Origin of the sequence: Mycolicibacterium boenickei (genome assembly GCF_010731295.1) — a bacterium.
GTDB classification, from domain to species: domain Bacteria; phylum Actinomycetota; class Actinomycetes; order Mycobacteriales; family Mycobacteriaceae; genus Mycobacterium; species Mycobacterium boenickei.
Genome location: NZ_AP022579.1, coordinates 3,807,665 through 4,038,350, shown reverse-complemented (window position 1 = coordinate 4,038,350; position 230,686 = coordinate 3,807,665). Strand labels below are relative to the sequence as shown.

Here is a 230,686-nt window from a genome sequence, read left to right as displayed (position 1 = left end):
CACTCTTCGGCGGCGAGTACCCACGGTTGAGGCCGGCGTCGCGGCGGTGACGCTTCTTGATCTCCAGTGGCCGGCCGAAGAAGCCGTCAAGCGCACTGGCCAGGTCGTCGATCACCCGATCTTCGACGCCATGACCGACGATCTGCATGAAACCCGGGTTGCGGCAGGCAGCGTCGAACTCGCGGGCCACTCGGGCGCACCGCGGGTCAGACCGGGCATCGCCACCGCGGACGTACGCGCTGATGTCGATCACCGGAACCGCGAAAGCCTCAGAACTCATCAGGAGAACCTTTCAACAGGAGCGAGCAATGTGATGGAACTAGGCACCTTGAGCGGATTCGTGCCAGCTGCCGACCGCGAGCCGGGCGATCGCGCGCATCGCGCCGAAAACGATGACACCGAACAGAGACGCGATGACGATCGCGGCGATGAGGTCGTCGGATTGAAGGCGTCCACGGTAGACGTCGAGCAGTGTTCCGATTCCTGGTTGACCTTTGGCGAAGAACATGTCGCCGATGATGGCGCCGACCACCACGAGACCGGCGGCCGTGGTGATGCCGGCCAGGATGGTCGGAAGCGCCGCCCGCAGTTCCAGTTTCACCAGCCGCTCCCATCGGGATGCGTGCGACAGGGTGAAGAGCTCATGCATGCTCCGGTTCACCGAGCGGATGCCGAAATGGGTGTTGATGATGATGGGAAACACGGCGATCAACACGCAGACCAGCGTGCGCGCGGCCATGCCGTAACCGAACCACAGCCCGATCAACGGAACGATGGCCAAGATCGGAATCACCTGGACCACCACGGCATACGGGTAGACGATGCGTTCGATCCACCGCGCTTGGCTCATCAGCACCCCGGTGCCGACGCCGACCAGAACTGCGACGAGGAAACCGACCAGTGTCACCTGGGCGGTCACCGAAAGCGCCGACAGCATCGGCTGCAGATGCGTCCAGTCGAGCAGTGAGCCGCGCAGCACGTCCAGTGGCGGCGGCAGCAGGAACCGCCGCTGCGGCGGCAACACCCAGTAGCTGACCGCGGACCAGGCGAGCAGTCCCAACCCCAGCGACAACAGCGGGTAACCGAGGGTGGCTGCCAACCTTCCGATGCGCCAACCGGTTCGGCGATCGGACGACGCTGTGGCCGGGTTGGTGACCGTTCTCGACCGCGCAGACGCGGCCAGGCCTACGGCGGTGCGGATCGCGGTCATGACGCCTGCCCGTGCAAGAGGGCCGAGATCTTCGCGGCGTGTTCGGTGAACTCACCGGTGAAGCGCAACTCTGGATTTCGGGGATACGGAAAGTCGATGTCGACGATGCCGGCGATCCGCCCGGGCCGGGGCGTCATCACGACGACGCGGTCGGCCAGGTACACGGCCTCGGACACCGAGTGCGTGACGAACATTGCGGTAAAGCCACGTTGCGCATACAACCGCTGCAGTTCGACCTGCATGTCCAGGCGAGTCATCTCGTCGAGCGCACCGAACGGCTCGTCGAGCAGCATCACCTCCGGCGACAGGGTCAGGGCGCGGGCCAGCGACACCCTCATCTTCATGCCGCCCGAGAGCGCATTCGGCAGCTGGTCGGTGAATCGATCGAGACCGACCGCCGAAATCGATTCGGCGGCACGGCGTTTGGTCGCGGCCCGGCCCGTACCGTTGAGCTCGGCGCACAACTCGACATTGGCTCGCACCGTGCGCCACGGCAACAGCGTCGGTTCCTGGAAGATGAACCCCACCGAGTCGGTGTCCAGCGCCACCGCACCGGTGGTCGGACGGTCAAGGCCGGCAGCCATCCGGAGCAGGGTCGACTTTCCACATCCGGAAGGCCCGACCACCGCGACGAAGGCGCCGCGTTCGATCCCGAGGTCGACGTGATCGATGGCAACCGTGCCGGTGGGAAACGACTTGGCGACGTCGGCGAACATGATGCGCAGGCCACTGGTGAGCCGCCGCGCATCCGCATCGCGCATCGGGTCCGCGAGGGTATCTGTCATTTTCACCTTCCGAACTTCTCCGCCATGTACATGCAACCGGTGCGTTGATGCCGCCACCAGCTTCGATGACATGCATGTCCAATGAGTTGCACCGTGTTACAGCCACGTAAGAAACGGCGCGAAACATCCTCGACTACAGGCTTTTTCAGGAGACTTCCGACGCGATCCAGGTCGGTAACGCGACCGTAACGGGAGAAGAGACTGCATGTAATCAGCAGTTGGGAGCGTGGCCGAACCCCGCCCCCTTCCAGCTAGGAGAACCGTGCGAAATTCGCTCGCCCGCCGTCTCGGCTCCACTGCCGTTGCTCTTGCGGTCCTCTGTCTGCCCGCCTGTGCCTACGGATCCCACGAAGCCGTCGAGGCCACGTCGCTCGAACCCGCCGGCGACGCGCAGAACCTCGCCGAAGTGTGTCCGGCCGATATCGGCATCCAGCTGCAATGGCAACCGCAGTCCGATATGGGGGCCGTGTTCGAGATGCTCGGTCCTGGATACCGAGTCGACACGAACTCGAAGTCGGTCACGGGGCCGCTCGTGGCCGGCGGCAAGGACACCGGGGTGGACCTGACGCTGAAATCGGGCGGCCCCGCCATCGGATTCCAGTCGGTGACCTCACAGCTCTACGTGGACGATTCCGCCATGCTCGGGATCGTGCACGGAGATCAGTTGATCGCGGCGGCCGCCGAGCAACCGGTCGTCGGGGTCACGCCACTGCTCAAGTACAGCCCCTCGATTCTCATGTGGGACCCGCACAGCTACCCGACCTGGAAGTCCGTCGCGGACATCGGAAAGTCCGATGCCACAGTGGTGGTCGCCAAGGATCAGATCTTCCCGCAATGGATGGTGAAGAAGGGCTTGCTGAAGCCGTCCCAGATCGACACCAATTACGACGGGGCGCCATCGCGATTCGTCAGCGATCCGACCATCACCCAACAGGGCTTCGCCAACTCCGAACCGTTCACCTACGAGCACGACACGCCGGCCTGGAACAAACCGGTCGCCTACGGCCTCATCAAAGACGCGGGCTACGACATCTACGCCTCCAACGTGGTCGTCCGCGCCGACAAACTGCAGGAGATGTCGCCCTGCTTGGCGAAACTGGTCCCGATCATCCAGCAATCCGGGGTCGATTACGCCGCATCACCAGACCGGGTCAACGGCACCATCGTCGACGTCATCGCACAGGACCCCACCTACTCGCCCTACAGCAAGGCCGAGGCCGACTACAGCGCCACGTTACTGGTCGAAAAGGGACTGTTGGCCAACGAGGACGACGGGTCCTTCGGCGTCTATGACCAGGCACGAATCCAGCGAAACCTCGACGATCTCCGTCCCGTCCTTGCCGACACCGGCAACCGGGTTCCGGCGTCGACGACCGCGCAGCAACTGTTCACCAACCAGTTCAGCGATCCGGCCATCGCCCTCCCCTGACCATCCCACCCAGAACGAGAGTTGACGACATGACCTACAACATGACCGAACTGCAGCGCGAGAGCCGCATGGGGGCACTGGGCACGGAACGCGAGCGCGAGGTCTGCCGTATCTCACTGGCCGACCTCGACACCCGGCGGTCGCAGATCGCCGACGAATTATGGTCGGCGGCAACCGATATCGGATTCTTCCAACTGGTCGACCACGGCATCGACCTCGCGGAAGTGGGCCGGGCGTTCGAGCTCGCCGAAGCCTTCTTCGCGCTGCCCGATGAGGTGAAGGCACGCAGACCGAAACGGTTCAATTCCGGCTGGGAAAGCCTGACCCAGGTGCGTCCGTCGGTGGGCACACCCGACCAGAAGGAGTCCTACCAAGTCACTCTGTCCGACATGGAAGGGCTGTGGCCGACGGCAGATGAACTGGCCGGGTTCGCTGAAACGATACGGGCTTTCGAGCAACACTGTTGGGCGTTGGCGATGGAAGTGCTCTCCCTGTTCGCCGACAAGCTGGGCTTCGAACGTGACTTCTTCACCCGCGCCCACGATCCGTCCGCACCGACATACCAGAGCACGCTGCGGTTGCTGCACTACTTTGCCGTCCCGCAGGAAGCGGACCTGAGCGGTATGTGGCGCGCCGGCGCCCACACCGACTTCGACTGCCTCACCCTGCTGTTTCAGCGTGCCGGGCAAGGTGGGCTGCAGGTGTGCCCCGGCAAGGAGACCGATACCCAGCAGTGGACCTCGATCGAGCCGACCGATGACACCATCACCTGCAACATCGGGGACATGCTGATGCGGTGGAGCGACGACCTGCTGCCGTCGAACTTCCACCGGGTGCGCAGCCCGGGACCTGCTGAGTTCCGTGGCTCTCGCTACAGCATCGCGTTCTTCGCGCAGGCGAACAGCGAGGTGGTGATCGCAGGACCGGCCGGGAAGTATCCGCCGATCACCGCGAAAGACTATCTACAGCAACGCATCAACGCGAACTTTGTCCGCTAGTCGCCGGAGACCATGACATGACGGTCCATGTCAGCACGCATGTTCTCGACGCGGTCACCGGCCGGCCCGCCGCCGGGGTGCCGGTGCGGCTCACCACCGCCGACGGCACCGTCCTGGCCGAGACCCGCACCGACGACCAGGGCCGGGTGACGGACCTCTACACCGGCGATCTCGGCGGCGTGTTTCGTCTACGCCTGGACACCGCAGCGTATTTCACCGCTTGCGGCGTGACGGGTTTCTACCCCGAAGTGGTGATCAGCTTCCACGTCGATGACCCCGACGGCAACTACCACGTACCCCTGCTGCTTTCGCCCCACGCCTATTCGACGTATCGAGGAAGTTGAAGATGTCAACAATCATTCTTGGCAAGAATCAGTACGGCAAGGCCGAGAACCGGGTGGTCCGCATCTACCGGGACACGCCGCGACACGAGATCCGCGACGTCACGGTATCCACCTGTCTACGCGGCGATTTCAGTGCCGCTCACCTCACCGGCAACCAGGCCGACGTGCTCCCCACCGACACCCAGAAGCAGACAGCCTATGCCTACGCCAAGGAGAAGGGGCTGCTGGCGATCGAGGATTACGGACTCGACCTGGCGCGTCATTTCGTCGCCGAAATCGCACCGGTGCAGGGCGCGCGGGTCGAGATCGACGAATATGCCTGGCAGCGAGTGGATGTCGGCGGTCAAGGGCACAACCACACCTGGGTCCGTGCCGGACAAGAGGTGCGAACCGCTGCGGTCACGGTGGACGAGGACGGAGAATGGGTGGTCGGCGGCCTGAAAGATCTGGTGATCCTGAAGTCGACCGGCTCGGCGTTCACCGGATTCCTCACCGACGCGTACACCGTTCTGGAACCCGCACATGATCGCGTAATGGCCACGTCCTTGACGGCGCAGTGGCGTTTCACCACAACAAAAGTCGCCTGGGACGAGGTCTATCGTGGCGTCAGGGCGCTGATGACGGAGACGTTCGCCGTCGTGGCGTCACGCGCCCTGCAGCAGACTCTCTACGAGATGGGCAAGGCGGTGCTGGAAAACTATCCGATGCTTGCCGAGATACGGCTGTCGGCACCGAACAAGCACCATTTCGCCTACGACCTCACGCGGTTCGGCCTGGAGAACAACAACGAAGTCTTCCACGCCGACGACCGCCCGTACGGGCTGATCCAAGCCACCGTCACCCGCGACGATGCGCCTCCGGCCGGTTCCGCCTGGGATGCCCAGCAGGGGTGGCTGGGCTAGGCGACGGTCAGAAGAGGCGTGCGAGCCGCAACCGGTTGATCTTGGCCAGCTCGCCGCGCATCACTGTGCGCTCGGTTTCCGCATCGTTCGAGAGCCGCCCGGTGAGAATGCCCAGCAACTCCTCCGCCGACCGCCCGCTGGCGCACACCAGGTATACGTAGCCGAACTTCTCCTCGTAGGCACGGTTTTTCGCGGCGAGTTCGGCCCGGAGGGCGGCACCGGCGGTGGCCATGCCGGCCTGTTCCCGCACCGAGGACGGGTTGTCCGGGCGATCCCCGATGCGTGGGTGGCCGTCGAGGGCGGCGTCGATCTCGACGTCGGGCAACGTCGCCACCACCTGGTCGGCCTGGTCGAGCAACTCATCGAGGTCGACGAACGGCCCGCGCGCCTGCAGTTGATGGCTCCAGGCCGGCGATGAGCACACCGACGACAGCAGCTGCACCTGCTGTCGCCGGTCGAGTCGGTTGAACTCTTCGATCGGTCCCGGCATCGGCGCTAGGACGCCCGCAGTTCCAGCCCGACGTTCTTCTCCATGCCGCCGCGCAGTTTGGAGAAGAAGTTGAAGGTTTTGCCGATCAGGCCATACCGCCTGCCGATGCCGTCGTAGATCTCGCCGTTGTGCGATCGGTCGAGGACGGTGGCGGTGGCCTCGACGGCTTCACTCTTGGGATTGCCCCGCATGTCGCACACCGCAACGGTGACTCGCGGGGTGTTCCGGATCCGCTTGACCTTCCACGAGTCCGCCTCGGTGATCACCAGCAGGCGATCACCGTCGGGCACCGACCAGATCGGGGTCGGCTTGGGTCGCCCGTCCTTGGTGAAAGTGGTGAGCAGAACGTAGTTGGCCTTGGCGACATCGGCGAAGGTAGGAGCCATGACGCCCAATCTAGGCCAACAAACCGGAGGCCGTTGATTCTCGACGCTGTCAGCCCTCGAGCTCGCCTTCGGTTTCCAGCAGCACCTGACGGAGCCCATCCAGGGTGGCCTGCTCGGGCTCGGCCCACATCCCGCGGCCCGCGGCCTCCAGCAGCCGTTCTGCCATGCCGTGCAATGCCCACGGATTGGATTCGGACATGAACTTGCGGTTCTCGTCGTCGAGCACGTATTCCGCCGAGAGGCGCTCGTACATCCAGTCGGCCATCACGTGCGCGGTGGCGTCGTACCCGAACAGGTAGTCGACGGTGGCCGCCATCTCGAACGCGCCCTTGTAGCCGTGCCTGCGCATCGCGGTGATCCAGCGCGGGTTGACCACCCGCGCCCGGAAGACGCGATTGGTCTCCTCCGACAGCGTCCGGGTGCGGACCGCGTCGGGGCGGGTGTTGTCGCCGATGTAGGCGGCAGGCGCCTGTCCGGTGAGCGCGCGCACGGTGGCGACCATGCCGCCGTGGTACTGGAAGTAGTCGTCGGAGTCGGCGATGTCGTGTTCACGGGTATCGGTGTTCTTGGCGGCCACCGCGATTCGCCGGTAGGCCCGGTTCATGTCATCGGCCGCGGGTGCGCCGTCGAGTCCGCGGCCGTAGGCGAATCCGCCCCAGGCGGTGTACACCTCGGCCAGGTCGGCGTCGTCACGCCAGTTGCGGCTGTCGATCAACTGCAGCAGGCCCGCTCCGTACGTCCCCGGCTTGGAACCGAAAATCCTTGTGGTGGCTCGTCTTTGATCGCCGTGCTCGGCCAGGTCGGCCTGGGAGTGGGCACGCACGTAGTTGTCCTGTGCCGATTCGTCGAGCCCGGCCACCAGCGCCACCGCATCGTCGAGCATGGTGACCACGTGTGGGAACGCGTCACGGAAGAACCCGGAGATGCGCACCGTGACGTCGATGCGCGGGCGGCCCAGTTCGGCGAGGTCGATCGGCTCCAGGTTCACCACCCGGCGCGAGGCGTCGTCCCACACCGGCCGCACCCCGAGCAGAGCCAGCACTTCGGCGATGTCGTCACCGGCGGTACGCATGGCCGAGGTGCCCCACACGGACAGGCCGACCGACTGGGGCCAGTGGCCGTAGTCGGTGCGGTAGCGGTCCAACAGCGAATCGGCCATCGCCACACCGGTTTCCCAGGCCAGCCGGGACGGCACTGCCTTGGGATCCACCGAGTAGAAGTTGCGCCCGGTGGGCAGCACGTTGACCAGTCCGCGCAACGGCGATCCGGACGGCCCCGAGGCGATGAAGCCACCGGACAGGGCGCGCAGCACCTGGTCGATCTCGCATTCCGTCCCGGCCAGCCGAGGTACCACCTCGGTGGCCGCGAACCGCAGGATGCGGGCCACCTCGGGGTTGTCGGTGATCTTCGCGACTGCAGAAGCGTCCCAACCGGATTCCTGCAGAGCGGCCACCAGTTGACGGGCACCGGCCTCGGCGGCGTCGACGGCCGCGCGGTCGTCACTGCCGTCTTCGATCAGGCCCAACGCCTGACGCAGCCCGGGCACGGTCTGCTCGCCGCCGAACAGCTGCCGGGCCCGCAGGATGGCCAGTACCAGGTCGAGTTCGCCTTCCCCGGTGGGCTTTTGCCCCAATATGTGCAGGCCGTCACGGATCTGAACATCCTTGATCTCGCACAGCCAGCCGTCGACGTGCAGCAGCATGTCGTCGAAGGAGTCCTCGTCGGGGCGGTCCTCCAGGCCGAGGTCGTGGTCCATCTTGGCGGCCCGCATCAGCGTCCAGATCTGCTGGCGGATCGCCGGCAGCTTGCCCGGGTCCAGCGCCGATACGGTGGAGTGCTCGTCGAGCAGCTGTTCGAGTTTGGCGATGTCGCCGTAGGTTTCGGCGCGCGCCATGGGTGGGATCAGGTGATCGATGAGAGTGGCGTGGGCCCGGCGCTTGGCCTGGGTGCCCTCCCCTGGATCGTTGACGAGGAACGGGTAGATGAGCGGCAGGTCGCCGAGCGCCGCGTCGGTGCCACAAGCCGCGCTCATGCCGAGCGTCTTGCCGGGCAGCCATTCCAGGTTGCCGTGCTTGCCCAGGTGCACCACCGCATGCGCACCGAACGAGCCCGGGAACGACGAATCCAGCCAACGGTAAGCGGCGAGATAGTGGTGGCTGGGCGGCAGATCGGGGTCGTGATAGATCGCCACGGGGTTCTCGCCGAAGCCGCGCGGCGGCTGCACGATCAGCACCACGTTTCCGGCCTGGACGGCCGCGATGACGATCTCGCCGTCCGGATCGCTGCTGCGGTCGACGAAGAGCTCACCGGGCGGCGGGCCCCAGTGCTCGACGACGGCATCGGCGAGTTCGGCGGGCAGCGTGGCGAACCAGGCCCGGTAGTCCTTGGCCGGGACCCGAATCGGGTTGGCGGCCAGCGCCTCGGCGGTGAGCCAGTCCGGGTCCTGCCCGCCCTTCTCGATCAGGGTGTGGATCAGGGCGTCGCCATCTCCCGAGTCCAGACCCGGGATGTCACCGATGTCGTACCCGGCGTCGCGCATGGCCCGCAGCAGTGCGACCGCGCTGGCCGGGGTGTCCAGGCCGACGGCGTTGCCGATGCGGGCGTGCTTGGTGGGATAGGCCGAAAAGACGACGGCCACCCGCTTTTCCGCCGCCGGGATGGCACGCAACCGGGCGTGACGCACGGCCAGTCCGGCGACCCGCGCGCAGCGCTCGGGGTCGGCCACGTAGGAGATCAGCCCTTCGGAATCGATCTCCTTGAAGGAGAACGGCACTGTGATGATGCGGCCGTCGAACTCGGGCACCGCGACCTGGGTGGCGACGTCCAGCGGCGACATCCCGTCGTCGTTGTCTGACCATTGATCCCGCGAACTGGTCAGGCACAGCCCCTGCAGGATCGGAATGTCCAGTGCGGCAAGGTGGGCGACGTTCCAGGAATCGTCGCTTCCTCCCGCGCCGACCGCCGCCGGGGTGGCACCTCCGGCCGCGAGCACAGTGGTGACGAGTGCATCGGCGGTGCCGAGCAGCTCGAGGAGTTCGGGCTCGGCGGTGCGCAGGGATGCGCAGAACACCGGCAGTGCGCGGCCGCCGGCCTGTTCGACGGCGTCGCACAGCGCCTCGACGTAGGCGGTGTTCCCGGCCAGTTGCTGGGCCCGGTAGTAGAGGACGGCGACCGTGGGTGCGCCGTCGGCCGCTGCGGTGGCGGGGCGTTCCAGCACACCCCAGCTCGGGGTGGTCACCGGGGCGGCGAAGCCGAAACCGGTCATCAGCAGGGTGTCGGACAGGAACGAGTGGAGGTTCGCCAGATTCTCCAGCCCACCCTGCGCCAGGTAGATGTGGGTTTGCAGGGCCGCACCCTGCGGGGCGGTGGAATGTCCCATCAGTTCGGCGTCTGGCGATTGCTCGCCGCTGACCACCACCGTCGGCAGGCCGCTGGCCACCACGGTGTCGATGCCGTCCTGCCAGGCCCGGTAGCCGCCGAGTATCCGGATCACCGCGATGTCGGCACCGTCGAGCAGTTCCTCAAGTTCGCCGGTGACCAGCCGCGACGGGTTGGCCCAGCGGTACCGGGCCCCGCTGGCACGGGCAGTGATCAGGTCGGTGTCCGAGGTCGACAGCAGCAGGACGGTGGGAGCTAACACCCCCCATTCGTACCGCACCGGCTACCCGATCGGGGTAGCCGGTGCGGCAGAGGTAGTCAGGGGGTCAGGGCTGGGTCTCGCCGAAGCGGTCGTGCCACGACTGCCGGTACGGCATACCCGCCGTCGCGATGAGCACGAGGACGAATGCGGTGAATGCACCGAAGGCAAGCATGGAGCGCTCCTCTCGTCAGATCCTTGGGTGTCGCTTTCCAGTTCCCGGTACCGGTGGTCCCGGGAATCCTCATAAACGGTACGTCCGCAGGCGGTGAAAATCGCCGATCTGTAAGCGACCGAACAGGTTTCCGGGCCAGTGACCGATGTCACAACAACCGCCGAAAGTAAGATGGCGGGCGATATGACCAGGACCCGCGACCAGGACGCCTGCCCCGGTGCACTGACGGTGCACCAGGCCGCCGACGGTGCCCTGGTCCGGATCAGGCTCCCCGGCGGGATGATCACGTCGGGCCAACTGACCGCACTGGCCCAGGTGGCCGAGCAGTTCGGCTCGCCCGCAATGGAACTGACGTCTCGTGGCAACATCCAGATCCGGGCGGTGACCGATACCGACGGGGCCGCCACGGCGCTGACGGCAGCGGGCCTGCTGCCGTCACCGACCCATGAGCGGGCCCGCAACATCGTGGCCTCGCCGCTGTCCGGACGTTCGGGCGGCGTCACCGACGTGCGCCCGCTGGTTGTCGACCTCGACCGCGCCATCCAGGCCGATCCGGTGCTGGCGGACCTGCCGGGCAGGTTCTGGTTCAGCCTGGACGACGGCCGCGGCGACGTGTCCGGGATCGACGCCGACGCCGGGGTGCACGCCCACGATGACGGCACGTTCGCGCTGCTGCTGTCCGGGTGCGACACCGGGATACGACTGGATGCCGGTGACGTGGTGGCGGCCCTGACCGAAGTGGCCGTCCGGTTCGTCCAGATCCGCGGAAACGCCTGGCGGATAAATGAACTCGATGATAGTTCGCCACTGTTGGACGGCCTGACCATGAGCGCGGCGCCCGGAGCCACCTGGCCGCCGACGGTGACACCGCCGGTCGGCTGGATCGAGCAACGCGACGGCGACATCACACTGGGCGCCGCGGTGCCGCTGGGGGTCCTGCAGGCCCGGGTCGCCCAATTCCTTGCCGCCGTCGAGACCCCGCTGGTGATCACCCCGTGGCGCTCGGTCCTGGTGTGCGACGTCCCGGAGGGCGTCGCCGACACGGCCCTGCGCGTGCTGGCACCGCTGGGACTGGTGTTCGACGAGAACTCGCCGTGGCTGAGGGTCAGCGCCTGCATCGGCAGCCCCGGGTGCGCGAAGTCCGCCGCGGATGTGCGGGCCGACGCGGCGGAGGCGGTAACCACCCCCACCGATACCGATGTCCACCGCCACTTCGTGGGCTGCGATCGGGCCTGTGGCAGCCCGCCCGCCGGGGACGTGCTGGTGGCCACCGAGGACGGATACCGGCTGCGTATCACGCCCCCGTAGGGTATGCGGGTGCTCGACTACATCCGTGACGCCGCTGAGATCTACCGGCAGTCGTTCGCGACGATCCGCGCCGAGGCGAACCTGTCGCGTTTCCCCGACGATGTGTCGCGGGTGGTGGTCCGGCTGATCCACACCTGCGGCCAGGTCGACGTCGCTGATCATGTCTCCTACACCGACGACGTCGTGACCAGGGCTCATGCCGCACTGGCCGCGGGCGCCCCGGTGCTGTGCGACTCGTCGATGGTCGCAGCCGGGATCACGCGCTCCCGGCTGCCCGCCGACAACGAGGTCGTCTCGCTGGTGGCCGATCCGCGTGCCCCTGAGATGGCCGCGAAGTTGGGATTCACGCGCTCGGCGGCCGCGGTCGATCTGTGGGCCGACCGCCTCGGCGGTGCGGTGGTCGCGATCGGCAACGCGCCGACGGCCCTGTTCCGGCTGCTGGAACTGCTCGACGAGGGCGCGCCGGTACCGGCCGCGGTGTTGGGCGGACCCGTCGGATTCGTCGGCTCGGCCCAGTCCAAACAGGAACTGATCGAGCGCCCGCGTGGCATGTCCTATCTGGTGGTGACCGGCCGTCGCGGTGGCAGCGCAATGGCCGCGGCCGCCGTCAATTCGATTGCGAGTGAACACGAGTGAGCACAACGGCGGCAGAACGTGAAACCCGGGGCACCCTGTACGGCGTCGGCCTGGGCCCGGGCGATCCAGAGCTCGTCACGGTCAAGGCGGCTCGGCTGATCAGTGCCGCGGACGTGGTGGCCTATCACAGCGCCAAGCACGGACACAGCATCGCCAGGGGCATCGCCGCGCCGTATCTGCGCGAAGGCCAGCTCGAGGAGCACCTGGTCTATCCGGTCACCACCGAGACCACCGACCATCCCGGCGGGTACGTCGGCGCGATGGAGGATTTCTACGCCACGGCCGCCGAGCGCATCGCCGCCCACCTGGAGGCGGGCCGCGACGTGGCCCTGCTGGCCGAGGGCGACCCGCTTTTCTACAGCTCCTACATGCACATGCACACCCGGCTCACCGAGCGGTTCCACGCGGTCATCGTTCCCGGCGTCACCTCGGTGAGCGCGGCGTCGGCCGCCACCGGTACCCCGCTGGTGCAGGGCGATGACGTGCTGACGATCCTGCCCGGCACGCTGCCGACCGCTGAACTGGAGCGCCGTCTGGCCGACACCGACGCGGCCGTCGTGCTCAAGCTGGGCCGGTCCTACACCCGGGTGCGGGAAGCCCTCGAATCGACGGGGCGGCTGGACGAGGCCTACTACGTCGAGCGGGCCAGCACGGACCGGCAGCGGGTCTCTCCTGCCGGAGAGGTCGGCAACGAAGGCGCGGACATCAAGGTGCCGTATTTCTCGCTGGCCATGGTTCCCGGGCGTTCGCGGTCCAGGTCAAAGCAGGGCAGCGTGGTGGTCGTCGGCCTCGGTCCTGGCGACTCGGACTGGATGACCCCGCAGAGCCGCCGCGAGCTCGCCGCGGCCACCGACCTGATCGGCTACGGCCCCTACCTCGATCGAGTCGGAGCCCGCGCCGGGCAGCACCATCACCCCAGCGACAACACCGACGAGCCGGCCCGTGCCCAACTGGCCTGCAAGCTGGCTCAGGAAGGCCGTACGGTCGCCGTCGTGTCCTCGGGTGACCCGGGGGTGTTCGCGATGGCCACCGCGGTACTCGAAGAGGCCAAGCAGTGGCCCGGCGTCGAGGTCCGGGTGATCCCCGCGATGACGGCGGCCCAGGCGGTCGCGAGCCGGGTCGGTGCCCCGCTCGGCCACGACTACGCGGTGATCTCCCTGTCCGACCGGCTCAAGCCATGGGACGTGATCGTCGAACGCCTCCGCGCGGCAGCCAAGGCCGACCTGGCGCTTGCGATCTACAACCCGGCCTCCAAGACCCGCACCTGGCAAGTTGGCGCGATGCGCGATCTGCTGTTGGAGTACCGCGATCCGAGTACTCCGGTGGTCGTCGCGCGGGCCGTCTCGGGTGCGGAGCCCGGCCCGGGTGAGCGGGTGTCCGTCGTGCGCCTCGCCGATCTGGATCCGGCCCAGGTGGACATGCGCACGATGCTGATCATCGGTTCGTCGCAGACGCAGTGGTACACCGGTTCCGCGGCCGGCGACACCACCGAGGATCGGGTGTTCACCCCGCGTCACTACCCCGGCTGAACCACCCACTGACTCACGTCGAGATTTATTGACTGCTGTCAGAATGATCGATAGTGTCCGGCGTCACACCCGTTGAAAATGGGAGGGCCGGCCAGCATGCCGACGGCACCACAAGGCGCACCCCCGCGGTCACCGGTCGACCGGCGCCAACCGCAACGCAGCGAGCAGCGGCGCACCGCGATCCTTGAGGCGCTCAACGAGCACCTACAGCAGACCGGGTTCGATGCGCTGAACATCGCCGAGGTGGCGCGCCAGGCCGGCGTCGGCCGGTCGGCGTTCTACTTCTATTTCGAGAACAAGGCGGCGGCCGTCGCAGCGCTGGTCGAACCCATGTACGACGCGTTGTTCGCGGCCAACAACATCCTCGCCGACGTGGCGCGGCCACCCCGTGAACGCGTCCACGACACCATCGAAGCCGTGCTGAAGACCGCGGAGGATCACCGCTACCTGCTGCAGGCCATGTTGGAGGCGCGTGGCTCCAGCGGGGCCGTGCGCGATCTGTGGGACCAGGCGCGAGAGTCGTTCGTCCCCACCGTCTCGACGGTGATCACCACCGAGCGCACGGCGGGCCGCGCCCCCGGCGGCGTCGACCCGGCCGTACTCGCGGGCCTGCTGCTGGAATTCAACGATCGACTGATCGAACGGTTCATCCTGGGTGGGCCGCTGTCACGACGACAACTACTGGAAGGCGCAGAGGCGATGTGGATGGGCTCGATCTACGGGGCAGTGCAGTGACCGCGGCCGGATCGCTCCCCAAGTCCATTCCGAGCACGCCCGCCGAGGTGACCGCCGGATGGTTGTCGCAAATCCTTGGCGCCGAGGTGGATTCGGTGCAGACCGCGCCGATCGGCACCGGCCAGACCGGCGCCACCTACCGGGTCACGGTCAGCTACCGCGACGAGACCGGCCTGCCTGCGACGTTCGCGGTCAAGCTGCCGTCGCAGGACGAGACCGTGCGCGACCGCGTCACCATCGGCTACCGCTCCGAGCACGCCTTCTACACCAAGGTGGCCGAGCACGTACACATCCCGGTCCCCCGCTGCCATCACTGTGAAATAGCCGGCGACGGAGCTGATTTCGTCCTGCTCCTGGCAGATATGGCACCCGCTGAACAAGGCGATCAGATCGCCGGCTGCACACCCGCCGAGGCGACCCTGGCGGTGCTGGCGCTCGCCGATCTGCACGGGCCGACCTGGGCCGACCCACAATGGGCGAACTTCCCCGGCATCGCCATGCCCAAGCCGGAACCGGACTCCGCCAAGGGATTCGGTGATGTCGCGAAGATGGCCGCCGACATCACCCTGGACAAGATCGGTGCGCGCCTGGACCCCGAGGACCAGGACACCATGCGTACGGCGATGTCGGTGGTGACGCCCTGGCTGCTGGCCGAGCCGGACCGGTTCGCGATCCTGCACGGCGACTACCGGCTGGACAACATGCTGTTCGACCCCGACCGCACCCGGATCACCGTGGTGGACTGGCAGACGCTCGGCTCGGGCCTGCCTGCCCGTGACCTGTCGTACTTCACCGCGACCAGCCTGGACCCGGCTGTTCGGGCCGCCGCCGAAGCCGACCTGGTCACCGCCTACCACGATCGGCTGCTGTCCCACGGAGTCACCGACTATGACCGCGAAACCTGTTGGCAGGATTACCGTTTGGGCATGCTTCAGGCGCCGCTGATCACCGTACTCGGCACCGCGTTCGCCAGCTCCACCGAGCGCGGCGACGACATGATGGTGACGATGGCACAGCGCGGATGTCAGGCGATCCGCGAGCTCGGCACGCTCGACCTGATCAACGCCTGACCGGCGGTCCCGTGACGCGGGCGCCCGGGGTGACCCGGGCTATCCCCCGCACGATCCGAGGCATTCGACGTGCCATCACCGCCATGGCCTGATCCGATCGACGCATCGTGGGCCTCGGACCGGGCGTGGGCACCGAGGACAGCTCCGCTTCTGGCGTTCCGGCCCGCGCACCGTGGCGATCGACCGCCAGGAGCCGCCAGGTGCCGGGCACCCCACGCAGCTCGACGTCACCGCGGTCCTCGAAACCGGTCCCCGAGCCCACGACCAGATCACGAACGGTGCTGGACACCAGGATCTCCCCCGCGCCGGCCAACCCGAGGATTCGCGCCGCGATGTGGACGGCGATTCCCCCGATATCGCCGTCCAGCAGCTCGCATTCGCCGGTGTGGATGCCGGCGCGGATCTCGATGCCCATGGTCTCGGTCTGATCGCGCAGCGCCTCGGCGCAGCGGATCGCCTGTGTCGGGCCGTCGAAGGTGGCGAGGTGTCCGTCACCGGTGCTCTTCACCACGACACCACCGAATCGACCGGTCAGGTCAGCGGTGACCTCCCCCATCCGATGCAGCACCGCCCGCCACCGCTCGTCACCGGTGGCCGCGGCATGCCGGGTGGAGGCCACCATGTCGGTGAACAGCACCGTGCGCAGGGCGCGATGGGACTGCGACGGTGCGGCATGGCAGCCGGTGAGGAATTCCTCGATCTCGCTGGTGATCTCGTCGGGATTGGCGATCCACGGCGCATGGTCGGTGCCGTCCACCTCGAGCATCCGCGCACCCGGGATGCGGTCGGCGATATACCGCCCGCCCTGGATCGGGACCATATCGCCGGTGGCATGGATGACCAGGGTCGGCGCCGTGATCGTCGACAGGACCGACCGCACATCGATCCGGAACAGCGCCCCCAGCGTGGCCCGGGCCATTCCCGGGCTGGCACTCATCCGCTCGAACATCCCGAGCTGGCGCACGGACCCGGCGGCCGGGAACAGGATTTTGAGTGCCGCACCGGTACCCCACTGCGAGGTGCTGGCGCGGCCGAACTCCTGAAAGGTCGCCAGCTGCCGGGTCGAGGGCGTGTAATCCTCGCCCATCTCGGTCAGGATCCGCGCGTGCAGCTCGGACGGGTCACGGTCGAAGTCAGCCCACTCGGTGATGCCGAAGTATGCGAAGGTGCCGGCGAGGATCAGGGCCTGCGTGCGTTCGGGCCGGGTCGCCGCGAACAGCATCGCCGCGGGCCCGCCCTCGCTCAACCCGAACAGCACGGCGCGGCCGAACCCCGCGGCATCCATCACGGCCTCGATCTCGGCCGCCCGTTCGTCGAGCGTGCGTACCTGCGGGACGGGATCCGACAGCCCGACGCCGGCCTTGTCGTACAGCAGGACGCGGCAGAACGTCGAGATCCGCTCCATGAACGCCTCGAACTCGGGCATCGTCCAGAACAGCTCCAGATGGCTGACGAACGAACCGGCGTAGACAAGGTCGACGGGCCCGTCTCCGAATACCTGGTAGGCGAGACTCAGACCGCCGCACGGTGCATATGACGTCTCCGCCACGTTCGGAGCCTACTGCTGCGGGGTACCTCAGCCTGCGGTTTTGGCCCTAACCCAGTCAGCCGCCTCTGCGACCGTGGCCACCGTGTGCACCCCGGGCGGCAGTGGTGGACGGTCCACCATCACCACCGGCACGCCCGCCGCCTCGGCGGCCCGCAGCTTGGGCTCGGTCATCGCGCCGCCACTGTTCTTGGTCACCAACGCATCGATGCGGTGCTCCCGCAGCAGTGCCAGTTCCCCGTCGTAGTCATACGGACCGCGGGACAGCAGCAGATCGTGATCGGCGGGCAGGGTGTCAGGGTCCGGCGGGGTGACGGCGCGGATCAGGAACCAGGCGTCGACGTCCTTGAACGCCCGCGTGCCGGAACGCCCGGTGGTGAGGAAGACCCGCGAATACCCGTTGGCCGTCACGGTTTCGGCGGCTTCGGTGTCCGACCCCACCACGATCGCCGAGCCGGGGGCCCAGGCCGGCCGGGCCAGGATCAGGTGGGGCAGGGCGAGTTCGGTGCACACCTGGGCCGCGTGCGCGGTGATGGTGGCGGCGAAGGGGTGGGTGGCGTCGACCACGGCGTCGACGCGCTCGTCGACCAGCCACTGCCGCATCCCGTCCACCCCGCCGAACCCGCCGATGCGTACCGGACCGACCGGCAGCGCCGGGTCGGGGACCCGCCCGGCCAGCGAGCTGATCACCTCGATGTGCGGGTGCAGGGCCGCGGCCAGGGCGCGGGCCTCACCGGTGCCGCCCAGCAGTAGCACCTTCATCAGTGGGTGGCTCCGCGACGCCGCCCGGACGAATACAGGTAGCTGTCGGAGAACCCTTCGGCGGCAAGTACATCGCCGACGACGATCACCGCGGTCTTGGTCACCGCCGCGACATGCATCTTCTCGGCGATGTCGGCGAGCGTTCCGCGCAGCACGATCTCCTGCGGCCAGCTGGCGAACGCCACCACGGCACAAGGAGTTTCGGGGGTGTAACCACCGTCGAGGAGCTGCGGGACGATGTTGTCGATCTGGGCCGCGGCCAAGTGCAGCACCAACGTCGCTCCCGGGGCCGACAAGGTGCGCAGGTCCTCACCCTCGGGCATCGCCGTGGACAGGGTGGCCACCCGGGACAGGGTGACAGTCTGGGCGACGCCGGGGACGGTGAGCTCGCGTCCCAGCGCTGCGGCGACCGCGGCGAATGCCGGTACCCCGGGGACGATCTCGTATCCGATGCCCAGCTCATCGAGACGGCGACACTGCTCGGCCAGCGCACTGTAGATCGACGGATCACCCGAATGCAGCCGGGCCACATCCACACCCGCGCGATCGGCGGCGACCAGTTCGTCGATGATCTGGTCCAGGTTCAGCGGACCGGTGTCGACGACCTTGGCGTCGGGCGGACACAACGCCAGCAGGTCGTCGGGCATGATCGACCCCGCGTACAGGCACACCGGGCAGCTGCCGAGCAGTTTCGCGCCGCGCACGGTGATGAGGTCAGCCGCACCCGGGCCGGCCCCGATGAAGTACACCGTCATCGCTTGACCACCGCCCACTGCGTGACCGGCAGCGCAGGACGCCAGCCCGTGAAGCCGCCGATCGCGCCGCCCTGATAGTGCTGATACCGCCGCACCTCGCCGCCTTCCTTCGAATACCATTGCGCCACAACTGCTTCTGATTCCAGCGTGACCGCGTTGACCACCAGCCGCCCACCTGAGGGCAGCCGGTCGAAGCAGGCCTGCAGCACCCCGGGCTGGGTGACGCCGCCGCCGACGAAGATCGCGGCGGGCTCGGGCGCACCGTCGAACGACTCGGGAGCGCCGCCGCGGACGTCCACCCGAACCCCGAAAGCCGTGACATTGCTCATGATCCGGTCGCGGCGCTGCTCGTCACGCTCGAACGCGATCGCCGCGCAACCGGGTGCGCTGCGCGACCATTCGATCGCGATACTGCCCGACCCCGAGCCGACGTCCCACAGCAGTTCCCCGGGCCGTGGCCCCAGCGCCGCCAGCGTGACCGCCCGGATGGACTGCTTGGTCAGCTGCCCGTCATGGGCGAATTCCTCGTCGGGCAGCGCCTGAGCCCGGCGCTCGTCCGGCCGATAGTCCACTGCGATCACGTTGAGATCGTCGACGTCGACCGGCCCCGCCGTCGCCCAGTTCCGGGCGAGGCCGTCGTGGCGGCGCTCCCCCGGCCCGCCCAGTTGCTCAAGTACGGTCAATTCCGAGTCGCCCCGGCCGGATTCGCTCAGCAACCGCGCCAGCGCGGCCGGGGTCTGCGCGTCGCGGGACAGCACGATCGCGCGGCCGCCCCGGCGCACCGCGGTGTGCGGCGCGGCGGTGACCAGGCTGATCACCTCGGTGTCGGGCACCGTCCAGCCCATCCGGGCACAGGCCAGCGTCACACTCGACACGTGCGGCAGCACCCGGACCCGGTGCGCCCCGAACAACCGGATCAGCGTCGCACCGATGCCGTGCAGCAGCGGGTCACCGCTGGCCACCACGTGCACATCGGCGTCGCCGCCCGCCTTGTCGAACAGAGCCGGCAAGGCGGGCAACATCGGCGACGGCCATTCGCGACGGTCCGGCGTCACGCTCTCGTCGAGCAGGTCCAACTGCCGCGGCGAGCCGTACACGACGGTGGCGCGCGCCAACTCGTCACGCGAGGTGCGTGACAAGCCCGCCATCCCGTCGGCTCCGATGCCGACCACGGTGATGGTGCTCATCGGGGCATCCGCTGCCAGATCGGGCGTGGCACGAACCGCGTCACGAAGATCATCGGCCGGATCACCCACGGCACCCACACCGCACGCTTGCCGTTGCGCAGCGCCTTGGCCGCGGCATCGGCCACCTGGGCCGGCGTGCTGGAGAACGGCGCCGGGTCCATGCCCTCGGTCATGCGGCCGATGACGAACCCGGGCCGCACGATCAGCAGGTGCACCCCGGTTCCGTGCAGGGCGTCGGTCAGCCCGCTGGCGAATGCGTCGAGGCCGGCCTTGGCCGAACCGTAGACGTAGTTGGCGCGACGGGCCCGGGCCCCGGCGATCGAGGAGAACACCACCAGCCGGCCGCGGTCCCGGGCGCGCATGCGCTGAGCGAGCACGGTCAGCAGACCGACCTGGGCCACGTAGTCGGTGTGCACGACGGCCACGGCGTGGGCCGGGTCGGCCTCGGCGCGGTCCTGATCCCCGAGCACTCCGAAGGCCAGCACCGCGGTGTCGATCGGCCCGTGCGCGGCCTCGATCGCCTCGACCACGCGAGTGTGGCCGGCGACGTCGTCGGCGTCGAATTCGACGGTGTGCACCGCCGCGGCGCCGGCCGCCGTCACGGCCGCGACCTGCTCGTCGAGCTGGTCGGGGCGGCGGGCGGCCAGCACGACAACCGCCCCGTCGGCGAGCCGAACCGCGAGTTCGACACCGATCTCGCTGCGGCCCCCGAAAATCACCACGACACGGGGATCCGTGCCAGCCGTGTCATCCATGGCAGCGATTATGTCCTGCGCTAGCGTGGACCCCGATGGCTACATCTCGTGGCAAGGCAACCACCAAGCTCACCAGCGAAGCGCTGGCGTTCCTCACCGAACGCCACCTGGCGATGCTCACCACGTTGCGCTCGGACAACTCACCGCACGTCGTGGCGGTGGGTTTCACGTTCGATCCCAAGACGCACATCGCGCGGGTCATCACCAACGGCGGCTCGCAGAAGGCGGTGAACGCGCACGAGCGCGGCATTGCCGTGCTCAGCCAGGTCGACGGAGCACGTTGGTTGTCACTGGAGGGCAAGTCCACGGTGAGCAGCGAGCCGGACGCGGTGCGTGATGCCGAGCTGCGGTACGCCCAGCGCTATCGCACCCCGCGGGTGAACCCCCGTCGCGTGGTGATCGAGGTGCGGATCGAGCGCGTGCTGGGCTCCTCGGAGCTGCTGGACCGCAGCGAGGGCTAGTTCACCGGCACCACGACGAGGTCGTGCGGCTGGTTGTTGACCGACAATGCACCGTCCTCGGTGACCACGACGATGTCCTCGATCCGCGCGCCCCACTGCCCCGGGAAGTACACCCCGGGCTCCACACTGAACGCCATCCCGGCCTCCAGCGGCAGGTCGTTCCCCTCCACGATGTAGGGCTCCTCGTGCACCGACAGCCCGATACCGTGCCCGGTGCGGTGGACGAACGCCTCGGCCAGTCCCTCGGCGGCCAGGACGTCGCGGGCGGCCGCGTCGATCTGTTCGGCGGTCACGCCGGGGCGCACGGCCGCGACAGCCGCCCGCTGGGCGCGCTGCAACACCGCGTAGCGACGCGCCACCTCGGGATCCGGCTCGCCGATGCTGTAGGTGCGCGTCGAATCGGAGTTGTAGCCGGGCTCATACGGGCCGCCGATGTCGACGACCACGATGTCGCCCGCGCTCAGCTCGCGGTCGGAGCATTCGTGGTGCGGGTCGGCGCCGTTGGGGCCGGATCCGACGATGATGAACGCCACCTCTGAATGCCCCTCGGCGACAATGGCTTCGGCGATGTCGGCAGCCACGTCAGCCTCGGTGCGGCCGGGCACCAGGAAGTCGGGCACCCTGGCGTGCACGCGGTCGATCGCCGCGCCGGCCTTGCGCAGCGCGTCGATCTCGGCGGGGTCCTTGATCATCCGAAGGCGCCGCAGCACATCGGTGGCCAACACCGGGACCACGCCGAGCAGGTCGGCGAGCGGCAGCAGATGCAGGGCGGGCATGGAATCGGTGACCGCTGTCTTGACACCGGCGCCGCCGAGCGCGTCCGCCACCATCTGGTACGGGTTCTGCCCGTCCACCCAATCGCGCACCGCCACACCGAGTTCGGTGACCGCCGACTCGCGCAGCGCCGCCAGCTCCAGGCGCGGCACGACGATGGTCGGTTCTCCCGTGGCAGGCAACACCAGCGCCGTCAACCGCTCGAAGGTCTGCGCGCGCGAGCCGACCAGGTACCGCAGGTCATAGCCGGGTGTGATGACGAGGCCGGCCAGACCCGCTTCTGCCGCAGCTGCTGCGGCCGCGGAGAGGCGGTGGGCGTACACGTCGGTGCTGAATCGGCTGACGGTCATGGCATCGAGGCTAATCGGTGCGCGACCGTGGTGTCCGTCCAGGCGGGCGCCGGCACCGGCTACTGTCGCTGGAATGTTGCGTGATATCCGCGATCTCACCGACGATCCCGAGGCGTATGCGGCTGAGCTGCGACGGCGCTGGGGCGGGCTGCTGAGCTACCGCTACCTCGGTCGCTCGTACTCCTCGATGGACCTGGGTCCGGTCGACGACACCGTGACGCTGCGCCGCGACATGCGCAATCCGGCGGGAGGCGTGCTGCTGGCGGTGCTGGGCATCTCGTCTCCCGACAGTGGCGGCGTGAGCGATCTGGAGGCCGTACCCAACCCGGTCATCCACTCCTGCCAGGTGCTGGACCCGGGCGCCGACGTCGCGCGCATCCGGGTCGACACGGAGGTGCTCAAGCAGGGCAGGCAGCTGGCCTACAGCCGTTCGGTGATCGTCGACGCCGACAACCCCGAACGGGTCATCGCGCTCACCGAGGGGCAGGGCATCTCGATCGGTATACCGCCGGAGGGCCTGGAGAAGATGCCGGTCGACCCGATCGACATCGTCGACGGTCCGGATCTGCCGCCGCTGTGGCAGGTGTTCGGTGGTCAGAAGCGAGCTGACGGGCATTGGGCGCTGCCCGAGCTGGCGGTCGAGGTGGCCTCGCCGGACGCTGCCCTGCACATCGGGCCGCAGTTCGTGATCCTGGAGACCGCCGCCTCCGAAAGGGCAGCAGAAGCGGCAAATACCGATGCACTGCAAGGTCTTTCGTCGCACGTGATGTTCCTGGCGCGCGGCAAGGCCGGACCGTTCCGGGTCGACACCCGCGCGCTGCCCGGTGCGGGCGGCACCGTCGCGGTGCGAGCCACCTTGTACGACGAGGGTGCCGGTGGCAAAGCCGTCACCGCCGCTTCATATGTCTTCGGGAGGATCCAGTGAGCGACCCAGTTCTGCTGCTCGACGGCGCCAGCATGTGGTTCCGGTCGTACTTCGGTGTGCCGTCGTCGATCAAGGCACCCGACGGCAGGCCCGTGAACGCGGTGCGCGGATTCCTGGATTCGATCGCGACGCTGGTCACGCGGGAGCGGCCGCGCCGGCTGGTGGTGTGCCGCGACGATGACTGGCGGCCGCAGTGGCGGGTCGACCTGGTGCCGTCGTACAAGGCGCACCGGGTCGAAGAGCCCCAGCCTGACGGCATTCCCGACGTCGAAGAGGTTCCGGACGACCTCACCCCGCAGGTCGACATGATCATGGAGCTGCTCGACGCCTTCGGCATCGTGACAGCCGGGGCACCCGGGTTCGAGGCCGACGACGTGCTCGGCACCCTGGCGACGCGCGAACAGCATGATCCGGTGGTGGTGGTCAGCGGCGACCGTGACCTGCTGCAGCTGGTACGCGACGAGCCGACCCCGGCGGTCCGCGTGCTCTACATCGGCCGCGGACTGGCCAAGGCGACCAAGTTCGGCCCGGAGGAGGTCTCCGAGGTGTATGGCGTGCCGATCGACCGGGCTGGGCCGGCCTACGCGGAACTGGCCCTGCTGCGCGGTGATCCGTCCGACGGACTGCCCGGGGTCGCCGGGATCGGTGAGAAGACCGCCGCGACCCTGCTGGCCCGGCACGGTTCGCTGCAGGGCATCCAGACGGCCGCCGAGGACCCGAAATCCTCACTGTCCAAAGCACATCGGGCCAAGCTGCTGGCCGCCGCCGACTACATCTCTGCCGCCGAACCGGTGGTCCGGGTGGCCACGGATGCTCCGGTCACGTTGTCCGGCGCGACCGATGAACTACCGCTGGCCGCCCACGACCCGGCGCGAGTCGCCGAACTTGCCGCGGCGTACGGCGTAACCTCGTCGATCAGCCGGTTGCAGACGGCGCTGGACCGACTGCCGGGCTGACAGCGCGACCACGAACGCCATTTCCGACGTCAGGGTCGCTCGCCACGCGGCGAAGCGACCCTGACGTCGGAAATCAGCGGGTATTACTTGGGTCGACCGACCTCGTAGGTGCCCTTGTCGTCTTTGAAGGTCACCGTCACCTTGCGCTTGGTGCCGTCGATGGTGACCTCGCAGTCGAAGGTCGAATCCTTCTTCACCGTCGGGTTCTCACCGTCGTTGCACTTGACCCCGGTGACCTTGGTGGCGCCATAGCCGTTGGTCTTGTCGGTCAAGATCTGCTCGACTCCGCTCTGGGCCTTGTTGATGTCGAGCTTGGTCGTCATCGCCCATCCCGGCAGCCAGAACGCTGTCACCGCGAGGATGATCAGCAACAGCGCCACGAGGCCACCGACAATGCCGCCGATCGTGGCGAGCGAACGCTTGGATTCACCCGACGCACCCGGCACACCGTACTGCCCGAACTGTCCGGGAGCGCCGTACTGGCCCGGCTGGCCGTACTGGCCCGGCTGGCCGTATTGGCCCGGCTGACCGAACTGCGGGGGCTGACCGGGCTGCCCGTACTGCGGCTGCTGCCCGTAGCCCGGCGGCACCTGGCCGTAGCCCGGCGGCACCTGGCCGTACTGCGGCTGGGCGCCCGGGTAGGCCTGCTGGCCGTACTGCTCGGGACCCGGGTACTGCGGCTGCTGCGGCTGCGAGTAATCCGGCTGCGGCACGCCCTGGGTAGGCGGCTGGTACGACGGGTACTGCTGCGGCGTATACGCCGGCGGCTGCCAGGCCGGAGCTTGAGGCGTGGGGTCCTCGGATGCGGGGGTGGGCGGCTGCCACGCCTCGGCACCCGGCGCCTGGTCCCCCCCGGGCTCAGGCTGCTGACCGGGCCATTGCTGTCCCTGGTCAGGTCCCTGCGGTCCGCTCATGGTTCTCCTTGATCCTGTTCGGGTGTCGCCAGACCACACCCTACCCCGCATCAACAGCAACAACGCCTCGGCGAACGTCGTTGACAGCGCGTTTCGCGGTATTGCGCAGGGCAGGCGTGGGGGCGGCGTTGCGCACCTGGTCGAGCAGATCGAGCACCTGCCGGCACCACCGAACGAAATCGCCCGCCGACAGCGCCGTACCCGAACCGCCCGCATCGGAGGCGGCGAGCGCCGCACCCAGATCGCCGGTGGTGGCCCAGCGGTAGACGGCGGTGACGAAACCCTCGTCGGGTTCGCGACTCGGGGCCAGCCGGTGCCGCTGCTCGTCGCCGCGAAGGTCGGCTGATACGCGCCGGGTCTGGGCCAGCGCGCGGCGCAGACCCGCGGTGGGAATGTCGACGCCCAACACGCCACCCGCGGTGTCCCCGCGCGATTCGAACAGCACAGCCGAGAGCACAGCGGCCAGTTCGGCCGGCTGCAAACCGTCCCACAGCCCGGCGCGCAGGCACTCGGCCACCAGCAGATCGCTCTCGCTGTAGATCCGGGCCAGCAGTCGGCCGGCATCGGTGACACGTGGTTCACCAGCAGCGGCCTCGATGAAGCCGCGTTCGCTGAGTAGCGCCACGATCCGGTCGAAGGTGCGGGCCAGCGAGTTCGTCGCCGCGTTCACCTTCTGCTGGATCTGGGCGTTGTCGCGCTCGATGCGCAGATAGCGTTCGGCGATCCGGGCCTGGGCCTCGCGCTCGGGTAGTTGATGCGCCGGGTGGTGGCGCAGTTGGTCGCGCAGGCCGGCCAGTTCGGGATCGACATCCCGTTCGGGGGCCGCCGCACCACGGCTCGCGCGCTTCGACGGCACCGACAGCTCGGCAGCCGCCGACCGTAACGCCGACGCCAGGTCCCGGCGCACGCGTGGCTGCCGGTGTTCGACCCGTTTGGGCAGCGTCATTGCGCCCAGCGGAGCCGAGGCGCCCGAGTAGTCGGCCGACGAAATCCGCCCGGCCCAACGGTGTTCGGTGAGCACCAGCGGCCGTGGGTCGTCGCTGTCACGTTCTGCGGGCTCAAGCACCACCGCCAGGCCGCCGCGGCGACCGTGGGTGATGGTGATGATGTCGCCGCGGCGCAGTCCGGCCAGGGCGTCGGTGGCGGCCCGCCGCCGTTGCAGTCGCGATGCCCGGGACTGGGCGCGTTCGCGTTCGCCGATCTTGGACCGCAGCCGGACGTAGTCGAGGATCGGCGCGTCTTTTCCACCGAGTTCGGCCGCCAGCTCGCCCATCATCCGCTCGCCGCGCGCGATCCCGCGCACCAGTCCGACCACCGAGCGGTCGGCCTGATACTGGGCGAAGGAGCGCTCCAGCAGTTTGTGGGCCTGCTCGGGCCCCATCTGCTGCACCAGATTGATGGTCATGTTGTAGCTCGGCGCGAACGAGCTGCGCAGCGGGAAGGTCCGGGTCGAGGCCAGCCCGGCGACCTCGGCGGGTTCGGCGTTGCTGTCGTCGGGCCGCCACAACACCACGGCGTGGCCTTCGACGTCGATACCGCGGCGCCCCGCCCGCCCGGTCAGCTGGGTGTACTCCCCCGGCGTCAACGGGACGTGCTGTTCGCCGTTGAACTTCACCAGCCGCTCGAGCACCACGGTGCGGGCAGGCATGTTGATCCCCAGCGCCAGGGTCTCGGTGGCGAACACCGCCTTGACCAGGCCCGCGGTGAACAGCTCCTCCACGGTGTGCCGGAACACCGGCAGCATGCCGGCATGGTGGGCGGCGAGCCCGCGCAGCAGTCCTTCCCGCCACTGGTGGTAGTCGAGGACGATGAGGTCGGACTCGGCCAGGTCGGCACAGCGGCGCTCGACAATCTCCGCGATCCTGGCGCGCTCCTCGTCGGTGGTCAGCCGCAGCGGCGCCCGCAGGCACTGCTGGACCGCCGCGTCGCATCCGGCGCGCGAGAACACGAACGTGATGGCGGGCAGCAGCCCGGCGGCGTCGAGGGTGGCGATCACGTCGGGCCGGCTCGGTGGCCGGTACAGCTGGGGGCGACCTCCCCCGCCCCGCCCGCGCCCCCGTCCGCGCGGTTGCCAGTCGGCCAGGCGGTCAGCTTCACGCCGATGGCTGATGTGGCGCAACAGGTCCGGGTCCACGAGCGTGCTGTTCGTGCCCTCGAACAGGTCGAACAGCCGCCGCCCGACGAGCATGTGCTGCGACAGCGGCACCGGCCGGTGCTCGTCGACGACGACGGTGGTGTCGCCACGAACGGTCTGGATCCAGCCGCCGAACTCCTCGGCATTGCTGACCGTCGCCGACAGGCTGACCAGGAGCACGTCCTCGGGCAGGTGCAGGATCACCTCCTCCCACACCGCACCGCGCATGCGGTCGGCCAGGAAGTGCACCTCGTCCATGACGACGTAGGAAAGCCCTTGCAGTGCAGGCGAGTTCGCATAGAGCATGTTGCGCAGCACTTCGGTTGTCATCACCACGATGTCGGCGTCACCGTTGATGGACTGGTCGCCGGTGAGCAACCCGATCTTGGCCGCGCCGTAGCGGGCCACCAGATCGTTGTGCTTCTGGTTGCTCAGGGCCTTGATCGGTGTGGTGTAGAAGCACTTGCCGCCCGCCGCCAGCGCCAGGTGCACCGCGAACTCACCGACCACCGTCTTGCCTGCCCCGGTCGGTGCGCACACCAGGACGCCGTGCCCGCTTTCCAGTGCGCGACAGGAGCGCAGCTGGAAATCGTCGAGGGCGAACGGATATTCGGCGGTGAACCTGGTCAGCTCACCGCCGGGTTGATCACCGGACTCAGGTGGCATCGTCGTCGATGTCGATCCGCGACGGCCTCACGTCCGGTTCGGTCACCGGTTCCGGCCGCTCGAGCGGCTCCGCCGACGGTATCGGCGCGGCCTCGTCCTCGGGCACCTCCAGTGCCTCGCGCCGGGCCTTGCGCTTGTCGTTGACCCGTGCGACCTGGATGGCGAACTCCAGCAGCAGGCTGAGCGCACAGGCCAGTGCCAGCATGGTGAACGGGTCAGAGCCGGGCGTGGCGAACGCCGCGAACACGAACAGGCCGAAGATCAGTCCGCGCCGCCAGGCCTTGAGCCGCTCGTAGCTGAGCATGCCGACCAGGTTGAGCATGATGATCAGGAGCGGGAACTCGAAGCTGATGCCGAACACCAGCAGCAGGTTGATCAGGAAGCCGAAGTACTGCTCGCCCGACAGCGCGGTGACCTGCACGTCGCTGCCGACGGTGAGCAGGAAGCCCAGGGCGGTGGCCAGCACCACGTAGGCCAGGATCGCGCCGGTGATGAACAGCACGGCGCCGACGCCGACGAACGCCATCGCGAAGCGACGTTCCTTCTTGTACAGACCCGGCGTGATGAACGCCCACAGCTGGTAGAGCCACACCGGGCAGGCCAGCACCAGCCCGGCGGCCAGCGCCACCTTGAGGCGCAGCATGAACTGGTCGAACGGACCGGTGGCCAGCAGCCGGCACTCGCCGTCGGGTGCGATGGTCGCCCGCGCCGATGCAGGCAGCGAGCAGTACGGGCCGCGCAGCCATTCCCCCAGGCTGTGGAAACCGAAGAAGCCGTTGGTGTACCAGAGGAAGCCGAAGATCGTCGTCAGCAGAACGGCGGCTACGGCAATCAGCAGACGGTTGCGCAGCTCGTGCAGGTGGTCGACCAACGACATCGTGCCGTCGGGGTTGACCCGCGAGCGGCGGCGGCGGGGATCGAGCTTCTTGATGAATCCGGAGGTCACGGGCGTGTTCTAGAGGCCTGGTCGTGGACGCGACACGTCATCGCGAGCGATGACGTGTCGGGTGCCGGACCGGTCAGGCCGTGTGGCGGTCCGGAGACGGCTCGGGAGCCGGAGCGTCGACCCGCTCGGAAGCGATCGGCTTGGCCGGCGGTGCCTCCGCCGGGGAGGCCGCAGAGTCCGACTGCATCTCCTTGATCTCAGACTTGAAGATCCGCATCGACTTACCGAGCGACCGCGCGGCGTCAGGCAGCTTCTTGGCGCCGAAAAGCAGCACGAACACCGCGATGACAATGATCCAGTGCCAGGGTTGTAGACCACCCAATTTGGTTACCTCCAGACGTCCGTGCCGAGTCTACCCGCGTGCGTCGTCGGCGTCGTAGACACGCAGGGCCTCAGCGGCCGCATCCCGCACCCGCTGCGCCAACGAATCCGGGGCGAGCACCGTGACCGCCGAGCCGAAGCCGAGTACGAACCTGGCCATCCACTCCTCGGAGGCGTAGGTCATCGCCGCCTCGCAGGCACCGTCGGGCAGTTCCCTGACCACCCGCAACGGGTAATAGTCGAACACCCACGCCGCGGTTGCATCGACCAACAGGGTGGCCGACGGCAGCGCCGGATCCGCATCGAACAGCGACGTGTCGGGGCCGGCCTGCACCGCCGGTGGTGGCGGCGCCGATGCCTCGTCGAGCACCTGCGCGTCGACGATGCGGTCGAAGCGGAACAGCCGCACGGCCTCCGCGGTCCGGCACCACGCCTCCAGATAGCTGTTGTCGCCGACGAGCGCGACCCGGATCGGATCGACGGTGCGCGCGCTCAACGAATCCCGTGACGCCGAGTAGTACTCCAGGGTCACCGCGCGGCCGTCGCGCACCGCGGCCCGCACCGCGGCAGCGGCGACGCTCTCGGTCTGGGCGGGCTCGTCGACGGCCGCCAGCTTGCTGCCTGCCGCGGATTCGATCTTGGCGATCGCGCTGCGCGCGGCTTCCGGATCGACCATGCCGGGCACGTCGACCAGGGCCCGCAGTGCCACCAGGATGCCGGTCGCTTCGGTAGAGGTCAGCCGCAGCGGGCGGTCCACGCCGGCACTGAACGTCACTTCGACTGTGTCGCCTTCGAAATCGAAGTCGATGAGATCGCCGGGGCTGTACCCGGGCAGGCCGCACATCCACAGCTGCCGCAGGTCGTCGTCGAGCTGCTTGCGGGTGACGCCCAGCGCCCCGGCCGCCTCCGCTCGCGTGACCTTCGGGTTGGCCTGGAAGTACGGCACCATGTTCAGCATCCGGACCAGCCGGGTCGACACTTGGCTCATTGTGTGCCCGCCTGCGCCCGCAACCGCGCCAACACGTCGTCGCGCAGCGATGGTGGTGCCAGCGCCACGGCGTCGGCACCGTAACTCGCGATCTCCCTGGCCAATCTGTCGTTTCCCCCGACGTCGACGGTGATCTCCTCGCCGGCGCGACCGGCCAGCGTGCGCGACTGCGTCGCGATCGCCTGCCGCCGCAAGGCGGTGGCCCGCCCGTCGGCCACCCAGACCCTGGCCTGTTCCCCTGTCGGCGATTCGGAGACAACGCGCTGCACGACCTCACGCAGGTTGACCCCGTCGGGTTTCTGGACGGCACCGGCCTCTCCGATGGCTGCGACCGTGTCACCGAGGCGCGACAGCCGGAACGTACGGGTGTCGTCGCGGAGCCGGTCATGCCCGACGAGGTACCAGCGCCCCCGGTGCGTCACGACGCCCCACGGTTCGACGGTGCGGGTGGTGTACGGATCGCTGCGCGAATACCGGTGCTCGAACTGCACGACCCGTCCGGTGTCGATGGCCGACAGCAGGGTTCCCAGCACCTTCTCCGAACCGCGGATACCGGGGAGCACCGCCGTGGTGGCGATCGCGACCGCAGGATCACCGCCTTCGACGTCCACCCCCGCCGCCCGCAACTTGAGCAACGCACCCTGGGTCGCGGTGATCAACTCCGGCGACTGCCACAACTGCGTGGCCACCGCGACGGCAGCGGCCTCGTCCGTGGTCAATTCCACCGCCGGAAGCGCATACGCCTCCCGATTGATCCGATACCCCTCGGTGGGATCGAACTTTGACACCCGGCCGGTCTCCAGCGGGATTCCCAGATCACGCAATTCGTTCTTGTCGCGCTCGAACATTCGCGAGAACGCCTCGTCACTGGAGCTGTCGTCGTAGCCCTGGACGATTTTGCGGATCTTTTCTGCCGGCAGAAAACGATCGGTGGACAGCAGGGCGATGACAAGGTTCATCAACCGCTCGACTTTGGATACCGCCACGAGAGGAAAGCTTAGAGCTCACATACTGGCGATCAGGCGCTTGACTCGCTCATCGACCGACCGGAACGGATCCTTGCAGAGCACGGTGCGCTGGGCCTGATCGTTGAGCTTGAGGTGCACCCAGTCGACGGTGAAGTCCCGTCCCGCTTCCTGTGCGGCGCTGATGAACTCGCCACGCAGCTTGGCCCGGGTGGTCTGCGGCGGGGTGTTGACCGCCGCGTCGATCTCCTCGTCGGTGGTGATCCGGGCGGCCAGGCCCTTGCGCTGCAGCAGATCGAACACCCCCCGACCGCGCTTGATGTCGTGGTAGGCGAGGTCGAGCTGGCTGATCTTCGGGTCGGACAGCTCCATGTTGTAGCGATCCTGGTAACGCTGGAACAGCTTGCGCTTGATCACCCAGTCGATCTCGGTGTCGACCTTGGCGAAGTCCTGGCTCTCGACCGCGTCCAGCTGCCGGCCCCACAGATCGACCACCTGCTCGATCTGGGTGCTGGGCTCGCGGGTCTGCAGGTACTCGACGGCCCGGCTGTAGTACTCGCGCTGGATGTCCAGGGCGCTGGCCTGCCGCCCGCCCGCCAACCGCACCGGACGCCGTCCGGTGAGATCGTGGCTGACCTCGCGGATGGCGCGGATCGGGTTGTCGAGGGAGAAGTCCCGGAACGGCACGCCGGCCTCGATCATCTCCAGCACCAGCGAGGCGGTGCCCACCTTGAGCATCGTGGTGGCCTCGCACATGTTGGAGTCGCCGACGATGACGTGCAACCGCCGGTACTTCTCGGCGTCGGCGTGCGGCTCGTCGCGGGTGTTGATGATCGGACGCGACCGCGTCGTCGCGCTGGAGACGCCTTCCCAGATGTGCTCGGCACGCTGGCTGAGGCAGTAGGTCGCGGCCTTCGGCGTCTGCAGCACCTTGCCAGCGCCGCAGATCAGCTGGCGGGTGACAAGGAACGGAAGCAGCACGTCGGAGATCCGGGAGAACTCACCGGCCCGCACGATCAGGTAGTTCTCGTGGCAGCCGTAGGAGTTGCCCGCCGAGTCGGTGTTGTTCTTGAACAGGTAGATGTCGCCGCCGATGCCCTCGTCGGCCAGCCGCTGTTCGGCATCGATCAGCAGGTCCTCCAGAACGCGCTCGCCTGCGCGGTCGTGGGTGACCAGCTGGGTCAGGTTGTCGCATTCGGCGGTCGCGTACTCGGGGTGGCTGCCCACGTCGAGATACAACCGGGCCCCGTTGCGGAGGAACACGTTGGAACTGCGGCCCCACGACACCACCCGCCGGAACAGATAGCGGGCGACCTCGTCGGGGCTGAGCCGGCGATGGCCATGGAAGGTGCAGGTCACACCGAATTCCGTCTCGATTCCCATGATTCGTCGCTGCACGCTAACGAGCTTACGGGGTGGCTAACGGTAACGGTGGGCAAGCTCGCGCTGACGGTGCGGCAAAATCTCAAAGTGAGCCGTCGGGTAACCCGAGGATCCGTTCGATCGTCTGCCGGTAGGCGCCGATCACGCGCTGCGCGCGGGGTCCGGTGACGTCGATTCCGGGTGATCCGTCCCGCTCGGTCGCGACGGCGAAGGCGTCCGCGAGCACGCCGTCCAGGCCGGCGATGAACATCGCGGCCTCGTGCGGGAACTCGACGTCGAACACGCCTTCGTCGCGCCCCTGGCGGATGACGGTTTCGAGCATGGGCACCGACGTGCGCATGGATTCCTTGGCCAGCTTCTGCCGGAACAGCGCATTCTCGTCCCGCCACAGATGCATGAGGATCGTCACGGTCTCCGGGTTGTCGGCCTTCCAGGCGGCCGATGCACCGAAGTAGGCGTGGAGCTTTGCGACGGCGTCGAGGCCGGGGTCGGCGACCACCGCCCGCAACGGCTGCGACGCGCTTTCGGCCATCGCGTCGACGATGCCCTCCAGGAGCGCCTGTTTCGAACCGAAGTAGTGATAGAGGGCCCCCTTGGACAGCTGCACCTTGGCCAGCACATCGTCGATGGTCATCCGCTCGTAGCCCTTGTCGCGGATGAGCTCAAGCGCGGCGTCGAGGATCTCTCGCCGCCGCGCGGCGTACTCCTCTGGTTTGACCCGACGGGCCACGACCACCTCCCATTGACGTCCACTCCGGTCCGAGCCCAGTCTAAAAATAGACCGTCCGTCGGTTTATTGATTGGAGAAGCGATGCCACGAGCCACCCCCGAAGCCCGCCGCCGCACGCGCGCATTCGCCCGCGTCCTGGGACCGTTCGTCGCGACTGCGACGGCGATCATCGCGATTCGCCTGCCCGATCTCACCGGGTTGCTCGGCGGCCTGTTCGACAACGCGATCCTGCCCTGGATCCTCGGCGCGGCGATGCTGATGATGGGCCTGGTCGTGATCGCCTTCCACCAGTACTGGTACAGCGTGACGGCGTCGCTCATCTCGCTGTTCGGCTGGTTCGTGGCGCTGCGCGGAGTGGCGATGATGGCCATTCCGTCGGCGATCGACTCCGGGGCCAACGCGACGGTCACCAGCCCGGGCCTACTGGTGGCGGCCCGGATCTTCTTCCTGCTGCTGACCGCGATGGGCCTGTGGCTGACCTATGTCGGCTGGCGTCGCGAGCACACGGCCGACGACAGCGCGGACACCGCCTGAGCCGCGCGGTCAGCCACGCGCCAGGATGGCCAGCAGCAGCTCGGCCCGCACCCGGGCCACCCCCAGGTCGCAACCCATCAATGTCTCGGCGAGCTCGATCCGCTTACGCATCGTGTGCCGGTGCACGCCGATGGCGGCCGCGGCGGCCTCCCACTGGCCGTTGGCCTCCAAGAACGCCCGCAGCGCCGCCATCAGACCGGATCCGTGCTGCGCGTCATGATCGGCCACCGGGGTCAGCACCGCTGTCCCGAGCGCCACCAGCACCTCGCGGCTGGGCCCGGAGGACAACAGTGCGCTACCCGCCAGTGCGGCGAATTCCAAGGGATAACAACCACGTTCGGCCACCGACGCGGCCAGTCGGGCATCCTCGACAGCCTGCATCAACCGCGCCAGCGGCTGACTCCCACTGAGCCCGCTGCGGCTGGACTTGCGCACCGACCCGTCCAGCCCGGCCAGCAGACCGGCCGCGCCGTCAACGGTCTCGGTGCCCGGCAGCAACACCGTCAGCCGCTGATGCGCATCGTGCACGAACACCGGATGACCGGCCGCCTCCAGCTCTTTCGCCACCGCCACAATCGCGCGGCGCCGATGGCTCGCGGACCGCACGTCGGCGTCGAACTCGACCACCAGGACGCGGATCCGGCCCTGGCCGTCGGTGGCCGGAACCAGCTGTGCGTACACCGGATCCAGGTCGAGCTCGCCCGTCAGCAAGAGCCCGAGCGCTTGTTCGTTGAGCAGCCGCTGCACCTCCTGCAACCGGGCCGGCTTCTCGAAGTCCAGGGCCAGTAGCGATGTGGCATGTCCGAACAGCACCTGATCGACGGGACTGAGCGCAGCCGGGCTGACCACCGCCAGCACACCGTGCGAGCGGCCGCCGACCCGGACGTCCTGCTGGGCCACCGTGGTGCCGTCGGACAGCACCCGGACCCCTGACGCCGCTCCCGGTTCGATCGAATCGCGCACCAGGTTCACCGTCGTGACGCTGAGGTTGCTCGGATGCGAGGCGATCACCGTCCCGGTCGGATCGAGCACCACCACAGCGGCCTTCAGCGCTCGGCCCAGTTCAGCCGCGACACCGCGCGGCCCGTCGCTCACCACCGCCCGGGTGATCCGCGGCTGCGCCCGCGAAGCGCGCAGCACGGCGTCGTACTCCAGCTCGGCGATCCGCGAACCGACCCGCTGGACGACTGCCGCGAACGGCGTCCGCAGCGGCACCTCGATGAGTGGGAGCCCGAGCTCCTCGGCGGCCGCGACCAGTTCGTCCGGGACCGCGTCGAATGTCAGGCCGATGCCGAATCCGACTGCAGAGACCCCACTTTCGGCGAGGAGCTGCAGGTAGCGTCGCCGACCGCGGCCGCCGGCCGGCAGGCTGATGCCGGTGGTCAATACCATCTCTCCACCGGAGAGCCATTCGGCCGGATTGGCCAGTTCGGTGGTCAGCACCAGGTTCACCTCGCGCCCGGCGCCGGCCGAGCCCGCGAGTAGACGCAGATGCAGGTCTGACTGCTCGATCACCCACCGCACCGGGACGGCCACCCCAGAAATGTACAGAATGTCGAAAAACTGCACAGAGAATCTCCACACTGTCGGGTGATCTGCGCTGTGTTCCGCGACACACTTGGCCCGCTGAACAGCCAACCGGCCCGATTCGAATGTGCGGAGGACTAGTCGATGAGTACTTCACGAATCGCCGTCGCCTACCTGGCCACACCGGGAGGTGACGACGCCGTCGCGGTCGGAGAACAGATCGCCCGCACGCTGGGCGCCGGCCTCGACCTGTGCATGGTGCTGCCCAGCGACCGTTCGGCGATCGCCCCCACCCCGGGCGATGTGCTGCACCGGGAAGCCGACGGCTGGCTGGCCGCGGCCGCGGCCGGGGTGCGCAACGACGTACCGGTGACCACCCACTTGAGCTACGACGAGTCCAGCACCATGGGCCTGATCGCGGCGGCCGAGAACCTGGGGGCCGACGCGCTGGTGGTCGGCGGGGCCGGCGGCGGGATGGCCGGTCCCCTGTCCCTCGGCTCCGTGGTCAACGATCTGGTGCATGCCTCCCCGATACCGGTGGTGATCGCACCGCGCGGAGCTCGATTGCAGCGCAGCGAACGGATTCGCGAGGTCACCTGCGCCATCGGCGGCCGGCCCGGAGCCACCCTGCTGCTCGACACCGCCTTGCGGTTCTGCCGGGCCAGCGAGACTCCCCTACGCCTGGTGTCGCTGGTGGCCGTGGACGACGCCCGCCGGCTGGACGCCGCGCAGCGGCATGCGCAGCACACCCTCGATCAGGCGAAAGAGTTTCTGCCAGACGATGTTCCCGTCACGTCACGGGTAGCCACCGGGCCGACCGTCGAGGAGGCGGTCAACAAACTGGGCTGGCATGACGGCGACATGATCATGGTCGGTTCGAGCCGGCTGGCTCAGCCTCGCCGCCTGTTCCTCGGGTCGACGGCGGCCAAGATGCTGCGTGTTCTGCAAGTCCCGATGTTTGTGGTACCCAAAGACGAAGGGGCAGAGCATGTCTGAGCAGCTGGCCAGCACCGAGCTGGAGCGCGCCGAACACGAGGAGGGATTGGTCGCCAAGGGCCTGGCCGCGGGCCGCATCGGCACCTTCACCGGTGCCGTCCTCGGCATCTCGACGGTGGCGCCCGGCTACACCCTCACCGCAAGCATCGGCCTCATCGTCGCCGCGGTCGGGCTCAAGATGCCCGCCATCCTGATCGCCGGGTTCATCCCGATGTTCCTGACCGCCTACGCCTACCGCGAACTGAACTCGCGCGCCCCCGACTGCGGCGCGTCGTTCACGTGGTCCACCAAGGCATTCGGCCCGTATGTCGGATGGATGTGCGGATGGGGCATGGTGATCGCCACCATCATCGTGCTGTCCAACCTGGCCTCGATCGGTGTCCTGTTCGGCTACGAGTTCCTGGGCAAGGTGCTGCACAACGACACCCTCGCGATGCTCCCGGCCGAAAACGTCACCGTCAACATCGTTTCCACGGTCGCACTGCTCGCCATCGCCACCTACATCTCCTGCCGGGGCATCACCACCAGCGAGAAGGTGCAGTACGTGCTGGTCGGCTTCCAGATGATCGTCCTGGTCACGTTCGCGGTGGTCGCCATCGCGCGATCGGGTGGCACCGAAGGGCATCTGAGTTTCGACATCCAATGGTTCGACCCGTTCACCGGACTCACGATGAGTGCCTTCGTCATCGGGCTGATCGGCTCGATCTTCGCGTTCTGGGGCTGGGACACCTGCCTGACGCTGGGCGAGGAGAGCAAGGACCCCACCAAGGTGCCCGGCCGGGCCGGATTGTTGTGTGTGCTGTCGATCCTGCTGACCTACCTGCTGGTGGCGGTGGCGGTGATGATGTACGCCGGGGTCGGTGACACCGGGCTGGGCCTTGGCAACGAGGAGATCGCCGAGAACGTGTTCGGGGCGTTGGCCTATCCGGTGCTGGGCGACTGGGGCGGGCCGCTGCTGCTGCTGGCGGTGTTCGCCTCGTCGATAGCAAGCCTGCAGACCACCGTCCTGCCTGCCGCCCGCACGATGCTGGCGATGGGTGCTTACGGCGCCTTCCCCAAGCGGTTCGCCAGCGTCAACCCCCGATCGTTGTCACCGGTGTTCAGCACCGTGGTCGCCGGGGTGGTCACCGCCGGGTTTTACACCATCGTGACGCTGCTGTCCGAGCGGACACTGCTGGATACCATTGCCGCCCTTGGCATCATGATCTGCTGGTACTACGGCATCACGGCGTTCGCGTGCGTGTGGTTCTTCCGCAAGGAACTGTTCCTGAGCCCGAGGAACATCATCTACAAGCTGGTGTTCCCGGCGGTCGGCGGTGTCATGCTGCTGTCGGTGTTCGTCAAGTCGGTGCTGGTGAGCATGGACCCTGAGGCCAGCGGCAGCGGCGCGTCGATCGGCGGTATCGGCCTGGTGTTCTATCTCGGGTTCGGAATCCTGCTGTTCGGTGCCGTGCTGATGCTCGTCCTGCGATTCGTCCAGCCGGCGTTCTTCCGGGGTGAGACCTTGACCATGGACACGCCGCCGATCCCCTGAGCCTGGGGTGATTTGTGCACGATTTTCCGCCTCTGCCGCGGAAAATCGTGCACAAATCACAATCGATGGAACCGTAGCGGCGGCGCCAACGTCCGATTCAGTGTGCTCGATGACTACCTTCGCGATCACGATGGCGTGATTACCCGGGCACAAGCCCTGTCTGCCGGGCTGAGCGACGACGCCATCAGCCGTCGGGTTCGTTCGGGGCACTGGCTGCGTTGCGCACCCGGAGTGTTCTTCGTCGACGATCGTCCGTTCACCGATGCGGCGCGGGTGCGCAGCGCGGTGTGGTCATACGGGCCCACTGCCACCGCCAGCGGACTGGCCGCCGCGTGGTGGCACGGCGTCACGCGTTACCCGCCAGAATGCGTCGAAGTCACCGTGCCGAAGGTGAGCAATCACCGCAAGCGCGAGGGGATCCGGGTCCGACGACGCGATCTGCTCAGCCCCGACATCGTCGAACGCAACGGGCTCCAGGTAACCGCACTTCCACTTTCGGTCATCGAAGCCGCGACCCGTCGCGGGGGTGGTGCCGCGTTGATGGACAGGGCATTACAGCGGCACGTCGAGCTGAAACAACTCTGGGACGCACACCTGCGCAACAAGGGCAGGCATGGGTCGCCCGCGGCCCGCATTCTGCTGCTGTCCGCAGCAGACGGCGCCCGCTCCGAAGCCGAGCGCCTGCTGTTGAAACTATTGCGTCGCAACAAAATCACCGGCTGGAAGGCCAACCATCCAGTCGCAGGATACAAGATCGACGTCGTCTTTCCGGCGGCAAGACTGGCCATCGAAGTCGACGGCTGGGCTTTTCACAGCGACGCCGACGACTTCGAGAACGACCGAAACCGGCAGAACATCATCTCGCTGCACGGCTATCAGATCTTGCGGTTCACCTGGCTCGATCTGACTGAATATCCCGACCGGGTGCTCGCCGAGATCCGGAATGCCTTGCGGCTTCGACGCTCTGCCTGAGTGATTTGTGCACGATTTTCCGCGCCTGCCGCGGGAAATCGTGCACAAATCACTAGACAGAATGGCGTACCGAACGTCGCCACGGTGGCCAGTATGTCTATGGTGGTCGGGCCTGACGTGGCCGACACTCTTCCTGTGGAAATCCCTTCTGCCCGAGTGTCTTTTGCCGCCGATGAAGCCGGCACCCGCGCCGAGGTGCAGTGGCCCGAAAAGCCGCCACTGCTGGCCGAGGTATGTGCCATGTTCGAACACTTCGGGTTGCGTGTCGCCTCCTATCAGCTCACCGACACCGGACACCACTACGAGTTCGGCAGCCTGGGCCTGCCGGGGCCCACCCTCGATCTGATCGCACGAGCCTTCGAGGCCGCGGCCGCCGGGCGGTGGCAGGTGGATCGCCACGCCGCGCTGATCCCGTCAGCCGGAATCGATTGGCGCCGGGCAGTTCTGATCCGCGCGGCCGGTCGATTCGTCCGGCAGACCGGGTTAGGGTTCTCGGCCGACTACATCATCGACTCGTTGGTCGCCGCACCGGATTTCGTGAACGCGCTGCTGAGGCTGTTCGACGCGCGCTTCAACCCCGACGGCAGCGGCGACACCGACGAGGCCGATCGTGAGGTGGCGGCCCTGGTCGACGCTGCGACCTCGCTCGACGACGAGCGCATTCGGCACGCGCTGCACAGCTTCGTCCGGGCGACGTTGCGTACCAACTGGTTCCAGCTCGGGCCGGATGGGCACGCCAAGGACTACCTGTCGTTCAAGATCGACTCGGCCCAGCTGGCCGACACCGGCCCGGTGGTGCCCTATCGGGAAATCTACGTGTGCTCGGACACCGTCGAGGGCATCCACCTACGCAGCGGGGCCATCGCTCGAGGCGGGCTGCGCTGGTCGAACCGCCCCGAGGACTACCGCACCGAGGTGCTCGGCCTGATGAAGACCCAGGCGGTGAAGAACGCACCTATCGTGCCGAGCGGCGCCAAGGGCGCGTTCGTGTTGCGCAGCGCTGACATCTCCCCCGCCGACGGCTACCGCACCTTCATCCGGGGACTGCTCGACATCACCGACAACATCATCGACGGCGCAGTCCGGCATCCGGACCGGACGGTGTGCCCCGACGGCGCCGACGCCTATCTGGTGGTGGCTGCCGACAAGGGCACCGCGACGTTCTCCGACCTGGCCAATTCCGTTGCGGCCGAGTACGACTTCTGGCTCGGCGATGCTTTCGCCTCCGGCGGCTCGGCCGGATACGACCACAAGGCCATGGGTATCACCGCGCGCGGCGCATGGCTCTCGGTCCGGCGCCACTTCGCCGAGGCGGGCTACGACATCGACGCCGAGCCGTTCACCGTGGCGGGCATCGGCGACATGTCCGGCGACGTGTTCGGCAACGGAATGCTGCTGTCCCACAACATCAAGCTGGTCGCGGCTTTCGACCACCGGCACATCTTCGTCGATCCCGACCCGGACCCGCAGACGTCCTTCGGCGAGCGCACACGGCTGTTCGGCCTGCCCGGATCGAGCTGGCAGGACTATGACTCGACGCTGATCTCGGCCGGCGGCGGGGTGTGGCCCCGCACGGCCAAATCGATAGCACTGTCACCGCAGGCGCGGGCCGCGCTGGGTATCGAGGCAGCTGAGTGCACCCCGGACGAGTTGATCGCGGCGGTGCTGTGTGCCCCGGTCGATCTGCTGTGGAACGGCGGGGTCGGCACCTACGTCAGAGCCGACGGGGAAACCAACGCCGACGCCAGGGACAAGGCCAACGACCGCGTTCGGGTGACGGCTTCGCAGCTGCGCTGCAAGGTGATCGGCGAAGGCGGCAACCTCGGACTCACCCAGCAGGCTCGCATCGGGTTCGCCCTCGACGGCGGACGCATCAACGCCGATTTCATCGACAACGCGGCCGGTGTGGCGACCTCGGACCTCGAGGTCAACATCAAGATCGCCCTGGACTCCGGCGACATCGGGACCGCACAACGCAATGCGCTGCTCGCCGAGGCCACCGACGAGGTCGCCGCGCGGGTGCTGGCCGACAACGCCGAGGCGATCCTGGCGATCAGCATGGCCGCCGCCGAGGCCGATTCACTGCTGGACCGGCACATCCGGTTGATCGGCAACCTGCGGGATGAGGCAGGCGTCGACCCTCAGGTCGAGGGGTTGCCTGCCGGGCCGGAACTGGTCCGGCGTCGCTCCATGGGGCTGGGGCTCACCCGTCCCGAGATCGCGGTGTTGCTGGCGCAATCCAAGAATCTGGTGACGCAAGAACTGCTCGCCTCCGACATTCCGGACCATGAGGCCTTCACCCACCGCCTCGTCGACTACTTCCCCGCCGGGATCGCCGAGCAGGCCCGCGCCGAGATCGGCCGTCATCCGCTGCGCCGTGAGATCGTCGCGACCTCGGTGGCCGGCGAGCTGATCAACCGGGTGGGCCCCGGCACCATCTACCGCATGCAGGAGCGGTTGGCGGTGAGCACGCCGCAGGTGGCACAGGCCTACGCGACGGTGCGCGACATCCTCGATCTGGATGCGCTGTGGGAGGCCGAGCTGGCAGGCAACAGCGATGAGGGTCAGCGGATCCAGGCGCTGCTGCAGGTGCGCGAGCTGGTCGAACACCTGACGTCCTGGGTGCTGCGCAACGGGACCGGTAGCCGCGCCCGGGTGAGCGCGGCCATCGGCAATCTGATCACCGCGGCAGAGCCGCAGGCTGATGCTGTGTGATGCAGTGAATGCCGCCGCCGCGCTCGAACAGCGGGCGGGCATCGACGCTGAGGACACGGCGGCCCGGATACTGTTCGGCCAGGATCGCCGCCGCGTCCGCGTCCCGCGGATCCCCGAAGGCACAAGCGATCACGCCGCCGTTGACCACCAGGTGATTGATGTAGCTGTAGTCGACGAAGCCGTCGGCGTCGGTCAACTGGTCCGGCGCCGGTAGCTCGACGATCTCCCATGGCCGCCCGGTGACATCGTGGGACTGCTCGACCGCGGCGCGGATTTCCTTGCCCACCAGGTGGTCCGGATGCGCCTCGGCAGGCTGTGCATGCAGCAGCAGCCGGCCGGGCGAGGGTATCGCCGCCACGATGTCGACATGGCCGCGCGTGCCGAAGCGCTGCGAATCTCGGGTCAGCCCGCGTGGCAGCCAGACGGCGTGCTCGGCACCGATGGTGCGGGCCAGCTCGGCTTCGACGTCGGCCTTGCTGACACCGGGATTGCGGCCGGGGTCCAGTTGCACGGTCTCGGTGACGAGGACGGTGCCCAGCCCGTCCACCTGGATGCCGCCACCTTCGTTCACCAGGTTCGAGTCGACCACCGGCACGCCGGCCCAACCGGCCACGGCCGCACCGACTTTCGAATCATGATCCCAGCGCGCCCAGTCCTGTCCGCCCCAGCCGTTGAACTCCCAGTCCACCGCGGCCACCGAACCGTCCTCGGCGTGCACGAAGGTGGGGCCGATGTCGCGCATCCAGGCGTCGTTCAACGGGGCCTCGACGATGTCGACGGCCGCCGAAAGGTAGCGCCGGGCCGCGGTCGTTTCGGCGGGGTCCACCACCATCGTCACCGGCTCGAACTCCAGCACCGCATGCGCGACCGCGGCCCAGGTGGTGCGCGCTTCGTGGTGTTCGGCTTCGGTGTCGCCCAGCGAGTATCCGGCGGACGGGAACGCCATCCACACGCGATCCTGCGGCGAACTCTCGGCCGGCATCCGGTACCCGGTCACTTCACGACCGCCGTGGCCTCGTGTCCGGCGCCGTAGGGACGCTGCGTATCGACGGGCGCGGTCAGCGGCCCGTAGCTGTCGGGTCTGCGGGTGAGCAGGAACGGGAACAGCTCCAGCCAGTCGCGGCGCTGGTCCAGGTCCAGGTCGGCGACCAGCACGGCTTCCTCGTCACGCGGCGCCTGCACCAGCACCCGGCCGTACGGGTCGGAGATGAACGACGAGCCGTAGAAGCTGACCTTGCCCTCGTCGCCGATCCGGTTGGGCACGACCATGAACAGCCCGCTGTTGATGCCGTTGGCGACGATCACCTGCTGCCACAGCGGCTGGGTGTCGAATGCCGGGAACACGGGTTCGGAGCCGATGGCCGTCGGGTAGACGACGACCTCCGCACCGCCCAGGGAGTAATTGCGGGCCACCTCGGGGAACCACTCGTCCCAGCAGGTCGGCATGCCGATCCGGGCACCCAGCCCCTCCGGGTTGTAGACCGGGTAGGGGTCGCCATCAGCCGAGGAGGGACCCGGACGAAAATAGGTGTCCTCGTAGTAGCCGGCAGAGATGGGGATGTGCATCTTGCGGGTGCGGGCCACCAACTCGCCCGACGGCGCCACCAGGATCGCCGTGTTGAAGCCCAAACCGTCTGCCGCCGGCGCCTTTTCATACAGCGAGGCATGCACGAAGATGCCGTTGGCCCGGGCCGCCGCGGCCGCCAGCGCGAAGGTCGGGCCGCCGGTCAGGTCCTCGGCGGTCTCCCCCGGATTCGGGCCCGCCGGGGTGTCGGCGGGATACCGCAGCAGGGTGATCTCCGGCAGGCAGACCAGCGTGGCTCCTTCTCCGGCTGCCCGGTCGATGCCCTCGCGCAGCACCCTGGCCAGCTCGGCCGCGTCGGGACGCCAGCGGTGCTGCACCAGCCCGACGCGCAGCGGCGGGCGCGTCGACTCGGTGCTGCGGGACAGCGACTCGGGCGCGGCAGCGGTCAAGGTGATCATGGCCATCTCCTAAAACGAATCAAGTTCGTTTTATTGTGTCCACATCACCGACCGTTGTAAAGAGGTAGTAGAAATGAGCCATGGGACGACCTCCGGCGCCACTCCTGTCCACTGACCGAATTGCCAGTGCGGCAATGGATTTGGTGAACACCACCGGCGGATTCACGGTTCCCGAACTGGCTCGGGCGCTCAAGGTCCGGCCGTCATCGCTGTACAACCACGTCGCCGGACGCGAACAGATCATCGAACTCCTGCGCGAGCGGGCCATGTCGGAAGTCGCCCTGCCCGCCGACGACCCGGCCCGCCCGTGGACCGACGTGATCGCCGACATCATGCGGAGCTACCGGCAGAGCTATGCCCGCTACCCGCGCCTCATCCCCCTGCTCACCGCACACGCGGTCAACAGCGACCACGCCCTGACCATGTACAACGTCCTGGCCGTCACCTTCAGCCGCGCCGGGTTCGATCCGGCCGACACCCTTCGCGCCATCACCCTGGTGGATTCGTACGTGCTGGGCTCAGCCCTGGACGTCGCCGCCCCCGACGAGCCGTGGCGCGCCGGCGCCGAAGTGGGCCCTGAACTGTCCTCGGCCCTGGCCACCGGCGGCGCGAAACCGGCGCGGGCCGACGACGCCTTCGAGTTCGGCATCGGGGTACTGCTGCGCGGGCTGGCCGCCGGGAGATCGGCCCCCGACCGGAACTGAGCGGGGTCGATCCGTTGCACGATGCCACTTTCTGGGCCTTTTTACCCTGGTCAGCTGCCATCACAGGCCTAAGGTTGGAGGCAGTCCGCACAGAAGGAGTGGTGATGACCCGCTATGAACTGCCCGATGTTGCCGACCTGATCCGCCTTGGCGAGCCTCACGAGCACGCCATCACGGTGTACGCGGAAACCGCACCGGGACCCGACGAGCGGGAAAAGAGTGTGCTGACCGCGAAGAGCGCAGTCGACCGGGCGCTGCGCACGATCCGCGAGTCGGGGGCGCGGCACGCGGTGGAGGAACAACTGCGGTCACGCTGGACCGAGATCGCCGAGTCCGACCTGTGGCTGAGCCTTTCCAGATCGGTCGCGATCTTCATCGCCGACGACTTCCACGAGGTCTACGTGCTGCCCAACGCCCTGGAGAGCCAGTCGCAGGTGGGCAGTTACTTCGACATCGGCCAGCTGGTGCGCGCGGTGACCACGCCACAGGAGGCCTACGCGCTGACCTTGTCAGCCGATGGCTGGAACCTGTGGCAGGCCACCGCGAGCACCCGCGCCGAGGAGTTGGAGCTCACCGGCGAGTACGCGGCCGATGTGGCCGACGCGACCCATCGGGCCACCGTGCGGGACCGGGGCCATGTGCGCCGCCTGGTCGGCGACGAGGGCAAGAAGGTGTTACTCGAGAAGTACGCCAAACGGGTCGCCGAGGCGGTGGACGCCGAACTGGGTCAACTCGATCCGTCCTCGAACCGGCCGCTGTATCTGTTCGCCACCGACCCGCTGCTCGACATGTACCGAGGGCTCGAACACAAACGCCAGATTGTCGCGGTGCCGGGCGCCGCCGACGAGCTGCGGCCCGATCAGATCGACGGCGCGATCCGTGAGTCGCTTCCCGCACTGAACGCCGAACGGGCCAATGAGTGGGTCGAGGAGCTGGGCAACGACCTCAGCAAGGGGCTGGTGGCCACCGACCTGGGCGACATCGCCCGTGCCGCGGCGGCCGGCGCGGTGGACACGCTGGTGTACAACTTCACCGTCGACGTGCTGGGCCGCATCGAAGCCGAGACCGGCGCGCTGCACTACGACGATTCCGGGTATGACGTGTTGTCCGGCATCGCGGTGACGGTCCTCGACCAGGGTGGTGAGGCCGTCGCCGTACGACCCGACGAGATCACAGCGGGCATCTGGAACCAGACCGCGGTGGCGAAACTACGGTTCGCCTTGAGCTGACTTCGCACCGGCCGGGTTCTTCAGCCCGTCCAGCACAAAACCCAGGTGGCGCCGCCAGACCGCGTCGTCACCGTCGGCCATCGCGATCACTTTCGACATCGCCCACATCAGCGTCGCCAGGTCATCGGCACCGAAGTCGGCCCGTAGTACCCCGGCGTCCTTGGCCCGCCCCACGACGGCCTCCAGCAGTCCCCCGGCGCGCCCGCATTCCCCCGCGACGTCGACGGCGCCGACCGGATTGCGGGCCACCGCATCGTTGATGCTGCGGTCGGACGCCTGCATCGTGAACAGGCCGTCGAGAAATCCGGTGAACCCCCGCCATGGGTCGACATCACCGAGCGCCTGCTCGGCCAGCCGGTCGATGGCGGCCAATCGATCGGACAGCACGACGTCCAGGAGTGCGCCCCGGTTCGGGAAGTGGTTGTAGAGCGTGCCGATGCTCACGCCCGCCTTTCGCGCGACCTCGTCGAGAGGCACATCGACACCGCGTTCGGTGAAGAGTTCGGCCGCCGCCGCCGTCAGGCGGTCCCGGTTACGGATCGCATCCGCGCGCATCGCCGACATGCCCCCAGCATAGTGAAGTTGAGGCGCTACTCAACTTGTGCTAGTAAGTTGAGTATGACCTCAACTTCTTCCCCGGTCCTGCTGGTCCTCGGCGCCGGGCCCGGGCTCGGTTTGTCCGTCGCCCACCGGTTCGGCGCTGCGGGTTACCGTGTGGCGCTGATATCGCGTTCGTCACAACGACATTCGGGATACCTGGCCGCACTGGCCGACAAGGGAATCGAGGCCGCGGCGTATGTGGCCGACGCATCCCACCCCGATCAGCTGCGCAGCGCCATCGACTCCGTCCGCGCCCGCTTCGGGCGCATCGACGTCGGCTACTACGGTCCGGCCGCCTTCGAAACCGCACCGGCCGGAGACATCACCGACCTCGACGCCGCAGGGGCGAAGGCCGCGCTCGACAGTGTCGTGCCCGCGATCGACTTCGCGAGCCGGCTGCTTCCCGAGATGCGAGAGCGCGGCACCGGAGGATTGCTGTTCGCCGGCGGGCTGAGCAGTGTGGTGCCGATGCCCCCGCTCGGCGGGTTGGCACTGGCCGCGGCCGCGCTGCGCAACTATGCGGTCACGCTGCACGCCGCACTCGAGCCCGCCGGGATCTACGCCGGGACCCTCACCATCGGCGGCCTGATCGAGCGCGGCGACATCCACCGGGCGATGGCAGATTCCGGGCCGTTCGCCGGCATCGAGATCCGCACGCTCAACCCTGACGATTTGGCCGAGCAGATCTGGCAGCTCTACACCGCCCGCACCGCCGCCGAAGCCGTGGTCGACGTCATCTCCTAGGTGCGTCGGCACGCCCAGGAGCCCCGAACCGGGCGGGCACGCCGTCACTGAACGCGACATGCACCGGCGGCCCGGCGCACAGGTCACCGAGCCCAACCGAGGCGAACAGCCCCGACTCTTCGAAGCCGAGCAGTTCAGCGGAACGCAGGGACCAGGCCGGGTGTTCGTTGGGCACGTACCAGGTGCGCCCGCCGTGAGCGACGTGCAAGCCCCAGCGCGCCGTCAGAAAATGCTCGAGGGGTCCGGGCACGACCACATCGCCGACTTCGACCTCGATGCGGCTGGACGCACGGGTTCGCGGCCAGCGCACCGCGGTCGTGTAGGCGTGCCGGTTCCCTTCGCGGCGGTACGACATCCTGGCCCACCGGTAACGGACCCCGAGCGCGGAACGCGCTGCGAGCACCACGTCGAGCCTGGGGGTGTCCAGGCTCAGGAACACCACGCCGCGGCGTCCGGTGCGATCGACCGAATACAACCGCACGTTGGTCTCCAGGAAACTGCCGAGCACGCCGGGCCCGTAGCCGAAGCCGGTGCCCGTCATCCGAAAGGCCACAACTCCGACATAGCCGAGGCCATCGAAGGTGTCCGGCTCGGTGCCCTCGGGATACAGGTGAGCGATCCGTCTCGGATCAACCGACCAGTGCAGAAAAGTCAGATCGACCCAGCTCTGATGCAGGATCCGGACACCGGTCAGCCCAGGTGCTACTGGACTGACCGGCTCGACCACGGCGACTACTCAGACGATGCCGGTGGTTCCGATTCCGATTCGGATTCCGATTCGGGCAGAAGGGCTTCCAACGCCGCGCCGGTGATCCGGCGGAAGCAGCGGCGCGGTCGCGTGGCGTCGAGAACCGCCACCTCGAGCGTCGCGGGCCCGAGCGTGCGCGGCTCGGAGCCGTTGCCGCTCGCGCTCAGCGCCTTCACGGCGATCTTGACCGCTGCACCCAGATCGGCGTTCTCCGCGTACGACTCGTTCAGTGCGGTGATGATCGGCTCGGTGGTTCCGCCCATCACCACGAAATGCGGCTCGTCGGCGATCGACCCGTCATAGGTGATCCGGTACAGCTCGGGGGCTTTCGTCTCGCCGTAGTGCGCCACCTCGGCCACGCACAGCTCGACCTCGTAGGGCTTGGCCTGTTCGGTGAAGATCGTGCCCAGCGTCTGCGCGTACACGTTGGCCAGCTGACGGCCGGTCACGTCCCGCCGGTCGTAGGCGTAGCCACGGGTATCGGCGAACTGGATGCCGCCGCGCCGCAGGTTGTCGAACTCGTTGAAGCGGCCGACGGCGGCGAAACCGACCCGGTCGTAGAGCTCGCTGACCTTCTGCAGCGACCGCGACGGGTTTTCCGCCACGAACAACACACCGTTGTCGTAGGCCAGCGCCACCACGCTGCGGCCGCGGGCGATGCCCTTGCGCGCCAATTCGGAGCGCTCACGCATCGCCTGCTCAGGCGAGATGAAATACGGGAAGCTCATTTACCCCTCACCGCCCGTCCGGGTCCGGCGCGCGATGACTTCGCGAGCCAACTCGGCGATGCGTTCCTCGGTGATCTCCACGGCGCCGTCGGCGCCGATGGTCACCGCGGTCGGATAGATGCCGCGCACCAGATCGGGCCCGCCGGTGGCGGAGTCGTCGTCGGCCGCGTCGTACAGCGCCTCGATGGCCACCTGGAGCGCCGAATCCGCATCCACCACATGGGGATAGAGCTTCTTGATCGACGACTTGGCGAAGATCGATCCAGAGCCCACCGACTGGTAGCCCTCTTCCTCGATGTTCCAGCCGCCCGCGGCGTCGAAGGACACGATCTGACCCGCGTTCTCGGCGTCGGCGGCGTCGATGTCATACCCGACCAACAGCGGAAGCGCCACGAAACCCTGTAGTGCCGCACCGAGATTGCCGCGCACCATGATGGCCAGCCGGTTGACCTTCCCGCGGAAGGTCAGGGCGACACCCTCGAGCTTCTCGTAGTGCTCCAGCTCCACGGCATAGAGCCGGGCGAACTCCACGGCGATGGCCGCGGTGCCCGCGATGCCCGTCGCCGTGTAGTCGTCGGTGATGTACACCTTCTGCACGTCGCGGCCGGCGATCATGTTGCCCTGGGTGGAACGGCGGTCACCGGCGATCAGGACCCCGCCGGGGTACTTGATCGCGACGATGGTGGTCCCGTGCGGCACCGCGTTGGTCGGGCTGATCGCGCTGTCGGCGACACGGTTGACCGGCAGCAGTTCGGGGGCCTGACGACTCAACAGTTCAGAGAACGACGACAGGTCCATGGCTACGGAGGGGGTACCGATATGGGGCCTGGGCTGGGACAGAGACGAAGAAAGGTTTTCGCGCCAGGTCACTGGCCGCCCTTTTGGACGTATGCGCGCACGAAGTCTTCCGCGTTCTCTTCCAGCACGTCGTCGATCTCATCGAGCAGATCGTCGGTCTCCTCGGCCAGCTTCTCGCGACGCTCCTGGCCGGCGGCAGATGCACCCGGGAGGTCTTCATCCTCGCCGCCGCCACCGCCACGCTTGGTCTGCTCTTGAGCCATCGCTGCCTCCTGCAATTGTCATCGGTCGGGCTAACCGCCCAACCGGTCCTTCCACAGTACCGGTCGGCACCCGGATTGCCCGGGATAGCTCACCGCCGGAAATGGTCAGTTCGTGAGTTGTTCGACGAGTTCGGCGGCGCTGTCCACGGAGTCCAGCAGGGCGCCGACGTGCGCCTTGCTGCCGCGCAACGGCTCCAGCGTGGGAATCCGGACGAGCGAATCGCCGCCGAGATCGAAGATCACCGAGTCCCAGCTGGCCGCGGCGATGTCGGAACCGAACCGGCGCAGGCACTCCCCGCGGAAGTACGCGCGCGTGTCGGTCGGCGGATTGTCGACCGCGTCGATCACCTGCTGTTCGGTGACCAGGCGCTTCATCGACCCGCGTGCGACCAGCCGGTTGTACAGGCCCTTGTCCAGCCGGACGTCGGAGTACTGCAGATCGACCAGATGTAGACGCGGTGCCTGCCAACTGAGGTTCTCGCGCTGACGGAAGCCCTCCAGCAACCGCAGCTTGGCCGGCCAGTCCAGGATCTCGGCGCACTCCATCGGATCGCGTTCCAGCAGGTCCAGCACGTGCGCCCAGGTCTCGACGACGTGAGAGGCCCGCGGATCGGGGTCCCTGATGTCGACCAGTTTGGCCACCCGGTCGAGATAGACCCGCTGCAGCGCCAGAGCGGTCATCTCACGACCGTCAGCAAGCGCCACGGTGGCCCGCAGCGACGGATCGCGGCTGATCACGTGCACCGCGTGCACCGGCCGGGCCAGCGCCAGATCGGACAGGTCCAGCCCGAACTGCGGGCCCTCCTCGATCAGATCGAGCACCAGCGAGCTCGTCCCGACCTTGAGGTAGGTCGATGTCTCGGCCAGGTTGGCGTCGCCGATGATGACGTGCAGGCGCCGGTATTTGTCGGCGTCGGCGTGCGGCTCGTCGCGGGTGTTGATGATGCCGCGCTTGAGCGTGGTCTCCAGGCCGACCTCGACCTCGATGTAGTCGGCCCGCTGGGACAGCTGAAAGCCGGGGTCGTCGCCGGACGGCCCGATGCCGACCCGGCCCGAGCCGGTCACCACCTGACGGGACACCAGGAACGGCGTGAAGCCCGCGATCACCGCGGAGAACGGGGTCTGGCGGCTCATCAGGTAGTTCTCGTGCGACCCGTAGGACGCACCCTTGCCGTCCACATTGTTCTTGTAGAGCTGCAGCTTGACCGCCCCGGGGACGCTCGCGACGTGGCGGGCCGCGGCCTCCATCACCCGCTCACCGGCCTTGTCCCAGATCACCGCGTCCATCGGATCGGTGCACTCGGGCGCCGAGTACTCAGGATGCGCGTGGTCCACATACAGCCGGGCACCGTTGGTCAGGATCATGTTGGCCGCGCCGACCTCGTCGGCGTCGACGATCGGGGCCGGCCCGGAAGCCCGGGACAGGTCGAATCCGCGGGCGTCGCGCAGCGGGCTCTCGACCTCGTAGTCCCACCGCGTGCGCTTCCCGCGCTGGATGCCTGCGGCCGCCGCGTATGCCAGCACCGCCTGAGTCGAGGTCAGGATCGGATTGGCGGTCGGATCGGAGGGCGATGAGATGCCGTACTCGACCTCTGTTCCGATAATCCGTTGCATGTGGCCAGCCTAGGTGACGGCCTGTGCACCCCGGGCCGCCAGGTATTCGGGTCGTGGCCGCGGGGCGGCGAACGGGTCGGTCAACGCGTTGTCCACCGAGTTGAACACCAGGAAGACGTTCGACCTCGGCAGCGGTGTGATGTTGGACCCCGAGCCGTGCAGCAGATTCGCGTCGAACCACAGTGCCGTGCCGGGCGGGCCGGTAAACTGGTGGATGTCGTGCTCGTCGACGGCCTTCGTCAATGTCGTCTCATCGGGCACCCCGATGTTCTGGGCCACCAGGGAGGTGTCGTGGTTGTCCTCGGGCGTGGCGCCGACGCACGGGTAGAACGTCTGGTGCGACCCGGGGATCACCATCAGCGACCCGTTGTAGGGGAAGTTCTCGGTCAGCGCGATCGAGCATGACACCGCACGGATCGCCGGCATGCCGTCCTCGGCATGCCAGGTCTCGAAGTCCGAGTGCCAGTAGAACCCAGTCCCGGTGAACCCGGGCATGAGATTGATCCGGGCCTGGTGGATGTAGACGTCACCGCCCAGCAGCTGCCGGGCGACCGGCAGCACGGTGTCGAGCCGGACCACCTGGGCCACCAGGTCGCTCAGCAGATGCGGTTCGAAGATCGACCGGATCGTGCCGCCGGGCTCACGGATCACCCGCGGGTCGTCGGCATCCAGATCCATTGCGACCCGGTCCATTTCGCGCCGCAGCAACGGCAGCCAGTCATCGGACACCGTCTCGGGCGCGACCAGGTAGCCGTACTCGGAGAAGCCGTCGAGGTGATGCTGACTCAACGGCCCGTCGGCCACACCACCCCACACCACCGGTTCCTGACGCGGTATCGGCTCGATCGCATGCTCGAGGCGCGTCGGGTAGCGATCCTCCACCGCCGCGGTCACGCCCGATCTGACCTCGGTGTCGTGCTGCGCCGTCATGCGACCGATTGCGGCGCTGGGTATACGCCGTTCTCGTCGTGCACCTCCCGCCCGGTAACCGGGGGGTTGAACACACACAACATGCGGAGCTGCTCATCGCAGGTGACGCGGTGACGATCGTGGTTGTTCAGGACGTACATGGTCCCGTCGGCCAGCGGGTACTGCTGCCCGGTCTGCAGATCGGTCAGCGTGCCGCTGCCCTCGACAACCCAGACCGCCTCGATGTGGTGCTGATAGTGGAACTCGTTGACGGACCCGGCCTCAATGGTGGTCTCGTGGAACGAGAAACCGACACCGTCGCCGGCCAGGATGATGCGCTTGGATCGCCAGGTGCCGTCAGCGACGTCGCGATCCGTCCCGGTGATCTCAGCTGTGGTGCGAACGATCATGTTTCAAGCCTCCTCAGGCCAGCGTGACTGCGATGGACTCGGCGAGGATGTCGAGCCCCTCGGACAATTCGGTCGGAAGAGTGGTGAGCGGCGGCAGCAGTTTGACCACCTCGTCGGACGGGCCACTGGTCTCCATCAACGCGCCGCGGTCGAAGGCTGCCCGGCAGACCTTTCCGGCCAGGTCGGGCTGCTCGAACTTGAGCCCCTGGGCCATGCCGCGGCCACGGGCGGTCAGGCCCTCGTGGGCCGCGGCGATCTCCTCCAGCCGATTCCGGATCAGCTCCCCCTTGGCGACCGTGTCGGCACTGAATCGATCGTTCTTCCAATAGGTCTCGATGGCCGCCGTGGCCGTGACGAAGGCCGGGTTGTGACCGCGGAAGGTGCCGTTGTGCTCCCCCGGCGTCCACACGTCGAGGTCCCGGCGGAACAGCGTCAGCGCCATCGGCAGGCCGTAACCGCTGACCGACTTCGAGATCGTGACGATGTCGGGCACGATGCCTGCCGCCTCGAAGCTGAAGAACGGCCCGGTCCTGCCGCAGCCCATCTGGACGTCGTCGACGATCAGCAGGATGTCGCGCTTGCGGCACAATTCGGCCAGCGCACGCAGCCATTCGATCCGCGCGACATTCAGACCGCCCTCACCCTGGACGGTTTCGACGATCACCGCGGCGGGGCGGTTGAGTCCGCTGCCGGAATCGTCGAGCACGCGCTCGAACCACTGGAAGTCCTCGGTGACCCCGCCGAAATAGTTGTCGTAGGGCATCGGGGTCGCGTGCACCAGCGGGATACCCGCCCCTGCTCGCTTCATCGAGTTGCCGGTGACCGACAGCGCACCCAGCGTCATGCCGTGAAATGCGTTGGTGAAGCTGATAACCGACTCTCGCCCGGTCACCTTCCTGGCCAGCTTGAGGGCCGACTCCACCGAGTTGGCGCCGGTGGGCCCGGGGAACTGCACCTTGTAATCGAGCCCGCGCGGGCGCAGGATCAGCTGTTCGAAGGTCTCCAGGAATCGCTGCTTGGCCGCGGTGGCCATGTCCAGCGAGTGCACGATCCCGTCGGAGACAAGGTAATCCAGCAACGGCTGCTTCAAGGCGGGGTTGTTGTGGCCGTAGTTCAGTGCTCCCGCGCCTGCGAAGAAGTCGATGTAGGACCGGCCCTCGGTGTCGGTGATGTGCGATCCCGAGGCGGTGTTCATGACCGCCGGCCAGCCGCGGCAGTAGCTGCGGACCTCGGACTCGACCGAGCTGAACACGTCGGGAAGGTCAGATTCGGACAACGGTGCCGTCGTAGCGAGCAGCAAGGGATAATCCTTCCAATCGAATCAAACTGGTTATCAGATAACTGATTTCAGTGATAAGCCTCAGCGAGACAGCGGAGTGGTGATCGGTCCCATCCGCAGAATCGGCTCATCCTCGTGCGCCCCGTCGGCGTCGAGGAGGTTGCACCCGAAGTACGGGTCCTCGACGAGCGGGACACCGTGCCTGCGCGCGAAGGCGCCGAAGAATGCACGTGAAGCGGTGTTGCCCGGCGAGACGGTGGCCTCCACGGTGACCGGGCGGCCATCGCGCTGGGTCCGGACCCGGTGTACGAGCGCGTCGAGCATCGTGCTGGCCAGTCCCCCGCCCTGCGCCGCGGGCGACACGGCGACCTGCCAGACGAACAGGACGTCCGGCCGCGGCGGCGGGTGGTAACCGGTGATGAATCCGTGCAGCTCACCATCGCGCTCAGCCACTATTGACGTGGCAGCAAAATCGGTTGCCAGCAACAGATAGGCATAGGTCGAATTCAGATCGAGGACGCCGGTGGCCGCCGCGAGATCGCGGATGCCAATCGCGTCGGTGCCCCGTGGAGGGCGCAGGAATTCTTCCCGGGAATGGCGTCCCGGGACGCTTTCTAAAACACGCATATCGAGTTAAAAGTCACCACCGAACTTCTCAGCGATCATCGTCAGTTTCAAGCCATCGGTGCCATCGACGTAAGCACACCCCCCTGCCGGGATCAAGCGCCGACACCGCGTCAGGACCGGCATTCCGTCTACGCTCACCCGTACTGACCTGCGCAAACTTCGCGAATCGTCAATCTCAGAAATTTGTTAGCGTCGTTATCGGATCGTTACATTGGTGCGGGGGTACCACGCTGGGGCGCGGCAGGCCATCCGCCGGCGCCACCGCGGCAACCGGCAAAATGCGCACATACCAGGGGCTTTTGCGGATAATTCGGCACAAAAATTCAAATCGAAATTTAATAATCGCGGCCGCGCGCCGACGTCAATTACCCGTCGAATATGCTCGAGTGGTTTCCCTCACAGCACGCCGCTGCGGCCGTCAACTTGCAGAACGGGCAACGCCGCGCGATCCGTAGCGAGGGGCCGGCCGGTCCGAAATCGCCGCAGCCGTCCCGAGATCGAGCACAATGACCGCCGTGGCCGACATGCGGCGTGTGCACGACTGGTTCCTCCAGCGCGGGCTTCCGCTGGTACTGACCCGAAGGGTGCGATCCCGCGCGCTCCTTGAGCGCTCCGCGCCGATGGTGGCCGCGGCCGGCGGACTCATCGCACTGACCATGCTGCTCGCCGAGGTCACCGGACCTGCCGTCCGCGCCGGGACCGCGGTGAACCTCGGGGTCCTGGCCCTGCTGTTGTTCGTCGCACCGTTCGTCTTGGAACGGCTGCACCGGGCGGACACGGCGCGAGGGGAGGCCGGCCGCCGCTCGGCAGCACTGCTCGTGATGGCGCTGTTCGTCTTCGGCCTCCCGTTCGCCGACAGCGGCTTCTCCGGGTTCGCCGCCGCCGAGGCCGCCGCGTTCGCGCTCGTCGCGTTGCTCGTGGTGTGGTTGACCTACCTGGGCTTCGGCTCGATCGCGTTGTGGGCGTTCCGGTTCGCCTGGCTGCAGCTGGGGGCGCTGGGCACCTTGATGAGCCGCGCCCTGCCGCTGCTGATGCTCACGGTGGTGGTGTATTTCACCGGTGAGCTGTGGCAGCTCTCGGCCCGGATGCCCCGGCAGCGGCTGTGGCAGACGATCGGATTCCTGGCTCTGATCGCGATCGCCTTCATGATCGCGACGATTCGTGACGAGGTGCGGGCCTTGCGCGACGATCGCGCCGGGCCGAGCGATCCGGCCACTCTGCTGGCCGGCACGCCGCTGTCGGTGCGTGACGGCCACCATCCGCGCCGCACGCCGCTGTCACGCGCCGAGCAGGTCAACGTGGTTGCGGTGATGGTGGTGTCCCAGGCGATCCAGGTGGTGTTGTTCACCACCGGACTGTTCGCGTTCTTCCTGGCGCTGGGCATCATCGCCATCCCCGACGACGTCATCGTGCTGTGGTCGGCGGAGACCGCCTGCCTGACCGGCGCCCCACCCTGCGCCGGAACCTGGTTCGGCATCGCGATCCCGATTCCCCAGACCGTGGTGCACATGTCGCTGTTCGTGGCGGTGCTCTCCGGTCTGTACTTCACCGTGAGCACGAGCGTCGATCCGCTGTACCGCGAGCGGTTCTTCGATCCGCTGATCGCCGATGTCGCGGTCAGCCTGGCCGGGCGGGACGCCTACCTGGAATTGGAGCGACGTTGACGCCGGTGGCGTCGACACCATGCGTCCCCACGTGGTGCCCGCGACCACGAGTGCGGCTCCGGCGAGTCCGGCGCCGGTGACGGGATCACCGGCCACGGCGACACCGATGACTGCGGCCCACAGCGGTTCGGTGCCCACCAGCAGGCTGACCCGCGCCGGGCTGGTCGTGCTCAATGCCCGCAGCTGCACCAGGAACGCGAACACGGTGCAGGCCACGGCCAAGTACCCGATGAGCATCCAGTCGGCCGCACCGTACGCCGCGGTCATCGCAGGCACCGATTGCCCTGAGGCCACGCTCACGGCGAGCGTCACCGCGCCGACGATGCTCAGCTGCACCAGAGTCGTTCGTGCCGAGTCGATTTCGTTCGATTCCGATGCCCGCGCCATGACGGTCACATGCACCGCACGCAACAGGGCCGCGATGACGATGACGATGTCTCCCGCCCGCGGGGCGGCCAGCCCGGCGGACTGGGTCAACAGCCCGCACCCGATCACGGCGAGCGCCGCCGCGAGGTAGAAGCGACGACTCACCCGATGGCGCTGGATCATGGGGGTGACCACGATGGTCAGCGCCATGATCAGGCCCGCGTTGGACGCCGATGTCATGGTCACCCCGTAGGTTTCGGCGATACAGACCGCAGCCAGGAGCATCCCGCCCACCACACCGGAGGTCGCCTCGGCGCGGGTCAACCCCGCCAACCGGCGACACAGGACGACCGTGAGGACGGCCGTGGCAAGCGCAAACCGCACCCCCAGAAGCGCGAAAACGGTATCGGGAGAGGCGATCTCCTTGGTGGCCAGATAGCTCGATCCCCACACCGCGGCGACGGCGAGCAGGCCGAGGTCGGTAGCGCGACGGGTCATACCGACCAGCGTGTTGCCTATCCAATAGTTCAGTCAAGCTAATGTTTTTACACATTATATGTAGCATTACTACATGGATGCCGGTCGTCTGCGAATGCTGCGCGAACTCGCCGACCACGGCACGGTCGCCGCGGTTGCCCACGTGCTGTCCATGACGCCCTCGGCCGTCTCCCAGCAGCTGAAGATCCTGCAACGGGAGGCCGGGGTGACATTGATCGAACCCGCCGGGCGGCGGGTGCGCCTGACCGATGCCGGTCAGGTGCTCGTCGGCCATGCCGACGCCGTGTTGGCTGCGCTGGACCGCGCCAGGGCCGAGATGGATGCCTACCGAAGCACACCGCACGGCACCGTGAGCGTGTCGTTCTTCCCCTCGGGAGCGACAATGCTGCTGGCCCCGTTGATCATCCGGGCGGCCGAGCGCGGGGTCCACGTAGTCGGCCGCGACATCGACGTTCCGGCCTCTCGCGCGCCGGCGCAACTCGCCGACTTCGACATCGTGGTGGTGCACCGCGACGAGCGCGACGCGTCGCCGTGGGGCCCACGCTTCGAATCCACCGAACTGTTGCGGGAGCCGCTGGATGTCGTCCTGCCACCCGGACATCACCTGGCCGGCCTCGGTCGGGTGCGGCTGACCGAGTTGGCCGACGAACCCTGGATCGGTGTCGAAGGCGGGTTGATGGTCGACGACGTGCTGAACTCCATCGCGATCCTGTCCGGCGTGCAACCGCGAATCACTCAGCGGATCAATGACTTCCGCGTGGTCGAGGAGCTCGTCCACGCCGGCACCGGCATCGCCCTGATGCCCCGCTACGTCCGGCTGGCACGGGAGCTGGTGCGGTTGCCGATCACCGATATCTCGATGGCCCGGCGGGTGGAGGCGGTCACCCGCGCGGGCGCGGGCACCCGGCCGGCCGTGGCTGCCGTACTGGAGCAGCTACGCACCATCGCGGCAGGCATCAGTGCAGCAACCGCCGGACATGGTCCCGGGCGATCCGCTCGGCCAGCGCGGGACTGACCCGGTCCGGCTCGACGGCCACCGAGCAGGCCAGCCCGTCCAACAGGGCCAGCAGTTCGACGGCAGCCGGCCCGGCATCTGCCCCAGGCGCGGCGGCCGCGATCAGCTCAGTCAGCCACTGCGACATCCGGATCCAGTCCTGTCGGTGCCGGATCGCGGTCTGCTCGTCGACCGCGGCGCGGGCCAGCCGCAAGAGCCAGGCCACACTGATGTCGCGATCGCCGGGTTCCGGGCACACCAGGGCCACTGCCAACGTCTCCAGCCGCTGTGCCGCGGACTGCTCCGCGGTCAGGCACTCCCCCAGCCGGGCCAGGAACCGGGCCGCGGCGCGATCCATCGCACCGGCCAGCATCGCGTCCTTGGTCGGAAAGTGGTGTTGCACCGCACCTATCGAAACCTCGGCCAGGGCGGCGACTTTGCGCACCGAGACGCCTTCGAAGCCTTCGGCCACCAAGACGCGCAGCACCGCATCGGCCATCCGGTCATAGGGCGTGCTCACGGCATCAGCATAGGCACCAATACGTTCGTATGGTGGCGTCCGCGAGCATGTCCTCGACACGGCTGCAGTCTCTGGACGTCCTGCGCGGAATCGCCATCCTCGGCACGTTGGGGACCAACATCTGGATCTTCACCGATCCGGAGGGGCTGATCGGCTACCTCAACGGTCCGCCGGACTCACCTTGGTGGCCGGTCGAGATCGGCCTACAGCTACTCGCCCAGGGCAAGTTCCTCGGCCTGCTCACCGTGATGTTCGGGATCGGCCTTGCCCTGCAACAACGTTCAGCACTGCGCGCCGGCCTCCGGTGGCCCGGAAGCTACCCGTGGCGGGCGCTGCTGCTGCTCGTCGACGGCATCGTGCATTTCGTGCTGTTCACCGAGTTCGACGTTCTGACGGGCTATGCCATCACCGGCTGGATCGTGTCCTACCTGCTGGTCACCAGCCCGCGCGCGCAGCGCCGGATCATCGCGGGTGCCGCGGCCGTGCACATCGCGATGCTGACCGCCATCACCGTGGCCTTGCTCAGCGCGGCAGGTGGCACCGGTGCGTCGCAGCCGCTCGACCCCAATCCGTACGCAGACGGGTCGTTCTGGGACCTGGTGGCGTTCCGGCTCGACCATGTGCTGTTGTTCCGGCTGGAGACACTGCTGATCTTCCCGATGTCGATCGCCTTGTTCCTGTTGGGTGCCAGGCTGTTTCACGCCGGTGTACTGGAGGCACGTGGCACCGTGCTGCGTCGCCGGCTGATCTGGCTGGGTTTCGCGGTGGCCGCACCCCTCGACGTCGCGCTCGAGGTCGCCGGCGGCGGGCCGGGATTGATCCTGGCCCGCTACGGCGTCGCGCCGTTCGTCTCGATGGGCATCCTGGCGGTGGTGGCCGAGTTCTACACCCGGCGCCCCGCCCCCGGATGGGCCGGACGCCGGCTGGCCGAGGTCGGCCGGATGGCGTTGTCCAGCTACGTGTTACAGAACGTGCTGGCGTCGGCGATCTGCTACGGCTGGGGTTTCGGACTGGCGGCGGCAACGCCGACGCCACAACGGGTACCGGTCACCGTGGCGGTCTACCTGGTGGTGGTCGCCGTCGTGACGTGCTTCGCACACCTGTGGCTGCGCCGGTTCCGTCGGGGCCCGGTGGAGTGGCTGTGGAATACCAGCTACCGAGCCTTGGCGGACCGCACCCGTGAGCGGCGCCCGGTACCGCACCCACGTGACGGAAACCTGATGCGTCAGAGCTTGTAGCCGATCGCGCGCAACAGATCCCGTCGCGCCACCACGTCGTCGTCGGATTCGACACCCAGCGGTGACTGCCCGTCGACCACACCCACGACGCCGCGGCCGAGTGGCGTGACAGCGACCAGCACGTCGACCGGATTGGCGGTGGCGCAGTAGATCGAGCAGACCTCGGGCACCCCTTTGATCGGATTGAGAACGTTCACCGGGAATCCGTCGCGCAGGAAGATCACGAAAACATGTCCCGCACCGATCGCCAGCGCATTACGGACGGCCAGCTCGACCAGCTCGGGATCGTTGCCGTTGCGGCGCACCAGCCGCGGACCGGATGCCTCGCAGAATGCCAGCCCGAACCGCAGCGACGGGCTGACCCCGACCATCGCCTCGTGCAGGTCGTCGGCCGTCTTGATGAAGTGCGCCTGGCCGATGACGACGTTGAGGTCGTCGGGCTTGTCGATGGACACCACGTCCCACGACGGTGCCGGTGTGGTCACAGCTCCATGCTGCCACCGGCGCCGCCGGGACGGGTGCCGATTCGGCCAAGGGGTTAGGCCAAGGGGTTAGAGGTACTGCCCCAGGTTCGACTCGGTATCAATGGCCCGGCTCGCACTCGACGACTTCCCGGTGACCAAGGTGCGGATGTACACGATCCGCTCGCCCTTCTTACCCGAGATCCGTGCCCAGTCATCGGGATTGGTGGTGTTGGGCAGGTCCTCGTTCTCGGCGAACTCGTCGACGATCGAATCGAGCAGATGCTGGATGCGCAGACCGGGCTGACCGGTCTCCAGCACGCTCTTGATGGCGTTCTTCTTCGCCCGGTCGACGACGTTCTGGATCATGGCGCCGGAGTTGAAGTCCTTGAAGTACATGACTTCCTTGTCACCGTTGGCATAGGTGACCTCCAGGAACCGGTTGTCGTCGATCTCGGCGTACATCCGGTCCACGACCTTCTCGATCATCGTCTTGATCGTCAGCGCGCGGTCGCCGCCGAACTCGGCGAGATCGTCGGCGTGCACCGGCAGCGCCTCGGTCAGGTACTTCGAGAAGATGTCCTGCGCCGACTCGGCATCGGGCCGCTCGATCTTGATCTTCACGTCCAGGCGGCCGGGCCGCAGGATCGCCGGGTCGATCATGTCCTCGCGGTTGGAGGCGCCGATGACGATGACGTTCTCCAGCCCTTCCACGCCATCGATTTCCGAAAGCAGCTGCGGCACAACGGTTGTCTCGACGTCAGAGCTGACGCCCGTGCCGCGGGTGCGGAAGATCGAGTCCATCTCGTCGAAGAACACGATCACCGGGGTGCCCTCGGACGCCTTCTCGCGGGCGCGCTGGAAGATCAGCCGGATGTGACGCTCGGTCTCACCGACGAACTTGTTCAGCAGCTCGGGGCCTTTGATGTTGAGGAAGTAGCTCTTGGCCTCGCGCGCATCGTCGCCACGAACCTCGGCCATCTTCTTGGCCAGGGAGTTCGCCACGGCTTTGGCGATCAGTGTCTTACCGCAACCGGGCGGGCCGTAGAGCAGCACGCCCTTGGGCGGACGCAGCGAGTACTCGCGGTAGAGCTCCTTGTGCAGGAAGGGCAGCTCCACGGCGTCGCGGATCTGCTCGATCTGCCTGCCCAGTCCGCCGATGTCGTTGTAGCTGACATCGGGCACCTCTTCGAGCACCAGGTCCTCGACCTCGGCCTTCGGAATGCGCTCGAAGGCGTACCCGGCCTTGGTGTCGACCAGCAGCGAATCGCCGGGGCGCAGCTTGCGCGGGCGGGAGTCGTCGAGTGCGGCCTCACTGTCCTCGGGCAGATCCTCGACCGCGACCAGCGGCTCGGCCAGCCAGACGATGCGCTCCTCATCGGCGTGCCCGACCACCAGTGCCCGGTGGCCGTCGGCCAGGATCTCGCGCAGCGTGCTGATCTCGCCGACGGCCTCGAAGTTGCCGGCCTCGACCACGGTGAGCGCCTCGTTGAGCCGGACCGTCTGGCCCTGCTTGAGCGAGGCGGTCTCGATGTTCGGGGAGCAGGTGAGTCGCATCTTGCGCCCCGAGGTGAACACGTCGACGGTGTCGTCCTCGTGGGTGCCCAGCAGCACGCCGTAGCCGCTGGGCGGCTGGCCCAGCCGGTCCACTTCCTCGCGCAGGGCCAGCAGCTGCTGGCGGGCTTCCTTGAGGGTGTCCATGAGCTTGGCGTTGCGCGATGCGAGCGAGTCGATCCGGGCCTCAAGCTGGTGGACGTCACGGGCACTGCGCAGCCCGCTCTGGGGCCCTACCGCATTCTCCAGTTGCTCACGCAGAACCGCAGCCTCACGACGCAGCGATTCGAGCTCGGCGGCGTCATCGCTGGACATGGGTTGCGAGTGGCCGGCCGAGAAACTCTCGGCGTAGCCGTCCGAACGCTCTGACTCACTCATATTGCGCTCCCTCCCGCACCGTAAGTTGGTGCAGTAACAACTTCAACGCTACCGGCGATTCAGCCATTGTGTGCGCTCTAGGAACGAGACACACCAGCACCACTGTTAGCCTCTTAGTTCAGTTGGTCCGATCGAAAGGACAATCGTGGCCTTGAAAACCCTCGTTACCGGCTTTATCACCGCAGCCGCTGCCGCCGCTGTGGTGGGCGGAGCAGCGGCGGGTGTGACTTCTATTGCATCCAGCGGCATGTCGGCCGCCCCGGCGATCCAGCCGGTCGTGTTCGACGCGCCCCTGCCGGCCACCCCGGCACCGGACCTGGCTTCGCCGCTGGTGCAGACCTTGCAGGCGCTCGCCAGTGGCGGCTCGTTCAGCGGCAAGGCCCCCTACATCCAGGGCGGCATCGGCCGCATCGAGAGCATCGCCGCGGACCGCGCCTACAACAAGGCCGCGGCGGAAGGAAAGTTCCCGCTGACCTTCAACATCGCCAACATCGATGACCAGGGCGGCGTGGCCTACGCCGACGTCACCGCGACCTCGGCCACCGGCGGCACCGCGACCCAGAACATCCAGTTCGTCGCGGGCCCGAGCCCGACCGGCTGGCAGATCTCCAAGGGATCCGCGCTGAACCTGCTGTCCTCCGTCGGCTGAGTAGGTAGTTGAACCGCAGCCGTATCGCAGTCCTGAGTGCCGCCACGATCGTGGCGGCACTTGGGCTCTGTGGGTGCACGAGCGGAGATCGGCCGGCAAGCAGTTCGCACCCGAGCACGAGCCCGCTGACCACGACGGCGCCGGCAACCCCACCCAGCGCACCGTTGCCCGCTCCCGAAGCGCTGACCGGAGTGCTGGACCGGCTGGCCGACGTCAACGTGCCGGGTGCCGACAAGGTCGTGCTGGTCGAACAAGGCACCGCCGACGACGCCGCGGCGCTGGACAAGTTCGGCCGGGCGCTCGCCGACAACGGATTCACCCCGCTGACCTTCGAGGCCACCGATCTGGCCTGGTCACAAACCGAGCCGGCCAACGTGGTGGCGACCGTCAAGGTCACCGCGGGTGGCGACGGTTCGGCCAGGGATTTCAGCTTCCCGATGGAATTCACGCCGCACGGTGACGGCTGGCAATTGACCCGGCACACCGCCGATCTGCTGCTGGTGATGGGCGCCGGTGCCGGAACCTCCGCTCCGCCCGCCCCGACCCCGACGCGCTGAGCCCCATGTGGATCGGCTGGTTGGAATTCGACCTGCTGCTCGGTGACGTGCACTCGCTCAAACAGAAGCGTTCGGTGATCCGTCCGGCGATCGCCGAGCTGCACCGCAAGCTCGCGGTGTCGGCAGCCGAAACCGGGACCCAGGATCTGCATCGTCGCGCCGGCATCGGCGTCGCCCTGGTCGCCGCCGACCGAGCGCACGTGGTCGACGTGCTCGACGCCGCCGAACGGATGGTCGCGTCCCGCCCCGAATTCGAACTGCTCTCCACTCGGCGCGGCCTGCACCACAGCGACGACTAGTTCGACCGCTTCGACTCGAACGCGCCGGTTTCTACCGGAGGGCGGCGTTCCTTGCCGGTCGGCGACCGTGCGGTAGAAATCGCCGACGATCAGCCGTCAGGCGCCCGACTCAGACTCGAGAGCGGCCTCGACGGCGAGCTGACGCTTCTTCCGCAACGGAACCGGCGCCACGGCGCCCGGCGCCAATTTGCGCGCGCTGATCAGAAATGCGGTGTGGCCGCGCATGTTGTGTTCCGGACGCACCGCCAGCCCCACCACGTGCCAGCCGCGCTGCATGCTCTCCCAGGCCCGCGGTTCGGTCCAGCACTGCTGCTCGCGAAGCGCCTCCACGACCCGCGACAACTGGGTGACGGTGGCGACGTAGACAATCAGGACGCCACCGGCGACCAGGGCCTTGGAGACCGCGGGCAGCACCTCCCAGGGCGCCAGCATGTCGAGGACCACGCGGTCCATCTCCTGGCCGTCGTAGTCGGCGAGGTCGGCGATCACCAGGTCCCAGTTCTCCGGGCGCTCACCGAAGAACGTGATGACGTTCTTCTCGGCGGTCGGGGCGTGATCGTCGCGGATCTCGTACGACGTCACCCGGCCCTCGGGGCCGACCGCGCGCAGCAGCGAGCAGGTCAGTGCGCCGGAGCCGGCGCCGGCCTCCAGCACCCGCGCGCCCGGGAAGATGTCGCCCTCGTGGACGATCTGCGCGGCATCTTTGGGATAGATCACCTGCGCGCCGCGCGGCATCGACATCACGTAGTCGACCAGTAGCGGTCGCAACACCAGGAACTGATCGCCGTTGGTGGATTTGACCACGCTGCCTTCCGGCAGGCCGATCACGTCATCGAAGGCGATGATGCCGCGATGGGTGTGAAACTCGCCGCCGGGGTTGAGCACCATCGTGTAGCGCCGGCCCTTGGCGTCGGTGAGTTGTACCCGGTCGCCAACGGCAAACGGTCCGGTCGGTCTCTTCCCTGCCACGGACGTCCAGCCTGCCAGTACCCGCAACCGGCCGGGTGCCCGGGGTTCCGCAATTTTGTCGGAGCCCGGTCCTAGGCTTGTGGGCGTGAGTGAGGAACCGGCCCCGACGCCGCGCCGCCCGGCGCTGTCACCGTCCCGTGCCGGCGATTTCAAGCAGTGCCCGCTGCTCTACCGGTTCCGCGCCATCGACCGGCTCCCCGAGCCCCGGTCCACCGCCCAGCTGCGCGGATCGCTGGTCCACGCGGCGTTGGAGCAGCTCTACGGGCTTCCCGCGGCGGAGCGCGTGCACGACACCGCGCTGACGCTGGTCGAGCCGGCGTGGGAGCAGGTGGTGGCGGCCGAGCCCGAGCTGGCCGACACCGAGTATCCGGCCACGCTGCTGGCCGAGGCCAGGGCGCTGTTGTCGGGCTACTACCGCCTGGAGGATCCGACGCGCTTCGATCCGCAGTGCTGCGAGCACCGCCTCGAGGTGGAGTTGGCCGACGGCACACTGTTGCGCGGATTCGTCGACCGGATCGACGTCGCACCGTCGGGCGAGCTGCGCGTCGTCGACTACAAGACCGGCAAGGCCCCGCCGGAGGCGCGGGCACAGGCCGAGTTCAAGGCGATGTTCCAGATGAAGTTCTACGCGGTGGCGTTGCTACGCTCGCGCGGGGTGATGCCGTCGCGGCTTCGGCTGTTGTATCTGGCCGACGGTCAGGTCCTCGACTACTCGCCCGAGCATGACGAGCTGCTGCGCTTCGAGCGCACGCTGATGGCTATCTGGAAGGCCATCCAGGTGGCCGGGGCCACGGGTGACTTCCGGCCCAACCCGTCGCGGCTGTGCTCGTGGTGCGCGCATCAGAGTTTGTGTCCGGCGTTCGGCGGCACCCCGCCGCCGTATCCCGGGTGGCCAGAATCAGGAGCTGCATGATCGGGTGTCACTACCATCGGCTCGGCGCCGATGGTGAGTACCAGCTGTTCGAGTCCACTGCCGACACCCGGAGTAACTGGGATCCGGCCATTCAGCATGGCTCGCCGCCGCTGGCCTTGTTGACCAAGGCGATCGAAGAGTTGACCGCGGGTTCGGGGCTGCGGGTCGGACGGCTGACGCTCGACATCCTGGGCGCGATTCCGGTTGCCCCGGTGCGGGTTCGAGCCTGGGTGGACCGGCCGGGATCACGCATCTCGATGGTCGCATCGGAGATGCAGGCGGCCCGCCCGGACGGCACCTGGCGCTCGGTGGCGCGGGTGACGGCCTGGCTGCTGGCCCCGAGTGACACCAGTGACGTGGCCACCGACCGTTTCGCACCGTTGGTGGAGGGCGAGGCCGCCGACGTGGCACACAACTGGGAAGGTGCACCGGGTTACCTCGAAAGTGTGTCGTGGCGCAGGCAACGGACCGCCGAGGGCGAGGCGGCCGTGGCGTGGATGAGTCCGCTGACGCCGGTGGTCGACGACGAGGAGACGACGGCCCTGCAGCGCCTGGCGCTCGTGGTGGATTCGGCCAACGGCATCGGTGCGGCGCTGGATCCGGAAAAGTTCATCTTCATGAACACCGACACGGCCGTGCATCTGCACCGGCTGCCGGAAGGCTCGGACTTCGCGGTGCGGGCCTGCGGTTCCATCGGGCCGGACGGTGTCGGTGCGACGACGGCGGAAATCTTTGACCGCAAAGGGTTTATCGGAACCTCCGCGCAGACACTTCTGGTGATGCGGGCACCGTGATCGCGCAGCTGCGCCGTCAGTTCGACCTGGCCTGGGCGCTGGCAGACCTGCACCTGTCGGCCCTGACCGACGAGGACCAGCTGTGGGAGCCCGGCCCCCTCGTGTGGACGGTGCACGAGGATCCGTCGGGTCGGTGGTGGCCGGACTTCGCCGAGATCGAGCCCGACCCGATTCCCGTGCCCACCATCGGCTGGCTGACCTGGCACATGATCTTCTGGTGGTCGACCGCCCTGGCCCATGTCGACGGGCAGACTCCGCCGGCGCCGACCGACATCGACTGGCCGGGACCCTCCGGCGCGGTGCAGCGGATCAGGATTCTCAACGCCCGCTGGAGCGGGCTGCTGGACTCGCTGACCGACACGGATCTTGCTGTCCCCGCGACCTTTCCGTGGGGACCGGACTCCGGCCGGTCACTGGCCGACACGGTGCTGTGGCTGAACGTCGAGTTGACGAAGAACGCCTCGGAGATCGGGCAGTTGCGCCTGCAGCGCGCGGCGCTGCGGACCGGCGGCTAGTCGTCCTCGCCCCAGTCGTCGCCATGCCAGCCGCCGCGCCAGCGCGGCCCGTCATACCAGCCGTTGTACCAACCGGGAACGTCCACGCAGGCCTGCGCATAGCCGAACGGACCGTTCACGCACAGTCCCGGATCGGCCGAAGCCGTCCCGGCCCCGGCGACCGCGATGCCGATCGGCACCGCCACCACACCAAGTCCGGCGGAAACAATTCCGAGATTCTTCCATCGGTTCACGTCGCACCTCCGGCCATCGCCTCAAGGGAGCACCCCGACCCTGCCCACTGTAGTCCGATGAGGCTTGGTCGCAAGGCTCGCTGCGGGTTCGCCGCGTGCTGTATCCCGACTTCAGCCGGCCGCCCCGGAAGTCAGAGAGCGCCCGCTGTTTTGCTCAGCGGAAATAAGGTTCAACCGTGCCACGGATCTTGACGACCATGGGATTTCCGCGGCGATCCTTCGCGGTAGGGACTTCAACACGCACCCAACCCTCGGCCACGTCGTATTCGTGAACATTGGTTTTCTCGACACCGTTGAAGCGAATACCCACGTCGCGGCGGAGCACCTCTTCGTCATAGAAGGCACTGCGCGGGTCGATGGAGAGGTGATTCGGTGGAACGTCTGGGTTCTGATCCTCGGACATGATGGCCTTCGTCGAATGCTGCGGTACGTGCTCGGATTGATTCTCAAAGAATCTACGCGACGCTGAGGTAGCGGCTTACGCGGTGTGCGCCGCCAGAAGGTCGCGCCTCACCTAGATATATTCCCTTGCATCTATATAGACGCAATGCAATACTCAAGGCATGGACGTGTTCGAGGCAGTCGCCGAACCCAGCCGACGCGCGTTGCTCGACGCCCTCGTCGACGGTGAGCGCACCGCAGGCGAGTTGGTGGCCACCCTGCCGGGGCTGACCCAGCCCACCGTGTCACGGCATCTGCGGGTGTTGCGAGAGGTCGGCCTGGTCGAAGTGCGCCCCGACGCACAGCGCCGCATCTACGCCTTACGTGCCGACGGCCTGGTGCAGATCGACGAGTGGATCGAACGGTACCGCCGCTACTGGACCGATCACCTCGACGCCCTGGAACGCCACCTCAAAGCGACCCACAAGGAGACGAAATGACCAGCCGCGAAGGAAAACTCACCGTCGAGGGTGACCGGGCCGCGCTGAACTTCGAACGGCGCCTGCCCTACCCCGTCGACGCCGTGTGGGCGGCGATCACCGATCCCGTACAACGGGACCAGTGGATGGGCGAGACGACGATCGATGCCCGCGAAGGCGGCACGATCGAGATGGTGCCACACTCGCCGCCGATCCCACCGCAGCAGAAGAAGATGACCGGGCGGATCCGGGTGTGGGACCCACCAAGGGTTTTCGAGCACGAGTGGAACCAGCCCGTCTTGTCCGCACCCGAATCCGGTGTCGTGCGTTACGAACTCATCCCCGACGGCGACGGCACCCTGCTGCGGTTCACGCACCGCGGCCTGACGATCTCCGACGGTCAGGGCTTCCACCCCGGGACCCATGCCTACCTGGACCGCCTCGAGGCGTATCTGGGTGGGCAGCCCCTGCCCGACTGGGCCCGACGTTATCAGGAAGTCGCTCAAACCCTCGGCACCCATTGGACCCCGCAAGAAGGAAACGAAGATGCCACACAACGGAACTGACATCGCCGCACCCACCGTCGCGGTGGTCTATCACTCGGGGTTCGGCCACACCTCGACCCTGGCCGCTGCGGTCGCGGCCGGCGCCGTCGACGCCGGAGCCGACGTCACCGTGTTGCACGTCGAGACGATGACCGACCGGGATTGGGACATGCTGGACAACGTGGACGCCATGATCTTCGGCAGCCCCACCTACATGGGCAACGTGTCGGCGGGGTTTCAGGCCTTCGCCGAGAAGACCGGCGCCCGGTGCATGGAAGGCAGGTGGCGCGACAAGGTGGCGGCCGGCTTCACGAACTCCGGCGGCAAGAGCGGCGACAAGCTCAACACGCTCAGCTCGCTGGTGGTCTTCGCCGCCCAGCACCACATGCATTGGGTGAACCTGGGTTTGAGAACCGGCTGGAACAGCTCGTTCAGCAGTGAGGACGATCTCAACCGGCTCGGCTTCTTCCTGGGCGCCGGCGCTCAGACCAACGTGGACGCCAACCCCGATCAGGTGCACCCCTCCGATGTGCGGACGTGCCGCCACCTCGGGCACCGCGTCGCGCTGGTGACCCGCCAGCTCAACATCGGCCGCACCCTCAGTCCAGCGGCTCCAGCTCCTGCAGCATCGTAGGCACCAGCTCGCTGACGGTGGGGTGGATGTGCATCGTGCGCGATATGGCGGTGTAGGGCAGTTTGGCCGTCATGATGTCGAGGACCGAGTGCACCACCTCATCGCCACCGACGCCGAGGATCGCCACTCCCAGAATCTCCTCGGTCTCGGCATCCACCACCACCTTCATGAAGCCCTGGGTCTCGCCTTTCTCGACCGCGCGACCGACCCTGGTCATCGGACGCTTGCCCACCAACGCTTTCCGGCCGGACTTGCGCACCTGGTCGACGGTCATCCCGGCCCGGCCCAGCGGTGGGTCGATGTACAGCGCATAGGTGGTGACGCGGTCGCTCACCCGGCGCGGATCGTCGTCGAGCAGGTTGGCGGCGACGATCTCGAAGTCGTTGTAGGACGTGTGGGTGAATGCGCCCTTGCCGTTGCAGTCCCCCATCGCCCAGATGTGCCCCGCCGTGGTGCGCAGCTGATCGTCCACCACGACGTATCCCCGGGCGTCCAGATCCACCCCCGCGTTCTCCAGTCCGAGGTCGTCGGTGTTCGGCGTCCGCCCCACTGCGAGCAGCAGGTGCATCCCGACGATCGGCTCCGCCCCGTCGCGGGGTGTCACCTCGAATCCGCTGTCCCGCTTGGCAAACCGGATGTCTGCGGCGTCGAGCACCACATCGATGCCCTCGGCCCGCAGGATGTCGGCGATGGTCGCGGAGACGTCCTCATCCTCGCGGGAGGTCAGCCGCGGGCCCTTCTCGATCACCGTGACCCGGGCCCCGAAGCGGCGGTACATCTGCGCGAACTCCAGCGCGATGTAGCTGCCACCCACGATCACCAGATGCTCGGGCAGCACGTCCAGGTCCAGGATGCCGACGTTGGTCAGGTAGTCGATACCGTCCAGGCCGGGGAACTCCGGAACCACCGCGCGGCCACCGACATTGAGAAAAATCCGATCGGCCCGCAGCAGTTGGCCGTCGACGTCGATGGTGTGCGGGTCGACGAATCGGGCGTGGCCGCGAATGAGCACCGCGCCGTCCATCGACTCCAGCCAGTCCTCCACCCCGTGGCGGTCGGCCAGCATGATCGCATCCTTGCGGGCTTTGACCTTGGCCATGTCGATGTCGATTTCGCCTGTGCCCACACCGAAATCCGCGCCGCGGCGCGCTAGATGGGCAGCATGTGCACTGGCCACAAGGGTTTTGGTGGGGATGCAGCCGTAGTTGACGCACGTGCCACCGACCAGCTTGCGTTCGATCACCGCGACCGTCTGCCCCGCCGCGGTCAGCCGGCCCGCCAGCGGCGGCCCGGCCTGACCCGCGCCGATGACGATTGCGTCGAAACTCTGCGCGGACGCCATGAACTAGAGGACGGAGGTGAGGGCTGCGATCGCGAAACCGCCGAGCACGGCGACCGCATCCTCGAACAGCGCGACGGGCAGATCATGGCCATCGTTGCGGTCGACCAACCGCTTTCGCGCCTCGTAACCGCCGAGGGTACCGATCACGGCACCGACGAGAGCGGCACCGAGCGCGGTGAACGTGTAGCCCCACGCGGTGCCGATCACCGCACCGGCGAACGCACCGGTGATCAGGCGGGCGATGAACTGCATCGGCGTCTTGCGGCTCGGCGTGCGCGGCAGCTGATCGGTAACCAACTCCACCACAGCGAGAACGGTCAGCACGGTGACGGTGACCGGGTGCGCCAACCACTGGGCCCAGGTGCCGTCGAGGTTGATCCAGTTCAACGCAGCGGCCCACGCCACCGCGGCCGGAGCGGTGAATGCCCGCAGACCGGCCACCACGCCGATGAGAAGAGCCAACAACAGAACCAGAAAATGCGTCACGGCGACCTCCGGGGCCTGGAATTGTCCCCCGGACGCTAACACGCAATGTGCCGCGGCACGCGCCGATCAGAGACGGCGGTATCCGTCCGTTAGAAACGGCAGAACCGAATATCTGACGCGAGTATCGCTTTGGCGCCGATCGCGGCGATCTCATCCATGATGGCGTTGACGTCGCGCCGCGGTACCAGAGCCCGCACGGCCACCCAGTCCGGATCCGCCAACGGCGCGATGGTCGGCGACTCCAGCCCCGGTGTCACCGCGGTGGCCTGCTCCAAAACCGCACGCGGGCAGTCGTAATCCAGCATCAGGTACTGCTGACCGAACACCACACCCTGCACGCGGGCGGTCAGCTGATCGCGCGCCGAGGCATTGTCGTCACCGTCGGCGCCGTCGCGTTCGATCAGCACCGCCTCCGACTCGCACAGCGGCGCACCGAATGCCACCAGGTCGTGCAGTCCCAGGGTGCGGCCCGAGCCGACCACGTCGGCGATGACGTCGGCCACGCCGAGCTGAATCGAGATCTCGACCGCGCCGTCCAGCCGGATCACCGAGGCCTCGATGCCCTGCGCCGCAAGGTCCTTGCGCACCAGGTTCGGGAACGAGGTGGCGATGCGTTTGCCCGCCAGGTCCTGTGAACTCCACTCACGTCCGGCCGGACCGGCGTAACGGAAGGTGGAATTACCGAAGCCCAGTGACAGGCGCTCCCGCACCGGGGCGTCCGAATCGGCGGCCAGGTCCCGTCCGGTGATGCCGAGATCGAGTTGCCCCGAACCCACATAGATCGCGATGTCCTTGGGCCGCAGAAAGAAGAATTCGACGTTGTTGACCGGGTCGACGACGGTCAGGTCCTTGGGGTCACGCCGGCGCCGGTACCCGGCCTCGGAGAGGATCTCGGCGGCCGCTTCGCTGAGCGAGCCCTTGTTGGGCACCGCGACGCGCAACATCTGATCGGCCACGGCTCACAACTTCCGGTAGACGTCGTCGAGGGTCAGGCCCCGGGAGATCATCAGCACCTGGGTCCAGTACAGCAACTGGCTGACCTCCTCGGCGAGCGACTCGTCGCTCTCGTGCTCGGCGGCCAGCCACACCTCGCCGGCCTCCTCCAGGATCTTCTTGCCGAGCCCATGGACGCCGGCGTCAAGTGCGGCGACCGTGCCGCTTCCGGCAGGTCTGGTGCGCGCTTTGTCGCTGAGTTCGGCAAACAGGGCATCGAAGGTCTTCACGGACATGAATTGTTTCATGCGCCGTGGGGGTCGATTCGTGCGGTGCAATAGAAGGGTGAGCGAACCAGCCGGCGACGAGCTGCCGACCTACACTGCCCGGGTCGCGGCGATCCGCGCGATCCTGTCCAAACATGTGATCGTCGACGGTCTGGTCCAGAACAACCGCCTGGCCAACCCGATCCAGCCGCTCGCCTGCCTGTCCGCTTCCTGGGGTGCCGACGTGGCCGCACCTCCGCTTCTGGCGGTGTCGATCCACCCGGTCGACGACTTCGCCACCGAGGTCGAGGAGTTGCGCTATGGCGGCGACCTCACTCCGGGAACCTACGAGGTGCCACGTGCCGAAGCCGACGAGTTCGCCCTGGTGCAGCCGCAAATGTCCAGCGTATGGGTCGTCGCCGGCCACTGTGAGGTCTATCTGGCCCATCGGGACCGCTCACCTGACCAGCTGATCGATGCGGCCGTGGAGATCGCGCGCGCCGTCGGTTGCGCGCCCTACACCGACGACTACGAGCCTCCGCCGGAGCCGCGCTAGGCGCTCATCGCCTCGGCGTGCATGTCCTCGAGGTGTTTGCCCTTGGTCTCCTGGACCCACTTCCAGACGAAGAGCAACGACAGCAGCGCGCACAGCGCGTAGAAGCCGTACGCCACTCCCAGCACGTTCCGCAGTTCCGGGAACGACACGGTGATCAACCAGTTGGCCACCCACTGCCCCGCCGCCGCCAGACCCAACGCCGCGGCCCGGATCCGGTTGGGGAACATCTCCCCCAGCAGAACCCACACCACCGGACCCCACGACATGCCGAACGCCACCACGAACAGGTTGGCCGCGATCAGCGCGATCGGCCCGGCCACACTGCCCAACTGGGGCTGACCGTCGACCTGTGGGGCGGTTCCGAAGATCACGGCCATGGTGCCCAGGGTGACCGCCATGCCGGTGGAGCCGATCAGGAGCAGAGGCTTGCGCCCGATCTTGTCGATCAGCGCGATTGCGATCAACGTGGTGACGATGTTGGTCACCGAGGTGATCACGGTGATGGTGAACGCCTGGCTCTCCTTGAATCCGACGGCCTCCCACAACACATTCGAGTAGTAGAAGATCACGTTGATACCGACGAACTGCTGGAAAATGGACAGCCCCAAGCCAACCCAGACGATGCCGTACAGCCCGCTGACGACGGCCACCCCGATGCCGAGTGCGGCGAAGACCACGGCCAGGAGCCAGAATCCGAGCGAGACCGACGCCACGGCCAGGGCGATGAACAGCAGCAACAGCCACCACACGTAGCGGCGCACCCATGCGGTGAACCGCCCGATCGATCCGGGAGCCGGCTTGAGCAGATCCTGCCAGGACGGCGGTTTCTCGGACTTCAGCGAGTCCTCGATCCGGTGGATGGTGATCTCGAGGTTCTTCTCGCCGAGCAGCATGGAGAGCACCTTGCGCGCCTCGGGAATTCGGAACTTGGCGACCAGGTACCGCGGTGACTCGGGGATGGTGTAGGCCAGAGCGCCGTACACCAGGGCCGGAATGGCCATGACCAGGAACATCCAGCGCCAGGCCGCCAAACCCAGCCACAATTCTTCGCGGGAGCCGCCTGCCAGATGCGCCAGCAGATAGTCGACCGACAGGGACAGGAAAATTCCGGTCACGATCGCCAGCTGCTGAAGTGAGCCCAGTCGCCCGCGGATGCGCGGCGGTGCCGTCTCGGCGATGTACGTCGGCGCGATGACCGAGGCGACGCCGACCCCGAGGCCGCCGATGATGCGGAAGATCACCACCAGCCAGATATGAGTGGCAACGGCGGTGCCGATCGCGCTGATCAAGAACAGCAGCGCCGCGAGCTTCATGACCGACCGCCGGCCGATCCGATCGGCCAGCTGGCCCGCCGTCAGCGCGCCCACCGCGGCGCCGAGCAGTGCCGAGGCCACCGCGGAACCGAGAACCACGTTGTTGATCTGGAATTCGTCCTGCAGGGCGGCGACCGCCCCGTTGATCACCGCGCTGTCATAACCGAAGAGCAAGCCGCCCAACGCGGCCACCGAAGCTATCCGGACCACCTTGCCGCTGTGCTCGGTTTCCTCGTAGTCCAGGTCCGATGCAGGATCGTCGACCGGTCCGTGAGTCATGGGACGCCCTTCCGCAGCAATGCGTGATCAGGCTCACATTGAATCACACGGGTCGGATCAGGCGGTGCGTTCTCCGGCTTGGGAATTCAGTTCGTGATACACCGCGCGGAGGCCCGCGACATCGAGGTGTGTCAGCGAAGAAACGTGTCGCCGCAACGGGCCTGCGGGGACGTCGACGTCGTTGGGCACCACCAGCACGGGGCAGCCCGCGGCCTCGGCGGATGCCGTGCCGGTGACCGAATCCTCGACCGCCAGGCAGGATGTGGCGGAGACGCCGAGAAGATCGGCCGCGCGCAGATACGGGTCAGGTGCCGGCTTGCCGCTGGGGACCTCGTCACCGCAGACGGTCACCGAAAAGTAATGACGGCCAATGCTGTTCAACGCCCGCTCAGCCAGATCCCGCCGGGTGTTGGTCACCAGGGCCATCGGGATCCCGGCGGTGGTGAGACCGTCGAGCATCTCCTGAGCACCGGGCCGCCACGGCAAACCCTGCTCGAAAAGCTCTCCGGTGTAGTCGTGCAACCAGTCGGCCGACTCGGCCATCGCGGCGGGTTCGGGCTCCAGCCCCAGATCGTCATAGACGATCCGCATGACGGTCTCGGCCGAACCGCCGACCGTGGATTCCCGTACCCCGTCGGTGAGCACCCCGCCCATCCGCGCGTACAGCGCGTGCATGGCGATGTCCCAGAGCTTTTCGGAGTCGACGAGCGTGCCGTCCATATCCCACAGCACAGCACGCATGTCCGCCATTCTCTCATTGTCGGACCCGGTGGATAGCGTGGGAGCATGACGATCTTGGTGACCGGGGCCACCGGAAATATCGGCAGGCGCGTGGTGGACGAACTAATTCGTTTGGGCGCCCACGACATCCGCGCCCTGACCGCGAATCCGGCGAAAGCCGCGCTGCCGCCGGATGTGACAGCAATCACCGGTTATCTGGGCAAACCGCAGACGTTGCCGGCCGCATTCGAGGGCGTCGAACGGGTGTACCTGGCGCCGTTCCCCGCCACCGTCGGGCTCACCCTGGAATTGATGGTGCAGGCCGGGATACAGCACGTGGTGGCGCTGTCGGGCGGTGCGCACTGGTCCGAACACGCCGCTGCCGTCGCCGCCTCCGGGCTGGCGCACACCCAGCTCGGCCCCGGCGAGTTCTGCGAGAACTTCGCGATGTGGGCTCCGCAGATCAAGACGGGCACGGTCCGCGACGTCAGCCCGGAGCACGTCGAGTCGCCGGTGTCGATGGATGACATCGCCCGGGTGGCGGCGCACCTGTTGACCACCCCGCCGGAGGCCCATCTCAACGCGATGTACGAGCTCACCGGCCCGGTGGCGTTGACCCGCGCCGACATCGCCCGCCAGATCGGCGTCGGCCTCGGCACGCCCGTCGACATGCAGCGGTGCAGCCGCGCCGAAGCCGAGGAGCTGCTGCGTCCCGTCATGGGCGACGGGGCGCACTGGTACCTCGACCTGTTCGAGCACGATCCGGCACACCAGGCCGCCAACGACAACGTCGAGCGACTGACGGGCACCCCGGCCGAGTCGATGGCGCAGTGGGCAGCCCGTAACCGGGACTTGTTCAGCTAGACCGACCCGACTGCGCCCGTGAACCATTGGGGCGCACCGGGTTTCGGCCTCGTCAGTCCTCCGGGTTGTAGCCCAGGTTGGGCGCGAGCCAGCGCTCGGCCTCGGCCAGGGTCCAGCCCTTGCGCCTCGCGTAGTCGGCGACCTGGTCCTGCGCCAACCGGCCGACCACGAAGTACTGCGATTGCGGGTGCGAGAAGTACCAGCCGCTGACGGCCGCACCGGGCCACATCGCCATCGAGTCGGTCAGCTCGATTCCGGTCCGCTGTTTGACATCCATCAACTCCCAGAGCGTCGCCTTCTCGGTGTGCTCGGGGCAGGCCGGGTAACCGGGAGCCGGGCGGATACCGACGTAGCGCTCCGCGATGAGCGCATCGTTGTCGAGCTGCTCGTCGGGCTGGTATCCCCAGAACTCCTCGCGGACCCGCTGATGCATCCGTTCGGCGAATGCCTCTGCCAGCCGGTCGGCGAGCGACTCGAGCAGGATCGCGCTGTAGTCGTCGAGGGCCGCCTTGAACTCCATGATCTTGTCCTGGCTACCGAGCCCCGCGGTGACGGCGAAGGCCCCGACGTAGTCGGCCAGACCGGTGCCCTTGGGCGCGATGAAATCACCCAGCGACTTGTTCGGGACGCCGTCGCGGTGCTCGCCCTGCTGGCGCAGGTTGTGCAACGTGGTCAGCACCTCGGTACGGGTGTCGTCGGTGTACACCTCGATGTCGTCGCCGACCGCGTTCGCCGGGAAGAACCCGATCACCCCGTTGGCGCGCAGCCATTTCTCCTTGATCAGGGTGTCGAGCATCTCCTGGGCGTCGTCGTACAGCTTGCGGGCCGCCTCGCCCGAGGCCGGGTTGTTGAGGATGTCGGGGAATCGGCCCTTCATCTCCCAGGCGTTGAAGAACGGCTGCCAGTCGATGTACTCGCGCAGTTCGGCGAGGTCGTAGTCATGGAATTCGCGCACGCCGACGCCCTGTGCGGGCACCGGTGGCGTGTAGCCGTCCCACTCGATCGGGGTGCGGTTGGCGCGGGCCTTCTCCAGCGTCACCGTCGGCCGCTCGTTCTTCTGGGCGTGGCGTTCGCGCAGGGATGCGTAGTCCTTCTCGGTGGCCTCCAGCAGAGCCGGCCGTTGCTTGTCGTCGAGCAGCGCGGCCGCGACCGGCACCGAGCGGGACGCGTCCTTGACCCAGACCACCGGACCGCTGCGGCGCGGCGAGATCTTGACGGCCGTATGCGCGCGGGAGGTGGTCGCGCCACCGATCAGCAGCGGGATCTCCAGGCCCTCGCGTTCCATCTCGACGGCGAAGTTGACCATCTCGTCCAGGGACGGGGTGATCAGGCCGGACAGCCCGATGATGTCGGCCTTGTGTTCCCTCGCCGCGTCCAGGATCTTGCTCGCGGGCACCATGACGCCGAGGTCGATCACCTCGAAGTTGTTGCACTGCAGCACAACCCCGACGATGTTCTTGCCGATGTCGTGGACGTCGCCCTTGACGGTCGCCATCACGATGGTGCCGTTGGTGTCCTTGGAGTCGGCCGTGCCGTTCTGTTCCTTCTCCGCCTCGATGAACGGCAGCAGATAAGCCACGGCCTTCTTCATCACCCGGGCCGACTTCACGACCTGGGGCAGGAACATCTTGCCCGAGCCGAAGAGGTCGCCGACGACGTTCATGCCGTCCATCAGCGGGCCCTCGATCACCTCGATCGGCCGCCCGCCGGCGGCGGCGATCTCGGCCCGCAGCTCCTCGGTGTCGGCATCGACGTGGGCGTCGATGCCCTTGACCAGGGCGTGGGTGATGCGCTCGCGGACCGGGAGGGTACGCCACTCGGCCGCCCCTTGATCCTCTTCCTTGCCCGAGGCCTTGTTGAACCGTTCCGCGATCTCCAGCAGCCGTTCGGCCGCGTCCTCACGACGGTTCAGGACGACGTCCTCGATGCGGTCCCGCAGCTCGGGGTCGATCGAGTCGTAGGGCACCAGCGCACCCGCGTTGACGATGCCCATGTCCAGACCGGCCTTGATGGCGTGGAAAAGGAACACCGCGTGGATCGCCTCGCGGACCGGATTGTTGCCGCGGAACGAGAACGACACGTTCGAGATACCGCCGGAGATGTGGACCCCGGGGAGGTTTTCCTTGATCCACGCGCAGGCCTGGATGAAGTCGATCCCGTAGGTCGCATGCTCCTCGATGCCGGTCGCCAGCGCGAAGCAGTTCGGGTCGAAGATGATGTCCTCGGCCGGGAAGCCGACGTCTTCGGTCAGGATCCGGTAGGCGCGCCCGCAGATCTCCTTGCGGCGCTCCAGGTTGTCGGCCTGTCCCTGCTCGTCGAAGGCCATCACGACGACGGCGGCACCGTACTTGCGGCACAGCCGGGCCTCGCGGACGAACTTGTCCTCGCCCTCCTTCATGGAGATCGAGTTGACGATCGGCTTGCCCTGCACGTTCTTCAGACCCGCCTCGATGACCTCCCACTTGGAGGAGTCGATCATCACCGGGACGCGGCTGATGTCGGGTTCGGCCGCGATCAGCTTGGTGAAGCGATCCATCGCGGCGACGCCGTCGATCATGCCCTCGTCCATGTTGATGTCGATGACCTGCGCACCGACCTCGACCTGCTGCAGGGCGACCGACAGCGCGGTGTCGTAATCCTCGGCCTTGATCAGGTTCCGGAACCGCGCCGAGCCCGTGATGTTGGTGCGCTCGCCGATGTTCACGAACAGCGAGTCCTCGGTGATGTTGAGCGGCTCCAGGCCTGCCAAACGAGTGGCCACCTCGACCTCGGGAACCTTGCGCGGCGGCACACCCTCGACGACCTTGGCGATCTCGGCGATGTGCGCCGGCGCCGTGCCACAGCAACCGCCGACCATGTTGACCAGGCCGGCCTCGGCGAACTCGGCGACGTAGCCGGCCTGACGCTTCGGCGTCTCGTCGTATTCGCCGAAAGCGTTGGGCAGCCCCGCGTTCGGGTAGCAGGAGACGAAGGTGTCGGCGATGCGCGCCATCTCGGCGATGTAGGGCCTCATCTCCGGCGCACCGAGGGCGCAGTTCAGGCCCACCGCGATCGGCTTCGCGTGCCGGATCGAGTTCCAGAAAGCTTCGGTCACCTGGCCGGACAGTGTCCGCCCGGAAGCATCGGTGATGGTGCCCGAGATGATCACCGGCCACCGACGTCCCCGCTGCTCGAACAGCGTCTCGATGGCGAACACCGCGGCCTTGGCGTTCAGCGTGTCGAAGATCGTCTCGATGATGAGCAGGTCGGCACCACCGTCGACCAGGCCGTTGACGGCTTCGAGGTAGGCGGCGGCCAGCTGGTCGTAGGAGACGTTGCGGGCCCCGGGATCGTTGACATCCGGCGAGATCGACGCAGTCCGCGTCGTGGGCCCCAGCGCCCCGGCGACGTAGCGGGGCTTGTCAGGCGTGCTGAACTCGTCGCAGGCGGCCCGGGCCAGGGCAGCGCCGGCGTAGTTCAGCTCGTAGCTCAGGTCCTCCATGCCGTAGTCGGACAGCGAGACGGCGTTCGCGTTGAACGTGTTGGTCTCGAGGATGTCGGCGCCCGCCTCGAGGTACTCGCGGTGGATCCCCTCGATGATCTGCGGCTGCGTCAGGTTGAGCAGGTCGTTGTTGCCGATGAGATCGCTCGGCCAGTCCTTGAACCGTTCGCCGCGGTAGCCGGCCTCGTCCGGGCGGTCCCGCTGGATCGCGGTGCCCATCGCACCGTCGATCACCATGATCCGCTGGCGCAGAGAAGCTGTGAGTTCCTCGGTGGAATCCGGGCGGATGTTCGGCTCAAGGGCAGTCACATGCGTTCCTTCCGTAGCGGAAGGCGTCCTTGACTCTGCCGAGCGTGGCGGAAACGGGCAAGAACCCGGAACCGTTGCAACGCCTCTCGACCAGAAGAGTCTACGTCGTCATCCGACAGACGTGTGGACGCCCAACTCGTCGCCGCGATCGACCCGGCCCGCGTGGGGATCGCGATATGAAACAGCGTAGTCGGTCTATCAAACACCGCTGTTCGACGCGGCGGCGACCCGCCCGCACAACGGACTCATCGGCACCCGCCAAGGCTTACGCTGAGGGTGTGACACCGTCGTATCCGACCGCCGGCCGGCCGCTGAACCTGCCCGAATTGAAGGACGCCACCATCGTGGCCGCCTTCGAGGGCTGGAATGACGCCGGCGACGCGGCCAGTGACGCACTGGACCACCTGGATGCGATCTGGGAAGCCCAACCGATCGTCGAGATCGACGACGAGTCGTACTACGACTATCAGGTGAACCGCCCGGTGATCCGCCAGGTCGACGGCGTGACGCGGGAACTGGTCTGGCCATCGATGCGGATCTCGCACTGCCGGCCCCCGGGCAGCAACCGCGACGTGGTGTTGATGCACGGCGTCGAACCCAACATGCGCTGGCGCACCTTCTGCGCCGAGTTGCTGGCCATCGCCGACAAACTCAACGTGCAGACCGTGGTGATCCTCGGCGCGCTGCTGGCCGACACCCCGCACACCCGGCCGGTGCCGGTGTCGGGTTCGGCGTACTCAGCCGATTCCGCGAAGTTCTTCGGCCTCGAAGAGACCCGTTACGAAGGCCCGACCGGGATCGCCGGGGTATTCCAGGACGCCTGCGTGCAGGCCGGTATCCCGGCGGTCACCTTCTGGGCCGCCGTGCCGCACTACGTCTCGCAGCCGCCCAGCCCCAAGGCGACCGTGGCCCTGCTGCGCCGGGTCGAGGACGTGCTCGACGTCGAGGTGCCGCTGGCCGACCTGCCGGTGGCGGCCGAGGAGTGGGAGCAGGCTGTCACCGAGATGACCGCCGAGGACGAGGAGATCGCGGAGTACGTCGCCTCGTTGGAACAGCGCGGCGACGCCGAGGTCGACATGCACGAGGTGCTCGGCAAGATCGACGGCGACGCGCTGGCCGCGGAATTCGAGCGCTACCTGCGGCGTCGCGGCCGATGAATTCCCGATTCCCGCCGAGCGGCCACTTGGTGCACGGGATACTGCCGGATCACGTGTCATAACTGGCCGCTCAGCGTCGAAAGGCCCCTAACTCTCCGGCTTCTCCAGCGCCTCGATGCGGGCACTGGTCGAACGGCCCAGCGCGGCGGCTTCGGCGTCGAGTTTCGGCAGCAGTGTCGGGGTGAACTTGAGGATGTCGCGCTCGGCCAGCGGCGTGGTGACGAACGGCCGGATCCAGCGGAACGCCCCGACCCATGCCGGGCTGTAGATGCGCTTCTTGCGTCCCTCGATGCCCTTGACGAAGGCCGCGCCACAGGCGTCGACGGTGGTGGTCCGGTTCAGTGGCGGGGGCAGCTTGGACAGCATCTCCCGGAACGCCGACAGATCCGACTTGGCGTCCTGCACGAGCGGGGTGTCGATCCAGCTCATGTGTGCCGAGCCGACGTCGACGCCGCGGTGCGCCACCTCCAGGCGCAACGTGTTGGCGAAGTACTCGGCGCCGGCCTTGGATGCGTGATAGGCGGCCAGTCCGGGTGCCGAGGTGAACGCCGCCAGGGAGGACACCACCAGCACGTACCCGCGACGCTCGATGACCGCAGGCAGCGTGGCGCGCACGGTGTTGAACACCCCGGTCACGTTGATGTCGACGACCCGCTTGAACGCCTCCGGGTCCACCTGCAGGACCGAGCCGAAGCTGGCGATACCGGCGTTGGCCATGACGATGTCGATGCCGCCGAATCGCTCGACGGCGGCATCGGCGGCCTTCTGCATGGCGGCCAGATCGCGCACGTCGGCCAGCGCGGTCAGCACGTGCTCCTCACCGAGTTCGGCGGCCAATGCGCTCAGCGGCGCCTCGTCGAGGTCGGTGAGCACCAGTTTGGCGCCCCTGCGCCGCAGCCTGCGGGCCACCTCGGCGCCGATGCCGCGGGCACCGCCGGTGATGAAGACGACTTTCCCGTTCACAGAACCCATGGCGGCAACGTACCGCACCGGGGCGCAGCCGACGAGACCTAGAGCTCAACCCCCAGCAGCGCGTCCACCAGGTCGGCGATCTGCCGCGGCGCTGCCGTGTCATGGCCGCCGTAGGTCAGTGCGTCGGTGCACCAACCATCCAGTGCGGCAAGTGCTTTCGGGGTGTCCAGGTCGTCGGCGAGGTACTGACGCACCCGGGCCACCACATCGGTGGTGTCGGGCCCGGCGGGCAGCGCGGCGGCGCTGCGCCAGTGCGCGAGCCGGGCATTGGCCTCCGCGAGCACCTCGTCGCTCCAGAACCGGTCCGAGCGGTAATGGCCGGCGAAGAGCCCGAGACGGACCGCCGACGGATCGACGCCGTCGGCGCGCAGTCTCGACACCAGCACCAGGTTGCCGCGGCTCTTGCTCATCTTGTGCCCGTCCCAGCCGATCATGCCTGCGTGCACGTAGTGGCGGGCGAAACGCCGCTCCCCCGTGACTGATTCGGCATGCGCGGCGGAGAACTCGTGGTGCGGGAAGATCAGATCGCTGCCGCCGCCCTGGATGTCGAGGCCCGAGCCGATACGGGTGAGCGCGATGGCGGAGCACTCGACATGCCAACCGGGCCGGCCTGCACCGAAGGGTGACGGCCAGCTGGGCTCACCGGGCCGCTGCGCCCGCCACAGCAGGGCGTCGAGCTCGTCCCCCTTGCCGGCGCGGTCCGGGTCACCGCCGCGCTCGCCGAACAGCCGGAGCATGGTCTCGCGGTCATAGCCGGACTCGTAACCGAACTGCACGGTGGCGTCGGCGCGGTAGTACACATCGGGATATTCGGGGTCGTCGACCACGTAGGCCGCACCCGAAGCCAGCATCTTCTCCACCAGCTCGACCACCTCGGTGATCGCGTCGGTGGCCGCGACGTAGTCGTGCGGCGGCAGCACCCGCAGGGCGCTCATGTCGTCGCGGAACAGCTGGGTTTCCCGGTCACCGAGGTCACGCCAGTCGATGCCGTCGCGGTCGGCCCGCTCGAACAGCGGATCGTCCACATCGGTGACGTTCTGCACGTAGTGCACGGTGTGTCCGGCGTCCAGCCACAGCCGGTGCACCAGATCGAAGGTCAGGTAGGTCGCCGCATGCCCCAGGTGGGTGGCGTCGTACGGGGTGATGCCGCACACGTACATGGTGGCCGTCGGCCCGGGGGTCACCGGACGTACCTGCCGGTCGGCGCTGTCGTACAACCGCAGTTGCGGACCACGCCCCTCCAGCACCGGGATTGACGGTGCCGACCACGATCGCATGGTCTCGACTCTAAGGTGCTCGCTCAGGACGGCCTCCCGCCGGTCGGTCCCGCACAGTTCTCCCGAGTCAGACAACCGCGCGGACAGTTTCATTCCCGCATTCGCAACATCCACCGAATCGCCGCGGTGAATGCTCACCGGGCCACCCCGATCGCCTCCAGCAGAATCGGCGCCAGCTCCTTGCGGCACATGACGAAATCGGGCAGGTACGGGTCGGCACGGTTGTAGCGCAGCTCCGACCCGTCCAGCCGGGACGCGTGCAGGCCCGCGGCCAGCACCACCCCCGCGGGTGCGGCCGAATCCCACTCCCACTGCCCACCCGCATGGATGTATGCGTCGACGTCACCGCGCACCACGGCCATCGCCTTGGCCCCGGCCGAGCCGATGCGCACCATCCGGAAGTCGAGCTGCTCGCGCATCCGCCACAGCACCGCAGGGGGGCGATTCGAGCTCGCGGTGATCAGCAGTGGGCCGGGCCGCCGCGGGCCGGGCGGGGTGACCGTATCGCTGCGGTACACCTCACCCCGGGCGGGCAGGGCCACCACCGCGTCGGACAGGCCGCCGTCGACCCCCACCGACCGCTGCCACAGGGCGATGTGCACCGCCCAGTCCTCCCGGCCAGGCAAGGAGAATTCGTGGGTTCCGTCTACCGGGTCGACGATCCAGACCCGGTCGGCCTCGACGCGGGACAGGTCGTCGACCGCCTCCTCGCTGAGCACGGAATCACCGGGGCGGGCCTGGGCCAGACGCTCCAGGATCAGTGCGTTGGAGCGGCGGTCGCCCTCGTCACCGAGGTAGTAGGGATCGTAGAAGCCGACCTCCTCGCGCACGGCCAGTAACAGCTCACCGGCCTCCTTGGCCACTGCGGCAGCCAGGTCGGCGTCGGTCGCGTGCACCGACCAAGTATCGGTGGCGCACCGAATTGGTGCGTTGGCGGGGCCGGTTGCACCAGTAAGGTGAGGTCCCGCCGCCGCTACAGAGGAGATTCATGACCGAGCAGACGCCTGTCGACAACCTGTCCGACTCGTGGCGCTGGAAATTCGATTTCTTCCACACCTACGGTCTGCCCGGCTCAAGCCCCGAAGCCAAGGCCGCCTACCGCAATCTCAGCTTCATGGCCAAGCTGCGGCTCACCTCCAACATCCTGGCGTTCCTGTTCGGCCCGATCTACTTCTTCGTCAAAGGCATGTGGCGCAAGGGATTGACACTGTTGGGAATCGCGATCGCCGCGGGAGCGGTGCTGGCGATCCTCGATGTCAGCGACGCGATCGGGCGGTCCGCCGGAATCGCCATCGGGGCGCTCGCGATGTCGACGGCGAACTACGCCTACTACCTGCACGTGGTGCGCGGTAGCCAGTCGTGGAATCCGTTCGAGGGGTTCGGGCGGGCCCGCTAGAAGGCCGGCCACGGGATCGGCCGGTGCCTATCGGGCGTCGGCATCACCGGATTGTGCAGTAACCCAAGGACTCTCGACCGCAACGCGGCGATCTCGGCTTCGGTGATGTGTGCGCACAACTGCTCCGCGAGGCCGGCGAACCCGTCCCGCAGCGCGGCGATGTCGGCCAGGGTGTCGTCGTCGACAGGCTTGCCGGCCCAGCCCCACAGCACCGTCCGCAGCTTGTCCTCGACGTGCAGGCTCACGCCGTGGTCCACGCCGTACACGGCCCCGTCGAGACCGGCCAGGATGTGCCCGCCCTTGCGGTCGGCATTGTTGATCAGCACATCGAACACCGCCATGCGGAACAGCCGGGGATCGTCGGCATGCACCAGCGTCACCTCGTCGCCGGCGTAGTCGTAGGCCTGCAGGATCGGCAGGAACCCCGGCGGGAGGTGCCCGGCAGGCAGCAGGTCCACCAGATCGGGACCCGAACCGGGCTGGTCCCCCACCTGGTCCCCGGGTTGGTCCACCCACAGCTGCAGCATCCCGGGCCCGGCCGGACCATCCCGAATAATGGTGCGGGGCACAATGTTCCAGCCCAAGGCGGCCGACACCAGATACGCACTCAGTTCACGGCCGGCCAAGGTGCCGTCGGGAAAATCCCACAGCGGCGCCTCACCCCGGATCGGCTTGTACACACAGTGCACCTGCCGGTCACCCAGGTTTGCCTCGCAGAGGAAAGTGGCGTTGCTGGCCGACCGGATTCGGCCGATCACCGTCAGTTCGCCGTCGGCCAGTACCGCACCGTCGTCGGTATGGCCGTCAGGAATCTGCGTCATCTTCGGACCCGGCCACCTCGCCGCGGCGATAGCCGTTGGTACGCACGCAGATGTGACCGTCGGGGTCCAGCGGCTCATCGCACAGCGGGCAGGGCGGGCGGCCGGCGGAGATCACCCGGTTGGAGCGGGTGGCGAACTCCCGCGCCGACTCAGGGGTGAGGAACACGCGCACGGCGTCCGGGCCGTCCTCGGCGTCGTCGAGGACCACCGACGCGTCGAATTCGCCTTCGGAGACCGCGAGCAGCTCCACCACGACGGTCTGTGCCTCCGAATCCCAGCCCAGTCCCATCGTCCCGACGCGGAACTCGGCGTCGACCGGGGTGACCAGCGGCAGCAGATCACTCACCTCGCCGGTGTCCGGCGGGATCGGGGTGCCGAAACGGCGGTTGATCTCGGTCAGCAGGGCAGCGATCCGCTCCGCCAACACGGCGACCTGCTGCTTCTCCAGGATCACCGAGATCACCCGCTTGTCGTGGACAGCCTGCAGGTAGAACGTCCGGTTACCGGGTTGGCCGACGGTCCCGGCCACAAAGCGGTCGGGAGTGCGGAAAACATGAATTGCGCGGGCCATGGCACCTTCCAAAATACCGGTAGCGAAGCCGCGGGTCAGTTGGTGGACCCACCCACCACGGCGTCGGTGGCGGGTTTGGCCGCCAGTCCGGCGCTCAACTGGGCACCGGTGTGGTTGATGTGCATCACGAACGGGCGCACCTCGGTGTAGCGGATCACGCTCATCGACGCGGGGTCTGCCGTGATGCGCTGGAACCCGTCCAGGTGCACACCCAGAGCGTCGGCGAGCACCGCCTTGATCACATCACCGTGGGTACAGGCCACCCACAACACGTCGGCCCCGTGCTGTTCGGCGAGCGCGCGGTCACGTTCCCGCACCGCGGCCACCGCCCGGGCCTGCACCTGAGCCAGCCCCTCACCATCGGGGAACACCGCGGCGCTGGGCTGCTGCTGTACGACCGCCCACAGCGGCTCCTTGACCAGCTCGCCGATGGCGCGGCCGGTCCAGCTGCCGTAGTCCACCTCGGTGAGCCGGTCATCGACGATGGGTTGCAGGGCGAGCGCCTCGGCCAGCGGCGCCACCGTGCGCTCGCAGCGCAGCAAGGGCGAGTGCACGATGGCGGTCACCGGCAGTTCCCCGATACGCGCGACCAGGCCGGCGGCCTGCTCGACGCCGCGCTCGTCGAGGTCGACACCCTCGCTTCGGCCCGCGAGCGTATGCGCGGTGTTCGACGTCGAACGGCCGTGCCGCAGCAGGATCACCGTCATATCGACTCCTCCGTCATTGCGCGGCCACCACTCCGGTACCCAGCAGTGCCAGCACCACCACGCCGAGCACCACCCGGTAGCCCACGAACCAGTACATGCTGTGGGACACCAGGAATTTCAGGAACCAGGCGATCGCCGCGAAGCCGACGACGAACGCGATCACGGTGGCCACCGTCAGTTGCGCTCCGCTGGCACTCATTCCCTCCCCGACCGGGTGGAACGCATCGGGCAGCGAGAACAGTCCCGACGCGAACACCGCGGGAATCGCCAGCAGGAAACCGAACCGGGCCGCCAGCTCGCGCTCCATGCCCAGGAAGAGCCCGGCGCTGATGGTCGCGCCGGAACGCGACACGCCCGGCACCAGGGCCAGACACTGGGCCAGGCCGACGATGATGCTGTCGCGCCAGGTCAGCTGCTCGACGCGGCGCACCTGCCTGCCGTAGTACTCGGCCGCGGCGATCACCGCCGAGAACACGATCAGCGCCGTGGCCACGATCCACAGATTGCGTGCGCCGGTACGGATTTCGTCCTTGAACAGCAGCCCGAACACACCGATCGGGATGCTGCCGATGATCACCCACCAGCCCAGCCAGTAGTCGGCAGACCGGTGCACCGCGTTGAACAACCCGCTGAACCAGGCCTTGATGATGCGACCGATATCGCGGGCGAAGTACACCAGCACCGCGAGCTCGGTGCCCAGCTGGGTGACCGCTGTGAACGAGGCGCCCGCGTCGTCGTCGAAGAACACCCGCGAGGTGATCGCGAGGTGCCCCGAGGACGAGACCGGCAGAAACTCGGTGAGCCCCTGGACAATCGACAACACAACCACTTGCAGCCAGGACATGGCACCGACGTCAGTCACGACGACGACCGTACCGTGGCGACCTGGCTGCGATGCGTCAGCGAGCGGTGCGCGAAACCGGCTGCGCGTCGGCCACCGCGTCGCGCACCGTTGCCGACAGACTGCGTTCATCAGTCAGGTCGATGTCGGTCAGTTTGCGGGTGGCCACGGCCACCACGTCGTCGTCGAGCGGAACCGGGCCGGACAGCCGCGGGCGGTAGACCTCGATCATGAGCTGCTGACGTTCGATGTGGAACGAAAAACTCCGGCCGTCGCCAACTTGGCCAAACCCACTGGCGTGTACACCAGTGGAAATATCCTCCATAGCAAACTCTCGGTTACCCAGTTCCCGGTCTGCGGCGAGGGTCATGATCGAACCATACCTCGACTTATGCCGCGTTGGTTGCAGACGCGACCATTTCCGGCCGATGGCCATGCCTAAACTGGATTCCTGCACGTCACCGACCGTCCATTTCCGATCGAGAGCCATCCGTTGCGCCCAATCCCCGCAGGTCAGCCAGTTCGCGCCGGCCTCCTCGCGCTGGCCCTGCTGCTCACCGCGGGCTGCACGTCCAACCCCGCCGATGCCCCGCCGCCCACCATCGAACCCGCTCAGGCTGCGGTTTCACCCCCGGTCGCGGCCGCGCCGGACGGCGAGATCCGGGAATTGCGCGGTCACGCAGCGAGCTCCGTGTTCGATCCAGCAACCAGCACGCTGGCCGTGCTGACCCCCGGGCCGGAAGGGCAGGCAACGCTGAGCCTGCTGGCCGCGGGCAAGGCGGCACGTGACGTCACGTTGATGCCCGCGGCCACGGCGCTCAGCGTCGACGGCAAGGGTGACATCCTGGCGTCCACCCGGGGCGGATACTTCCGGGTGGACGTGGCGGCAGCCAAGGCCAGCAAAGTCGACGTGGACGGCGCAAATGGCGTGGATTTCACCGCCATCGCCCTGCGCGCCGACGGCAATCCCGTCCTCGGCAGCGCCGACGGAGCCGTCTACACATTGGGCAGCGACCACACCGTGGCCGCCCGGCTCAAGATCTTCGCCCGCGTGGATTCTCTTGTCACACAAGGAAACACCGCGGTGGTGCTGGATCGTGGGCAGACGTCGGTGACGGCCGTCAACCCCGACGGGACCAAGGCCGCCCAGGCCCTGCGAGCCGGTGAAGGTGCCACCACCATGGCCGCCGATCCGCGGGGACGGGTCCTGGTCGCCGACACCCGCGGCGACGAGCTCCTGGTGTTCGGCACCGACCCGCTGATCATGCGGCAGCGGTACCCGGTGCCCGCGGCCCCGTACGGTCTGGCCGGGTCCAGCGAACTGGCCTGGGTGTCGCAGACCGCGGCAAACACGGTGATTGGTTACGATCTCTCCACCGGCATACCGGTGGAAAAGGTGCGTTATCGAACCGTGCAGCAACCGAACTCCCTGGCCTACGACGAAAAGACCGACACCCTCTACGTGGTGTCCGGCTCGGGAGCCGGTGTGCAGGTGATCCGCACTGCGTCGGGCCGCCGATGACCACCATCCAGCAGGGCCGCATGCCTCCCGGATGGGACAAGGTCGTCGCCGAGGACCGTTCCGAGGAATACGACTGGATACCGTTGCGGCTTCCGCCGGATGTCACCAGGATCAGCGCCTCGATCCGCTTGTCGATCGAGGCCGAGTACCGCGGCTGGGAACTGACCCGGGTGCGGGCCTATACAGATGGGAGCCGACGGGTGCTGTTGCGCCGCAAGAAAACCGCGTCATCCATGCCGGGCACACCCCAGGCGCCTTCGCTGTGATCTACGCGGCTCTGCGGCGGGCACTGTTCCTGGTGCCGCCGGAACGAATCCACCTGTGGGTATTCGCGCTGCTGCGCACGGTCACCGGCCCGGCATTTCTGCGTCGGGCCCTCGCGCGACGGTTGGCCCCCACCGATCCGGCACTGGCCAGCACGGTGTTCGGGGTGCGCTTCCCGGGCCCGATGGGGCTGGCCGCCGGGTTCGACAAGGATGGCCGCGGCCTGCAGACCTGGGGCGCGCTCGGTTTCGGGTATGCCGAGGTCGGCACGGTCACGGCCCAACCGCAACCGGGTAACCCCGAGCCCCGGCTGTTCCGGCTGCCCGAGGATCACGCGCTGCTCAACCGGATGGGGTTCAACAACGAGGGCGCCGGTGCGCTCGCCATCCGACTGGCCCGGCACACCCCCGACGTGCCGATCGGGGTGAACATCGGCAAGACCAAGCTGACCCCGGCCGAGGACGCGGTGGCCGACTACGCCGAGAGCACCCGTTTGGTCAGCGCATTGGCCGCCTACGTCGTCGTCAACGTCAGCTCACCCAACACCCCCGGGCTGCGGGATCTGCAGGCGGTCGAATCGCTGCGGCCGATCCTGGCCGCGGTCAAGGCCGAGACCGACAAGCCCGTGCTGGTCAAGATCGCCCCTGACCTCTCCGATGCCGACATCGACGAAGTCGCGGATCTGGCCGTCGAATTGGGATTGGCGGGGATCGTCGCCACCAACACCACCATCTCGCGGGACGGGCTCGCCACGCCCGGTGTCGCTGACCTCGGCACCGGCGGGATATCCGGACGCCCGGTGGCACACCGGTCCCTGCAGGTGCTGCGCCGGTTGTACCGCCGGGTCGGTGGCAAGCTCGTGCTGATCAGCGTCGGCGGCATCGAAACCGCCGACGACGCCTGGGAACGGATCACCGCAGGCGCCACCCTGCTACAGGGCTATACGGGGTTCGTCTACGGCGGCGGACTGTGGGCCAAACAGATCCACGACGGCATCGCCGAGCGGTTGAACGCCGGCGGATTCGCGTCGCTGAGCGACGCGATCGGCTCCGGCGTCCACTGAGTCGCTACTCCAGACCCGCGGTGCCGTCAGGTTTGACGGTGACCTTGGCGCCCGCGATGTCCTCACGGATGCTGGCCTCGGCCTGGGACAGGTCGGGAACGACCGCGAGCGCCCGGCTGCCGCTGGGAGTGCGGACGGCGACGAACACCTTCTCCGGCTCACCGTTCCGGTTGAACGGAGTGGTCCAGGTCTCCACCGTTCCGGTGCCCGACCAGCCGTCCTCGGCCACCACCGTCGGCTCCGCATCGACCTCGGATTGCACATCCTCCCAACGGAATTGCGTCCGAGGAGGTTCGGTGCTGTAGACGCCGAAGCTGTGCTTGCTCAGATAGCCGCCGTTGGCGGTGATCAGGCCGACCTGACCGGGGTTGGCCGTCAGCCGTTCGGCCATGGTGGCGATGGAGTGCGACACGTAGTTGTTCCAGGGTCCACCGGCGAAGGTCAGGCCGCCGGTCACGGTCAGCGGGCGCTGCGGATCGTCGAGCGCCAGCCCCAGTTCCCTTGCGGCCACCTGGACCGCCGACGGGAAGCACGAATACACGTCGACCGCCGCCAGATCGTCGATACCCACACCGGCGAGCTCCAGCACCCGGCGGCCGGCGATCCGGATGGCCGGCGACCCGGAGAAACTGGCCCGTTGCCCGATCAGATAGGTGTCGTGCGCATCGGTGCCCGCGTACGGGAAAACCCAACGCTCCCTGGGGATCTGTAGCTCCGTCGCCTTCTGCACCGAGGTCAGGATCAGGACGGCGCCCTGGTCGACCATGTTGTTGGAGTTCATCAGCTTGGTGTACGGCCAGCTGATCATCCGGTTGGACGGACCCGGCTGCCAGATCTCGTCGGCGGGTACCGACTCCCGGCTCCAGGCATGCGGATTGGCTTCGGCCACGTGGCTGAAGCGCGACCACAGCTCACCGATCCGTCGGCGGTGGCCATCGGAGTCCTCCCCCGCCGCGATCCGCAGGGCCTGCTCGAACATCGGGTAGACATGTGACGGCGCCACCAGGCCGATCCGGATCTCGGCAGGCCCGGCCATCTCGAACTCCGGGTCACTGGGCGCCTGCGGCACCGAGGCGTCCTGCTCCGTTCCGGTCAGCCGCTCGCCGCGTGACTTCAACCGGCTTCGGGTACGCCAGGTCTCGCCCCCGGCGATCAGCACCACCTCGTTGCGGCCCTGCTGGATGTCCAGGCAGGCCTGGTTGACCAGCGACTGCGGCACGTTGCCGCCGACCGGTGTGTACCGGGTCGCGGCATGGGGCGCGCCGATCCGCTCGGCGAGCAGCAGACCCGGGTCCCGGTAGCGCAGCGACAGCAGATTGACCACCCGGACGGCGTCGACCGCTTCGAGCACCGCGGCGCCGGCAGCAGCCCGGGCGGCGGCCTCCATCAGGTCGACCGGCTCGCTGTCGGGGTTCTCGTCATGCTGGTTGACCTGGCCGTAGCCGACCAACACCGGGGTTCTGGGGTCAAGTGCCACTTGTGAATTCCTATTCTGCCGCCGGGCCGACCCGGTAGATCGACTTCAGATTCTGGTAGGCGGCCAGTCCTTCGGGGCCGAGTTCACGGCCCAGCCCGCTGGCCTTGACGCCGCCGAACGGCGCCGCGATGTCCAGTTGGTAGTCGTTGACGCCGACCGTGCCGGTGTGGATGGCGCGAGCGATGTCGGTGGCGCGCTCGGCATCGGCGGACCACACCGTTCCGCCCAACCCGTACTCACTGGCGTTGGCCAGGTCGATGGCCTGCTGCTCGGTCTCGTACGGGATCACGGCGAGCACCGGGCCGAAGATCTCCTCCTGGGCGATCCGCGCCGAGTTGTCGACGTCGGCGAACAGCGTCGGCGACACGAACCAGCCGTCGGGCTGGTCGGCCGGAATCCCGCCGCCCGCAACAAGCCTCGCGCCGTCGGCCTTGCCTGCCTCGATATAATCCAGCACGCGGTCCCGTTGGCGTGAGCTGACCAGCGGCCCCACGTCGGTCGACTTGTCCAGTGGGTCACCCACTTTCAACCCGGTGGTCAGGGCAGCCAGCGCGTCGACCACTTCGCCGTAGCGGGATCTCGGGGCCAGGATCCGCGAATTCAGGTGGCAGGTCTGCCCGTTGTTGACGAACGACGCGTTCTTCAGACCCTTGACGGTGGTGTCCAGGTCGGCGTCCTCGAGGATGACCGCCGCCGACTTCCCACCTAATTCCAGGGTGACCGGCCGCAGCAGCCGGCCGCACTCCTGCGCAATGAGCCGCCCGACAGCGGTCGACCCGGTGAACGACACCTTGTCGACGCCAGGGTGCGATACCAGGAGCGCGCCGGTGTCGGGGCCGCCGGCGATGACGTTGAGGACCCCCGCGGGCAGCCCGGCCGCCAGCGCCGCCTCAGCGAAAATCAATGCGTCCAAAGCGGTTTCCGGGGAGGCCTTGAGCACCACGGTGCATCCGGCGGCCAGCGCGGGGGCCAGCTTGAACGCGGCCAGGGCCTGCGGGTAGTTCCACGGCACGATCGCGCCGACTACGCCGACCGGTTCGCGCCGCACGATGGTGTGCCCGATCGCGGCGGGCCGAATCTCCTCGGCGGCGGTCTGGGTGACCAGCCCGGCGTAGTACCGCAGCAGTCCCGCGGGAAAGAACCCGTTGGCCCCGCGCGACAGCCGGATCGGCATGCCGTTCTCCCGCGTGCACAGCTCATCGGTCGACGACGCCCGGGCCAACAATTCGTCGGCCAACCGGCCCATGGCGGCGGCTCGATCAGCAGGCGGCGTCGAAGCCCAACCGGGCAGCGCGGCCCGCGCGGCGGCCACTGCCGCGTCCACCTCGGCCTCACCGGCGGCGGCGCCATCACCGAGCCGCGAACCGGTGGCGGCTTCCAGCACCGGCGTGGACGCCGCCGCAGCCCGGAACCGGCCCCCGATGAAGACCTGTGCCCCATCATCGACAACGGTCATGCCGGACTCCTTCGACGCTTCGGTAAGGCGGGCCCATCACCACGTCATCGCGACGCCGTGATGGGTCCACCTTCGCGCGAGCGGGCCTGCGCTGTAAACGACGAGCAGGGAAATCCCTGCGTGAGCGATCGCGACATCTAGTCGCGCTGCATCTGCTACTTCTGCTCGTAGGTGCCGTGGATGACGGCGCGGGCGATGGCCTGGCCGAACAGGTTGAAGCCGAGGTAGGCAGGCGTCGCGCCCTCGGGCAGTTCCAGCGATTCCACCGGCAGCGCGTGCACCGCGATGTAGTACCGGTGCGGGCCGTGACCGGCAGGCGGGGCCGCACCCAGGTAGCGCTTGAGGCCCGCATCGTTGGTCAGCGTGACGGCCCCACCGGGCAGCTCGCCGCCGTCGCCGGCGCCGGCGGGCAGTTCGGTCACCGTGGCAGGCAGGTCGGCCACCGCCCAGTGCCAGAAGCCCGAGGCGGTCGGGGCGTCAGGGTCGTACACCGTGACGGCGAAACTCTTGGTCTCGGCTGGGAAGCCGGACCAGCTGAGCTGCGGCGAAACGTCGGAACCACCGGCGCCCATGATCCCGCTGACCTGGTCGTTGGCCAGTGGCTGACCGTCGGTGACCGATTCTGAGGTCAGGGTGAACGTCGGCAGCTTCGGCAGGTTGTCGTACGGAGATGCGGTCATGGTTCCCTCTCGTCGTAGCTCGTATCGTCGTGCGGTCAGCAGTTCCGCAAAAAGTGTTCCAGAACGCCGGCACCGAACTGCAGCGCGTCCACCGGCACCCGCTCATCGACGCCGTGGAACAGCGCCGCGAAGTCCAGCTCCGGCGGCAACCGCAGCGGGGCGAACCCGAAGCAGCGAATCCCCAACCGCTGGAACGATTTCGCGTCCGTCCCGCCCGACATCATGTAGGGCACGGTGCGGGCTTCGGGATCGAGCGCCAGGATCGCCGCGTTCATGGCGTCCACCAGATCACCGTCGAACGTCGTCTCGTAGGACGGCAGATCCCGCTCCCAGCTGCGGGTGACATCGGGACCGATCAACTCGTCGACCTCACGCTCGAAGGCCTCCTTGCGGCCCGGCAGCACCCGGCAGTCGATCACCGCCTCCGCCGACGCCGGGATCACGTTGGCCTTGTAACCGGCCTTGAGCATGGTCGGGTTGGCCGTGTCGCGCAGTGTCGCCGACACGATCCGCGCCACCCCGCCGAGCTTCGCGATGGTCCCTTCCAGATCCGGCGAGTTCACGTCGAAGGAGTAGCCGGTCTCCTCCGCCACCGCCGTCAGGAACTCCTCGACCGCCGGATTGAGCACCAGCGGGAATTCATGCCGGCCCAGCCGGTCCACCGCGCCTGCGATGGCCGTCACGGCGTTGTCGTCATGCACCATCGAGCCGTGACCGGCGCGGCCCCGTGCCGTCAGCCGCATCCAGGACAGGCCCTTTTCGGCGGTCTCGATGAGATAGAGCCGACGCTCGCCGCCGTCCTTGCGGGGCACGGTCAGGGAGAACCCGCCGACCTCGCCGATCGCCTCGGTCACGCCGTCGAACAGGTCGGGTCGGTGGTCCACCAGCCAGTTCGCGCCGTAGGTGCCGCCGTGCTCCTCGTCGGATACGAAGGCGAACACCAGGTCGCGGGGCGGGACGATGCCGGACCGCTTGAAGTGCCGGGCCACCGCGAGGGTCATCCCGACCATGTCCTTCATGTCGACCGCGCCCCGGCCCCAGACATAGCCGTCCTTGACCGCACCGGAGAACGGGTGCACGCTCCAGTCGGCGGGCTCAGCAGGCACGACGTCCAGGTGCCCGTGGATCATCAATGCGCCACGGCTGGGGTCGGTACCGGGCAACCGGGCGAACACATTGCCCCGGCCGGGCGCCCCGGCCTCGACGTATTCGGTGGTGTAGCCCACCTCACGGAGCCGGTCGGCCACCCACTCGGCGCAGTCCGCCTCGGGTTTGAGCGTCGCCGGGTCACCGGTGTTGGAGGTGTCGAATCGGATGAGCGCACTGACGAGATCGACCACCTCGTCCGCGCTGGAGGCGGGGACAGTCACAAGGTCCATTGGTACCACCGATTCGCTCCGGGACACCGGTTTGGGTCTTGGGCACCCGATCCGATAACCTTAGGCGCCCGACCCCGAGTGGTCGGTCGAGTCCGAGTGGCGGAATGGCAGACGCGCTAGCTTGAGGTGCTAGTGCCCTATTAACGGGCGTGGGGGTTCAAGTCCCCCCTCGGACACAACACGAAGGCGAGCGCCATGAACGCTCGCCTTTATTCATGAGCTGATGGAGTGCGCTGACGAGCGGGTTCTTCAGAACCCGACCCAGCATCGGCGCCGCGGCCGAGTTGACATGATCGTTGAGCACAATGCTCGAAAACCCCAAGCCTTCCGCCTGCTTGGCGGTCGCGACGAGGTCGCGCACCTCAACACCCGAGGCGACAACTCCGAATCGGCTGGGTTTGATCACCGCGACGCCCTACGCTTCCTGACTGACCAGTGCCGACGTCCGCTCCCGTAACTCACGCGCGCGTTGTGAGCCGTAAGTGATCCGGTGCGCGACCGACGCGGCGTTTCACGAAGTACTCGCGGAGGTGCTGCGCTACGAAGCGCCGTCACCGGTGCAGGCGCGATACGTCGCCCGCGATACGGAATGCCTCGGCCAGCTGATCGCAGAGGGCTCAATCATGTTGCTAATCAACGGATCCGCCAACCGCGACGAAGCACACTTCCCAACGGCGAACCGTTCGACATTCACCGTCGAGGTGGCACCTCAGCTTCGGCCAAGGCTGCACTTCTGCCTCGGTAGCTCGCTGGCACGCGTGCAAGCAAGGGTCGTGCTGGAACCCACGACACGTACTCCGCAGTGTCGGAACTCGTTCGAGGGTCAATACTTCTCGCGAGATTGGCACTCGGGCTCCGGCGGCGACACGACTTACGGGTCGTAATCAAGACGCGAACCCAGGTTTGCCGCTAGTCATCGGAGCCGATTTGGCGACGAAGGTGCCGGCGCACGACCATGCGCACGACGCGGCGTCGTGTGCGGGCGAGTGGACCGGTTGCGCGGATCTTGTGGGCGAAGCGTTCGCCGGACTGCTGTAGCTGGTCTTTGACATCGTCGATGTCCGTGTCGACCAGGGTGTGGTGGCGCTTGCGCCAGCGTCCGGCGACCATGACCGCTTCGATGTTGGCGATGCTGGCATGCAACGCAGCGGTGACCGGGTCGTGGGCCGGCCACAGGTTCAGTGCGCGGGCGTCGATGACGACGAGATCGGCTTGCATGCCGGGGGCGAGGTGGCCGACCCTGTCGGCCAGGCCCAGGGCGCGCGCACCGTGGACGGTTGCCCACGACAGCGCCTGCTTGCTGGTGAGCCCTGCGGTGGGAGCGCTCAGCCCGGTGCGGTGGAACTCCTGATCGTGGGCCAGGCCTCGTTGGCGGGCCAGGGTGATGCGGGCGGCGGTGAGAACTTCACCAGATACGGCCGTTTCGGTGTCGGTACCCAGCGACGGCGCGGCATCGGCCTGCAGAAGTTGTTCGGTGATCGCCGTGCAATGCCCTTGGCCGAGTTCGTTTTCCGGAGTGGTCGTGAAGGTGACTCCGGCGTCGGCGAGCTTCTTGACCCATTCGTCGGTCAGCCCGGTGCCGTGCACGATATTGGCGTGCGGCCCCCACAGGCCCGCCGCGCCGACCGCATTCCAGCCGTGTCCTGGCGTTCCGGCGCTCTGGTGCATCGATGCGATCACGTCGCGGTCGATGGCGGCCCGGAGGTCAGCGATCGCCACGTCAGGTGCCGAGAGTTGCGGGCCGTTGATTGCCATTCCCACGGTTAACAGCGCGCTGTTGGCGATGGGGCCACTGAGGACGCGGTCGATCTCGCGCACGTCGTGAGGTTTGGTGGGGCCGCCGTGAGGTGCGCCGTGGAAGAAGACGCTGCGGATGCCGGCGGTGTTCAGTGCGTCGATAGCGGCGTCGGCATGCGCTGGAGTCCGGCAGTTGTGGCACCAGTCGCCTATAGTGGTTGTGCCGCAATTGATTTGGTTCAGGGCACCGGCCAGTGTGCCGATGTACATGTCGTCGGGGCTGTATCTGCGGGCGACGTGCCCATGAGTGTGGGCCAGGTATTCCAGCAACGACCAGTCTCCGCCGGCGAACCGTAGCGCGGTCTGCCATGTGTGTAGGTGGGCGTTGACGAGTCCGGGGATGACGATGCGGTCCTTGAGGTTGACGATGTCGGCATCGGCAGGGTCAAGGCGGTGGCCCATCGCGGCGATGCGATCACCATCGATGAGGATATCGATTCGCTCGGTATCGGGCCGATTCGGCGCCAGGCTCACCACCTGGGCGTCGCGTAACAGAATTCGCGTCACTGACTGCCTCCTGTCACGCTTTCACACCGCCGATGGCGCTGGTCCGATCTGCGCTTCGGCGTGAATGGTGCATGCCGTCGACCACGCCGCAATTAACGGATACAGTGTGACCGATATTGTCGATTGGTGTCAACCCTCATCGACCGGCCCGTGGTCCTTGGTCGTACGTCAATGGGTGGTCAGGGCGCTCAGATCGGCGGCGAGGGCGCCGTTGCGGATGGGTACGCAGGCGTCGGGAAAGTGTTGGACGATCTCGGCGCCGAGTCGGTCGAGCTCATCGAGGAAGGCCGGTAGATGACACATGGCGCCGGTGGGCAGGTCGTGGATGACCACGACGCTCCAGTCCTGCTGGGCGATGTCGTGGAGGCAGCGCTGAACCCACTGTTCGGGTGAATCCCAGTCGTGGGGCACCGACGTCCACAGCACACACGTATAGCGGTGCCGTTGCAGGTAATCGATTGCTGCCGTGCTGAATACGCGTCGGTCGAGCACGCCGCCACCGGCGTACGGGCGGAACAGCTTGTCGGGGTGCGCCAATGGCCCGATGACGTCTTCGGCCGCGCCGATTTCGCGGGCGGCCAGCTCGGGATCATCGTGGTCACCGAACTGCACGGAATGAGTCATGGTGTGGTTGCCGATCCAGTGCCCATCCGCCTCGGCGCGCTCGGTCAATGTGCGGGCGTCTGGTTGGCTGAGTTGTTCACCGACAACAAAGAACGTCGCTTTGATGCCGCGGTCGGCAAGCACGTCGAGCACCTCGGCGGTCGTCTCGGTCGGGCCGTTGTCGAAGCTGAGGGTGACTTTCATTCTTTTCAGGCTCCGCGGGCGCGCAGACCGGCCACCACGAGGTCGGCGACGAATTCCGCGTGCCCACGCACTGCGGTCGGGTCGCAGGGGTCGACGGGATCGAGCATGGTCGCCAACGGAGCCAAGCTGAACGGCGAGGTACCGCCGTGGGCTACCAGGAAGTGAAGGCTGCGTACATCGACATCGGTCAGCACACCCCGGTCGACCAACGTCATCAACGGGGTGGTCAGCCGCGCATACAGCGGACGGATGTGCGCGTCGAACAGATAAGTCAACCGCGGGCTGGCATTGGCACCTTCCACCGTGACCAGTCTCAGTATCTCGGGATGGCGCGCATGGACCTCGAGGAACTGGATCAGGCCTCGCCGGAGGGCCTCCATCAGATCACTGTCTGCGAGCTCGGGGTCGATGGTGATCTCGTCGTCGATCTGACCGAACGCCCAATCCACTGCCGCGTACCAGAGATCCTCTTTGGACCCGAACCGCTGATGAATGAGGTTGTGGCTCACGCCGAGTTCACGATTGAGCGCGGCGGCCGAGGTGCCCTCATAGCCGTTCTCGGCGAACGTCTTCAGGGCCGTCGACAGAATGTCCGTCAGCGCGGCCGGTGACTCGGTGGCCGGCGGTCGGCCGCGACGCTTGGGAGTGCTCATAGCGGAAGTCTAGAACGCGATATTGACGACCATCAACTTTTGGAGCTAACCTGTCTCACGCCACTTAGTTGATGACCATCAATTTAGTGCCGGGGATGTGCCCGATGGTCCCGCTTCGCGAAGCGGTGATCGTAAAGCCCTGTCCCGATCCCTGAATTCTCCACTTTTGCAAGGACATAGCTGATGCAACGCGAAGAACACATGATCGGCGACACGTTCGCCTACCGGTTCACCGACCCGTCGTCCGACCACGTCCTGCTGGTGCAACACGGCATTGGTGGGCACGGCGGGATCTACGACAAATTCGGCGCGCACTACGCGGGCCTGGGTGCCGAGGTGTGGTGCATGGATGGCCCCGGCCATGGCCGGTCATGCGTCGACCGCCGCGCTGGACAGTTCACGCTGCGGGAATGGGTCGACGCCGCAACGGCCGTCACCGACCACATCATCGCCCACACCGGGTTACCCGTATTCATCAAGGGTTCGTCACTGGGCGCGGCGGCCGCCTATTGCGCCTACGCTGCGTCCGACGAGTACGCCGGCGCCATCCTGATGGGGCTCGCAATCCCGTCCTCGCCTCTGATTCCGTCCGAAAACCCTTTCCGTACCGAAGCATTCGAGCAGATTATCGGGTTATTCGGTCCGGCACTGCGCTTCGACATCGAGCAGTACATCGATTTCGACGAGGACTACGGCTTCCGCGGCGCGGGCCGGCAGAAACACGCCGACCCGCTCAACACCTGGAGCTATGACCTGGCCGCGTGGGGATCCATCCTGCGGTATGACCCGGCCGTGCCGTTGGCTGACAACACCAAACCCATCCTGTTCGCCGTGGGTGAGAAGGACCCGATCTTCACCCCGGATATGGCCAGGGCGGTAGCCGGCGCCACTGGCGGGCCGGTGGATCTGCACATCCACCCCGACGCTGTGCACCAACTCATGTTGTTCCACACCAGCGATTACTCGCAGGTCGTGCATGAGTGGTGTCACCGACAACTGAAGAGCAGCCACCAGCAAGGACAGGAGTGAACACAGCTATGTCGACCGTCATCCATCCGTCAGCAGTCAATCACCTCGCCATCGCGACTCGCGACATCAAAGGCCAGATCGAATTTTTCAGCACCGTATTGGGGTGTGCACTCAAGGCTTTGTATCCGATGCACGGCGCCGACGGTGTCTGGCACGGCTTTGTCGAACTGAATCCCAAGTCCTACATCGCGTTTGTCTATCACCCTGGCAATCCCGATACGAAGCAGTACGGGGTCACCCATGCCGCCGACCCGACCGCGCCTGTCGCGCCGGGGGCCATGCAGCACGTCGCGCTGTGGGTCGATACCGATGACGAACTGCTTGCTCTGCGTGACCGGATCCGCAGCCACGGTGTCCCCGTCCTCGGGCCCATCGACCACGGATTCTGCCGGTCGATGTATTTCGGCGGTCCGGAAGGAATCGTGTTGGAGTTGACCACCGGTGATTCGATCGACCCGGCGGCCTGGATTGATCCAGAAACGGTGACCACCAACGGCATCAGCGCCGAGGAGTTGGAAACCTACAAACACCCGGCACCGTTCGACCGCTCCGAGACCCCGGTCGCGCAGCCGGCCTACGACCCCTCCAAGCCGCACATGGCCTACCCCGACGAGGTCTACCAGCTGATTCTGACCATGACCGACGAGCAGGTGTCAGCGATGGTCAGCTACCCCGACCCGCCGGTGCGGCTGGACTGACCGTCATCGCCATCCACATTGAAACTCACACGAAGCGACGTTCATGAAACTAGCCAATCTTGACGGCCGCGCTGTCATCGTCACCGACGCCGGCCTCATCGACATCGCGAAGGCGTCCGGCGGATCTCTGCCCGGCCATCCCGACCAAGCTGTCGCCGCCATCGACTCCATCAGCGCTTGGCTTGATGCGCGCCAGCCCGATCCGGACGTCCATCTGACCGCCGCCGACTTACTCGCCGACCTGAGCGTGCTCGGTCCACCGGTAATTGCGCCACGCCAAATCTTCGCCGTGGGGCTGAATTACGCCGAGCACGGGGCGGAAACCGGTTTGGCGGTGCCCGACGAACCGCTGATCTTCACCAAGTTCGCGTCCTCGATCACCGGGCCGGGCGGGCTCATCCCGCTGCCCACCGCAACGTGTGATTGGGAGGTCGAGCTGGTTGTCGTGATCGGCCGTGGCGGGCGCAATATCGGCGTCGCCGACGCATTGCGGCACGTCGCAGGGTACTGCATCGGGCAGGACATCTCTGAACGGCGGTCGCAAATGGCCGGCGCCCCACCGCAATTCAGCCTGGCCAAGAGTCACCGAGGATTCAGCCCGATCGGACCCTGGGTCACAACTGTCGACGAGCTACCAGACGTCCACGATTTGGCGATCGCCACTGCGCTCGATGATGAAATCGTCCAACAGGCCGTCACCAGCGACATGATCTTCGGCGTCGAATCGCTCATCAGTCACCTCTCGACGGTCTGTGAGCTACTACCGGGCGACCTCATCTTTACCGGTACCCCAGCCGGGGTCGGGTACTCGCGCACACCGGCGCGCTACCTCACACCCGGCACTGTGGTGCGCTCAACCGTCGAGGGATTGGGCGAATTGCGTAACCCCTGCGTCGTCGCCATCGGTTAGGAGTCATCGTGTACATCGCTGCGACCGTACTGTCGATCCTGCTGGCACTGTTGATGGTTGTCACCGGCATTCCCAAGTTGCTCAACGGTGCCACGGCACGCAAGAACGCCGCGCATCTTGCGATCAGTACATCGCTGAGCCGGCTGATCGGGGTGGCCGAGATCGCTGCCGCCATCGGCCTGACCGCAGGCATGTTCATCCGCCCTATGGGCGCTGTTACCGGAGCGGCAGTGGTGTTGCTCATGGTGGGCGCCGCCATCTATCACCGCCGGGCCCGCGACCCGCTGACCGCGACGGCGCCGACCATCATGACTGCGGTCGCAGCGGTCGCTGTTGTCGTGCTTAGCGTCGCGCATTAATCACGCCGAGCCAGCCGGCTGGGCGCGCGTTTGTCGTCATGGTGCGCGAGCTGGTTCAGGCCGTGGATGAGGAGTTCCAGGCCGAAGGCGAACTCTTGCTCAAGAGGTACGGGCAGATGATCGGCCACGCTGGCGGTAGCAGGGAATGTCTGGGGGTCGAGCGTCTGCCACACCTCGCCCTCGTCCGTAGCGCTGGCCTCCGGCGGGGATAGTTGCGTGGCGAACCCGAGGACGTAGCGCGCCAGCGTGGCGCACGCTTGCGCGGCCAGCGATGGCGAGAATCCCGATTTGAGCAGCAGCGCGATCGTCTGCTCGCGCTGGGCCATCGCATTGGGCCCGATCGGAATCTTCTCGACCAACAAGGGCGCCACGTGGCGGTGGCGTCGGAATACATCAAACAGGCGGTACGCCAGAGTTTCACAGGCTTGCTGCCATGTCATGGCGTCAAGTGCCCCGTTGTCGACGTGCGCCTCGGCCAACACGCTGTCGATCACCTGGGCGACCAGCTGGGCCCGGCCGGTGAAGTGCCGGTACAACGTCGCGGTACCGGAGTCCAGGCGCTGGGCCAGGTTACGCATGGACAGGGCGTCGGCGCCCTCCTCGTCCAGGAGGGCGATAGCAGTCGCGATGATCCGGTCCAGCGGCACCGGTGGGCGGCCCCGGGATCGCCGCGGGCCCTGCCCTGCCAGCTCGGTGGCCGAAGATGACGTGCTCACGGGGCCCAGTATGACCACTCTTGACACACTGCGCAATTTCGGCAACACTGTATCCATTATGAATGTTCGCGATATCGATGTTCACTCGGACTCGCGGTTCGCCGCGGTCGACGGCATGCGGATTCATTACCGACGGTCAGGGAAGGGCCCGACGGTGGTGCTGCTGCACGGCAGCGCGTCCTCGCTGTACGGCGTGGAGGCGGTCGCGCAGCGACTGCGGGATTCCTTCGACGTGATTCGGCTGGATCTGCCGGGGTTCGGGGTGACGGGGCCGCGCCCCGACCGTGATTACCGGGTCGCCACCTACGCCGGGACGCTCGCACGCTTCTTGGACACCATCGGCGTCGAGCGATGCGCGGTGGCCGGCAACTCGTTGGGGGGCAACATCGCCTGGAACCTCGCCCTCGATCACCCCGAGCACCTGCAGCTGACCGGTTTGGTGTTGATCAACGCGACTGGCTATCCGGACAAGGAGCTGCCCGCCGCGATGGCGCTGGCGCGCAACCCGGTCGTCGGGCAACTGTTGCGACGGTTCATGCCCCGGCGCGCTGTCGAGCGCAGTCTGCGCCAGGCGGTCGGGCCGAACTCCGACATTGTCGATGCCGCGATGGTGGATCGCGCGCACCGGTTGTGGAACCGGGCCGGCAACCGCTCGGCGTTCGTGGATTTCCTGACGACCGACCAACCCGACCGAAGTGCCGATATTCCCGACATCGAGGTGCCGACCCTGGTGTTGCGCAGCGCCGACATGGACGGCCAGCACTTCACCCGCGACATCGCCGGCAGCACCGAGAAAGTCCATCCCGACGGCGGGCATCTGCTGCCCGAGGAAGATCCCGCCTGGGTGGCTGACGCGGTCACGGAGTTTCTGCAGTCCCTTCCAGCCGAGGAACGTCAATGAAGTACTTGGTCGCTGCCGGGGAAGACCGCAAGCTCGACGCCGAGGTGCGCCGGAGTCTGCGGGGCAGCTACATCCAGTTGTCGGATGGTGTAACGCATTACGAGCTCGCTGGGCCTGACGGCGGCGACGTCGTCGTGCTGACCGGCGGGCTGACCATCCCGTTGTTCTACTGGGACGAATTGGCTGTCGAGCTACATGCCCGGGGGCTGCGGACCCTGGCCTATAGCGGCTACGGGCGCGGCTATTCCGACCGCGTCGTCGCCCGCTACGACGAGGCGCTGTTTGTCCGCCAACTGCGCGAGCTCGTCGAGCTCCTCGACCTCCCCGCCACCTGCCACGTAGTGGGCACGTCGATGGGTGCGCTGATCGCGATGGCCTACGTGGGTCAACACCTCGGAAGCGCGGCCACTCTGACGCTGGTGGGCCCTGCCGGGCTGGGCCCTCAACCCGCTGCGCAGAAACTGTTGCGCAACGATCTCGCGGCCGGCGTCATCGCCAAGCGGTTCGGGCGACGCTTTCTCGAACAGCATCTGGGGCATAACGTCGCGGACCGGAATCGCGCTGCCGCACTGGCGGCCATGGTCGGCGACGCCTACCGCTACGAGGGCTCGATCTATTCCTTCTTCGAAACTCTGCAGCACTTTCCGTTGTTCGACCGCGCCGAACTCTACCGGCGCACCGGCACACTGCCGCTGCCCATCCAATTGATCTGGGGAGCAGACGATCAAGTCACCCCGATCAGCAGCCTGGGCCAGGTCCGCGAACTGCTGCAGCCCAGCCAATGCCACGTCATCGACGACTGCGGCCACATGGCGCCGTTCGAACGTCCCCTCGTCGTCGCCGACCAACTGGCGACCTTCTACGACACCTTCCACAGATCGGCTTGACCCATGACAACAACGAGCACCACTGACGTCTTGATCATCGGCGCCGGGCCTGCCGGCACCGCACTTGCGATCGACCTCGCCCGCCGCGGCGTCGCGGTACGCCTCATCGACAAGGCGCCGCACGCCTTCGACGGGTCGCGCGCCAAAGGCATCCAGCCGCGCACCCTAGAAGTTCTCGACGATTTGGGCGCCCTGCCCGACATCGTCAATCAGGGCGCCCTGTACCCGCCGATGGGAATCCATCTCGGCCCGGTCACCATCCCTTTCACAATGATGGCCAAAGGGAAACGCGGCCCCGACGTCCCCTACCCCGATACCTGGCTGATCCCGCAGCACCGCACCGACCGCGCACTGCATGCCCGGTTCGAAAGTTTGGGCCGCCGTGTCGAGTTCGGCGCCGAGCTAGTGGATTTCACCGACCACGGCACCCATGTCACGGCGCACATCGCGACCGCCGGCTGCGCCGAGGACATCACCGCGCGGTACCTTGTCGGCGCCGACGGCGGCGCCAGCCGGGTCCGCAAGGCCCTCAGCGTGGAGTTCAGCGGCTCCACCGACGAGGCTGACCGCATCCTCATCGTCGACGCAGCCGTCTCGGGTGGGCTGTCGCGCAAGTACTGGCACGTGTGGCCCGGCATCAAGGGACGCTTTGTGGGGGCCTGCCCGCTGCCGCACAGCGACAAGTTCCAGTGGATGATCCGACTTTCACCCGACGAACAACCGCCGCAAGACCTGGCGCAGATCAACGCGCGCATCCAAGCGCACACCCGCAACAAGCGGCTGGCATTGCATGACGTTGCGTGGCAGTCGGTGTTTCGCCCGAACATCCGTCTGGCCCAGAACTACCGGCGCGGCCGTGTCCTGCTGGCCGGTGACGCCGCCCACGTCCACACCCCCGCCGGAGCCCAGGGCCTCAACACCGGGATCGGCGACGCCTACAACCTGGGCTGGAAACTCGGCCAAGTGCTGGCCGGAGCAGACGATCGACTGCTCGATACCTATGAACAGGAACGCCAACCCATCGCCGCAGGCGTGCTCGGGCTATCGACCAAGAAGTATGAAGGGATCGGAAAGTTCGACCCGTCGAGCATCCGGCGCGGCAAGGACGAAAAACAACTCGCCTTGACCTATCACGGCGGGCCACTGGCGCCCCTGGCCGCCGACCGCACCGCGACACTGCGTGTCGGTGACCGCGCGCCCAACGCCGACCTCGTCACCGCCGACGGCGACCGCGTGCGGCTGTTCGACATCTACCGCGGGCCCCAGTTCACCGCCGTCGCCTACGGTCGACACGCCGCCGACGCGTTGGCTGAACTCGACTGGCCCGACAACGGCGCACAACTAACGCGCGTCATCATCGACACCGAAGGATGCGGCGGCCCTGACCGTGCGCTCAGTGACCCGACCGGACAATTCGCCAAGATCTACGGCTTGTCCCGAGACACGCTGGTGCTCATGCGCCCCGACGGCTACATCGGCCACATCGCTATCCACAACATCGCCGAAACAACCTGCGCCGCTGCGCAATCCATGACGCCGCACATTGTGCCATCAGCACCGTCGAAGCGGTCATGACCGCCAGCGCCGAGACACTCACCTCGGACGGTCAACACCTGAGGCCCAGTGGCGCCATGGCCACCGTGCTGCTGGCATACGCGTTCGCCGTGATCATGGCCGGCACCACGCTGCCCACCCCGATGTATGCCCTCTACGCCACCACCATGGGTTTCACCGTCCTCACCACCACGATGATCTACGCCGCCTACGCCGGTGGAGTGCTGGCGGCACTGGTGGTTTTCGGACGCTGGTCCGACGCAGTCGGTCGACGACCGGTCTTGCTCGCCGGGGTCGCCCTCGCGATCGCCAGCGCCGCGACGTTCCTAATCGCCGACACCGTGCCCGCACTGGTGGTGGCGCGGGTGTTGTCCGGATTGTCCGCCGGCATCTTCACCGGCACAGCCACCGCAGCGATCATCGAATCCGCACCGCCGAAATGGCGCAACCGGGCCGCCGCGACCGCCACCATCGCCAACATCGGCGGCCTTGGCGCAGGTCCCTTACTGGCCGGGGTTCTCGTCCAATACTGCCCCGCACCGCTGCACCTGGCCTTCGTGATACACATCGTGTTAGCGGTGGCGGCCGGCCTCGCCGTCGTCGCAGTGCCCGAAACAACAACAAAGACCGGACAACTCGGGATCCAGCGGCTGCGACTTCCCGTCCAAGTGCGCGGCACGTTCGCCCTCGCGGCGATCGGGATGTTCGCGGGATTTGCCTGCATGGGGCTGTTCACCGCGCTGGCACCGTCATTCCTGTCCACCATGATCGGCACCGACAACCACGCCGGAGCAGGGCTGGTCGCCAGCTGCACCTTCCTCGCCTCCGCAATCGCCCAGATAGCGGCCAACCGGATACAGCCGCAGCGCGCGATGGCCTTGGGTTGCGCAATGTTGGTGATCGGCATGATCGCCTTGGCCGCGGCGTTGGTCACCAGCTCACTAGCCGGACTCGTCGTCGCCGCCATCATTTCGGGTGCGGGACAAGGCATCAGCTTCAGCCGCGGCCTGGCTGCCATCACCGAGGCCACACCGGCCGATCAGCGGGCCGAAGTCAGCTCAGCACTGTTCGTGGTGGCCTACATCGCGATCTCCCTACCCGTCATCGGCGAAGGCCTGGTCGCCGAACGGTGGGGGCTACGCAGCGCCGGCATCGGCTTTGCCGGCACCGTCGGCATACTCGCCGCCGGCTGCCTCATCGCGCTACTAGCCCGCCAGCCGCGCCGCCAGCCAGGCCGCGCACGAAGTTGGTGTTAACGCCGCACCCTTCGCCGAGGGCGGCCGAAGCCGAGGTGAGCTCCGTTCGACGTTCAAGATCGACCTGTCAGCGTGTTCGGCGCCGTGGGGCGATGCGTTCACCGCCTCAATTGAGGGATCGCAACCCGTGTCGTAGCTGGACAACTCCCCCTCGGACACAGCGGGCGACAGGACTCAGGTCGACAGTCGCCGGTACCGGCTGAAGGTGCGGGGCGTAATCAAGACGCACTCCACGCTCGCGTACACATCGGCGCGTTCCGGCCCGCCGCACCTTTGTACGAAGACAAATAGCCTGAGCCAAAATCGTCAGAGATCAAGGCCGGGAAGCGGCCGCTGACAGATCTGGTGTGCTTCCTCGGCAGACAGTCCGAACAGGCGTAATACGTCTTCGGTAACCCGATCCGCGGCCGCTGCGTCGTCGCGTTCGGGCTCCAATTGCAGGAGTTTTCCCAGCCCGAGAAGTGCCCCGGCAGCGACGGCCAGAGCCAATTTGGGATCGTCAACGGTGAATCGGCCGGCGGCGACGCCGGCCGCGATGTCCCGTAATGCGCGTGGGCCCAGACCGCGGTCCGAGCCTATGAGGCTGAGGCCGTTGACCAGCAGGATCTGGCTCTCCTGCGGGCGGCGCCGAAACAGCCGGCCGGTCATCCGAAAGCTGCAGGCAAATGTTTCGGCCGGGTCGTCGATCGACTCGGTGAGTCGATCAAGCAGCGCGCCGTGGTTGTCGAGCACATCGGCCACGGCTGCCTCGAACAGCGCTTCCTTGCTGTCGAAGTGGTTGTAGAACGAACCCATTCCGACGTCTGCCGCCTGCGTGATTTCCAGGACCGGCACGTTGAGTCTGCCGTCGGCGATCAGCGCCTGCGCCGCCTGGATCAGGGCTGCGCGGGTGCGCTGTTTCCGCCGTTCGAGGCGGTTGACCGGCTCATCCTGCACTGCGCTCACCGGCTCAGAATAGCAGCATCGATCAGTTTTGATGATTTCGTCAGCACTTCTTGACTGAGCATTGCATCGTATGTGACGATTTCGTCAGAACGAAAGGTGTCAGGGATGAACGACCTGGTCGGCGCACATAACGAGCTCCACAGCGAGCAAGGCGCCCGGAAAGGCGAGCATTGCGGGCGCTCCCGCAACCCCGTAATCAAGGCAGCTGACATCGCCTGGCTGGAATTCGAGAAGCCGGACCTTCAGCGGGCCGAGGCGTTCGCGGCCGCCTTCGGTTTCGCCACGTCGCTACGAACCGACGAGGAACTGCATCTACGCGGCAGCGATTCGACCGCGCCGTGCGTGATCGTGCGCCGCGGCACCCGGAGCAGGTTCCTCGGAGTCGCGTTCGCCGCTGCCGACGAGGCGGACCTGCTGCGGCTGGCCACCGCGACCGGTGCACGGACCAGACCGCTGCCCGCAGCCATCGGCGGCATGGCGGTCGACCTGATCGACCCGAGCGGCGTGCCGGTGCACGTCGTGTCGGGGATGCACTCCCCCGACGCGTTGCCGTCGCAGACTCCGCACCGCTACAACATGGGACACGAGATTCACCGCATCAACGCCACCCAACGCCCGCGTCGGGAACCGACCACGGTGCAGCGGCTCGGTCACCTCGTCATGCAGTCGACGAAATACCTAGAGACATTGAACTGGTATCTCGACACCCTCGGCATGATCGTCAGCGACTTCCTGTACTTCCCGGGTCAGCGCGACCGTGGGCCCACCATGAGCTTCATCCGCTGCGACCGAGGTGCGACGCCCGCTGATCACCACACGCTGGCGCTGGCCCTCGGACCACAGAACCGCTACGTGCACTCGGCCTACCAGGTATGCGATCTCGATGCGCTGGCCGCCGGCGGCGAATACCTCACGGAGCGAGGCTATTTCCGGTCCTGGGGCATCGGGCGCCACATCCAGGGCAGTCAGCTCTTCGACTACTGGCGTGACCCTGACGGCTTCATGGTCGAGCACTTCACCGACGGCGACCTGTTCGACTCGACCCTTGAACCGGGTTGGGCCCCGTTCACCGCCTCGGGCCTGGCCCAATGGGGACCACCGGCGAGCAAGGACTTCCTCGGCACCAACCCGAAATCCCTACCGCACGAAGCACAGTCGATCTTCGCAGCCCTGCGAGGCGACAACGAATTCGATATCCACCGCCTCATCGGCCTGCTGAAAGTAGCGAACTCATGACCATCTCAATCCTGCGCACCGCCGACGCCTGGTGGGTCCAGACCGCCACCGGTGCCGTGCGTATCGACACCTCGGCCACGACCACCGGCGAGCTGCTCGCCGATCGGGCCGCCATAGACGCCGCGACGCGTGGCGGGGAGGCGGTGCCTGTCGACAGCCTCGATCTGCTCTCCCCCGTGACCGCGCCCTGCCGGGTGGTCGCCCAGATGACCAACTTCGCCTCGCACGTCAAAGACGCCGGTATGGACCCGAAGACCATCCCGCTCACCTTCTTTCGCAAGACGTCCGGTTCCATCAGTGGGCCGTTCCACGACATCGTCAAGCCGCAGCACGTGAAGTTTCTCGACTACGAGGTGGAGATCGGTCTGGTCATCGGACGCGAGCTTCCGGTCGGAACCGAGGTCACCGAGGCGAACCTCGCCGACTATGTCGCCGGCCTGGTCGTCACCAACGATGTCTCCGCCCGGGATATTCAGCTGCCGCAAACGCAGTTCTACGAAGCCAAGTCGTACCCGACATTCACGCCGGTCGGCCCGGCGCTGGTCTTGTTGACGGCTGACGAGCTCAAGCGGTTCGGCGACCTGCGCCTGGAACTGCGGGTGAGCGGCGAGGTTCGCCAGAACATGCTGGTCGACGGCGACATGATCTACAAACCCCTGCAGGCACTGCAGTCTTTGGCCCGGTTCCAGCACCTCAGTCCCGGTGACCTCGTCCTGACCGGCACGCCTGCGGGTACGGCCTTGAGCGCACCGCCCAAGCCTGTCGAGATCATCGGATCGCTGCTGCCGCCCGCCTTGAAATGGAAGGCGTTCTTCTCGCGTCAAGCCGGTAATCCCAAGTATCTGCAGCACGGGGACGTCGTGGAACTGTCGGTGGCTACCGACGACGGTGCCATCGACCTCGGCACCCAGCGCACCTCGGTGCGGTACGCGTGAGCGCGGACCGACTAAGGCCGAGCCGAGGACCGAAATGCCTGACGCTGTAACGAAATCCGTTCCCGTAGTCGTCGTCGGAGCGGGGCCGACCGGCATCACCGCGGCGACATTGCTCGCGGACTACGGCGTGCCGACGCTGGTTCTCGACCGCTGGGAGTCGGTCTATCCCCAGCCGCGCGCGGTCCACCTCGATGACGAGATTCATCGTATTCTCGCCCGCCTCGGCGTGGCCGAAGAATTCGCCGCGATATCCCGACCGGCGCTCGGGTTGCGCCTGCTCGACCAGAACCACCGCACGCTGGCACAGTTCGACCGCGACCCCGCCCGCAGCAGGCATGGCTTCCCCCAGGCCAACATGTTCGACCAACCCGTACTGGAAGAGCAGCTGCGCGCCAACATGGCCAAGCGCCCGAATGTGGAGCTGCGCGGCAATTCCGAGGTCACCGGCATCACCCAGAACGAGCCGGGCCGCGTGCGGATGACCTACGCCGACCGTGCCACCGGAACAGAGCACGCCGTCGAAACCTGCTACGTGCTGGGCTGCGACGGCGCCAACAGCATCGTGCGAGCCGCCATCGGTGCCGCCATGGAAGACCTGCGCTTCGAGCAGCGCTGGCTGGTCGCCGACGTGGTCACCGAGGCCGAGCTCGATCAGTGGGATGGTGTGCATCAGGTATGCGATCCCGTTCGGGCTGCGACCTACATGCGGATCGGGCCGGACCGCTACCGCTGGGAATTTCGGCTGCTGCCTTCGGAAACTGCGGCCGACTTCAGCACGATGGCGACTCTGCGGCCCCTGATCGCCCCATGGGTCGGCGATCTCGCCGACGATCAACTCGAGCTCCTACGCGTGACCGAGTACACCTTTCGCGCACAAATCGCCGACAACTGGCGGGACCGCAATGTGCTCCTCCTCGGCGACGCCGCCCACCTCACTCCGCCTTTCATCGGGCAAGGCATGGGTGCGGGCCTGCGCGACGCGATGAACCTGGCGTGGAAACTCGCCGGCGTCATCAACGGGAACCTGCCCGCCAGCCTGCTGGACACCTATGAACAGGAGCGGAAACCCCACGCGCGCAGCATGATCAGCCTGGCACTGGCCATGGGTTGGGCCATGACAGCCGGTGGGCGTATCGGAAACATGGTGCGGCGCACCGTCGCACCCCGGCTGCGGTTGATACCCAATCTGCGCGACAAGCTCACCGACGGCACCACCCCCCGCCTGCACGATTCGGCACTGGTCATCAGAAGCCGCAGACCCCGCCACCTCGCCGGAGCCCTGTGCCCCAACCTGGTTCTGGCCGATGGGCAGCGACTGGACGCGTTGCTGGGCAACGGCTTCGCGCTCGTCACCACGACACGCCCGCTCGCGTTCCAATGCGCCATGCTCGAAGAACACGGCATCGTCGTGCACGTCGCCGAACCTGGGGACGAATTGGAACGATGGCTACGGCACGGTCACGCCACCGCCGCTGTTATCCGGCCTGACCGCACGGTCATGTGCTCGGGCCGCGACGTGTGGAACCTGTGCGCGGCCATACCGGGGTTCATGTCGTCCACTCAGGCATACAACGCCCAGCCACCCATCCAGACCAGTTAGGCGATCGCTCATGTCATCCACTCCCCTGGTGGACGTCCACGCGCACTTCCTCACCGACGACTACGTCGACGCCGCGATCGCGGCAGGCATCGAACATCCTGACGGCATGCCTCGGTGGCCCTCCTGGAGCGTCGAACAACACCTGTCTCTGATGCAGGACAACGGAATTCGGCACGCTCTGCTGTCACTCTCCTCTCCCGGTGTGTCGTTCGCCGGCACAGCCGAAGCCCCCGCACTGGCGCGGCACGTCAACAACTTCGCAGCCCGCACGGTCGCCGCGCATCCTGAGCGCTTCTCCTTCTTCGCCTCGCTTCCGCTGCCCGACGTGGATGCCGCCATCAGCGAAGCCATACGCGCAACGGATGTTCTCGGGGCGGCGGGTGTCGTACTTCTGAGCAACAGCGCCGGACGCTACCTCGGTGACGGATCGCTGGACCCGTTGTGGGAATGCCTCGACAAGCGGCAATCGATTGTCTTCATCCATCCGACGTCGCCACCGGACGCGCAAGCCACGTCGCTGGGCCGGCCCGCTCCGATGCTCGAGTTCATGTTCGAGACGACGCGGACCATCACCGACCTGATTTTCGCGAGTGTCATGAGTCGCTATCCGCACATTCGCTTCCTGATCCCGCACTGCGGTGCCGCGCTGCCGCTCCTTGCCGCACGAATCGAGCTTTTCCGCAGCCTGTGGCCGGCACCCAACGGCGATGCGCCAGGGCCTCTGACTACCGCTGCCCAACTGCAGCGCATGTGGTTCGACACGGCCGGGCATCCACTGCCGACGCAGGCCGGAGTGCTTCGGGACGTAGTCGGGTCCAATCGCATTCTTTACGGCAGCGACTACTGCTGGACACCGGCGTTTGCCGTGGGCCAACAGGTCGCCGCCCTTGACTCCGACCCCGACACCGACTGGCGGGCAGTGACATCCGCGAACACACAAGAGTTCCTTCAGTACCGATAGTGAGCAACCGTCCACCGCCAACGTCATGAGAGGACTCTCAATGCGACGCCCACCCGCCGGCCTCCCCATCTACGAACCCGACATCTACTCGGTCGACGCCATCACCGACCCCTACCCCCACTACCAGAGAATGCGCGACCTCGGTCCGGTGGTGTGGCTGGCGAAACAACGGGCATATGCGGTGCCGCGCTACGCCGAGTGCAAATCGGTGCTACGCGACGACAAGACCTTTCTGTCGGGTCAGGGTGTGGCACTCAATCCGATCACCAACCGAATGTCGTATGGCACCACGCTCAACAGCGACGGTGTCGAGCACGACCAACGCCGCAAGCGCGTCGCGCACCGCATGCTGCCACGTGCTCTGCGGGCCATCAGCGACACCGTCGACGACACGGCCCGTAGCGTGGTCGAGACAGCGCTCGGCAAGCGCGATATCGACGGCGTCGACGACCTCGCGGCCGCGCTGCCGCTGGCGGTCGTGCCCGACCTCATCGGGTGGCCGCGCGATCAACGCGATCACTTGGTTGCCTGGGCCGGAGCAACATTCGACGTACTCGGTCCGCTCAACTGGCAGGCGATCAAGGCGGTGCCCAAAACTATGCGCATGCTGCGGTTCGCCCGGCGCGTGGTGCGCGAGCGCAACGTCATCGAGGGCAGCATGGCAGATGAGCTACTCGCCGCCGCGGACGAAGGCAAATTGGCGCACCACGAGTGCCCACCGTTGCTCGTCGACTACATCGCCCCGTCGATCGATACCACCATGAGCGCTATCGCCAATGCGCTGAATCTCTTCGCCAACCACCCCGACCAGTGGCAACTGCTCAAGGACGAACCCGACCTCTTGCCAAACGCCGTCAATGAAACCGTTCGCTGCGAGCCACCGCTGCGCGCCTTTGCGCGGTGCACGGCACAGCAGACTGAAATCGCTGGAGTGCAAATCCCCTCGGGCGCGCGAGTTCTGGTGATCTATGCCTCCGCCAACCGGGACGAACGCGAGTGGGACAACCCGGCGGTATTCGACATCCGACGTGACGCCGGCCGTCACGTCGGTTTCGGACACGGTGCCCACGCTTGCGCCGGACAGGGCCTGGCGCGCTTGGAAACGACCGCGATGTTGCGGGCGCTGCTCGAGCGCGTGGACCGGATAGAGCTAGCGGGTACGCCCACATGGGCGGTCAACAACATCATCCGCCGCCACGAACACTTGCCTCTCAAGGTGATTGCCGCATAGGCGCAAGTACCGGGACAGCGGACTCAAGCCGCGTTCATCTTCCCCGCGGCCGCGGCAACCCAGCACAGTTCCTTGTGGAAGATGTCGCTGTGCGCGCCCGACGGGCCGTCGTCCTTGGCCACCACCGCCGACGAATCCAGGTTCAGGATCTGTCCGGGCTGGAACGGATACGGCACCCCCGGATCGTCCAGAACCTGCGTCTCGCTGCGGAATGCCCCCGTCGCGCCCATCGCCCGCCAGCGGGCCAGCGGATCTTCGATCGCGGCGGCATCCTCCCCCGCGGTCAGCGACGCCAAGGGGTAGAACGTCCCCAGTGCCCGGTCGTGGCTGGAGTAGCAGACGGCCATCGGGCCGTCGATGCGTGCCAGCCGCCCGACCAGAGCACCGTCGCCGTCCCGGAACGGCAGGCCCTTGGTGAAGGTGAACCGCGAGAACGCGCCCTGCAGCAGGGTCACCGATTTCACCGGTGACGGGTCGCGGTCGTCGATCCCGTCGAGGGCGAAGGACACCAGCCGGGCACCGAAGCTGTGCCCGATCAGATGGATCCGCAGATCCGGGTGAGCGTCCGCCAGGTTGTCGATCGCCGGGCCGAGCCCCTTCTTCCCGACGACGCCGGCACGGTTCTTCATCTTCCAGTAGCTGAGCTGCCGCAGGACTTCTTTTGCGCCGTGCCAGAGCTTGCTGCCCAGATCGCCGAGGCCTGCCTCACCGCCCCCGCCGCCGAACTGCACTCCGGCATCGGCCAATCGGTCGGCAAACCGGTTGAACACGTCGACGGGGTCACGCTGATCGTCGAGCATGCCGGGCACCCGCACCGGCTTGTCTTCCTCCCCGTCGTCGAATCCGGTCTTGGTGGCCGCATTGAACTTCCGCAACTCGTCGAACAACGTGCCCGCCCGCTCGGCGGTCGGCGGCTGCTCCAGCAGTTCGGCGATCGCGTCCAGATGTGCACTGCCGTCGGGGAACATGTCCTTCAGGTCGGCCAGCTCGGCAGGATCGATGGTGGCCGGCCCGGCCTCGGTACCCGCCCGCTCCCCCAGTGCTGCGGCGCCACCTCCGTCCGCCGCCTGCGCATCGTCGAAGTTCGGGATCGGTTCGTCGCGCCACAGTTGCGACGGCCAGCGGATGCCGACGAATCCGACCTTGCGCTCCGGGTCGAGCTGGTCTGCCAACAGGTCGAACCACCTGGCGTACAGCGACTGCGCCGCGGCCTCGTCGTTGTTCCAGCCGTGTGAGAACAGCACCAGATCGGTGAGCCCCTCGGCGCCGACCCCGTCACGCAGTTCGGTCAATGTCGCGTCGTCGACGTCACCGTCGGCGTCGAACACCAGCCGCCACAACGGCCTGCCCTTGATTCTCTCGATCATGGTTCCTCCTCATGACTGAACTCAGACGGACTGCAACGCACGCATCAGGTCCAGCAGGCCCCCGCCCTGAAAGGCCGGGTCACGGCCCAGCGAGGTGGCCGATTCGGTGAACACCCGCTTGATCTCGTCGGGCTGGCCGATGAGCTCGCGCTGGACCGACAGAAATGCCGCGATCGCACCGGACGCATGCGGGGCGGCCATGCTCGTCCCAGTGGCCTCGATGTAGATCGCCGCGCTCTGCTGCGGGGCATCGGTCTGCCGCAGCACATCGCTGCGGAACTTGCCTGCCGCCACCGAGGTGATGCGTTCACCGGGAGCCAGCAGATCGGGTTTCCGCCTGCCGTCGCCGGTGGGTCCTTTGGACGAGAAATAGGAAACCCCAGCGGTATGGGGGGCGTCGCGGTGCGTCGATCCCACGGTGATGGCCCGCTCGGCGTTGCCGGGATCGTTGATCGTCATGTCCGCACTGAACTTCGTGACATCGGTGGTGAACAGCGGGTTGAGCGAGACATATCCGCTGTTGCCTGCCGCGGCGACCACGACCACCCCCGACCGCACGGTCTTGTCGACCTCGATGCACAACGGGCTCTGTCCGCAGGCGAACCACTCCGCCGCGAACTCATATCCCAGGCTGAGGTTCACACCGTGGATGCGGGGCATCCGCTCGCTCGCCGCGTTGACCTCACGGACATAGGCCAGGGCCCGCATCACCCGGCTCACCCGGGAAGCCTTCTCACCGGGCCCGAGCACCTTGAGGCTGACCAGCTTTGCCTCCGGCGCCATCCCGGCCAGCCGGCTGGGATCGCTGACCACCCGCTTCTGCAAGATGGGGATGTCTCCCTCCGGGGCGCCGACGTTGAAGCGCTTCTCGGCCACATACACCTCGTCGGCGAACCCCTCGGGCAGCCCGCCGGCGATGATCCCCGCCACGTGCGAGCCGTGCCCGTCGCCATCCTGCAGCGCGCTCGGCGCGAACGCCTTGTCACCGCCCGGGATCGTGAAATCCCGGTGTAGCTCGTGCACCGTCGGATCGTCCACGGTGGCCCTGCTCTTGAAATGCGCGTGGGTTTCGTCGATCCCGGAATCGACGACCGCCCAGACGATTCCCGACCCGTAGCAGCCGAACGTCCGTTGCGCCGGAAGTACCTTGACGGTGTTCGCCGACGCGTCGATCTGGGGGTGGGCATCGAAGTCCGGCCAGATCCGGTAGATGGCGCGCTCGGGCCACTGCTGTGGCACCGAGTCCGCCGAGACAATGCCCTCGATCTGCCTGGTCGTCAGCTCACCGGCCATGAACTGGTCGGCCACCTCGACCGGTTCCCCGCTGCCCCCCACCAGGCGCCACAGCTCATGCACGCGCTCCACGGCTGCCGCGACACCCGCGGCGAAGCGCAGATTCAGTTCGATCATGATCGGCCACAACGTTTCCCGAACCCGCTCGGGGTCCTCGCCGGGAGCCACCACGAACCTCTCCCGCAGCGGCGGAGTGATCACGCCCGCCACCAGCAGGTCGCGGTGTGGAGGCTGCTCGGGTGTCACCGGCGCCACCGTCCGGATCGGCTCCGGTGGCGCCATCGCTCGGTCACACGCCTGCTCGGCGGCAGCCTGACCCGCGGCGGTCAACCGCACGATCGGCTGCGGCGCAACGGCTCCGGCCTTCTTCGCGGGTCTGCGCCGGGTCGCCTGCTTTCGGCGCACCAGCTCACCGACGGCGTCGTCGACACTGCGGTGCCACTTGGGCGTACCGTCCACGCCGAGCCGATCCTCGGAGTCGAACCGCGATGCGAACCGGGCCGCGACCGCCTCCAGAAGCTTCTGCGGACTGGCGTCGATCTGCCCGGCCGCCAAGTCGGCCAGGGCGCACTGCACCCGGTCGGTCCAGATCTCACTGTCGGAAGGACTCACCGCAACACCTCGGAACCGTGCTCGACCCTATAGAACCCACTGAACACAGGATCGGGCATTGCGGCGGCGACGGTGGGCCGAATCGGCATGCTGACGATCCTGACTCGAGCCGCCCCGGGTGGCACGAGTAGCCGACTACCCGATTACCCCGTGGCCTCCCTTCCCCCAGCGGCCAACCGAGACGGTGCGCGCCCACGGCCTACGCGCCTCGGTCCCGTCGCGGCCGCTCACGGGAAAACTCGCGTAGTCGATTACTCGATACCGCGGGTGGGCGGCTTCCCTAACATCGGTTGACACATTGGTTGCCCGTATCAGTAGGGAAGTGTCATGAACACGCTTGAGTCGAATTTTCAAGTGGCCCCGATCTTCCTGCCGTACGGGCGGACCTGACCCGGAACTCATCATGCGACACCACGTCTTTGTCATCGTCGCGGTCAGGGCCTGGACCGAGCTGCTTTCCGAGTGGATTCTGCGCATCCCGGGCTTCGAACTGGTGGGCACCGCCACCGATGCCACCGCCGCCCTGGGCGACCTGGCCAGAATCGACCTACCCGTCGACATCGTCGTGATCGAGGTCAGCACCCGCCTGGCGCTGGAGTCCGCGCCGGCGCTGCGCCGCTCCGATCCGCCCCGGAAACTGATCGCGGTCGCCCTGGATGACGATCCCGGTCAGGCGATGGCCTGGGCCAGCGCCGGCGCCGCAGGGCTGGTGGGACGCAACGCCTCCGTCGATCAACTCGGCAACGCGCTGATCAATGTGTCCCGGGGCGCGGCGCACTGCTCCGATGAGATCTCGGGCGCGCTGCTTCGCGGTATCGAGGCCAACGGCGGCAGGCGCGCCGGCGGGCAGGGTCACTGCCTCACCGAGCGGGAACAGGAAGTGGCCTGGCTGTTGGCCCACGGACTGACCAACAAGGAGATCGCCGACCACCTGCACATCTCCCCCGGCACCGTGAAAAGCCATGTCCACAACGTGATCTGCAAACTCGGCGTACGGCGCCGGGCCTATGTGGCCCGCAAGCTCGGCCACGGCGCGGCCGAGCCGAGGATCAGGGAGTCTGCGCCGGTGCCGGCCGGACATATGGGCGCAGCGGAGGCGGGCTGGTGTTCCACCGGCGCTGCTCTCGAAGGATGGCCGACTCGCCACCCGAGTTGAGGTCGAGGTCGCGGATGAGCCTGCGGTGCTCGGCCCGCAGCCCGTCCTGACGCTCTTTGACCACGAACAGATCCTGACGCATCTGCTCGATGCTTCTCTTGCTCCGCTTCGATGCCATGCCATTCGTGCTACTGCCGCGCGGTCGGCAATGTCAATGCGAGCGACCATAAATCGCCCGAAAGATATAGGCCGCGTTGGCCTGTCGGTACATTCGCCACCCCCATAGGGAGCACCCTCGAAATCCACCCGACGGCCAATTGTGGGACCATGCGCCTGCCGCGCACGATTGCGCCATGAAACAGGTGCAGGCTACCGAGCCACCGCAGACAGTGCGGGCGGCCGACACCGACTTCATCCTCGGTGAGCTGACGGCACTGCGGGACAAGGTGGTTCCCGACCCCGAGGTATGCATCGCGATCCTGGACGGACCGGTCGACCTGACCCATCCATGCTTCGCCGACGCCCGAATCACCCGCGCGGATTCGCTCGTCCTCGACGAGGCGGGTACCGGCGCGATGTCCGGCCACGGCACACACGTGGCCAGCATCGTGCTCGGCAGGCCGGGCACCGGAACGCTGGGCCTGGCTGCCGGCTGTCGCGGAGTGGTGGTCCCGATCTTCCAGGACAGCACTGGTCACCTCTCGCAGCTCGATCTCGCCCGGGCGATCGAACGGGCGATGCTGAGCGGGGCGGACGTGATCAACATCAGCGGAGGCGAACTCGTCGAGCGCGGTGAGGCGGACCCCTTGCTGGCCCGCACCATCGAGGCATGCGAACGCAATGGCGTGCTGGTCGTCGCCGCGGCGGGCAATGACGGGTGTGACTGCCTGCATGCGCCTGCGGCCCTGCCCACCGTCCTGGCCGTCGGCGCACTCGGCCGCGACGGAACCGCCTTGCCGTCGAGCAACTTCGGCGATCGGTATGCGCTGAACGGGGTATTGGCGCCGGGCGAGTCGATTCCCGGCGCCATACCGGGCGGCGCGATCGCCGAGCTCACCGGCTCCAGTTTCGCCACCCCCATCGTGACCGCACTCGCGGCGCTGCTGCTCTCCGCGCAGCGGCGGCGAGGCCGTGCGGCCGACATTGCCGAGGTGCGCCGGGCGGTGATCGCCAGTGCGCTGGCCTGCGCCCGGGATTCAGACCCCCGCTGTCTGGCGGGAATTCTCAACGTTCGCGGCGCGCATGCGCTGATCACACAAGGAGACAAAGTGACCGAGATGGCTGCAACACAGATCCCCCACGTCGCGAGTTCAGGAGTCGACGCGACACCCCCCGATCCCGGGCTGATGAACCCCGGGCCTCCGCCGGCACCGCCCGACGCCGTCGCGGCGCCGACAGGAGTGGCACCGTCGTGCGGCGGCGCCCCGTGCTCATGCGGCACCACGGCAGCCCAGGCGGCCACCACGGCGTCGGCCGCGCACGAGGCACCGACCCCGCCCCAGTCAGCACATCCGATGCCGGTGTCAAATGTGTTCGCACTGGGCAACATCGGGTTCGACTTCGGCACCGAGGCCCGCCGCGACGGCTTCCGCCAACTCATGCCGATGGCCGAGAGCTCCGACGAGACACCGATAGTCACCGAACCGAACCCGTACGACGCGGTCCAGCTCGCCAACTATCTCGACAAACACCCATGGGAGTCGACCAAGCTCATCTGGACGATGAATCTGAACCTCACTCCGATCTATGCGATCGAGGCCGAGGTCACCTACCACGAGGCCGTCTACGAGATGCTGCGCTATGCGCTGCGCTGCCAGGTGCTTCCGGCCGAGGACGACGACTTCGTCTCGCGGGTATCGCTTCCCGGTGTCCTCACCAACCGCACCGTGACGACGTTCGCCGGACAACGCCTTCCGGTGATCGTGGTGCAACGCCGAGGGCTGTACACCTGGAACGAGAACAACCTCGTCAAGGCGGTGCTTGGCGCGATCGACTTCGACAAGCTGACCACTCAACTCGGTATCGACCGGTCCAAGGCGGAATCCCGCACCGAACTCAAGCTGCGCCAGATGCTCGACAAGGTGTACTACGAGCTGCGTAACCTCGGCTCGTCGTCGGCAGATCGGGCGATCAACTACACGGCCACCAACGCCTTCATCTTCTCGGACGTGATGGCCAAGGGCCTGCTTGCCGGCGAGTTGGTGGACGGCGACGTGACCAGCCTGTACTCGCTGGAGAGCATCACCGCGGTCAAGAGCCCGTTCGGCCGGCTCGACTGCGACTGCTGGGACGTCAAGATCACGTTCTTCTCACCCGAGAACGAGCGCCGGGCCCGCGTGGTCTATCAGGCCACCGTCGACGTCAGCGATCCGTGGCCGGTGCAGCTGGCGCCCATCCATCAGTACCTGATTTCAGGAGGTTAGCAAACATGAATACACCAAATCGGCACGCCGCGGCCTGCGCGCTGCCCCCACAGCGGCCCGGCATCGCACGTCTGGATGACGATGCCCGCGGAGGCATCGGGACAGGTTCGGTACAGGCCTCGGTCAGCTGCGGAGACCTTCCCGGACTGGCTCGTTCGATGTGTTACGCATCGAAGGGGATCAAGTACTGACCGCGTTCACCCCTGAAAGGAGCGAATCGAGAATCAATCAGCAGATCAGGTTTTCAGTCAGTTCAACACACAACAAACGAGGAGAAATCCATGAGTACAGCAAATGAAATGCTGCCGCCCCAGGCTACGCCGATCGATCGCACGCCGGCAGGGGCCGCGGCATTCACCAACCAAGCGGGCGTCGGAGCGTCATTCGACTTCCCGTGGGAGCAAGTCGCCACCACCGGAATCGGAATCCTGGGCGGCCTGCTCTGAAACCTGTTGCGGCGCATCGGCTGACACGATGTCGCCGATGCGCCGCACTCCCCCGTTGACCATCTCTGACAGACGGAGTGACCCATGACCGAATCCCCCAGCATCCGGGCGTTCTCGCTCAGCATGCAACAGGCACCGATCGTCCGGGACAGACCCACCGCGTTGATCAGGCCGACCACCGAACAACTGCCGCCCCGGGTGATCCGGTACGTCCAGCGACCGCCGGATCGGCCTTTCCTCCCGGTGCAGGGCGCGGTGGACCGGCGCAGTCTGTACCAACTGCGGTTGACACCGGGACCGGACCAGAAATTCGACGACGACGGTGTCACGAAGATCGCCCGGTTCTCGCGGTTCGGTCTGTTCGGCCCCGATCCGGCCGATCCGGCACCCTTCGCCCTGTCTGCACCGTTCGGCGTTGCGATATGCCCGACCCTGGCACCGTACGCGGCAGCGCGCTGCACCCGGACCTGACGGCGGAAATGGCCGGGCGCGCGGCGGAACTGTACGCCGCCGACCGGCAATTTCGTGGTGCCGTTCCGCTGCCCGAGGTGACCGCCGCGGTCCGGCAGGGCAGTCTCGGACTGGCCGGCATCATCGCCACCGTCATGGCCGGCTACGCGGACCGGCCGGCCCTCGGCCGGTGCACCGGGTCGGTGCTGCAGACGATCAGCTATCGCGATCTCTGGCAGCGCATCAACGCGATCGCCACGGATTGGCGCACCCACCAAAGCTTCCCGATCGCAGCCGGAGAATTCGTCTGTACGTCGGGGTTCGCCGGCACCGACTACCTGACGCTCGACCTGGCCTGCGCACTGACCGGCGCCGTGACGGTCCCGGTTCAGTACGGTGCCCAGCCGGGGCAGCTGGCTCGGGTGCTGGCCGAAACCCGCGCGTCGGTACTCGCCGTCGGCGCCGATCACCTGCCCGACGCGGTCGAGGCCGCCTGCACCGCGCCGGGGCTGCGCCGTCTCATCGTCCTTGACGAGCAACCCGACGTCGGCGTGGCACGGGCCGCTTTCGGGAAGGCCCGCCTGCGGATGGCCAAGGCCCGGCACCCCGCGCTGATCGAAAGCCTCGACGAGGTCATCGGACGCGGCCTGCGACTCTCAGACGCACCATGGCCGCAACCTCCGCTGCCGCCCGCCGACCCGGACCGGCTCGTCGGACTGTCCTACACCTCGGGTAGCACCGGGCAACCCAAGGCAGCGATGTACACCGAACGCATGGTGGCCGGCACCTGGCGCAATTCTGTTGCCATACCGGTGATTTCCTACAACTACATGCCGATGAGCCATTACGGCGGCAAGGCGCTGGTCCTCACCACGCTGGCCAGTGGCGGCACCGCGTACTTCGCCGGCGCACCGGACATGTCGACCTTGTTCGACGACATCGCACGGGTCCGCCCCACGGTGCTGCCGCTGGTCCCCCGGGTGTCCGAGCTCATCTACCGCAGATACCAACGCGAATGCCGCCGACGCTCGACGCCGGGCTCAGATCCCGCAACGGTGCGCGAGCAGGTGATGACCGACCTGCGCGAGAACGTCCTCGGCGGGCGGCTGCTGCTCGCGGCCTCCGGAAGTGCACCGCTGTCGGCGGAGCTGGCCTCCTTCATCGAATCGTGTCTGCACGTCCACCTCGCGATCGGCTACGGCACCACCGAAACCGGGAACGTCCTCAACGACGGCCGGGTGGTTCGGCCCCCGGTGATCGACTACAAGCTGATCGATGTTCCCGAACTGGGTTATTTCAGCACCGACCGGCCGCATCCGCGCGGGGAACTACTCGTGAAATCCGAGATTCTCAGCCCCGGGTACTACCACCGCGCGGACGCGACGGACACGGCGTTCGACGCCGACGGCTATTACCGGACCGGCGACATCATGGCCGAGATCGGCCCGGATCACCTGACTTTCGTCGACCGCCGCAGCAATGTGGTCAAGCTGTCCCAGGGAGAGTTCGTCGCGCTCTCCCATCTGGAATCGGTGTTCGTCGCGAGCCCGTACGTCCGGCAGATCTTCGTACACGGCAGCAGCCGACATGCGTTCGTCCTGGCCGTCGTGGTGCCCGAGGAGATTCCCGGCCCGCCCGCCGCCGGCAAGGCAGCGATCCTCGCATCATTGCGGACGATCGCCCGAGACAACGGATTACGCCCCTACGAGGTACCCCGCGACATCCTGATCGAGGCCCTTCCCTTCAGCGTCGACAACGGCCTGCTCACCGCGACCGGCAAGCCGGCACGGCCGGCGCTGAACGCCCACTACCGCGATCGGCTCGAAAGGGCCTATGCCGCCATCCTCGACCGCCAGGCGACAGAACTCGCCACGATTCGGCGGGACGCCGCGGACAGCCCGGTATTGGTTACCGTGCGCCGGGCCGTCACCGCGACACTGGGCATCGACGGCATCGATGACCACACGATCCTGAGTGACGCCGGCGCCGATTCCCTGGCGGCATTGACGCTGGCGGCCCTGCTGTCCGAGATTTTCGATGTCCGGGTGCCTGCCGCCGCCGTCATCGATCCCACCCGCAGCCTTACCGGGATCGCCTCGCTGATCGAGGAGCGACGAGGCACCGCGGGCCGGCCGGCCCGCGCAGACGTTCCCGGCCCCGGCACCGACCTGGTGCACGCCCGTGATCTGGCCCTGGACCGGTTCATCGGGCAGCGCACGCGCACCAGCACCCGGGACCGGCATGCGACCCCGAATGGCGACCCGCCCCGGACGGTGCTGCTGACCGGAGCCAACGGCTTTCTCGGACAGCCACTCTGCACGCAGTGGCTGCGCCGGCTGGCACCCACCGGAGGCAGGGTGATCTGCCTGATCCGCGGGGCCGGCAACGCCGACGCCCGGCATCGACTGGGGGCCGAGGTCGGCAGGCCCACGGAATCCCGCTTGGAGGTCCTCGCGGGTGATCTCGCCGACGAGCAACTCGGCCTGGACGGTGCCACCTGGTCTCGCCTGGCGGCAACGGTCGACCTGATCGTGCACGCCGGGGCCCTGGTCAACCATCTGCTGCCGTACCCGGAACTGTTCGGCCCCAACGTCGTCGGCACCGCCGGGCTGATCCGGCTGGCGATCACCGGCAAGCCGAAGCGATTCGCCTTTGTATCCACCGCGGCTGCGGGCACCACCGACGACGGTCGGCCGCTGCCCGAGGATGCCGACGTCAGGGTCGGGTGCCCGGCCCGCACCCGCACCGCCGCACCCGCGAACGGCTATGTGATCAGCAAGTGGGCCGGGGAGGTACTACTGCGCCAGGCGCATGACACCTACGGACTCACCGTGCAGGTGTTCCGCCCCGGGATGATCCTGGCGCACAGCCGATTCAGTGACCATGTCAACGTGGGCGATGTGTTCACCCGGCTGCTGCTGAGCCTGGCCGCAACCGGGATCGCGCCGCAGTCGTTCTACCGGCAGCCGGCCGACCGCCCCCACTACGACGGACTGCCCGTCGATTTCGTCGCCGCGGCGATCGTGGAACTGGCCGCCGGACCCGAGCCGGACGGCGGATTCGCGACCTACAACGTGGTCAACGACCACGACGATGCCATCTCACTCGACGTCGTCGTGGACTGGTTGACCGCGGCCGGGTACCCGGTCACGCGCATCGAATCGCGTCGAGAGTGGGTAGCGCGGTTCGAGACCGCGATGCGGGGGCTGCCGCCGCGGCAACGGCGGCACTGCCTGCTCCCGCTCATGGCGGCGTTCGCCGAGCCCGCCGAAGCGGTTGCGGGTTCGGCCTTCCCGGCACGGCGATTCCGTGACGGTCTGCTGGCGACCGGCGTTCCGCTCGCCATCCCCCACCTGACACCCGATCTCGTCCACGGCTACCTGCCCGCATTGCGTCGCCGTGGCCTCCTGTGAGGCAAAGGGTTTCGCCGGTCAGAACAGACCGTCGCGCCGCAGGCCCGCAACGGACGCAGTGATCGCCTCGCAGACCGCGTCCATCACCTCGGTGTCATGCGCGGCGGTGAACAACGGGTACAGGAACTCGGGAAGGTGCACCCCGGCGGCGCGAAGGTAATAGGTCCACAGGTATTCGGCCAGTGCGTAGCGCTGCGGGTGCACCAGGTCGACAAAATCCTCGGCACCCATGGTGCCGAACAGCGGTCGGACCAGAGACTCGTACCGCCGCACCGCGATCGGGTATCCTGCCTCCTCGCGAAGGCGTTGCAGATGCCCGGCGAATCGATCGGCCGCAGCCCGGGTGGTCTCGTACACGGCCTCGCCGTGGTCACGCAGATGGGCCAGCTGGGCCAGGCCGGCCGTGCAGGACAGGATGTTGCCGCAGAAGGTCCCGAGAACCCGGGTGCGGCTCTGCATGTCGCGGAGGTGTTCCCCCGTGGTGACACCCATCTCGATGATGTCGGCGCGCCCCACGGTGGCTCCGATCGGCAGACCGCCGCCGATGATCTTGCCGAAGCTGGCCAGGTCCGGCGTCACGCCAAGGGCATCGAGGGCGCCGCCGAACCGGAACCGGAAGCCGGTCAGCACTTCGTCGAACACCAGCAGGACACCGTGTTGCGATGTCACCTCACGTAATCCGAGCAGGAACTCACGGTCCAACAGGGGCCAGCTCGAGCGGATCGGCTCGACGATGACGCACGCGAGTTCGGCTGCCCGCGCCTCTATCACCTCGAACGCGCTTCGGTCATACGGCAGCACGACCGTCGACGATGCCGCCGGCGGCGGGACGCCGGGCATCGACCCCGTCACCGTCCCGTCGGGTAACCGCGCGGCCAGAACATCGTTGTGGTGGCCGTGATAGCACTGGTCGAACATCCCGATCAACGGCCGCCGGGTGTGGGCGCGGGCCAGTTTGAGCGCATGCATGGTCGCTTCGGTGCCCGAACTGCTGAAGAATCCGCCTTCGGCCCACCCCACCGCGGTCAGCAGCAGGCTCATCAGGGCGGTCTCGGTCTCGTGCCCGGCCGCGAACGACAGGCCGTCGTCGAGGGCGGTTCGCAGTGCGTCGGTCACCACCGCGGGTGCGTGGCCGAGAATATTGGCCCCGCGTCCGTTGTCGAGGTCGATGTACTCGTTGCCGTCGAGGTCGGCCACGTGCGCGCCGCGTGCCCACGCCACCATCATGGGCAGCAGCCGAGGCATGCCGTCGACGTAGTGGTTGTGCACTCCGATCCGAGCCCGGCGGGACACGGCGGCAACGGTTTTCGGCTGCCGCCGGGTCAGGTCGCCGATGCAGTCGAGCTCTCGCAGTCGCCGGTTGAGCCCCGCCGGATCGAGCATGAGCGCCCGAGTGGTGAAGGGCACCTGCGAATTCACGGTGCCCATCGTCACGTTCATCGGGCGCCCGCTAGTCCGGCCGGCCGACCCCGTCGGCCCACAGCCCGGGCCAGTTGCCGGCCACCTGCTTCGGATACCCGTTGTCCACCCGCGAGGTTGCGATGTCGTACCGGATGTACTGCGACCCCTTGAAGAAGTAGGCCTTGCGGTTGTTCCTGATCACCACGTGATCGACGCCGCTCTCATATTCGGCGGGCAGGTTGGGCGCCCAGTTGCCCTTGATCGGCTTGGGATAGCCCGCATCGACCTGATCGGTGGCGATGTCATAGCGCAGGTACTCGGAGCCTTTGAAGAAGTACGCCTTGCTGTTCGGCCACACCACGACCGCGTCGAACCCATCCGGCCACACCCCCGGCCAACTCGCCGAGATGTCCATCGGATAGCCGGGATCCACCTTGTCGGTCGGAAGATCGAACCGGAGGTACCGGCTGCCCTTGAAGAAGTACGCCTTGCCGTTGGTCCACAGCACGTCGGCGTCGATGCCGTCGGCGAAGTCGGCCGGGAACCCGGTCCAGAATCCGGCGATCGGCAGCGGGTACCCGGGGTCGGTCTTGCCGGCCGCGTCGTCGAACCGCGCATACTGCGACCCGTTGAAGAAGTACAACTTGCCGTTCGGCCACACCGAACTCGGGGAGACCGGGCCCGGGTACAGGCTGGCCGCGAACTGAGCGTCGAGGTTGTCGATGTCGGTTCCACCCGGCACGGCAATCCCATCGGTCATGATCGAACCGGGCAGGTCGTAACACATGATCGAGTTCTCGTCGGTCTCGTTGGTGGCGGTCAGCGCAGAGACGTCGAACGGCGTCAGCACCTGCTCGATGACCTCTTCACGCGACCATCCCTGGGTCGCCATGAAGAGGGTGATGGCCTTTTCCTGGTCGATCCGGTCGACAATCGCCTTGCGCCGGTGCTCATGTGGGAAGCCGAGGGTGTGGCCCGTCTCGTGCCGCACCACCCGGTGAAACTCCGATTCGGGCGTGTTCATCGTGAAGCCCTCGAGGTTCATGGTCGGCTCATCCGCCGCGGCGAGCAGGATGTCGGTGCCGAGGTACGACCAGTAGCCGTCGTCGGCAACACGCGCGATCCGCACCTGGGGGTTGACGCCGGAGGCCACGAACCTGACGTTGGCCCAGGCTCCCCAGGCGTTCATGTGGGCCAGGATCCGCCTCTGCAGATCCGCAGGCGGTGAATCGAGGAACCCGACGGTGAGCCGGACACCACCGGCATTCCAGCGCTTGTTGGTCATGACCGCCAGGTGCTCGCGTGACGGCAGGTCGTCCGCGGACAGCCCGGTGATGTTGGGCGCGTTCGCCGGATTGACCTCAACGGCCGCTTCCGCGGAGGCGACCACTTTTTCGGCAGGCAACCCCTTGATCGTGCACGGTATGAATGTCATCGTCGTCCCTCCTTCGGTTCCGGACGTGATCGGTGATACCGGCGAACGTAGGACGCACCGGTGCGTGGCCACACGAGTGGAGCGCTACCTGTATTCGAGGGGTCCTGACGTATGCGGCACCCCGGAACTCACCGGTGGCTCCGCGCGGCCGGACGTGCCCGCCGCACCGGTTCGAGTAGCGAACTACTCATGTCTTTTCCACCGCTGTGCACAACAATCGACCTGTGTGTCGATCACACACCGCGATCCGGTCGTGCACGGATCGCCCCACCGGCCACGGAGGACACCATGGTGACGTCGGCGCGCCAGGCCCCGCAGACCATCGCCGCGGCCTGGTCTCGGTCCCGGTCGGTGACGGTCACCCTCGCGGCCCGGGTGGCCCAGTGCATCGACCAGTCGGTCGGCTGGGCCCGCCTGCCCAAGATCATCGGCCTGGCGGTGCTGATCGGATTACGACACCAGCTGCGGACATCGAACCTGTACGCCGCCGATCCTGCCCCGATCATCCCGGGCGGGCCCGTCGATCCCGGGAACTATCTGAGTGCCCGCACCCGTGACGGGTCCTACAACGATCTGGCCGATCCGAGAATGGGTGCGGTGGGGTGCCGGTTCGGACGCAACGTCCCACCCGAACATTCCTATCCCGAATCCGCCAAGAAACTGCTCGACCCGAATCCGCGGCTGATCAGCCGTAGCCTGTTGACCCGCGACACTTTTCAGCCCGCCACCACGCTCAACCTGCTCGCCGCGGCGTGGATCCAGTTCGAGGTGCACGACTGGTTCGCCCACGGCTCGGTCACCACCCAGCCCTGGGTGGTGCCGCTGCGCGACGACGACCCGTGGCCCGAACGGCCGATGCGCGTCGAGCGCACCCCGCCCGATCCCGACCCCAGTCCCGCCGGACCGCCCACCTACGTCACGCAAGAGTCGCATTGGTGGGACGCCTCCCAGATCTATGGGACCACACCGGCATTCGCCAGTGCACTGCGTGCACCGGAGCGGGGCAAGCTGCGTATCGACGACGTGGGCCTGCCGCCGCCCGAGGTCGAAGCGACCGCCGACCTCACCGGCACCGCGGGAAACTTCTGGGTGGGCCTGGCGCTGCTGCACTCACTGTTCATGCGCGAGCACAACGCCATCTGCGACCGCCTGGCCCAGACCTACCCCCATCTGACCGGCCAACAGCTCTATGACAAGGCCCGCCTGGTCAATTCCGCGCTGATGGCCAAGATTCACACCGTGGACTGGACGCCGGCCATCATCGCCCATCCGACGACGGTGACCGCCATGCGCATCAACTGGTTCGGGCTCCTCGGAGAACGGCTGGGCCCCCGGTTCCGCCAGCGCTTCGGTCGGATCAGCACCAGCCCGCTGCTGCACGGCATTCCCGGGTCGCCCACCACCCACCACGGGGTGCCGTATTCGTTGACCGAGGAGTTTGTGGCGGTGTACCGGATGCACCCGCTGATCCCCGACGAGTTCACCTTCCGATCCCTGGCCGACGACCACATCACCGCGCAGCACGAGCTTCCCGAGTTGTCGGTGCTCGAAGTTCGGGCCCGGCTGTCCGAGAACCCGATGGCCGACCTGCTCTACTCCTTCGGTCGCTCCCATCCAGGGGCGTTGTCGCTGCACAACTTTCCGCGACATCTGCAGCACATGCACCGCGTAGACGGCACCCTGATGGATCTGGCCACGATCGACCTGATCCGGTCCCGGGAGCGAGGTGTGCCGCGCTACAACCAGTTCCGCGAGTTGTTCCGGCTCAAGCCGGTGAAGACCTTCGAGGAACTGACGGGTGAGACGGAGTTGGCCGCCGAGCTTCGCGAGGTCTACGACGACGATGTGGACCTCGTCGACCTGATGATCGGCCTCTACGCCGAACCCAAACCGCCCGGATTCGGCTTCAGCGACACCGCATTCCGGGTGTTCATCCTCATGGCCACCCGTCGACTGGAGAGCGACCGCTTCTTCACCACCGACTTCCGCGAGGAGACCTACACCGTCGCCGGCATGAAGTGGGTGCGGGACAACGACATGCGCTCGGTGTTGTTGCGCCACTTTCCGGAACTGTCCCCGGCCTTGGCCGGCGTCGCCAACCCATTCGCCCCCTGGAACGTCGCAGCCCCCCGCTGAATCAGAAAGGCATCCGTATGACCGAAGCCATGGCCGCCGCCGACGTACGTCGCATAGCGGAAAGTCTCGATCCGGTTCGCTACCGCGACGGTCTCGAACAGCCAAAGGCCGACGAGGCCGAGGACATCGAGAAGATCGTCGAGTCTCTGCACAAGAACAACGAGCGGGCCTACAAGAAGTTCAAGCACGGCCTGCGTGACGCACATGCCAAGAGCCACGCCATTCTGCGCGGTGAGCTCATCGTCAACCCGGACCTGCCCGAGGTGCTCGCCCAGGGAATGTTCGCCGCCGAGCGCAGCTACCCGGTGATCGCCCGCATCTCGACCACTTCGGGGGTGCTGCGCAGCGACAGGAACCGCGGTGTGCGCGGACTCGGCATCAAGGCCATCGGCGTACACGGTGAGCGGGCCATGAATGACCCGCAGGACCAACAGAATGTCACGCAGGACTTCGTGCTCGTCACCCATGAGGAATTCCTGTTCGCCGACGCCCACGCGTACCGGACGCTGGGGATGCTGAGCGCCACCCTGCTGGCCCGGTTGTCCGACCGCGCGCTGTGGGCCGGGAGCGAATTGATCGGCGCGCTCAAGAAGATCGGCCTGCCGATACCGCCGAATCTGGCGGTGTTCGTCGCCCCCAACCGTCCTATCCTCGGCGAGACGTTCTTCTCCTCCGCCCCGATCCGGTACGGCGACTACGTGGCGCGCTTCAAGTACGAGCCCACCTCACCCGAGGTGAAAGCGCTTGCCGATCAAACGCTTCCGCGCAATCCGGGTCAGGACGAGCACCGTGACCTGATCATGGCGTTCTTCGAAAAGAACTCCGCCGAGTACACATTCAGCGTGCAACTGTGCCTCGATACGGAGAAGATGCCGATCGAGGACGCCACGAAGCACTGGGATTCCCCGTACCTGCCGGTCGCCAAAGTGGTATTCCCCCGACAGAACCCGTACAGCGCCCTGCGCCGCGCCTACGGCGACGACGTGTTGTCGTTCAACTCGTGGCGCGGTCTCCAGGCCCACCGCCCACTGGGGTCCATCAACCGGCTGAAGCTCAAGGTGTACGAGGCGTCGAGCGACTTCCGGCACAAGATGAACCACATCGACCGGCACGAGCCCGCCGACATCTCCGAGCTTCCGGATTAACGCCAGCGAACAGGAAATACTTGCAATGGGAAGAACATTCGCTGCCACCGCCGACACCCACCGCTCCGTCGACCCTTTGTTCGGCAGCGTTCCGGGCCCGCTACCCCTAGACTCAGGATTCATGCCTGGTCAGTGGCAGCTTTTGGACCGGCCCGCCGAGCACGAGGCCATTCGGGCCGCCCTCAGCGGGACGGACAGCTGCGGCGTCGTCCTCGTCGGAGCCGCCGGAGTCGGTAAGACCACGTTGGCGCGCACCGTCACCGCATCGTTGAGCCGGAAGGTGCACTGGACCGCCTGCACCGAGTCGTCGCGCAGCATTCCGCTCGGCGCGTTCGCCCACTGGGTGTCATCGTCGGGGTCACGGGACCCCATCGCCCTCATCGGTTCGGCGCGCGAATCCCTTGTGGCCGACGGTGACACCATCGTCGGAATCGACGACGCGCATTTGCTGGATCAGCTCTCAGCGACACTGTTGCACCAGATCGCGGTCGAACGCTCGGGCCATGTGGTGGCCACCGTGCGCAGCGGCGAACCGGTACCCGACGCCGTCACCTCGCTGTGGAAGGACGGGTATCTGCAGCGCTTCGAGCTCAGCCCGTTCACCAAGCAGCAGAGCATCGCCCTCATCGAAACCGTGCTCGGCGGAACGCTGGAAGGCCTCAGCGCCGACGTGATGTGGGAAACCTCGGGCGGCAACCCGCTGTTCCTGCGCAACATGGTCGAGGGCGCGGTCGACGCGGGGACGCTGACCAACGTCAACGGCGTGTGGCAGTTCCGCGGCCCCACCGTGATCCCTTCCGGGCTCGTCGAGTTGCTCGACGAGCGCCTGGCGCACGCCGGCGAGGACGTCCTGCATGCGTTGAAGCTGCTGGCACTGTGCGAACCGCTCGACATCGACGCACTGGCCGAGCTCGCCGGGGAAGAAGCGGTGGACGCCGCTGAGATGCGCGGCCTGATCCGGATCGTCTCCGACGACTCCCAGATCAACGCCCGCTTCAGCCACCCCCTGTTCGGCGAGGTGGTGCGCCGCCGGGTCGGCACCGCATCGGCCCGCAAGCTGAGGGGCCGCATCGCCAAGATCCTTCACGAGCGCAACCTCGACTCGCCCGCCAGCCGAATCAAGTTGGCCGAGTTGGCCATCGAGAGCGACCAGGGAACCGACATCGAATTGCTGATCACCGCTGCCAAGGACGCGGTGTTCCTGTCCAACCTTCCACTCGGGGAGAAACTGGCCCGCGCGGCCTTCGCCCACGGCGGCGGTCTCGGCGCGGCGGCCCTCCTGTCGCGCGCGCTGCTGTGGCAGGGCCACCCGGTACAGGCCGACAGCATCCTCGAGCAGTTCTCCCCCGCCGATCTCAACGAGATGGAACTCGTGCAGTGGGGTATTCCGCGGGTGTCCATCCTGTTCTGGTCCATGGGCGACGTGACCCGGGCCGATCAGGTGCTCGCCCTCCTTCAGGAACGGGTCACCCATCCCATCCTGAAGCTGATCATCGATGCCACCGGCGCAGGCATGGCCGTGCACCGGAACAAGATCCCCGAGGGGCTCGAGATCGCCGAACGGGTGCTGGCAAACCCTGAGGCGCCCCGGCAGGCCGTGGATTTCGCGGCCTTCGCGGCCGGGCTGTCGATGCCGCTGATCGGCCGCGGCAACGACTTCCTTCCCATCGCGTCGCGGTGCCGCGCCGAGCGCAAGACCACCGACGGCATGGTCCGGATCATGGTGTTCTACGGCGAGGTGCTGGCCCTGGCCTACACCGGCCAGTTGGAGCTCGCCCAGCAGCGCGCCACGGAATATGCCGAGTTCTCCTCAGCCGGCCAGTTCGCCGGCTGGGCGATCGCCAAGATCATGGACGGCGTGGCCGCCACCCACAGCGGCCGGTTCCGCGATGCCATCCTGGCGATCGAACAGGCCCTGGCCGCGCTGAACGCCGAAAACTCCCTGCCCTGGCAGCTGCCCGGGCGACTGCTGCTCGCCCGCGCCTACGCCGGGGTCGGCAACCCGGCCGATGCCGAGCGGGTGCTCGAAGACGCCAAGGAGCACTCGGGCGAGTTCATGGCGCTGCACGAGCCACACCGGATGATCGCCAAGGCCTGGCTGGCCGCGGCCAAGGGGGGCCACCGTTCGGCGATCGACCTGGCCCGGGCGGCTGCCGACGCGGCGCATTCCTCCGGCCAGTACGCGGTCGAGGCCGAGGCCCTGCACACCGCGGCACGCTTCGGCGACCGCAGCGTGACCAGGCGCCTGCAAGACCTGGTCGACCGTACCGACGGCCCGCTGCCCGCACTGTTCGCACGGCATGCTGCGGCGGTGGCCGCCGCCGACCCGGTCGAACTGGACAAGATGGCCGCCGCGTTCGAGGACGCAGGCCTGCTGCTGTCGGCGGCGGACGCCGCCGCGCAAGCCGTGCCCCTGCACGACAAGGCCGGACATCGCCGCGCCAGCACCGAATCCGCCGCGCACGCGCTGCAATTGGCCTCCAAGTGCGGTGGCGCGGCTACCCCGGCGATCCGGTCGGCTGCCCGCCCGCTGCCGGTCACCGCGCGCGAACGTGAGGTGGCCGGACTGGTGGCCCAGGGGTTGTCGAACCGAGAGATCGCCGAGCGGCTGACGGTCTCGGTCCGCACGGTGGAGGGCCACATCTACCGGGCCTGCATCAAGCTCGGGGTGGCCGACCGCGACGAGCTCGCCAAGATCGTCTGGAACGACCTGGGTCAATAGACGTCGCGCACGTACCGCTTCTGGGCGACCAGTTCCCGCTTGTAGTCGCGCGCGGCGTCCTCGGACATGCCGCCGTGGGCGCGCAGGATCGTGGTCAGGGTGGCATCCACGTCCTTGGCCATCCGGGAGGCGTCGCCGCAGACGTAGAAGTGGGCGCCGTCGTCCAGCCAGCGCCACAGCTCGGCCCCCCGCTCGAGCATCTTGTGCTGTACGTACACCCGATCGGCCTGATCACGGGAGAACGCCAGATCCAGCCGGCTCAGAAAGCCGTCACTGACCATGTCCTCCAGGTCGTCGCGGTAGTAGAAGTTCTCGCCGCGATGCTGATCGCCGAAGAACAACCAGTTGCGCCCGCCGTGCCCCAGCGCGCGACGCTCCTGCAGAAATCCCCGGAAGGGTGCCACGCCGGTACCCGGGCCGACCATGATCATCGGCGCGCTCGGGTCCTCGGGCGGACGGAAATGCGGTGAGTGCTGCACGAACACCGGCGCCGCGGCGGCCCGGTCGGACAGGAAGGTGGAACACACCCCACCCCGCGCCGCCCCGCCGGGGCCGCGGTATCGCACCACCGACACTGTCGTCTGGACCTCGTGCGGACTGACCAGCGGGCTGGAGGAGATCGAGTAGTTCCGCGGGGTCAGCCGGACCAGCACCTCCTGCCACTGTTCGGGCTCGGCGTGCACCGCGAACTCGGTCACGACGTCGAGGCCGTTGCGGTTGTGCAGCCAATTGCTGCGCCGCTCACCGGAATTACGCAGGATCTTGGCCGCGGACTTGTCGGTGCAGGTGTCCGCGACGAATCGCAACAGGTCCGGGGTCACGCGGCAGATGTCGTAGGACGCGATGAGGGCATCGCGCAGCGACTGCTCGACACCGTCGACCTCGATCACCGAGTCCGGATTGAGGGCGGTGGCGACCAGCCAGGAGTCGACCACGGCCGGGTCATTGCTGGCGTAGACACCGAGTGAGTCGCCGACCGAGTAACTCACGTCGTACTCGGAGATGTCGAAGCCGAACTGGCGCACCTCCTTGGCCGCGCTCGGTGCCGTCAGCAGCTCGTTACGCGCCAGGACAGCCAGAATCGGCTTGGCCCTGGTGAATTCGTCGGGTTCGGTGGGTATGACGGTGCGGATGCCGCCGCCGACCACGGCCGGGACGGGCGTCGCACCGGTGAGCACCGTGGTGACCGAATCGGCCCAGCGCCGCATCGGCTCGTCATCGTAGGCCTCGCAGTCGGCGCGGTCGAGCAGCTTGGTGGCACCCAGATCGGCCAGCCGCTGGTCCAGCGATTTCGCGTGCCCGCAGAAGTTGTCGTAGGACTTGTCGCCGATGCCGAGCACCGCATAGCGAACCCCGTGCAACTGCGGGGCATCCGGGGCCTGCAGGCGGCTCCAGAAGTCGGCGCCGTTGTCCGGTGGGCCGCCGTCACCGAATGTACTGGTAACCACCAGGATGTCGCGGGCGGTGGCCAGATCTGCCAACGCGAGGTCGTCCATGTTGACCAACGTCGCACCGTCGAGGCGACCTGCCAACCCCGCCGCGAACTCTTCGGCGGTGCCGGTCTGCGAGGCCCACAACACCAGCGGCCCACCCGGCACCGACCGCTCGCCCGGTGCACCGTCGCCGGTCCGTGAATACCGTCCGGCCAGCACCCCGTCCACCCACAGCCGCACCCTCGCGCTCAGCGGCGCCAGTGCCGGAAGCACCGGGACACCCACGGGATCCTCCGGAAGCCCGGTGAAAAACCCTGCCAGATAGATCTTCTCGTCCTGGCTCAGGGCCGGCTTGTGCGCGGCACCCAGGCCCATCTCCGCGGCGAGCGGATGCACTGCCGGGGTACCGTCAACCGTGCGGACCGGACGCAGGCTGACGGCGCACACCTTGAACTCCGGCTGCAACGAGTCCGGGTCGACGGCATCGTTGGTCACGGCGTTGACGGTGAGGTACTCGCCGTGTTCGTCGTTCCAGTGAAACGGCGCAAAGCAGTTGCCGGGCCGTACCCGGTCGGACACCTTTGCCGGTAGCACCGCGCGGCCGCGCCGGGACGTCACCTCGACCGGCTGCCCCTCGACGATGTCGAGGTCCAGTGCGTCCAGCGGATGGATTTCCACGAACGGCGCCGGGTTGAGCTTGTTGAGCTTGTCCACCTTGCCGGTCTTGGTCATGGTGTGCCATTGATGTTGCAGCCGACCGGTGTTGAGCACCATCGGATAGTCGTCATCGGGCAACTCCGCCGCATCCAGGTGTGGCCGCGGGTGGAAGACGGCCCGCCGCGACGGAGTGGCGAACGCGAGCCGGGGCCGGTGACCGTCGGCGTCGACGAACTCCTCCTGGCTGACGCCGTCGTTGAGGTAGCGGATCGGGTTCCGGTCGTCCTGCCCACCGGAGCCCTCGACCGGTGGGACCGGCCACTGCAACGGGGTCCGGCGCAGCCGCTCATAGCCGGCGCCGCGCAGGTCGTAACCGGTCTTGGGGTTGGCGAACCGGCGGATCTCGTCGAAGACCTCTTCCGCGGACTGGTAGTCGAAGTGCTCGGCGAAACCCAGCTGGGCGGCGACCTGGCAGATCAGCTGCCAGTCCGGCCGGGCCTGCCCGAGCGGCGCGACCGACGGGGACAGCAGCGTCAGGTTGCGCTCCGAATTGACCATGACGCCTTCGGATTCCGCCCACAGCGCCGCGGGCAGCAGGATGTCGGCGTAGTGATTGGTGGCGGTGGACCGGTAGGCGTCCTGCACGATCACCAGCTCTGCGGTCTCCAGGCCGTTGATCACGGTCTTCCGGTTGGCCACGCTGGCAACGGGATTGGTGCAGATGATCCAGCAGGCCTTGATCTTGCCCTGCTCCATCTGTTCGAACATGCCGATGGTGCCCGGGCCCACCTCGGAGCGGATGGTGCCGGGTTCGAGGCCCCACCGCGTCTCGACGAACGTCCGGTCGTCGGCCGCGAGCACCGACCGCTGGCCGGGCAGGCCCGGCCCCATGTAGCCCATTTCACGGCCGCCCATGGCATTGGGCTGGCCGGTCAGCGACATCGGGCCGCTGCCCGGCCGGCAGATGGCGCCGGTGGCCAGGTGCAGGTTGCAGATCGCGTTGGTGTTCCAGGTTCCGTGCGTGCTCTGGTTGAGCCCCATGGTCCAGCAGCTCATCCACTCCCCGGCCTCGGCGATCATCGCCGCGGCGGTGCGAATGTCGGCTTCGGAGATCCCGGTGATCTCGGCGACCCGATCCGGCGGGTAGTCGGCCAGGAATTCCGGCATCGCCTCCCAGCCCGTGGTGTGTTCGGCGATGAACTCGTGGTCGATGTCGCCGTTGGCCAGCAGCAGGTGCAGCAGACCGTTGAGCAGGGCCAGATCGGTTCCCGGTTTGATCTGCAGGAACAGGTCGGCGCGTTCGGCGGTCGCGGTCCGGCGCGGGTCCACCACGATGAGTTTGGCGCCGGCCTTGAGCCGATCGGCCATGCGCAGGAACAGGATCGGATGGCAGTCGGCCATGTTCGCACCGGTGACGAAGAACAGGTCGGCCCGGTCGAAGTCGGTGTAGGAGCCTGGCGGCCCGTCGGCACCGAGCGACTGTTTGAACCCGGTGCCGGCACTGGCCATGCACAGCCGGGAATTCGATTCGATGTGCACCGTACGCAGAAAGCCCTTGGCCAGCTTGGTGGCCAGGTACTGCGCCTCCAGCGTCATCTGGCCGGACACATAGAGGGCGACGGCATCGGGGCCGTGCTCGGCGACGATGGCCCGCAGCCGGCGTCCCGCCTCGGCTACTGCATCGTCCACCGGCGTCGGCTGCTGCTCGTCCGCACGCGTGGGCCGCAGCAAAGCGGACGTGAGCCGATCGTCATCGGCGGCCATCATCTCGGCGTGCATCGCCCCCTTGGTGCACAGCCTCCCGAGATTCGTGGGGTGCAGCTTGTCGCCGCTGACCCGGGCGATCACCGTTCGGCCGTCATCGACCCTGGTAGTGACCTCGATACCGCAACCGACGCCACAGTACGAACACGCAGTCCGGTGTGTCTTGTCCGGGACCGAACCCGGGGCCGCGCCGTCCGCCATGCCCCCATCGTGTGGTGAGGGTGTTGTCGGATCTTTCCGGCGACGTTATCGGCACGAAAACTGATCCTCACAGCGCGACGATGCCAGCCGTGAGGATAGTATCCGCAGGTCAGAGCGCGTTAGTGATGGGTGGGCTTGACCGCCAGCACCGGTTTCGGGCATTCCAGCAGCAGTTGTTGCGACACGCTGCCCAGCAACAACTTGCCCACGGGGCTACGGTGCCGGATACCGATCACCAGCAACTCGGCGTCGGCCGCGTCCATCGCATCGAGCAATTCGGTGGCCGCGTCGACTCCCACGGGCTGGCGCAACTCGAACGGCACGCCGCTCTCCCGCAACCGCTCCTCGACATCGTGGACCTGGCCGGAGCGGGCGAACCGCGAATCCACATAGGCCTCACCCGAGGTCGCATTGATCACCAGCAGGCTGGTGCCCCGCAGGGCGGCCTCGGCGATACCGTGCTCGACCGCGGCAATACCGAAAGCGTCTGCGGTATAGCCGATCACAATCACAGTTGACCTGCCTTCTCCTGCTGATCCACATCATCCTCGACGATCAACAGCGTCTCCTCACTGCGGTGCATCAGCTTGAGTACCAACGGCATCAACAACAGGATCGCCATCAGCACATAGGTGACGATCGCCACGGGTTCGGTGAACAGGCTCGTCCAGTCACCGCCGCCGAGTTGCAGGCTCTGGCGCAGTTGGCGTTCGATCCGCGGGCCGAGGATCACACCGATGATCAACGGCAGCACCGGCAATCCGAACCGGCGCATCATCAGACCCAACAGACCGAACACCAGGAGCAGAGCCAGATCCAGCGGTTGCACGTTGACCGCGAGCGCCCCCAGCGTGGCGAAGAACAGGATGCCCGCGTACAGGTACGGCCGCGGGGTGCGCAGCAGCTTGGCCCACAGCGGCGCGAGTGGCAGGTTGAGCACCAGCAGCAGGAAGTTGCCGATGAACAGGCTCGCGATCAGCGTCCAGATCAGCAACGGTTCCTTCTCGAAAAGCGTTGGTCCTGGCTGGATTCCGTAGGACACGAACGCGGTCAGCATCACCGCCGCGGTGGCATTGGTGGGCAGTCCCAGCGACAGCATCGGCACCAGGGTGCCCGCCGCCGAGGCGTTGTTGGCCGCCTCCGGGCCGGCGACGCCCTCTATCGCGCCCTTGCCGAACTCCTCGGGATGCTTCGAGAGCCGCTTTTCGGTGATGTAGGACAGGAAGGTCGGCAGCTCGGCGCCGCCGGCAGGCAGCGCACCGAACGGGAACCCATAGGCGGTGCCCCGCAGCCACGGCTTCCACGACCGGGCGAAATCCTTCCGGCTCATCCACGGCCGCCCCACCGGGATCACATCGGCGGGCCGCCGGCGCAGGTGCGCCGCCACCCACAGCGCCTCGCCGAGCGCGAAGATCGCCACGGCGATCACGACGATGTCGATGCCGTCGGACAGCTGGGGCAGACCGAAGGTGGCGCGTGGCTGACCGGTGAGGAAGTCGATGCCGACGACCCCGATCGCCAGTCCCAGAAACAGTGAGATCGCGCCGCGCAGCTTGGACGAGCCCAGCACGGCGGTGACCGCGACCAGGGCAAACAGCATGATCGCCAGATAGGAGGGCGCGCCGAGGGTCACGGCGAACCGCGATATCGGTGGTGCGAACGCGGCCAGCAGCGCGGTGCCGATCGCGCCTGCGACGAACGAGCCGATCGCGGCGGTGGCCAGGGCCTGGGCGGCCCGGCCCGCCTTGGCCATCTTGTTGCCCTCGATCGCGGTGATGACCGACGAGGATTCACCAGGGGTGTTCAGCAGGATCGAGGTGGTCGACCCGCCGTACATCCCGCCGTAGAAGATCCCGGCGAACATGATGAACGCGGCACTCGGGCTGACGTTGTAGGTGACCGGCAGCAGCAGCGCCACCGTCATGGCCGGGCCGATGCCCGGCAGCACGCCGACCGCGGTGCCCAGCAGCACCCCGATCACCGCATACAGCAGGTTCATGGGAGTCGCGGCCTCGGCGAACCCCTGAAGCAACCATTCGAAGTTGTTCATTTACAGAATCCCGTCCAAAATGCCTGCGGGCAGCGGGATTCCGAGCCCGGAGTAGAACGCGTAGAAGCTCGCCACCGACAGCACCGCGCCGATTGCGAGGTTTCGGACGTAGTGGCGATTGCCGAGAATCGTTGCCGCCCCGGCGAACAGCAGGGCGCCGGTGATGGCCCACCCCAACGGTTTGACCAAGACGATCACCAGCACGAAGAGTCCGACCAGCAGACCCACCGTGCGCCAGTCCCCCGGCATGTTCGGGTCGACATCCTCGCCCGCGTCGGCCTCACCGACCGAACCGCGCGGGATCGCGAACGCGAGGACAAGCGCGAGCAACACCAGGACGATCCCGATCCCCAGTGGAAACGCCCGCGGCCCAACGGGGTCGACCTTGGCGAACCCGCTCGTCAAGGTGAGCGCGTCATAGATCAAGAACCCGCCGACGGCCACCAGGACCGCACACACCAGATACTGGGCCTTGTCGACCTTCACAACAACCCCAATTCGTTCAGCGTCGTGGAGACGCGTTGGTCCTGGTCCCGCAGGAACTGTTCGAAGTCCGCACCGGTGCTGAACGCGTCACTCCAGCCGTTCTTGACCAGCGCGTCGCGCCACTGCTGGGTGCCGTGCAGGTCGGTCAGGGCGCGCACCATCGCATCCTTGGCCTCGCCGGAAATGCCTGGCGGCGCCAGTATTCCGCGCCAGTTGGTGAAGGTGAGGTCGATGCCGGCCTCCGTCAGGGTGGGAGCATCGATCCCCTCGACCCGTTGGGCACCCGACACGGCCAGCACCCGGACCTGCCCGGCCTCGATCTGGTCGACGAATTCACCGAGCCCCGTGGTGCCCGCCGCGATCTTCTTGCCCAGCAGGGCCGTCAGCAGGTCGCCGCCGCCGTCGTAGGTGATGTAGTTGACCTTGCGCGGGTCCAGTCCGACCGCACGTGCGGTTTCCATCGGGAACAGGTGATCCGGCCCGCCCGGCGAGGAACCGCCGCCGACCGTGACCTTGGCCGGATCGGCTTTCCAGGCCGCGACCAGATCGCCGATGGTGCGGAACGGCGAATCGCCCGGCACCAGAATGCCTTCCTGCTCCTCGACCATCTTGGCCAGCGCCGTGGCGTCCGATGCGCGAGCCGAGGAGCCGTTGGTGTAGACGGCCCCCACGACGCCGAGCCCCATCATCATCATGAGGTCGTCATTGCCCTTTTCGTTCATCAGCCGCGCCATCGCCACGGTGCCGCCGGCCCCGATGACGTTGAAGACCTCGATGCGTCCGGTGATGTCGGTGTCTTCCATGATCTTCACCGCGGTGCGCGCGGTCAGGTCGTAGCCGCCGCCGGGACTGTTGGGCACCATCATGCGCAGCCGGTGCAGCCCGCGGGATTGGTCACCGCGGGTGACACCGCACGCCGTCACCAGCATCAGTGCGACCACGGCCACCATCAGCGCGGCACCTAGACGTCGAAACCTCATGTTCAGCAATACTGGACCCCTGACGTGACGCAGGTCACCCATTCGGACGCAAAGGAAGTTTTGGTCGTTGAGTTCACCACCGTCGGCACGGACGCGGTTTTTGCCGGGCGGCAGCCTGGCCGGGCGTTTCCTGGTGTTCCAGCTGCTCGTGGTCGCGGTGGTGCTGATCGCGGTGGCCGCGGTGTCGGTGGCGCAGTCCACCCGGGAGTTCCGGGATGTGCGGGGGCAGCGGATGATCGCGGTCGCCGAGAACATGGCGTCCACCCCGATCGTCCGGGACCGGTACGACGACCCGTTCGCCGCCCAGGTGCTCGCGCCCGAGGTCGATCGCGCGGTCGCCCTGTCGGGCGCTGAGCTGGCGGAGATCGCCGATCCAGCCGGCAATGTGCGCGTATCGTCCGATCCCGCTCGGGTGGGACAACGACTCGACCTGAGCGCCACCCGGGCCGACGAGGGCCGCGCCTGGTCCGGCGACACCGACGTCGACGGCACGCACCGGCTGGTGGGCCAGGTCCCGATCCTGGCCGCCGACGGCGCGGTGCTGGCGATCGCCTCGGTGAGCGAGCCGTACCCGTCGACGTGGGAGTTGTTGGGCGGTGCCGGTGAGCGGCTGCTGATCTACCTCGGAATGGGCGCCGCGCTCGGCATGCTCGCGTCATGGCTGTTGTCACGCCGGATCAACCGCCACACCCGCGGCCTGGACATCGCCGAGCTCGCCAGCCTGGCCGATCACCGGGAAGCCCTGCTGCACAGCATCCGGGAAGGCGTGGTGGCGGTGAACAACGAGGGCATCATCACGGTGATCAACGACAGCGCGTCCGACCTACTGGGCATCGGCGCGGACGCCGTGGGTCGCCGCGCCGACCAGGTCGGCCTGGAACCCGCCGTGGTCACATTCCTGTTGTCCCGCGAGGGAACTCGCGCCGACGAATCCGACGTGGTGATCACCACCCGTACCCGGGTGCTCGCGCTCAACCGCCGCGCGGCCCGCAGCCAGGGCCAGCGCATCGGTACGGTGACCACCATGCGTGACAGCACCGAGCTCGCCGCACTCCAGGCTCAACTGTCCTCACACCGCAGCGTGACCGATACGCTGCGGGCCCAGACTCACGAGTTCTCGAATCAGCTGCACACCATCTCGGGGCTGGTGCAGCTGGGTGAGTTCGATGCGGTGCGGAACTTGGTCGGCACCTTGACCCGGCGTCGCGCGGAGATCAACGAGGCTGTCACCCAACATGTCTCCGATGCCGCCGTGGCGGCGCTGCTGATCGCCAAGACGTCGCTGGCCGCCGAGAGCGGGGTCACCCTCGCCCTGACCGACGACAGCCATCTCAGCGCGCTCGACCCGGCCCTGGCGACCGACGTGATCACGTTGCTGGGCAACCTGATCGACAACGCCGTGGACGTGTCCGTCGGCTCGGCCGCCGCCCGGGTGAGTGTACGTATCGATGACTCGATGGGGCTGCTGCTGGCCGTCTCTGATTCGGGACCCGGTGTGCCCGAACATCTTCGGGAATCCATCTTCTCCCGCGGCGTCACCTCGAAGGCTCAGGTACCCGGCGGCAGGGGCATCGGGTTGGCCCTGGTGCGCCTCGTGACCGCCCAGCACGGCGGCGATGTCGAAGTCACCGACGCGCCCGGTGGCGGCGCCCTGTTCGTGGTGAGGCTGCATGCGTGAGGTACTGGTCGTCGACGACGACTTCATGGTGGCCGAGATACATCGCCGCTTCGTCGACCGCGTCGACGGCTACCGCACGGTGTCGGTGGCGCGCAACGGAACCGAGGCGCTCGCGGCGGCCGCCGAACTTCGTCCCGACCTGATCCTGCTCGACGTCTACCTGCCGGACATGACCGGGTTGGAGGTGCTCCGACGGTTGCGCGCCGAGGGCAATCGCGTCGGCGTCATCATGGTCACCGCCGCCCGCGAACTCGACACGGTGCGTGGTGCGTTGGACGGCGGGGCCGCCGATTATCTGGTCAAACCGTTCGAGTTCGATCAACTGCAGGCGAAACTGATGGCCTTCGCAGCGCGCGCCGAGGCGCTGGCAGCCGAGGGCGGTGCGGATCAATCGACCATCGACGCGCTGTTCGGCGGTCCGGTCGCAGTCCTGCCGAAGGGACTCGGAGCCGAAACCGGACGCCTGGTCATGGATTCGGTCCGCGGCGCGGGCGAGGTATCTGCCGCCGAATGCGCTGAGCTGGTGGGTATTTCACGGGTCAGCGCGCGCCGCTACCTTGAGCACTACCTGAGCACGGGCGCCCTCGAGCTGCGGCTGCAATACGGTGCCGGTCGCCCCGAGCGACGTTACCGGGCCAAGTAGCCACACCTGGAGAATGAACTGAGGTAGCGCGCTACTCACGCCCCGCGGCGACACACGGACCAGCATCGAGATCAACAGGTGCTGGCCCGAACACGCGGAGGCTGTCATGACCCTGGTAACCGACGCCGCCCTTCCCACGCTCGACTACGAACGCGAGTCCGACCCGGAGGAAGTTCATCGCCTGATCGCCGCCGCTCGGGCCCGGGCCCCGATCGCGATGGGACCGCACGGCCCGGAACTGCTGACCTACGACCTCGTGCGCACCGTGCTGCGCGATACCCGCTTCGAGGTGCCCCGAGGCATGTTCCTGGCGGCGCAGGGAATCACCTCGGGCCCGTTGTGGGACCGTGCCAACAGCAGCCTGTTGGGCATCGACGCCGAATCGCACACTCGGCTGCGCCGTCTGGTTGCCAAGGCGTTCGCCCCCAGAAGCGCCGAGAAACTGCGGGAGACCTGCATCGACATCGTCACCGAGCTCACCGACCCGTGCCTGCCCGATGGGCGGTGCGATGTGGTGACCGACATCGCCATGCAGTACCCGATCCCGGTGATCTGCGCGCTGCTCGGCGCGCCGCGCCGCGACTGGCATCTGTTCTCCCGGTGGGCCGACGACATCTTCAAGATGTTCAGCTGGAACCTCGGCGACCATGCCGACGCGGTCGAGGCGGCCTGGCTGCAACTCGACGATTACGTGGACGCCATGGTGACGCGCCGCACCTCCACCCTCACCGACGATCTGCTCTCCGACCTGATCCGGGCAGAAGTCGACGGAGACCGGCTGACCCACCCCGAGCTGCAGATGCTGGCCGGTGGCGTCCTGCTGGCCGGCACCGACACCACCCGCAACCAGCTGGCGGCGGCCGTACAGGTGCTGTGCGACTATCCCGATCAGTGGCTGATGCTGGCCGAGAATCCCGATATGGCACCGCTTTTCGTGGACGAACTGCTCCGCCACACCCCCATCGCGCTGAGCAGTGTCCGGACCACGCGAGAGGATGTCGAACTGGCCGGCCTCACCTTCCCCGCCGGAACCCATGTGTCCGTGAACTTCGCGGCGGCCAACCGCGATCCCCAGGTGTACGACGATCCCGACCGGTTCGACGTCTAACCGGATCGGACCCCCGGCCATGATGACGTTCGGCGGCGGGCTGCATTACTGCCTCGGTGTACACCTGGCCAGGGTCGAACTCACCGAGGCACTGCGCGTGCTGACCCGGAAGCTGCACAACCCGCGCTGCGTCGGCCGGGCCCGATGGAAGCCGATGACCGGGATCACCGGGCCGGCCACCCTGCCGGTGACCTTCGAGGCAGCCTGAAGGTCCAAAAAGTGGACCTGAAGTGCGGTCGCCTCCGGTGAGCGAAATAATGACGGGGTGACACCGAAGGTTCTGTTCCTGCGCAACGATCGCACGGCCACCGAGGCCATGCTCGCCGACGTCTTCACCGAGTGCGGATTCGACATCGACACGTTCGACGTCGTCCCGCCCGAGCGCGACGACGACCCCGCCGGAGATGTCACCTTTCCCGACCCGACCCGGTACGACGTGATCGTTCCGCTGGGCGCGCGTTGGGCGGCCTACGACGAAGCCCTGGTCAGCAGCTGGGTCGGAGCCGAGATGGCCATGGTCCGCCGCGCGGTCGAGTCCGGGGTCGGCGTGCTCGGAGTGTGCTTCGGTGGCCAACTCATCGCGCAGGCCCTCGGCGGATCGGTCAGCAGGTCACCCGAGCCCGAGATCGGCTGGTACGACGTGGCCACCGACGACGGGCAGCTGGTTCCCGGTGGCCGATGGTTCCAGTGGCATTTCGACCGCTGGACCCTTCCGCCCGGCGCCACCGAGATCGCCCGCACGCCCGCTGCCTCACAGGCGTTCGTGCTGGGCACGGCGCTGGCGCTGCAGTTCCACCCGGAGCTCGATTCCGAGCTGCTGGAGGTCTGGCTGGCCCACGACCGCGACGGGGACGCGGCGGGGATCGGCCGTAGCCACGACGAATTACGCTTGCAAACAAAGGAATTCACCGACGATGCGGCCGCTCGGCTGCGCACGCTGGTCCGCGGCTTCCTGAACCGGGTGGTCCGGGCGGAACCGTCGACGTAGGCTGGCAGGAACCGGCGGAATCTCCGAGCGCCGGCGCCAACTCTGATGAACGCCTGGAGTCTGCGAGCCAGCAGAGATCGCATCTACCAGGACCGCCACGAAGCGGGCCGGGTCCTGGCCGATCAACTGATGTCCTATCGGGACCGACCCGACGTGCTCGTCCTGGGTCTGGCCCGGGGCGGGGTCCCGATCGCCGCCGAAGTCGCCTCCCGCCTCCACGCCCCGCTCGACGTCTTCGTGGTCCGCAAGCTGGGCGTGCCCCAGTGGCCGGAACTGGCCATGGGCGCGGTGGCCTCCGGCGGCGGTCTGGTGCTCAACGACGGCCTGGTCGATCGCCTGGGCATCGACGAGGACACCATCGCCGAGACCATCCGGCGAGAGACCGCCGAGATCGAGCGCCGGGAGCAGGCCTATCGCGGAGGGCGTCCGGCTCCTGAGCTTCCCGGCCGAACGGTGATCCTGGTCGACGACGGTATCGCCACCGGCGCCACGATGCTGGCCGCGGTCCGCGCCGTCCGGGCGGCTGCGCGGGTCGTGGTGGCGGTACCGGTGGGTCCGTCCACCCTGAGCAGCCAGCTACGGGATGAGGCCGACGACGTGGTGTGCGCGAGCACCCCGGCCATGTTCGAAGCCGTGGGTCAGGCGTTCGTGGATTTTCACCAGGTCAGCGACGACGAGGTACGCCGCCTGCTGGCCGAGCCCACCGTGGGGCCGGGCGCGAGTTAGTTCTTGTGCTGCTCGGCGGAATCGTCGGCCTCGACGTCCACATCTGCGGCGTCGGGCTCCACGGCGACATCCGATTCAGGCTCGGCGACCAACTCGTCCGGATAGTCCACCGGCGCGTCCACCGCGTCGAAGGTATCCGTGGTCTCGGTCGCGCCGGCCTCGTCCGCGTCCGAGGCCCCCTCGGCTTCGCCCTCACCGGACTTCGCGCCGCGCGAGCGTTCCCGCAAGGCGTCGACGATCAGCAGCAGCACACCGATCACGCTGGCACCGATACAGACCCAGGCGATCAACTCATTGCTGGTGACCACCGCGGTCACCAGCGCAGCCAGGCCGATGACGGCAAGCACGAGCGCAATGATCAACATCGTTCAACCCTAAGTGTGGTGGCCCGGGATCGGGCCGGTTCACGACAGTGCGAGGACGTCAGTCGTGCCGGTTAGTTATTGCCGCGGTTGAACTGGCTGAAACCGCCCGCCGAGTCGTTGTTGGCACTGGAGTCCACCGGCGCGGCCGAACCGCGCTGGCCCAGCTCTTCCAGCTGAGACTCCAGGTAGGTCTTCAGACGCGTCCGGTACTCACGCTCGAACGTGCGCAGCTGCTCCAGGCGGCCTTCGAGGACCGTGCGCTGCTGGTTGATCGTGCCCATGATCTCGGAGTGCTTGCGCTCGGCATCGGCCTGGAGGGCATCCGCCTTCTCCTGGGCCTGACGCAGCTGGGTCTCCGAACGGGTCTGCGCGTCGGCCAGCATGGCGTCGGCACGCGTCCGGGCCTCCGAGACCGTGGTCTCGGCGGTCTTGCGGGCGTCGCTGACCATGGCGTCGGCCTGGGCCCGGGCATCCGAGAGCAGCTTCTCCGACTCGGCCTTGGCCGTGGAGGTCAGACGGTCGGCGGTGTCCTGCGCCAGGCTGAGCACCCGGGCGGCACGCACTGCGGTGTCCTCGCTGGGCGGCGCGGCAGGGGCGACCGGCGCCGCCGGGGCCTCGTAAACCGGCTGGGGTGCCGGCGTCGGCTCGGGCTCCGGCTCGTAGAGCGGGATGGACTGGGTGGACTGAGCGCCGCCGCCGGCCCGTGCCGATGCGAGCTCCTGATCGAGCTCGGACACCCGCTGCCGGAGATCGGCGTTTTCCTCGATGAGCCGAGTCAGCTCGTTCTCAACCAGATCGAGAAAGGCATCGACCTCGTCCTCGTTGTAGCCACGTTTGCCGATGGGCGGCTTGCTGAACGCGACGTTATGGACGTCCGCTGGTGTGAGCGGCATTGTCTGCCCCCTTGAAGTCTTGGACCGTCAACCGATCTCAAAGTGTAAAGCCTTGCTTGATCGCAACTGGAGTCCATCCTGTCACACCAGACCCGGCGGTTGCAGTGGAGGCCTATTTTTAAGAACGAATTTCAATCTTCTTACGCAATTGTGGACCATTCGGCAAACGGCGAGATCGACTCGTCCCACCCGCTCGCACCGACGGTCTACATCGCCGCGTTGAACGCCAGCTGCATCCCGATGAACGCCGCGAGCAGCAGCACCATGATCGACAGGTCGAACCGCACGGCGCCTATCGTGAGCTGGGGAATGAGCCGCCGCAGCAGTTTCACGGGCGGGTCGGTCACGGTCATGATGAGCTCAAGCACCACGACGGTCAGACCCTTGGGGTGCCAGTCGCGGCTGAAGGACCGGATGAACTCGACGACGACGCGCGCGATGAGCAGCAGCCAGAAGATGAACAGCGCGAAACCGAGAATTTCGAAGAACAGCGACAACTGAGCCGACCTCACTACAGCAGGATGTGTGACATTGGATACAGGTCGCCGTAGGCCGGACACATCTCACACAGAAGACGTGGTCAACCGATAGTGCGACGCCGCCAGCCTACCCGGGGCCCTGTCCGGGCACCCGGCCCGCGCGGCGGCGTCGCCGCATCACTGATAGGCGTAGAAGCCGGCCTCGGCGATCCGGCGTCGCTGCTCGGCGCTGACGTCGACGTCAGCCGGCGACAGCAGGAACACCTTCGTGGCCACCTTGTCGAAGGAGCCGCGCAGCGCGAACGCCAGGCCGGCCGCGAAGTCGACCAGGCGCTTGGCATCGGCGTTGTCCATCGAGACCAGGTCCATGATCACCGGGGTGCCGTCGCGGAACCGTTCGCCGATGGTGCGCGCCTCGCTGTAGTCCTTGGGCCGCAGGGTGGTGATCTTCGCCAGCGGGCTGCCCGCTTCGAACAGCTCTGCCATCCGGCGGGGGTCCATAGCCAGAGAACCGCGGGTGGAACCGGCGAGCGAGCCGAGACGCGGTGCGGGACGGTCGAATTCGCGGGGGGCGCGCATCCGGGCATCGAACCGCTGCTCGTCGGCGAAACCACCACCCGGGTAGCCGCCCCGATAGGCCGGGCCCTCGTCGTACTCGGCGCCCTCGTAGCCGTAGCCGTCTTCCTCGAAGCGCTCGTCACGGGGGCGGCGGGCGTAGCTGCGCGCAGCTCCGCGGTCGTCGTCTTCGTAGTACTCGTCGTCGTAGTCCTCCATCGGCGCCATGCCGAAGTAGGCCTTGACCTTGTGCAGTGTGCTCATCTCGGCGACCCTTCTGCGGACGGTGGTGGTGGTGTCTGTGATGAAGATGTGACTGGAGTGACTACTGCGGGTGACGTTAGCGGGCGTTGCCCCATGAGCGCGGTACCGACACGCACACACGTCGATCCGTGTTTGACCGCGCTTTCGAGATCTGCCGACATCCCCGCCGACAGTTCGAGCCGGTGCTGGTAGTCGCGCTGCACGCGCTCCCGCTCGGCGGCCAGGCGCGCGAATGCGTCATCGGGATCCCATTCGAGCGGCGGGATTCCCATCAGACCGACGAACTCCAACGCCTCGGCGGCGTTCGCTGACCCACAGATTTCGTCGACGAGCGCGGGGGCATTCACGTCGACACCGCCCCGCTCGGTATCTCCGTCGAGGCTGATCTGGATGTAGACCCGCAGCGGCTGGGCCCGCGCTCCGGCGGCCAGCGCCTCGCCTGCGGCCCGGTCCAGCGCGGTCAGCAGCCGCATGCTGTCCACCGAGTGGGCGGTGTGCGCCCAGCCGGCGACGGCCCGCGCCTTCTTCCGCTGGATGCGCCCCACCATGTGCCAGCGAATCGGCACATCCGGTAATTCCGCGCGCACATTGGCGACTTTATCGGCGGCCTCTTGTTCGCGGGATTCACCGAATGCCAGGCACCCTAATTGGTTGAGAATAATGACATCGGTCGCCGGAAAGTATTTCGTAATCGGAAGCAATTCGATTTCATTTACATTTCGCCCGACCGATTCTGCGGCACGTGCCAGACGCGCCCGCGCCGCACCGAGCGCGGCGGTCAACTCGGCCGTCCGATCGGCGTCACGCCCGCGCTGCACGGTGCTCATCTCACACTCACTCCAGGCTCGTTCGGGGTTTGTTCACCGGGGCTGCTCCATCCACACCACACTCGCCAGGCGTCCGGTCGGTGCGTCGCGGCGATGGCTGAACAGCGCGCGGTCGGCGACCGTGCACCGCGGGTCCACGTCGATCGCCGTGACACCCAAATCCGTTAATTGGCGGGCAATTCCAGCCCGGAGATCCAGGCCGGGCGTGCCGCTCGAGGTGGTGGTGCGCGAGCCGGGCAGAGCCGCCTCCACCTCGGCCGCCATCTGTTCGGGCACCTCGTAGTTCGCACCGCTGACCGCAGGTCCGAGCAGTACCGAGATGTCCCCCACGTGCGCGCCGGCGGCCTGCATCGCTTCCAGCGTCCGGGGCACGATGCCCTTCGCCGCGCCGACCCGCCCGGCATGGACTGCCGCGATGACCCCGGCACGGGCATCGCCCATTAATACCGGGACACAATCGGCGGTCACCACGACCAAAGCCAAACCCGGAGTCTTCGTCACCAATGCGTCGGCATTATCGACCGCGGTGTCGCGCGGACCGTCCACGGTGACGACGTGATCGCTGTGTACCTGATTCATCCAGACCAGCGCATCGGCCCCCACCGCGGCCGCCAGCCGCCGCCGGTTCTGCGCCACCGCTCGCGGATCGTCGCCGACATGGTCGCCGAGGTTGAACGAATCGAAGGGCGGGGCCGAGACACCGCCGGCGCGGGTTGTCGTCACCCGCCGAATACGCACACTCACGTTCCCAGTATCCGGACCCGCCGTGGGGCCCGACTCAGTGCCGCATGAACGGCGGGACGTCGACATCGTCGTCGGAGATCCCGCCGTCTCCGTCGCCACCGACACTCACGGTGGCGCCATTCGTGTGCGCCGGGACGCTCGCCGCGTCGTTCGGTTCGAACAGCGAGGTGGTCACCTTGCCGGAGCGGGCCGAGGCGATCGGCTGGGTCGGTGCCGCGCTTGGGCTGACCACCGGCTTGCGGCTGGGGCCGGCCATGTCGAAGCCGGCCGCGATGACCGTGACCCGGACCTCGTCGCCCAGCGAGTCGTCGATCACCGTTCCGAAGATGATGTTGGCCTCGGGATGCGCCGCATCCTGGACGAGCGAGGCGGCCTCGTTGATCTCGAACAGGCCCAGGTCGCTGCCGCCGGCCACCGACAGCAGCACGCCCTGCGCGCCTTCCATCGAGGCTTCCAGCAGCGGCGAGTTGATCGCGATCTCGGCCGCCTTGAGCGCGCGACCGTCTCCGCGCGCCGAGCCGATGCCCATCAGCGCCGTACCCGCGCCGCTCATCACGCCCTTGACGTCGGCGAAGTCGACGTTGATCAGGCCGGGGGTGGTGATCAGGTCGGTGATGCCCTGGACACCGTTGAGCAGCACCTCGTCGGCACTGCGGAAGGCGTCCATCAGCGACACGGCGGCATCGCCCATCTGGAGCAGCCGGTCGTTGGGGATGACGATGAGGGTGTCGCAGCTCTCGCGCAGCGTCTGGATGCCGTTCTCCGCCTGGTTGCTTCGCCGCTTGCCCTCGAACGAGAACGGTCGCGTCACCACGCCGACGGTGAGGGCGCCGAGCTTGCGTGCGATCGATGCGACGACGGGTGCGCCACCGGTTCCGGTGCCGCCGCCCTCGCCTGCGGTGACGAACACCATGTCGGCGCCGCGCAGCAGCTCCTCGATGTCGTCCTTGGCATCCTCGGCAGCCTTGCGGCCCACCTCGGGATCCGCGCCTGCGCCGAGTCCGCGGGTGGAATCGCGACCCACGTCGAGCTTGACGTCGGCGTCGCTCATCAGCAGTGCCTGTGCGTCGGTGTTGATGGCGATGAACTCGACGCCCTTGAGGCCCTGTTCGATCATCCGGTTGACGGCGTTGACACCGCCGCCGCCGATACCAACCACCTTGATTACCGCGAGGTAGTTATGCGGGGGGGTCATGGATCGTCTTCCTCCCAGGTCGGGTGTTCACAGTGTTCCTGGCGCCGATCTCCTCTGGGCAAACCCTCAACCTCAACCATAGGCTTAGAGTTATGTCAAGTAGTTCCGCGCAAACAGAACGGTAGGGGGCCGACGCCGGTGATCGCGGCAGGCGCGCCGACGCGCCGCGCGGCAATTTTTCGCCGGATCTACTTGACAGTGGGCAGATCCGGGCTGGACACGTCATAGGTACGGCCCGGCTGGGTCAGCAGGGCGGCCAGCTTCAGCGCCTTCTCGTCGGTCCGGTCGTTGGTCCCCCACACCACGACCCGACCGTCGGTGAGCGTCAACGCGATCGAGGCCACCGACGGCGCGGCGATCCGTCCCACCTGTGCCACCACATCGGGCGGCAGCGCCAGCATCACCTCGAGCGCCGCCTTGGTGGCCGGATCCGTCGGGCCCGGATGGTCGGCGTCCAGGTAAGGCAGGGTCGGCGGTGGCGGCTCGGTGGCGAAATCCACGCCGTCGCGGTCGAACAGGTGCGGACCGTCGGGATAGTCCTTGACCACTACCGGAACCCGCTCGACGACCGTGATCCGCAACGTCGAGGGGTACTCGCGCTGCACCCGGGCCGTGGCGATCCGCCGGATGGTGGCCACCCGCTCGGCGACCGCATCGGTGTTGACCTGCAACAGCGGCGTGCCCGGTGCCACCGCGGCCGCGGCCAGCACCTGCTCCTGCGGCACCGCGGCCGCACCACTGACCGCGACGTTGCGGGCCGACATGACCGGCGTGAAGTACAGGACCAGACCCAACGCCACCGCGACCACACTCGCCAGCGCGGACCACAGCAAGACCTTCAGACCACGAATAGTGCTGCGGGCCACAGTGTTCGGAGCAGCAGCCGACTGCCCGACCACCCTGCGCTTGGCCTCCCGGCGGGCATTCTCGATCGCCACCGCCCGGTCCCGTGCCGCGCGCCGCTCGGCGCGCTCGCGGCGGGCGCGGCGGCGTGGGCCCTCATAGTCGGCTTCTGCCGCGGGCGGCACATCAGATCCTGCCGCGGGCGGCACATCAGATCCCGCCGCGGGCGGCACATCAGACTCAGCCGGTGCGGAACCGGTCTCGCCGGGAACTTCGGCCCCGTCGTCGGGACCCTCAGCACCCGTCTCGGTCACGGCGCACCCGTCGAGGGACGGCCCGGGGTCGTGCGGTTCTCCTTGATACCGAGTTCGGTGATGATCTCCTTGCCGAGCATGGTCACGTCACCGGCACCCATGGTGAGCACCACGTCACCGGGGCGCGCCGCGGCCGCCACCACAGCAGCCACCGCCGAGAAATCCGGCACGTAGGTGACCGCCGAGCTCACATGCTCGGCGACGGTGGCACCGCTGACACCGGGCAGTGGCTGCTCCCGCGCGCCGTAGACGTCGAGCACGAAGACTTCGTCGGCTTCGCTGAGCGCAGCACCGAACTCTGTCGCGAAAGTCGCTGTGCGCGAATACAAATGCGGTTGAAAGGCGATGATGACCCGACCACCGGTCTGGTCGACGACGGTGCGGGCCGCCTCGAGCGTGGCCCGCACCTCGGTGGGATGGTGCGCATAGTCGTCGAAGACCCGGACCCCGCCGAGTGAACCCACCAGCTCGAAACGCCGCCGTACACCCTCGAATCCGGCCAGCCCGTCGAGGACGGTCTCGGCGGGTGCGCCCACCTCTACAGCGGCCAGCAGTGCGGCGAGGGCGTTGAGTGCCATGTGCCTGCCGGGCACCGCGAGCCGGACCGCACGCGGGTGCGGCTCTCCGGCGAGCTGGATGTGGGCCACCGCGCCGGTCCCCTGCTGCTCCCAGCTCAGCAAGGTGCCGGCCAGATCGTCGCTCGGTGTGCTGCCGTATCGCAGTACCCGGATACCCAGTGCGGCAGTGTGTTCGGCGAGTGCGGCGGCTCCTGGGTCATCGGTGCACACCACGAGGGCGCCGCCCGGCGCGATGCGGTCGACGAACGCGGAGAACACCGCGGTGTAGGCCTCCTCGCTGCCGAAGAAGTCCAGGTGGTCGGCTTCGATGTTGGTGACCACCGCGACATTCGGGGTGTATTCCAGCAGCGAGCCGTCACTCTCGTCGGCCTCGGCGACAAAGCACTTGCCGCTGCCGTGATGGGCGTTGGTCCCCGCCTCGCCCAACTCACCGCCCACGGCGAAGGACGGGTCGAAACCGCTGTGCTGCAACGCGACGATGAGCATCGACGTGGTGGTGGTCTTGCCGTGGGTACCGGTCACCATCAACGTGGTGTAACCCGCCATGAGCTTGGCCAGCACCACCGGGCGCAGGATCACCGGGATTCCGCGCCGCCGGGCCTCGACCAGTTCCGGATTGGTCTTCGGGATCGCGGCATGGGTGGTGACGACCGCGGTCGGCCCGTCCGGCAGCAGGTCCAGTGACGACGCGTCGTGACCGATGCGGATCTCGGCACCGCGGGCCCGCAGCGCCACCACACCGCGCGACTCCTTGGCGTCCGACCCGGAAACCAGGCCGCCACGGTCCAGCAGGATGCGGGCCACGCCGGACATCCCGGCGCCCCCGATCCCGACCATGTGCACCCGCTGCAGTTCGGCCGGAAGTGAATTACCGTTCACTGCAGCCTCTTTCGTTGAGCGTGGGCGATGTCGAGGGCGACCTGCGCCACCCGTCTCGCGGCATCGGGATGACCCGACAACGACGCGGCGGCCGTCATCTCTGCCAGCCGGGCATCGTCGGTCATCAGGCTTGCCACCGTGTCGGCCACGAAACCGCCGGTGAGCTCGGCATCGTCGATGACGATTCCCCCTCCGGCCGACACCACGGGGAGCGCGTTCAGCCGCTGCTCGCCGTTGCCGATCGGCAGCGGGACGTACACCGCGGGCAGTCCCACCGCGGTCACCTCTGCCACTGTCATCGCGCCGGACCGGCAGATCGCCAGATCCGCCGCGGCATAAGCCAGGTCCATCCGGTCCAGGTAGGGCACCGCGACATACGGCGGTGCTCCCGCCGCGGCCGGCGGCAGGTCGAGAGTGTTCTTCGGCCCGTGCGCGTGCAGCACCGAAACACCCGCAGCGCCAAGGGCTTCGGCGGCCGCCGACACCGCACGGTTGATCGACTGCGCGCCCTGCGAACCGCCGAACACCAACAGCACCTTGGCGTCTGGGGCGAATCCGAAGAATGCCCTGGCCTCGGCCCGCAAGGCGGCCCGGTCCAGCGAGGTGATCGCCGCGCGCACAGGCACCCCGACCACCTCGACCTTGCGCAGCCCCGGTTCGGGGACCGCCGAGAGCACGCGGCGCGCCGATACCGCGCCGACTCGGTTGGCCAGGCCTGCGCTGGCATTGGCCTCGTGCACCACCACGGGGACGGCGCGACGACGTCCGTGCAGGCCGAAGCCTCCGCGGGCGGCGAGGTAGGCAGGCAGCGCGACATAGCCGCCGAACCCGATCACCACATCGGCCTCGACGCCGGCCAGGACCGAACGGGTCTGCCGGATCGCGGTGCGCACGCGCAGCGGCAACCGCACCAGATCACCCGACGGCTTGCGCGGAAGCGGCACCGGGGTGATCAGCTCGAGGTCATAGCCGCGCTGGGGCACCAACCGGGTTTCCAGCCCCCGGGCCGTCCCGAGGGCGGTGATCCGCACCTGCGGATCGAGTTCGCGGAGTGCGTCGGCCACCGCCATCGCCGGTTCGACATGACCTGCCGTGCCGCCACCGGCCAGAACGATGGATATCCCCCGGTCACCGGGTTCCTGCCCCCGAGGACCAGATGTCGCCCGGCCCGTCTTACCCTCGCTCACCCGTAACGCTGACCTTCCAAAGTCCGGGCCCGTTGCCCCTGTTTCCGCTGGCCTGCAGGATATCGGACCGAGGACCTGCGAGCCCCGGCCGGCTGTTGACCGGTGGCGCGACCCGACCGGCGGACCGGACGGTCACCGCTGTGCGAGCGGCGCGCTGCCGGCTGCCTGGCCCCTGCTTGTTTGGTCCTGGCCTGCTTGCCTGCCTGCTTACCGGCCGGCTTCGCCCCGGGCTTGCCCGCGCTGCGCGATGGCGTCTTCCTGCGGTCGTGCAGCCGGTTGCGGGCGACCTCCAACCGGGTCGGGACGTACGGCTCGGGCAGCGGCAGCCGCAGCAACCGGTTCATCCGGTCGTCGCGCCCGGCCCGCAGCGCCGCGACGGCCTCCGGTTCGTGCCGGGCCGCGTTGGTGATCAGCCCCATCATCAGAAGCGTTGTGGCTTGCGAAGATCCACCGGCCGAGATCAGTGGCAGCTGCAGCCCGGTGACCGGTAGCAGGCCCACCACGTAGCCGACATTGATGAACATCTGGCCGACGATCCACAGCGTGGTGGTCGCGGTGAGCAGGCGCAGGAACGGGTCGGCCGAACGCCGGGCGATACGCATGCCCGTGTAGGCGAACAGCCCGAACAGCGCGAGCAGACCCAGCGCGCCGACGAAGCCCAGCTCCTCGCCGATGATGGCGAAGATGAAGTCGTTGTGCGCGTTGGGCAGATAGTTCCACTTGGCGGTGCCCTGACCCAGCCCGTCGCCGAAGATTCCGCCGTTGGCCAGCGCGAACCTGGCCTGCCGAGACTGGTACCCGATCCCCTGCCCGTCGGCGGTGGGATCCAGCCAGGACTGCACGCGGTCGGACCGGTAGCCCGCGGACACGGCCAGCACCGCTGCCGCCAGCACGGCAGCCAGCAGCGAGGACAGGAACACCCGGAGCGGCAGGCCCGCGTACCAGAGCAGGCCGAGCAGGATGATGCTCAGCGAGACGGTCTGCCCGAGGTCGGGCTGGGCGACGATCAGCGCCAGCGCGATCACCGCGGCGGGCACCAGCGGGATCAACATCTCGCGCAGCGAGGCCCGTTCCATGCGGCGGGCCGCCAGCAGGTGAGCACCCCAGATCGCGAAGGCGATCTTGGCCAGCTCCGAGGGCTGCATCGAGAATCCGGCGACGACGAACCAGCCACGGGAACCGTTGGCCACCTTGCCGATTCCCGGGATGAGCACCAGGACCAGCAGCACGATCGTGAAGGCGAACCCGGGGAACGCCATCCGCCGCAAGGTCCGCACCGAGATTCGCAGCGCCAGGTAGAACGCGATGAGTCCGACGACGGTCCACATCACCTGACGTCCGAACACCGCCCACGGCGATCCGTCGAAGTCGTAGGAGTACACCCCCGACGCCGAAAGGACCATGATCAGCCCCAGCGTGGTGAGCAACGCGGTAACCGCGATGATGAGGTGGAACGACGTCATCGGCCGACCCAGCCAGACGCCGAACCGGGTGCGCGGCGCTGCGGCCGTCGGGCTCGCCTCGGCCGTGCCGCCCTCAGCAGCGGCGGTATCGCCGGTTGCCTCGCCGCCACGGCTGCGCAACCGGGCCAGGATGCTGGCCATCTCGCCTACCCGATCGCGGCGCGGACGGCGCCGGCGAACGCATCGCCACGCTGGCCGTAGCCGCTGAACTGATCGAAGGACGCGCCTGCCGGGGCCAGCAACACGGTGTCACCCGAGGTGGCCAGGCCGCGGGCGACATCCACGACCGCCGTCATGACCGCGTCGGAGACCGGCCGGTCCGCGACTTCGATCACACGAGTCACATGGTCACCAATAGACTCATTTGTCTCAAGCACCCCAGAATCCTCCCCCGTCACAACCTCGACGACGGGGACATCCGGGGCGTGTCGCGATAACGCATCGGCAACCATCTGCCGATCGCGCCCGATCAGGACGACCGCGACCAGCCGATTCGCCACCTGGCGCACCAGCTCATCGACCGAGGCACCCTTCAGCAAGCCCCCGGCGATCCAGATCACGCGGTCGAACGCAGTGATCGAAGCCTGCGCGGCATGCGGGTTGGTGGCCTTGGAATCGTCGACATAGCGCACCCCGTCGGCCTCCCCGACCAACTCGGCGCGGTGCCTGCCGACCTGGAACGACGCCAGCGCGGCGACGATCGACTCCGGCGCCACCCCGACCGCCCGGGCCAGCGCCGCGGCCGCCAGCGCGTCGAGCACCCCCACCGGTCCGGCCACGCTGATGGTCGCGGCATCAGCCAACTCGACGTCGGCACCGAAAGCGCGGTCCACGAGCTTGCCGGCGCGCACGCCGAGCTCACCGGCGGCCGGTTCGCCCAGCCGGAACCCCACCCGAACCGACGCGCCGGCGGTCGCCAGCAGACCAGCGGCCACCGGATCGTCGAGGCCCACCACGGCCACCCGGCCGGCCAGCGCCCGGGCCTTGTCGGCGGCGTAGGCGGCCATGGAACCGTGCCAGTCCAGATGGTCCTCGGCCACGTTCAGCACCACGCCGGCTTCCGGGCGCAGCGAGGGCGCCCAGTGCAACTGGAAGCTCGACAACTCGACCGCCAGCAACTCCGCGGGCTGGTCGAGCACCGCCAGCACCGGATCACCGATGTTGCCGCACAACAGGCTTCGCCGGCCGTCGGCCGACAGCATCTCGTGCAGCATCGAGGTGGTGGTGGTCTTGCCGTTGGTGCCGGTGACCACCAGCCAGCGCCGCGGCGGACCGTAGCGGCCCGCGGCGTCCAGCCGCCAGGCCAGCTCGACATCGCCCCAGATCGGCACGCCGGCCTCGGCCGCGGCGGCCAGGACGGGGGCCGTGGGCGGGAATCCGGGGCTGGTCACCACCAGCGCGTAGTCGGCGATACCGGCGATCGCGCCTGCCGGATCGATGACTGCGGTGCCCTGCTCGGCGTACGCCTGCAGGGCTTCGGCGTTGTCGTCACACAGTGTCGCGGCGACACCGAGAGGTGCCAGCGCGGCCAGGATGGCGCGTCCGGTCACCCCCGCCCCGGTCACCAACACCGGAGCCCCGGGGGTCAGCAGCGAGAGATCGTCGTCACCGCCGCGCCCGCCGGATGGACCCGCCACCATCAGGCCCCGACTGCGGTGAGCCACTCGCTGTAGAACAGGGCCACACCCAGACCGCAGGCGATCGCCGTCAGCAGCCAGAACCGGATGATGACCGTGGTCTCGGCCCACCCCACCAATTCGAAATGGTGATGGAACGGCGCCATCCGGAACACCCGGCGGCCCGTGGTGCGGAACGTCAGGATCTGCACGACCACCGAGGTCACCTCGGCGACGAACAAGGCACCCAGCACCACCGCGAGGATCTCGGTGCGGCTCGTCACCGACAGCCCGGCGATGATGCCGCCCAGAGCCAGCGAGCCGGTGTCCCCCATGAAGATCTTGGCCGGTGCGGCGTTCCACCACAGGAAGCCGATGCAGGCACCCGCCGTGGCGGCCGCGATGATCGCGAGGTCCAGCGGATCACGCACGTTGTAGCAGCCCAGGCCCGGCGCCGTCGCGCAGGCGTTGCGGTACTGCCAGAACGTGATCAGCACGTACGCCGCGCTCACCATCGCCATCGCGCCTGCGGCCAGCCCGTCCAGGCCGTCGGTGAAGTTGACCGCGTTCGACCAGGCGCTGACGATCACGACGCAGAACAGCACGAACACCCACGAGGCCAGCGTCACCGTGGCGATCTCGCGGACATACGACAGCTCGGGACTGCCCGGGGTCAGCCCGTCGCCGTTGCGGAACTGCAGGGCAAGCACACCGAACAACACCGCGGCGGTGAGCTGCCCGACGGTCTTGGCGGTCTTGTTCAGCCCCAGATTGCGGGAGCGCCGGAGCTTGATCAGATCGTCGACGAAACCGACCAGGCCGAGCATCGTGGCCAGCCCCAACACCAGCAGGCCCGATGCCGACGGGCCGTTGCCGCCCAGCGCCAGTCCGACCAGGTGGGTGCCCAGGTAGCCCGCCCAGATGCCGGCCACGATGGCCACACCGCCCATCGACGGGGTGCCGCGCTTCTTGGCGTGGCTGGCCGGGCCGTCCTCGCGGATCTCATGGCCGAGCCCACGCTTGGTGAACAGCCGGATCAACGCGGGCGTCAGCAGAATCGAGACCGTCAGAGCGATACCGACGGCGATCAGGATGAGCTTCATCGGGCGGCATCCCCGTCTGCGGCCGGGCCGGCCGCGGCAACCAGGGCATCGGCGAGGCCACCCAACCCCACCGAGTTGGATGCCTTCACGAGCACCACGTCCCCCGGCCGCAGCTCGGCCTGCAACAGGGCCAGCGCGGCGTCGGCGTCGTCGACCATCGTCGACTCAGATCCCCACGAACCTTCCATCACCGCGCCATGGTGCATGGCGTTCATAGTCCTCCCGGTTCCGACGACGATTAACCGAGACACATCTAAGCGCACCGCGAACCGTCCGATGGCGTCGTGCTCGGTTATCGCGTCGTCGCCGAGTTCGGCCATCTCCCCCAACACCGCCCAGCTGCGGCGCTTTCCACCCGCCTCACCGGCGGATTCACCCGTGCCCTGCCGGGCCATCCAGGCCAGCGCCTTGAGCCCGGCCCGCATCGAATCCGGGTTGGCGTTGTAGGCGTCGTTGATCACCGTCACACCGTCGGCGCGGGTACCGACCTGCATGCGGCGCCGCGAGACCGGGCCCGCGCCCGCCAGTGCCGAGGCCACCTGCTCCAGGCGGGCACCGCACTGCAACGCCACCGCCGCCGCACACAGCGCATTGCCGACCTGATGATCGCCGTGCACCGCCAGTGCCACGTCGACCTCGTCCTCGCCCGCGTGCAGGGTGAACCGCGGACGCGCCAGACCGTCGAGCGCGACCGGGCCTGCCCACACGTCGACCTCGGAGCCGGGCTCGCGCGATACCCGCACCACCCGGGCCTCGGTCTTGCCTGCCATGGCCGCCACGGCGGAGTCGTCGACGTTGAGGATCACCACGCCCGAGGCCGGAACAGCCTGCGGCAACTCGGCTTTGGTGTTCGCGATCGCCTCACGGGAACCGAACTCGCCCAGGTGGGCGGTGCCCACGTTGAGCACCACGGCGATCTGGGGCGGGGCGATCGCGGCCAGGGCGGCGATATTGCCCGGATGCCGGGCCGACATCTCCAGGATCAGGTAATCGGTCTCCGGCGTGGCGCGCAGTACCGTCCACGGATGCCCCAGCTCGTTGTTGAACGAGCCCGGCGGCGCGATCACCTGCCCGAGCGGGTCCAACACCGCGGCCAGCAGATCCTTTGTCGAGGTCTTGCCGGACGATCCCGTCACCCCGATGATCGTCAACCCACCGGCGACGAGCTCGGCGGCCACCGCCGCCGCGAGCTTGGCCAGCGCGTCCAGGACTGCCGCACCCGAGCCGTCGGTGTCGAATTCCAAAGCGCCTGAATCGGAGTCGGCCCCGCCCGGCGCAGGAGCGACCACGATAGCCGGTACCCCGACCGGGCGTGCGGCCAGCACGGCGGCAGCCCCTGACGCCACCGCCGCCGCGGCGAAGTCATGGCCGTCGGAGCGGGCGCCGGGCAGAGCCAGGAACAGGCCACCGGGCCCCACGGCGCGGGAGTCGAATTCGACGGTGCCGGTGACGCGGGTCGTGGCGGCCTCTTCGGCAGTGATGTCGGCCAACTCGCCGCCGACGATCTCGGCGATCCTGGCGATGGTCATCTCGATCACGTGCCCGACTCCCCTGACTTGAGTGCCTCCAACGCCGCCGCCAACTCGTCACGGTCATCGAACGGCCGGGTGTGACCGCCGGCCGTCTGCCCGCTCTCGTGGCCCTTGCCTGCGATCAGCACGATGTCACCGGGCCCGGCCCAGGCCACCGCACGGTCGATCGCCGCGCGCCGATCACCGATCTCCACCACCTCGGCACCTGCGGTCGCTTCGCGCGCTCCGGCCACGATCGCCGCCCGGATCAGCGCGGGGTCCTCATCCCGGGGATTGTCGTCGGTGACCACGACGAGATCGGCCAGCTCGGCCGCGACCCGCCCCATCGGCGCCCGCTTGCCCGTGTCCCGGTTGCCCCCGGCTCCGAAAACCACCGCGACGCGCCGCGGGCCCGATCCCCGCAGGGTTTCCAGCACCGCCTGCAGCGCGCCGGGTTTGTGCGCGTAGTCGACCAGAGCCAGGAACGGCTGCCCGCGGTCGATCGGCTGCAGCCGGCCCGGCACGGTCGCCGCACGCAGTCCCGGGGCGGCCTGCTCCGGTGTCACCCCGGCCCCGTCCAGCAGCGCGGTCGCCAGGGCAGCATTGGCGATGTTGTATCCGCCGGTCAGCCCGATCCGAAGCTCGTGGGCCACCCCGGCGGGATCGACGAGAGTGAACTCCTGGGATCCGACGCCGACCGCCCTGATGTTGCGCGCCTGCCAGTCAGCCGCCGCGCCCGCGGCGCTGACGGTGATCACCTTCTCGGCCCGGCGGGCCATCGCCGCGCCCGCCTCGTCGTCGACACAGACCACCGCCGCGGCGGCATGATTGCGTGACCCGGCATCGAACAGCCGGGCCTTGGCCTCGAAGTAGTCCTCCATCGTCGGATGGAAGTCCAGGTGGTCGCGCGACAGGTTCGTGAAACCGCCGAGCGCGAACCCGATCCCGTCGACGCGACCCAGCGTGAGTGCGTGGCTCGACACCTCCATCACCACGGTGTCGACGCCGCTCTCGACCATCACGGCCAGCAGTGCCTGCAGATCCGGCGCCTCGGGAGTGGTCAGCGCGCTCGGCAGATCGCGGCCCGCGATGCGCACGCCTACTGTGCCGATCAGCCCGGCCACCCGGCCCGCGGCGCGCAGTCCGGCCTCGACCAGATACGTCGTGGTGGTCTTACCCGAGGTTCCGGTCACCCCGATGACCGTCAGCCGCTCGGACGGACGCCCGTACACCTCGGCCGCCACCTCACCGAGCACCGAACGAGGGTCGGGGTGAACCAGCACCGGGACGTCGAGCCCGTCCAGTTCAGCGGCGCCCGCGGGGTCGGTGAGCACCGCCACGGCCCCGGCGGAGAGCGCATCGGGCACATAGCGCGCGCCGTGCACCGCCGAACCCGGCAGCGCAGCGAACAGATCCCCCGGCTGGGCGTCCTGACCGCGCAAGGTCACTCCGGTAACCCGAAGTTCCGGCAGTGGATTTCCGGTGGCGGCTACCGCTTGAACCTGTTCGGCGAGCGGCACGAGGTATTGGCCGGCGGGACGGCTGGGACGCAGCTTCATGGCCATGCCACAGTACCCATCTGCGGTACGCCGACCGCATCACCCACGACTATCGGTGTCAGGTCGACTGCAGGGTCAATCGCGGCCCCGGATCAGCCGACAACGGAACGTTGTGCCGCTGCAGCAGCCACGATGCGATGTTGTGGAACAGCGGTGCCGCCGAGGATCCCGGTGACCCGTCGGCCGCACGGTGCGGTGCGTCCATCATGATGCCCACGACGTACCGCGGATCGTCGGCAGGTGCCATCCCGGCGAAGGTGATCCAGTACACGTCGTCGTAGTAGCAGCCGCACGCCGGATTGATCTGCTGGGCGGTACCGGTCTTGCCCGCGATCTGATAGCCCTCGACCGCGGCCTGCGGTCCGGTGCCCTGCTGTGCGCCCGTCGGATCGCGCTGCACGATGGCGCGGAACATGTTGCGCACCGTGCGGGCCGTCTCCGGTGTCACCACCCGGACCCCTTCGGGCCGAGGCTCGTCGGTACGGGTGCCATCGGGGGCGATGGTGGACTTGATGATCCGCGGCGGCATGCGCACCCCGTCGTTGGCGATGGTCTGGTACATCCCGGCCATCTGCAGCAACGTCATCGAAAGGCCCTGTCCGATCGGCAGGTTGGAGAACGAGCTACCCGACCACTGGTCGATGGGCGGCACCAGGCCCCCGCTCTCACCGGGCAGGCCGACGCCGGTGCGCTGACCGAGCCCGAACCGGCGGACCATGTCGTAGAACCGGTCGGGGCCGACCCGCTGGGCCAGCATCAGGGTGCCGACGTTCGACGACTTACCGAACACACCGGTCATCGTGTACGGCATCACGCCGTGGTTCCACGCGTCCCGGACCGTGACACCGCCCATGTCGATCGAGCCGGGCACCTGCAGCACCTCGTCCGGATTGGCCAGCCCGTACTCGATCGCCGCGGAGGCCGTGATGATCTTGTTCACCGACCCGGGCTCGAACGGCGAGGAGACCGGGAGGTTGCCCATCTGCCGGCTCTCCTGCCGTCCCAGATCCTGACTCGGGTCGAACGTGTTGTCGTTCGACATCGCCAGTACCTCACCCGATTTCGCATCGAGCACCACTGCGGAGACGTTCTTGGCACCCGAGGCATCCTTGGCCTGTTGCACCTGCTGCTGGACGTAGTACTGGATGTCGTCGTCGAGGGTCAGCTGCACCGTGGACCCGTTGACCGCGTCGTGCCGGTTGCGGTAGCTGCCGGGGATCACGACGCCGTCGGAACCACGGTCGTAGGTCACCGAACCGTCGGAGCCGGCCAGCACCGAGTCGAGCGAATCCTCCAGCCCCAGCAGGCCGTGGCCGTCCCAGTCGATCCCGCCGACGATGTTGGCGGCCAGCGAACCTCCCGGGTACTGCCGGAGATCCTGCCGCTCGGCACCGACCTCGGGAAACTTGTCCATGATCGCGCTGGCGATCGCGGGGTCGACCGCGCGGGCCAGGTAGACGAAAGTCTCGTTACTCCTGAGCTTTTTGAGCACGGTCTTGAAGTCGGGCCGGTTGTCCAGCCGTCCGGCGATCTCTTTGGCGATGTCGACGAGCCGGCGGTCCGGATCGGGTGCCTCGCTGGATTTGGCCTTGGCCTCGGCGAGCTGCTTGCGGACCCGGACCGGCTGGAACGTCAGCGCCTTGGCCTCGATCGTGAACGCCAGCTTGTCGTCGTTGCGGTCGACGATGCTGCCCCGCATGGCGGGGTTCACATCGGTGACCTTGAGCTGGCTGGCCGCCTCGGCACGCAGACCCGCAGCCCTTGGCACCTGAAGGGTGAACAACTGCGCGGCCGCGATCACCAGCACCGCGATCATCACCACGTTTCCGGCACGGTTCCGGAACACGAAGGACGAACTGCGCAAACCAGTTTCGGTAGCGGCGACCCTGGTGCGGCGAACCCGGGCCTCGTGCCCCGGCCCGGGAGATGCCGTCTTGGCCCGCTGCGGCTTCGGCGTCTGGCCCTGGCGGCCCGGGCGGCGGCTCATGTGGCGGGAACCGGGGCGTTGACGGCGACGGCGGGTGCAGGCGCAGGCGCAGCAGCCGGGATGTGCACCTCCGGTGCAGTGGGCCGGCTGAACTGTTCCAGCGGGACCGCGGGTCCCGGCGCCGCGGGAGCGGCCAGTACCGGCGCCGGTGCGGCGGGCGCGGCCGGGCCTGGCGCGACCGCAGCCGGAGCGGGAGCCACCGCCTCCGGCTGAGCCGGTTCCACTTGTGCCGCCGGGCCGGGCGCGGTCGGCACACCGGGCAGATGCATCGGCGCGGGCGCAGGTGCCGCGAGCACGTCCGGAGCGGCCGGCGGTGCCGCCGGTACCGGTCCGGGCACCGGTGGCACGGCACCGGGAACGCCGTGGGCCGCATCGGCCTGCGGAACCGGAATGCCCGGTACCGCAGGGGAAACCGCACGCGGAGTCCGTACCGTCAGCTCGCGCGGATCGAGCACCCGCGGAGCCGGGGGTGCGGGCGGGGCCGGCGGGGCCTCTTCCGGCAGCGGCGTGTTGAGCGGAGGCGGCGGCACGCCTTCGGCGGGCTTGGGAGTGCCGACGACAGTCCAGTTGCCTGCCGCATCCTGCACCAGGTGCGCGGTGTCGCGCGACGGGATCATCCCCAGGTTGCGGGCAGCCTCGGCCAGCGCCGGAGCGGCCTGCGCCTCGAGCACATCACGTTCCAGTGCTTCTTTCTGCTGCATCAGGCCCTCATTGACCTGACGGGCGTGACCCAACTGGTAGGACCGCTCGGCCGAACCCGTGGACAGCCACAGGGTGACCGCGAGGCCGAGGCCCAGTGCCGCGATCACCAGAACGACGAACGGGACCCGGGAGATCAGGACCCGCGGATTGAGCTCGACCGAGGCCAGCCGGACCAGCAGGCGTTCCCGCAGCCGCACCCGTAGTGGCGGGCGGACAACCTTGGGGGCCTTGGCCTTACGCGCCTTCGCCCGGGCCTTGGCCTGGCTGGCGCTCTTGGGCCGGGCCGGGCGCGTGCCCGGACGCTGAATCGGCCCGGTACCCGGAGCGCTCCGTGCCGGCCGCTGCTCGGAACCCGGCCTGCGCTTGCGCGGCGGCGCCTGTTCACTGCGCCGTCCGCTCCCTCGCGCGGGTTGACGCACCGGACGCCTGCGATCGGACTCACGCAGCTGTTCGGGTCGCTTCACCTTCATGAGTTCCCCCCTTCCCCAACCTTTTCCAGTGCCCGCAGCCGCACCGGAGCGCTACGCGGATTGCGATCGATCTCGACCTGGCGGGCCTTCTCGGCGCCGCGGGTCAGTGTGACGAATTCGGGTTCGTGGCCTGGCAATTCGATGGGCAGGCCGGGCGGGGTCCTCGATGCGGTGGCCGCGGTGAACGCCTGCTTGACGATCCGGTCTTCGAGCGACTGATAGGACATCACCACAATGCGTCCCCCGTCGGCCAATGCGGCCAGCGCGGCCGGCAGCGCGGCCCGCAGAGAATCGAGTTCGCCGTTGACCGCGACCCGGAGCGCCTGGAAGGTGCGCTTGCCCGGATGCCCGCCCGTGCGGCGCGCCGGTGCCGGGATCGCCTCGTAGAGCAGCTCCACCAACTCGCCGGTGGTGGAAAACGGTTGCTGTGCACGCCGTTTGACGACCTTGTCGGCAATGCGGCCGGCGAAGCGCTCCTCGCCGTAGTCGCGCAGGATCCGGGCGATCGACTTGGCGTCATAGGTATTGAGAATGTCGGCCGCGGTCAGTGGCGCGTCGGGATCCATCCGCATGTCCAGCGGTGCGTCCGTGGAGTAGGAGAAGCCGCGTTCGGCCTGATCCAGCTGCATCGAGGACACGCCGAGGTCGAACAGCACTCCGTCGATCTGGCGGAAGCCGGATTCGGTGACGGCCCCGGTGATTCCGTCGTAGCGGGTCCGCACCAGCCGGATCCGGTCGCCGAATGGGGCCAGTCGAGCGCCTGCGATGCCGAGTGCGTTGGGGTCACGGTCGAGTCCGATGACCGTCAGACCGGGAAAGTCGGTGAGAAAGCGTTCGGTGTGGCCGCCCGCGCCGAGGGTGGCATCCACCAGAACCGCGCCGGTTCCGTCGTCGTGATGACGGGTCAGTGCCGGGGCCAGCAACTCGACGCAGCGGTCGAGCAGCACCGGGATATGGCCGTGGCCCTTGGAGTCTGAGTGATCTGGGGAATCTGGCACCGCTGAAACACCTCCGCTCGGATTGGCCCCTGCACCGGGGTCTCTGTCCGAATTAACGGACCTGGCGTTGGGGAAGTACGCCAGGGCCAATTCGGGCAGAGGCCTCGTTGCACGGGCTAGGTCCAGGCCAGCCGCCGGTTGATGGGCCGCATCAGAGGATGTCGCGCAGAGCTTCATCGGTGGCCGCGGAGAAGTTCTCTTCGTGGGTCTCCTGGTAGGACTGCCAGGCTTCTGCGTCCCAGATCTCCAGGTAGTCGACCGACCCGATCACCACGCACTCCTTGGACAGGCTCGCGTAGCGACGGTGATCCGCCGACAGGGTGATCCGGCCCTGCGCGTCGGGATGCTGCTCATCGGTGGCGGCCGCCAGGTTGCGGAGAAACGCCCGTGCGTCGGGGTTCCTCCGCGATGCGTCAGCAGCGCGCCGGGCCACCTTTTCGAACTCGTCCCTCGGATACACGGCAAGGCTGTGATCTTGGCCCTTGGTGACCATCAACCCTCCTGCCAGTGCGTCGCGGAACTTGGCGGGCAGCGTGAGCCGCCCCTTGTCGTCGAGCTTGGGCGTGTAGGTACCCAGAAACATCTGGACACCTCCCGCCACCCGGTTCGGATCCCGAGTCGCTTCGCCTTCTGCCCTCCGAACGGGGCTCCGTTTTCCCCGTTGGCCGCCACTTTACCCCACGATCCCCCACTTTGCTCCATTTAGTCCGCCAAGTTTGGACTTTCTCCCCACCCGATCCCCCCGGAACCACCAAAAACGCACGCCGAAACGTCGGCATTCGGCAGCCGATGAGGAAAAACCGCAGGTAAAAGCCTGCGTCGGGAAGGTGGGGGGTTGTGGGGCGAGAATCCCTGAGAATCCGGCGCTCTCCCCCACACCACCCCACGCGGGTGCGCCACCGAACTACTCGGCGTGTCGCTGAGCAACAAAAAAGGGGGCAGCCCCTTACGGGCTACCCCCTGAAACCGTCGGCCGGCTCAGTCGTCGAACCGGCGGCGGAAGCGGTCTTCCATCCGGGTCGTGAACGACCCTCCGCGCTGACGACGCTGACGCGGTGCGTTGCCGGACCCCTGGGCCGCACGGTCACGTCCTCCGGTGACCCGCGGACCCGTGACGGCGAACACCACGCCGGCGAACATCGCCACGAAGCCGAACACCGACAGAACCGGGAAACCGCCGAGCCACAGCGACTTCACCGCGACACCGACAACCAACAACGCCAGGCCGAGCACGAACAACAGCGCGCCCTGCAGCCTCCGCCGAGCAGATGGCGCGCGCAAGGTCCCACCGCGAACGCTCGAGGCGAACTTGGGATCCTCGGCATAGAGCGCGCTCTCGATCTGATCGAGCATGCGCTGCTCATGATCGGAGAGTGGCATTCGTCCCTCCTTGCCGACGCCGCCGTCGCTTTTCAAAATTTCACATGCCCGCAATCACGGGCACCTAAGCCTAATGATACGAGGTCGATCCGAGCCGTACCACCTTGTTCGTACTCGATTGTAGGCCGTTCCGAGATCGCCCCGGTCGATGGGACCGACCGCCTCACAACCGGATAATGCTGAAGATAATGAGCTCGGCAGCCGCCGGGCAGACGAAAGGCGAGGGCATTGGCGACGTATCTGATCGATCTGTCGCCGGACGACATGAAGCGCCGGCTCCCCGAGGCGTTGCGCGTGTACGTCGACGCCATGCGCTACCCCCGCGGAACCGAGGAACAACGCGCCGCCCTCTGGCTCGAACACACCCGGCGCGCAGGCTGGAAATGCGTGGCCGCAGTCGAGGTCGCCGACGCATCGGCCGCGCCCGGCACCACCGATCTGATCAACGCGCCGCTGCAGGGAATCGCCTACGGCTACAGCGGGGCCCCCGATCAGTGGTGGCAGCAGCAGGTCATCTCCGGCCTGCAGCGGGTGGGTACCAGCCCCGGGAGCATCGCCGAGCTGATGGCCAGCTACTTCGAACTCACCGAGCTGCACATCGAGCCCCGCGCGCAGGGGCACGGCATCGGCGAGGCCCTGACCAGGCGACTGTTGACCGGCCGCGCCGAATCTCACGTGCTGTTGTCCACCCCTGAGATCAACGGCGAGGCCAATCGAGCGTGGCGGTTGTACCGGCGCCTCGGCTTCACCGATGTGATCCGCGGTTACCACTTCGCCGGCGACCCCCGGCCATTTGCCATCCTCGGTCGCCCACTGCCGCTGTGACATCTGGCACGATGACCAGCGTGCATGTCCGACCACCGAGCCGTCGCAGCCGGACCCGCTTCCTCACGTTGGTGATGTTGCTGCTGATCCTGCCCATGGCGGTGGGCTGCGTCAGGGTCCGCACCTCGATCACCGTCTCCCCCGACGACCGGGTGTCCGGCCAGATCATCGCGGCGGCAAAGCCGCGCAACGCCGAGGACAAGGGCCCGCAGCTGCTCAACAACCTCCCGTTCGCCACGAAGGTGGCGGTCTCGGAGTACAGCCGCGACGACTACGTCGGCTCCCAGGCGGTGTTCTCCGACCTCTCGTTCGCCGAGCTGCCCCAGCTGGCCGGGATGAGCCGCGACGCCGCCGGAGTCGACATCTCCCTGCGTCGCGCGGGTGACCTGGTGATTTTGGAGGGCCGGGTCGACCTGACCTCGCTGTCCGATCCACAAGCCGACGTTCTGCTGACCGTGTCATTCCCCGGCGAGGTGACCTCGACCAACGGTGATCAGGTGAGCTCCTCGATCGTCGAATGGAAACTGCGACCCGGAATCGTCAGCACGATGAACGCCCAGGCCCGCTACACCGACCCGAGTGCCCGGTCGTTCACCACCGCCACCATCTGGCTCGTCGTCGGCGCGTTCCTGGTCGCCGGAGTGATCGGCGCATTGGCATGGATGAGCCGCGACACCTCGCCGAAGCCGGGTGACCCCGTCGCCGGCAGCGACTGATCCCGCGCACCGCCTCACAGCTACGCCGTACTCACTTGGTACAAAACCCGTGGCACGCTCTACTCTGAATGCACTCGGGGGCACACCGTTGACGACAGAAAGGGGCGGGCGCTGAGCGTGCAAACATCGGCTCCGTCAACCGTCGAGCTGGCCGAAGCCGTCACCGACCAATTGCGCGACTATCTGCGTGAGCGCCGCCGCGACTGCGAGTACATCGGAACCGACTACGCCGAGCTGACCGAGGCCCTCGAGGAGTTCGTGCTCCGCGGGGGCAAGCGGATGCGCCCGGCCTTCGCCTTCTGGGGCTGGCGCGCGGTGATCGAACCGGCCGATCGCCCCGCCGATGACGACGTGCTGCGGCTGTTCGCCGCGCTGGAGCTGCTGCAGGCCTGCGCCCTCGTGCACGACGACGTCATCGACGACTCGGCCACCCGCCGCGGCCTGCCGACCGTGCACCGGTTGTTCGCCGACCGGCACCACGAGCGCAACTGGCACGGATCCTCGCGCCAATTCGGCCTGTCGGCGGCCATCCTGGCCGGAGACCTCGCACTGGCCTGGGCCGACGACATCGTCGCCTCCGCGGCCATCCCGGCCGACGCGCAGAAACGCGTCCAGCAGGTCTGGCGCCACATCCGCACCGAGGTGCTGGGCGGCCAGTACCTCGACATCGTCGCGGAGTCCAGCGGTGCCGAATCGGTGGCCTCGGCGATGAACGTCAACACCTACAAGACCGCGTCCTACACGGTGGCCCGGCCGCTACAGCTGGGCGCCGCGGCAGCCGCCGACCGGCCCGACGTGCAGCAGATCTTCCACCAGGTCGGCAACGATCTCGGTGTCGCCTTCCAACTCCGCGACGACGTCCTCGGGGTGTTCGGCGACCCGGCGGTGACCGGCAAACCCTCCGGTGACGACCTGCGGTCGGGCAAGCGCACCGTGCTGCTGGCCGAAGCACTCGAGCTGGCAGACAAGTCCGATCCCGCCGCCGCCGAACTGCTGCGCACCTCCGTGGGCACCGAGCTGTCCGACGCACAGGTCAACGACCTGTGCCGGGCCATCGAATCAGTGGGCGCGCTTGCCGCCGTCGAGACGCACATCGAGATGCTCACCCACCGCGCGCTGGACACCCTGGCGGCCGCACCGATCCACGACCAGGCGAAGACCGGCCTCGCCGAGATCGCCCGGTTCGCCGCGAACCGGTCGGCGTAGGAGACCGTCACAACGACATGACGACTCCCTCATGACAACTATGCCGACCGAGACCCCGAAGACGGGGGTCGCGCAACATATCTCCCGTCTCGCCACGTTCGCAGTATCCGCCGAAGCCCGACCCGCACGGGTCGGTTGCCTCGGCGCGGCGCTGCTGACCATCGGCGGGCTCGGCGCGGGCAGCACCCGACTGCACGACCCGCTGCTGGAGTCACTGCACCTGTCCTGGTTGCGGTTCGGGCACGGCCTGGTGCTGTCCTCGATCCTGCTGTGGGCAGGCGTCGCGGTGATGCTGATCGCCTGGCTGTGGCTGGGCCGGCGCGTGATCGACGGCACCGCCACCGAATACACCATGGTTGCCACCACCGGATTCTGGCTGGCACCGCTGCTGCTGAGCGTGCCGCTGTTCAGCCGTGACACCTACTCCTACCTCGCGCAGGGAGCGCTGCTGCGCGACGGCTTCGACCCGTATGTGGTGGGTCCGGTGGAGAACCCGAACTCCTTGCTGGACAACGTGAGTCCGATCTGGACGACGACCACCGCCCCCTACGGGCCTGCGTTCATCCTGGTCGCCAAGTTCGTCACGATCCTGGTGGGCGACGATGTGGTGGCCGGCACCATGCTGCTGCGGCTGTGCATGCTGCCCGGCCTGCTGTTGCTGATCTGGGCCGCGCCCCGGATCGCCCGGCACGTCGGCGCCAACGGGGCCGCGTCGCTGTGGATCTGCGTGCTCAATCCGCTGGTGATCGTGCACCTGATGGGCGGCGTCCACAACGAGATGCTGATGGTCGGGCTGATGATGGCCGCCATCGCGCTCACCTTCGCGGGCCGGCCGGTGATCGGCGTCAGTCTCATCGCGATCGCCGTCGCGGTCAAAGCCACTGCCGGGCTCGCGTTGCCGTTCCTGGTCTGGGTATGGATGCGCCAATTGCGCGACAAGAGAGACCTGCCCGCGGTGCGTGCCTTCGCGGTCGCCACGGCCGCCTCGGTGCTGATCTTCGTTGCGGTGTTCGCGGTGACCTCGGTGCTGGCCGGCGTCGGCCTGGGCTGGCTGACGGCGCTGGCCGGCTCCGTGAAGATCATCAACTGGCTCACCGTGCCCACCGCGGCCGCCAACCTCATCAATGCCATTGGCGGCCTGATCTTTCCGGTCAACTTCTACGCCGTGCTCGAGGTCGCGCGGATCATCGGCATTCTCACCATCGTGATCGCGCTGCCGCTGTTGTGGTGGCGCTACCGGCACACCGACCGCGAAGCCCTCACCGGCATCACCCTCGCCATGGTGGTGGTCGTGCTGTTCGTCCCGGCCGCGCTGCCCTGGTACTACACCTGGCCGCTGGCGGTGGCCGCCGCCCTGATCCAGACCCGGCCCGCCATCGCCGCGATCGCCGGATTCTCCACCTGGATCATGGTGATGTGGAAACCCGATGGGGCGCACGGCATGTACTCGTGGGCACATGTCCTGCTGACCACGGCGTGCGCCGTGGTGGCGTGGTACGCGCTCTACCGCGCCCCCGAGGCGCCCGTCGAGCCGCAGACACAGAACCAGCCGTCAGTAACCTAACGCCTGCGCGCGGCGCAGCACCTCACGTGCCTGATGGGAATGCAGTGCGTCGATCGGGCGGGCGTTGGAGACCTGCTCGGTGCGGCCGTCGGTGGTGATCGTCAGCGACTCGTCCGGGGTGAACAACCACCGCACGATCTCGGTGTCGCGGTAGCCGCCGTCACGCAGCACGACCAGCAGGCCGGGCAGGTGCTTGGTCACATGGCCGTTGTCATCGAAGAAGATCTTCGGCACCACCAGAACGCGGTCGCGGCGGACGGCGATCAACTGCCCGTCCCGCAACTGTTGGTGCACCTTGGTAACTGGGATGCCGAGCAAATCCGACACCGTGGGTAGGTCGTAGACCGCCTCGTCGGGGTCCAATACGTCATCGGCCGCTGGAATGCTGCTCACCGCACTGATTCTAGGTCCTCGGCCACGACTCGTAACATGTGTCCGGTGGGGCAGCAACCGGATCCACTCGTCGGCACGATGCTGGACGGGCGTTATCGCGTGGACACACCCATCGCCACCGGCGGTATGTCCACGGTCTATCGCGGACTCGACGTGCGCCTGGACCGTCCCGTCGCCCTGAAAGTGATGGACTCCCGCTACAGCGGCGACAGCCACTTCCTGACCAGGTTCGGCCGTGAGGCCAAGGCCGTTGCCCGGTTGAAGGATCCGGGCCTGGTCGCGGTGTATGACCAGGGTGGCGGCGGGGCCGGCGGCCAGTCGCCTTTTCTGGTGATGGAACTGATCGAGGGCGGCACACTTCGCGAACTGCTGGCCGAACGTGGTCCGATGCCCCCGCATGCCGTTGCCGCGGTGCTGGAACCGGTACTCGGTGGGCTCGCGGTGGCACATCGCGCCGGACTCGTACACCGCGACATCAAGCCCGAGAACGTGCTGATCTCCGACGACGGCGAGGTCAAGATCGCCGATTTCGGTCTGGTACGCGCCGTGGCGGAGGCCAAGATCACCTCGACCAGCGTGATCCTCGGCACCGCGGCCTACCTGTCCCCCGAACAGGTCAGCACCGGTGACGCCGACCCACGCAGCGATGTGTACGCGGTCGGCATCCTCACCTACGAACTGCTCACCGGCGTCACGCCGTTCACCGGAGACTCCGCACTGACGGTCGCCTACCAGCGCATGGACCACGATGTACCCCCGCCGAGCAAGGTAATCGCAGGGGTGCCAACACAATTCGACGAGTTGGTGCGCCGGGCCACCGCCCGCGACGCCCGCCGGCGGTTCGCCGACGCCGACGAGATGCGGGCCGAACTGCACGAGATCGTCGACGACCTCGGGCTGCCGGCATTCCGGGTGCCCGCACCGCAGCAGTCGGCACAGCACCTGGCCGCCACCCGCGTCCATGATCTCGGCGAGCCCGAGGATCCCCGCGTCGAGGCCGCCACCGTCGTGACAGCCGCACCGCCGGCGGCACCTGCGCCACGCCGGCCCACTCGTGAGATCACTCGGGACCCCCACGACTGGGCGCCAATCCCGGCTGATCCCGACGCCGTGGAAAACTCTTTCGGCGCAGGACAATTCGCCGGAATCGAGATGGGCGAGTTCTACTGGGCCCGGCAGCGCGCCAGACGAGCGCTGGTGTTCTGGGTGATCGCGATCATCACTCTGACCGGCCTCGTCGCTGCCGCGGCCTGGACGGTCGGCACCAACGTCGGTGCACTCCTCTAGCTACGCAGCATCTCGGCGACGAGGAACGCCAACTCCAGGCTCTGCTGGGTGTTGAGCCGCGGATCGCACGCGGTCTCGTAGCGTCCGGACAGATCCGAATCCGAGATGTCCTGTGCCCCACCGAGACACTCGGTCACGTTCTCACCGGTGATCTCGACATGGATGCCGCCCGGGTGGGTGCCCAAGGCGTTGTGCACCTCGAAGAACCCCTGCACCTCGTCGACGATGCGATCGAAATGCCGGGTCTTGTAACCCGTCGACGACTCGTGGGTGTTGCCGTGCATGGGGTCGCACTGCCAGATCACCTTGTGACCGGTGGCCTCGACCTTCTGGATGAGCGCAGGCAACAGATCACGGACCTTGTTGTTGCCCATCCGGGTCACCAGGGTCAGCCGTCCCGGCTCGTTGTTCGGATCCAGCCGCTCGACGTATTCGACGGCCTGCTCCGGAGTGGTGGTCGGCCCCAGCTTGATCCCGATCGGGTTGGCGATCACCTCGGCCAGCGCCACGTGGGCACCGTCGAGCTGACGCGTGCGCTCACCGATCCACAGGTAGTGCGCCGACTGGTCGTACAGCTTGGGTGGCATGTCCGGGTTCTCGGCCGGGTCCGACAGGCGCAGCATCGCGCGCTCGTAATCGATCACCAGTGCTTCGTGGCTGGCGAAGATGTCGGCGGTCTGCAGATTGCGATCGGCCACCCCGCAGGCGGACATGAACTTCAGGCCTCGGTCGATCTCCCCGGCCAGCGCCTCGTAGCGGGCCCCGGCCGGCGACGTCCGGACGAACTCACGGTTCCAGTCGTGCACCAGGTGCAACGACGCCAGCCCGGACGAGGTCAGCGCGCGCACCAGGTTCATCGCGGCGCTGGCATTGGCGTAGGCCCGCACCAGCCGCGACGGATCGTGCTCGCGTACCGCGGCATCCGGGGCGAAGCCGTTGACCATGTCGCCGCGATAGGACTTCAGCCCCAGCGCATCCAGATCCGATGACCGCGGCTTGGCGTACTGGCCTGCGATCCGGGCCACCTTGACCACCGGCATGCTGGCGCCGTAGGTCAGCACGACCGCCATCTGCAGCAGGGTGCGGATGTTGGCCCGGATATGAGGCTCGGTGTTGTCGACGAACGTCTCTGCGCAGTCGCCGCCCTGCAACAGGAACGCCTCACCCCGCGCGACGTCGGCCAGCAGGCCCTTGAGCTTCTCGATCTCCGACGGCACGGTGACCGGAGGCACGCTCTCCAGCACGGTGCGCATGGCTTTCGCCTCGTCCGCGTCCCAGCTGGGCTGCTGCACAGCCGGCTTGGCCAAGGCCGAGTCGAGCCGCTGACGCAACTCGTCGCTCAGCGGAGGCAGTGGCGGCAGCTCGTCGATGGGGATGTCAACGGTCCAGTTCACCCGTTCATGGTAGCCGCCGGTGAACGGCTGTTTTCAGGGCTGTGTGAGGCCGCGATCCCGCGCGGGTGTGAGGTCCATCCCCGTCATCAACTGGAACCGGTGCAGATTGTGCCGGGCGTCGACCAGCGCGTCGTGCGCCTCGGTCGGTCGCGGTGGCATCCGCGGCGAGCCGCGGTCCTCCCAGAACTGGCGCAGCTCGCGGGTGAACCGCGGCATCGCCGGTGGCAGGTCGGTCATCGGGCCCCACAGCTGGCACAGCACCACATGGTCGTAGGCGCCCACCCAGGCCCACAGCTCGATCGGCTCGTCACCGTCGATGTCGAAGAAGTCCTCCAGCTCCGACCGGATCTGCCGACGCGACCGCCACAGCTGCGAGGACGGGGACGGCAGCTTGGGCAGCACGTGCTTTCGCACCCACCGGCCCGCGCGGTCCGGGTTGAATTCGGTCGAGATCGCGTAGTACTCGCGTCCGTCCTCGGCCGCGACGCCGATCGAGATCAACTCGATGGTGCGACCGTCGTCGATGAACTCGGTGTCGTAGAAGTAGCGCATCAGGCGATCTGCTCCGTCTTCGTGGCCGGTGACTGCGGCGCGGGGGCCGCATGGATCTCGCGATCGAGCTGCGCGTCGACAGTGGCGTCATCGGGGAACTTCGGCATACCGGTGATCGCGTCCTGCAGCCACAGTTTGGCCTGCACGACAGGCCGGCGCAGCCAGCGCTCCCGCTCCAGGGCGCGGTGCATCTTGCGGGGGTTGCCGGTGTAGCGCCAGCGCGCCCACGGCGCATGCGGCCGCGACAACCGCACCGCCCCGACGAACAACAACGGCGTTATGAACATCCCCACCAATCCAGTCCACACCTTGCCTTTGAGCAGGACGACCACCGCCAGCGCCAAGGTCAGCACCGCCACCGCGACCACGAGCGCGCGGACCGCGGGCGACTGGTCCTCGCGCCAGATATCGATATCAAAGAATGACAGCGGGTTGAAACCGAGGATCAGCAGCCCCGCCACCGCCACGGCGGCGAACACCGCATCTACCGATGTGCGGCCGTCCTCAGCCCAGTACACGTCGGAAAGGTGCAGGATCAGCGCGAACTCGTCGAGCACCAGGGCCGCACCGATACCGAAGAACACCGCGGCCACGGTGAACTCCGCCACCCCACCGCTGACGGCCAGCGTCACCATCGTCACGCCCGACACCATCACCAGCACGACACCGATCACCATGTGGTGGATGTGCAGCGAACCGTGTCCCATGTTGCGGGGCTGCCACCACCTCGGCGGGCGGTCGCTGTCGGCGTTCCGGCGGATGTAACGCACCACGATGCGGGTCACGAAGAACGTGAGAATGAACGCCACCAGGCAGCACAGCAAAGGCAGGCGATCGGGGGCGAGGAAATCGAGGTGGACGGTCGCGTGCACGCACAAAGAACTTACGCCGACCTGCGCGCGTCGCGAGTGCGGATGCGCCGTCCTCGGGCTACCCCCGATAGTCTGTTGAGAACATGAGTAAGCGGCAGTCGCCCGGCGCAGCTGGTTGGGCACCGACGATCGGGTGGCGGCTTTTTCAGTTGCTCACAGTGGCCGGGTTGATCCTGGTCGGCTGGCGGCTTCTGGGCCACGTGCCCTATCGCATCGACATCGACGTGTACCGGATGGGCGGGCGGGCGTGGTTGGACAACCAACCGCTGTATGCCGACGGGGCCATCTTCCACACCCAGGGCGGCCTCGACCTGCCGTTCACGTACCCACCACTGGCGGCGATCATGTTCGCCCCGTTCGCCTGGCTCTCGCTGCCCGCGGCCAGTGTGGCGATCACCGCAACCACGCTGTTGCTGCTGATCATCTCGATGGTCATGGTGCTGACGCGGCTGAACGTCTGGCCGGAAACCACGATCACCGCGGAGCCGGCCTGGCTGCGCCGCTGCTGGCTGGCCACCGCGCTCGTGGTGCCCGCGGTCATCTGGCTGGAACCCATCCGGTCGAACTTCGAGTTCGGCCAGATCAACGTGGTGCTGATGACGCTGGTGGTCGCCGACTGCGTGCCGCGCCGGACGCCCTGGCCCCGCGGCGTTCTGCTGGGCCTGGCGATCGCGCTCAAGCTCACTCCCGCGGTGTTCGTCCTGTATTTCCTGCTGCGCCGCGACATCCACACCCTGCTGCGGACGGCTGCTGCCGCGGTGGTGGCGACCGTCGCCGGATTCGTGCTGGCGTGGACCGACTCCATCGAGTACTGGACCGAGACGGTGCGCAACACCGACCGGATCGGTACCGCCACCCTGAACACGAACCAGAACATCGCGGGCACGTTGGCCCGGTTCGGCCTGTCCGAGGGTCCGCGGTTCGTGTTGTGGGTGCTCGCCTGCTTCGCGGTGTTGGCGCTGACGGTCTGGGCGGTGCGGCGTGTTCTACGTTCCGGCACCGACGAGTCCCCGGTGGTCGCGCTGATCTGCGTGGCGATGTTCGGCCTGGTGGTCTCGCCGGTGTCGTGGTCGCACCACTGGGTGTGGTCGCTCCCCACCCTGCTGGTGACCGGCGTGCTGGCCTACCGGATGCGCCAGACGCACCGGGCCTCGCTGTATCTGGCCGCGGTCACCGTGATCGGGCTCGCCCTGATGGTGTGGACACCCATCTCGCTGTTGACACCCCACCACGAGACCGCAGCGCCCGTGCTTCGGCAGCTGGCCGCCGATTCCTACCTGTGGTGGGCGCTCGCGGTCATCGTCGTGATCGGCGCCGTGTCCACCGCGACGGCGGGCAAGACGGTGGCGATAACGCACAGCCCGCTGGCCCGCCTGAGCGGCGGCGAGCGGGCCTAACCCGCAGCGGCGTGCGGCAGCCTAGACGCGGGCTTGCTCGCGTCGACCGGCTGACCGTTGGTCTGCTGCGCGTTCTCCTTGATGGCGGCCGCGTAGATGTCGACGTACTCCTGGCCGGACAGATCCATCAGGTCGTACATCACCTCGTCGATCACGGCGCGCTCGATGAACCGATTACCCGCCAGGCCGTCGAACCGGCTGAAGTCCATGGGCTTGCCGAACCTGACCTCGACCCGGCCGAACCGCAGCCCCTTCGACCCCGGCGGATTGACCACATCGGTGCCGACCATGGCCACCGGGATCACCGGCACACCGGTCTCCAGGGCCAAGCGGGCCAGCCCGGTCTTGCCCTTGTAGAGGCGGCCGTCCGGTGAGCGCGTGCCCTCGGGATACATCCCCAGCAGCTTGCCCTCGCCCAGAATGCGCTTGGCGGTGGTCAGCGCTGCCTGCGCCGAATCCGCATCGGTGCGGTCGATCGGCACCTGGCCGACGACGGTGTAGAACCACGCCAGGAACCGGCCCTTGATCCCGGTGCCGGTGAAGTACTCCTGCTTGGCCAGGAACGTGATGCGCCGGTTGACCACCAGCGGCAGGTAGAAACTGTCCATCACCGCCAGGTGGTTACTGGCCAGGATTGCCGGACCGTTGGTCGGAACATGTTCCAGCCCACTGATTTTGGGCCGACCGAGAACGGCCAGCAGGGGGCCCAACAGGACATACTTGAACAGCCAATACCACATGGACCCTCCACCTTGTGCGCACCGCGCAATGCTCTGCGACAACTGTACCCAGGCCATGTTGTGGCTACCACAGCAAGCCCTGGATGCCTGCTGTGTCTCAGCGACGTCTCAGTCCTCGACCGAGACCGGGATGTGCTGGTAGCGACCGGGAGGCGGCGGACGCGGGTAATCGTCGGGCGGCGGCGTATCCGGACCACCATCGGGTGGCGGGCTACCTCCACCGGGGCCGTTATCCCCACCATTGCCGGACCCGTCGCTGCCGTCATCGAGGACCGCGCGGATCACCGTCAGCAGGGCCACGCTGTGCTCGGCGATCACCGACAGCAGCGGATGCTGCTCACCGTTGATCACCGCGGCCAGTGCGCACACGGGGCACCACACCTGCTGGCACTTGCCCGGACTGTCGTCGGCCGACGCCGCGAAATTGGCCGCTGCCAACCGCACCGCCGGATCCAGCCGGTCGAGAATTTCCTGGGCCAATTGGCGCAACTCCGAACCCAGCTCGGGATGAGACCCCGTCATGCCGGCCACACCTCCGGATTCGGACGAAAACGTACCGTCAGTTCGCTACCCCGCAATTGCGCATCTGTCACGATGCACCGACGCAGGACAGAGGCCAACCGCACCCGGCGTCGCATGCCCGCGACGCCGATGATCAAGTCATCATCGACGCGTCCCAGCGTGAGGCCGGCCGAGTCGATCTGCGGCAACTCTAGCCGCAACCGGTACACCGCATCGAGTCCAGACCCCGACTCCCGGTCGACGACGGGTCGCAACGGACCCGGCGGCGGTGACCCGTCGCGCCGTCGGGCACTGTCGATCAGCTCCCCCAGCGCCTTGGGACCGATCGGCTCCCCCGGCACGTGCGGGACGAGCACCAGCTGAACATCACCGATGGTGGAATCGAGCTCGTCGAGCACCGACTGCTGCTCGGCGATGCGCTCGGTGTACCAGTCGAACGCCGGGTGGGCAGGCAAGTTCTGGTACTCGAACGAATCATCCTGCACCAAAATCTGATTGACGATGATCTCGGTGACCTCGACCCCCATCAGGGCAAGGGATCCCAACGTCCGCGCGGCCTCGGCCGCCACCACCCGCTCGGGGGTCAGCACCAGGTGGGCGCTCACCCGGGAGCCGTCGGTGAGCAACGTGCCCAGCCTGCGGATGCCGGAATCGACGCGTTCGATCAGGGCGACGATGGCCGTACTGACCGCGTCCGGCGAGCCGGACAGCCGGCGGTGCCGGGGCCAGGCGCGCTCCAGGTACAGGCCGAAGGTCTCCGGAAGCGTGAGCATCCGCAACGCATCAGCGGTCGAGGCGCAGTCCACCACCACGTGATCCCAGCACCCGGAATCGGCGAGCTCGCCCACCTCGTGCAGCCCGAGCACTTCCTGGATTCCCGGGAGCGCCGAAAGTTCTTCAGGGGCAACGTCTCCCAGATCCGACTCCGGGAAGCGCGCCGCCAGCGGGCCGGCCGTCTCGACCCAGCGCGCACCCAGCAGGGCCAGCGTGTCGAGCGCGAGGGCGTCCAGCACCCCGCCCGCATCGGCCAGTCCGGGGTCCAGGTCACTGAGTACCCGGGTGGGCGCACGTTGACCTGTTGGGGCGAGCGGGATCCCGAGTACATCACCCGTGGAGTGCGCCTGATCGGTGGACACGATCAGCACGCGCTGACCGGACGCGGCGTCACGGACCGCGGTGGCTGTCGCCAGCGTCGACTTACCTACCCCGCCTTTGCCGACGAACAGGCTGATCCTCGCAGGGGTCCGTGCGCTCCCGTCCGGCGAACCCACTCAGCCCTCTGCTCGTTTCTTCAGGTCCTTGAGCGCGGTATCGGTGAGCCGTCGCTCAGCCTTGCGCTTCAGCAGACCGATCATCGGGATCATCAGATCGACCGACAGCTCGTAGGTGACCTCGGTGCCAGATCCCTTGGGCGCCAAGCGATATGTCCCCTCCAGCGACCGCAACAGCGAACTGGACACCAGCGACCAGGTCACCGAGGTGCGATCGGCGGGCCACTTGTAGGCCAGCACCATGGTGTCCTTGAGCACCGCGGCGTCGAGCACCAGCCTGGCGGTCTTGGGGTTGCCCTGTGCGTCGGTCTCGAGGACCTCGGCTTCCTTGTACTCGGCGACCCACTGTGGATACGAGCCGATATCGGCAATGACATCCATCACCGCCACCGGATCGGCATCGATGTAGATGGTCTGTGTCGTCTTGTCGGCCACCGCCACACCCTTCTCCCCGCCCGCGGGGATGCCCTGCTTCCCCACCCCACGGGGCTGCCCTGGCTCTCGGGAGAGAAATCTACCCTCCCGTCGAGGGAGCCGGTCAGGCCAGTCGGGACACTCCGACCGGGCGAGCGGACTCCAACCGCTGCTTGATCCCGAACGACATCACCTTGCCCGCCACGCGGCGTTGGTGGTTCATCTTTGCCAGATCCATCTCGGCCAACTGCTTGGCCGTGGCGCCGGACGGTTCGGCGTGCAGGAAGTAGTGCAGCACGACGCCGTCCATCACCTCCTCGAGCCAGATCTCCATCGTTCCGGTCAGCGCACCGGTCACGTTCCAGCGGTGGCCCTTCTCGGCACGGTCTTCGACGACCTTGAGCACCAGGTCGGGCCACCACCGCCGCCAGCTGGCGGGATCGGCGACCGCGGCGCCCACGGCGACCGGATCGGCGCAGACGAACGTCTCGTCGGCGATCTGAATGCTGTTCATCGCGGACAAGCTTCACATATGCGTGATCATCTGCCTACTGCGGCCGACTAGGCTGACGCGCAAAGCCGGTATACAAGCCTGGAGGGCAAGATCGTGCGTGAGTCAGTGCGGGAGTACAGCGTCCCCGCGTCGTTTACCGTCGACGAGCACGACAGCATCGTCGGTTCGGTATCCGCGCACGCGGCGGACAGCCCTGATCACGTCATCTTCCGGCGCCTGGTCAACGGCGCCTGGACCGACGTGACCTGCGCCGAAGCGGCCGACCAGATCCGATCGGTGGCGCTGGGACTGATCGCCGAGGGCATCCAGGCCGGCGATCGCGTGGCGATCCTGTCGGCCACCCGCTACGAGTGGCCGATCATCGACTTCGCGATCCTGTCGGTCGGCGCCGTGACCGTGCCGATCTACGAGACCTCCTCGGCCGAGCAGGTGCGGTTCGTGCTCGACAACTCCGCGGCGAAGATCGTCTTCGCCGAGACCGACGCGCACGCCGAGACGGTAGAACAGCTCCGTGGTCAGCTGCCCGAGCTGCGCCAGGTGCTGCGGATCGACGGCACCGGCACGCCCGCACTGGAGGCCATGGCCGAGTCCGGTAAATCCGCCGACGCCGCCGAACTGGACAAGCGACTGGCCGGAATCCGGTCCGCCGATCCGGCCACCTTGATCTACACCTCGGGCACCACCGGCCAGCCCAAGGGCTGCCAGCTGACCCACTCGAACCTGCTCTACGAGATCCGGGGCGCCAAGGCCTGCTTCCCGACCGAGCTGGCCCCGGGTGAACGGATGCTGGTGTTCCTGCCGCTGGCCCACGTGCTGGCGCGGGCCATCACCATCGCGGCCTTCACCAACAAGGTGACACTCGGCTTCACCAGTGACATCAAGAACCTGGTCCCGACCTTCGGCATCTTCAAGCCCACGCTGGTGGTCTCGGTGCCCCGCGTGTTCGAGAAGGTCTACAACACCGCCGAGCAGAACGCCCGCAACGACGGCAAGGGCAAGATCTTCGCGATCGCGGCGGACACCGCGATCGAGTGGAGTAAGGCCCAGGACACCGGCGGCGCGTCCTTGATTCTCCGCGCCAAGCACGCGCTGTTCGACAAGCTGGTCTACGGCAAGCTGCGGGCGGCCCTTGGCGGCGAATGCCGCGCGGCGATCTCCGGCGGCGCACCGCTGGGCGCGCGGCTGGGCCACTTCTATCGCGGTGTGGGACTGAGCATCTACGAGGGCTACGGCCTCACCGAGACCAGCGCGGCCATCACCGTGAACCGGGTCAACGACCTGAAGGTCGGCTCGGTCGGCAAGCTGATGCCCGGCAACAGCATGCGCATCGCCGAGGACGGCGAGCTGCTGGTCAAGGGCGGTGTGGTGTTCAGCGGGTACTGGGGCAATGAAGCCGAGACCAACGCGGTGTTCACCGACGGCTGGTTCCACACCGGCGATCTGGGTGCCATCGACGACGACGGCTTCCTGACCATCGTCGGGCGCAAGAAGGAGATCATCGTCACCGCGGGCGGCAAGAACGTCGCACCGGCGCTGCTCGAGGATCGGCTGCGGGCCCACCCGTTGATCAGCCAGGCGATGGCCGTCGGCGATCAGCAGCCGTTCATCGCCGCGCTCATCACCATCGACCCGGAAGCGTTCCCCGGCTGGAAGCAGCGCAACGGCAAGGACTCCGCCGCCTCGGTCGGCGATCTGGCCGACGACCCGGATCTGCTGGCCGAGATCGACCTGGCGGTCAAGGAGGCCAATCAGGCGGTGTCGCACGCCGAGTCGATCCGTAAGTTCCGGATCCTTCCCGTCGACTTCACCGAGGACACCGGTGAGCTGACCCCGACGCTCAAGGTCAAGCGCAAGGTGGTGGCCGAGAAGTTCGCCACCGACATCGCGGCGCTCTACGGCTGATCTCGCGGGCTCAGCCCGAGAGCAGCCCGGTAAGCCGGGCGCCCTGGGACCGCCACTGCCAGTTGTCGACTGCCCAGTGGCGTCCCGCCACACCCATCGCGGCGGCGCGACCGGGATCGGCGAGTATGTCGGAAATGGCGGCCGCGACGGCCCCGACATCGTTGCCGTCCACGACGGCGCCGGTCTTGCCGTCCAGCACGGTTTCCGGTGCCCCGCCTGAGGTTCCGGCGACCACCGGCACACCACACGCCGAGGCCTCCAGGTAGACGATGCCCAGCCCCTCGACGTCCAGGCCCGCCCCGCGCGTCCGGCACGGCATGGCGAACACATCGGCCATCGCATGGTGCGCGGGCAGTTCGGCCCCCGGCACCGCTCCGGTGAAGGTGACGTCGGCGGCCACGTCATGGGTGTGCGCGAGCCGTTGCAGGTGCTGCAGATACGGTCCCCCGCCGACGATGACCAGCGCGGCGTCGGGGACGCGGCGCCGGATGGCAGGCCAGGCGCGGATCAGCGTGTCCTGCCCTTTGCGCGGCACCAGGCGGGACAGGCACACCACCACCGGACGCTGCCCCAGCCCGTAGCGGGTCCGCAGCTCGGCCCGGGCCACCGGATCGGGCACGAAGCGGTCGGTGTCGACGCCGGGCGACAGACGTTCCAGCGCGGCCCGGGGGCCGAACGCCGAGGCGAACCTGCCGCGGGTGTAGCGGCTGATGAACGTCACGACATCGGCGTCGTCGCCGATCCGGCGCAGTGCGCTCCGTGCCACCGGCAGCATCGACCAGCCGACCTCGTGGCCGTGGGTGCTGGCCACGATGCGCCGGGCTCCGGCCCGGCGGGCCAAAGGCCCCAGCAGCGCCAGTGGTGCTGCTGCCCCGAACCACACGGTCTCGATGTCGTTCTCGGCGATCAGCCGCTGCATGCGGGTCGCCACGGTCGGCTCGGGCAGCATCAGCGTGGTGGGATGGCGCACCACGGTGTAATTTGCGGCCGCGGCCCGGTTGTCGAAGTCTGGGGCGCCCTTCCACTTGGGCGCGTACACCGTGAGGTCGTGCGAGCCGTCGCGCACCAACTCACCGACGAACGCCTCCAGATACGACTGGATGCCGCCGCGACGCGGCGGAAAGTCGTTGGTGACCAACAAAACCCGCGTCATCGCGGTTGACTGCCATCTGCGATCCGTCTGCTGCCCATCGGCGCAAGGCTATCCGGTCAGCCAGCGTTGCCAACCGGCGACCACGGCGTCGAGGTCGACCCCCAACGTCTCGTGCACCGCGGTGGCCACATCCGGATGGCCCGGACCGCACGCGCGCACGTACAGCTCACGCAGCTTCGGAACCCCGTAGGCGTCGGCGACGTAGCGGCTGAACCACCACGCCCGGTCATAGGCCAGACTGCGGGCAGCCCCGGGTGTGTCGAGGTCGGCATCGGTGGGCAGCCGGGCCGCCATCCCGGCCTGCGCCGGTACCGCCGTGGGCGGTCGGCCGACATAGTCGGCCACCCCTTCGGTCAGCCAGCGCGGCGCGTCGGCCGCGGTCGCCGACCGCGCCGCGTAATGAAACAGCTCATGGCGCAACACGATTCGCAGTGCGGCCGGGCTCATGCCGGCGGCGCCGGGGGCGAACATGATCCGTTGCGCAGTGGTGGTCGCGGCGATGTCGGCGGCCCCGCCGGCCAGCACCCGGAACTGCCGATCAGAGCCCGCGACCGCGATCTCGATGTGCCGCGGCCAGTCCGGCCCCCAGAACGCGGTCACCGTCGCGGCGGCTTCACCGAGTTCGGAGCCGAGGCGACCCAGCAGCGCCTGCGACTGGGTTCCACCCAGGGCAAGCAGGCTGGCAGTGCGCCCATCGGGCAGCACCATCGACATGACCGGATCTGGCTGTGGCGGCGACGACGCGACGGGGGTCCGGGACGACGCCGCCGGAGGCCCGGACGGATGCGGTGGCGACGACGACGGCTCCCACAGCAGGACCGCCGCCAGAACCAGTTGCCCGAGCAGAACTGCGACAAGCAGGCGCCTGCGGGCGTTCAGGGTGAGGCTCAGTACCGGCGAACGTTGTAGATCGGCGCATTGTTGACCGGGGCCACCTTGACCGGGGTGCCGTAGGTCGACGCATGCACCATCATGCCGTCCCCGATGTAGATGCCCACGTGGGAGGCGTCGGAGTAATAGGTGACCACATCACCGGGCTGCATCGAGTCCGCCGAGACCGGCTGGCCGCCGCGGGCCATGGCCTGACTCGAGTGCGGCAGCGAGATACCGGCGTGCTGGAACGCCCACATCACCAGGCCCGAGCAGTCGAACGAGCTGGGACCTGCCGCACCCCAGGAGTACGGCGAGCCGATGCGGCTCAGCGCCGCCTGGATGACGGTGCCGGAATGGCCGCCGCCCCCGTCAGGGAGTGCACCCTCGGGCGGAGCGACGTCACCGGGCGGAATCCCGTTCGGCGGGTCAGCCAACACGCCGGGATCCTGCGCCGGCGGCAACGCCTCGGGCGCGGGCACCGGCGGGGTCGGCGGCAGCGCCGTCATCGCATCTCGCTGGGCCGGGCTCAACGCCTGGTACTGCGACTTGACGATGGCGATCTGCACCTGCAGCTGGCTTTGCTTGGATTGCAGGTCGGCGCGCACCGCGGCCGCCTGCTCGGCGGCGGTCTTGGCGTCGGCGGCTGATTTCGCCGACTCCTTCTCGGCCAACGCGGCCTTTTCGCCCATCGAGCGGAAGTTCTTCATCTGCGCCGACATCTCGGTCGCCATCACGCGCTGCACCGCGAGCTGCTCGATCAGCTGCTGCGGCGAGCCGGCCGTGAGGATCGCGTCCACACCGGAGGTGCGGCCCCCCATGTACTGGGCCGCAGCTACCTTGTTGACCGAGGTCTGGAAGATTGCCAGCTGCGACTTGGCCTGATCCACCGCGGCGGTGTCGTCAGAATGCTTCTTCTCCGCACTCTCTTGTGCGGCAAGCTTGTTGTTGAGATCGAGCTGCGCCGAGTGCATGGCCTCAGTGGTCTGCTCAGCCTGACGGGACAGCTCATTGAGCTTTGCCAGGGCATCATCACCGGGATCGGCGTGCGAACTCGTGGCCAGGAGTCCGGATATCAAGGTCAAGCTCGCTATTGCACCTGCAATGGGTCGCTTGACACGACTTGTGGGCCGGTGCGCGCGCTCGTGCCTCAAGTTTTTCGTCCTCACAACTGGCGATGGCGAGCCGCCTCGAACTGCTCTTAGGTCTCAGATAGGTTACGAAACGGCATCGGCCTTGTCCAACAGAAGCTGCAAATTTAACAGCCCTCGCTGGGAATTTTCCTGTGCAGGAACCAGTGCGTGTCGTCAGGCGACGCCGGATCTGCCGTCCCGGTGAATCGGCACGAGCCGCAGCCGCGGCGCAAGGCCCACGTCAGCGAGCACTTCCAGTGCCGCGCGCTCGTCGTCCAGCAAAGTTTCGGGAACTCCGAGCAACACGCTCACGACGCAGTCCTGACACCCGGGCCCGCGCACCGCGCAGTCATCGCAGTCGATGGTCACGCTGCCGGTGTCCGGCGTATCGGGGCGAGGCTCGTCGGCCCAGGACCAGTTGTCCTGCCGCACTCCGCTCATCTTGACCGTCCTCTCGATCGGTGTTGGCCGCACGCTATCGCCGGGGGCCGACAAGTAGTGGAGCGGATTGGAGCGACGGCCCGACAAGTAGCGCAGCCCCGGCGAGCTTGCCGGTGTTTGTCGGGGGCTGTGCCTACCGTCATCGCCATGGGCCAGCGCAAGATCGCCGACGCGGGACAGCTGGCTTTGAGTTTGGGCACCGCAGTCGACCCTGACCTGTCCCCCTCCCTCGCCGACACCACCTTCGTGGTGGTGGACCTGGAGACCACCGGCGGGCGGGCCACGGCGAAGGCTCCAGGCGAGCACTACGACGCCATCACCGAGATCGGTGCGGTGAAGATCCGCGGCGGTGAGGTGCTCGGCGAGTTGGCCACCCTGGTCGATCCGGGCCGCGCCATCCCGCCGCAGATCGTCGAGCTCACCGGGATCACCACGGCGATGGTGCGCGACGCACCGAAGATCGACAGCATCCTCCCCACATTTCTGGAGTTCTCGCGGGGCGCGGTGCTGGTCGCCCACAATGCCGGGTTCGACATCGGGTTCCTGCGCGCCGCGGCTGAGCGGGCGGAACTCGGCTGGCCGCGGCCGCCGGTCCTGTGCACGGTGAAACTCGCCCGCCGTGTCCTGACCCGGGACGAGGCGCCCAGCGTGAAGCTCTCGGCGCTGGCACGGCTGTTCGGTGCGTCCACCACACCCACCCACCGTGCTCTCGACGATGCCCGCGCCACCGTCGACGTCCTCCACGGCCTCATCGAGCGGGTCGGCAACCAGGGCATCCACACCTTCGCCGACCTCAAGAACTACCTGCCCGACGTCACACCGGCCCAGCGCCGCAACCGCTCACTGGCCGACCGGCTGCCCAACCGCCCCGGCGTCTACCTGTTCCGCGGGCCCTCCGCCGAGGTGCTCTACGTCGGCACGGCGGTCGACCTGCGGCGGCGGGTCCGCCAGTACTTCACCGGCGCCGACCCGCGGGCCCGGATGAAGGAGATGGCCTCGCTGGCGCAGGCCGTCGACCATGTCGAGTGCGCCCACGATCTGGAGGCCGGGGTGCGCGAGTTGCGGCTGCTCGCGGCCCACGCACCGCCGTACAACCGGCGTTCCAAGTTTCCCCAGCGGTGGTGGTGGGTGGCCCTCACCGAAGAGGCCTTCCCGAGGTTGTCGACGGTGCGAAATCCCGGGCGGCGCACCGCTTTCGGGCCGTTCTCGGCCCGGTCCGACGCCGTGCAGTCGGCCGCGCTGCTGGCCCGGTTCACCGGGGTGCGCACCTGCACGGCCCGGTTCGGCGCGAGTGGCACCCACCGCTGTCCCGAGGTCGAACTCTCACCGTGCCCGGCCACACAGGACATCGACGCCGCGCACTATGCGGACGCGGTGCGACGCGCCACGGAGCTGATCGACGGCGCCGACCACACTGCGCTGGCGGCGACACTGGCCCACATCGGCGATCTGGCGGCAGCGCGGCGGTATGAGACCGCCGCCCGGATGCGCGATCACGCGGCGGTCGCCATCGAGGCCTTGTGGCGCGGGCAGCGGTTGCGTGCCCTGGCCGATCTGCCCGAGCTGGTGGCCGCACGCAGCGACGGCAACGGCGGCTGGCATTTCGCGGTGATCCGCCACGGCCAACTGGCCGGGGCGGGCACCGCCCCGCGCGGCGTGCCACCGATGCCGGTGGTCGACGCGATCTGCGCGGCCGCGCAGGTGATCCTGCCCACCGCAACACCTTTGGGCGGAGCGCTGGTCGAGGAAACGGCGCTCATCGCCCGCTGGCTGGCCACGCCGGGAGTGCGCATCGTGCGTACCGAAACCGGATACTCGACGCCGATCGGTTCGGCCGGCCGGCACGCGCAGTGGGCTGCCACCGCCCGCTCGGCCCGCCTGGCCGCGGCCCAGCAGCAGAGCTCAGAACTGCAGGCTGAACCGCACCCAACGCGCGAGCAGTTGTTCGGCCGCACCCGAGTCGATGGCCTCGGCGGCCCGCGCCAGGCCGTCCTCCCACGCCGGCACCCACTTGGCGTCGCTGGCTAGCCCGGCGTGGGCCACCATCGCGCCCGCCGCGTTGAGCACCACCGCGTCGCGCACCGGCCCCTTGGCCCCACCAAGCACCGCGCGTGCCGATGCGGCGTTGGCCGTGGCGTCGCCGCCGATCAGCTCGCTGATGTCGGCGCGCTTGAAGCCGAAGGCGGCGGGGTCGAACTTCAACCGCTCCACGGTGCCCGCCTGCACGCGCCAGATGGTGCTGGTGGTCGTGGTGGTGAGCTCGTCGAGGCCGTCGTCGCCGTGCACGACCAGCACGCTGGAACCGCGGGAGGCATACACGCCGGCCATCACCTCGGCCAGATCGTCGAAGGCACAGCCGATCAGCCCGGCCCGGGGGGCGGCCGGATTTGTCAGCGGCCCGAGCAGATTGAAGACCGTGGGAACGCCGATCTCCCGGCGCACCACCGAGGCGTGCCGGTACGACGGGTGGAACTGGGGCGCGAAGGCGAACCCGATGCCGACCTCGGCGACGCTGCGGGCCACTTCGTCAGGGCCCAGGTCGATCCGCACCCCGAGTGCCTCCAGGGTGTCGGCACCGCCCGACAGCGACGACGCTGCCCGGTTGCCGTGCTTGATCACCGGAACCCCACAGGCCGCCACGACGATGGCCGCCATGGTCGACAGGTTCACCGTGTTGGCCCCGTCGCCACCGGTCCCCACGATGTCGACGGTCTCGTGACCGATCTGATCGGTGGGCACCCGGCGGGCGTGCGACAGCATGATGTCGGCCAACTCCCCGACCTCGGTCGAGGTCGGCCGCTTCATCTTCATCGCCACCGCGAAGCCGGCGATCTGTGCCGGGGTCGCCACCCCGGTCATGATCTGGTCCATGGCCCATCCCGCATAACCGTTGGGCAGGCTCTGCTCCGTCGTCAGGCGCCCGAGGATGAGCGGCCACGACGGCGCCGCCGCAGCGGCGGACGCGGATGAGGACAGCGGAGAAGATGCAGGAGCCACCGCCGAATGCTATCGCCCGGGCGGGACTCGGCCCGGGGCGCGGGGAACCGAACGCGACACGATTCCGACCAATTGCTCGACCCGGGTGGAGTTCGACAACTACAAAGCGTCATACTTGCGGATGTGACGAGCGCTGTAGGTACCTCGGGAACGGCAATCACGTCGCGCGTTCATTCGCTGAACAGACCGAACATGGTCAGTGTCGGCACCATCGTGTGGCTTTCCAGTGAACTCATGTTCTTTGCTGGACTCTTCGCGATGTATTTCACCGCGCGCGCGCAAGCCGGTGGCAACTGGCCGCCCGAGCCGACCGAACTCAATTTGGCCCTTGCTGTTCCGGTGACGCTGGTTCTGATCGCGTCATCCTTCACCTGCCAGATGGGCGTGTTCGCCGCCGAGCGCGGCGACGTGTTCGGCCTGCGCCGGTGGTATGTGATCACGTTCCTGATGGGCTTGTTCTTCGTGCTCGGCCAGGGATATGAGTACATCCACCTGGTCGAGGAGGGCACCACCATCCCGAGCAGTGCCTACGGATCGGTCTTCTATCTGGCGACCGGTTTCCACGGCCTGCACGTGATCGGCGGACTTGTTGCGTTCATCTTGCTGCTGGCCCGCACCAAGATGAGTAAGTTCACGCCCGCGCAGGCCACCGCGGCGATCGTCGTCTCGTACTACTGGCACTTCGTCGACATCGTCTGGATTGCGCTGTTCGCCACCATCTACTTTGTCCGATGATCGGCGGGCCGATGATCGACTCGATGAGAAGGGGTTCGATGACCAGCAAGTCGCGCCGACGACTGCGCCGACGGCTCTCAGCAGGTCTACTGCTGTTGGTCGGCCTGTCAGTCGCAGGTGGTGTTGCGGCCACGCTGACACCCACACCGCAGGTCGCAGTCGCCGACGAATCGCAGTCGGCACTGCTGCGCACGGGTAAGCAACTGTTCGAGACGTCGTGCGTTTCGTGCCACGGCGCCAACCTGCAGGGTGTGCCCGATCGCGGGCCCAGCCTGATCGGTACCGGCGAGGCCGCCGTGTACTTCCAGGTTTCGACCGGTCGTATGCCCGCGATGCGCGGTGAGGCTCAGGCACCGTCCAAGCCCGAGCACTTCGACGAGAACCAGATCGACGCGCTCGGCGCGTTCGTTCAGGCCAACGGCGGCGGCCCGACGGTGATCCGCGACGAGAACGGCGCCGTGGCGCAGGAGTCGCTCATCGGGTCCGACGTGGCCCGTGGTGCCGACCTGTTCCGGCTGAACTGCGCGTCCTGCCACAACTTCACCGGTAAGGGCGGCGCGCTGTCCTCCGGCAAGTACGCGCCGGACCTCGGTGAGACCAAGCCGGCCCAGATCTACACCGCGATGCAGACCGGGCCGCAGAACATGCCCAAGTTCTCCGACCGGCAGCTGTCGCCGGAAGAGAAGCGCGACATCGTCGCCTACGTCCGTGAGTCGGCTGAGACGCCCAGCTACGGCGGCTACGGCCTCGGCGGCTTCGGGCCTGCTCCCGAGGGCATGGCGATGTGGATTATCGGAATGGTCGCCGCTATCGGCGTGGCAATGTGGATCGGGGCACGAGCATGACCGACAACACACCGAAGATTCCCAGCGATGACGAGCTGGCTTCGATGTCGCGTGAGGATCTCGTTGAGCTCGGCGGCAAGATCGACGGCGTCGAGACCATCTTCAAGGAGCCGCGCTGGCCGGTCCCCGGCACCAAGGCCGAGAAGCGCACCGAGCGGCTGGTCGCGTACTGGCTTCTGCTCGGCGGGCTTTCGGGCCTGGCGCTGCTGCTGATCTTCCTGTTCTGGCCGTGGGAGTACCAGCCTTTCGGCTCGGAGGGTGAGTTCCTCTACTCGCTGGCCACCCCGCTGTACGGCCTCACGTTCGGCCTGTCGATCCTGTCGATCGGCATCGGCGCGGTGCTGTTCCAGAAGAAGTTCATCCCCGAGGAGATCTCGGTCCAGGACCGCCATGACGGGCGCTCCCCCGAGCTGCACCGCAAGACCATCGCGGCCAACCTGACCGACGCTCTCGAAGGCTCGACCGTCAAGCGCCGCAAGCTGATCGGCTTGTCGCTGGGCATCGGCCTCGGCGCGTTCGGCGCCGGCACCCTGGTGGCCTTCATCGGCGGGTTGATCAAGAACCCGTGGAAGCCCGTGGTGCCCACCGCGGAAGGCAAGAAGGCCGTGTTGTGGACCTCGGGGTGGACTCCCCGGTTCCACGGCGAGACGATCTACCTGGCCCGCGCGACCGGACGGCCCGGCTCGTCGCCGTTCGTGAAGATGCGGCCCGAGGATCTCGACGCCGGTGGCATGGAAACCGTCTTCCCCTGGCGGGAGTCCGACGGCGACGGCACGACCGTCGAGTCCGAGCATCACCTGACCGAGATCTCGATGGGTGTCCGCAACCCGGTCATGTTGATCCGCATCAAGCCCGCCGACATGCCCCGCGTGGTCAAGCGGAAGGGCCAGGAGAGCTTCAACTTCGGCGAGCTGTTCGCCTACACGAAGGTCTGCTCGCACCTGGGCTGCCCCTCGTCGCTGTACGAGCAGCAGACCTACCGCATCCTTTGCCCGTGCCACCAGTCGCAGTTCGACGCGTTGCACTTCGCAAAGCCCGTATTCGGTCCGGCTGCGCGCGCGTTGGCGCAGCTGCCCATCACCATCGATAAAGACGGCTACCTGGTCGCCAACGGCGACTTCGTGGAGCCCGTCGGACCGGCATTCTGGGAGCGCAAATCATGAGCCCTGACCTTGCCAAGATGGCAGCCGCCCAAGGCGATGCGATCGATTCCCGCTACCACCCCTCGGCGGCGGTGCGTCGACAGCTGAACAAGGTGTTCCCCACCCACTGGTCCTTCCTGCTGGGTGAGATCGCGCTGTACAGCTTCATCGTGCTGCTGATCACCGGTGTCTGGCTGACGCTGTTCTTCGATCCGTCGATGGCACACGTCACCTACGACGGCGTGTACCAACCGCTTCGCGGTGTGCAGATGTCGCGGGCCTACGAGTCCGCACTCGACATCAGCTTCGAGGTGCGCGGCGGTCTGTTCGTCCGCCAGATCCACCACTGGGCCGCACTGATGTTCGCCGCGTCGATCATGGTGCACATGGCGCGCATCTTCTTCACCGGTGCGTTCCGCCGCCCGCGTGAGGCCAACTGGGTGATCGGCTCGCTGCTGCTGATCCTGGCGATGTTCGAGGGTTACTTCGGCTACTCGCTGCCCGACGACCTGCTGTCCGGTATCGGTCTGCGCGCGGCGCTGTCCTCGATCACCCTGGGCATGCCGATCATCGGAACCTGGCTGCACTGGGCACTGTTCGGCGGGGACTTCCCCGGCGAGATCCTGATCCCGCGCCTGTACGCACTGCACATCCTGCTGATCCCGGGCATCATCCTGGCCCTCATCGGCGCGCACATGGCGCTGGTGTGGTTCCAGAAGCACACCCAGTTCCCCGGCCCCGGCCGCACCGAGCACAACGTGGTCGGCGTGCGCGTCATGCCGGTGTTCGCGGTGAAGTCCGGTGCGTTCTTCGCGATGATCACCGGTGTGCTCGGCCTCATGGGCGGCCTGCTGACCATCAACCCGATCTGGAATCTGGGTCCCTACAAGCCGTCTCAGATCTCGGCGGGTAGCCAGCCGGACTTCTACATGATGTGGACCGAGGGCCTGGCGCGTATCTGGCCGGCCTGGGAGTTCTACCCGTTCGGCCACACCATCCCCGCGGTGGTCTGGGTCGCGTTGATCATGGGCGGCGTCTTCGGCCTGCTGATCGCCTACCCCTTCATCGAGAAGAAGGTGACCGGCGACGACGCACACCACAACCTGCTGCAGCGTCCGCGCGACGTGCCGGTGCGTACCGCGATCGGCGCCATGGCGATCGCGTTCTACATGGTGCTGACCCTGGCCGCGATGAACGACATCATCGCGCTGAAGTTCCACATCTCGCTGAACGCGACCACGTGGATCGGCCGCATCGGCATGGTGGTGCTCCCCGGCATCGTGTACTTCATCGCTTACCGGTGGGCAATCTCCTTGCAGCGCAGCGACCGTGCGGTGCTGGAGCACGGCATCGAGACCGGCATCATCAAGCGCCTGCCGCACGGTGCCTACGTCGAGCTGCACCAGCCGCTGGGACCGGTGGACGATCACGGCCACCCGATCCCGCTGGAGTACCAGGGTGCTGCCCTGCCGAAGCGGATGAACAAGCTCGGTTCGGGTGGCGCACCCGGCACCGGCAGCTTCCTGTTCGCCGATCCGGCGGTCGAGCACGATGCGCTCACCGAGGCTGCACACGCCTCCGAGCACAAGGCCCTGACCGCTCTCCGCGAGCAGCAGGAGCGAAACGGCAACGGGGAGACCAACGGTCACCACTGACCCACTCCCCTACCCCAAACAATCGCCGCAGCCTCTTGTGAAGAGGTTGCGGCGATTGTTTTATGTGGAGCCGGGCTACGGCCAGGTGCCCTTGGGTCCTGACCGCGGCGCAGGCCCGGCCGGCGGGTAGGTCGTCTGCAACGCCGATCCCGGCACCGGGGTGTTCTGCAGGGCACCGAGACACAGGCCCAGACGCCCGGGCAGACACGGGATGTTGCCCGACCCACCCAGGCTGTTGCTCGGGCTGTTCTCCGACCAGCAGATGCCCGTGGTCGGATCCAGTGTGCTTCCTCCCGGACACGGAGCCGATGTCGCCGCCGGCGCCGAGGCGAGGACCGCGGAGGCCAGCATGGTGCTGCACAACGTCGCCAGCAGGAGCTCGGATGCCCTGGTTCGGATCAACATGTCATCTCCGCTACGGGGTGATCTTGGTCTGCTCGTCGATGATCTTGGCTGCGTCGATCACCACGTCTTTCTGCCCTTCTGGCGCATCAGCATTGAGCTGCAGCACGAACAGCGCGTCGTTGCCGGGGATCACGACGGTCTTCTGGGCGATCACCCGCGCTTCACCGTTGTGGGTGTACGTGCCGGCCGACCGGACCGCGTCGAAGCCACCCAGCGTGGACTTCTCGGGGTCCATGACCGACTTGTAGTCCGGCAGGTTCTTCGACATCCCAGGGGCGTACTCCAGGATCTCGGCCGCCTCCACGTTGCCGGTCAACTTCGACGCGATGGCGATGATGGCCGGTGGATCGGCGGGATCCGCCGGCTGGTCGTAGACGATGGCGCCGTAGGCCCAGGCGGGTGTCTTGTCTCCCGCGCTACTCCAGCCCGGCGGGAAGGGGAAGTCGAAGTCCGGCGTGCCGGGCTCGTTCGGCTTGAACGGCGTCTCGGCGATCTTGTTCTCGGTGATGTAGTCGTTGATCGTCTTGTTCGGCCCGGCGATGTTGGGCCGCTCCGCCGCGGCGCTCGTGGTCGTCGCCGCCGAAGTCGTGGACTCGGTCTTCGTTTCGGTCCCACAACCGACGAGCGAAACGCCCACGCCGACCGCTACCAAGCCCGCCAACAGCTTCCTCATGCGCGGCCTCGCCTTCCGTGTCGTTGGCCCATGTCCGCACTTGGACATCGAGACTACGCATCGGACTACGCGGTTCGCAGCAAAACCCGCAAGGCGCTCCGGCCTCGGATGAGTTCAGGAAGGCAACGCGTCGAGCTGACGCAGCGCGACGATCAGCAGCGCGACGAGGCCCGCGGTGACGACACCGGCCAGGCCGTACAGGCACCAGGCCGCCACATTGCTCCCGGTGGCCATGAGATAGGTGGCCAGCCCGATGGCGGCAGTCCCCAGGCCGATGGCGCAGACCACCGCCAGGGTGAATCGGAGCCACACCGTGTCGATGGCGGTGGCCGCACCGTTGCCCGCGCTGTAACGGCTCATCGTGGCCGGCGCGGCGCGGTAGCTGCCGCCGATCGGCCGTGGCGACCTGGCCGGCGGCTGGGGGCGGCGTCCGGGCTGGCGGTTGTCTGCCTGGGCTCTGGCCCGCAGCAGCAACGGCACCGCCCCGGCGATCACCACGACCGACAGTCCGATCACGGTGTAGAGCACCCACGGAGTGTCGGCGCTCTCTGCGCCTTGCGGATGACTACGGCCCAGATCCACCAGGGCGACGACGGCGGCCACTCCGGCCCCCAGCGCGGCGAGCCATACCGCGGCACATGCGCCCAGCAAAACCCGGTCGGTGTTGTCGAGTTCGCTGATCGGCCCGGACATCAGCAGGCAGTCTGTGCGGAGTTGTTGGCATTGGACGACAGCACGGTTCCGTCGCTGGCCGTGATCGAGCAGTTCAGCCTGCTGACCAGGAACAGACTGGACGCCTCGACCGATCCCACGTCCGAGTTGGAGATCGGCGTCATCGTGAAGGTCCACGGGATGTACACATTGCGCAGGGTGCGCCGGTTTCCGTTCCCGTCGACGTAGGTGATCGTGATGATGTCACCCGGCGCCTTGGTGCCCGTCACCGAATAAGTGACCTGACGGGGGCCCGCATGCGTCGTGGTGGTGGTCGGCGGTGCCGTCGTGGTCGGAGCCGGCGCCGGCGCCTCGCTGGTCGGTGCGGGCGCGGGCGGCGGCGGCTCGGTGACCGTCACGGTCTCCGGGGGTGGCGGAGGCGGCAGCTCCTCCGACGTCGAAGGGGGCGGAGGCGGCGGTGGCGGCGGAGTCGTCGTGGTGATCTCGTCCTGCACCGGCGGTGCCGACGTGGTGGTACTCGGCTGCGGGGTCGCCAGGTTGGTGGTGTCGTCGTCCCGGGTCACCAGGACCGCCACGGAAGCCACCAGGGCAATGGCCGCCACGATGGCCGTGACACCGACCACCCACGGCCAGCGCGGCGGCGGGGCGGTGTCGACGAGTTCGGTGGCCGGGTCGTAGTCGTCGTAGTCGTAGAGAGCCACGTCGGCAGGCACGTACGGTCCGCTGGTGAACTGCTCGGACTCCGGCGCGGAATACGCCTGCGAGTAGAACTCCGTCTCGCCGCCGTCCGCGTCGGCCCCGGCCACCTGAGTCGGTTCCTCGGGTGCAGAGTGTTTTCCGGGTTGATCCGGCAAATCAGAACCGGAGGCACCCGGTTCCGGGGGATTCGGCCCGCTCATCTACGCCTATCCTTCTCGACAACTTCACTGCCACGCGGAGCGGAACGAAACCGTTCGCTGGTGACAGTGCCCCGGCAACATTACCGAATGAGGTGATGCCGGCGAGTCCGGCGCTGCCGGTGGCGGATGAAGTAACGGCCCGATTGTGACCTTGTTCAAGGTCACAATCGGCACGTCCGAACGGGTCAGTGCTTCTCAGGACCCCAGTAGTACTCGAAGACCAGACCGCTGACCGCCATCAGCACGAAGCAGATACCTGCCACGATCAACCAGGGCAGCCAGAGGGCGGCACCCACGGCGGCGACGGAGAAGGACAGCGCGATCAGGATCGGCCACCAGCTGTGCGGCGAGTAAAAGCCCAGTTCGCCTGCGCCGTCGCTGATCTCGGCGTCTTCGTAGTCCTCGGGGCGGGTGTCGAGACGACGCGCCACGAAGCGGAAGAAGGTGCCGGTGATGAGGGTCAGTCCGGTGGTGAGGACGAGCGCGGTCGTACCGGCCCACTCGACGCCGCCGGTGGCGAACATCGCCGTCAGCACGCCGTACACCACCGCGGACAAGGCGAAGAACGCCGTGAGGATCTCGAACAGCCGAGCTTCAATATGCATTGCGTGTAGCCCCTACTTGCTCGCCTGCGGTGCCTGCTCACCGCGTCGGGTGTCGAACGGGTGCGTGGTGATGGCCAACGGCTCCTGGTTGATGGCCGCCAACGCCTCGGCATTGGTCTTGCCGGCATTGCGCTGGTCGATGTAGGCCTTGAAGTCATTGGGCTCGACGACCCGGACCTCGAAGTTCATCATCGAGTGGTAGGTGCCGCACATCTCGGTGCAACGGCCCACGAACGCGCCGGTCTGCTCGATCTTGCTGACCTGGAAGATGTGGTCCGAATGGTTGGCCACCGGGTCGGGCATCACGTCGCGCTTGAAGAGGAACTCCGGCACCCAGAATCCGTGGATCACGTCCGCGGAGTTGAGCTGGAACTCGATGCGCTTGCCCGCCGGGAGCACCAGCACCGGAATCTCGGTGGAGCTGCCCAGCGTCTCGATCTTGTCGAAGTTCAGGTAGGTGCGGTCCTCGGGGTTGAGGCCACGAACCGCGCCCACGCGCTCCTTGCCGTGCTCGTCCTTGCCCTCGGGCTTGGACACCATGGCATCCTTGCGCGCCGCGTCGACACCGTCGTAATCGAATGAGCCGTCGGCGTAGTCGATCTTCTGGTAGCCGAACTTCCAGTTCCACTGGAAGGCGGTCACGTCGATGACGACCTCAGGGTTGGGATCCTTGTGCAGCATCCGCTCCTGGACCACGACGGTGAAGTAGAACAGCACCGAGATGATGAGGAACGGGATGACCGTCAGCACCAGCTCCAGCGGCATGTTGTAGCCGAACTGGCGCGGCAGTTCGGTGTCGCCCTTCTTCTTCCGGTGGAACGCACTCGACCAGAAGATCAGCGCCCACACGATCGCGCCCACCACGAAGGACGCAATCACGGAGCCGATCCACAGCTCTCGGTTGAGTTTGCCCTCCGGAGTGATTCCGGTCGGCCAACCGAGCGCGAGTGCGTCCTGCCAGCTGCAGCCGCTCAGCAAGAGGGCTGAGCCACCCAGGACAATGGTCAACAACGCCGCTCGGGCCACCTTCTTAAGCCCGCGAGGTGTCACGTTGGCGCCTCCTAGATCGGTATTTCGCGACCGCGACCGGTCGTTGTTTTGCGAATACTACGCAGCGTAGACCACGCCGGTCCACGGGAGCGAAGCGACTCGGGAATGCGGTCGCCGACGGTGCGCGGCGACTGGCCCGGCGGTCCGGGTGGTGGTCTCGCGGACCCGCCGGATCAGACATACTGGCGCGGTGTGCGGACTGCTCGCCTTGGTAACTGCCCCTACCGAAACCGACTCCGAATCCAGCCGGGGTGAGGTCTCCCCCGAAACCGGATCGCGGCTGGTCGACGCGGTGGCAGGTGCGTCCCATCTGATGCGTCACCGGGGCCCCGACGAGCCCGGCACCTGGGCCGACACGACGGGCGACGGGCATGACGGCACCGTGGTCCTCGGTTTCAACCGGCTCTCGATCATCGACATCGCGCACAGCCACCAGCCGTTGCGGTGGGGTCCGGCCGACGCACCCGACCGCTATGTGCTGGTGTTCAACGGCGAGATCTACAACTACCTCGAACTCCGGGAGGCCCTTCGGGCCGAATTCGGTGCGGTATTTCACACCGATGGCGACGGCGAGGCCATCGTGGCGGCCTACCACTACTGGGGCACCGATGCGCTGAACCGCCTTCGCGGCATGTTCGCGTTCGCTTTGTGGGACACCGTCGAGCGCGAAATGTTCTGCGCCAGGGACCCGTTCGGGATCAAGCCGTTGTTCATGGCGACCGGGCCGGGCGGCACCGCGGTGGGCAGCGAGAAGAAATGCCTGCTCGATCTGGCCCAGGACGCCGATCTGGGGCTGGGTATCGACCTCGATCTCGACGACCGGGCGATACAGCACTACACGGTGCTGCAGTACGTTCCGGAACCCGAGACGCTGCACCGCGGCATCCGCCGGCTGGAGTCAGGCAGTTACGCCCGGTTCAAGCCGGGCGGCCACCCCGTGGTGACGCGCTACTTCGTTCCGAAGTTCAACGCGGTGCCGTTCGTCAAGGGCGCCGAACAATCGCGCTACGACGAGATCACCGCCGCACTCGAGGATTCGGTCGCCAAGCACATGCGCGCCGATGTCACGGTGGGCGCGTTCCTGTCCGGCGGCATCGACTCGACTGCGACCGCCGCGCTGGCCATGCGCCACAACCCCCGGCTGATCACCTTCACCACCGGTTTCGAACGTGAGGGCTTCTCCGAGGTGGACGTGGCGGTGGCCTCTGCCGAAGCCATCGGTGCCCGGCATGTCACCAAGGTGGTCAGCCAGGCCGAGTTCGTCGAAGCACTGCCGGAGATCGTCTGGTATCTGGACGAGCCGGTGGCCGACCCGGCGCTGGTGCCGCTGTTCTTCATCGCGCGCGAGGCGCGCAAGCACGTCAAGGTGGTGCTGTCGGGCGAGGGTGCCGACGAGTTGTTCGGCGGCTACACGATCTACCGGGAACCGTTGTCGCTGCGGCCGTTCGACTATCTGCCGCGGCCGGTGCGCAAGTCGCTGGGCAAGGCGTCGAAGCCGCTGCCGGAGGGCATGCGGGGCAAGAGCCTGCTGCACCGCGGTTCGCTGACGCTCGAAGAGCGCTACTACGGCAACGCCCGCAGCTTTTCCGATGAGCAGCTGCGCGCGGTTCTGCCGGGCTTCCGGCCGGAGTGGACGCACACCGATGTGACCGCCCCGGTGTATGCCGCGTCGCAGGGCTGGGATCCGGTGGCCCGGATGCAGCACATCGACCTGTTCACCTGGCTGCGCGGCGACATCCTGGTCAAGGCCGACAAGATCACCATGGCCAACTCGCTGGAACTGCGGGTGCCGTTCCTGGACCCCGAGGTGTTCGCGGTGGCCTCCCGGCTGCCGGTCGATCAGAAGATCACCCGGTCCACCACCAAGTACGCGCTGCGCCGCGCGCTGGAGCCGATCATTCCGGCTCACGTGCTGAACCGGCCGAAACTTGGCTTCCCGGTGCCGATCCGGCACTGGCTGCGCGCCGGTGAGCTGATGGACTGGGCGTACGCGACGACGGCGTCCTCAGGTGCCGGGCAGTACGTCGACCTGGCAGCGGTCCGCACGATGCTCGATGAGCACCGCAGCGGCGTCAGTGATCACAGCCGCCGGCTGTGGACTGTGCTGATCTTCATGTTGTGGCACGCCATCTTCGTCGAACACAGCGTGACCCCGCAGATCAAGGAACCGCACTACCCGGTGCAGCTCTAGGCCCGTTGTGGGCCCAGAGCCGGCACCTGGGTCTCAGGCCAGCGCCCGGCCGATCTCGGCGCCCGCCTCGGCGCCGTAGGCGTCGCTCAATCGCTGCACGGCCTCGGTGGCATCCCAGCTCCACTCCTGCGGACCGGTCGCCTCCAGGACCAGCACCGCGACCAGTGAGGCCAGCTGGGCGGAGCGCTCCAGGCTCAATCCGGCGCTGCGACCGGTGAGGAAACCCGCGCGGAAGGCGTCGCCGATGCCGGTCGGGTCGGCCTGATGCTTCTCGGGCACGACGTCGACATGCACGAACGTCCCGTCCGAGCTGACCAGGTCGACGCCCTTGGCGCCGAGCGTGGTGACGCGCAGGCCGATCTGGCTCATCACCTGGGCCTCGCTCCACCCCGACTTCTGCAGCAGCAGGTCCCACTCGTAGTCGTTGGTGAACAGGTAGGCGGCGCCGTTGATGAGCTTGCGGATCTCCTCGCCGGAGAGCCGGGCCAGCTGTTGGGACGGGTCGGCGGCGAAGGCCAGGCCGAGCTGGCGGCACTCCTCGGTGTGCAGGAACATCGCCTCGGGATCGTTGGCGCCGACGATCACCAGTTCCGGCTTACCCACCCGGGCCACGAGGTCGGCCAGGGAGATGTTGCGGGCCTCCGACATGGCGCCGGGGTAGAACGACGCGATCTGGGCCATGTCCTCGTCGGTGGTGCAGACGAAGCGCGCGGTGTAGGCGCTCTCGGAGATCAGCACGCTGCCGCAGTCGACGTTGGCGCCTTCGAGCCAGCTGCGGTACTCGGCGAAATCCTGACCCGCGGCACCGACCAGCGCGACGTCACCGCCGAGGGTCCCGATCGCGAAGGCCATGTTGCCGGCGACGCCACCGCGGTGGATCACCAGATCGTCGACCAGGAAGCTCAGCGACACCTTCTGCAGGTGGTCGGCCAGCAGTTGCTCGGAGAATTTGCCCGGGAACCGCATCAGGTGGTCGGTCGCGATGGATCCGGTAACTGCGATGGTCACGTGGTGTCACCCCTCATTTCGTTAAGTCGGCTACATAACAGTACCCGCGCGGCCCATCGGCGATCTGCGCGCACGGTCGCACTTCGCGCGTTGCGCTAACCTGCGTATAACCGTATTCCCGGTCACCGTAGACGGCTGACCAACATCCAGATCACGCGGGGAGCGCCATTTAATGACTGGTTCTTACCAGTACCCCGAGCAGACTCCGCCTCAGTCATATCCCGAGCAGGTGTCGTCGGCGCCGTCGGCGTATCCGGGCACTCTGCCGCCGCCGGTGCCCTATCCGACTCGACGGCGCTGGTCCAAGATCGTCGCGGCGCTGGTGGCGGTGGTGGCACTGGCCGGTGTGTTGACTGCCGTGCTGGTGGCGGGTCGCCGTGGCCCCACCGCTCCGGTGGTGGTTTCCGACACCCAGGCCATGGGCGCCGTCCAGGAGTACCTCAACGCACTGCTCGACGGGGATGACGAGACCGTCGCCCGCCACACGCTGTGCGGGCTGTACGAAGGGGTCAAGGACCGCAAGGCCGATCTCGCGGTGGCCGGTCTGGCCAGTGATGCGTTCCAGAAGCAGTTCAGCCAGGTCGAGGTGACGGGCATCGACGCCAACGTGCCGTGGTCCACCACGCAGGCTCAGGTGCTGTTCACCATGCGCGTCGCACCGGCCAGCGGGGCCGCCCGCGGACAGCGCCCGGTCAGTGACGAACAACAGGGCGTGGCGCAGCTGCTGGTGAAGAGAGACGGGAAGAACGAGCAGGTTCTGGTGTGCTCGTACGTACTACGAACCGGCGGTCAGTACTGACCGCCGGCCGTCAGGTCACGTCAGTTGAAGGAGTCGCCGCAGGCGCAGGAGCCGGTGGCATTCGGGTTGTCGATCGTGAAGCCCTGCTTCTCGATCGAGTCGACGAAATCGATGGTGGCGCCCTGCACGTACGGCGCGCTCATCCGGTCCACGACCAGCTTGACGCCGCCGAACTCGGCGGTGAGGTCGCCGTCGAGGGCGCGGTCGTCGAAGAACAGGTTGTAGCGCAGGCCGGCGCAGCCGCCGGGCTGGACAGCGATCCGCAGCGCGAGGTCGTCGCGGCCTTCCTGGTCCAGCAGCGCCTTCGCCTTCGTCGCCGCAGCGTCGGACAGGGTCACACCGTGGGTTTCGGTGGTGGTGGCGTCCTGAACAGTCATAGCTCTCCCTAAGCATCCCTGGGCAATCGGACGCGTGGACGTACCGCGCGTCTACTACGTCAACGGTACCTTGTTCCACCGCTATTCCCGACTTATCCACAGGCTGGGGCATGTGACCAGGCCACCTGCGGAGGGCAGTAACCTGGCTGTCGTGAAGCTGCTGGGCCGTAAGAAGGACAACGAAGGCGAACCCGCCGCGACCGACCAGGTCACGGATGTCGACGGGGCCGCCGGCGCGACAACCGCGGGCACCGCCCCCAAGGGCAGGCCCACGCCCAAACGCAGCGAGGCCACCAAGCGGCGCGGCCCGGTCGCGCCGGCGCCGCTGACCGCCGCCGAGGCACGTCAGCGCCGTAAGGAGCTGCGCGGGCCGAAGCTGTCCAAGGAAGAGCGCAAGATCGAGCGGCTCACCCGGCGCGCCGACATGGCCGACCGCCGCGAGAAGATGATGGCCGGTGACGAGGCCTACCTGCTCCCCCGCGACAAGGGTCCGGTCCGCCGCTATGTCCGCGACATCGTCGACTCCCGCCGCAACGTGCTGGGCCTGTTCATGCCGGCCGCGCTGGCGATGATCTTCTTCATGCTGGCGCTGCCGTCGCTCAAGTTCCAGCAGATGCTGTCCTACGCGATGCTGATCCTGGTGGTCATCATGCTGATCGACGGGTTCATCGTCGGCCGCAAGGTGAACCACATGGTGGACGAGAAGTTCCCGGGCAACACCGAAAGCGGTTGGAAGCTGGGACTTTACGCGGCCAGCCGAGCGTCGCAGCTGCGTCGCATGCGGGCGCCGCGGCCGGTCGTCGAGCGCGGCGCCAAGATCTCTTGATGCCGCGTCAGGCGGGGTGAGAGTGCGCACCCTGGTGCTCGGCGGCATCCGCTCCGGCAAATCCCAGTGGGCCGAAGCCGCCGTGGCCCGCACCGCCGGAGACGGCGTGCCGGTGCGCTACGTGGCCACCGGACCGGCCGCTGACAGCGATCCGTCCTGGGCCCGACGCGTGGGCGCACATCAGGTTCGTCGTCCCGCGCACTGGCGCACCGTCGAGACCGGTGATGTCGCGGCGGCCCTGACTGCCGGCCCAGAGGAATCAGGCATCGCGACACTCGTCGACGACATCGGCGGCTGGCTGACGGCCACGATGGACCGCGTCGACGCGTGGACCGGGGCACCCGTGACTTCCGAGGTCGACGCGCTCGTAGCGGCGGTGGACGCGTTCACCGCTCCCCTGGTGCTCGTCAGCCCCGAGGTCGGGCTGACCGTGGTCCCCGCCACCGAGGCGGGGCGACGGTTCGCCGACGAGTTGGGCACCGTCAACCAACGCCTGGCCGCGGTGTGCGACCGGGTAGTGCTGGTGGTGGCCGGCCAACCGCTCACGGTGAAGGAGCCGTCATGACCGAACTCGATGCGGCCTTCGCCCCGGTCACCGCACCGGATGCCGAGGTCGCCGCGGCAGCGCGGGCCCGTCAGGCCCGGCTCACCAAGCCGCCGGGCTCGCTCGGTCGCCTCGAGGAGCTCTCGATCTGGGCAGCCTCATGCCAGGGTGTGTGCCCGCCGCGGCCGCTCACCCGGGCGCGCGTGGTGGTGTTCGCCGCCGACCACGGGGTGACGGCAGCCGGGGTGTCGGCTTTCCCGTCCGCGGTGACCGGCCAGATGGTGGCCAACTTCGATGCGGGCGGGGCCGCGATCAACGTGCTGGCCGACGTGGCCGGGGCCACCGTGCGGGTGGCCGACCTCGCCGTCGACTGCGACGAACCGCTCTCCCCCGCGATCGGCGCCCACAAGATCCGCCGCAGCTCGGGCAACATCGCGGTCGAGGACGCGCTCAGCGCCGACGAGACGGTGGCGGCCGTCATGGCGGGCCGCCAGCTCGCCGATGACGAGGTCGACGCCGGGGCGGACCTGCTCATCGCGGGCGATATGGGTATCGGGAACACCACGGCGGCAACCACTTTGGTGGCCGCACTGACCGGCGCCGAACCCGTCGCGGTGGTGGGTCGCGGCACCGGCATCGACGACCACGGGTGGATGCGCAAGACCGGCGCCGTACGTGACGCGCTGTACCGGGCCGGAGACGTGAGGCGTGACCCGATGGGCCTGTTACGGGTGTGCGGCGGCGCCGACCTGGCCGCCATGGCCGGGTTCCTGGCGCAGGCCGCCCTGCGGCGCACCCCGGTACTGCTGGACGGCTTGGTGGTGACGGCGGCAGCCCTGGTGGCCGAGGAGCTGGCACCGGGCGCGAAGGCCTGGTGGCAGGCCGGTCACCGGTCGACCGAGCCGGCCCACAGCCTGGCGCTGTCGCACCTGGGACTGGAGCCGATCGTCGACCTCGGCATGCGGCTCGGCGAGGGCACGGGCGCTGCGGTGGCGCTGCCGGTCGTACGGGCCGCCATCGCCACATTGGCCTCGATGGCCACCTTCGACGAAGCCGGAATCTCCGAAGAGACACCGTGATCGGCGCACTCGGCGGGGCGTTCGCATTCGGCACGGTGGTGCCGGTCCGCACCTCCGTCGGTGTCGGCCGCGGCGCACTCACAGCCCTGCCGGTGGTCGGGCTGGCGCTCGGCGGTCTGGCGGCCGCGGTGGTGACCGGCGGCCAGTGGGCGTTCGGCACCGGCGGTGCCCTGCCCGGACTGCTGGCGGTGGCCGCGCTCCTGCTGGCCACCCGAGGGCTGCACATCGACGGGTTCTGCGACACCGTCGACGGTCTGGGCTGCTACGGCCCGCCGGAACGGGCGCTGGCGGTCATGCGTGACGGTTCGGCCGGCCCCTTCGGCGTCGCCGCGGTGATCGTCGTGATCGGTTGTCAGACACTGGCATTCGCTCAACTCGGCGCGGTCGCCATCATCGTCGCCGTCACGGCGGGCCGGGTCGCCGCGGTGACCGCCTGTCGCCGTTCGGTACCGGCGGCCGCGGGTAGCTCGCTGGGCGGCGCCGTGGCAGGCACCCAGCCGGTCGCTGTGGTGGCGTCCTGGGTGATCGCCGTCGCCGCACTCGCCGCATGGGCGGGCCCCCGGATGTGGCAGGGCCCGGCCGTGGTGCTGGTCGCCGTCGGCGCCTCGGCGTTGCTGGTCGCGCACTGTGTGCGACGGTTCGGCGGGATTACCGGCGACGTGCTCGGCGCGGCCGTCGAGGTGACGACGACGCTGACGGCGCTGGGTCTGGCGGCCGGCTAGTTCAGCCGGGCCATCCAGCCGTGCGTATCGGCGAAGGTGCCCCGCTGGATCCCGGTCAGGGTGTCGCGCAGGGCCATGGTGATCTCGCCCGGTTGCCCGTCGGCGATGGTGAACTCGCCATCCGCGAACTTGACGTGGGAGACCGGGGTGATCACCGCGGCGGTACCGCAGGCGAATACTTCGGTGATCTCGCCCGCAGCGGCCTTCTTCTGCCATTCGGCGACGTCGATCTTGCGTTCCTCGACCGCGAAACCGGCATCGGTGGCCAACTGCAACAACGAATCTCGCGTGATGCCCGGCAACAGCGAACCGGACAGCTCCGGCGTGACGAGGCGGGCCGAGCCGCCGCTGCCGAAGACGAAGAACAGGTTCATCCCGCCCATCTCCTCGACGTAGCGACGCTCGAGCGCGTCCAGCCACACCACCTGATCGCAGCCGTTGTCGGCGGCCTGGGCCTGCGCGAGCAGCGAGGCCGCGTAGTTGCCGCCGAACTTGGCCGCGCCGGTGCCGCCCGGGGAGGCCCGCACGTACTCGTGCGACAGCCACACGCTGACCGGCTTGATGCCGCCCTTGAAGTACGCCCCGGCCGGTGAGCCGATCACCAGGTACCGGTAGTCGTTGGCCGGGCGCACGCCCAGCCCCGGTTCGGTGGCGATCACGAACGGCCGCAGATACAGCGACTCCTCGCCGCCTGCCGCGGGCACCCACTTGTCGTCGACCGCGATCAGTTGGCGCAGCGACTCGATGAACACGTCCTCGGGAAGCTCCGGGATGGCCAGCCGTCGCGACGAGGCCTGCAACCGCGCCGCGTTGGCTTCCGGCCGGAACGACACGATCGATCCGTCCGCCCAGCGGTACGCCTTCAGGCCCTCGAACACTTCCTGCGCGTAGTGCAGGACGATGGCCGACGGATCGAGTTCGATCGGCCCGTACGGGACCACCCGCGGGTCGTGCCAGCCCTGCCCGGCGGTGTAGTCGATGGCCACCATGTGGTCGGTGTGGTATTTGCCGAAGCCCGGGTTGGCCAGAATGGATTCGCGTACCGCATCGGTCGCCGGATTCGCGTTGGCTGAAACCGTGAACTCGAGATGGCCGCTAGTCATGCAGCGATTGTATCGCCCGGTCGCTAGCGCATTTCCTCGCGGGAGCGGGAGCTCAGCGGGTGTGCGGGGCCACGAACGGCGGCTTGACCACTTCGCATTCGACGGCGCGGCCACGCACGTCCACACTCACCCGCTGCCCGTCGGCGATGTCGGTGGCGGTGTCGATGAACGCCAGCGCGATACCGACTTTCAATGACGGCGAGAACGTTCCCGAAGTCGTGGTGCCGATCCGGGTATCCCCGTCGAGCACCGCGAGATCGGCGCGCAGCACCCCGCGGCCGACGGCCTTGAGGCCGCGCAGCACCCGGGCCGGGCCGGCCTCCTTCTCGGCCAGCAGCGCGTCGCGGCCCCAGAACGCGTCCTTCTTCCACCCGATCGCCCAGCCGCAGCGGGCCTGCAGCGGCGAGATGTCCAGCGACAGTTCGTGTCCGTGCAGCGGGTAGCCCATCTCGGTGCGCAGCGTGTCGCGAGCGCCCAGGCCCGCCGGTTCCCCGCCGGCCGCGCGCACGGCCGTGACGAGGGCGTCGAACACCACACCGGCGCGGTCCCAGGCCGGCAGCAACTCGTAGCCGTGCTCGCCGGTGTACCCGGTACGGCAGACCCGCACGAAGACACCGTCGTACTCGGCGTCGGCGTACCCCATGTAGTCCATCTCGGTGGGCAGCCCCAGCGCCTCGAGCACTTCGGCGGATTTCGGCCCCTGCACGGCGAGCACGGCATATGAGCGGTGCTCGTCGGTGATGGTCAGCCCGTCGGGGGCGTTCTTCTGCAGTTCGGCCACGACGGCCGCGGTGTTGGCGGCGTTGGGCACCAGGAAGATCTCGTCGTCGGAGACGTAGTAGGCGATCAGGTCGTCGATCACTCCGCCTGATTCCGTGCAGCACAGGGTGTACTGGGCCTTGCCCGGGCCGATCCGGTTCAGGTCGTTGGTGAGGGCCGAGTTGACGTAGGCTGCCGCCCCAGGCCCTTTGACCAGGGCTTTTCCGAGGTGGCTGACATCGAAGAGGCCGACGGTGTCGCGTGTGGCGTTGTGTTCGGAGACGGTCCCGGCGTAGGACACCGGCATCAGCCACCCACCGAATTCGGCGAAACTGGCGCCCAGTTCGCGGTGGCGGTCTTCCAGAGGTCCGTGCAGCAGGTCGTCAGTCACGGATTCACCCTAATCTGCCTGCCGGAACGGGCCGACCAATTGCACACTGGTCTGGTGGTCGATTTCGATGCACTGGCCGCCGCCGGGATTACCGATGCGCGGGACCGTGCCCCGCTCATCGAGTACCTCGACGGGCTGGGGTTCACCGCCGAGCAGATGGTCGAGGCCGAGTCTCGCGGTCGGCTGTTCGGGCTGGCCGGGGATGTCCTGCAGTGGTCGGGACCGCCCGAATACTGTCTGGCCGATGTGGCCGCCGAGCTCGACGTGCCCCTGGAAGATGTCCAGCGGGCGTGGGCCGCGCTGGGCCTGACCGTGGCCGGCTGCGAGGTGAAGACCCTGAGCCGGGCAGATCTGGAGACCTTGCGTACCTGGGCGGAGTTGCGGGTACTGGTCGGCGATGTCGAGGCCACCGGGCTGCTGCGCGTGATCGGCTCGGGTATGGCTCGCCTGGCCGAAGCCCTGTCGGCGATGAGCCGGGCCAGCACCCCCGACATCCAGCTCAACGTCACGCATGACGAGCTCGCCACCGCCAGGGCATACCGGACGGCCGCCGGGTTCATCCCGAGAATCGGCTCGATGATCGACGCAGTGCACCGCCACCATGTGATGAGCGCACGCAGCTACTTCGAGCATGTCGTCCGCGACGACTCGTCGAATGTGGTGTGCGGCATCGGTTTCGCCGATCTGTCTGGGTTCACCGCGCTCACGCAGATGTTGACGTCGGCCGAATTGTCGGCGCTGCTCAACGAGTTCAGCGCCACGAGTACCGAGGTCGTGCACGCCGCCGGCTGCCGCGTGGTGAAGTTCATCGGGGACGCCATCATGTGGGTCGGCTCCGAGCCTGCCGAGGTGCTCCAGGTCGCCATGGACCTGGTGACCCACCCCCGGGCCGCCGAGACTCACCTGCAGGTGCGCGCCGGTGTCGATTTCGGCGAGGTGCTGGCCATCGGCGGAGACTATTTCGGCAACGCGGTGAATCGGGCGGCCCGCCTCGTCGCCGTCGCCGACCCCAGTCAGGTCCTGGTGTCCGAGCCGCTGCGCGAACTCCTCGACGGGCAGGCGTTCGCGCCGCCTCGCTCTCTGACGCTGAAGGGTTTCGCCACACCGGTCACGGCGTATCCGCTGCGTCTAGGGTGGGCGGGGTGAGCCCAGCAAATCCCGGTTACCAGGTTCCCAATGTCACCGTCAGCTCGTCGCTGCCCAAACGCAAGAGCGACGCCGTGCTGATCGTTCCCGTGGTCAGCGGTCCGGATGACGACGCGACCGCCACCGTCGTCGCCAACCCGTTCCTCGACGCCGAGGCGGTCGGTGAGATCGAGGTCGCCCTCGCCGCGCTCGGCGCCAAGGGTGGCACCGATCAGGTCACCAGAGTGGTCGCGCCGTCACTCCCGGTGGCCAGTGTGCTGGCCGTCGGCCTCGGCAAGCCGCGCGACGAGTGGCCCGCCGACGTGATCCGCCGCGCCGCCGGTACCGCCGCGCGATCGTTGAACGGCACCGAGAAGATCGTCACCACGTTGTCCGACATCGACCTGGAAGCCGCCGTCGAGGGCCTGATCCTGGGCTCCTACCGCTTCAGTGACTTCCGCAGCGCCAAGACCGCACCCAAGGATGCCGGCCTCACCGCGATCGTCGCCCTGACCGCGGACACCAAGGCCGCGACCAAGAACCAGGCCCAGCGCGCCGTGGACATCGCTTCGGCGGTCGCGACCGCCCGGGACTTCGTCAACACTCCGCCCAGCCACCTGTTTCCCGACGAATTCGCCAAGCGCGCAAAGGCTTTGGGTGAAGCCGCCGGCCTTGAGGTCGAGGTGCTCGACGACAAGGCCCTGACCAAGGCCGGCTACGGCGGGATCGTCGGCGTCGGCAAGGGATCGTCACGCCCGCCGCGTCTGGTGCGGTTGATCCACCGGGGCGCGGGTAAGAAGCCCAAGCGCGTCGCGCTGGTCGGCAAGGGCATCACGTTCGACACCGGCGGCATCTCGATCAAGCCTGCCGCCAACATGCATCACATGACCTCGGACATGGGTGGCGCCGCGGCGGTCATCGCGACCGTCGTGCTGGCCGCCAGGCAGAACCTTCCGATCGAGGTGATCGCGACCGTGCCGATGGCCGAGAACATGCCGTCGGCGACGGCCCAGCGCCCCGGCGATGTGCTCACCCAGTACGGCGGGATCACCGTCGAGGTGCTCAACACCGACGCCGAGGGCCGGCTGATCCTGGCCGACGCGATTGTGCGGGCCTGCGAGGACAACCCCGATTACCTCATCGAGACCTCGACGCTGACCGGTGCGCAGACCGTCGCACTGGGTGCCCGCACCCCGGGCGTGATGGGCAGCGAGGAGTTCCGCGACCGGGTCGCGACGCTGTCGCAGGCTGTCGGTGAAAATGCTTGGGCCATGCCGCTTCCCGAGGAACTCAAGGACGACCTGAAGTCGACGGTGGCCGACCTGGCCAACGTCAGCGGGTCACGCTACGCCGGGATGCTGGTGGCCGGGACGTACCTGCGGGAGTTCGTCGCCGACGGGGTCGAGTGGACACACATCGACATCGCCGCGCCGGCCTACAACACCGGCGGCCCATGGGGTTACACGCCCAAGGGCGGTACCGGCGTGCCGACGCGGACGATGTTCGCGGTCCTGGAGGATATCGCCGCGAACGGCTGATCATGTTGCCGCCCAAGGTGAACGAGATGTCGAGGATCGCCTGCGACCTCGCCGTCGTGTTCGCCTTGGGCGCTGCGCTCGCCGGCTGTACCGAGTCATCGGGCCCGCCCGCCGCTGCCCCGAGCACAACCGCATCCGCGATGCCTCCCACCACCGCGCCGGCCGCCCCGGTCGGCGCACAACCGCGTCTGGCCACGGACCCGGACCGGCTGGCGCAGGATCTGGTGGCTGACGAGCGGGCACTGCGCGACCCGTCGACACCGGAGGCGGCAATGACGCAGGCCGCCCGCCGCCAGCAGGTGGCCTACCGTGCGATCGGCCGTCACCCCGAGTGGGACGGCATCATCCGTCCCCGTATCCCGGCCGACTTGGTCGCGTTCTACGACCGCAATGTCGACGCGCAGCGGCAGCTCGCCACGCTGGCCCACCCGAAGGACACCCTGCCCGCGTGGCGCATCGAGCCGCAGCCCCCGGCCGACGTGCTTCTGGGCGCGTACCGCGACGCCGAGGCGGCCTCCGGAGTGGGCTGGAACTTCCTCGCCGCGATCAACCTGATCGAAACGCACTTCGGCAGCGTGAGCGGTACCAGCACGGCAGGAGCCCAGGGGCCGATGCAGTTCATGCCGTCCACCTTCGCGGCGTACGGTCTTGGCGGCGACATCCACTCACCCAGAGACAGCATCATGGCGGCGGGTAATTACCTGGCCGCCAACGATTTTGCGACCAACCCCGACAACGCCCTGTACCGCTACAACAACGCCGACGCGTACGTGCGAGCAGTCAGTGACTATGCCGCCGCGATGGCCGCCGATCCGGCGGCGTTCGGCGCGTTCTACCGCTGGGACGTCTACTACGTCTCAACAGCCGGTGACGTGCTGCTGCCGATCGGGTACGCCGCCGAATCGCCGATACCGGTCGGCGAGTACCTGACGGCGCACCCGCAGTAGCGGTTAGAGCGACCCGGCCCGCGCCGCCCGGCGCAATGCCGATGGCACCAGCCGCGCCACGCCGTAGGCCGCGTAGGCCTCCGGAGTCACCGGGCGGACCGCCTTGCCCTTGACGACGGACGCGACGATGGCCTTGGCCACCTTGTCCGGCCCGTAGCGACGAGCGGCGAAGGCTTTCTTGGTTTGGGCCCGCAATTGCTCCACCTGTCCCTGCTTGTCGGCGGGGACGTCGAAGCGAGTGGTGTCGATGATGTTCGTGTCGATCATGCCCGGGCAGATCGTGGTCAAACCGACTCCCGCCGAGTCCAATTCGGCACGCAGGCAGTCGGAGAACATGAACACCGCGGCCTTGCTGGTGGAGTAGGCGTTCATTGACGCCGACGGCGAGTAGGCCGCCATGGAGGCCACGTTGACGATGTGCCCGCCCGTGCCGCGGTCGACCAGCCGTCGGGCAAATGACCTGCAGCAGTTGACGACTCCGCCGAAGTTCACATCGAGCACCCGGTCGTACTGCTCTGCCGGGGTGTCGAGGAACTTTCCGCCGTGGCCGATTCCGGCGTTGTTGACCACCACGTCGGGCACCCCGTGGGTGTTGCAGACCTGCTCGACGAAGCTCTCCACGGCCTCGGCGTCGGACACGTCGAGGCCGTAGGCATGTGCCACCCCGCCGCGGGCGGCGATCTCGTTGGCAGTGGACTTGGCCGATGCCTCGTCGATGTCGCTGACCACGATTTCGGCGCCCTGCGCCGCGAAGGCCAGTGCGGTGGCCCGGCCGATGCCGCTGCCGGCGCCGGTCACCGAAACCAGTGTGTCGCTGAAGGGTTCACGCGAGCGGCCGACCTGAGCGCGTCGCAGTGCCCGGGACGCCGGGGCGCCCTCGATGTGTTCGATCAGTTCGGCTGTCGCGTTGGCGATGGCCCGCCAGTGCGAGAACGGGGCCCAGTGCCCGGCTTTGAGGTCGCGCCGCCACAGCAGCGGCACCCACTTGGACGCCTCGTCGTAGCCGTGCCCGCGGACAACGGGATCGTGGTCGTTGCAGATCAACTGCACGGGCACCGTCACGTAGTGGTCATTGCGCAGCGTGGTGAACGAGCGGATCGCGTTGGCCCGGTAGATCTTGAGCGAGTTGGCCGCGTCGACGTCGAGCGTCTCGGACTGAAATTTGGGACCAGGGGTGTCGATGGCCTGCAGTCGGCGCGCCGCACCCCGACGCATCAGCGCGGGTGCGAGCACCGGGACCGAGAACGGAATCCAGTAGCTGAACCGCGATGCCAGGTTCACCGCCTTGGCGAACCGGATGGGCCGGTACGGGCGGGAGAGCCGGCCCCGCACGAACGAGCCGTAATGGTCGGTGCTGGGCCCCGACACCGACGTGAAGGACGCCACCTTCTCCGAGGCCTCGGGGCGGCTCAGGTACTCCCAGACACCCACCGAACCCCAGTCGTGCGCCAGCACGTGCACGGGGCGGCCGGGACTCACGGCGTCGATCACCGCGGAGAGGTCATCGGCGAACCGGTCCATCCGGTAGGCCCTGACGGCTTTGGGCACGTCCGATGCGCCTGCGCCCCGGTTGTCGTACCGCACGATGTGGAAGCGGTCCCCCAGCTCACCGGTCACGCCGTTCCACAGCACGTGCGAGTCGGGCCATCCGTGCGCCATCACCAGCGTGGGGCGCTGCCGGTCCCCTTGTTCGTAAACCGCGATGCGGGTTCCGTCCGAGCTGACGACGAAGCGCTGCATAGTCCACCCCTCCACGAGGTACCTGTAACGAACAGTATCCAATACCGGAGGTATCGGCTGTCTCCGACTCTAGCGGTCGTCGAGCTCCCGGCGCACGGCGCGTTCCCGTTCGATGCGCCGCCGCGCGTCGTAGTCCCGCATGCGTTGCGGATAGCCGACCTTCTGGACGTCGTACACCGGGATCTGCAACCGGCCGCTGAGCCGGCGCGCCCCGGCCTCACCACCGGCGCGGCGCCGGGTCCATTCCCCGTCCCCAGCAACCAGCACGACGGTCACGTCGGTGACGGTGGTGCGGGGTTCCACGAACGCCTCGACCCCGGCGTGCTCGGCCACCCAGCGCTGGAGATACCGCAGATCCTCGTCCGCTTCGGCGCCGGATCCGCGCGCCGAGCGACCCCGGCGGAACGTATCGAACAACCCCAACGGAACGGTCTCCTCAGTTCTGGGGAAGTTCGTCGAACTGCCCTGCAAACCCTCACTCGATAGTGCCAGAGCTCGGAGCAACCCTGAGTGCGTGCGAATGGTGCTGCAGTGACAGGATGGTTCCGACAATCCACCTAGGTGCCGTACCCAGTGCACCTAGCTGTGGTAAGCCAGAGTTCGAGTCGTCACAAGTGACCGTCCGAGGAGTCAAAACACATGGCCATCTCCGTCCAGATGCCCGCGCTAGGTGAGAGCGTCACCGAGGGGACCGTCACCCGCTGGCTTAAACAGGAGGGCGACACCGTCGAACTCGACGAGCCGCTGCTGGAGGTGTCCACGGACAAGGTCGACACCGAGATCCCGTCGCCCGCCGCAGGCGTGTTGACGAAGATCGTCGCCCAGGAGGACGACACCGTCGAGATCGGTGGCGAGCTCGCAGTCATCGGCGAGGCCGGTGAGCAAGCCGAGGCAGCACCGGCTCCGGAAGCCAAGCCGGAGCCCGAGCCCGAGCCCCAGGCCACCGCGCCTTCGGCCGCCCCGGCCGAGACCGCTGCTCCGGAGCCCGCAGCCCCGGCCCAGCCGGCACCAGCCGCCCCCGCGCCCGCTGCCGCATCCGGTTCGGCCACCACCGTCGTGATGCCTGAGCTCGGCGAGTCGGTCACCGAGGGCACGGTCACCCGGTGGCTCAAGAAGGTCGGCGACTCCGTCGGCGTCGACGAGCCGCTGGTCGAGGTGTCCACCGACAAGGTCGACACCGAGATCCCGTCGCCGGTGGCCGGCACCTTGCTGGAGATCACCGCCCAGGAGGACGACACCGTCGCCGTCGGCGGCGAGCTCGCCAAGATCGGCGACGCCTCCGCTGCACCGGCCGCTGCGCCGGCCGCACCCGCTCCGGCCCCCGCGGCACCCGCTCCCGCCGCCCCGGCTCCTGAGCCCAAGCCGGAACCGAAGCCCGAACCCAAGCCCGAGCCGGCACCTGCCGCCGCGCCCGCGGCACCTGCACCCGCCGCGGCGCCGGCAGCCCCGGCACCTGCCGCTGCTCCCGCCGCAGGCGACGGCTCGCCGTACGTCACCCCGCTGGTGCGAAAGTTGGCCGCGGAGAACGGCGTTGACCTCGCCACGGTCAAGGGCACCGGCGTCGGTGGCCGGGTCCGCAAGCAGGACGTGCTCGCGGCGGCCGAGGCGAAGAAGGCTCCCCCGGCGCCTGCCGCACCTGCAGCGCCTGCCGCCCCCGCGGCAGCCGCACCCGCGGCGGCGGCACCGGCACCGGCCCTGGCCCACCTGCGCGGAACCACGCAGAAGGCCAACCGGATTCGCCAGATCACCGCGAAGAAGACGCGCGAATCGCTGCAGGCCACAGCTCAGCTGACGCAGACCCACGAGGTCGACATGACCAAGATCGTGGCGTTGCGGGCCCGGGCCAAGGCCGACTTCGCCGAGCGCGAGGGCGTCAACCTCACGTACCTGCCGTTCATCGCGCGCGCCGTGATCGATGCGCTGAAGATCCACCCGAACGTCAACGCCAGCTACAACGAGGACACCAAGGAGATCACCTACTACGACGCCGAGCACCTGGGCTTCGCGGTCGACACCGAGCAGGGTCTGCTGTCGCCGGTGATCCACAACGCCGGTGACCTGTCGCTGGGCGGGCTGGCACGTGCCATCTCCGACATCGCAGCCCGGGCCCGGTCGGGCAACCTCAAGCCCGACGAGTTGTCCGGCGGCACGTTCACCATCACCAACATCGGCAGCCAGGGCGCGCTGTTCGACACCCCGATCCTGGTGCCGCCGCAGGCGGCGATGCTGGGCACGGGCGCGATCGTCAAGCGGCCGCGGGTGATCTCGGATGCCTACGGCAACGAGTCGATCGGTGTGCGCTCGGTGTGCTACCTGCCGCTGACCTACGACCACCGACTGATCGACGGCGCCGACGCCGGCCGGTTCGTGACCACCATCAAGCGCAGGCTCGAAGAAGGTGCTTTCGAGGCCGACCTCGGGCTGTAAGAGCCGTTAGGAGGGGCTCCCCACTGTGGCGGATGCCGTCATCGCGATAGCGGGATCATCCGGTCTGATCGGTTCGGCGCTGGTGTCAACGCTGCGCGCCGCCGATCGCCGGGTGCTCCGGATCGTACGCAGGGCACCATCGAACGGCGACGAGCTGTTCTGGAACCCCGACACCGGGGAGTTCGACGCCGGCGCGCTGCAGGGCGTGGACGCGGTGGTCAACCTCTGCGGTGTCGGCGTCGGCGACAAACGGTGGTCGGGTGCCTTCAAACAGAGCCTGCGCGACAGCCGGATCGGGCCCACCGAGGTGCTGGCCGGGGCTGTGGCCGACGCCGGCGTGCCGGTCCTGATCAACGCCAGTGCCGTCGGCTATTACGGCGACACCAGGGACCGGGTGACCGACGAGTCCGCACCCGAGGGTCAGGGTTTCCTGGCGGGGTTGTGCGCCGACTGGGAAGCGGCCACCGCGCCTGCCGTCGCGGCCGGGTCGCGGGTGGTGCTGTTGCGCACCGGCCTGGTGATGGCCCCGTCCGGGGGCATGGTGAACCGCCTCAAACCGCTGTTCTCGCTGGGCCTGGGCGCCCGGCTGGGCAACGGCAGGCAGTACATCCCGTGGATCAGCCTGGAGGACGAGGTCCGAGCGGTGCTGTTCGCGATGTCGAACGAAAGCCTGTCCGGCCCGGTCAATCTCACCGGACCGGCACCGGTGACCAACGCCGAGTTCACCGCGGCACTGGGCCGCGCCCTCAACCGGCCCACCCCGGTGATGGTCCCTGGATTCGCGTTGCGCACGTTGCTGGGCGAGATCGCCGACGAAGGACTGCTGGTGGGCCAGCGCGCCATCCCCGCGGCCCTGGAACGCGCAGGCTTCGACTTCCACCACAAGACCGTCGGCGAGGCGCTGGCGTACGCCACTGCACCCAAAGACCTGTGAGTGAGGATCCTGGGAGGCTGCGGCGTACCGTCGACGCTGTGACATCCATCCGCTCGGCCGCCACTGCTCCCCTCGAGGTGCGACGCCTGGGCACGCTCGATTACGAAGCCGCCTGGGACCTACAGCGCGAGATCGCCGACGCCAGGGTGGCCGGCGGGCCGGACACCCTGCTGCTGCTCCAGCACCCCGCCGTCTACACCGCGGGCAAGCGCACCGAGCCGCACGAACGCCCGGTGGACGGCACCCCCGTCGTCGACACGGACCGCGGCGGCAAGATCACCTGGCACGGCCCCGGACAGCTGGTGGGCTACCCGATCATCGGGTTGGCCGAACCGCTGGATGTGGTGAATTTCGTTCGGCGCCTTGAACAAGCACTCATCAGCGTGTGCGCGGATCTCGGCCTGGAAACGGGCCGGGTCGAGGGACGGTCCGGCGTCTGGGTTGCCGGCGACGGGCTCAGGCCGGCCCGCAAGGTCGGGGCGATCGGGATCCGGGTGTCCCGCGCGACGACGCTGCACGGGTTCGCGCTGAACTGTGACTGCGATCTGTCGGCGTTCTCCTCGATCGTGCCGTGCGGGATCGCCGACGCCGGCGTGACGTCGCTGACCGCCGAACTCGGCCGCCGCATCACCGTCGAGGAAGTCACCGACCGGGTCGCCGCCACCGTGAGCGACGCGCTGGACGGGCGGCTGGAAGTGGCACTGAACGTAGGATGAACTCGTGACTGTGGTGCCTGAAGGTCGGAAGCTCCTGCGTCTGGAAGTGCGCAACGCGCAGACGCCCATCGAACGCAAGCCACCCTGGATCAAGACCCGGGCCAAGATGGGTCCGGAGTACACCGAGCTCAAGGGCCTGGTGCGCCGCGAAGGCCTGCACACGGTGTGCGAGGAGGCCGGCTGCCCCAACATCTTCGAGTGCTGGGAGGACCGGGAGGCCACGTTCCTGATCGGCGGCGAGCAGTGCACGCGACGCTGCGACTTCTGCCAGATCGACACCGGCAAGCCGGCCGAGCTGGACCGCGACGAACCGCGCCGGGTCGCCGAGAGCGTGCAGGCGATGGGGCTGAAGTACTCGACGGTGACCGGTGTGGCCCGCGACGACCTGCCCGACGGTGGGGCGTGGCTGTACGCCGAGACAGTCCGTCAGATCCATGCGCTCAACCCGAACACCGGGGTGGAGTTGCTGGCCCCGGACTTCAACGGCAACCCGGACCAGTTGGCCGAGGTGTTCGAGTCACGCCCAGAAGTGTTCGCGCACAACGTCGAAACGGTGCCGCGCATCTTCAAGCGGATTCGTCCGGCGTTCCGCTACGACCGCAGCCTGGCCGTGATCACCGCCGCCCGCAACTTCGGTCTGGTCACCAAGTCCAACCTGATCCTCGGGATGGGCGAGACCATCGACGAGGTGCACACCGCGCTGCGCGACCTGCACGACGCCGGCTGCGACATCGTCACCATCACCCAGTATCTGCGGCCGTCCCCGCGCCACCACCCGGTGGAGCGCTGGGTGCACCCCGACGAGTTCGTCGCCCTGTCGAGCTATGCCGAGGGCCTGGGATTCGCCGGCGTGCTGGCCGGTCCGCTGGTTCGTTCGTCGTACCGCGCGGGCAAGCTCTATGCGCAGGCCGCGCGGGTTCGGTTCGCCGATCGGCCCCCCGTATCCTGATGTAATGGCGAAAACCCGCAATGCCGCTGAGACCAAGGCGGCAAAGGCCGAGGCGAAGGCTGCCCGCAAGGCGGCCTCCAAGCAGCGGCGTAGTCAGCTGTGGCAGGCATTCCAGATCCAGCGCAAAGAGGACAAACGCCTCCTGCCGTACATGATCGGCGCGTTCGTGCTGATCGTGGCTGCCGCGGTGGTCGCCGGCCTGCTCATCGGCGGGTTCACGATGTACACGCTCATCCCCCTCGGCATCGTGTTGGGCGCGCTGGTCGCCTTCATCATCTTCGGCCGTCGGGCACAGAAGTCGGTGTACACGAAGGCCGAGGGGCAGACGGGTGCGGCGGCTTGGGCGCTGGACAATCTGCGCGGCAAGTGGCGCGTCACCCCTGGCGTCGCGGCGACCGGTCATTTCGACGCGGTACACCGCGTGATCGGCCGGCCCGGTGTGATCTTCGTCGGCGAGGGCTCGGCCAACCGGGTCAAGCCGCTGCTGGCGCAGGAGAAGAAGCGCACCGCACGTCTGGTCGGCGAGATCCCGATCTACGACATCGTGGTCGGCAACGGCGACGGCGAGGTGCCGCTGTCCAAGCTGGAACGGCACCTGAACAAGCTGCCGGCGAACATCACGGTCAAGCAGATGGATTCGATCGAGTCGCGGCTCGCCGCGCTCGGCACCAAGACCGGTCCGGCCGGGATGCCCAAGGGCCCGATGCCCGCCGGCGCGAAGATGCGCGGTGTGCAGCGGCGCGTTCAGCGCAAGTAGCCGGTGCGGCCTAGCGCCGCACCACCGCAGTGAACGTCAGCCGGTCGTGCAGACCGCGCAGATCACTGTCGGAAACCAGCGGCGGGATCACCAACGCGATCAACACCACCCGCAGGAATGCCCGCACGATCCCGATCCGATCGCGGCCGTCGGCCGGCGCCACCGCCAGGCCTACGGCGAGCTGTCCCGGGGTGAACGAGAACAGCCGCACGGCGACGGTGCCGAGCACCATCCAGATCACCAGAACGGCCGTGGAGAGCATCGGCAGCGAAATGAAGCCGAGGGCCATCACCAGACCGGCCAGCCCGTAGGCCACCAGCCAATCGATGCACAGCGCACCGAGCCGCCGGCCCATCCGCGCCAGCGAACCAGGCCCCGACTCAGGCAGACCGAGGCGCTCACCAGGGTATTTACCCTGGCCGTCCTGGCCGTCCCCGCCGTCGCCCGCATCGAAAGGTCCGGGTCCGGACAGCCAAGTTCCCATCGTGCGCGCCATAGGGCAAGAATAGGCGGAGCCGCTTCAGCGACGGTCAGTAGCTCACGTCACAAAGAACGGTCATCGCGTAACTTGCGCGCAACATATGGTTGACGACTGCGCAACATCGTGTCCTTAGCGTCAACCCGCGGGTTACCAGTAAAGGAGAACACTCAGTGGCAGAAAAGACGTCCGACGACATCTTCAAGCTGATCAAGGACGAGAACGTCGAGTACGTCGACATTCGCTTCTGCGATCTGCCCGGCGTCGTCCAGCACTTCTCGATCCCGGCGTCGGCGTTCGACCAGAGCGTCTTCGAGGACGGCCTCGCGTTCGACGGTTCGTCGGTCCGCGGCTTCCAGTCGATCCACGAATCCGACATGATGCTGCTGCCGGATCCCGATACCGCGCGCATCGACCCGTTCCGCGCCGCCAAGACGCTGAACCTGAACTTCTTCGTGCACGATCCGTTCACCCGTGAGGCGTACTCCCGCGACCCGCGCAACGTGGCCCGCAAGGCGGAGAACTACCTTGCCAGCACCGGCATCGCCGACACCTGTTACTTCGGTGCCGAGGCCGAGTTCTACATCTTCGACTCGGTGTCGTTCGACTCCCGAATGAACGGCACCTTCTACGAGGTCGATTCCGAGTCCGCGTGGTGGAACACCGGCGAGCCCGCCGAGGCCGACGGCTCCCCCAACCTCGGCTACAAGGTTCGCCCCAAGGGTGGGTACTTCCCCGTCGCTCCCTACGACCACTACGTGGATCTGCGCGACGAGATGTCGACCAACCTGATCAACGCCGGCTTCACGCTCGAGCGCGGTCACCACGAGGTGGGCACCGCCGGCCAGGCCGAGATCAACTACAAGTTCAACACGCTGCTGCACGCGGCCGACGATGTGCTGCTGTTCAAGTACATCATCAAGAACACCGCGTGGCAGAACGGCAAGACCGTCACCTTCATGCCGAAGCCGCTGTTCGGTGACAACGGTTCCGGCATGCACGCCCACCAGTCGCTGTGGAAGGACGGCAAGCCGCTGTTCCACGACGAGTCCGGCTACGCGGGCCTGTCCGACATCGCTCGCCACTACATCGGCGGCATCCTGCACCACGCCCCGTCGCTGCTGGCGTTCACCAACCCGACGGTGAACTCCTACAAGCGCCTGGTGCCGGGCTACGAGGCCCCGATCAACCTGGTGTACAGCCAGCGCAACCGCTCGGCCTGTGTCCGCATCCCGATCACCGGCAACAACCCGAAGGCCAAGCGCCTCGAGTTCCGCTGCCCGGACAGCTCGGGTAACCCGTACCTGGCGTTCGCGGCCATGCTGATGGCCGGCATCGACGGCATCAAGAAGAAGATCGAGCCGCTGGCCCCGGTCGACAAGGATCTCTACGAGCTGCCGCCGGACGAGGCCGCCAACATCCCGCAGGCCCCGACCTCGCTGGCCGCGGTGATCGACCGCCTCGAAGAGGATCACGAGTACCTCACCGAGGGTGGCGTGTTCACCGAGGATCTGATCGAGACCTGGATCTCCTACAAGCGGGAGAACGAGATCATGCCGATCCAGATCCGGCCTCACCCGTACGAGTTCAGCCTGTACTACGACGTCTAAGTCGTCCAAGTCGGCTCAGTCTGTGGCCCCCGGCTCTTGCCGGGGGCCACAGTCTTAGGCTAACCTAACTGCCGTGAGCGCGACCGCTCACGGTGCTGACAACCTCACAGGTCAACGGAGAGATTCGTTGGCCTTTTCGTTTCTCTCCAGCCGTATTCGCAGATGAGAGAACGAGGTTCACCATGTTCACGGTTTTCATGTTGGTCAAGACCAATCCGGAATGGCTCGGATTCCCGGTGGCCAAACGCTTCGACGAGTTGGCCCGGCACCTGCAGCCGATTCTCGACCGCCACCCCGCGGTGAATTTCCGTTGGTACGACACGGAGTTCTACACCGCCAGGGTCACCGACCTCCTGCTGTGGGAGACCGCCGATCCGCACGAGTATGAGCTCGCGGTCGAGGAACTGCGCGAAACACCACTCTGGGACCGCTATTTCACCATCGTCGAGATCCTCCCCGGGGTGGCGAACGCGTACGCCGACAACTACGGCCGATCCGCCATCGGCTAGCACCCGACGGGCGACCAGCTCGGCACCGAACGCACAATGGACCGCATGCGTGTTCTGGTGCAGCGGGTGACATCGGCCAGCGTTACCGTCGACGGCGACGTCGTCGGCGCGATCGAGCCGAACCCGCAAGGGCTGGTCGCCCTGGTCGGGGCGACCCATGACGATGACGCCGCCAAGGCCCGGCGGATGGCCGAAAAGCTCTGGCAGTTACGGATTCTCGACGGTGAGAAGTCCGCGTCGGACGTTGCCGCACCCATCCTGGTGATCAGCCAGTTCACGCTGTATGCCAACACCGACAAGGGCAGGCGGCCGTCCTGGAACGCGGCCGCACCCGGTCCCGTTGCCGAACCGCTGGTGGCTGCATTCGCCGACGCGCTCGAAGAGTTGGGTGCGGTTGTGCAAACAGGAGTTTTCGGGGCGCATATGCAGGTGGAACTGGTCAATGACGGGCCGGTAACGGTGATGCTCGAGCTGTGAGTTTCCTGGCCGTGTGAGCGTATTGTCTGCCTATGACGACCAATCTGGATACCCGACTCGGCTCGCTTTCGCCCGCCGTCATCAGTTTGTTCCGCGTCGTGTTCGGTCTCCTGTTCACCATCCACGGGGCATCGAAACTATTTGCCTGGCCCGTCGATTCCGGTGGCGGCGCCACCCCGGTCGGCACCTGGCCGTACTGGTATGCCGGTGTCATCGAACTGGTACTCGGCCTGCTGATTCTGGTCGGGTTGTTCACCCGCATCGCGGCGTTCATCGCCTCCGGCGAGATGGCGTTCGCCTACTTCACCCAGCATCAGCCCAAGGGCCTGTGGCCGATCGAGAACGGCGGCGAGCTCGCCGTGCTGTACTGCTTCGGCTTCCTGCTGCTCGCCGCAATCGGTGGTGGCGCTTACGCGTTGGATGCGGCGCGCAGCAAGAGCAGGAGTTAGTCCAGCGCGAGGTCTGTGCGGAACCGTTTCAGACCGTCGATCTTCTCGGCCAGCGTGGCGTCGGGGCCGGAGTAGAACATCCACGGCATGGTGATGATGCCCTGGATGCCTCCGGCTTCGGCGCGCGCGTAGTGCTCGGGCGTGAACGCGTCCGTGAGCGGTGTGATGACGGTGAAATCGTCCATCGTCAGACCTTTTTCGGCGCGCAGGTCACGTAGTCGGGCCACCCGCTGCAGGGCAGCGTCCGTGGAGATCAGGTCGCCGATCCAGCCGTCGTGGCGCGCCGCGCGGCGCAGCGCGATATCGGACAGCCCGCCGACATAGATCGGGATCCGCGGCGGTGTGGGCTCCATCTCCAGTCGGGGTGTGGTGTAGAACTCGCCGTCGAACTCGGTCCAGCCGGGCTCCCACAGCTTCTTCATCAACTCGAGCATCTCGTCGGTGCGCTTGCCACGTCGCGCGAACTGCTGCCCCAGCAGCTCGAACTCCTCCTCGCACCAACCGACACCGATGCCGAGTTCCAGCCGCCCACCGGCCAGGTAGGCCGCGGTGCCAATGGCTTTCGCGGCCGAGTACGGATCGCGCATCGCCGGCAGGTAGACCGTGGTGACGAACTTGAGCCGGGTGGTGACGAGCGCCAGCGCGCCGATCATCACCCACGGGTCCGGCCAGTCGGTGAATGCCTCCCAGCGCCGCTTGCCGTCCTTGGTGTAGGGATACGGCGTCTTCAGCGTCTCCAGGTTCACCACGTGATCCGGGATGCCCATCCCGTCGTAGCCGAGATCGTCTGCGGCCCTGGCTACTTCGACGGCCTCCCGGGTATCCATGAAGGCCATGCTCACGTAGAACCTCATCCGGCATCCCGCGCCCAGGCCGGGGTGATGAAGACACCTTCGGCCTCGACGGTGATCCCGTCGCCGTCGCTGATATGGCCCCGCGCAAAGGTTTTGACGCCTTCGGTGCGGTCGATGTAGGCCTCGGCGCGCAGCGGCCCCAGCGGCGTGCCGCGGTTGTACCGGCAGGTGATGGTCCCGGTGTAGCGCGGCTCGTTCAGCCCGCCGCTGGCCACCTCGCCGAGAATGTGGTCGAGCACCAGCGCGCAGATGCCGCCGTGTACCCAGCCGAGCGGCCCCTCATACGCCGCGCCCAGCACGAATTCACTCCAGCAGCTGCCATCGTCGGCGTGCTCGATCACCAGCGGCGGGGCCAGCGCGTTACGCAGCCCGACGACGGGGTTGGCCCACACCACCGGGCGGTTCGTCTCGGCGTGCAGCAGGGCGTGCGGCCCGTCGCGCTGTTCGCGGCGCAGCGAGGCGGTGACGGCCTCGACGGCGGCGGTGGCCTCGGCGATGGTCTGCGGGTCCACCTGGGTGCGCACACCGGCGTCCACGAGTTCGCGCATCGCCTGGGCAAAGGGTTCGTAGAGCGCTTCGAGCCGATCGTGCTCGGCGGCGGAGATGACGTCGAACGTGTGCTTCATCCGGACTCCCAGTGAATTGGTTATACGCCCTTATTAACATCACGCACTGCGACGTCCTACACGCGGGGCACTACTCCCCGCCGAAAATCTTCCGGACCACACCCTTGGCCCGCCGCGTCACCCGCAGGTAATTGTCCAGGAACTCCCCACCGTCGTCGCTGCCCCAACCAGCCGCCAGGGCCACCGCATTGAGCTGACGGCCCGGCCCGGGCAACTGATCGGTGGGCTTGCCGCGCACCAGCACCAGGGCGTTGCGCGCCCGGGTTGCCGTCAACCAGGCATCGCGCAGCAGCTCGACGTCACTCTCGGCGACCAGCTCGGCCGCCCCGATCGCGTCGAGCGTCTGCAAGGTCGAGGTGTTGTGCAGCGCGGGCACCTTGTGCGCGTAGCGCAGTTGCAGCAGCTGCACGGTCCATTCGATGTCGGCCAGCCCGCCACGCCCCAGCTTGGTGTGCGTGTTGGGATCGGCGCCGCGCGGCAGGCGTTCGGCGTCCACCCTCGCCTTGATCCGCCGGATCTCCTGAACGGCTTCCGCCGATACCCCGCCGGAGGGATAACGGGTCTTGTCGGCCATGAGCAGGAACCGATCGCCGAGTTCCAGATCGCCTGCGACGCGATGCGCCCGCAGCAGGGCCTGAATCTCCCACGGCTGGGCCCACTGCTCGTAATAGGTCGCATACGAGGCCAGCGTGCGGACCAGGGGCCCGTTTCGGCCCTCGGGGCGCAGCCCGGTGTCGACCTCGAGCGGCGGATCGGCGCTCGGTGTCCCCAGCAGGCCCCTTACCTGTTCGGCGATGCTCATCGACCAGCGCACGGCGGCCGAATCCTCGACGCCCGAGGCGGGCTCACACACGAACATCACGTCGGCATCGGAGCCGTATCCGAGCTCGCCGCCGCCGAGGCGGCCCATGCCGATGACCGCGATGCGCGCGGGCACACCGGATTCGGGTGTGTTGGCCCGGATCACGGCATCCAGGGCGGCCTGCAGCACCGCGACCCACACCGAAGTCAATGCCTTGCACACGTCGGTCACCTCGAGCAGGCCCAGCACGTCCGCCGAGGCGATGCGGGCCAGCTCCCGACGGCGCAGCGTGCGCGCGGCCGCGATGCCGCGCACCGGGTCCGGGTGCCGTCCGGCCGAGGCCACCAGTGCGCGGGCCACGCTGTCCGGATCGCCGTCGAGCAGTTTGGGCCCGTTGGGCCCGTCGGCGTAGAGCTGGATCACCTCGGGGGCCCGCATCAGCAGTTCCGGGATGTAGGCCGAGGTGCCGAGCACCCGCATCAACCGCTTGGCCACGGCCCCCTCGTCGCGCAGGGTCGACAGGTACCAGCGCTGTTCGGCCAGTTCGTCGCTGATCCGGCGGTAGGCCAGCAGGCCGGCGTCCGGGTCGGGGGTGTCCGACAGCCAGTCGAGCAGCGTCGGGAGCAGCACCTGCTGCACCGTGCCGCGCCGGCCGCTCTGACCGGTGAGGGCCGCCAGGTGGGTCAGCGCGCTCTGCGGCCCCTCGTAACCCAGTGCGGCGAGCTGTCGTTCGGCCGCCTCGGTGCTCATCCCGGCGCCGATGCCGACCGCCGGCTGGCCCACCGATTCCAGCAGCGGCTGGTAGAAGAGCTTGGCGTGCAGACGCGACACCCGCATGCTCTGCCGTTTGAGTTCCTCGCGCAGTACGCCCTGGGCGTCGTGGCGGCCGTCGGGGCGCACGTGCGCGGCCCGGGCCAGCCAGCGGTAGGCCTCGTCGTCGCCGTCGTCGGGCAGCATGTGGGTGCGCTTGAGCCGCTGCAGCTGCAGCCGGTGTTCGAGCAGTCGCAGGAATTCGTAGGACGCGGTCATGTTGGCGGTGTCGTCGCGCCCGATGTACCCGCCCTCACCGAGGGCGGCCAGCGCGTCGACGGTGGACGCCACATGTAGTGAGTCGTCATTGCGTCCGTGCACCAATTGCAGGAGCTGGACGGCGAATTCGACGTCGCGCAGGCCGCCGGTGCCGAGTTTGAGCTCGCGGGCCCGCACCCCGGCCGGGACGAGTTCCTCGACGCGGCGGCGCATGGCCTGCACCTCGGGCACGAAATCCTCACGCTCGCAGGCGGTCCACACCATCGGCATCAGGGCATCGATGTAGGCCTTGCCGAGTTCGGCGTCGCCCGCGGCGGGACGCGCCTTGAGCAGTGCCTGGAATTCCCAGGTTTTCGCCCAGCGCTGGTAGTAGGCGATGTGGGATTCCAGCGTCCGGACCAGCTGGCCGCGTTTGCCTTCGGGGCGCAGCGCGGCATCGACCTCGAAGAACGCTTCGCCGGCGAACTGCATCATCTCGCCGGCGACCCGGGTCGCGGTGGCGAGGTTGTCGTCGCCGTCGCCCTCGGCGATCGCCTCGCCGACGAAGATGACGTCGACGTCGCTGACGTAGTTCAGCTCGCGCGCACCGCATTTGCCCATGGCGATGACCGCCAGCCGGGGTTCGTTGCCGTCCTCGCACACCACCCGGGTGGCGACGGTCAGTGCGGCGCCCAGCGCGGCGTCGGCCAGGTCGGACAGGTGCGCGGCGACGTCGACGAAGGGCAGCACCGGCTCGTTCTCGACGGTGGACGCCACGTCGAGCGCGGCCAGGACCAGCAGATGGTCGCGGTAGAGGTCTCGCAGTGCCGGCACGGCACTGCTTGTGCCCCTGTCGATCTCAGCAACGCGGGCAGCGGCGGTGAAGATGCCGTGCAGCTCCTCGACACCGGGGAGTACGACATCGCCTGCGAGCAACCGCCACGACTGCGGGTGGGCGATGAGGTGGTCGCCGAGGGCCAGGGAGGATCCCAGCACCCCGAACAGCCGGCCCCGCAACGCCCGGTCGGTCAGCAGTTGGCGGTTGAGCTCGTCCGCCCCGGATTCGAGCGCATCGGTCAGCCGCACCATCGACAGCAGGGCGATGTCGGCGTCCGGGGCCCGAGACAGCGACCACAGCAACTCGACGTGCGACTCGGTGTTCCAGCCGAGCTGTTCCAGGTGCGCGGACGCCTGCGGATGCACCAGACCGAGCCGACCGACGCTGGGCAGTTTCGGGCGATCGGTTGCAGGCTTCGGCACGTTCACGACGGTAGCGCACGACCAGCGAGCAGTGCCGCCGAGTCAGAGCGACAGGTAGTTCTTCAGCTCGTAGGGAGTGACGTGGCTGCGGTAGTTCTCCCACTCCGCGCGCTTGTTGCGCAGGAAGTAGTCGAATACGTGCTCCCCCAACGCTTCCGCGACGAGCTCGGAGTTCTCCATGGCTTCCAGGGCATTGCCCAGGCTGGACGGCAGCTCGCGGTAGCCCATGGCGCGCCGCTCCTCGGGCGTCAGGCTCCAGACGTTGTCCTCGGCCTGCGGACCCAGCACGTAGCCCTTCTCGACGCCGCGCAGACCGGCGGCCAGCAGGACCGCGAAGGTCAGGTAGGGGTTGCATGCCGAGTCGGGGCTGCGGACCTCGACGCGCCGCGAGGAGGCCTTGCGCGGGGTGTACATCGGCACGCGCACCAGCGCCGAGCGGTTGGCCGCGCCCCACGAGGCCGCGGTGGGCGCTTCGCCGCCGTGCACCAGGCGCTTGTAGGAGTTCACCCACTGGTTGGTGACGGCGCTGATCTCGCTGGCGTGCTCCAGGATGCCCGCGATGAAGGACTTGGCCACATCTGAGAGCTGCAGCGGGTCGTCGGGGCTGTGGAAGGCGTTGGTATCACCTTCGAACAGGCTCATGTGCGTGTGCATCGCCGAGCCGGGGTGCTCGCCGAACGGCTTGGGCATGAACGACGCGCGGACGCCGTCCGCCAAGGCGACTTCCTTGACCAGATAGCGGAAGGTCATCACGTTGTCGGCCATCGACAGGGCGTCGGCGTAGCGCAGGTCGATCTCCTGCTGGCCGGGTGCGCCCTCGTGGTGGCTGAACTCCACCGAGATGCCCATCTGCTCCAGGGCCTCGATGGCGTGCCTGCGGAAGTTTGGGGCCGAATCGTGCACAGCCTGGTCGAAATAGCCACTGTTGTCGGCCGGTACGGGCACCGATCCGTCGTCGGGGCCGGGCTGCAGCAGGAAGAACTCGATCTCGGGATGCACGTAGCAGGTGAAGCCGAGGTCGCTGGCCTTGGCCAACTGGCGCCGCAGCACGTGCCGGGAGTCAGCCCACGACGGCGAGCCGTCCGGCATGGTGATGTCGCAGAACATGCGTGCCGAGTAGTGCTTGCCGGCGCTGGTCGTCCAGGGCAGCACCTGGAAGGTCGACGGGTCGGGCCGGGCCACGGTGTCGGACTCCGAGACGCGGGCGAATCCTTCGATCGAGGATCCGTCGAAACCGATGCCCTCCTCGAAGGCACCTTCGAGTTCGGCGGGCGCGATCGCTACCGACTTGAGGTAGCCGAGGACGTCGGTGAACCACAACCGAACGAACCGGATATCGCGTTCCTCCAGGGTGCGCAGCACGAATTCCTTCTGGCGGTCCATGAGCGCAGCGTAGGCATCGGCTGTTAATTCTGTGTTACGAGCCTGCAAGAGTTAGCAGGAGAGATCGCCCGGCGAGGTCTGGTCGACGAAGAAATTCAGCACCGCGGTGTCCACACAGGCGTCTCCGTTGAACACCACGGTGTGTTGGGTTCCGGTGAAGGAGATCAGCGCCGCGCCCATTTGCCGGGCCAGATCCACCCCGGCCTGATACGGCGTGGCCGGGTCCCCGGTCGTGGACACCACCACGACCTTGCCCGGCCCGGGGCCGGTGACCGGGTGCGGAGACGACGTCGCAGGCACCGGCCACAGCGCGCAGATGTCGCGCGGCGCATAGCCGGTGAATTCGCCGTAGGACATGAACGGGGCCACGGCCCGCAGGCGTTGGTCGGCCTCGGCCCACACCGCCGGATCGGTGGGGAACGGCGAGTCGACGCAGCGGATCGCGGTGAACGCATCCTGCAGGTTCTGGTAGTGCCCGGATTCGTCGCGATGCCAGTAGTCGTCGGCGAGCAGCAGCAGGTCACCTGCGTCGGTGCCGCGGGTCAGCCCGAGCAGCCCGCTGGTCAGGTAGGGCCAGTACCGCGCTGAATAGAGGGCGTTGCCGGTACCGGTGATCGCGTCGGCGTAGCCGAGTCCGCGCGGGTCGGAGGTGGAGCCCGGCGTCGTCACCAGCGGATCGACCAGCCGCTGGAACCGGCCGACGAACTGAGCGGGATCGGTGCCGAGCGGGCAGTCGGTCGATTTCGCACAGTCGGCGGCGTAGGTGTCGAACGCCTTCTGGAAGCTCTCGAGCTGGCGGATGTTCTTGGTGATCGGGTCCTGGCTAGGGTCGACGGCCCCGTCGAGCACCATGGTGCGCACCCGGTCGCCGAACTGTTCGGCGTATGCGCCGCCGAGCTCGGTGCCGTAGGAGAAGCCCAGATAGTTGATCTGCTCCTCCCCCAACGCGGCCCGCACCGCGTCCATGTCGCGCACCGCCGAGGCGGTACCGACGTTGGCCAAGAACGGTGCGCCCATGCGGTCCAGGCACTGCTGGGCGAACTGTCGGTAGACGTCTTCGATGTGGGC

General features: G+C 67.7%; 219 protein-coding genes, 1 tRNA gene and 4 pseudogenes (2 of these 224 cut by a window edge). 98 read left to right on the top strand and 126 right to left on the bottom strand.

The features are described from left to right. The 3 genes in view from G6N57_RS19145 to G6N57_RS19135 are tightly spaced (at most 39 nt apart) and all read right to left on the bottom strand, a layout consistent with a single transcriptional unit that may run on beyond the window. A protein-coding gene (locus tag G6N57_RS19145; RefSeq protein WP_077741024.1) for an isopenicillin N synthase family dioxygenase crosses the window boundary here: on the bottom strand, positions 1–280 show its beginning. The gene continues 791 nt to the left of window position 1, outside the view; 280 of the gene's 1,071 nt are visible here — the first part of the coding sequence; it begins with the start codon at positions 278–280; the stop codon falls past the left edge of the window. A 39-nt stretch (positions 281–319) separates the two neighbouring features. Beyond that, entirely contained in the window at positions 320–1,210 is an 891-nt protein-coding gene (locus G6N57_RS19140; RefSeq protein WP_077741025.1) for an ABC transporter permease, read from the bottom strand. Next, positions 1,207–1,995: an ABC transporter ATP-binding protein gene (locus tag G6N57_RS19135; RefSeq protein ID WP_234815636.1), complete on the bottom strand. Its 789-nt coding sequence runs from the start codon at positions 1,993–1,995 to the stop codon at positions 1,207–1,209. The genes G6N57_RS19140 and G6N57_RS19135 overlap by 4 nt, the downstream gene beginning before the upstream one ends. Before the next feature lie 262 nt (positions 1,996–2,257). On the opposite strand from G6N57_RS19135, the gene G6N57_RS19130 reads away from it, so the two are divergent. From G6N57_RS19130 to pucL, 4 genes are read left to right on the top strand one after another with little or no spacing between them, the layout of a single operon-like run. After that, positions 2,258–3,424 carry a nitrate ABC transporter substrate-binding protein gene (locus tag G6N57_RS19130; RefSeq protein ID WP_077741027.1) on the top strand — a complete coding sequence of 389 codons (1,167 nt, stop codon included), beginning with the start codon at positions 2,258–2,260 and terminating at the stop codon, positions 3,422–3,424. Positions 3,425–3,453: 29 nt separating this feature from the next. Then, a complete protein-coding gene (locus G6N57_RS19125; RefSeq protein ID WP_077741028.1) occupies positions 3,454–4,422 on the top strand; it encodes an isopenicillin N synthase family dioxygenase in 969 nt (322 codons plus the stop codon). A 17-nt stretch (positions 4,423–4,439) separates the two neighbouring features. Beyond that, complete coding sequence (gene uraH, locus G6N57_RS19120) at positions 4,440–4,766, top strand: hydroxyisourate hydrolase (protein ID WP_077741029.1); 327 nt, start codon at positions 4,440–4,442, stop codon at positions 4,764–4,766. A gap of 2 nt (positions 4,767–4,768) precedes the next feature. Continuing rightward, positions 4,769–5,668: a factor-independent urate hydroxylase gene (pucL, locus tag G6N57_RS19115; protein WP_077741030.1), complete on the top strand. Its 900-nt coding sequence runs from the start codon at positions 4,769–4,771 to the stop codon at positions 5,666–5,668. Positions 5,669–5,675: 7 nt separating this feature from the next. Here pucL and uraD read toward each other — a convergent pair whose 3' ends face one another. From uraD to cobN, 3 genes are read right to left on the bottom strand one after another with little or no spacing between them, the layout of a single operon-like run. Further along, entirely contained in the window at positions 5,676–6,158 is a 483-nt protein-coding gene (uraD, locus tag G6N57_RS19110; RefSeq protein ID WP_077741031.1) for a 2-oxo-4-hydroxy-4-carboxy-5-ureidoimidazoline decarboxylase, read from the bottom strand. Positions 6,159–6,163: 5 nt separating this feature from the next. Further along, a complete protein-coding gene (locus tag G6N57_RS19105; RefSeq protein WP_077741032.1) occupies positions 6,164–6,544 on the bottom strand; it encodes a PPOX class F420-dependent oxidoreductase in 381 nt (126 codons plus the stop codon). Positions 6,545–6,593: 49 nt separating this feature from the next. Further along, the gene (cobN, locus tag G6N57_RS19100) at positions 6,594–10,184 is read right to left on the bottom strand and encodes a cobaltochelatase subunit CobN (protein ID WP_234815635.1); all 3,591 of its coding nucleotides are present in this window, start codon (positions 10,182–10,184) and stop codon (positions 6,594–6,596) included. Positions 10,185–10,539: 355 nt separating this feature from the next. On the opposite strand from cobN, the gene cobG reads away from it, so the two are divergent. The 5 genes from cobG to G6N57_RS19075 all read left to right on the top strand — a co-directional run bounded on the left by cobG (position 10,540) and on the right by G6N57_RS19075 (position 15,634). Beyond that, positions 10,540–11,664, top strand: coding sequence for a precorrin-3B synthase (gene cobG / locus G6N57_RS19095; protein ID WP_077741983.1), 1,125 nt, complete (start codon positions 10,540–10,542; stop codon positions 11,662–11,664). A gap of 9 nt (positions 11,665–11,673) precedes the next feature. Next, entirely contained in the window at positions 11,674–12,300 is a 627-nt protein-coding gene (locus G6N57_RS19090) for a precorrin-8X methylmutase (protein ID WP_075920121.1), read from the top strand. Beyond that, positions 12,297–13,829, top strand: coding sequence for a precorrin-2 C(20)-methyltransferase (locus G6N57_RS19085; protein ID WP_077741034.1), 1,533 nt, complete (start codon positions 12,297–12,299; stop codon positions 13,827–13,829). Before G6N57_RS19090 ends, G6N57_RS19085 begins: the two co-directional genes overlap by 4 nt. A 96-nt stretch (positions 13,830–13,925) precedes the next feature. Beyond that, complete coding sequence (locus G6N57_RS19080; RefSeq protein ID WP_077741984.1) at positions 13,926–14,564, top strand: TetR/AcrR family transcriptional regulator; 639 nt, start codon at positions 13,926–13,928, stop codon at positions 14,562–14,564. Then, on the top strand, positions 14,561–15,634 hold the full coding sequence (locus G6N57_RS19075) for a phosphotransferase family protein (RefSeq protein ID WP_077741035.1): 1,074 nt from the start codon (positions 14,561–14,563) through the stop codon (positions 15,632–15,634). Before G6N57_RS19080 ends, G6N57_RS19075 begins: the two co-directional genes overlap by 4 nt. Here the strand turns inward: G6N57_RS19075 and G6N57_RS19070 are convergent. From G6N57_RS19070 to G6N57_RS19050, 5 genes are read right to left on the bottom strand one after another with little or no spacing between them, the layout of a single operon-like run. Then, positions 15,624–17,183, bottom strand: coding sequence for an adenylate/guanylate cyclase domain-containing protein (locus tag G6N57_RS19070; RefSeq protein WP_077741036.1), 1,560 nt, complete (start codon positions 17,181–17,183; stop codon positions 15,624–15,626). The two genes, G6N57_RS19075 and G6N57_RS19070, sit on opposite strands and share 11 nt — an antisense overlap. Before the next feature lie 27 nt (positions 17,184–17,210). Then, entirely contained in the window at positions 17,211–17,942 is a 732-nt protein-coding gene (locus G6N57_RS19065; RefSeq protein WP_077741037.1) for a cobalt-precorrin-6A reductase, read from the bottom strand. Further along, positions 17,942–18,697, bottom strand: coding sequence for a precorrin-4 C(11)-methyltransferase (cobM, locus tag G6N57_RS19060; RefSeq protein ID WP_077741038.1), 756 nt, complete (start codon positions 18,695–18,697; stop codon positions 17,942–17,944). The genes G6N57_RS19065 and cobM overlap by 1 nt, the downstream gene beginning before the upstream one ends. Then, positions 18,694–19,884 carry a precorrin-6y C5,15-methyltransferase (decarboxylating) subunit CbiE gene (cbiE, locus tag G6N57_RS19055; protein ID WP_077741039.1) on the bottom strand — a complete coding sequence of 397 codons (1,191 nt, stop codon included), beginning with the start codon at positions 19,882–19,884 and terminating at the stop codon, positions 18,694–18,696. Before cbiE ends, cobM begins: the two co-directional genes overlap by 4 nt. Next, positions 19,881–20,639, bottom strand: coding sequence for a decaprenylphospho-beta-D-erythro-pentofuranosid-2-ulose 2-reductase (locus G6N57_RS19050; RefSeq protein WP_077741040.1), 759 nt, complete (start codon positions 20,637–20,639; stop codon positions 19,881–19,883). Before G6N57_RS19050 ends, cbiE begins: the two co-directional genes overlap by 4 nt. Positions 20,640–20,674: 35 nt before the next feature. Between G6N57_RS19050 and G6N57_RS19045 the strand changes: the two genes are divergently transcribed. Beyond that, entirely contained in the window at positions 20,675–21,100 is a 426-nt protein-coding gene (locus G6N57_RS19045; protein WP_019343992.1) for a F420-dependent biliverdin reductase, read from the top strand. Here G6N57_RS19045 and G6N57_RS19040 read toward each other — a convergent pair. Next, positions 21,097–22,224, bottom strand: a complete 1,128-nt coding sequence (locus G6N57_RS19040; RefSeq protein WP_077741041.1) for a M24 family metallopeptidase — start codon at positions 22,222–22,224, stop codon at positions 21,097–21,099. The genes G6N57_RS19045 and G6N57_RS19040 overlap by 4 nt on opposite strands. A gap of 73 nt (positions 22,225–22,297) precedes the next feature. Here G6N57_RS19040 and G6N57_RS19035 point away from each other — a divergent pair, with 73 nt between their 5' ends. Together G6N57_RS19035 and G6N57_RS19030 are read left to right on the top strand one after the other, a co-directional pair. Further along, complete coding sequence (locus tag G6N57_RS19035) at positions 22,298–23,149, top strand: hypothetical protein (RefSeq protein WP_077741042.1); 852 nt, start codon at positions 22,298–22,300, stop codon at positions 23,147–23,149. Further along, complete coding sequence (locus tag G6N57_RS19030) at positions 23,146–24,105, top strand: 5'-3' exonuclease (protein WP_077741043.1); 960 nt, start codon at positions 23,146–23,148, stop codon at positions 24,103–24,105. The genes G6N57_RS19035 and G6N57_RS19030 overlap by 4 nt, the downstream gene beginning before the upstream one ends. An 83-nt stretch (positions 24,106–24,188) precedes the next feature. Here G6N57_RS19030 and G6N57_RS19025 read toward each other — a convergent pair whose 3' ends face one another. The 8 genes from G6N57_RS19025 to G6N57_RS18990 all read right to left on the bottom strand — a co-directional run bounded on the left by G6N57_RS19025 (position 24,189) and on the right by G6N57_RS18990 (position 33,152). Continuing rightward, positions 24,189–25,019 carry a DUF4333 domain-containing protein gene (locus G6N57_RS19025; protein ID WP_077741044.1) on the bottom strand — a complete coding sequence of 277 codons (831 nt, stop codon included), beginning with the start codon at positions 25,017–25,019 and terminating at the stop codon, positions 24,189–24,191. Between the two features lie 40 nt (positions 25,020–25,059). Further along, positions 25,060–27,819 (bottom strand): DEAD/DEAH box helicase, encoded by a 2,760-nt coding sequence (locus G6N57_RS19020; RefSeq protein WP_077741045.1) that lies wholly within the window; start codon positions 27,817–27,819, stop codon positions 25,060–25,062. Next, positions 27,809–28,765 carry a twin-arginine translocase subunit TatC gene (tatC, locus tag G6N57_RS19015; RefSeq protein ID WP_077741046.1) on the bottom strand — a complete coding sequence of 319 codons (957 nt, stop codon included), beginning with the start codon at positions 28,763–28,765 and terminating at the stop codon, positions 27,809–27,811. Before tatC ends, G6N57_RS19020 begins: the two co-directional genes overlap by 11 nt. Before the next feature lie 73 nt (positions 28,766–28,838). After that, positions 28,839–29,087 (bottom strand): Sec-independent protein translocase subunit TatA, encoded by a 249-nt coding sequence (tatA, locus tag G6N57_RS19010; protein ID WP_077741047.1) that lies wholly within the window; start codon positions 29,085–29,087, stop codon positions 28,839–28,841. Positions 29,088–29,117: 30 nt separating this feature from the next. Next, complete coding sequence (locus G6N57_RS19005; RefSeq protein ID WP_077741048.1) at positions 29,118–30,074, bottom strand: helix-turn-helix transcriptional regulator; 957 nt, start codon at positions 30,072–30,074, stop codon at positions 29,118–29,120. Further along, positions 30,071–31,060, bottom strand: a complete 990-nt coding sequence (locus G6N57_RS19000) for a helix-turn-helix transcriptional regulator (protein WP_077741049.1) — start codon at positions 31,058–31,060, stop codon at positions 30,071–30,073. Before G6N57_RS19000 ends, G6N57_RS19005 begins: the two co-directional genes overlap by 4 nt. An 18-nt stretch (positions 31,061–31,078) precedes the next feature. Continuing rightward, entirely contained in the window at positions 31,079–32,437 is a 1,359-nt protein-coding gene (pafA, locus tag G6N57_RS18995) for a Pup--protein ligase (RefSeq protein WP_085980515.1), read from the bottom strand. 67 nt (positions 32,438–32,504) lie between these two features. After that, complete coding sequence (locus G6N57_RS18990) at positions 32,505–33,152, bottom strand: TetR/AcrR family transcriptional regulator (protein WP_162563956.1); 648 nt, start codon at positions 33,150–33,152, stop codon at positions 32,505–32,507. Between the two features lie 81 nt (positions 33,153–33,233). Here G6N57_RS18990 and G6N57_RS18985 point away from each other — a divergent pair, with 81 nt between their 5' ends. Beyond that, entirely contained in the window at positions 33,234–33,686 is a 453-nt protein-coding gene (locus tag G6N57_RS18985) for a hypothetical protein (RefSeq protein ID WP_077741051.1), read from the top strand. Positions 33,687–33,695: 9 nt separating this feature from the next. Here the strand turns inward: G6N57_RS18985 and G6N57_RS18980 are convergent, their stop codons facing one another. Continuing rightward, the gene (locus G6N57_RS18980; RefSeq protein ID WP_077741985.1) at positions 33,696–35,210 is read right to left on the bottom strand and encodes a PucR family transcriptional regulator; all 1,515 of its coding nucleotides are present in this window, start codon (positions 35,208–35,210) and stop codon (positions 33,696–33,698) included. A gap of 147 nt (positions 35,211–35,357) precedes the next feature. On the opposite strand from G6N57_RS18980, the gene G6N57_RS18975 reads away from it, so the two are divergent. From G6N57_RS18975 to G6N57_RS18960, 4 genes are all read left to right on the top strand, one after another. Next, entirely contained in the window at positions 35,358–36,209 is an 852-nt protein-coding gene (locus G6N57_RS18975; RefSeq protein WP_077741052.1) for a universal stress protein, read from the top strand. Further along, positions 36,202–37,743, top strand: coding sequence for an APC family permease (locus G6N57_RS18970; RefSeq protein WP_077741053.1), 1,542 nt, complete (start codon positions 36,202–36,204; stop codon positions 37,741–37,743). The genes G6N57_RS18975 and G6N57_RS18970 overlap by 8 nt, the downstream gene beginning before the upstream one ends. Before the next feature lie 102 nt (positions 37,744–37,845). Then, a complete protein-coding gene (locus G6N57_RS18965; protein ID WP_077741054.1) occupies positions 37,846–38,715 on the top strand; it encodes a type IV toxin-antitoxin system AbiEi family antitoxin domain-containing protein in 870 nt (289 codons plus the stop codon). Between the two features lie 135 nt (positions 38,716–38,850). Then, positions 38,851–41,430, top strand: coding sequence for an NAD-glutamate dehydrogenase domain-containing protein (locus G6N57_RS18960; protein WP_077741987.1), 2,580 nt, complete (start codon positions 38,851–38,853; stop codon positions 41,428–41,430). Here G6N57_RS18960 and G6N57_RS18955 read toward each other — a convergent pair. Then, a complete protein-coding gene (locus G6N57_RS18955; protein ID WP_077741986.1) occupies positions 41,396–42,412 on the bottom strand; it encodes an agmatine deiminase family protein in 1,017 nt (338 codons plus the stop codon). The genes G6N57_RS18960 and G6N57_RS18955 overlap by 35 nt on opposite strands. 11 nt (positions 42,413–42,423) lie before the next feature. After that, entirely contained in the window at positions 42,424–43,413 is a 990-nt protein-coding gene (locus G6N57_RS18950; RefSeq protein ID WP_077741988.1) for a nitrilase-related carbon-nitrogen hydrolase, read from the bottom strand. Positions 43,414–43,493: 80 nt separating this feature from the next. Between G6N57_RS18950 and G6N57_RS18945 the strand changes: the two genes are divergently transcribed. Then, positions 43,494–44,117, top strand: coding sequence for a TetR/AcrR family transcriptional regulator C-terminal domain-containing protein (locus tag G6N57_RS18945; protein WP_077741055.1), 624 nt, complete (start codon positions 43,494–43,496; stop codon positions 44,115–44,117). A 104-nt stretch (positions 44,118–44,221) separates the two neighbouring features. Continuing rightward, a complete protein-coding gene (locus G6N57_RS18940; RefSeq protein WP_077741989.1) occupies positions 44,222–45,346 on the top strand; it encodes a baeRF11 domain-containing protein in 1,125 nt (374 codons plus the stop codon). On the opposite strand, the gene G6N57_RS18935 is transcribed toward G6N57_RS18940, so the two are convergent. Further along, positions 45,326–45,910 (bottom strand): TetR/AcrR family transcriptional regulator, encoded by a 585-nt coding sequence (locus G6N57_RS18935; RefSeq protein WP_077741056.1) that lies wholly within the window; start codon positions 45,908–45,910, stop codon positions 45,326–45,328. The genes G6N57_RS18940 and G6N57_RS18935 overlap by 21 nt on opposite strands. A gap of 54 nt (positions 45,911–45,964) precedes the next feature. On the opposite strand from G6N57_RS18935, the gene G6N57_RS18930 reads away from it, so the two are divergent. Then, a complete protein-coding gene (locus G6N57_RS18930) occupies positions 45,965–46,690 on the top strand; it encodes an SDR family NAD(P)-dependent oxidoreductase (RefSeq protein WP_077741057.1) in 726 nt (241 codons plus the stop codon). Here G6N57_RS18930 and G6N57_RS18925 read toward each other — a convergent pair. The 9 genes from G6N57_RS18925 to ectA form a co-directional block, all read right to left on the bottom strand. Then, positions 46,680–47,417, bottom strand: coding sequence for a YqjF family protein (locus tag G6N57_RS18925; RefSeq protein ID WP_077741058.1), 738 nt, complete (start codon positions 47,415–47,417; stop codon positions 46,680–46,682). The genes G6N57_RS18930 and G6N57_RS18925 overlap by 11 nt on opposite strands. A gap of 5 nt (positions 47,418–47,422) precedes the next feature. After that, complete coding sequence (prcA, locus tag G6N57_RS18920) at positions 47,423–48,166, bottom strand: proteasome subunit alpha (protein ID WP_077741059.1); 744 nt, start codon at positions 48,164–48,166, stop codon at positions 47,423–47,425. Further along, positions 48,167–49,036 (bottom strand): proteasome subunit beta, encoded by an 870-nt coding sequence (gene prcB / locus G6N57_RS18915; protein ID WP_077741060.1) that lies wholly within the window; start codon positions 49,034–49,036, stop codon positions 48,167–48,169. Continuing rightward, positions 49,033–49,227: a ubiquitin-like protein Pup gene (locus G6N57_RS18910; RefSeq protein WP_019343292.1), complete on the bottom strand. Its 195-nt coding sequence runs from the start codon at positions 49,225–49,227 to the stop codon at positions 49,033–49,035. Before G6N57_RS18910 ends, prcB begins: the two co-directional genes overlap by 4 nt. A gap of 105 nt (positions 49,228–49,332) precedes the next feature. Continuing rightward, positions 49,333–50,841: a depupylase/deamidase Dop gene (dop, locus tag G6N57_RS18905; RefSeq protein ID WP_019343293.1), complete on the bottom strand. Its 1,509-nt coding sequence runs from the start codon at positions 50,839–50,841 to the stop codon at positions 49,333–49,335. A 9-nt stretch (positions 50,842–50,850) separates the two neighbouring features. Then, positions 50,851–51,771: an ectoine hydroxylase gene (gene thpD, locus G6N57_RS18900; RefSeq protein WP_077741061.1), complete on the bottom strand. Its 921-nt coding sequence runs from the start codon at positions 51,769–51,771 to the stop codon at positions 50,851–50,853. Next, the gene (locus G6N57_RS18895; protein WP_077741062.1) at positions 51,768–52,160 is read right to left on the bottom strand and encodes an ectoine synthase; all 393 of its coding nucleotides are present in this window, start codon (positions 52,158–52,160) and stop codon (positions 51,768–51,770) included. Before G6N57_RS18895 ends, thpD begins: the two co-directional genes overlap by 4 nt. 13 nt (positions 52,161–52,173) lie before the next feature. After that, positions 52,174–53,460 (bottom strand): diaminobutyrate--2-oxoglutarate transaminase, encoded by a 1,287-nt coding sequence (gene ectB, locus G6N57_RS18890; RefSeq protein WP_077741063.1) that lies wholly within the window; start codon positions 53,458–53,460, stop codon positions 52,174–52,176. Positions 53,461–53,520: 60 nt separating this feature from the next. Further along, positions 53,521–54,066, bottom strand: a complete 546-nt coding sequence (gene ectA / locus G6N57_RS18885) for a diaminobutyrate acetyltransferase (protein WP_077741064.1) — start codon at positions 54,064–54,066, stop codon at positions 53,521–53,523. A 506-nt stretch (positions 54,067–54,572) separates the two neighbouring features. Here ectA and G6N57_RS18880 point away from each other — a divergent pair. Beyond that, on the top strand, positions 54,573–55,730 hold the full coding sequence (locus tag G6N57_RS18880; protein ID WP_097925879.1) for a hypothetical protein: 1,158 nt from the start codon (positions 54,573–54,575) through the stop codon (positions 55,728–55,730). A gap of 93 nt (positions 55,731–55,823) precedes the next feature. On the opposite strand, the pseudogene G6N57_RS32350 reads toward G6N57_RS18880, so the two are convergent. After that, positions 55,824–56,117 (bottom strand): annotated as a pseudogene (locus G6N57_RS32350) (EamA family transporter); the annotation flags it as partial. Between the two features lie 550 nt (positions 56,118–56,667). Here G6N57_RS32350 and G6N57_RS18870 point away from each other — a divergent pair. Continuing rightward, the gene (locus G6N57_RS18870; RefSeq protein ID WP_077741066.1) at positions 56,668–57,609 is read left to right on the top strand and encodes a LysR family transcriptional regulator; all 942 of its coding nucleotides are present in this window, start codon (positions 56,668–56,670) and stop codon (positions 57,607–57,609) included. Here G6N57_RS18870 and G6N57_RS18865 read toward each other — a convergent pair. Then, positions 57,551–58,108, bottom strand: coding sequence for a TetR/AcrR family transcriptional regulator (locus G6N57_RS18865; protein ID WP_234815633.1), 558 nt, complete (start codon positions 58,106–58,108; stop codon positions 57,551–57,553). The genes G6N57_RS18870 and G6N57_RS18865 overlap by 59 nt on opposite strands. A gap of 47 nt (positions 58,109–58,155) precedes the next feature. Here G6N57_RS18865 and G6N57_RS18860 point away from each other — a divergent pair, with 47 nt between their 5' ends. Continuing rightward, positions 58,156–59,346 (top strand): DUF418 domain-containing protein, encoded by a 1,191-nt coding sequence (locus G6N57_RS18860; protein WP_077741991.1) that lies wholly within the window; start codon positions 58,156–58,158, stop codon positions 59,344–59,346. Here G6N57_RS18860 and G6N57_RS18855 read toward each other — a convergent pair. Both G6N57_RS18855 and arc read right to left on the bottom strand, forming a co-directional pair. Continuing rightward, positions 59,334–59,831: an adenosine-specific kinase gene (locus tag G6N57_RS18855; RefSeq protein WP_077741067.1), complete on the bottom strand. Its 498-nt coding sequence runs from the start codon at positions 59,829–59,831 to the stop codon at positions 59,334–59,336. The two genes, G6N57_RS18860 and G6N57_RS18855, sit on opposite strands and share 13 nt — an antisense overlap. A 66-nt stretch (positions 59,832–59,897) precedes the next feature. Continuing rightward, positions 59,898–61,739: a proteasome ATPase gene (gene arc, locus G6N57_RS18850; RefSeq protein ID WP_077741068.1), complete on the bottom strand. Its 1,842-nt coding sequence runs from the start codon at positions 61,737–61,739 to the stop codon at positions 59,898–59,900. 145 nt (positions 61,740–61,884) lie between these two features. Between arc and G6N57_RS18845 the strand changes: the two genes are divergently transcribed. From G6N57_RS18845 to G6N57_RS18835, 3 genes are read left to right on the top strand one after another with little or no spacing between them, the layout of a single operon-like run. Continuing rightward, positions 61,885–62,388, top strand: coding sequence for an MTB12 family secreted protein (locus G6N57_RS18845; RefSeq protein WP_077741069.1), 504 nt, complete (start codon positions 61,885–61,887; stop codon positions 62,386–62,388). 8 nt (positions 62,389–62,396) lie between these two features. Further along, positions 62,397–62,945: a lipoprotein LppK gene (locus G6N57_RS18840; RefSeq protein WP_077741070.1), complete on the top strand. Its 549-nt coding sequence runs from the start codon at positions 62,397–62,399 to the stop codon at positions 62,943–62,945. Between the two features lie 5 nt (positions 62,946–62,950). Then, on the top strand, positions 62,951–63,244 hold the full coding sequence (locus G6N57_RS18835) for a DUF503 domain-containing protein (protein ID WP_077741071.1): 294 nt from the start codon (positions 62,951–62,953) through the stop codon (positions 63,242–63,244). Positions 63,245–63,340: 96 nt separating this feature from the next. Here G6N57_RS18835 and G6N57_RS18830 read toward each other — a convergent pair whose 3' ends face one another. Continuing rightward, on the bottom strand, positions 63,341–64,213 hold the full coding sequence (locus tag G6N57_RS18830; RefSeq protein ID WP_077741072.1) for a tRNA (adenine-N1)-methyltransferase: 873 nt from the start codon (positions 64,211–64,213) through the stop codon (positions 63,341–63,343). Positions 64,214–64,298: 85 nt separating this feature from the next. On the opposite strand from G6N57_RS18830, the gene G6N57_RS18825 reads away from it, so the two are divergent. From G6N57_RS18825 to G6N57_RS18815, 3 genes are read left to right on the top strand one after another with little or no spacing between them, the layout of a single operon-like run. Next, positions 64,299–65,126 (top strand): RecB family exonuclease, encoded by an 828-nt coding sequence (locus G6N57_RS18825; RefSeq protein ID WP_077741992.1) that lies wholly within the window; start codon positions 64,299–64,301, stop codon positions 65,124–65,126. Further along, positions 65,123–65,920 carry a thioesterase family protein gene (locus tag G6N57_RS18820; protein WP_077741073.1) on the top strand — a complete coding sequence of 266 codons (798 nt, stop codon included), beginning with the start codon at positions 65,123–65,125 and terminating at the stop codon, positions 65,918–65,920. The genes G6N57_RS18825 and G6N57_RS18820 overlap by 4 nt, the downstream gene beginning before the upstream one ends. After that, on the top strand, positions 65,917–66,435 hold the full coding sequence (locus G6N57_RS18815; protein WP_077741074.1) for a DinB family protein: 519 nt from the start codon (positions 65,917–65,919) through the stop codon (positions 66,433–66,435). The genes G6N57_RS18820 and G6N57_RS18815 overlap by 4 nt, the downstream gene beginning before the upstream one ends. On the opposite strand, the gene G6N57_RS18810 is transcribed toward G6N57_RS18815, so the two are convergent. Both G6N57_RS18810 and G6N57_RS18805 read right to left on the bottom strand, forming a co-directional pair. Then, entirely contained in the window at positions 66,432–66,668 is a 237-nt protein-coding gene (locus G6N57_RS18810) for a hypothetical protein (RefSeq protein ID WP_077741075.1), read from the bottom strand. The genes G6N57_RS18815 and G6N57_RS18810 overlap by 4 nt on opposite strands. A 154-nt stretch (positions 66,669–66,822) precedes the next feature. Beyond that, positions 66,823–67,071 (bottom strand): DUF3297 family protein, encoded by a 249-nt coding sequence (locus G6N57_RS18805; RefSeq protein ID WP_077741076.1) that lies wholly within the window; start codon positions 67,069–67,071, stop codon positions 66,823–66,825. Positions 67,072–67,231: 160 nt separating this feature from the next. Between G6N57_RS18805 and G6N57_RS18800 the strand changes: the two genes are divergently transcribed. The 3 genes from G6N57_RS18800 to G6N57_RS18790 are packed head-to-tail and all read left to right on the top strand — an operon-like array spanning position 67,232 to position 68,707. Then, a complete protein-coding gene (locus G6N57_RS18800) occupies positions 67,232–67,549 on the top strand; it encodes an ArsR/SmtB family transcription factor (protein WP_065511670.1) in 318 nt (105 codons plus the stop codon). Beyond that, positions 67,546–68,094, top strand: a complete 549-nt coding sequence (locus G6N57_RS18795) for an SRPBCC family protein (protein ID WP_077741077.1) — start codon at positions 67,546–67,548, stop codon at positions 68,092–68,094. Before G6N57_RS18800 ends, G6N57_RS18795 begins: the two co-directional genes overlap by 4 nt. Next, positions 68,075–68,707: a flavodoxin family protein gene (locus G6N57_RS18790; RefSeq protein ID WP_174814495.1), complete on the top strand. Its 633-nt coding sequence runs from the start codon at positions 68,075–68,077 to the stop codon at positions 68,705–68,707. Before G6N57_RS18795 ends, G6N57_RS18790 begins: the two co-directional genes overlap by 20 nt. Here the strand turns inward: G6N57_RS18790 and G6N57_RS18785 are convergent. The 4 genes from G6N57_RS18785 to G6N57_RS18770 all read right to left on the bottom strand — a co-directional run bounded on the left by G6N57_RS18785 (position 68,673) and on the right by G6N57_RS18770 (position 71,776). Continuing rightward, positions 68,673–70,049, bottom strand: a complete 1,377-nt coding sequence (locus G6N57_RS18785; protein ID WP_077741078.1) for an FAD-containing oxidoreductase — start codon at positions 70,047–70,049, stop codon at positions 68,673–68,675. The two genes, G6N57_RS18790 and G6N57_RS18785, sit on opposite strands and share 35 nt — an antisense overlap. Positions 70,050–70,052: 3 nt before the next feature. Next, positions 70,053–70,535: a DUF4126 family protein gene (locus G6N57_RS18780; protein ID WP_077741994.1), complete on the bottom strand. Its 483-nt coding sequence runs from the start codon at positions 70,533–70,535 to the stop codon at positions 70,053–70,055. A gap of 89 nt (positions 70,536–70,624) precedes the next feature. Then, positions 70,625–71,479, bottom strand: coding sequence for an ATP phosphoribosyltransferase (hisG, locus tag G6N57_RS18775; protein ID WP_077741995.1), 855 nt, complete (start codon positions 71,477–71,479; stop codon positions 70,625–70,627). 15 nt (positions 71,480–71,494) lie between these two features. Beyond that, positions 71,495–71,776, bottom strand: a complete 282-nt coding sequence (locus G6N57_RS18770; protein WP_077741079.1) for a phosphoribosyl-ATP diphosphatase — start codon at positions 71,774–71,776, stop codon at positions 71,495–71,497. 37 nt (positions 71,777–71,813) lie between these two features. Between G6N57_RS18770 and G6N57_RS18765 the strand changes: the two genes are divergently transcribed. Continuing rightward, a complete protein-coding gene (locus G6N57_RS18765; RefSeq protein ID WP_077741080.1) occupies positions 71,814–72,290 on the top strand; it encodes a DUF7956 family protein in 477 nt (158 codons plus the stop codon). On the opposite strand, the gene G6N57_RS18760 is transcribed toward G6N57_RS18765, so the two are convergent. After that, positions 72,287–73,882, bottom strand: coding sequence for a sugar porter family MFS transporter (locus G6N57_RS18760; RefSeq protein WP_077741081.1), 1,596 nt, complete (start codon positions 73,880–73,882; stop codon positions 72,287–72,289). The genes G6N57_RS18765 and G6N57_RS18760 overlap by 4 nt on opposite strands. Before the next feature lie 57 nt (positions 73,883–73,939). Further along, positions 73,940–74,623 carry an HAD family hydrolase gene (locus G6N57_RS18755; protein ID WP_077741996.1) on the bottom strand — a complete coding sequence of 228 codons (684 nt, stop codon included), beginning with the start codon at positions 74,621–74,623 and terminating at the stop codon, positions 73,940–73,942. A gap of 45 nt (positions 74,624–74,668) precedes the next feature. On the opposite strand from G6N57_RS18755, the gene G6N57_RS18750 reads away from it, so the two are divergent. Continuing rightward, positions 74,669–75,466 (top strand): SDR family oxidoreductase, encoded by a 798-nt coding sequence (locus G6N57_RS18750; RefSeq protein ID WP_077741082.1) that lies wholly within the window; start codon positions 74,669–74,671, stop codon positions 75,464–75,466. A gap of 52 nt (positions 75,467–75,518) precedes the next feature. On the opposite strand, the gene metH is transcribed toward G6N57_RS18750, so the two are convergent. Further along, positions 75,519–79,256, bottom strand: coding sequence for a methionine synthase (metH, locus tag G6N57_RS18745; protein WP_077741083.1), 3,738 nt, complete (start codon positions 79,254–79,256; stop codon positions 75,519–75,521). 278 nt (positions 79,257–79,534) lie between these two features. Between metH and G6N57_RS18740 the strand changes: the two genes are divergently transcribed. Next, positions 79,535–80,413 carry a PAC2 family protein gene (locus tag G6N57_RS18740; RefSeq protein ID WP_077741084.1) on the top strand — a complete coding sequence of 293 codons (879 nt, stop codon included), beginning with the start codon at positions 79,535–79,537 and terminating at the stop codon, positions 80,411–80,413. A gap of 87 nt (positions 80,414–80,500) precedes the next feature. On the opposite strand, the gene G6N57_RS18735 is transcribed toward G6N57_RS18740, so the two are convergent. The 3 genes from G6N57_RS18735 to G6N57_RS18725 form a co-directional block, all read right to left on the bottom strand. Beyond that, positions 80,501–81,385: an SDR family oxidoreductase gene (locus tag G6N57_RS18735; protein ID WP_077741085.1), complete on the bottom strand. Its 885-nt coding sequence runs from the start codon at positions 81,383–81,385 to the stop codon at positions 80,501–80,503. A gap of 38 nt (positions 81,386–81,423) precedes the next feature. Continuing rightward, a complete protein-coding gene (gene mshC, locus G6N57_RS18730; RefSeq protein WP_077741997.1) occupies positions 81,424–82,662 on the bottom strand; it encodes a cysteine--1-D-myo-inosityl 2-amino-2-deoxy-alpha-D-glucopyranoside ligase in 1,239 nt (412 codons plus the stop codon). 134 nt (positions 82,663–82,796) lie between these two features. Beyond that, complete coding sequence (locus G6N57_RS18725; protein ID WP_077741086.1) at positions 82,797–83,558, bottom strand: 3'(2'),5'-bisphosphate nucleotidase CysQ; 762 nt, start codon at positions 83,556–83,558, stop codon at positions 82,797–82,799. 92 nt (positions 83,559–83,650) lie between these two features. Between G6N57_RS18725 and G6N57_RS18720 the strand changes: the two genes are divergently transcribed. Then, entirely contained in the window at positions 83,651–84,058 is a 408-nt protein-coding gene (locus G6N57_RS18720; protein ID WP_077741087.1) for a DUF2628 domain-containing protein, read from the top strand. Here G6N57_RS18720 and G6N57_RS18715 read toward each other — a convergent pair. From G6N57_RS18715 to G6N57_RS18695, 5 genes are read right to left on the bottom strand one after another with little or no spacing between them, the layout of a single operon-like run. After that, positions 84,055–84,879, bottom strand: a complete 825-nt coding sequence (locus tag G6N57_RS18715; RefSeq protein WP_077741088.1) for an Rv2133c family protein — start codon at positions 84,877–84,879, stop codon at positions 84,055–84,057. The two genes, G6N57_RS18720 and G6N57_RS18715, sit on opposite strands and share 4 nt — an antisense overlap. Next, positions 84,863–85,450 carry an Rv2134c family protein gene (locus G6N57_RS18710; protein WP_070188695.1) on the bottom strand — a complete coding sequence of 196 codons (588 nt, stop codon included), beginning with the start codon at positions 85,448–85,450 and terminating at the stop codon, positions 84,863–84,865. The genes G6N57_RS18715 and G6N57_RS18710 overlap by 17 nt, the downstream gene beginning before the upstream one ends. A gap of 35 nt (positions 85,451–85,485) precedes the next feature. Next, positions 85,486–86,157 (bottom strand): histidine phosphatase family protein, encoded by a 672-nt coding sequence (locus G6N57_RS18705; RefSeq protein ID WP_077741089.1) that lies wholly within the window; start codon positions 86,155–86,157, stop codon positions 85,486–85,488. Between the two features lie 13 nt (positions 86,158–86,170). Next, complete coding sequence (locus G6N57_RS18700; protein WP_077741998.1) at positions 86,171–87,001, bottom strand: undecaprenyl-diphosphate phosphatase; 831 nt, start codon at positions 86,999–87,001, stop codon at positions 86,171–86,173. Positions 87,002–87,056: 55 nt separating this feature from the next. After that, positions 87,057–87,368, bottom strand: coding sequence for a hypothetical protein (locus G6N57_RS18695; RefSeq protein WP_077741090.1), 312 nt, complete (start codon positions 87,366–87,368; stop codon positions 87,057–87,059). A gap of 123 nt (positions 87,369–87,491) precedes the next feature. Between G6N57_RS18695 and G6N57_RS18690 the strand changes: the two genes are divergently transcribed. The 3 genes from G6N57_RS18690 to G6N57_RS18680 are packed head-to-tail and all read left to right on the top strand — an operon-like array spanning position 87,492 to position 89,847. Then, on the top strand, positions 87,492–88,520 hold the full coding sequence (locus tag G6N57_RS18690; protein ID WP_077741091.1) for a YncE family protein: 1,029 nt from the start codon (positions 87,492–87,494) through the stop codon (positions 88,518–88,520). Next, positions 88,517–88,786 (top strand): DUF5703 family protein, encoded by a 270-nt coding sequence (locus G6N57_RS18685; protein ID WP_077741092.1) that lies wholly within the window; start codon positions 88,517–88,519, stop codon positions 88,784–88,786. Before G6N57_RS18690 ends, G6N57_RS18685 begins: the two co-directional genes overlap by 4 nt. Continuing rightward, positions 88,786–89,847, top strand: coding sequence for a quinone-dependent dihydroorotate dehydrogenase (locus G6N57_RS18680; protein ID WP_174814573.1), 1,062 nt, complete (start codon positions 88,786–88,788; stop codon positions 89,845–89,847). Before G6N57_RS18685 ends, G6N57_RS18680 begins: the two co-directional genes overlap by 1 nt. A gap of 4 nt (positions 89,848–89,851) precedes the next feature. Here the strand turns inward: G6N57_RS18680 and G6N57_RS18675 are convergent, their stop codons facing one another. The 4 genes from G6N57_RS18675 to G6N57_RS18660 all read right to left on the bottom strand — a co-directional run bounded on the left by G6N57_RS18675 (position 89,852) and on the right by G6N57_RS18660 (position 94,839). Then, complete coding sequence (locus G6N57_RS18675) at positions 89,852–91,324, bottom strand: acetyl-CoA acetyltransferase (protein ID WP_077741094.1); 1,473 nt, start codon at positions 91,322–91,324, stop codon at positions 89,852–89,854. A 10-nt stretch (positions 91,325–91,334) separates the two neighbouring features. Beyond that, positions 91,335–92,780: an aldehyde dehydrogenase gene (locus G6N57_RS18670; protein WP_097925878.1), complete on the bottom strand. Its 1,446-nt coding sequence runs from the start codon at positions 92,778–92,780 to the stop codon at positions 91,335–91,337. 155 nt (positions 92,781–92,935) lie between these two features. Then, positions 92,936–93,460 carry a YbhB/YbcL family Raf kinase inhibitor-like protein gene (locus G6N57_RS18665; RefSeq protein ID WP_077741096.1) on the bottom strand — a complete coding sequence of 175 codons (525 nt, stop codon included), beginning with the start codon at positions 93,458–93,460 and terminating at the stop codon, positions 92,936–92,938. Positions 93,461–93,495: 35 nt separating this feature from the next. Next, positions 93,496–94,839 carry a M20/M25/M40 family metallo-hydrolase gene (locus G6N57_RS18660; RefSeq protein ID WP_077741097.1) on the bottom strand — a complete coding sequence of 448 codons (1,344 nt, stop codon included), beginning with the start codon at positions 94,837–94,839 and terminating at the stop codon, positions 93,496–93,498. Between the two features lie 90 nt (positions 94,840–94,929). On the opposite strand from G6N57_RS18660, the gene G6N57_RS18655 reads away from it, so the two are divergent. After that, positions 94,930–95,015, top strand: a tRNA-Leu gene (locus G6N57_RS18655). Here the strand turns inward: G6N57_RS18655 and G6N57_RS18650 are convergent. Beyond that, positions 94,997–95,245 carry a hypothetical protein gene (locus G6N57_RS18650; RefSeq protein WP_133118309.1) on the bottom strand — a complete coding sequence of 83 codons (249 nt, stop codon included), beginning with the start codon at positions 95,243–95,245 and terminating at the stop codon, positions 94,997–94,999. The genes G6N57_RS18655 and G6N57_RS18650 overlap by 19 nt on opposite strands. A 115-nt stretch (positions 95,246–95,360) precedes the next feature. On the opposite strand from G6N57_RS18650, the pseudogene G6N57_RS18645 reads away from it, so the two are divergent. Continuing rightward, positions 95,361–95,723: pseudogene (locus G6N57_RS18645) on the top strand (cytochrome P450); the annotation flags it as partial. A gap of 25 nt (positions 95,724–95,748) precedes the next feature. Here the strand turns inward: G6N57_RS18645 and G6N57_RS18640 are convergent. The 3 genes from G6N57_RS18640 to G6N57_RS18630 all read right to left on the bottom strand — a co-directional run bounded on the left by G6N57_RS18640 (position 95,749) and on the right by G6N57_RS18630 (position 98,603). Beyond that, positions 95,749–97,143, bottom strand: coding sequence for an amidohydrolase family protein (locus G6N57_RS18640; RefSeq protein ID WP_165777758.1), 1,395 nt, complete (start codon positions 97,141–97,143; stop codon positions 95,749–95,751). A gap of 168 nt (positions 97,144–97,311) precedes the next feature. Beyond that, entirely contained in the window at positions 97,312–97,950 is a 639-nt protein-coding gene (locus tag G6N57_RS18635) for a polysaccharide deacetylase family protein (RefSeq protein WP_077741098.1), read from the bottom strand. 5 nt (positions 97,951–97,955) lie between these two features. Continuing rightward, positions 97,956–98,603: a TetR/AcrR family transcriptional regulator gene (locus G6N57_RS18630; RefSeq protein WP_077741099.1), complete on the bottom strand. Its 648-nt coding sequence runs from the start codon at positions 98,601–98,603 to the stop codon at positions 97,956–97,958. 183 nt (positions 98,604–98,786) lie between these two features. On the opposite strand from G6N57_RS18630, the gene G6N57_RS18625 reads away from it, so the two are divergent. From G6N57_RS18625 to G6N57_RS18610, 4 genes are read left to right on the top strand one after another with little or no spacing between them, the layout of a single operon-like run. Continuing rightward, on the top strand, positions 98,787–99,632 hold the full coding sequence (locus tag G6N57_RS18625; protein WP_077741100.1) for an alpha/beta hydrolase: 846 nt from the start codon (positions 98,787–98,789) through the stop codon (positions 99,630–99,632). A gap of 8 nt (positions 99,633–99,640) precedes the next feature. Continuing rightward, the gene (locus tag G6N57_RS18620) at positions 99,641–100,330 is read left to right on the top strand and encodes a VOC family protein (protein ID WP_075920086.1); all 690 of its coding nucleotides are present in this window, start codon (positions 99,641–99,643) and stop codon (positions 100,328–100,330) included. 43 nt (positions 100,331–100,373) lie between these two features. Continuing rightward, the gene (locus G6N57_RS18615) at positions 100,374–101,240 is read left to right on the top strand and encodes a fumarylacetoacetate hydrolase family protein (protein WP_077741101.1); all 867 of its coding nucleotides are present in this window, start codon (positions 100,374–100,376) and stop codon (positions 101,238–101,240) included. Positions 101,241–101,248: 8 nt separating this feature from the next. After that, on the top strand, positions 101,249–101,599 hold the full coding sequence (locus G6N57_RS18610; RefSeq protein ID WP_077741102.1) for a DoxX family protein: 351 nt from the start codon (positions 101,249–101,251) through the stop codon (positions 101,597–101,599). Here the strand turns inward: G6N57_RS18610 and G6N57_RS18605 are convergent. Then, positions 101,596–102,315: a TetR/AcrR family transcriptional regulator gene (locus G6N57_RS18605; protein WP_234815631.1), complete on the bottom strand. Its 720-nt coding sequence runs from the start codon at positions 102,313–102,315 to the stop codon at positions 101,596–101,598. The two genes, G6N57_RS18610 and G6N57_RS18605, sit on opposite strands and share 4 nt — an antisense overlap. Before the next feature lie 58 nt (positions 102,316–102,373). On the opposite strand from G6N57_RS18605, the gene G6N57_RS18600 reads away from it, so the two are divergent. Genes G6N57_RS18600 through G6N57_RS18585 form a run of 4 tightly spaced genes read left to right on the top strand, consistent with a single transcriptional unit; the run spans position 102,374 to position 106,913 of the window. Next, positions 102,374–103,216, top strand: a complete 843-nt coding sequence (locus G6N57_RS18600) for an alpha/beta fold hydrolase (protein ID WP_065511686.1) — start codon at positions 102,374–102,376, stop codon at positions 103,214–103,216. Next, on the top strand, positions 103,213–104,103 hold the full coding sequence (locus G6N57_RS18595; protein WP_077741104.1) for an alpha/beta fold hydrolase: 891 nt from the start codon (positions 103,213–103,215) through the stop codon (positions 104,101–104,103). Before G6N57_RS18600 ends, G6N57_RS18595 begins: the two co-directional genes overlap by 4 nt. A 3-nt stretch (positions 104,104–104,106) precedes the next feature. Further along, positions 104,107–105,678, top strand: a complete 1,572-nt coding sequence (locus tag G6N57_RS18590; protein ID WP_077741105.1) for an FAD-dependent monooxygenase — start codon at positions 104,107–104,109, stop codon at positions 105,676–105,678. Beyond that, on the top strand, positions 105,675–106,913 hold the full coding sequence (locus G6N57_RS18585; RefSeq protein ID WP_077741106.1) for an MFS transporter: 1,239 nt from the start codon (positions 105,675–105,677) through the stop codon (positions 106,911–106,913). The genes G6N57_RS18590 and G6N57_RS18585 overlap by 4 nt, the downstream gene beginning before the upstream one ends. Before the next feature lie 306 nt (positions 106,914–107,219). On the opposite strand, the gene G6N57_RS18580 is transcribed toward G6N57_RS18585, so the two are convergent. Next, on the bottom strand, positions 107,220–107,858 hold the full coding sequence (locus G6N57_RS18580) for a TetR/AcrR family transcriptional regulator (RefSeq protein WP_077741107.1): 639 nt from the start codon (positions 107,856–107,858) through the stop codon (positions 107,220–107,222). 105 nt (positions 107,859–107,963) lie between these two features. Between G6N57_RS18580 and G6N57_RS18575 the strand changes: the two genes are divergently transcribed. Genes G6N57_RS18575 through G6N57_RS18555 form a run of 5 tightly spaced genes read left to right on the top strand, consistent with a single transcriptional unit; the run spans position 107,964 to position 113,821 of the window. Beyond that, complete coding sequence (locus tag G6N57_RS18575) at positions 107,964–109,094, top strand: VOC family protein (RefSeq protein ID WP_077741108.1); 1,131 nt, start codon at positions 107,964–107,966, stop codon at positions 109,092–109,094. Then, the gene (locus G6N57_RS18570; protein ID WP_077741109.1) at positions 109,091–110,029 is read left to right on the top strand and encodes a fumarylacetoacetate hydrolase family protein; all 939 of its coding nucleotides are present in this window, start codon (positions 109,091–109,093) and stop codon (positions 110,027–110,029) included. Before G6N57_RS18575 ends, G6N57_RS18570 begins: the two co-directional genes overlap by 4 nt. Before the next feature lie 34 nt (positions 110,030–110,063). Next, the gene (gene mhpA, locus G6N57_RS18565; protein WP_077741110.1) at positions 110,064–111,629 is read left to right on the top strand and encodes a bifunctional 3-(3-hydroxy-phenyl)propionate/3-hydroxycinnamic acid hydroxylase MhpA; all 1,566 of its coding nucleotides are present in this window, start codon (positions 110,064–110,066) and stop codon (positions 111,627–111,629) included. Between the two features lie 10 nt (positions 111,630–111,639). Then, the gene (locus G6N57_RS18560; RefSeq protein ID WP_077741111.1) at positions 111,640–112,590 is read left to right on the top strand and encodes an amidohydrolase family protein; all 951 of its coding nucleotides are present in this window, start codon (positions 111,640–111,642) and stop codon (positions 112,588–112,590) included. 40 nt (positions 112,591–112,630) lie between these two features. Next, on the top strand, positions 112,631–113,821 hold the full coding sequence (locus G6N57_RS18555) for a cytochrome P450 (protein ID WP_077741112.1): 1,191 nt from the start codon (positions 112,631–112,633) through the stop codon (positions 113,819–113,821). A 23-nt stretch (positions 113,822–113,844) separates the two neighbouring features. On the opposite strand, the gene G6N57_RS18550 is transcribed toward G6N57_RS18555, so the two are convergent. Beyond that, positions 113,845–115,188, bottom strand: coding sequence for an alpha/beta fold hydrolase (locus G6N57_RS18550; protein WP_077741113.1), 1,344 nt, complete (start codon positions 115,186–115,188; stop codon positions 113,845–113,847). 21 nt (positions 115,189–115,209) lie between these two features. Next, positions 115,210–117,093, bottom strand: coding sequence for a S8 family peptidase (locus tag G6N57_RS18545; RefSeq protein WP_097925877.1), 1,884 nt, complete (start codon positions 117,091–117,093; stop codon positions 115,210–115,212). Positions 117,094–117,496: 403 nt separating this feature from the next. Between G6N57_RS18545 and G6N57_RS18540 the strand changes: the two genes are divergently transcribed. From G6N57_RS18540 to car, 6 genes are all read left to right on the top strand, one after another. Then, entirely contained in the window at positions 117,497–118,249 is a 753-nt protein-coding gene (locus tag G6N57_RS18540; RefSeq protein WP_077741114.1) for a response regulator transcription factor, read from the top strand. A 293-nt stretch (positions 118,250–118,542) separates the two neighbouring features. Further along, positions 118,543–120,612, top strand: coding sequence for a PatA/PatG family cyanobactin maturation protease (locus G6N57_RS18535; RefSeq protein WP_077741115.1), 2,070 nt, complete (start codon positions 118,543–118,545; stop codon positions 120,610–120,612). A 5-nt stretch (positions 120,613–120,617) separates the two neighbouring features. Continuing rightward, positions 120,618–120,803, top strand: a complete 186-nt coding sequence (locus G6N57_RS18530) for a hypothetical protein (RefSeq protein ID WP_133118308.1) — start codon at positions 120,618–120,620, stop codon at positions 120,801–120,803. A gap of 90 nt (positions 120,804–120,893) precedes the next feature. After that, complete coding sequence (locus G6N57_RS18525) at positions 120,894–121,058, top strand: hypothetical protein (protein ID WP_162563957.1); 165 nt, start codon at positions 120,894–120,896, stop codon at positions 121,056–121,058. 84 nt (positions 121,059–121,142) lie between these two features. Then, entirely contained in the window at positions 121,143–121,529 is a 387-nt protein-coding gene (locus G6N57_RS18520) for a hypothetical protein (protein ID WP_077741116.1), read from the top strand. Next, positions 121,481–124,921, top strand: coding sequence for a carboxylic acid reductase (gene car, locus G6N57_RS18515; RefSeq protein ID WP_097925876.1), 3,441 nt, complete (start codon positions 121,481–121,483; stop codon positions 124,919–124,921). Before G6N57_RS18520 ends, car begins: the two co-directional genes overlap by 49 nt. A gap of 18 nt (positions 124,922–124,939) precedes the next feature. Here car and G6N57_RS18510 read toward each other — a convergent pair whose 3' ends face one another. Together G6N57_RS18510 and G6N57_RS18505 are read right to left on the bottom strand one after the other, a co-directional pair. Further along, on the bottom strand, positions 124,940–126,361 hold the full coding sequence (locus G6N57_RS18510) for an aspartate aminotransferase family protein (RefSeq protein WP_077741117.1): 1,422 nt from the start codon (positions 126,359–126,361) through the stop codon (positions 124,940–124,942). A gap of 10 nt (positions 126,362–126,371) precedes the next feature. Next, complete coding sequence (locus G6N57_RS18505) at positions 126,372–127,757, bottom strand: hemopexin repeat-containing protein (protein ID WP_077741118.1); 1,386 nt, start codon at positions 127,755–127,757, stop codon at positions 126,372–126,374. A 288-nt stretch (positions 127,758–128,045) separates the two neighbouring features. Here G6N57_RS18505 and G6N57_RS18500 point away from each other — a divergent pair, with 288 nt between their 5' ends. The 3 genes from G6N57_RS18500 (at position 128,046) to G6N57_RS18490 (ending at position 133,760) form a co-directional block, all read left to right on the top strand. Next, positions 128,046–129,893, top strand: a complete 1,848-nt coding sequence (locus G6N57_RS18500; protein ID WP_077741119.1) for a peroxidase family protein — start codon at positions 128,046–128,048, stop codon at positions 129,891–129,893. 17 nt (positions 129,894–129,910) lie between these two features. Further along, positions 129,911–131,038 (top strand): catalase family protein, encoded by a 1,128-nt coding sequence (locus tag G6N57_RS18495; RefSeq protein WP_077741120.1) that lies wholly within the window; start codon positions 129,911–129,913, stop codon positions 131,036–131,038. A gap of 121 nt (positions 131,039–131,159) precedes the next feature. Then, positions 131,160–133,760, top strand: a complete 2,601-nt coding sequence (locus G6N57_RS18490) for a LuxR C-terminal-related transcriptional regulator (protein WP_077742002.1) — start codon at positions 131,160–131,162, stop codon at positions 133,758–133,760. On the opposite strand, the gene G6N57_RS18485 is transcribed toward G6N57_RS18490, so the two are convergent. The 5 genes from G6N57_RS18485 to G6N57_RS18465 form a co-directional block, all read right to left on the bottom strand. Continuing rightward, positions 133,754–137,815: a bifunctional nitrate reductase/sulfite reductase flavoprotein subunit alpha gene (locus tag G6N57_RS18485; RefSeq protein ID WP_097925875.1), complete on the bottom strand. Its 4,062-nt coding sequence runs from the start codon at positions 137,813–137,815 to the stop codon at positions 133,754–133,756. The genes G6N57_RS18490 and G6N57_RS18485 overlap by 7 nt on opposite strands. Positions 137,816–137,934: 119 nt before the next feature. Then, positions 137,935–138,327 (bottom strand): universal stress protein, encoded by a 393-nt coding sequence (locus tag G6N57_RS18480; protein ID WP_077741122.1) that lies wholly within the window; start codon positions 138,325–138,327, stop codon positions 137,935–137,937. Next, a complete protein-coding gene (locus tag G6N57_RS18475; protein ID WP_077741123.1) occupies positions 138,324–139,865 on the bottom strand; it encodes a tripartite tricarboxylate transporter permease in 1,542 nt (513 codons plus the stop codon). Before G6N57_RS18475 ends, G6N57_RS18480 begins: the two co-directional genes overlap by 4 nt. After that, the gene (locus tag G6N57_RS18470; RefSeq protein WP_174814494.1) at positions 139,866–140,351 is read right to left on the bottom strand and encodes a tripartite tricarboxylate transporter TctB family protein; all 486 of its coding nucleotides are present in this window, start codon (positions 140,349–140,351) and stop codon (positions 139,866–139,868) included. Further along, entirely contained in the window at positions 140,348–141,331 is a 984-nt protein-coding gene (locus G6N57_RS18465; RefSeq protein ID WP_077741125.1) for a Bug family tripartite tricarboxylate transporter substrate binding protein, read from the bottom strand. The genes G6N57_RS18470 and G6N57_RS18465 overlap by 4 nt, the downstream gene beginning before the upstream one ends. Positions 141,332–141,398: 67 nt before the next feature. Between G6N57_RS18465 and G6N57_RS18460 the strand changes: the two genes are divergently transcribed. The 5 genes and pseudogenes from G6N57_RS18460 (at position 141,399) to G6N57_RS18440 (ending at position 146,474) form a co-directional block, all read left to right on the top strand. After that, complete coding sequence (locus tag G6N57_RS18460) at positions 141,399–143,009, top strand: sensor histidine kinase (protein ID WP_077741126.1); 1,611 nt, start codon at positions 141,399–141,401, stop codon at positions 143,007–143,009. Then, complete coding sequence (locus tag G6N57_RS18455; protein WP_077741127.1) at positions 143,002–143,652, top strand: response regulator; 651 nt, start codon at positions 143,002–143,004, stop codon at positions 143,650–143,652. The genes G6N57_RS18460 and G6N57_RS18455 overlap by 8 nt, the downstream gene beginning before the upstream one ends. 106 nt (positions 143,653–143,758) lie before the next feature. Then, positions 143,759–144,968, top strand: a pseudogene (locus tag G6N57_RS18450) (cytochrome P450). Positions 144,969–145,025: 57 nt separating this feature from the next. Then, positions 145,026–145,748 (top strand): type 1 glutamine amidotransferase, encoded by a 723-nt coding sequence (locus G6N57_RS18445; protein ID WP_077741128.1) that lies wholly within the window; start codon positions 145,026–145,028, stop codon positions 145,746–145,748. A gap of 45 nt (positions 145,749–145,793) precedes the next feature. Then, entirely contained in the window at positions 145,794–146,474 is a 681-nt protein-coding gene (locus tag G6N57_RS18440) for a phosphoribosyltransferase (RefSeq protein ID WP_077741129.1), read from the top strand. On the opposite strand, the gene G6N57_RS18435 is transcribed toward G6N57_RS18440, so the two are convergent. The 20 genes from G6N57_RS18435 to G6N57_RS18340 all read right to left on the bottom strand — a co-directional run bounded on the left by G6N57_RS18435 (position 146,471) and on the right by G6N57_RS18340 (position 168,386). Continuing rightward, positions 146,471–146,839, bottom strand: coding sequence for a hypothetical protein (locus tag G6N57_RS18435; RefSeq protein WP_077741130.1), 369 nt, complete (start codon positions 146,837–146,839; stop codon positions 146,471–146,473). The genes G6N57_RS18440 and G6N57_RS18435 overlap by 4 nt on opposite strands. A 71-nt stretch (positions 146,840–146,910) precedes the next feature. Then, positions 146,911–147,732, bottom strand: coding sequence for a DivIVA-like cell division protein Wag31 (wag31, locus tag G6N57_RS18430; RefSeq protein ID WP_077741131.1), 822 nt, complete (start codon positions 147,730–147,732; stop codon positions 146,911–146,913). Positions 147,733–147,938: 206 nt separating this feature from the next. Then, positions 147,939–148,229, bottom strand: a complete 291-nt coding sequence (locus G6N57_RS18425; RefSeq protein ID WP_036449468.1) for a YggT family protein — start codon at positions 148,227–148,229, stop codon at positions 147,939–147,941. Positions 148,230–148,388: 159 nt separating this feature from the next. After that, positions 148,389–149,030: a cell division protein SepF gene (locus tag G6N57_RS18420; RefSeq protein WP_077741132.1), complete on the bottom strand. Its 642-nt coding sequence runs from the start codon at positions 149,028–149,030 to the stop codon at positions 148,389–148,391. Then, positions 149,027–149,857 (bottom strand): YggS family pyridoxal phosphate-dependent enzyme, encoded by an 831-nt coding sequence (locus tag G6N57_RS18415; protein ID WP_109790708.1) that lies wholly within the window; start codon positions 149,855–149,857, stop codon positions 149,027–149,029. The genes G6N57_RS18420 and G6N57_RS18415 overlap by 4 nt, the downstream gene beginning before the upstream one ends. Positions 149,858–149,890: 33 nt before the next feature. After that, positions 149,891–150,601, bottom strand: a complete 711-nt coding sequence (pgeF, locus tag G6N57_RS18410) for a peptidoglycan editing factor PgeF (protein ID WP_097925872.1) — start codon at positions 150,599–150,601, stop codon at positions 149,891–149,893. Between the two features lie 34 nt (positions 150,602–150,635). Then, complete coding sequence (gene ftsZ, locus G6N57_RS18405; protein WP_036449465.1) at positions 150,636–151,796, bottom strand: cell division protein FtsZ; 1,161 nt, start codon at positions 151,794–151,796, stop codon at positions 150,636–150,638. A gap of 188 nt (positions 151,797–151,984) precedes the next feature. Next, on the bottom strand, positions 151,985–152,848 hold the full coding sequence (locus G6N57_RS18400; protein ID WP_234815640.1) for a cell division protein FtsQ/DivIB: 864 nt from the start codon (positions 152,846–152,848) through the stop codon (positions 151,985–151,987). 101 nt (positions 152,849–152,949) lie between these two features. Beyond that, positions 152,950–154,410, bottom strand: a complete 1,461-nt coding sequence (gene murC, locus G6N57_RS18395; RefSeq protein WP_097925870.1) for a UDP-N-acetylmuramate--L-alanine ligase — start codon at positions 154,408–154,410, stop codon at positions 152,950–152,952. Then, positions 154,407–155,597, bottom strand: coding sequence for an undecaprenyldiphospho-muramoylpentapeptide beta-N-acetylglucosaminyltransferase (gene murG / locus G6N57_RS18390; protein ID WP_077741136.1), 1,191 nt, complete (start codon positions 155,595–155,597; stop codon positions 154,407–154,409). Before murG ends, murC begins: the two co-directional genes overlap by 4 nt. Next, positions 155,594–157,201: a putative lipid II flippase FtsW gene (gene ftsW / locus G6N57_RS18385; protein ID WP_097925869.1), complete on the bottom strand. Its 1,608-nt coding sequence runs from the start codon at positions 157,199–157,201 to the stop codon at positions 155,594–155,596. The genes murG and ftsW overlap by 4 nt, the downstream gene beginning before the upstream one ends. A gap of 5 nt (positions 157,202–157,206) precedes the next feature. Beyond that, complete coding sequence (gene murD, locus G6N57_RS18380; RefSeq protein ID WP_097925898.1) at positions 157,207–158,700, bottom strand: UDP-N-acetylmuramoyl-L-alanine--D-glutamate ligase; 1,494 nt, start codon at positions 158,698–158,700, stop codon at positions 157,207–157,209. Next, positions 158,700–159,779, bottom strand: coding sequence for a phospho-N-acetylmuramoyl-pentapeptide-transferase (mraY, locus tag G6N57_RS18375; protein WP_077741138.1), 1,080 nt, complete (start codon positions 159,777–159,779; stop codon positions 158,700–158,702). Before mraY ends, murD begins: the two co-directional genes overlap by 1 nt. After that, positions 159,776–161,317, bottom strand: a complete 1,542-nt coding sequence (locus tag G6N57_RS18370; RefSeq protein ID WP_077741139.1) for a UDP-N-acetylmuramoyl-tripeptide--D-alanyl-D-alanine ligase — start codon at positions 161,315–161,317, stop codon at positions 159,776–159,778. The genes mraY and G6N57_RS18370 overlap by 4 nt, the downstream gene beginning before the upstream one ends. Continuing rightward, positions 161,314–162,855, bottom strand: coding sequence for a UDP-N-acetylmuramoyl-L-alanyl-D-glutamate--2,6-diaminopimelate ligase (locus tag G6N57_RS18365; RefSeq protein ID WP_077741140.1), 1,542 nt, complete (start codon positions 162,853–162,855; stop codon positions 161,314–161,316). Before G6N57_RS18365 ends, G6N57_RS18370 begins: the two co-directional genes overlap by 4 nt. 52 nt (positions 162,856–162,907) lie before the next feature. Continuing rightward, the gene (locus G6N57_RS18360; RefSeq protein ID WP_077741141.1) at positions 162,908–164,836 is read right to left on the bottom strand and encodes a peptidoglycan D,D-transpeptidase FtsI family protein; all 1,929 of its coding nucleotides are present in this window, start codon (positions 164,834–164,836) and stop codon (positions 162,908–162,910) included. Further along, positions 164,833–166,008, bottom strand: a complete 1,176-nt coding sequence (locus G6N57_RS18355) for a cell division protein FtsL (RefSeq protein ID WP_234815630.1) — start codon at positions 166,006–166,008, stop codon at positions 164,833–164,835. The genes G6N57_RS18360 and G6N57_RS18355 overlap by 4 nt, the downstream gene beginning before the upstream one ends. Further along, a complete protein-coding gene (gene rsmH, locus G6N57_RS18350) occupies positions 166,005–167,183 on the bottom strand; it encodes a 16S rRNA (cytosine(1402)-N(4))-methyltransferase RsmH (protein ID WP_234815629.1) in 1,179 nt (392 codons plus the stop codon). The genes G6N57_RS18355 and rsmH overlap by 4 nt, the downstream gene beginning before the upstream one ends. After that, complete coding sequence (gene mraZ / locus G6N57_RS18345) at positions 167,158–167,589, bottom strand: division/cell wall cluster transcriptional repressor MraZ (protein WP_077741144.1); 432 nt, start codon at positions 167,587–167,589, stop codon at positions 167,158–167,160. Before mraZ ends, rsmH begins: the two co-directional genes overlap by 26 nt. Positions 167,590–167,984: 395 nt before the next feature. Beyond that, positions 167,985–168,386 carry an SCO2097 family morphological protein gene (locus G6N57_RS18340; protein WP_077741145.1) on the bottom strand — a complete coding sequence of 134 codons (402 nt, stop codon included), beginning with the start codon at positions 168,384–168,386 and terminating at the stop codon, positions 167,985–167,987. A gap of 228 nt (positions 168,387–168,614) precedes the next feature. Here G6N57_RS18340 and G6N57_RS18335 point away from each other — a divergent pair, with 228 nt between their 5' ends. From G6N57_RS18335 to G6N57_RS18320, 4 genes are all read left to right on the top strand, one after another. After that, positions 168,615–169,211 carry a GNAT family N-acetyltransferase gene (locus tag G6N57_RS18335; RefSeq protein ID WP_077741146.1) on the top strand — a complete coding sequence of 199 codons (597 nt, stop codon included), beginning with the start codon at positions 168,615–168,617 and terminating at the stop codon, positions 169,209–169,211. An 11-nt stretch (positions 169,212–169,222) separates the two neighbouring features. Beyond that, positions 169,223–169,927, top strand: a complete 705-nt coding sequence (locus G6N57_RS18330; protein ID WP_077741147.1) for an LppM family (lipo)protein — start codon at positions 169,223–169,225, stop codon at positions 169,925–169,927. A 117-nt stretch (positions 169,928–170,044) separates the two neighbouring features. Further along, on the top strand, positions 170,045–171,133 hold the full coding sequence (idsA2, locus tag G6N57_RS18325; protein ID WP_077741148.1) for a bifunctional (2E,6E)-farnesyl/geranyl diphosphate synthase: 1,089 nt from the start codon (positions 170,045–170,047) through the stop codon (positions 171,131–171,133). Between the two features lie 31 nt (positions 171,134–171,164). Then, a complete protein-coding gene (locus G6N57_RS18320; protein ID WP_077741149.1) occupies positions 171,165–172,697 on the top strand; it encodes an alpha-(1->6)-mannopyranosyltransferase A in 1,533 nt (510 codons plus the stop codon). Here G6N57_RS18320 and G6N57_RS18315 read toward each other — a convergent pair. Continuing rightward, positions 172,686–173,090: an Rv2175c family DNA-binding protein gene (locus tag G6N57_RS18315; protein ID WP_077741150.1), complete on the bottom strand. Its 405-nt coding sequence runs from the start codon at positions 173,088–173,090 to the stop codon at positions 172,686–172,688. The two genes, G6N57_RS18320 and G6N57_RS18315, sit on opposite strands and share 12 nt — an antisense overlap. Before the next feature lie 36 nt (positions 173,091–173,126). On the opposite strand from G6N57_RS18315, the gene G6N57_RS18310 reads away from it, so the two are divergent. Beyond that, the gene (locus G6N57_RS18310; RefSeq protein WP_077741151.1) at positions 173,127–174,377 is read left to right on the top strand and encodes a protein kinase domain-containing protein; all 1,251 of its coding nucleotides are present in this window, start codon (positions 173,127–173,129) and stop codon (positions 174,375–174,377) included. Here G6N57_RS18310 and G6N57_RS18305 read toward each other — a convergent pair. The 3 genes from G6N57_RS18305 to G6N57_RS18295 are packed head-to-tail and all read right to left on the bottom strand — an operon-like array spanning position 174,374 to position 177,195. Continuing rightward, complete coding sequence (locus G6N57_RS18305; protein WP_065458644.1) at positions 174,374–175,771, bottom strand: class II 3-deoxy-7-phosphoheptulonate synthase; 1,398 nt, start codon at positions 175,769–175,771, stop codon at positions 174,374–174,376. The two genes, G6N57_RS18310 and G6N57_RS18305, sit on opposite strands and share 4 nt — an antisense overlap. A 33-nt stretch (positions 175,772–175,804) precedes the next feature. Further along, positions 175,805–176,323: a polyadenylate-specific 3'-exoribonuclease AS gene (locus G6N57_RS18300; protein WP_077741152.1), complete on the bottom strand. Its 519-nt coding sequence runs from the start codon at positions 176,321–176,323 to the stop codon at positions 175,805–175,807. After that, positions 176,323–177,195: a hypothetical protein gene (locus G6N57_RS18295; RefSeq protein WP_077741153.1), complete on the bottom strand. Its 873-nt coding sequence runs from the start codon at positions 177,193–177,195 to the stop codon at positions 176,323–176,325. The genes G6N57_RS18300 and G6N57_RS18295 overlap by 1 nt, the downstream gene beginning before the upstream one ends. An 83-nt stretch (positions 177,196–177,278) precedes the next feature. Here G6N57_RS18295 and G6N57_RS18290 point away from each other — a divergent pair, with 83 nt between their 5' ends. Further along, positions 177,279–178,592 (top strand): glycosyltransferase 87 family protein, encoded by a 1,314-nt coding sequence (locus tag G6N57_RS18290; protein ID WP_077741154.1) that lies wholly within the window; start codon positions 177,279–177,281, stop codon positions 178,590–178,592. Here the strand turns inward: G6N57_RS18290 and G6N57_RS18285 are convergent. The 5 genes from G6N57_RS18285 to G6N57_RS18265 all read right to left on the bottom strand — a co-directional run bounded on the left by G6N57_RS18285 (position 178,589) and on the right by G6N57_RS18265 (position 182,053). Beyond that, on the bottom strand, positions 178,589–179,332 hold the full coding sequence (locus G6N57_RS18285) for a lysophospholipid acyltransferase family protein (protein WP_077741155.1): 744 nt from the start codon (positions 179,330–179,332) through the stop codon (positions 178,589–178,591). The two genes, G6N57_RS18290 and G6N57_RS18285, sit on opposite strands and share 4 nt — an antisense overlap. 108 nt (positions 179,333–179,440) lie before the next feature. Further along, entirely contained in the window at positions 179,441–179,854 is a 414-nt protein-coding gene (locus tag G6N57_RS18280) for a hypothetical protein (RefSeq protein WP_077742005.1), read from the bottom strand. Continuing rightward, complete coding sequence (locus tag G6N57_RS18275; RefSeq protein WP_097925868.1) at positions 179,851–181,125, bottom strand: ArsA family ATPase; 1,275 nt, start codon at positions 181,123–181,125, stop codon at positions 179,851–179,853. The genes G6N57_RS18280 and G6N57_RS18275 overlap by 4 nt, the downstream gene beginning before the upstream one ends. After that, positions 181,126–181,560, bottom strand: a complete 435-nt coding sequence (locus G6N57_RS18270; RefSeq protein ID WP_077742003.1) for an SRPBCC family protein — start codon at positions 181,558–181,560, stop codon at positions 181,126–181,128. It abuts the gene before it with no gap. Between the two features lie 103 nt (positions 181,561–181,663). After that, positions 181,664–182,053: a polyketide cyclase / dehydrase and lipid transport gene (locus G6N57_RS18265; protein WP_077741156.1), complete on the bottom strand. Its 390-nt coding sequence runs from the start codon at positions 182,051–182,053 to the stop codon at positions 181,664–181,666. A gap of 105 nt (positions 182,054–182,158) precedes the next feature. Between G6N57_RS18265 and G6N57_RS18260 the strand changes: the two genes are divergently transcribed. Beyond that, positions 182,159–183,955: an AMP-dependent synthetase/ligase gene (locus G6N57_RS18260; protein ID WP_077741157.1), complete on the top strand. Its 1,797-nt coding sequence runs from the start codon at positions 182,159–182,161 to the stop codon at positions 183,953–183,955. A gap of 10 nt (positions 183,956–183,965) precedes the next feature. Here the strand turns inward: G6N57_RS18260 and pimB are convergent, their stop codons facing one another. The 4 genes from pimB to G6N57_RS18240 all read right to left on the bottom strand — a co-directional run bounded on the left by pimB (position 183,966) and on the right by G6N57_RS18240 (position 187,552). Further along, on the bottom strand, positions 183,966–185,108 hold the full coding sequence (pimB, locus tag G6N57_RS18255) for a GDP-mannose-dependent alpha-(1-6)-phosphatidylinositol monomannoside mannosyltransferase (RefSeq protein ID WP_077741158.1): 1,143 nt from the start codon (positions 185,106–185,108) through the stop codon (positions 183,966–183,968). Between the two features lie 48 nt (positions 185,109–185,156). Then, positions 185,157–185,822 carry a peptidase gene (locus G6N57_RS18250; protein ID WP_322790638.1) on the bottom strand — a complete coding sequence of 222 codons (666 nt, stop codon included), beginning with the start codon at positions 185,820–185,822 and terminating at the stop codon, positions 185,157–185,159. A gap of 173 nt (positions 185,823–185,995) precedes the next feature. Further along, positions 185,996–187,132 (bottom strand): peptidoglycan hydrolase RipC, encoded by a 1,137-nt coding sequence (ripC, locus tag G6N57_RS18245; RefSeq protein ID WP_077741160.1) that lies wholly within the window; start codon positions 187,130–187,132, stop codon positions 185,996–185,998. Positions 187,133–187,285: 153 nt separating this feature from the next. After that, positions 187,286–187,552: a hypothetical protein gene (locus G6N57_RS18240; RefSeq protein WP_036449439.1), complete on the bottom strand. Its 267-nt coding sequence runs from the start codon at positions 187,550–187,552 to the stop codon at positions 187,286–187,288. 147 nt (positions 187,553–187,699) lie between these two features. Here G6N57_RS18240 and G6N57_RS18235 point away from each other — a divergent pair. Continuing rightward, a pseudogene (locus G6N57_RS18235) lies at positions 187,700–189,517 on the top strand (DEDD exonuclease domain-containing protein); the annotation flags it as partial. On the opposite strand, the gene trpD reads toward G6N57_RS18235, so the two are convergent. Then, positions 189,455–190,528, bottom strand: a complete 1,074-nt coding sequence (gene trpD, locus G6N57_RS18230; protein ID WP_234815638.1) for an anthranilate phosphoribosyltransferase — start codon at positions 190,526–190,528, stop codon at positions 189,455–189,457. The pseudogene G6N57_RS18235 and the gene trpD sit on opposite strands and share 63 nt — an antisense overlap. 144 nt (positions 190,529–190,672) lie before the next feature. Here trpD and ctaE point away from each other — a divergent pair, with 144 nt between their 5' ends. Genes ctaE through qcrB form a run of 4 tightly spaced genes read left to right on the top strand, consistent with a single transcriptional unit; the run spans position 190,673 to position 194,926 of the window. Then, entirely contained in the window at positions 190,673–191,284 is a 612-nt protein-coding gene (ctaE, locus tag G6N57_RS18225; protein ID WP_077741162.1) for an aa3-type cytochrome oxidase subunit III, read from the top strand. Between the two features lie 38 nt (positions 191,285–191,322). Next, entirely contained in the window at positions 191,323–192,129 is an 807-nt protein-coding gene (gene qcrC, locus G6N57_RS18220) for a cytochrome bc1 complex diheme cytochrome c subunit (protein ID WP_077742006.1), read from the top strand. Continuing rightward, positions 192,126–193,292: a cytochrome bc1 complex Rieske iron-sulfur subunit gene (gene qcrA, locus G6N57_RS18215; protein ID WP_036449438.1), complete on the top strand. Its 1,167-nt coding sequence runs from the start codon at positions 192,126–192,128 to the stop codon at positions 193,290–193,292. The genes qcrC and qcrA overlap by 4 nt, the downstream gene beginning before the upstream one ends. Next, positions 193,289–194,926, top strand: a complete 1,638-nt coding sequence (gene qcrB, locus G6N57_RS18210) for a cytochrome bc1 complex cytochrome b subunit (RefSeq protein WP_077741163.1) — start codon at positions 193,289–193,291, stop codon at positions 194,924–194,926. The genes qcrA and qcrB overlap by 4 nt, the downstream gene beginning before the upstream one ends. A gap of 75 nt (positions 194,927–195,001) precedes the next feature. Here the strand turns inward: qcrB and G6N57_RS18205 are convergent, their stop codons facing one another. The 6 genes from G6N57_RS18205 to ctaC form a co-directional block, all read right to left on the bottom strand. Beyond that, a complete protein-coding gene (locus G6N57_RS18205) occupies positions 195,002–195,331 on the bottom strand; it encodes a hypothetical protein (protein WP_065511722.1) in 330 nt (109 codons plus the stop codon). A 10-nt stretch (positions 195,332–195,341) separates the two neighbouring features. Further along, positions 195,342–196,004 carry an envelope biogenesis lipoprotein LpqN gene (locus tag G6N57_RS18200; RefSeq protein WP_077741164.1) on the bottom strand — a complete coding sequence of 221 codons (663 nt, stop codon included), beginning with the start codon at positions 196,002–196,004 and terminating at the stop codon, positions 195,342–195,344. A 114-nt stretch (positions 196,005–196,118) separates the two neighbouring features. After that, positions 196,119–196,697 (bottom strand): DUF2561 family protein, encoded by a 579-nt coding sequence (locus G6N57_RS18195; protein WP_097925864.1) that lies wholly within the window; start codon positions 196,695–196,697, stop codon positions 196,119–196,121. Continuing rightward, a complete protein-coding gene (locus G6N57_RS18190) occupies positions 196,697–197,575 on the bottom strand; it encodes an MmpS family transport accessory protein (RefSeq protein WP_077741166.1) in 879 nt (292 codons plus the stop codon). Before G6N57_RS18190 ends, G6N57_RS18195 begins: the two co-directional genes overlap by 1 nt. A 185-nt stretch (positions 197,576–197,760) precedes the next feature. Further along, on the bottom strand, positions 197,761–198,180 hold the full coding sequence (locus tag G6N57_RS18185) for a cytochrome c oxidase subunit 4 (protein WP_064884224.1): 420 nt from the start codon (positions 198,178–198,180) through the stop codon (positions 197,761–197,763). A 12-nt stretch (positions 198,181–198,192) separates the two neighbouring features. Continuing rightward, a complete protein-coding gene (gene ctaC, locus G6N57_RS18180; protein WP_077741167.1) occupies positions 198,193–199,230 on the bottom strand; it encodes an aa3-type cytochrome oxidase subunit II in 1,038 nt (345 codons plus the stop codon). Positions 199,231–199,420: 190 nt separating this feature from the next. Here ctaC and asnB point away from each other — a divergent pair, with 190 nt between their 5' ends. Beyond that, positions 199,421–201,421, top strand: a complete 2,001-nt coding sequence (gene asnB / locus G6N57_RS18175) for an asparagine synthase (glutamine-hydrolyzing) (protein ID WP_077741168.1) — start codon at positions 199,421–199,423, stop codon at positions 201,419–201,421. Between the two features lie 33 nt (positions 201,422–201,454). Here the strand turns inward: asnB and G6N57_RS18170 are convergent, their stop codons facing one another. Beyond that, positions 201,455–202,429 (bottom strand): carbohydrate kinase family protein, encoded by a 975-nt coding sequence (locus G6N57_RS18170; RefSeq protein ID WP_077741169.1) that lies wholly within the window; start codon positions 202,427–202,429, stop codon positions 201,455–201,457. A gap of 172 nt (positions 202,430–202,601) precedes the next feature. Between G6N57_RS18170 and G6N57_RS18165 the strand changes: the two genes are divergently transcribed. Then, entirely contained in the window at positions 202,602–203,228 is a 627-nt protein-coding gene (locus G6N57_RS18165; protein WP_077741170.1) for an Rv0361 family membrane protein, read from the top strand. 20 nt (positions 203,229–203,248) lie between these two features. Here G6N57_RS18165 and G6N57_RS18160 read toward each other — a convergent pair whose 3' ends face one another. After that, a complete protein-coding gene (locus tag G6N57_RS18160) occupies positions 203,249–203,605 on the bottom strand; it encodes a HesB/IscA family protein (protein ID WP_029108748.1) in 357 nt (118 codons plus the stop codon). A 151-nt stretch (positions 203,606–203,756) separates the two neighbouring features. Here G6N57_RS18160 and G6N57_RS18155 point away from each other — a divergent pair, with 151 nt between their 5' ends. From G6N57_RS18155 to G6N57_RS18140, 4 genes are read left to right on the top strand one after another with little or no spacing between them, the layout of a single operon-like run. Next, complete coding sequence (locus G6N57_RS18155) at positions 203,757–204,431, top strand: DUF3043 domain-containing protein (RefSeq protein WP_097925863.1); 675 nt, start codon at positions 203,757–203,759, stop codon at positions 204,429–204,431. Positions 204,432–204,453: 22 nt separating this feature from the next. Beyond that, entirely contained in the window at positions 204,454–204,996 is a 543-nt protein-coding gene (locus G6N57_RS18150) for a bifunctional adenosylcobinamide kinase/adenosylcobinamide-phosphate guanylyltransferase (RefSeq protein ID WP_097925862.1), read from the top strand. After that, a complete protein-coding gene (gene cobT / locus G6N57_RS18145) occupies positions 204,993–206,054 on the top strand; it encodes a nicotinate-nucleotide--dimethylbenzimidazole phosphoribosyltransferase (protein ID WP_097925861.1) in 1,062 nt (353 codons plus the stop codon). The genes G6N57_RS18150 and cobT overlap by 4 nt, the downstream gene beginning before the upstream one ends. Next, entirely contained in the window at positions 206,051–206,776 is a 726-nt protein-coding gene (locus G6N57_RS18140; RefSeq protein ID WP_097925860.1) for an adenosylcobinamide-GDP ribazoletransferase, read from the top strand. The genes cobT and G6N57_RS18140 overlap by 4 nt, the downstream gene beginning before the upstream one ends. Here the strand turns inward: G6N57_RS18140 and G6N57_RS18135 are convergent. Next, on the bottom strand, positions 206,773–207,879 hold the full coding sequence (locus tag G6N57_RS18135; protein ID WP_077741171.1) for a branched-chain amino acid aminotransferase: 1,107 nt from the start codon (positions 207,877–207,879) through the stop codon (positions 206,773–206,775). The two genes, G6N57_RS18140 and G6N57_RS18135, sit on opposite strands and share 4 nt — an antisense overlap. 52 nt (positions 207,880–207,931) lie before the next feature. Continuing rightward, on the bottom strand, positions 207,932–209,029 hold the full coding sequence (gene gcvT, locus G6N57_RS18130) for a glycine cleavage system aminomethyltransferase GcvT (protein WP_097925859.1): 1,098 nt from the start codon (positions 209,027–209,029) through the stop codon (positions 207,932–207,934). A 54-nt stretch (positions 209,030–209,083) separates the two neighbouring features. On the opposite strand from gcvT, the gene G6N57_RS18125 reads away from it, so the two are divergent. Genes G6N57_RS18125 through G6N57_RS18115 form a run of 3 tightly spaced genes read left to right on the top strand, consistent with a single transcriptional unit; the run spans position 209,084 to position 212,639 of the window. After that, a complete protein-coding gene (locus G6N57_RS18125; RefSeq protein ID WP_077742007.1) occupies positions 209,084–210,175 on the top strand; it encodes an adenylate/guanylate cyclase domain-containing protein in 1,092 nt (363 codons plus the stop codon). Then, positions 210,172–211,692, top strand: a complete 1,521-nt coding sequence (locus G6N57_RS18120; protein WP_077742008.1) for a leucyl aminopeptidase — start codon at positions 210,172–210,174, stop codon at positions 211,690–211,692. Before G6N57_RS18125 ends, G6N57_RS18120 begins: the two co-directional genes overlap by 4 nt. Positions 211,693–211,718: 26 nt before the next feature. After that, positions 211,719–212,639, top strand: a complete 921-nt coding sequence (locus G6N57_RS18115) for a lytic transglycosylase domain-containing protein (protein WP_077742009.1) — start codon at positions 211,719–211,721, stop codon at positions 212,637–212,639. A 3-nt stretch (positions 212,640–212,642) separates the two neighbouring features. Here the strand turns inward: G6N57_RS18115 and G6N57_RS18110 are convergent, their stop codons facing one another. Together G6N57_RS18110 and G6N57_RS18105 are read right to left on the bottom strand one after the other, a co-directional pair. After that, complete coding sequence (locus tag G6N57_RS18110; protein ID WP_077741172.1) at positions 212,643–214,379, bottom strand: SDR family oxidoreductase; 1,737 nt, start codon at positions 214,377–214,379, stop codon at positions 212,643–212,645. A 69-nt stretch (positions 214,380–214,448) separates the two neighbouring features. Continuing rightward, entirely contained in the window at positions 214,449–214,802 is a 354-nt protein-coding gene (locus G6N57_RS18105; protein ID WP_077741173.1) for an oxidoreductase, read from the bottom strand. 216 nt (positions 214,803–215,018) lie between these two features. Between G6N57_RS18105 and sucB the strand changes: the two genes are divergently transcribed. The 5 genes from sucB to G6N57_RS18080 are packed head-to-tail and all read left to right on the top strand — an operon-like array spanning position 215,019 to position 220,162. Further along, positions 215,019–216,806 (top strand): 2-oxoglutarate dehydrogenase, E2 component, dihydrolipoamide succinyltransferase, encoded by a 1,788-nt coding sequence (gene sucB / locus G6N57_RS18100; protein ID WP_097925857.1) that lies wholly within the window; start codon positions 215,019–215,021, stop codon positions 216,804–216,806. 25 nt (positions 216,807–216,831) lie between these two features. Beyond that, the gene (locus G6N57_RS18095) at positions 216,832–217,740 is read left to right on the top strand and encodes a TIGR01777 family oxidoreductase (protein ID WP_077741175.1); all 909 of its coding nucleotides are present in this window, start codon (positions 216,832–216,834) and stop codon (positions 217,738–217,740) included. A gap of 38 nt (positions 217,741–217,778) precedes the next feature. Further along, a complete protein-coding gene (gene lipB / locus G6N57_RS18090; RefSeq protein ID WP_077741176.1) occupies positions 217,779–218,456 on the top strand; it encodes a lipoyl(octanoyl) transferase LipB in 678 nt (225 codons plus the stop codon). A 4-nt stretch (positions 218,457–218,460) separates the two neighbouring features. Then, positions 218,461–219,405: a lipoyl synthase gene (lipA, locus tag G6N57_RS18085; RefSeq protein ID WP_077741177.1), complete on the top strand. Its 945-nt coding sequence runs from the start codon at positions 218,461–218,463 to the stop codon at positions 219,403–219,405. A 4-nt stretch (positions 219,406–219,409) separates the two neighbouring features. Next, the gene (locus tag G6N57_RS18080) at positions 219,410–220,162 is read left to right on the top strand and encodes a DUF4191 domain-containing protein (RefSeq protein WP_077741178.1); all 753 of its coding nucleotides are present in this window, start codon (positions 219,410–219,412) and stop codon (positions 220,160–220,162) included. A gap of 10 nt (positions 220,163–220,172) precedes the next feature. On the opposite strand, the gene G6N57_RS18075 is transcribed toward G6N57_RS18080, so the two are convergent. Then, on the bottom strand, positions 220,173–220,658 hold the full coding sequence (locus tag G6N57_RS18075) for an RDD family protein (protein ID WP_174814492.1): 486 nt from the start codon (positions 220,656–220,658) through the stop codon (positions 220,173–220,175). A 155-nt stretch (positions 220,659–220,813) separates the two neighbouring features. Here G6N57_RS18075 and glnA (G6N57_RS18070) point away from each other — a divergent pair, with 155 nt between their 5' ends. From glnA (G6N57_RS18070) to G6N57_RS18055, 4 genes are all read left to right on the top strand, one after another. Then, complete coding sequence (gene glnA, locus G6N57_RS18070; RefSeq protein ID WP_077741179.1) at positions 220,814–222,250, top strand: type I glutamate--ammonia ligase; 1,437 nt, start codon at positions 220,814–220,816, stop codon at positions 222,248–222,250. A gap of 182 nt (positions 222,251–222,432) precedes the next feature. After that, on the top strand, positions 222,433–222,759 hold the full coding sequence (locus G6N57_RS18065) for a darcynin family protein (RefSeq protein ID WP_077741180.1): 327 nt from the start codon (positions 222,433–222,435) through the stop codon (positions 222,757–222,759). Positions 222,760–222,804: 45 nt separating this feature from the next. Continuing rightward, positions 222,805–223,236: a D-aminoacyl-tRNA deacylase gene (gene dtd / locus G6N57_RS18060; RefSeq protein ID WP_077742011.1), complete on the top strand. Its 432-nt coding sequence runs from the start codon at positions 222,805–222,807 to the stop codon at positions 223,234–223,236. A gap of 32 nt (positions 223,237–223,268) precedes the next feature. After that, positions 223,269–223,685, top strand: a complete 417-nt coding sequence (locus G6N57_RS18055) for a DoxX family protein (RefSeq protein WP_077741181.1) — start codon at positions 223,269–223,271, stop codon at positions 223,683–223,685. Here the strand turns inward: G6N57_RS18055 and G6N57_RS18050 are convergent. The 5 genes from G6N57_RS18050 to G6N57_RS18030 form a co-directional block, all read right to left on the bottom strand. Next, the gene (locus G6N57_RS18050; RefSeq protein WP_077741182.1) at positions 223,682–224,539 is read right to left on the bottom strand and encodes a TIGR03619 family F420-dependent LLM class oxidoreductase; all 858 of its coding nucleotides are present in this window, start codon (positions 224,537–224,539) and stop codon (positions 223,682–223,684) included. The two genes, G6N57_RS18055 and G6N57_RS18050, sit on opposite strands and share 4 nt — an antisense overlap. Continuing rightward, entirely contained in the window at positions 224,536–225,165 is a 630-nt protein-coding gene (locus G6N57_RS18045) for a PaaI family thioesterase (protein WP_077741183.1), read from the bottom strand. The genes G6N57_RS18050 and G6N57_RS18045 overlap by 4 nt, the downstream gene beginning before the upstream one ends. 70 nt (positions 225,166–225,235) lie before the next feature. Next, positions 225,236–228,241 carry a bifunctional [glutamine synthetase] adenylyltransferase/[glutamine synthetase]-adenylyl-L-tyrosine phosphorylase gene (locus tag G6N57_RS18040; protein WP_097925856.1) on the bottom strand — a complete coding sequence of 1,002 codons (3,006 nt, stop codon included), beginning with the start codon at positions 228,239–228,241 and terminating at the stop codon, positions 225,236–225,238. Positions 228,242–228,277: 36 nt separating this feature from the next. Then, positions 228,278–229,618: a type I glutamate--ammonia ligase gene (gene glnA, locus G6N57_RS18035; protein WP_036449413.1), complete on the bottom strand. Its 1,341-nt coding sequence runs from the start codon at positions 229,616–229,618 to the stop codon at positions 228,278–228,280. A gap of 51 nt (positions 229,619–229,669) precedes the next feature. After that, positions 229,670–230,686 carry the 3' portion of an alpha/beta hydrolase gene (locus G6N57_RS18030; protein ID WP_077742013.1) on the bottom strand. Its footprint extends 495 nt past the window's final position, so 1,017 of the gene's 1,512 nt are visible here — the last part of the coding sequence; the start codon falls outside the window, past its right edge; its stop codon occupies positions 229,670–229,672.

Coding starts and splice junctions, on each gene's coding strand:
- G6N57_RS18975 (WP_077741052.1), top strand. CDS start 35,358: ATGAGTACTTCACGAATCGCCGTCGCCTACCTGGCCACACCGGGAGGT.
- G6N57_RS18585 (WP_077741106.1), top strand. CDS start 105,675: ATGACCGCCAGCGCCGAGACACTCACCTCGGACGGTCAACACCTGAGG.
- G6N57_RS18945 (WP_077741055.1), top strand. CDS start 43,494: ATGGGACGACCTCCGGCGCCACTCCTGTCCACTGACCGAATTGCCAGT.
- G6N57_RS18630 (WP_077741099.1), bottom strand. CDS start 98,603: ATGAGCACTCCCAAGCGTCGCGGCCGACCGCCGGCCACCGAGTCACCG.
- G6N57_RS18490 (WP_077742002.1), top strand. CDS start 131,160: ATGCCTGGTCAGTGGCAGCTTTTGGACCGGCCCGCCGAGCACGAGGCC.
- G6N57_RS18985 (WP_077741051.1), top strand. CDS start 33,234: ATGCCACGAGCCACCCCCGAAGCCCGCCGCCGCACGCGCGCATTCGCC.
- G6N57_RS18760 (WP_077741081.1), bottom strand. CDS start 73,882: ATGACTCACGGACCGGTCGACGATCCTGCATCGGACCTGGACTACGAG.
- G6N57_RS18820 (WP_077741073.1), top strand. CDS start 65,123: ATGATCGGGTGTCACTACCATCGGCTCGGCGCCGATGGTGAGTACCAG.
- G6N57_RS18710 (WP_070188695.1), bottom strand. CDS start 85,450: ATGGCCCGCGCAATTCATGTTTTCCGCACTCCCGACCGCTTTGTGGCC.
- G6N57_RS18365 (WP_077741140.1), bottom strand. CDS start 162,855: ATGGCCATGAAGCTGCGTCCCAGCCGTCCCGCCGGCCAATACCTCGTG.
- G6N57_RS18600 (WP_065511686.1), top strand. CDS start 102,374: ATGAATGTTCGCGATATCGATGTTCACTCGGACTCGCGGTTCGCCGCG.
- G6N57_RS18205 (WP_065511722.1), bottom strand. CDS start 195,331: ATGTTGATCCGAACCAGGGCATCCGAGCTCCTGCTGGCGACGTTGTGC.
- G6N57_RS18755 (WP_077741996.1), bottom strand. CDS start 74,623: ATGCGTGCTGTGCTGTGGGATATGGACGGCACGCTCGTCGACTCCGAA.
- G6N57_RS18800 (WP_065511670.1), top strand. CDS start 67,232: ATGGACGTGTTCGAGGCAGTCGCCGAACCCAGCCGACGCGCGTTGCTC.
- mshC (WP_077741997.1), bottom strand. CDS start 82,662: ATGCGATCGTGGTCGGCACCGTCAATCCCGGTGCTGGAGGGGCGTGGT.
- G6N57_RS18300 (WP_077741152.1), bottom strand. CDS start 176,323: ATGCGCTACTTCTACGACACCGAGTTCATCGACGACGGTCGCACCATC.
- G6N57_RS18185 (WP_064884224.1), bottom strand. CDS start 198,180: ATGCATATTGAAGCTCGGCTGTTCGAGATCCTCACGGCGTTCTTCGCC.
- G6N57_RS18320 (WP_077741149.1), top strand. CDS start 171,165: ATGACAACTATGCCGACCGAGACCCCGAAGACGGGGGTCGCGCAACAT.
- G6N57_RS18045 (WP_077741183.1), bottom strand. CDS start 225,165: ATGAAGCACACGTTCGACGTCATCTCCGCCGCCGAGCACGATCGGCTC.
- G6N57_RS18695 (WP_077741090.1), bottom strand. CDS start 87,368: ATGACCCTCGCCGCAGACCGGGAACTGGGTAACCGAGAGTTTGCTATG.
- G6N57_RS18595 (WP_077741104.1), top strand. CDS start 103,213: ATGAAGTACTTGGTCGCTGCCGGGGAAGACCGCAAGCTCGACGCCGAG.
- ectA (WP_077741064.1), bottom strand. CDS start 54,066: ATGCGTGTTTTAGAAAGCGTCCCGGGACGCCATTCCCGGGAAGAATTC.
- glnA (WP_036449413.1), bottom strand. CDS start 229,618: ATGGACCGCCAGAAGGAATTCGTGCTGCGCACCCTGGAGGAACGCGAT.
- G6N57_RS18550 (WP_077741113.1), bottom strand. CDS start 115,188: ATGATCGAGAGAATCAAGGGCAGGCCGTTGTGGCGGCTGGTGTTCGAC.
- G6N57_RS18935 (WP_077741056.1), bottom strand. CDS start 45,910: ATGTCGGCGATGCGCGCGGATGCGATCCGTAACCGGGACCGCCTGACG.
- dop (WP_019343293.1), bottom strand. CDS start 50,841: ATGCAACGGATTATCGGAACAGAGGTCGAGTACGGCATCTCATCGCCC.
- cbiE (WP_077741039.1), bottom strand. CDS start 19,884: ATGAGCACCATCACCGTGGTCGGCATCGGAGCCGACGGGATGGCGGGC.
- G6N57_RS18415 (WP_109790708.1), bottom strand. CDS start 149,857: ATGAGCACCGTGCAGCGCGGGCGTGACGCCGATCGGACGGCCGAGTTG.
- mraY (WP_077741138.1), bottom strand. CDS start 159,779: ATGAAGCTCATCCTGATCGCCGTCGGTATCGCTCTGACGGTCTCGATT.
- G6N57_RS18540 (WP_077741114.1), top strand. CDS start 117,497: ATGCGACACCACGTCTTTGTCATCGTCGCGGTCAGGGCCTGGACCGAG.
- G6N57_RS18160 (WP_029108748.1), bottom strand. CDS start 203,605: ATGACTGTTCAGGACGCCACCACCACCGAAACCCACGGTGTGACCCTG.
- G6N57_RS18115 (WP_077742009.1), top strand. CDS start 211,719: ATGTCGAGGATCGCCTGCGACCTCGCCGTCGTGTTCGCCTTGGGCGCT.
- G6N57_RS19050 (WP_077741040.1), bottom strand. CDS start 20,639: ATGGATGACACGGCTGGCACGGATCCCCGTGTCGTGGTGATTTTCGGG.
- G6N57_RS18930 (WP_077741057.1), top strand. CDS start 45,965: ATGACCTCAACTTCTTCCCCGGTCCTGCTGGTCCTCGGCGCCGGGCCC.
- G6N57_RS18720 (WP_077741087.1), top strand. CDS start 83,651: ATGACCGAGCAGACGCCTGTCGACAACCTGTCCGACTCGTGGCGCTGG.
- G6N57_RS18495 (WP_077741120.1), top strand. CDS start 129,911: ATGACCGAAGCCATGGCCGCCGCCGACGTACGTCGCATAGCGGAAAGT.
- G6N57_RS18500 (WP_077741119.1), top strand. CDS start 128,046: ATGGTGACGTCGGCGCGCCAGGCCCCGCAGACCATCGCCGCGGCCTGG.
- G6N57_RS18285 (WP_077741155.1), bottom strand. CDS start 179,332: ATGTGGTATTGGCTGTTCAAGTATGTCCTGTTGGGCCCCCTGCTGGCC.
- G6N57_RS18110 (WP_077741172.1), bottom strand. CDS start 214,379: ATGCAGCGCTTCGTCGTCAGCTCGGACGGAACCCGCATCGCGGTTTAC.
- qcrC (WP_077742006.1), top strand. CDS start 191,323: ATGACCAGCAAGTCGCGCCGACGACTGCGCCGACGGCTCTCAGCAGGT.
- G6N57_RS18750 (WP_077741082.1), top strand. CDS start 74,669: ATGACGATCTTGGTGACCGGGGCCACCGGAAATATCGGCAGGCGCGTG.
- qcrB (WP_077741163.1), top strand. CDS start 193,289: ATGAGCCCTGACCTTGCCAAGATGGCAGCCGCCCAAGGCGATGCGATC.
- G6N57_RS18770 (WP_077741079.1), bottom strand. CDS start 71,776: ATGAAACAATTCATGTCCGTGAAGACCTTCGATGCCCTGTTTGCCGAA.
- G6N57_RS18735 (WP_077741085.1), bottom strand. CDS start 81,385: ATGGGTTCTGTGAACGGGAAAGTCGTCTTCATCACCGGCGGTGCCCGC.
- G6N57_RS19125 (WP_077741028.1), top strand. CDS start 3,454: ATGACCTACAACATGACCGAACTGCAGCGCGAGAGCCGCATGGGGGCA.
- G6N57_RS18240 (WP_036449439.1), bottom strand. CDS start 187,552: ATGAGCGGAGTGCGGCAGGACAACTGGTCCTGGGCCGACGAGCCTCGC.
- G6N57_RS18860 (WP_077741991.1), top strand. CDS start 58,156: ATGTCCTCGACACGGCTGCAGTCTCTGGACGTCCTGCGCGGAATCGCC.
- G6N57_RS18625 (WP_077741100.1), top strand. CDS start 98,787: ATGCAACGCGAAGAACACATGATCGGCGACACGTTCGCCTACCGGTTC.
- G6N57_RS19140 (WP_077741025.1), bottom strand. CDS start 1,210: ATGACCGCGATCCGCACCGCCGTAGGCCTGGCCGCGTCTGCGCGGTCG.
- G6N57_RS18955 (WP_077741986.1), bottom strand. CDS start 42,412: ATGCCGGCCGAGAGTTCGCCGCAGGATCGCGTGTGGATGGCGTTCCCG.
- G6N57_RS18250 (WP_322790638.1), bottom strand. CDS start 185,822: ATGTCGATGGTGCTGCCCGATGGGCGCACTGCCAGCCTGCTTGCCCTG.
- G6N57_RS18940 (WP_077741989.1), top strand. CDS start 44,222: ATGACCCGCTATGAACTGCCCGATGTTGCCGACCTGATCCGCCTTGGC.
- cobG (WP_077741983.1), top strand. CDS start 10,540: ATGACCAGGACCCGCGACCAGGACGCCTGCCCCGGTGCACTGACGGTG.
- G6N57_RS18620 (WP_075920086.1), top strand. CDS start 99,641: ATGTCGACCGTCATCCATCCGTCAGCAGTCAATCACCTCGCCATCGCG.
- G6N57_RS18560 (WP_077741111.1), top strand. CDS start 111,640: ATGTCATCCACTCCCCTGGTGGACGTCCACGCGCACTTCCTCACCGAC.
- arc (WP_077741068.1), bottom strand. CDS start 61,739: ATGAGTGAGTCAGAGCGTTCGGACGGCTACGCCGAGAGTTTCTCGGCC.
- G6N57_RS18705 (WP_077741089.1), bottom strand. CDS start 86,157: ATGACGGTGATCCTGCTGCGGCACGGCCGTTCGACGTCGAACACCGCG.
- G6N57_RS18355 (WP_234815630.1), bottom strand. CDS start 166,008: ATGAAGGTGAAGCGACCCGAACAGCTGCGTGAGTCCGATCGCAGGCGT.
- ftsW (WP_097925869.1), bottom strand. CDS start 157,201: ATGGCCAGCATCCTGGCCCGGTTGCGCAGCCGTGGCGGCGAGGCAACC.
- G6N57_RS18435 (WP_077741130.1), bottom strand. CDS start 146,839: ATGTTGATCATTGCGCTCGTGCTTGCCGTCATCGGCCTGGCTGCGCTG.
- G6N57_RS19135 (WP_234815636.1), bottom strand. CDS start 1,995: ATGACAGATACCCTCGCGGACCCGATGCGCGATGCGGATGCGCGGCGG.
- pucL (WP_077741030.1), top strand. CDS start 4,769: ATGTCAACAATCATTCTTGGCAAGAATCAGTACGGCAAGGCCGAGAAC.
- G6N57_RS18555 (WP_077741112.1), top strand. CDS start 112,631: ATGCGACGCCCACCCGCCGGCCTCCCCATCTACGAACCCGACATCTAC.
- G6N57_RS18265 (WP_077741156.1), bottom strand. CDS start 182,053: ATGAACAGCATTCAGATCGCCGACGAGACGTTCGTCTGCGCCGATCCG.
- G6N57_RS18700 (WP_077741998.1), bottom strand. CDS start 87,001: ATGTCCTGGCTGCAAGTGGTTGTGTTGTCGATTGTCCAGGGGCTCACC.
- car (WP_097925876.1), top strand. CDS start 121,481: ATGCCCGACCCTGGCACCGTACGCGGCAGCGCGCTGCACCCGGACCTG.
- G6N57_RS19020 (WP_077741045.1), bottom strand. CDS start 27,819: ATGCCACCTGAGTCCGGTGATCAACCCGGCGGTGAGCTGACCAGGTTC.
- G6N57_RS19105 (WP_077741032.1), bottom strand. CDS start 6,544: ATGGCTCCTACCTTCGCCGATGTCGCCAAGGCCAACTACGTTCTGCTC.
- G6N57_RS18280 (WP_077742005.1), bottom strand. CDS start 179,854: ATGACGGGGTCTCATCCCGAGCTGGGTTCGGAGTTGCGCCAATTGGCC.
- G6N57_RS18805 (WP_077741076.1), bottom strand. CDS start 67,071: ATGTCCGAGGATCAGAACCCAGACGTTCCACCGAATCACCTCTCCATC.
- G6N57_RS18440 (WP_077741129.1), top strand. CDS start 145,794: ATGAACGCCTGGAGTCTGCGAGCCAGCAGAGATCGCATCTACCAGGAC.
- G6N57_RS18880 (WP_097925879.1), top strand. CDS start 54,573: ATGACCGCCGTGGCCGACATGCGGCGTGTGCACGACTGGTTCCTCCAG.
- G6N57_RS19035 (WP_077741042.1), top strand. CDS start 22,298: ATGTTGCGTGATATCCGCGATCTCACCGACGATCCCGAGGCGTATGCG.
- G6N57_RS18785 (WP_077741078.1), bottom strand. CDS start 70,049: ATGGCGTCCGCGCAGAGTTTCGACGCAATCGTCATCGGCGCGGGTCAG.
- thpD (WP_077741061.1), bottom strand. CDS start 51,771: ATGACGGCGCAGCACGACACCGAGGTCAGATCGGGCGTGACCGCGGCG.
- G6N57_RS18525 (WP_162563957.1), top strand. CDS start 120,894: ATGAGTACAGCAAATGAAATGCTGCCGCCCCAGGCTACGCCGATCGAT.
- G6N57_RS18910 (WP_019343292.1), bottom strand. CDS start 49,227: ATGGCTCAAGAGCAGACCAAGCGTGGCGGTGGCGGCGGCGAGGATGAA.
- G6N57_RS18080 (WP_077741178.1), top strand. CDS start 219,410: ATGGCGAAAACCCGCAATGCCGCTGAGACCAAGGCGGCAAAGGCCGAG.
- hisG (WP_077741995.1), bottom strand. CDS start 71,479: ATGTTGCGCGTCGCGGTGCCCAACAAGGGCTCGCTCAGCGAAGCGGCC.
- G6N57_RS18065 (WP_077741180.1), top strand. CDS start 222,433: ATGTTCACGGTTTTCATGTTGGTCAAGACCAATCCGGAATGGCTCGGA.
- G6N57_RS18330 (WP_077741147.1), top strand. CDS start 169,223: ATGACCAGCGTGCATGTCCGACCACCGAGCCGTCGCAGCCGGACCCGC.
- G6N57_RS18950 (WP_077741988.1), bottom strand. CDS start 43,413: ATGATCACCTTGACCGCTGCCGCGCCCGAGTCGCTGTCCCGCAGCACC.
- mraZ (WP_077741144.1), bottom strand. CDS start 167,589: ATGTTTCTGGGTACCTACACGCCCAAGCTCGACGACAAGGGGCGGCTC.
- G6N57_RS18510 (WP_077741117.1), bottom strand. CDS start 126,361: ATGAACGTGACGATGGGCACCGTGAATTCGCAGGTGCCCTTCACCACT.
- G6N57_RS18795 (WP_077741077.1), top strand. CDS start 67,546: ATGACCAGCCGCGAAGGAAAACTCACCGTCGAGGGTGACCGGGCCGCG.
- G6N57_RS18790 (WP_174814495.1), top strand. CDS start 68,075: ATGCCACACAACGGAACTGACATCGCCGCACCCACCGTCGCGGTGGTC.
- G6N57_RS18535 (WP_077741115.1), top strand. CDS start 118,543: ATGAAACAGGTGCAGGCTACCGAGCCACCGCAGACAGTGCGGGCGGCC.
- G6N57_RS18055 (WP_077741181.1), top strand. CDS start 223,269: ATGACGACCAATCTGGATACCCGACTCGGCTCGCTTTCGCCCGCCGTC.
- G6N57_RS18050 (WP_077741182.1), bottom strand. CDS start 224,539: ATGAGGTTCTACGTGAGCATGGCCTTCATGGATACCCGGGAGGCCGTC.
- G6N57_RS18970 (WP_077741053.1), top strand. CDS start 36,202: ATGTCTGAGCAGCTGGCCAGCACCGAGCTGGAGCGCGCCGAACACGAG.
- G6N57_RS18835 (WP_077741071.1), top strand. CDS start 62,951: ATGTGGATCGGCTGGTTGGAATTCGACCTGCTGCTCGGTGACGTGCAC.
- G6N57_RS18570 (WP_077741109.1), top strand. CDS start 109,091: ATGACCATCTCAATCCTGCGCACCGCCGACGCCTGGTGGGTCCAGACC.
- wag31 (WP_077741131.1), bottom strand. CDS start 147,732: ATGCCGCTCACACCAGCGGACGTCCATAACGTCGCGTTCAGCAAGCCG.
- sucB (WP_097925857.1), top strand. CDS start 215,019: ATGGCCATCTCCGTCCAGATGCCCGCGCTAGGTGAGAGCGTCACCGAG.
- G6N57_RS18195 (WP_097925864.1), bottom strand. CDS start 196,697: ATGTCCGGGCCGATCAGCGAACTCGACAACACCGACCGGGTTTTGCTG.
- ftsZ (WP_036449465.1), bottom strand. CDS start 151,796: ATGACCCCCCCGCATAACTACCTCGCGGTAATCAAGGTGGTTGGTATC.
- G6N57_RS18290 (WP_077741154.1), top strand. CDS start 177,279: ATGAGTAAGCGGCAGTCGCCCGGCGCAGCTGGTTGGGCACCGACGATC.
- G6N57_RS19065 (WP_077741037.1), bottom strand. CDS start 17,942: ATGAAGGTGCTACTGCTGGGCGGCACCGGTGAGGCCCGCGCCCTGGCC.
- G6N57_RS18340 (WP_077741145.1), bottom strand. CDS start 168,386: ATGCCACTCTCCGATCATGAGCAGCGCATGCTCGATCAGATCGAGAGC.
- G6N57_RS18455 (WP_077741127.1), top strand. CDS start 143,002: ATGCGTGAGGTACTGGTCGTCGACGACGACTTCATGGTGGCCGAGATA.
- G6N57_RS18420 (WP_077741132.1), bottom strand. CDS start 149,030: ATGAGCACACTGCACAAGGTCAAGGCCTACTTCGGCATGGCGCCGATG.
- dtd (WP_077742011.1), top strand. CDS start 222,805: ATGCGTGTTCTGGTGCAGCGGGTGACATCGGCCAGCGTTACCGTCGAC.
- G6N57_RS18685 (WP_077741092.1), top strand. CDS start 88,517: ATGACCACCATCCAGCAGGGCCGCATGCCTCCCGGATGGGACAAGGTC.
- G6N57_RS19005 (WP_077741048.1), bottom strand. CDS start 30,074: ATGAGCCAAGTGTCGACCCGGCTGGTCCGGATGCTGAACATGGTGCCG.
- G6N57_RS18465 (WP_077741125.1), bottom strand. CDS start 141,331: ATGAGGTTTCGACGTCTAGGTGCCGCGCTGATGGTGGCCGTGGTCGCA.
- G6N57_RS19045 (WP_019343992.1), top strand. CDS start 20,675: ATGGCTACATCTCGTGGCAAGGCAACCACCAAGCTCACCAGCGAAGCG.
- G6N57_RS18135 (WP_077741171.1), bottom strand. CDS start 207,879: ATGACTAGCGGCCATCTCGAGTTCACGGTTTCAGCCAACGCGAATCCG.
- G6N57_RS18635 (WP_077741098.1), bottom strand. CDS start 97,950: ATGAAAGTCACCCTCAGCTTCGACAACGGCCCGACCGAGACGACCGCC.
- G6N57_RS18075 (WP_174814492.1), bottom strand. CDS start 220,658: ATGGCGCGCACGATGGGAACTTGGCTGTCCGGACCCGGACCTTTCGAT.
- G6N57_RS18575 (WP_077741108.1), top strand. CDS start 107,964: ATGAACGACCTGGTCGGCGCACATAACGAGCTCCACAGCGAGCAAGGC.
- G6N57_RS18165 (WP_077741170.1), top strand. CDS start 202,602: ATGACTGGTTCTTACCAGTACCCCGAGCAGACTCCGCCTCAGTCATAT.
- G6N57_RS19025 (WP_077741044.1), bottom strand. CDS start 25,019: ATGAGCGGACCGCAGGGACCTGACCAGGGACAGCAATGGCCCGGTCAG.
- G6N57_RS18530 (WP_133118308.1), top strand. CDS start 120,618: ATGAATACACCAAATCGGCACGCCGCGGCCTGCGCGCTGCCCCCACAG.
- G6N57_RS19040 (WP_077741041.1), bottom strand. CDS start 22,224: ATGACCGTCAGCCGATTCAGCACCGACGTGTACGCCCACCGCCTCTCC.
- G6N57_RS18895 (WP_077741062.1), bottom strand. CDS start 52,160: ATGATCGTTCGCACCACAGCTGAGATCACCGGGACGGATCGCGACGTC.
- prcA (WP_077741059.1), bottom strand. CDS start 48,166: ATGAGCTTCCCGTATTTCATCTCGCCTGAGCAGGCGATGCGTGAGCGC.
- G6N57_RS18670 (WP_097925878.1), bottom strand. CDS start 92,780: ATGACCGTTGTCGATGATGGGGCACAGGTCTTCATCGGGGGCCGGTTC.
- G6N57_RS18660 (WP_077741097.1), bottom strand. CDS start 94,839: ATGGACCTTGTGACTGTCCCCGCCTCCAGCGCGGACGAGGTGGTCGAT.
- G6N57_RS18190 (WP_077741166.1), bottom strand. CDS start 197,575: ATGAGCGGGCCGAATCCCCCGGAACCGGGTGCCTCCGGTTCTGATTTG.
- mhpA (WP_077741110.1), top strand. CDS start 110,064: ATGCCTGACGCTGTAACGAAATCCGTTCCCGTAGTCGTCGTCGGAGCG.
- G6N57_RS18590 (WP_077741105.1), top strand. CDS start 104,107: ATGACAACAACGAGCACCACTGACGTCTTGATCATCGGCGCCGGGCCT.
- cobM (WP_077741038.1), bottom strand. CDS start 18,697: ATGACGGTGTACTTCATCGGGGCCGGCCCGGGTGCGGCTGACCTCATC.
- murD (WP_097925898.1), bottom strand. CDS start 158,700: ATGGTGGCGGGTCCATCCGGCGGGCGCGGCGGTGACGACGATCTCTCG.
- G6N57_RS18870 (WP_077741066.1), top strand. CDS start 56,668: ATGGATGCCGGTCGTCTGCGAATGCTGCGCGAACTCGCCGACCACGGC.
- G6N57_RS18665 (WP_077741096.1), bottom strand. CDS start 93,460: ATGACCGCATCTCCGTACGACAACCTGCCGAAGCTGCCGACGTTCACC.
- rsmH (WP_234815629.1), bottom strand. CDS start 167,183: ATGAAGCTCTGCGCGACATCCTCTGATGCGGCCCATCAACCGGCGGCT.
- G6N57_RS18475 (WP_077741123.1), bottom strand. CDS start 139,865: ATGAACAACTTCGAATGGTTGCTTCAGGGGTTCGCCGAGGCCGCGACT.
- uraH (WP_077741029.1), top strand. CDS start 4,440: ATGACGGTCCATGTCAGCACGCATGTTCTCGACGCGGTCACCGGCCGG.
- uraD (WP_077741031.1), bottom strand. CDS start 6,158: ATGCCGGGACCGATCGAAGAGTTCAACCGACTCGACCGGCGACAGCAG.
- G6N57_RS18615 (WP_077741101.1), top strand. CDS start 100,374: ATGAAACTAGCCAATCTTGACGGCCGCGCTGTCATCGTCACCGACGCC.
- G6N57_RS18310 (WP_077741151.1), top strand. CDS start 173,127: ATGTGTCCGGTGGGGCAGCAACCGGATCCACTCGTCGGCACGATGCTG.
- G6N57_RS18520 (WP_077741116.1), top strand. CDS start 121,143: ATGACCGAATCCCCCAGCATCCGGGCGTTCTCGCTCAGCATGCAACAG.
- G6N57_RS18200 (WP_077741164.1), bottom strand. CDS start 196,004: ATGAGGAAGCTGTTGGCGGGCTTGGTAGCGGTCGGCGTGGGCGTTTCG.
- G6N57_RS18715 (WP_077741088.1), bottom strand. CDS start 84,879: ATGACGCAGATTCCTGACGGCCATACCGACGACGGTGCGGTACTGGCC.
- G6N57_RS19080 (WP_077741984.1), top strand. CDS start 13,926: ATGCCGACGGCACCACAAGGCGCACCCCCGCGGTCACCGGTCGACCGG.
- pimB (WP_077741158.1), bottom strand. CDS start 185,108: ATGACGCGGGTTTTGTTGGTCACCAACGACTTTCCGCCGCGTCGCGGC.
- G6N57_RS18505 (WP_077741118.1), bottom strand. CDS start 127,757: ATGACATTCATACCGTGCACGATCAAGGGGTTGCCTGCCGAAAAAGTG.
- G6N57_RS18485 (WP_097925875.1), bottom strand. CDS start 137,815: ATGGCGGACGGCGCGGCCCCGGGTTCGGTCCCGGACAAGACACACCGG.
- cobT (WP_097925861.1), top strand. CDS start 204,993: ATGACCGAACTCGATGCGGCCTTCGCCCCGGTCACCGCACCGGATGCC.
- G6N57_RS18360 (WP_077741141.1), bottom strand. CDS start 164,836: ATGAGCCGCCGCCCGGGCCGCCAGGGCCAGACGCCGAAGCCGCAGCGG.
- qcrA (WP_036449438.1), top strand. CDS start 192,126: ATGACCGACAACACACCGAAGATTCCCAGCGATGACGAGCTGGCTTCG.